Annotated in this window: 208 protein-coding genes, 3 tRNA genes, 3 pseudogenes and 1 riboswitch (2 of these 215 running past the window's edge); of the genes and pseudogenes, 132 read left to right on the top strand and 82 right to left on the bottom strand. The window is 71.4% G+C overall.

The features are described from left to right. Together ITJ54_RS04880 and ITJ54_RS04875 are read right to left on the bottom strand one after the other, a co-directional pair. Positions 1-1008: the 5' portion of a DEAD/DEAH box helicase gene (locus tag ITJ54_RS04880; RefSeq protein ID WP_194626130.1), read on the bottom strand. 1563 nt of this gene lie to the left of the window's left edge; 1008 of the gene's 2571 nt are visible here — the first part of the coding sequence; it begins with the start codon at positions 1006-1008; the stop codon falls past the left edge of the window. 3 nt (positions 1009-1011) lie between these two features. After that, positions 1012-3030, bottom strand: coding sequence for a site-specific DNA-methyltransferase (locus ITJ54_RS04875; RefSeq protein ID WP_194626129.1), 2019 nt, complete (start codon positions 3028-3030; stop codon positions 1012-1014). 413 nt (positions 3031-3443) lie between these two features. Between ITJ54_RS04875 and ITJ54_RS04870 the strand changes: the two genes are divergently transcribed. Beyond that, on the top strand, positions 3444-3950 hold the full coding sequence (locus tag ITJ54_RS04870) for a GNAT family N-acetyltransferase (RefSeq protein WP_194626128.1): 507 nt from the start codon (positions 3444-3446) through the stop codon (positions 3948-3950). 22 nt (positions 3951-3972) lie between these two features. After that, positions 3973-4191, top strand: coding sequence for a DUF1653 domain-containing protein (locus ITJ54_RS18225; protein ID WP_323741595.1), 219 nt, complete (start codon positions 3973-3975; stop codon positions 4189-4191). 163 nt (positions 4192-4354) lie between these two features. On the opposite strand, the gene ITJ54_RS04860 is transcribed toward ITJ54_RS18225, so the two are convergent. Together ITJ54_RS04860 and ITJ54_RS04855 are read right to left on the bottom strand one after the other, a co-directional pair. Further along, positions 4355-4921 (bottom strand): hypothetical protein, encoded by a 567-nt coding sequence (locus tag ITJ54_RS04860; RefSeq protein WP_194626126.1) that lies wholly within the window; start codon positions 4919-4921, stop codon positions 4355-4357. Between the two features lie 167 nt (positions 4922-5088). Then, on the bottom strand, positions 5089-5727 hold the full coding sequence (locus ITJ54_RS04855) for an NUDIX hydrolase (protein WP_194626125.1): 639 nt from the start codon (positions 5725-5727) through the stop codon (positions 5089-5091). 92 nt (positions 5728-5819) lie between these two features. On the opposite strand from ITJ54_RS04855, the gene ITJ54_RS04850 reads away from it, so the two are divergent. After that, complete coding sequence (locus ITJ54_RS04850; protein ID WP_194626124.1) at positions 5820-6761, top strand: ADP-ribosylglycohydrolase family protein; 942 nt, start codon at positions 5820-5822, stop codon at positions 6759-6761. Between the two features lie 78 nt (positions 6762-6839). Here ITJ54_RS04850 and ITJ54_RS04845 read toward each other — a convergent pair whose 3' ends face one another. The 6 genes from ITJ54_RS04845 to ITJ54_RS04820 form a co-directional block, all read right to left on the bottom strand. Then, a complete protein-coding gene (locus ITJ54_RS04845; protein ID WP_194626123.1) occupies positions 6840-7325 on the bottom strand; it encodes a hypothetical protein in 486 nt (161 codons plus the stop codon). A gap of 615 nt (positions 7326-7940) precedes the next feature. Beyond that, positions 7941-8351, bottom strand: a complete 411-nt coding sequence (locus ITJ54_RS04840) for a DUF4853 domain-containing protein (RefSeq protein ID WP_194626122.1) — start codon at positions 8349-8351, stop codon at positions 7941-7943. A 101-nt stretch (positions 8352-8452) separates the two neighbouring features. Next, positions 8453-8980, bottom strand: coding sequence for a hypothetical protein (locus ITJ54_RS04835; RefSeq protein ID WP_194626121.1), 528 nt, complete (start codon positions 8978-8980; stop codon positions 8453-8455). Positions 8981-9050: 70 nt separating this feature from the next. Then, positions 9051-9566, bottom strand: coding sequence for a hypothetical protein (locus tag ITJ54_RS04830; protein WP_194626120.1), 516 nt, complete (start codon positions 9564-9566; stop codon positions 9051-9053). 16 nt (positions 9567-9582) lie between these two features. Continuing rightward, complete coding sequence (locus tag ITJ54_RS04825; protein ID WP_228508225.1) at positions 9583-10077, bottom strand: hypothetical protein; 495 nt, start codon at positions 10075-10077, stop codon at positions 9583-9585. After that, on the bottom strand, positions 10074-11399 hold the full coding sequence (locus ITJ54_RS04820; protein ID WP_194626118.1) for an alpha/beta hydrolase: 1326 nt from the start codon (positions 11397-11399) through the stop codon (positions 10074-10076). The genes ITJ54_RS04825 and ITJ54_RS04820 overlap by 4 nt, the downstream gene beginning before the upstream one ends. Before the next feature lie 154 nt (positions 11400-11553). On the opposite strand from ITJ54_RS04820, the gene ITJ54_RS04815 reads away from it, so the two are divergent. After that, the gene (locus ITJ54_RS04815; RefSeq protein ID WP_194626117.1) at positions 11554-11724 is read left to right on the top strand and encodes a hypothetical protein; all 171 of its coding nucleotides are present in this window, start codon (positions 11554-11556) and stop codon (positions 11722-11724) included. Between the two features lie 46 nt (positions 11725-11770). Here the strand turns inward: ITJ54_RS04815 and ITJ54_RS04810 are convergent, their stop codons facing one another. After that, a complete protein-coding gene (locus tag ITJ54_RS04810) occupies positions 11771-12052 on the bottom strand; it encodes a hypothetical protein (protein WP_194626116.1) in 282 nt (93 codons plus the stop codon). A 123-nt stretch (positions 12053-12175) separates the two neighbouring features. After that, a complete protein-coding gene (locus ITJ54_RS04805) occupies positions 12176-12694 on the bottom strand; it encodes a hypothetical protein (protein WP_194626115.1) in 519 nt (172 codons plus the stop codon). A gap of 103 nt (positions 12695-12797) precedes the next feature. Here ITJ54_RS04805 and ITJ54_RS04800 point away from each other — a divergent pair, with 103 nt between their 5' ends. Further along, positions 12798-16310, top strand: coding sequence for a TM0106 family RecB-like putative nuclease (locus tag ITJ54_RS04800; protein WP_194626114.1), 3513 nt, complete (start codon positions 12798-12800; stop codon positions 16308-16310). A 6-nt stretch (positions 16311-16316) separates the two neighbouring features. On the opposite strand, the gene ITJ54_RS04795 is transcribed toward ITJ54_RS04800, so the two are convergent. The 5 genes from ITJ54_RS04795 to ITJ54_RS04775 form a co-directional block, all read right to left on the bottom strand. Next, positions 16317-17012 carry a hypothetical protein gene (locus ITJ54_RS04795; protein ID WP_194626113.1) on the bottom strand — a complete coding sequence of 232 codons (696 nt, stop codon included), beginning with the start codon at positions 17010-17012 and terminating at the stop codon, positions 16317-16319. A gap of 456 nt (positions 17013-17468) precedes the next feature. Continuing rightward, positions 17469-18137: a GOLPH3/VPS74 family protein gene (locus ITJ54_RS04790; RefSeq protein ID WP_194626112.1), complete on the bottom strand. Its 669-nt coding sequence runs from the start codon at positions 18135-18137 to the stop codon at positions 17469-17471. A gap of 19 nt (positions 18138-18156) precedes the next feature. Next, positions 18157-18588: an SseB family protein gene (locus tag ITJ54_RS04785; protein WP_194626111.1), complete on the bottom strand. Its 432-nt coding sequence runs from the start codon at positions 18586-18588 to the stop codon at positions 18157-18159. A 133-nt stretch (positions 18589-18721) separates the two neighbouring features. After that, positions 18722-19525, bottom strand: coding sequence for an SDR family oxidoreductase (locus ITJ54_RS04780; protein ID WP_194626110.1), 804 nt, complete (start codon positions 19523-19525; stop codon positions 18722-18724). 100 nt (positions 19526-19625) lie between these two features. After that, positions 19626-20432 carry an HNH endonuclease family protein gene (locus ITJ54_RS04775; RefSeq protein ID WP_194626109.1) on the bottom strand — a complete coding sequence of 269 codons (807 nt, stop codon included), beginning with the start codon at positions 20430-20432 and terminating at the stop codon, positions 19626-19628. A gap of 83 nt (positions 20433-20515) precedes the next feature. Here ITJ54_RS04775 and ITJ54_RS04770 point away from each other — a divergent pair, with 83 nt between their 5' ends. Next, positions 20516-21295, top strand: a complete 780-nt coding sequence (locus ITJ54_RS04770) for an aldo/keto reductase (protein WP_194626108.1) — start codon at positions 20516-20518, stop codon at positions 21293-21295. 1 nt (position 21296) lies between these two features. Beyond that, positions 21297-21848, top strand: a complete 552-nt coding sequence (locus ITJ54_RS04765; RefSeq protein ID WP_194626107.1) for a cysteine hydrolase family protein — start codon at positions 21297-21299, stop codon at positions 21846-21848. Here ITJ54_RS04765 and ITJ54_RS04760 read toward each other — a convergent pair. After that, positions 21837-22271 (bottom strand): type II toxin-antitoxin system VapC family toxin, encoded by a 435-nt coding sequence (locus tag ITJ54_RS04760; RefSeq protein ID WP_194626106.1) that lies wholly within the window; start codon positions 22269-22271, stop codon positions 21837-21839. The two genes, ITJ54_RS04765 and ITJ54_RS04760, sit on opposite strands and share 12 nt — an antisense overlap. Before the next feature lie 262 nt (positions 22272-22533). Continuing rightward, positions 22534-25935, bottom strand: coding sequence for an SNF2-related protein (locus ITJ54_RS04755; RefSeq protein ID WP_194626105.1), 3402 nt, complete (start codon positions 25933-25935; stop codon positions 22534-22536). A gap of 90 nt (positions 25936-26025) precedes the next feature. Between ITJ54_RS04755 and ITJ54_RS04750 the strand changes: the two genes are divergently transcribed. After that, the gene (locus ITJ54_RS04750; RefSeq protein WP_228508221.1) at positions 26026-26466 is read left to right on the top strand and encodes a BLUF domain-containing protein; all 441 of its coding nucleotides are present in this window, start codon (positions 26026-26028) and stop codon (positions 26464-26466) included. A gap of 46 nt (positions 26467-26512) precedes the next feature. Here the strand turns inward: ITJ54_RS04750 and ITJ54_RS04745 are convergent, their stop codons facing one another. Together ITJ54_RS04745 and ITJ54_RS04740 are read right to left on the bottom strand one after the other, a co-directional pair. Next, positions 26513-27922 (bottom strand): amino acid permease, encoded by a 1410-nt coding sequence (locus ITJ54_RS04745; RefSeq protein ID WP_323741594.1) that lies wholly within the window; start codon positions 27920-27922, stop codon positions 26513-26515. 86 nt (positions 27923-28008) lie between these two features. Next, entirely contained in the window at positions 28009-28341 is a 333-nt protein-coding gene (locus ITJ54_RS04740; RefSeq protein ID WP_194626104.1) for a hypothetical protein, read from the bottom strand. A gap of 276 nt (positions 28342-28617) precedes the next feature. Here ITJ54_RS04740 and ITJ54_RS04735 point away from each other — a divergent pair, with 276 nt between their 5' ends. Together ITJ54_RS04735 and ITJ54_RS04730 are read left to right on the top strand one after the other, a co-directional pair. Next, positions 28618-28938 carry a hypothetical protein gene (locus ITJ54_RS04735; RefSeq protein ID WP_194626103.1) on the top strand — a complete coding sequence of 107 codons (321 nt, stop codon included), beginning with the start codon at positions 28618-28620 and terminating at the stop codon, positions 28936-28938. Positions 28939-29044: 106 nt separating this feature from the next. Continuing rightward, a complete protein-coding gene (locus ITJ54_RS04730; protein WP_194626102.1) occupies positions 29045-29482 on the top strand; it encodes a hypothetical protein in 438 nt (145 codons plus the stop codon). 21 nt (positions 29483-29503) lie between these two features. Here the strand turns inward: ITJ54_RS04730 and ITJ54_RS04725 are convergent, their stop codons facing one another. Then, positions 29504-30124, bottom strand: a complete 621-nt coding sequence (locus ITJ54_RS04725; RefSeq protein WP_194626101.1) for a hypothetical protein — start codon at positions 30122-30124, stop codon at positions 29504-29506. A 116-nt stretch (positions 30125-30240) separates the two neighbouring features. Beyond that, positions 30241-31689, bottom strand: coding sequence for an APC family permease (locus ITJ54_RS04720; protein WP_194626100.1), 1449 nt, complete (start codon positions 31687-31689; stop codon positions 30241-30243). Between the two features lie 124 nt (positions 31690-31813). Here ITJ54_RS04720 and ITJ54_RS04715 point away from each other — a divergent pair, with 124 nt between their 5' ends. Next, positions 31814-32242, top strand: coding sequence for a DUF6892 domain-containing protein (locus ITJ54_RS04715; protein WP_194626099.1), 429 nt, complete (start codon positions 31814-31816; stop codon positions 32240-32242). Positions 32243-32296: 54 nt separating this feature from the next. Here ITJ54_RS04715 and ITJ54_RS04710 read toward each other — a convergent pair whose 3' ends face one another. Genes ITJ54_RS04710 through ITJ54_RS04700 form a run of 3 tightly spaced genes read right to left on the bottom strand, consistent with a single transcriptional unit; the run spans position 32297 to position 34938 of the window. Next, the gene (locus tag ITJ54_RS04710; RefSeq protein ID WP_194626098.1) at positions 32297-32890 is read right to left on the bottom strand and encodes a uracil-DNA glycosylase; all 594 of its coding nucleotides are present in this window, start codon (positions 32888-32890) and stop codon (positions 32297-32299) included. Then, positions 32887-34092, bottom strand: a complete 1206-nt coding sequence (locus tag ITJ54_RS04705; protein ID WP_194626097.1) for a glycosyltransferase — start codon at positions 34090-34092, stop codon at positions 32887-32889. The genes ITJ54_RS04710 and ITJ54_RS04705 overlap by 4 nt, the downstream gene beginning before the upstream one ends. A gap of 9 nt (positions 34093-34101) precedes the next feature. Beyond that, entirely contained in the window at positions 34102-34938 is an 837-nt protein-coding gene (locus tag ITJ54_RS04700; RefSeq protein ID WP_194626096.1) for a DUF429 domain-containing protein, read from the bottom strand. Positions 34939-35002: 64 nt separating this feature from the next. Between ITJ54_RS04700 and ligD the strand changes: the two genes are divergently transcribed. Further along, entirely contained in the window at positions 35003-36022 is a 1020-nt protein-coding gene (gene ligD / locus ITJ54_RS04695; protein WP_194626095.1) for a non-homologous end-joining DNA ligase, read from the top strand. Between the two features lie 19 nt (positions 36023-36041). Here the strand turns inward: ligD and ITJ54_RS04690 are convergent, their stop codons facing one another. The 3 genes from ITJ54_RS04690 to ITJ54_RS04680 form a co-directional block, all read right to left on the bottom strand. Further along, a complete protein-coding gene (locus ITJ54_RS04690; RefSeq protein ID WP_194626094.1) occupies positions 36042-36182 on the bottom strand; it encodes a hypothetical protein in 141 nt (46 codons plus the stop codon). Further along, positions 36179-36340, bottom strand: coding sequence for a hypothetical protein (locus ITJ54_RS04685; protein ID WP_175481348.1), 162 nt, complete (start codon positions 36338-36340; stop codon positions 36179-36181). The genes ITJ54_RS04690 and ITJ54_RS04685 overlap by 4 nt, the downstream gene beginning before the upstream one ends. 129 nt (positions 36341-36469) lie before the next feature. Continuing rightward, the gene (locus ITJ54_RS04680) at positions 36470-37513 is read right to left on the bottom strand and encodes an ATP-dependent DNA ligase (protein ID WP_194626093.1); all 1044 of its coding nucleotides are present in this window, start codon (positions 37511-37513) and stop codon (positions 36470-36472) included. A gap of 422 nt (positions 37514-37935) precedes the next feature. On the opposite strand from ITJ54_RS04680, the gene ITJ54_RS04675 reads away from it, so the two are divergent. Beyond that, positions 37936-38985: an MBL fold metallo-hydrolase gene (locus ITJ54_RS04675; RefSeq protein WP_194626092.1), complete on the top strand. Its 1050-nt coding sequence runs from the start codon at positions 37936-37938 to the stop codon at positions 38983-38985. On the opposite strand, the gene ITJ54_RS04670 is transcribed toward ITJ54_RS04675, so the two are convergent. The 5 genes from ITJ54_RS04670 to ITJ54_RS04650 all read right to left on the bottom strand — a co-directional run bounded on the left by ITJ54_RS04670 (position 38986) and on the right by ITJ54_RS04650 (position 46087). Further along, positions 38986-39630, bottom strand: a complete 645-nt coding sequence (locus tag ITJ54_RS04670) for an FMN-dependent NADH-azoreductase (RefSeq protein ID WP_194626091.1) — start codon at positions 39628-39630, stop codon at positions 38986-38988. It abuts the gene before it with no gap. Between the two features lie 183 nt (positions 39631-39813). After that, positions 39814-41415 (bottom strand): putative Ig domain-containing protein, encoded by a 1602-nt coding sequence (locus tag ITJ54_RS04665; protein WP_194626090.1) that lies wholly within the window; start codon positions 41413-41415, stop codon positions 39814-39816. Between the two features lie 244 nt (positions 41416-41659). Further along, positions 41660-43180 (bottom strand): hypothetical protein, encoded by a 1521-nt coding sequence (locus ITJ54_RS04660; RefSeq protein WP_194626089.1) that lies wholly within the window; start codon positions 43178-43180, stop codon positions 41660-41662. Positions 43181-43449: 269 nt separating this feature from the next. Next, positions 43450-45024, bottom strand: a complete 1575-nt coding sequence (locus ITJ54_RS04655; RefSeq protein ID WP_194626088.1) for a hypothetical protein — start codon at positions 45022-45024, stop codon at positions 43450-43452. A 160-nt stretch (positions 45025-45184) separates the two neighbouring features. Then, positions 45185-46087 carry a LysR substrate-binding domain-containing protein gene (locus ITJ54_RS04650; RefSeq protein ID WP_194626087.1) on the bottom strand — a complete coding sequence of 301 codons (903 nt, stop codon included), beginning with the start codon at positions 46085-46087 and terminating at the stop codon, positions 45185-45187. 82 nt (positions 46088-46169) lie between these two features. On the opposite strand from ITJ54_RS04650, the gene ITJ54_RS04645 reads away from it, so the two are divergent. Together ITJ54_RS04645 and ITJ54_RS04640 are read left to right on the top strand one after the other, a co-directional pair. Continuing rightward, complete coding sequence (locus ITJ54_RS04645) at positions 46170-49646, top strand: proline dehydrogenase family protein (RefSeq protein WP_194626086.1); 3477 nt, start codon at positions 46170-46172, stop codon at positions 49644-49646. Between the two features lie 204 nt (positions 49647-49850). Then, positions 49851-50291: a VOC family protein gene (locus ITJ54_RS04640; RefSeq protein WP_194626085.1), complete on the top strand. Its 441-nt coding sequence runs from the start codon at positions 49851-49853 to the stop codon at positions 50289-50291. An 83-nt stretch (positions 50292-50374) separates the two neighbouring features. Here ITJ54_RS04640 and ITJ54_RS04635 read toward each other — a convergent pair whose 3' ends face one another. Continuing rightward, on the bottom strand, positions 50375-50842 hold the full coding sequence (locus ITJ54_RS04635) for an acyl-CoA thioesterase (protein ID WP_194626084.1): 468 nt from the start codon (positions 50840-50842) through the stop codon (positions 50375-50377). Further along, positions 50839-51420, bottom strand: coding sequence for a QsdR family transcriptional regulator (locus tag ITJ54_RS04630; RefSeq protein WP_194626083.1), 582 nt, complete (start codon positions 51418-51420; stop codon positions 50839-50841). The genes ITJ54_RS04635 and ITJ54_RS04630 overlap by 4 nt, the downstream gene beginning before the upstream one ends. Before the next feature lie 45 nt (positions 51421-51465). Between ITJ54_RS04630 and ITJ54_RS04625 the strand changes: the two genes are divergently transcribed. Continuing rightward, positions 51466-52659, top strand: coding sequence for an acyl-CoA dehydrogenase family protein (locus ITJ54_RS04625; protein ID WP_228508215.1), 1194 nt, complete (start codon positions 51466-51468; stop codon positions 52657-52659). A 96-nt stretch (positions 52660-52755) separates the two neighbouring features. On the opposite strand, the gene ITJ54_RS04620 is transcribed toward ITJ54_RS04625, so the two are convergent. Both ITJ54_RS04620 and ITJ54_RS04615 read right to left on the bottom strand, forming a co-directional pair. Next, positions 52756-54864, bottom strand: a complete 2109-nt coding sequence (locus tag ITJ54_RS04620; RefSeq protein ID WP_194626082.1) for a prolyl oligopeptidase family serine peptidase — start codon at positions 54862-54864, stop codon at positions 52756-52758. An 83-nt stretch (positions 54865-54947) separates the two neighbouring features. Continuing rightward, on the bottom strand, positions 54948-55820 hold the full coding sequence (locus ITJ54_RS04615; RefSeq protein WP_194626081.1) for a patatin-like phospholipase family protein: 873 nt from the start codon (positions 55818-55820) through the stop codon (positions 54948-54950). A gap of 107 nt (positions 55821-55927) precedes the next feature. Between ITJ54_RS04615 and ITJ54_RS04610 the strand changes: the two genes are divergently transcribed. Together ITJ54_RS04610 and ITJ54_RS04605 are read left to right on the top strand one after the other, a co-directional pair. Then, positions 55928-56731 carry a GAF domain-containing protein gene (locus ITJ54_RS04610; protein ID WP_194626080.1) on the top strand — a complete coding sequence of 268 codons (804 nt, stop codon included), beginning with the start codon at positions 55928-55930 and terminating at the stop codon, positions 56729-56731. Positions 56732-56807: 76 nt separating this feature from the next. Then, the gene (locus ITJ54_RS04605; protein ID WP_194626079.1) at positions 56808-56984 is read left to right on the top strand and encodes a hypothetical protein; all 177 of its coding nucleotides are present in this window, start codon (positions 56808-56810) and stop codon (positions 56982-56984) included. Positions 56985-57183: 199 nt separating this feature from the next. Here ITJ54_RS04605 and ITJ54_RS04600 read toward each other — a convergent pair whose 3' ends face one another. From ITJ54_RS04600 to ITJ54_RS04570, 8 genes and pseudogenes are all read right to left on the bottom strand, one after another. Then, entirely contained in the window at positions 57184-58212 is a 1029-nt protein-coding gene (locus tag ITJ54_RS04600; protein ID WP_194626078.1) for an NADPH:quinone reductase, read from the bottom strand. 69 nt (positions 58213-58281) lie between these two features. Next, entirely contained in the window at positions 58282-58716 is a 435-nt protein-coding gene (locus ITJ54_RS04595; protein WP_194626077.1) for a pyridoxamine 5'-phosphate oxidase family protein, read from the bottom strand. A gap of 205 nt (positions 58717-58921) precedes the next feature. Next, positions 58922-59752, bottom strand: coding sequence for a universal stress protein (locus tag ITJ54_RS04590; protein WP_194626076.1), 831 nt, complete (start codon positions 59750-59752; stop codon positions 58922-58924). Between the two features lie 55 nt (positions 59753-59807). Next, positions 59808-60428 carry a response regulator gene (locus tag ITJ54_RS04585; RefSeq protein ID WP_194626075.1) on the bottom strand — a complete coding sequence of 207 codons (621 nt, stop codon included), beginning with the start codon at positions 60426-60428 and terminating at the stop codon, positions 59808-59810. Next, positions 60428-62242: a GAF domain-containing sensor histidine kinase gene (locus ITJ54_RS04580; RefSeq protein ID WP_194626074.1), complete on the bottom strand. Its 1815-nt coding sequence runs from the start codon at positions 62240-62242 to the stop codon at positions 60428-60430. The genes ITJ54_RS04585 and ITJ54_RS04580 overlap by 1 nt, the downstream gene beginning before the upstream one ends. Positions 62243-62245: 3 nt before the next feature. Next, complete coding sequence (locus tag ITJ54_RS18440) at positions 62246-62596, bottom strand: universal stress protein (protein WP_416354892.1); 351 nt, start codon at positions 62594-62596, stop codon at positions 62246-62248. Between the two features lie 386 nt (positions 62597-62982). Continuing rightward, positions 62983-63105, bottom strand: a pseudogene (locus tag ITJ54_RS18435) (universal stress protein); the annotation flags it as partial. A 130-nt stretch (positions 63106-63235) separates the two neighbouring features. Further along, positions 63236-63601 (bottom strand): winged helix-turn-helix transcriptional regulator, encoded by a 366-nt coding sequence (locus ITJ54_RS04570; protein ID WP_194626072.1) that lies wholly within the window; start codon positions 63599-63601, stop codon positions 63236-63238. Positions 63602-63702: 101 nt separating this feature from the next. Here ITJ54_RS04570 and ITJ54_RS04565 point away from each other — a divergent pair, with 101 nt between their 5' ends. After that, positions 63703-64350, top strand: a complete 648-nt coding sequence (locus ITJ54_RS04565; protein WP_194626071.1) for an NAD(P)-dependent oxidoreductase — start codon at positions 63703-63705, stop codon at positions 64348-64350. Between the two features lie 134 nt (positions 64351-64484). On the opposite strand, the gene ITJ54_RS04560 is transcribed toward ITJ54_RS04565, so the two are convergent. Next, positions 64485-65810, bottom strand: coding sequence for an MFS transporter (locus ITJ54_RS04560; RefSeq protein ID WP_194626070.1), 1326 nt, complete (start codon positions 65808-65810; stop codon positions 64485-64487). A gap of 132 nt (positions 65811-65942) precedes the next feature. Here ITJ54_RS04560 and ITJ54_RS04555 point away from each other — a divergent pair, with 132 nt between their 5' ends. Next, positions 65943-66800, top strand: coding sequence for a LysR substrate-binding domain-containing protein (locus ITJ54_RS04555; RefSeq protein ID WP_071276179.1), 858 nt, complete (start codon positions 65943-65945; stop codon positions 66798-66800). Positions 66801-66814: 14 nt separating this feature from the next. On the opposite strand, the gene ITJ54_RS04550 is transcribed toward ITJ54_RS04555, so the two are convergent. Further along, on the bottom strand, positions 66815-67852 hold the full coding sequence (locus ITJ54_RS04550) for a hypothetical protein (protein WP_194626069.1): 1038 nt from the start codon (positions 67850-67852) through the stop codon (positions 66815-66817). A 157-nt stretch (positions 67853-68009) separates the two neighbouring features. Here ITJ54_RS04550 and ITJ54_RS04545 point away from each other — a divergent pair, with 157 nt between their 5' ends. Continuing rightward, a complete protein-coding gene (locus tag ITJ54_RS04545) occupies positions 68010-68978 on the top strand; it encodes an aldo/keto reductase (RefSeq protein ID WP_194626068.1) in 969 nt (322 codons plus the stop codon). Positions 68979-69057: 79 nt separating this feature from the next. Here the strand turns inward: ITJ54_RS04545 and ITJ54_RS04540 are convergent, their stop codons facing one another. Beyond that, positions 69058-69705: an NADPH-dependent F420 reductase gene (locus tag ITJ54_RS04540; protein ID WP_194626067.1), complete on the bottom strand. Its 648-nt coding sequence runs from the start codon at positions 69703-69705 to the stop codon at positions 69058-69060. Between the two features lie 51 nt (positions 69706-69756). On the opposite strand from ITJ54_RS04540, the gene ITJ54_RS04535 reads away from it, so the two are divergent. From ITJ54_RS04535 to ITJ54_RS17805, 4 genes are all read left to right on the top strand, one after another. After that, positions 69757-70053, top strand: coding sequence for a GNAT family N-acetyltransferase (locus ITJ54_RS04535; protein ID WP_194626066.1), 297 nt, complete (start codon positions 69757-69759; stop codon positions 70051-70053). A 22-nt stretch (positions 70054-70075) separates the two neighbouring features. Beyond that, positions 70076-70534: a VOC family protein gene (locus ITJ54_RS04530; RefSeq protein ID WP_194626065.1), complete on the top strand. Its 459-nt coding sequence runs from the start codon at positions 70076-70078 to the stop codon at positions 70532-70534. 88 nt (positions 70535-70622) lie between these two features. Beyond that, positions 70623-71096, top strand: a complete 474-nt coding sequence (locus tag ITJ54_RS04525) for a MarR family winged helix-turn-helix transcriptional regulator (RefSeq protein ID WP_194626064.1) — start codon at positions 70623-70625, stop codon at positions 71094-71096. After that, the gene (locus ITJ54_RS17805) at positions 71093-71686 is read left to right on the top strand and encodes a metallophosphoesterase family protein (RefSeq protein ID WP_323741593.1); all 594 of its coding nucleotides are present in this window, start codon (positions 71093-71095) and stop codon (positions 71684-71686) included. Before ITJ54_RS04525 ends, ITJ54_RS17805 begins: the two co-directional genes overlap by 4 nt. Before the next feature lie 131 nt (positions 71687-71817). On the opposite strand, the pseudogene thiD reads toward ITJ54_RS17805, so the two are convergent. The 3 genes and pseudogenes from thiD to thiM form a co-directional block, all read right to left on the bottom strand. Continuing rightward, a pseudogene (gene thiD, locus ITJ54_RS04520) lies at positions 71818-73245 on the bottom strand (bifunctional hydroxymethylpyrimidine kinase/phosphomethylpyrimidine kinase); the annotation flags it as partial. Beyond that, positions 73209-73928: a thiamine phosphate synthase gene (thiE, locus tag ITJ54_RS04515; RefSeq protein ID WP_194626062.1), complete on the bottom strand. Its 720-nt coding sequence runs from the start codon at positions 73926-73928 to the stop codon at positions 73209-73211. The pseudogene thiD and the gene thiE, both read right to left, overlap by 37 nt. Next, positions 73925-74770 (bottom strand): hydroxyethylthiazole kinase, encoded by an 846-nt coding sequence (gene thiM / locus ITJ54_RS04510; protein WP_194626061.1) that lies wholly within the window; start codon positions 74768-74770, stop codon positions 73925-73927. Before thiM ends, thiE begins: the two co-directional genes overlap by 4 nt. Beyond that, positions 74759-74854: riboswitch (TPP riboswitch) on the bottom strand. Its footprint overlaps the gene before it by 12 nt. Positions 74855-74900: 46 nt before the next feature. Between thiM and ITJ54_RS04505 the strand changes: the two genes are divergently transcribed. The 3 genes from ITJ54_RS04505 (at position 74901) to ITJ54_RS04495 (ending at position 77809) form a co-directional block, all read left to right on the top strand. Then, positions 74901-75824 carry an NUDIX domain-containing protein gene (locus ITJ54_RS04505; RefSeq protein WP_194626060.1) on the top strand — a complete coding sequence of 308 codons (924 nt, stop codon included), beginning with the start codon at positions 74901-74903 and terminating at the stop codon, positions 75822-75824. 171 nt (positions 75825-75995) lie between these two features. After that, positions 75996-76742 (top strand): aminoglycoside phosphotransferase family protein, encoded by a 747-nt coding sequence (locus ITJ54_RS04500; protein WP_194626059.1) that lies wholly within the window; start codon positions 75996-75998, stop codon positions 76740-76742. Positions 76743-76858: 116 nt separating this feature from the next. Continuing rightward, the gene (locus tag ITJ54_RS04495; RefSeq protein ID WP_194626058.1) at positions 76859-77809 is read left to right on the top strand and encodes a J domain-containing protein; all 951 of its coding nucleotides are present in this window, start codon (positions 76859-76861) and stop codon (positions 77807-77809) included. 54 nt (positions 77810-77863) lie between these two features. Here the strand turns inward: ITJ54_RS04495 and ITJ54_RS04490 are convergent, their stop codons facing one another. Continuing rightward, positions 77864-78226, bottom strand: a complete 363-nt coding sequence (locus ITJ54_RS04490) for an RNA-binding S4 domain-containing protein (RefSeq protein WP_071276153.1) — start codon at positions 78224-78226, stop codon at positions 77864-77866. A 105-nt stretch (positions 78227-78331) separates the two neighbouring features. Between ITJ54_RS04490 and ITJ54_RS04485 the strand changes: the two genes are divergently transcribed. Continuing rightward, positions 78332-78583 (top strand): hypothetical protein, encoded by a 252-nt coding sequence (locus ITJ54_RS04485; RefSeq protein ID WP_323741592.1) that lies wholly within the window; start codon positions 78332-78334, stop codon positions 78581-78583. 57 nt (positions 78584-78640) lie between these two features. Further along, on the top strand, positions 78641-79837 hold the full coding sequence (locus ITJ54_RS04480) for a hypothetical protein (RefSeq protein WP_194626057.1): 1197 nt from the start codon (positions 78641-78643) through the stop codon (positions 79835-79837). Positions 79838-79882: 45 nt separating this feature from the next. On the opposite strand, the gene ITJ54_RS04475 is transcribed toward ITJ54_RS04480, so the two are convergent. Then, positions 79883-81448, bottom strand: a complete 1566-nt coding sequence (locus ITJ54_RS04475) for a S1C family serine protease (protein ID WP_194626056.1) — start codon at positions 81446-81448, stop codon at positions 79883-79885. A 197-nt stretch (positions 81449-81645) separates the two neighbouring features. Here ITJ54_RS04475 and ITJ54_RS04470 point away from each other — a divergent pair, with 197 nt between their 5' ends. From ITJ54_RS04470 to ITJ54_RS04450, 5 genes are all read left to right on the top strand, one after another. Beyond that, the gene (locus tag ITJ54_RS04470) at positions 81646-82641 is read left to right on the top strand and encodes a FecCD family ABC transporter permease (protein WP_323741591.1); all 996 of its coding nucleotides are present in this window, start codon (positions 81646-81648) and stop codon (positions 82639-82641) included. Between the two features lie 38 nt (positions 82642-82679). Then, complete coding sequence (locus ITJ54_RS04465; RefSeq protein WP_323741590.1) at positions 82680-83651, top strand: FecCD family ABC transporter permease; 972 nt, start codon at positions 82680-82682, stop codon at positions 83649-83651. Between the two features lie 112 nt (positions 83652-83763). Beyond that, positions 83764-84243, top strand: a complete 480-nt coding sequence (locus tag ITJ54_RS04460; RefSeq protein ID WP_194626053.1) for an FHA domain-containing protein — start codon at positions 83764-83766, stop codon at positions 84241-84243. After that, positions 84243-84947 carry a MerR family transcriptional regulator gene (locus tag ITJ54_RS04455; protein WP_194626052.1) on the top strand — a complete coding sequence of 235 codons (705 nt, stop codon included), beginning with the start codon at positions 84243-84245 and terminating at the stop codon, positions 84945-84947. Before ITJ54_RS04460 ends, ITJ54_RS04455 begins: the two co-directional genes overlap by 1 nt. 169 nt (positions 84948-85116) lie before the next feature. Continuing rightward, entirely contained in the window at positions 85117-85677 is a 561-nt protein-coding gene (locus tag ITJ54_RS04450; protein WP_071276143.1) for a MerR family transcriptional regulator, read from the top strand. 844 nt (positions 85678-86521) lie between these two features. On the opposite strand, the gene ITJ54_RS04445 is transcribed toward ITJ54_RS04450, so the two are convergent. Further along, positions 86522-87334, bottom strand: coding sequence for a ParA family protein (locus ITJ54_RS04445; protein WP_194626051.1), 813 nt, complete (start codon positions 87332-87334; stop codon positions 86522-86524). A gap of 60 nt (positions 87335-87394) precedes the next feature. On the opposite strand from ITJ54_RS04445, the gene ITJ54_RS04440 reads away from it, so the two are divergent. The 4 genes from ITJ54_RS04440 (at position 87395) to ITJ54_RS18070 (ending at position 93951) form a co-directional block, all read left to right on the top strand. Further along, positions 87395-90808, top strand: coding sequence for a pyruvate carboxylase (locus ITJ54_RS04440; protein ID WP_194626050.1), 3414 nt, complete (start codon positions 87395-87397; stop codon positions 90806-90808). 1 nt (position 90809) lies between these two features. Then, positions 90810-91304: a peptide deformylase gene (def, locus tag ITJ54_RS04435; RefSeq protein WP_194626049.1), complete on the top strand. Its 495-nt coding sequence runs from the start codon at positions 90810-90812 to the stop codon at positions 91302-91304. A gap of 200 nt (positions 91305-91504) precedes the next feature. Beyond that, complete coding sequence (locus ITJ54_RS04430) at positions 91505-93700, top strand: hypothetical protein (RefSeq protein ID WP_194626048.1); 2196 nt, start codon at positions 91505-91507, stop codon at positions 93698-93700. Between the two features lie 119 nt (positions 93701-93819). Continuing rightward, complete coding sequence (locus ITJ54_RS18070) at positions 93820-93951, top strand: hypothetical protein (RefSeq protein WP_267237973.1); 132 nt, start codon at positions 93820-93822, stop codon at positions 93949-93951. A 173-nt stretch (positions 93952-94124) separates the two neighbouring features. Here the strand turns inward: ITJ54_RS18070 and ITJ54_RS04425 are convergent, their stop codons facing one another. Continuing rightward, a complete protein-coding gene (locus ITJ54_RS04425) occupies positions 94125-95993 on the bottom strand; it encodes an AMP-dependent synthetase/ligase (RefSeq protein ID WP_194626047.1) in 1869 nt (622 codons plus the stop codon). A 121-nt stretch (positions 95994-96114) separates the two neighbouring features. On the opposite strand from ITJ54_RS04425, the gene ITJ54_RS04420 reads away from it, so the two are divergent. The 3 genes from ITJ54_RS04420 to ITJ54_RS04410 all read left to right on the top strand — a co-directional run bounded on the left by ITJ54_RS04420 (position 96115) and on the right by ITJ54_RS04410 (position 99291). Next, positions 96115-97068 carry an ROK family protein gene (locus tag ITJ54_RS04420; protein ID WP_194626046.1) on the top strand — a complete coding sequence of 318 codons (954 nt, stop codon included), beginning with the start codon at positions 96115-96117 and terminating at the stop codon, positions 97066-97068. 35 nt (positions 97069-97103) lie between these two features. Further along, positions 97104-97844 carry a lysophospholipid acyltransferase family protein gene (locus ITJ54_RS04415; protein WP_071276533.1) on the top strand — a complete coding sequence of 247 codons (741 nt, stop codon included), beginning with the start codon at positions 97104-97106 and terminating at the stop codon, positions 97842-97844. Between the two features lie 61 nt (positions 97845-97905). Continuing rightward, the gene (locus ITJ54_RS04410; RefSeq protein ID WP_194626045.1) at positions 97906-99291 is read left to right on the top strand and encodes a class II 3-deoxy-7-phosphoheptulonate synthase; all 1386 of its coding nucleotides are present in this window, start codon (positions 97906-97908) and stop codon (positions 99289-99291) included. A 100-nt stretch (positions 99292-99391) separates the two neighbouring features. On the opposite strand, the gene pknB is transcribed toward ITJ54_RS04410, so the two are convergent. Together pknB and ITJ54_RS04400 are read right to left on the bottom strand one after the other, a co-directional pair. Continuing rightward, positions 99392-101416, bottom strand: a complete 2025-nt coding sequence (pknB, locus tag ITJ54_RS04405; protein WP_194626044.1) for a Stk1 family PASTA domain-containing Ser/Thr kinase — start codon at positions 101414-101416, stop codon at positions 99392-99394. A gap of 127 nt (positions 101417-101543) precedes the next feature. After that, on the bottom strand, positions 101544-102734 hold the full coding sequence (locus tag ITJ54_RS04400) for a LysM peptidoglycan-binding domain-containing protein (RefSeq protein ID WP_194626043.1): 1191 nt from the start codon (positions 102732-102734) through the stop codon (positions 101544-101546). Between the two features lie 253 nt (positions 102735-102987). Between ITJ54_RS04400 and ITJ54_RS04395 the strand changes: the two genes are divergently transcribed. Then, the gene (locus tag ITJ54_RS04395) at positions 102988-103320 is read left to right on the top strand and encodes an Rv2175c family DNA-binding protein (RefSeq protein ID WP_194626042.1); all 333 of its coding nucleotides are present in this window, start codon (positions 102988-102990) and stop codon (positions 103318-103320) included. Between the two features lie 186 nt (positions 103321-103506). On the opposite strand, the gene ITJ54_RS04390 is transcribed toward ITJ54_RS04395, so the two are convergent. Beyond that, positions 103507-104625, bottom strand: a complete 1119-nt coding sequence (locus ITJ54_RS04390) for a polyprenyl synthetase family protein (protein WP_194626041.1) — start codon at positions 104623-104625, stop codon at positions 103507-103509. An 84-nt stretch (positions 104626-104709) separates the two neighbouring features. Here ITJ54_RS04390 and ITJ54_RS04385 point away from each other — a divergent pair, with 84 nt between their 5' ends. From ITJ54_RS04385 to ITJ54_RS04260, 26 genes are all read left to right on the top strand, one after another. Beyond that, positions 104710-105114, top strand: coding sequence for a DUF3040 domain-containing protein (locus ITJ54_RS04385; RefSeq protein ID WP_194626040.1), 405 nt, complete (start codon positions 104710-104712; stop codon positions 105112-105114). 423 nt (positions 105115-105537) lie between these two features. Then, positions 105538-105969 (top strand): division/cell wall cluster transcriptional repressor MraZ, encoded by a 432-nt coding sequence (gene mraZ, locus ITJ54_RS04380; RefSeq protein ID WP_071276119.1) that lies wholly within the window; start codon positions 105538-105540, stop codon positions 105967-105969. Positions 105970-106077: 108 nt separating this feature from the next. Next, positions 106078-107031 carry a 16S rRNA (cytosine(1402)-N(4))-methyltransferase RsmH gene (rsmH, locus tag ITJ54_RS04375; RefSeq protein ID WP_194626039.1) on the top strand — a complete coding sequence of 318 codons (954 nt, stop codon included), beginning with the start codon at positions 106078-106080 and terminating at the stop codon, positions 107029-107031. A 1-nt stretch (position 107032) separates the two neighbouring features. Continuing rightward, complete coding sequence (locus ITJ54_RS04370) at positions 107033-107758, top strand: hypothetical protein (protein ID WP_194626038.1); 726 nt, start codon at positions 107033-107035, stop codon at positions 107756-107758. 34 nt (positions 107759-107792) lie between these two features. Continuing rightward, positions 107793-109565, top strand: a complete 1773-nt coding sequence (locus ITJ54_RS04365) for a peptidoglycan D,D-transpeptidase FtsI family protein (RefSeq protein WP_194626037.1) — start codon at positions 107793-107795, stop codon at positions 109563-109565. Between the two features lie 14 nt (positions 109566-109579). Next, entirely contained in the window at positions 109580-111205 is a 1626-nt protein-coding gene (locus tag ITJ54_RS04360) for a Mur ligase family protein (RefSeq protein ID WP_194626036.1), read from the top strand. Beyond that, positions 111202-112692 carry a UDP-N-acetylmuramoyl-tripeptide--D-alanyl-D-alanine ligase gene (locus ITJ54_RS04355; RefSeq protein ID WP_194626035.1) on the top strand — a complete coding sequence of 497 codons (1491 nt, stop codon included), beginning with the start codon at positions 111202-111204 and terminating at the stop codon, positions 112690-112692. The genes ITJ54_RS04360 and ITJ54_RS04355 overlap by 4 nt, the downstream gene beginning before the upstream one ends. Continuing rightward, complete coding sequence (gene mraY / locus ITJ54_RS04350; protein ID WP_194626034.1) at positions 112689-113792, top strand: phospho-N-acetylmuramoyl-pentapeptide-transferase; 1104 nt, start codon at positions 112689-112691, stop codon at positions 113790-113792. Before ITJ54_RS04355 ends, mraY begins: the two co-directional genes overlap by 4 nt. After that, a complete protein-coding gene (gene murD / locus ITJ54_RS04345) occupies positions 113785-115314 on the top strand; it encodes a UDP-N-acetylmuramoyl-L-alanine--D-glutamate ligase (protein WP_228508212.1) in 1530 nt (509 codons plus the stop codon). The genes mraY and murD overlap by 8 nt, the downstream gene beginning before the upstream one ends. Positions 115315-115375: 61 nt before the next feature. Continuing rightward, the gene (gene ftsW, locus ITJ54_RS04340) at positions 115376-116608 is read left to right on the top strand and encodes a putative lipid II flippase FtsW (protein ID WP_228508209.1); all 1233 of its coding nucleotides are present in this window, start codon (positions 115376-115378) and stop codon (positions 116606-116608) included. After that, positions 116605-117723: an undecaprenyldiphospho-muramoylpentapeptide beta-N-acetylglucosaminyltransferase gene (gene murG, locus ITJ54_RS04335; protein ID WP_194626031.1), complete on the top strand. Its 1119-nt coding sequence runs from the start codon at positions 116605-116607 to the stop codon at positions 117721-117723. The genes ftsW and murG overlap by 4 nt, the downstream gene beginning before the upstream one ends. Next, complete coding sequence (gene murC / locus ITJ54_RS04330; RefSeq protein ID WP_194626030.1) at positions 117720-119159, top strand: UDP-N-acetylmuramate--L-alanine ligase; 1440 nt, start codon at positions 117720-117722, stop codon at positions 119157-119159. Before murG ends, murC begins: the two co-directional genes overlap by 4 nt. Beyond that, complete coding sequence (locus ITJ54_RS18220; RefSeq protein ID WP_194626029.1) at positions 119156-120409, top strand: FtsQ-type POTRA domain-containing protein; 1254 nt, start codon at positions 119156-119158, stop codon at positions 120407-120409. Before murC ends, ITJ54_RS18220 begins: the two co-directional genes overlap by 4 nt. A 168-nt stretch (positions 120410-120577) precedes the next feature. Then, entirely contained in the window at positions 120578-121738 is a 1161-nt protein-coding gene (ftsZ, locus tag ITJ54_RS04320) for a cell division protein FtsZ (RefSeq protein ID WP_194626028.1), read from the top strand. Between the two features lie 12 nt (positions 121739-121750). Continuing rightward, positions 121751-122476, top strand: coding sequence for a YggS family pyridoxal phosphate-dependent enzyme (locus tag ITJ54_RS04315; RefSeq protein ID WP_194626027.1), 726 nt, complete (start codon positions 121751-121753; stop codon positions 122474-122476). Positions 122477-122521: 45 nt separating this feature from the next. Further along, positions 122522-123094 (top strand): cell division protein SepF, encoded by a 573-nt coding sequence (locus ITJ54_RS04310; protein ID WP_194626026.1) that lies wholly within the window; start codon positions 122522-122524, stop codon positions 123092-123094. A gap of 117 nt (positions 123095-123211) precedes the next feature. Continuing rightward, positions 123212-123508: a YggT family protein gene (locus ITJ54_RS04305; protein WP_323741589.1), complete on the top strand. Its 297-nt coding sequence runs from the start codon at positions 123212-123214 to the stop codon at positions 123506-123508. Positions 123509-123704: 196 nt separating this feature from the next. Then, entirely contained in the window at positions 123705-124397 is a 693-nt protein-coding gene (locus ITJ54_RS04300) for a DivIVA domain-containing protein (protein WP_194626025.1), read from the top strand. Between the two features lie 2 nt (positions 124398-124399). After that, entirely contained in the window at positions 124400-125077 is a 678-nt protein-coding gene (lspA, locus tag ITJ54_RS04295) for a signal peptidase II (RefSeq protein ID WP_228508206.1), read from the top strand. Next, on the top strand, positions 125074-126003 hold the full coding sequence (locus ITJ54_RS04290; RefSeq protein WP_194626024.1) for an RluA family pseudouridine synthase: 930 nt from the start codon (positions 125074-125076) through the stop codon (positions 126001-126003). The genes lspA and ITJ54_RS04290 overlap by 4 nt, the downstream gene beginning before the upstream one ends. Positions 126004-126147: 144 nt before the next feature. Continuing rightward, positions 126148-129630, top strand: a complete 3483-nt coding sequence (gene dnaE / locus ITJ54_RS04285; RefSeq protein WP_416354891.1) for a DNA polymerase III subunit alpha — start codon at positions 126148-126150, stop codon at positions 129628-129630. Positions 129631-129653: 23 nt separating this feature from the next. After that, positions 129654-130466, top strand: coding sequence for a hypothetical protein (locus ITJ54_RS04280; RefSeq protein WP_194626022.1), 813 nt, complete (start codon positions 129654-129656; stop codon positions 130464-130466). Continuing rightward, positions 130463-131965, top strand: coding sequence for a hypothetical protein (locus ITJ54_RS04275; protein ID WP_194626021.1), 1503 nt, complete (start codon positions 130463-130465; stop codon positions 131963-131965). Before ITJ54_RS04280 ends, ITJ54_RS04275 begins: the two co-directional genes overlap by 4 nt. A gap of 52 nt (positions 131966-132017) precedes the next feature. Further along, on the top strand, positions 132018-133325 hold the full coding sequence (hisD, locus tag ITJ54_RS04270) for a histidinol dehydrogenase (RefSeq protein WP_194626020.1): 1308 nt from the start codon (positions 132018-132020) through the stop codon (positions 133323-133325). 13 nt (positions 133326-133338) lie between these two features. Beyond that, positions 133339-133824 carry a transcriptional regulator NrdR gene (gene nrdR / locus ITJ54_RS04265; RefSeq protein ID WP_071276085.1) on the top strand — a complete coding sequence of 162 codons (486 nt, stop codon included), beginning with the start codon at positions 133339-133341 and terminating at the stop codon, positions 133822-133824. Positions 133825-133829: 5 nt separating this feature from the next. Then, positions 133830-134897 carry a quinone-dependent dihydroorotate dehydrogenase gene (locus ITJ54_RS04260; RefSeq protein ID WP_416354890.1) on the top strand — a complete coding sequence of 356 codons (1068 nt, stop codon included), beginning with the start codon at positions 133830-133832 and terminating at the stop codon, positions 134895-134897. A gap of 785 nt (positions 134898-135682) precedes the next feature. Here ITJ54_RS04260 and ITJ54_RS04255 read toward each other — a convergent pair. Continuing rightward, positions 135683-136255, bottom strand: coding sequence for a DUF3043 domain-containing protein (locus tag ITJ54_RS04255; protein ID WP_323741588.1), 573 nt, complete (start codon positions 136253-136255; stop codon positions 135683-135685). A gap of 72 nt (positions 136256-136327) precedes the next feature. Here ITJ54_RS04255 and ITJ54_RS04250 point away from each other — a divergent pair, with 72 nt between their 5' ends. The 6 genes from ITJ54_RS04250 (at position 136328) to ITJ54_RS04225 (ending at position 143240) form a co-directional block, all read left to right on the top strand. Beyond that, positions 136328-137788: a dipeptidase gene (locus tag ITJ54_RS04250; RefSeq protein ID WP_194626018.1), complete on the top strand. Its 1461-nt coding sequence runs from the start codon at positions 136328-136330 to the stop codon at positions 137786-137788. A gap of 171 nt (positions 137789-137959) precedes the next feature. After that, the gene (locus tag ITJ54_RS04245) at positions 137960-138331 is read left to right on the top strand and encodes a HesB/IscA family protein (protein WP_194626017.1); all 372 of its coding nucleotides are present in this window, start codon (positions 137960-137962) and stop codon (positions 138329-138331) included. Positions 138332-138627: 296 nt separating this feature from the next. Beyond that, positions 138628-139530: a cytochrome c oxidase subunit II gene (gene coxB / locus ITJ54_RS04240; RefSeq protein ID WP_194626016.1), complete on the top strand. Its 903-nt coding sequence runs from the start codon at positions 138628-138630 to the stop codon at positions 139528-139530. Positions 139531-139541: 11 nt separating this feature from the next. Further along, on the top strand, positions 139542-141278 hold the full coding sequence (gene ctaD, locus ITJ54_RS04235) for a cytochrome c oxidase subunit I (protein ID WP_071276075.1): 1737 nt from the start codon (positions 139542-139544) through the stop codon (positions 141276-141278). Positions 141279-141282: 4 nt separating this feature from the next. Beyond that, positions 141283-141699 carry a cytochrome c oxidase subunit 4 gene (locus ITJ54_RS04230; protein ID WP_194626015.1) on the top strand — a complete coding sequence of 139 codons (417 nt, stop codon included), beginning with the start codon at positions 141283-141285 and terminating at the stop codon, positions 141697-141699. A gap of 167 nt (positions 141700-141866) precedes the next feature. After that, positions 141867-143240, top strand: coding sequence for a glucose-6-phosphate dehydrogenase (locus ITJ54_RS04225; RefSeq protein ID WP_194626014.1), 1374 nt, complete (start codon positions 141867-141869; stop codon positions 143238-143240). A gap of 224 nt (positions 143241-143464) precedes the next feature. Here ITJ54_RS04225 and ITJ54_RS04220 read toward each other — a convergent pair whose 3' ends face one another. Beyond that, positions 143465-145369, bottom strand: coding sequence for a glycoside hydrolase family 15 protein (locus tag ITJ54_RS04220; protein WP_267237972.1), 1905 nt, complete (start codon positions 145367-145369; stop codon positions 143465-143467). A gap of 55 nt (positions 145370-145424) precedes the next feature. Then, positions 145425-146474, bottom strand: coding sequence for an App1 family protein (locus tag ITJ54_RS04215; RefSeq protein WP_194626012.1), 1050 nt, complete (start codon positions 146472-146474; stop codon positions 145425-145427). A 143-nt stretch (positions 146475-146617) separates the two neighbouring features. On the opposite strand from ITJ54_RS04215, the gene ITJ54_RS04210 reads away from it, so the two are divergent. The 13 genes and pseudogenes from ITJ54_RS04210 (at position 146618) to holA (ending at position 163903) form a co-directional block, all read left to right on the top strand. Further along, positions 146618-147265 (top strand): TetR/AcrR family transcriptional regulator, encoded by a 648-nt coding sequence (locus ITJ54_RS04210; protein WP_194626011.1) that lies wholly within the window; start codon positions 146618-146620, stop codon positions 147263-147265. Between the two features lie 238 nt (positions 147266-147503). Beyond that, on the top strand, positions 147504-148430 hold the full coding sequence (locus tag ITJ54_RS04205; protein ID WP_194626010.1) for an ABC transporter ATP-binding protein: 927 nt from the start codon (positions 147504-147506) through the stop codon (positions 148428-148430). Further along, positions 148427-149143 (top strand): ABC transporter permease, encoded by a 717-nt coding sequence (locus tag ITJ54_RS04200; protein ID WP_194626009.1) that lies wholly within the window; start codon positions 148427-148429, stop codon positions 149141-149143. Before ITJ54_RS04205 ends, ITJ54_RS04200 begins: the two co-directional genes overlap by 4 nt. Next, the gene (locus ITJ54_RS04195; RefSeq protein ID WP_194626008.1) at positions 149140-149868 is read left to right on the top strand and encodes an ABC transporter permease; all 729 of its coding nucleotides are present in this window, start codon (positions 149140-149142) and stop codon (positions 149866-149868) included. The genes ITJ54_RS04200 and ITJ54_RS04195 overlap by 4 nt, the downstream gene beginning before the upstream one ends. Further along, positions 149865-150788, top strand: coding sequence for an ABC transporter substrate-binding protein (locus ITJ54_RS04190; protein ID WP_194626007.1), 924 nt, complete (start codon positions 149865-149867; stop codon positions 150786-150788). The genes ITJ54_RS04195 and ITJ54_RS04190 overlap by 4 nt, the downstream gene beginning before the upstream one ends. A 268-nt stretch (positions 150789-151056) precedes the next feature. Continuing rightward, positions 151057-152469 (top strand): cytochrome ubiquinol oxidase subunit I, encoded by a 1413-nt coding sequence (locus tag ITJ54_RS04185; protein WP_194626006.1) that lies wholly within the window; start codon positions 151057-151059, stop codon positions 152467-152469. A 1-nt stretch (position 152470) separates the two neighbouring features. Next, a complete protein-coding gene (cydB, locus tag ITJ54_RS04180; RefSeq protein WP_194626005.1) occupies positions 152471-153475 on the top strand; it encodes a cytochrome d ubiquinol oxidase subunit II in 1005 nt (334 codons plus the stop codon). 11 nt (positions 153476-153486) lie between these two features. Further along, positions 153487-155148, top strand: coding sequence for a thiol reductant ABC exporter subunit CydD (gene cydD / locus ITJ54_RS04175; protein WP_194626004.1), 1662 nt, complete (start codon positions 153487-153489; stop codon positions 155146-155148). Next, complete coding sequence (gene cydC / locus ITJ54_RS04170) at positions 155145-156842, top strand: thiol reductant ABC exporter subunit CydC (RefSeq protein ID WP_228508196.1); 1698 nt, start codon at positions 155145-155147, stop codon at positions 156840-156842. The genes cydD and cydC overlap by 4 nt, the downstream gene beginning before the upstream one ends. Before the next feature lie 100 nt (positions 156843-156942). Beyond that, positions 156943-159498, top strand: coding sequence for a leucine--tRNA ligase (gene leuS / locus ITJ54_RS04165; protein ID WP_194626003.1), 2556 nt, complete (start codon positions 156943-156945; stop codon positions 159496-159498). Positions 159499-159592: 94 nt separating this feature from the next. Next, a complete protein-coding gene (locus tag ITJ54_RS17795; protein WP_228508194.1) occupies positions 159593-160390 on the top strand; it encodes a ComEA family DNA-binding protein in 798 nt (265 codons plus the stop codon). A 698-nt stretch (positions 160391-161088) separates the two neighbouring features. Then, positions 161089-162303: pseudogene (locus tag ITJ54_RS18430) on the top strand (ComEC/Rec2 family competence protein); the annotation flags it as partial. A 580-nt stretch (positions 162304-162883) separates the two neighbouring features. Next, positions 162884-163903 (top strand): DNA polymerase III subunit delta, encoded by a 1020-nt coding sequence (gene holA, locus ITJ54_RS04145; RefSeq protein ID WP_194626002.1) that lies wholly within the window; start codon positions 162884-162886, stop codon positions 163901-163903. A 289-nt stretch (positions 163904-164192) separates the two neighbouring features. Here the strand turns inward: holA and rpsT are convergent, their stop codons facing one another. Further along, positions 164193-164453 carry a 30S ribosomal protein S20 gene (rpsT, locus tag ITJ54_RS04140; RefSeq protein ID WP_071276041.1) on the bottom strand — a complete coding sequence of 87 codons (261 nt, stop codon included), beginning with the start codon at positions 164451-164453 and terminating at the stop codon, positions 164193-164195. Positions 164454-164727: 274 nt separating this feature from the next. Between rpsT and ITJ54_RS04135 the strand changes: the two genes are divergently transcribed. Both ITJ54_RS04135 and lepA read left to right on the top strand, forming a co-directional pair. Next, positions 164728-165894, top strand: coding sequence for a pyridoxal phosphate-dependent aminotransferase (locus ITJ54_RS04135; protein WP_194626001.1), 1167 nt, complete (start codon positions 164728-164730; stop codon positions 165892-165894). Between the two features lie 239 nt (positions 165895-166133). After that, complete coding sequence (gene lepA / locus ITJ54_RS04130) at positions 166134-167981, top strand: translation elongation factor 4 (protein ID WP_194626000.1); 1848 nt, start codon at positions 166134-166136, stop codon at positions 167979-167981. Positions 167982-167990: 9 nt separating this feature from the next. On the opposite strand, the gene ITJ54_RS04125 is transcribed toward lepA, so the two are convergent. Then, positions 167991-168476: a hypothetical protein gene (locus tag ITJ54_RS04125; protein WP_194625999.1), complete on the bottom strand. Its 486-nt coding sequence runs from the start codon at positions 168474-168476 to the stop codon at positions 167991-167993. Positions 168477-168605: 129 nt separating this feature from the next. On the opposite strand from ITJ54_RS04125, the gene ITJ54_RS04120 reads away from it, so the two are divergent. Further along, entirely contained in the window at positions 168606-169253 is a 648-nt protein-coding gene (locus tag ITJ54_RS04120; protein ID WP_071276033.1) for a DUF1990 family protein, read from the top strand. Positions 169254-169275: 22 nt separating this feature from the next. On the opposite strand, the gene ITJ54_RS04115 is transcribed toward ITJ54_RS04120, so the two are convergent. Further along, positions 169276-169974 (bottom strand): HAD family hydrolase, encoded by a 699-nt coding sequence (locus ITJ54_RS04115; protein ID WP_194625998.1) that lies wholly within the window; start codon positions 169972-169974, stop codon positions 169276-169278. A 28-nt stretch (positions 169975-170002) separates the two neighbouring features. On the opposite strand from ITJ54_RS04115, the gene hemW reads away from it, so the two are divergent. Beyond that, the gene (hemW, locus tag ITJ54_RS04110; protein WP_194625997.1) at positions 170003-171235 is read left to right on the top strand and encodes a radical SAM family heme chaperone HemW; all 1233 of its coding nucleotides are present in this window, start codon (positions 170003-170005) and stop codon (positions 171233-171235) included. Here hemW and ITJ54_RS04105 read toward each other — a convergent pair. Then, positions 171232-171690: a DUF4870 domain-containing protein gene (locus ITJ54_RS04105; RefSeq protein WP_228508188.1), complete on the bottom strand. Its 459-nt coding sequence runs from the start codon at positions 171688-171690 to the stop codon at positions 171232-171234. The genes hemW and ITJ54_RS04105 overlap by 4 nt on opposite strands. Positions 171691-171798: 108 nt before the next feature. On the opposite strand from ITJ54_RS04105, the gene hrcA reads away from it, so the two are divergent. The 15 genes from hrcA to ITJ54_RS04030 all read left to right on the top strand — a co-directional run bounded on the left by hrcA (position 171799) and on the right by ITJ54_RS04030 (position 187123). Then, positions 171799-172821 (top strand): heat-inducible transcriptional repressor HrcA, encoded by a 1023-nt coding sequence (gene hrcA / locus ITJ54_RS04100; protein WP_194625996.1) that lies wholly within the window; start codon positions 171799-171801, stop codon positions 172819-172821. 45 nt (positions 172822-172866) lie between these two features. After that, positions 172867-173982 carry a molecular chaperone DnaJ gene (gene dnaJ / locus ITJ54_RS04095; RefSeq protein ID WP_194625995.1) on the top strand — a complete coding sequence of 372 codons (1116 nt, stop codon included), beginning with the start codon at positions 172867-172869 and terminating at the stop codon, positions 173980-173982. Next, the gene (locus ITJ54_RS04090) at positions 173982-174719 is read left to right on the top strand and encodes a 16S rRNA (uracil(1498)-N(3))-methyltransferase (RefSeq protein WP_194625994.1); all 738 of its coding nucleotides are present in this window, start codon (positions 173982-173984) and stop codon (positions 174717-174719) included. Before dnaJ ends, ITJ54_RS04090 begins: the two co-directional genes overlap by 1 nt. A gap of 65 nt (positions 174720-174784) precedes the next feature. Continuing rightward, positions 174785-175126 (top strand): histidine triad nucleotide-binding protein, encoded by a 342-nt coding sequence (locus tag ITJ54_RS04085; protein ID WP_194625993.1) that lies wholly within the window; start codon positions 174785-174787, stop codon positions 175124-175126. A 58-nt stretch (positions 175127-175184) separates the two neighbouring features. Beyond that, entirely contained in the window at positions 175185-176162 is a 978-nt protein-coding gene (locus tag ITJ54_RS04080) for a PhoH family protein (protein WP_228508607.1), read from the top strand. Further along, positions 176159-176620 carry an rRNA maturation RNase YbeY gene (gene ybeY / locus ITJ54_RS04075; protein ID WP_194625991.1) on the top strand — a complete coding sequence of 154 codons (462 nt, stop codon included), beginning with the start codon at positions 176159-176161 and terminating at the stop codon, positions 176618-176620. Before ITJ54_RS04080 ends, ybeY begins: the two co-directional genes overlap by 4 nt. Continuing rightward, entirely contained in the window at positions 176617-177948 is a 1332-nt protein-coding gene (locus ITJ54_RS04070; protein ID WP_323741586.1) for a hemolysin family protein, read from the top strand. Before ybeY ends, ITJ54_RS04070 begins: the two co-directional genes overlap by 4 nt. Next, complete coding sequence (gene era / locus ITJ54_RS04065) at positions 177945-178883, top strand: GTPase Era (RefSeq protein WP_194625990.1); 939 nt, start codon at positions 177945-177947, stop codon at positions 178881-178883. The genes ITJ54_RS04070 and era overlap by 4 nt, the downstream gene beginning before the upstream one ends. Positions 178884-178939: 56 nt before the next feature. Further along, positions 178940-180178, top strand: coding sequence for a sensor histidine kinase (locus ITJ54_RS04060; RefSeq protein WP_194625989.1), 1239 nt, complete (start codon positions 178940-178942; stop codon positions 180176-180178). After that, positions 180175-180846, top strand: coding sequence for a response regulator (locus ITJ54_RS04055; protein WP_194625988.1), 672 nt, complete (start codon positions 180175-180177; stop codon positions 180844-180846). The genes ITJ54_RS04060 and ITJ54_RS04055 overlap by 4 nt, the downstream gene beginning before the upstream one ends. Positions 180847-180976: 130 nt before the next feature. After that, positions 180977-181729, top strand: coding sequence for an ABC transporter ATP-binding protein (locus ITJ54_RS04050; RefSeq protein WP_194625987.1), 753 nt, complete (start codon positions 180977-180979; stop codon positions 181727-181729). After that, positions 181726-183123: an ABC transporter permease gene (locus ITJ54_RS04045; protein ID WP_194625986.1), complete on the top strand. Its 1398-nt coding sequence runs from the start codon at positions 181726-181728 to the stop codon at positions 183121-183123. The genes ITJ54_RS04050 and ITJ54_RS04045 overlap by 4 nt, the downstream gene beginning before the upstream one ends. A 226-nt stretch (positions 183124-183349) precedes the next feature. After that, entirely contained in the window at positions 183350-185125 is a 1776-nt protein-coding gene (gene leuA, locus ITJ54_RS04040) for a 2-isopropylmalate synthase (protein WP_194625985.1), read from the top strand. 364 nt (positions 185126-185489) lie between these two features. Then, the gene (gene recO / locus ITJ54_RS04035) at positions 185490-186329 is read left to right on the top strand and encodes a DNA repair protein RecO (RefSeq protein ID WP_194625984.1); all 840 of its coding nucleotides are present in this window, start codon (positions 185490-185492) and stop codon (positions 186327-186329) included. Next, positions 186326-187123 carry an isoprenyl transferase gene (locus ITJ54_RS04030; protein ID WP_194625983.1) on the top strand — a complete coding sequence of 266 codons (798 nt, stop codon included), beginning with the start codon at positions 186326-186328 and terminating at the stop codon, positions 187121-187123. Before recO ends, ITJ54_RS04030 begins: the two co-directional genes overlap by 4 nt. Before the next feature lie 127 nt (positions 187124-187250). On the opposite strand, the gene ITJ54_RS04025 is transcribed toward ITJ54_RS04030, so the two are convergent. Continuing rightward, positions 187251-188258: a LysR family transcriptional regulator gene (locus tag ITJ54_RS04025; RefSeq protein WP_194625982.1), complete on the bottom strand. Its 1008-nt coding sequence runs from the start codon at positions 188256-188258 to the stop codon at positions 187251-187253. 71 nt (positions 188259-188329) lie between these two features. On the opposite strand from ITJ54_RS04025, the gene ITJ54_RS04020 reads away from it, so the two are divergent. The 3 genes from ITJ54_RS04020 (at position 188330) to ITJ54_RS04010 (ending at position 191659) form a co-directional block, all read left to right on the top strand. After that, the gene (locus ITJ54_RS04020; protein WP_194625981.1) at positions 188330-189355 is read left to right on the top strand and encodes an aminotransferase class V-fold PLP-dependent enzyme; all 1026 of its coding nucleotides are present in this window, start codon (positions 188330-188332) and stop codon (positions 189353-189355) included. A gap of 60 nt (positions 189356-189415) precedes the next feature. After that, a complete protein-coding gene (locus ITJ54_RS04015; protein ID WP_228508185.1) occupies positions 189416-190801 on the top strand; it encodes a glycine--tRNA ligase in 1386 nt (461 codons plus the stop codon). A 123-nt stretch (positions 190802-190924) separates the two neighbouring features. After that, on the top strand, positions 190925-191659 hold the full coding sequence (locus ITJ54_RS04010; RefSeq protein WP_194625979.1) for a DsbA family oxidoreductase: 735 nt from the start codon (positions 190925-190927) through the stop codon (positions 191657-191659). A 218-nt stretch (positions 191660-191877) separates the two neighbouring features. Here the strand turns inward: ITJ54_RS04010 and ITJ54_RS04005 are convergent, their stop codons facing one another. Next, positions 191878-192363 carry an aminoacyl-tRNA deacylase gene (locus ITJ54_RS04005; RefSeq protein ID WP_194625978.1) on the bottom strand — a complete coding sequence of 162 codons (486 nt, stop codon included), beginning with the start codon at positions 192361-192363 and terminating at the stop codon, positions 191878-191880. 74 nt (positions 192364-192437) lie between these two features. On the opposite strand from ITJ54_RS04005, the gene dusB reads away from it, so the two are divergent. From dusB to ITJ54_RS03950, 11 genes are all read left to right on the top strand, one after another. Continuing rightward, the gene (dusB, locus tag ITJ54_RS04000; RefSeq protein WP_228508182.1) at positions 192438-193628 is read left to right on the top strand and encodes a tRNA dihydrouridine synthase DusB; all 1191 of its coding nucleotides are present in this window, start codon (positions 192438-192440) and stop codon (positions 193626-193628) included. Continuing rightward, positions 193625-194914 (top strand): deoxyguanosinetriphosphate triphosphohydrolase, encoded by a 1290-nt coding sequence (locus ITJ54_RS03995; protein ID WP_194625977.1) that lies wholly within the window; start codon positions 193625-193627, stop codon positions 194912-194914. Before dusB ends, ITJ54_RS03995 begins: the two co-directional genes overlap by 4 nt. 39 nt (positions 194915-194953) lie before the next feature. Then, positions 194954-196864, top strand: a complete 1911-nt coding sequence (gene dnaG, locus ITJ54_RS03990; protein ID WP_194625976.1) for a DNA primase — start codon at positions 194954-194956, stop codon at positions 196862-196864. A gap of 834 nt (positions 196865-197698) precedes the next feature. Further along, entirely contained in the window at positions 197699-199318 is a 1620-nt protein-coding gene (locus ITJ54_RS03985; RefSeq protein WP_194625975.1) for an ABC transporter substrate-binding protein, read from the top strand. A 72-nt stretch (positions 199319-199390) separates the two neighbouring features. Further along, complete coding sequence (locus ITJ54_RS03980; protein ID WP_194625974.1) at positions 199391-200482, top strand: ABC transporter permease; 1092 nt, start codon at positions 199391-199393, stop codon at positions 200480-200482. A gap of 2 nt (positions 200483-200484) precedes the next feature. Beyond that, positions 200485-201483 carry an ABC transporter permease gene (locus tag ITJ54_RS03975; RefSeq protein ID WP_194625973.1) on the top strand — a complete coding sequence of 333 codons (999 nt, stop codon included), beginning with the start codon at positions 200485-200487 and terminating at the stop codon, positions 201481-201483. Beyond that, positions 201480-203165 (top strand): ABC transporter ATP-binding protein, encoded by a 1686-nt coding sequence (locus ITJ54_RS03970; protein WP_194625972.1) that lies wholly within the window; start codon positions 201480-201482, stop codon positions 203163-203165. The genes ITJ54_RS03975 and ITJ54_RS03970 overlap by 4 nt, the downstream gene beginning before the upstream one ends. Before the next feature lie 146 nt (positions 203166-203311). Beyond that, entirely contained in the window at positions 203312-204253 is a 942-nt protein-coding gene (locus ITJ54_RS03965) for an ATP-binding cassette domain-containing protein (RefSeq protein WP_194625971.1), read from the top strand. Continuing rightward, positions 204250-205260, top strand: a complete 1011-nt coding sequence (locus ITJ54_RS03960) for a D-isomer specific 2-hydroxyacid dehydrogenase family protein (RefSeq protein WP_323741585.1) — start codon at positions 204250-204252, stop codon at positions 205258-205260. The genes ITJ54_RS03965 and ITJ54_RS03960 overlap by 4 nt, the downstream gene beginning before the upstream one ends. Positions 205261-205363: 103 nt before the next feature. Next, positions 205364-205436: transfer RNA gene (locus ITJ54_RS03955), tRNA-Asn, on the top strand. Positions 205437-205531: 95 nt separating this feature from the next. After that, a complete protein-coding gene (locus tag ITJ54_RS03950) occupies positions 205532-206026 on the top strand; it encodes a hypothetical protein (RefSeq protein ID WP_194625970.1) in 495 nt (164 codons plus the stop codon). A gap of 88 nt (positions 206027-206114) precedes the next feature. On the opposite strand, the gene def (ITJ54_RS03945) is transcribed toward ITJ54_RS03950, so the two are convergent. Beyond that, positions 206115-206690, bottom strand: a complete 576-nt coding sequence (def, locus tag ITJ54_RS03945) for a peptide deformylase (RefSeq protein ID WP_194625969.1) — start codon at positions 206688-206690, stop codon at positions 206115-206117. Between the two features lie 39 nt (positions 206691-206729). Here def (ITJ54_RS03945) and ITJ54_RS03940 point away from each other — a divergent pair, with 39 nt between their 5' ends. The 6 genes from ITJ54_RS03940 to ITJ54_RS03915 all read left to right on the top strand — a co-directional run bounded on the left by ITJ54_RS03940 (position 206730) and on the right by ITJ54_RS03915 (position 211839). Continuing rightward, complete coding sequence (locus ITJ54_RS03940) at positions 206730-207644, top strand: multidrug DMT transporter permease (protein ID WP_194625968.1); 915 nt, start codon at positions 206730-206732, stop codon at positions 207642-207644. A 176-nt stretch (positions 207645-207820) separates the two neighbouring features. Continuing rightward, positions 207821-209023, top strand: a complete 1203-nt coding sequence (locus ITJ54_RS03935; RefSeq protein ID WP_323741584.1) for a glycosyltransferase — start codon at positions 207821-207823, stop codon at positions 209021-209023. Between the two features lie 12 nt (positions 209024-209035). Beyond that, positions 209036-209110: transfer RNA gene (locus tag ITJ54_RS03930), tRNA-Ile, on the top strand. 138 nt (positions 209111-209248) lie between these two features. Then, complete coding sequence (locus tag ITJ54_RS03925; RefSeq protein ID WP_194625967.1) at positions 209249-210385, top strand: AI-2E family transporter; 1137 nt, start codon at positions 209249-209251, stop codon at positions 210383-210385. After that, a complete protein-coding gene (locus ITJ54_RS03920) occupies positions 210382-211182 on the top strand; it encodes a DUF1684 domain-containing protein (RefSeq protein WP_194625966.1) in 801 nt (266 codons plus the stop codon). The genes ITJ54_RS03925 and ITJ54_RS03920 overlap by 4 nt, the downstream gene beginning before the upstream one ends. 156 nt (positions 211183-211338) lie before the next feature. Then, positions 211339-211839 carry a DUF3145 domain-containing protein gene (locus ITJ54_RS03915; protein ID WP_194625965.1) on the top strand — a complete coding sequence of 167 codons (501 nt, stop codon included), beginning with the start codon at positions 211339-211341 and terminating at the stop codon, positions 211837-211839. A gap of 197 nt (positions 211840-212036) precedes the next feature. On the opposite strand, the gene ITJ54_RS03910 is transcribed toward ITJ54_RS03915, so the two are convergent. The 6 genes from ITJ54_RS03910 to aceE form a co-directional block, all read right to left on the bottom strand. Next, a complete protein-coding gene (locus ITJ54_RS03910; protein ID WP_194625964.1) occupies positions 212037-213281 on the bottom strand; it encodes a beta-ketoacyl-[acyl-carrier-protein] synthase family protein in 1245 nt (414 codons plus the stop codon). 93 nt (positions 213282-213374) lie between these two features. After that, positions 213375-213623: an acyl carrier protein gene (locus tag ITJ54_RS03905; RefSeq protein ID WP_071275967.1), complete on the bottom strand. Its 249-nt coding sequence runs from the start codon at positions 213621-213623 to the stop codon at positions 213375-213377. Positions 213624-213726: 103 nt separating this feature from the next. Beyond that, positions 213727-214677 carry a beta-ketoacyl-ACP synthase III gene (locus tag ITJ54_RS03900; RefSeq protein ID WP_194626222.1) on the bottom strand — a complete coding sequence of 317 codons (951 nt, stop codon included), beginning with the start codon at positions 214675-214677 and terminating at the stop codon, positions 213727-213729. Positions 214678-214817: 140 nt separating this feature from the next. Beyond that, entirely contained in the window at positions 214818-215747 is a 930-nt protein-coding gene (locus tag ITJ54_RS03895) for an ACP S-malonyltransferase (protein WP_194625963.1), read from the bottom strand. Positions 215748-215825: 78 nt separating this feature from the next. Then, entirely contained in the window at positions 215826-217049 is a 1224-nt protein-coding gene (locus ITJ54_RS03890) for a PucR family transcriptional regulator (RefSeq protein ID WP_194625962.1), read from the bottom strand. A 7-nt stretch (positions 217050-217056) separates the two neighbouring features. Further along, positions 217057-219804, bottom strand: a complete 2748-nt coding sequence (gene aceE, locus ITJ54_RS03885; RefSeq protein ID WP_194625961.1) for a pyruvate dehydrogenase (acetyl-transferring), homodimeric type — start codon at positions 219802-219804, stop codon at positions 217057-217059. Between the two features lie 236 nt (positions 219805-220040). Between aceE and ITJ54_RS03880 the strand changes: the two genes are divergently transcribed. Both ITJ54_RS03880 and ITJ54_RS03875 read left to right on the top strand, forming a co-directional pair. After that, on the top strand, positions 220041-220529 hold the full coding sequence (locus ITJ54_RS03880) for a peroxiredoxin (protein ID WP_194625960.1): 489 nt from the start codon (positions 220041-220043) through the stop codon (positions 220527-220529). Positions 220530-220594: 65 nt separating this feature from the next. Beyond that, entirely contained in the window at positions 220595-221596 is a 1002-nt protein-coding gene (locus ITJ54_RS03875; RefSeq protein WP_194625959.1) for an alpha/beta fold hydrolase, read from the top strand. On the opposite strand, the gene ITJ54_RS03870 is transcribed toward ITJ54_RS03875, so the two are convergent. The 6 genes from ITJ54_RS03870 to ITJ54_RS03845 form a co-directional block, all read right to left on the bottom strand. Continuing rightward, on the bottom strand, positions 221532-222071 hold the full coding sequence (locus tag ITJ54_RS03870) for a hypothetical protein (RefSeq protein WP_194625958.1): 540 nt from the start codon (positions 222069-222071) through the stop codon (positions 221532-221534). The two genes, ITJ54_RS03875 and ITJ54_RS03870, sit on opposite strands and share 65 nt — an antisense overlap. A 23-nt stretch (positions 222072-222094) precedes the next feature. Beyond that, positions 222095-223681 (bottom strand): alpha/beta hydrolase, encoded by a 1587-nt coding sequence (locus tag ITJ54_RS18215; RefSeq protein WP_194625957.1) that lies wholly within the window; start codon positions 223679-223681, stop codon positions 222095-222097. Beyond that, positions 223678-224622: an amino acid--[acyl-carrier-protein] ligase gene (locus ITJ54_RS03860; RefSeq protein ID WP_194625956.1), complete on the bottom strand. Its 945-nt coding sequence runs from the start codon at positions 224620-224622 to the stop codon at positions 223678-223680. The genes ITJ54_RS18215 and ITJ54_RS03860 overlap by 4 nt, the downstream gene beginning before the upstream one ends. Continuing rightward, positions 224619-225812: an acyl-CoA dehydrogenase family protein gene (locus ITJ54_RS18210; protein WP_194625955.1), complete on the bottom strand. Its 1194-nt coding sequence runs from the start codon at positions 225810-225812 to the stop codon at positions 224619-224621. Before ITJ54_RS18210 ends, ITJ54_RS03860 begins: the two co-directional genes overlap by 4 nt. Further along, positions 225809-226102 (bottom strand): acyl carrier protein, encoded by a 294-nt coding sequence (locus ITJ54_RS03850; RefSeq protein ID WP_194625954.1) that lies wholly within the window; start codon positions 226100-226102, stop codon positions 225809-225811. Before ITJ54_RS03850 ends, ITJ54_RS18210 begins: the two co-directional genes overlap by 4 nt. 114 nt (positions 226103-226216) lie before the next feature. Next, positions 226217-226594, bottom strand: coding sequence for a holo-ACP synthase (locus ITJ54_RS03845; RefSeq protein ID WP_194625953.1), 378 nt, complete (start codon positions 226592-226594; stop codon positions 226217-226219). A 114-nt stretch (positions 226595-226708) separates the two neighbouring features. Between ITJ54_RS03845 and ITJ54_RS03840 the strand changes: the two genes are divergently transcribed. From ITJ54_RS03840 to ITJ54_RS03830, 3 genes are all read left to right on the top strand, one after another. After that, a complete protein-coding gene (locus tag ITJ54_RS03840) occupies positions 226709-227746 on the top strand; it encodes a hypothetical protein (protein ID WP_194625952.1) in 1038 nt (345 codons plus the stop codon). Then, on the top strand, positions 227743-229326 hold the full coding sequence (locus ITJ54_RS03835) for a CoF synthetase (RefSeq protein ID WP_323741583.1): 1584 nt from the start codon (positions 227743-227745) through the stop codon (positions 229324-229326). Before ITJ54_RS03840 ends, ITJ54_RS03835 begins: the two co-directional genes overlap by 4 nt. Before the next feature lie 30 nt (positions 229327-229356). Further along, positions 229357-229432 (top strand) — tRNA-Val (locus tag ITJ54_RS03830). Positions 229433-229587: 155 nt separating this feature from the next. On the opposite strand, the gene ITJ54_RS03825 is transcribed toward ITJ54_RS03830, so the two are convergent. Then, a protein-coding gene (locus tag ITJ54_RS03825; protein WP_228508176.1) for a glycosyltransferase crosses the window boundary here: on the bottom strand, positions 229588-230686 show its 3' portion. The gene runs 92 nt beyond the window's last position; the window shows 1099 of its 1191 coding nt (coding positions 93-1191); the start codon falls outside the window, past its right edge; the stop codon is at positions 229588-229590.

Below are 230686 nucleotides of genomic sequence, written 5' to 3'. Positions count from 1 at the left end.
CTTTGAGCCGAGATCTATCGGAGTGTGCTCGGCGAACGTGTGCACGATATTCGCCGTGATGAGGCGCGGCCACTCCTCGACGATCGCATCGACGACGGTGCGGATCAGTGTCTTGAAGTCCTGATCGTCGGTCTTTCGGTCGGGCAGCTGCACCACGAGCGCCGGGCGTACCGGGTTCTCGCGCTGCTTCTGTGCGTAGTCGGCCCAACGCCGCTCGTACTCGAGGGTCTTCTGCACGGCCAGTCGTACGAATGTTGTATCGGCAATGACGTCTCCGGTATGCGCGGCTGGCGCGAGCGCTATCCGGTCCTTCACCAAACCGGAGTCGCGAACGGCTCCAATTGGTACCTTCACGGCGCGTGGGAAGCGGCTCTGTTGAGCGAGGAGAGCCTTGTTCAGACGCTCAGCAGTAGCGGAGATACCTATAAAGACGGGGATCGGCGTGTCGCCATTCACGATCTTATTGATGACGGTTGGTGATCCGCCTGCCCTTGATCCGACGCCGTAGTGGGCTTCGTCGACGATCACGACGAACCGGCTGCCGATCCGATCCACGGTGTTCGCGATCGTTTCCCAAATCGTGAACGCCTGCGTGTCCGACTTCTTCGCGATCCGGGCGCTCACCGAAGCCGCCTGCGTATTCAGGAAGTAGATGACGCCGGGCTCGAATGACTCCTCGTCGAACGCCGCGCCCTGCCCGATGACGCGGATGTCATTGATGCGCTCGGATGCCTCCTGCATCTTGCGCGCGGTTTGGGCATTCAGGCTTGGGTCGTTCGTCACCCAGAGGATCACGGTGTTCTCGATCGGTTCGGTAAAGTCCGAGCCGAAGATGAGCTGCTCTATAACAGCCGTCGCGATCACGGTCTTCCCGGCACCGGTCGCTGCCTCGAGCACGATCGCGGTGCGAAGGTCGGGATCGTTGTCGTACCGAGACTGAGCCTTCTTGATCTCGGTGATGAGCGTCTCGGCAGCGACTCGCTGGAAGTCAAGGAGCTGGAACTTCATGTGTCAGTTCCGCCCGTTGATCTCGAAGGAGTGGAGATAGTCGGCGTAGAGCCTGGTCGTCGTGATCCGCTGCTCCAAGGGGAGATATCCGACGGCGCTCTGGAAGGCGCTCTCGTAGTCCGTCACAATGAATATGTGGCTAACCTGGCGTGTTCGACGGGCAACGGCGTCGGCAAATAGCTTCGCCTGAGCAGTGTCGAACAAGATTCCGTACGAAGCGTCATCGGGAAGGGACCAGGCGTCGTCGGCTTTCCGCCGAACGACAGACCCTTGGCCGCCAGCTTTTAACCAAAGGAGTGGAGCGATCGCCTCGAACTTTCGTCCCAACGCAACGAGGTTCTCGTCCTCGTATGTCAGGCGATAGAACGCCACATTTTCGTCCAAGCCCTCGGAGTAAATGGACCCGTCTGGGCGAACGCCAGTGGCAACGGTCGAAATTCGTGGCAGCGTTACACGGGTGAAAACGCCCTCGGCTTCCCACTCGGCGTCTCCCGGCAGGTGGCCGGCCGATTGCAGCGCGGAAGCCGTGGTGGCCGAAAGTTCGTTGTTGGTCACGAGGATCGACTGCCGGGTTCCACCGTCTCGAGCGTTCAACCGCATGACCGCTTCTGTCGTTGCCCCTGACCCGCCGAAGAAGTCCAGGATCACTCCGTCCTCGGGAGCGACGAGCCCAATCCACCGCATCAGCACTTCGTGATCCTTCGGGTACGGGAAGCGCCGTTCGCCGAGGACCTCGACAAGGCGCTTGCCGCTGGGATTGCGATCCCGCTCAAACACCGACTCAGCGACCTGCTGATCGAGCTCGTCTAAATAAACAATTCCAGCTGCGCCGGTGGTCTCGTCGGCGCCGAAATGAATGAGGCCCTGAGCCATCATCTGAGTCATCGTCTCGCGCGAGTAGCGCCACCCGTTGGGATGCATCCTGACGGGTCGCTGGGTCACGGGATGAAGAAGATCGTACTGCAAATTGGGTCGGGGATTCGGGCTGCGCAGATTTCCGTCGGTTCGGATTGGTCGACCGGAGTGGTCGAGTGAGGTGAATCGCGTGACGGCATCGGAGGCGTCCCCGGACTGCTTGAAGGCACGAAGCCAACGACGCCATTCGGTGGTGGCGGCCGCGTGATCGCCGTCTGACTTTTCCCAGATCCGTCGAGCACTCGCCATTGCCGCGTCCAGGCCCGGCTTCGGCTCACGCCAACGCACGCCGAGTTCGGCGAGTGCGCTTTCGTCATTGGCGTAGATGAGCATGTAGTCCGCTCCGTTTGAGATGTAGCGGGAGTCGTTTTTGCGGCCGCCCTTCCAAACGACATCCGAAATGAAGTTCGTGGCCCCGAAGACCTGGTCGAGCAGCATCCGTAGTCGGTGGTGCTCATCGTCGCCGATCGCGACGATGATGACGCCTGTTCGCTTGAGCAGTCGCTTTGCGTGGATGAGGCGGCGCTCGATGAACGAGAGCCATTTCGAGTGTCGGTACGAATCCGCGGAGGACACGTACCGGTCGTTGTAGATCCATTCGTCAGCGCCGGTGTTATACGGGGGGTCCAGGTAGATCGCGTCGATGGTGCGATCATGGGTATAGAGGAGTGTTTCGAGGGCGTGGTAGTTCTCGCCCTCCATGACGATGTGGAACGGCTTCGATCCCCCGCGCGTGACTTCTTGGATCAGCTTGAGCCCGGGGTAGATAGGAGTGTCGAAGTCTTTGACGACCACAAGGTCCTCAAACAGGTGCGAGTTCGGTTCGGCATCCTCGGCAGCCTGCTTCGCGGCATCGACGGCAACGATCGATGCGACCCCTGCCCGTGTGGAGAGGACGACGTGGTTCTGCTTCGAGGGATCGGTTCGGACGCGCACGTCGTCACCCCGACGTGGTCGCACTCCCGGAACCTCGAGATCTTCCGGGAGGTGCCGCTGGAAAACCAGACCAAAATCGGTCCGCTCGAGGATCTTCGACACCTCATCAGCGATCTGACCTCGAAGCTTGACGTCGGGGATGCGAGAGATCAGATCGTCGATATAGGCCACATATTGAGGTTACTGGCTCTCGAAGAAGGCCGGCCGTATATGAGGGTGGGTCATGTAACAGCGGCTGGAGCGGCTGGAGCGGCTGGAGCGGCTGGAGCGGCAGGACCGAGGCGCCGATCGCGAGCACCCCGACAGAGTGCCCGAGCTGGTCGATCAGTCCGATGACACCACCACCGAACGCCCCACCCTGCCAGTAGCCCGAGATCACCCCGAACGTCACCACGAAGGCGCCAGGGCGGACCAGTGCTCGGCGAGCAGGCCGCCGGTGCTCTCGCCGTTGTGCAGCTCTGCCGCCAGGTCGACCAGCGGCAGCACCAGCAGGGTGATAGCGATCACGCCGCCAGCGCGACGTGCGCCAGGTAAGCGAGTCGCGCCTCAAGGCCGACTGCGGCACTCAGGCGGACACTGGACGGGTGGCAATCGTGGTTCGTGACCTCGAGCAGGCCGACGTCGATGCGCTGCAGGCGCTCATCGAGTCGTTCCCTGCCTACGCCGAGCGGGTCGCCGGGCATGCGCCGGGGCCGTCAGACGCACTCTCGGCACTGATCTCCGTGCCGCCGGACTTCGACCCGTCGGGCAAGCGGGGCATCGGGCTCTGGGAGGACGGCATGCTCATCGCCTTCGCGGACGTGCTGTTCGGCTGGCCGGACCCGCCGACGGCGTACATCGGGCTGCTCATCGTGCACGGCGCCCGTCAGGGGCAGGGCGTGGGGCGGCGGTTGCACGATGCCGTACTCGAGCGGGTTCGCCAGGACACCGGCGCGATGACGATGCGGCTCGGCATCGTGGAGCGCAACGCCGCCCATGCCGAACCCTTCTGGCGGGCGCTCGGGTACGCGCCGACCGGGGAGGTCAAGCCGTACCGCTACGACAAGCTCGAGAGCACCGTCAGCATGTGGGAGCGACCAGCGACGGGCTGATCGTCCTCGTACCATCGGGACGGTGAGCAGCGACGTGACCTCTGGGCGGTACCGGCACTTCAAGGGCGGCGAGTACCAGGTGGTGCTCGTCGCGCGGGATGTCGAGACCGAGGAGCCAGTGGTCGTCTACCAGGCGTTGTACGGCGAGTTCGGGCACTGGGTGCGGTCGCTCACGGACTTCACGGCGCAGGTGTCCCGCGACGGGTACGAGGGACCGCGGTTCGTGCGACTCGACGGCTAGGACGGGGGCCTGGGCCCTGTCGCGACTCCTCGGATGGCGGCAGGTATCGGCATGGAGGCTCCGCTCAACTCGTCGACGCAACTCGCGTTGCGGAGGTGAGTCGGGCCTCTAGACCGGCTCCTGCAACTTCAAAGCCACCGTTGACGCGCCGGAGGACGGCGCGCTACTGTCCGCTCGTCGCGGCCAGGTACCGGCGAGCGCCCCGGATCTGACGGCCGAGCACGACGCTGAAGACGATCGCCACCACCACGAGGGCAGCGATGAAGACGCGGGGGAACTCCGGGTTCCAGGCATCATCGCGGATCACGTTCGGCACCTGTGGCCCGGCGATGCCCGCGTACAGCAGCAGGAACTGTCCCAGGGAGACGGGCAACGCCACCGCGGCCCCGTGCGCCCAGTCGAACGCCCTGCGCGCCAGCTCGGAGTCCCGGGGCTCGATCGGCTGACCGGAGATCACCGCGCGCCGAACACCCCGCCGGTCCGCTCGGCCGAGCCCTCGGAGGGGCCACTGCAGCGACGGAGTAAGCCGGAAACTCGCCGTGAGGAGCGAGAACGTCCCGCTGAGGCCGCCGACGCTGAGACCGAACCCGACGACCGACAGGAACCGCCCCAGCGCTGAGTCACTGCCCGGCAGGAACACCCCGATGACTGCTCCGACGACGAAGCCACCGATCGCGATCGGGATGGTGCGGCGCCACGCACGCCGTGCGATCTCGTCGAGTTCCCCCATGCCTCCACCCTAGGAGGCGCGGCTGATCTCCGGCGCGCAGTCGGCGGTCCAGGGAGACCGGCAGGGAGGCCCGGATCACCTCGTCAACGTGACGCGCGTTGCGGAGGTGAGCCGCGCCTCCAGGCCGGATCTGCGCCGTCAGGCGACGCCGCGACGCGGCCTAACCCCTACCGCACGTACAACACCGCCGGCTTCCCCGGCCCCGCCGCCCGCTTCTCCTCGGTGGCCGTCAACATCGGCAGCATCGCCCGCCGGAACGAGTCCGGCAGCAGCCGCTCCCCGAGCACGGCCTCGTGCAGCCCCCGCAACGCCGACATCGTGAACGGCGACGGCAGCAGCCCGTGCGGATCGGGAGCGCCCCGATGGTCGGCGCGGAGCTGCGCCACCGCGAACTCGAGGATGTCGTCGTGCCCATGCACCATCCCGGTCGCCTCGTTGACGGGCGTGATCCGAGCCTCCATCGCGGTCTGCAGAGCAGCAGACGGCACCACGTCGAGGTGCGCCACCGACAGCACCCACCCTCGGTCGTCCCGCGAGGGATCGTCGAACACGTGCAGCTGCCGCGGCGCGAGCCCGGTCACGCCGGCCTTGTCCCGCAGCGACCGCAGCACAGCGTCAGCGAGCCGTTCACCCTCGTGGACGAACGTCCCCGGCAGGCGCCAGTCCCCGTCGACCTGGTCGCGCACCTGCACGACGGAGAGCGGGCCACCGATCGGCACGGTCAGGACGGCGGTGTCCACCGCGACGGAGGGCCGCGGGTAGTCCGCCAGCCGCTTGCCGCTGCTGTCCCGGAAGGAGTCGGTCATGCGTCGAGTTTACGCGCCCTTGCGTAAACGTGATGCGCCGTGCATGATGGGTTTACGCGATCTTGCGTGAACCCGAACCGATCGGAGCGGCCATGACCCTCAACCCGGACATCCTCGACCGTGCGGTGGGCGCCGTCCTCGGATCCGCCGCGGGCGATGCCCTCGGCGCCGGCTACGAGTTCCAACCGCCCGTCCCGGAGCCCACCCTGATCCGCATGAAGGGCGGCGGGATGTTCAACTGGGCACCGGGGGAGTGGACCGACGACACGAGCATGGCGGTCCCGATCCTGCGGGCGCTCGCCCGCGGCGGGTCCTTCGCCGACGAGGCCGTCCTCGACAGCCTCGTCGCGGCCTGGGCCGACTGGGCACGGACCGCCCCGGACGTCGGCATCCAGACACGGAGCGTTCTCACCGGCCTGGAGGCTCGGAGTGCGTCCGCCGCGCGGGCTGCGGCCCGCCTCGAACACGACCAGAGCGGTCGTTCCGCCGGCAACGGGTCGCTGATGCGGACGACGCCGCTGGTCCTCGGCTACCTGGACGACGAGGCTGCGCTCGTCACGGCGGCGCGCGCGGTCAGCGATCTGACCCACTTCGAGGCGGATGCCGGCGACGGCTGCGTGCTCTGGTGTATCGCGATCCGCCACGCGATCGTGCACGGAGTGCTCGACGTCCGGCGGGGGCTGGACTTCCTGCCCGAGGACCGCCGCGTGCTGTGGGCCGATCGGCTCGCCGCGGCCGAGGCCGGCGTGCCCGTCGACTTCACCGCGACGAACGGCTGGGTCGTCTCGGCACTGCAGGCCGCGTACGCCGCGGTGCTCCGGACGGACTCGCTCGAGGACGCCCTCGTCGCGGCAGTCCGGTCGGGCAACGACACCGACACGGTCGCGGCGATCGCCGGAGGACTGGCGGGGGCCGTCCACGGCGCGTCGGCGCTGCCCACGCAGTGGCGCGAGCTGCTGCACGGGTGGCCGGGGCTCCGCGCGGACGACCTCGTGGCGCTGGGCTCGCAGGCACTGCGGGGTGCCGCGGTCTGAGGCGGCGCGGCGTCGGAGGCTTCGATGGGGGGAGTCTCCGGCGCCGGCTGGGTGGTCGGGATGCGGGCGAGCCGCGGCTCATTCGAAGTCGGTTGCCGCTTCGTCCGCGCAAGCGGATGAGACCTGCAGCACCGTGTTCATCGTACTTGCGCTCAGAGCGACCTGTGCGCCGCTCGACGATTCGCCGCCGACGAAGTAGAGGGGCCGCTTGTCGGTGAGTTCGCTGGTCGACCGGTTCGTCGAGAAACCAGCGCCCTTGAGGACAGTGGCTGCGCGTGCGGCATACTCACGTGGGTCTTCGGTGGCAGCGCCCTGCACAGCCCAGTGGAACTCGACGCCTTCGTCCGAATGCGGTCCGCACTCCACCGAACTGGGCGACGGGGACAGCGGCACTGCTTCGTCGTCGAGCTTCCGCAGCTCGGCGATGACGTCGCTGCCTTCCTGGCGCGCTTCGGTGGGTCTCACCGTCTGTTCCTCGGACTGCGTTGGTGTGGATGACCGGACCGGGCCTGAGCCCGCGCACGCGCTGACTGAGAGCGGGACGAGCGCGACGAGCGCCGCCATGATGATCGTGCGTCTCGAGTGCATTCGAGGTCGTCGCTTCCGCAGGGCTCGGCGGTGACTTGATGTTGCGGCTGAAGCTCGGGCGGCCCGTTCTCGGGCGCACAGCCCTCCGTGATCGGTCATGTTCGCCCTCGGCCAGATCCTCGAGACGCCGGGATGCAGGTCGATTCGACTGTGACTGTCGTCGTCCGCGGATTGGCCGTCACTACGATGGTCGGGCGTCCGTCGTCGTCGGCCGTCGCCTGGTACAGCGTCCCGTAGGTCCCAGCTTCTGCTGAGGTGATCGTGACCGTCCGGGCGTCATGTCGCAGCGTCGTCGCGACCGAGTCGATGTAGGCCTTCGGATCCTCCGCTGCAGAACCCGCCGCGTTCCAGTGCCACTGCTGGCCGCCGTGCGGATCGCCGTCGTGCGTGCACTCCGCGTCGGCAGGCTCGGAGTTCGTGTTGCCGGACGACCACGTCGAGCCGGGGACCGAGAAGACCAGTCGGAGCGAATCTTCTGCGGCAGACCGAGTGCTCGTGCTGTTCGTCGACGAACTTCCTCCGGGATCGGACGCGCAACCGGCGACCCCCGCTGCAAGCAACGCCACGAGGACTGCCGAGACTGCACCAGACCTACCCATCGCTCGCACCACCGATGTAGTCCGAGACTTCCCCCGTCCCGCACAAGGACTCCACCTGGATCGAGGTCCGGTGCTCGCTCGCGTTGACCGAGATGGACCGCACGGGCTCGCCCTCGCCCACCACCGTGTAGAGGGTCAGTCCGTCGCCGCGCTGGCCCTGCCGTTCCGAGTTCGTGAGGCCCTGTGCTTCCCAGTACTTCTCAATCTGGTGGACCAGCGATTCCGGGTCCGCTACGCCTGCGGCCTGCTGGTTCCAAGAGAACGAAACGCCAGAACTTCCATCCTTCAGAACACAGGCGTCGGGCGACGGCGCGCCGCCCACGCTGGTCCACTCACCGCCGGCTTCCGTCATGGTGTCCCGCACGAACTGCTGCATCGAAGAGCGAACCTTGTCAGCGTTCATCAGGTCTGCACCCCCTTCGTCATGCGACTGCGAGCAGCCGGCAAGACACAGCGTCGTACTGAGAGCGATCGCTCCCGAGAGGAGCAGGGAAGTTTGTCGCTTCACCGACGACCCTCCGATTCGATCTCGAGAGCACCGTTCCGGTCACCCGTTGGACCGAGCTTCTCCGCATCGCCGGCGACGCAGATAGAGTCCAACATGATCGAGGACCCTTTGGCATTCGCTGATGCAGCGACCGTCGGCAAGCGCTCGCCCCGAGCCACTGCCTCGTGGAGTGTCCCGTACTTGCCGTAGTCCGTCTCGCGGAACTCCACCGTGAAGCTTCCTTCGCGCAACGCCTTGCCGACGGCCGCGATGTACGCCTCGGGGTCCGTCGGAGCGCTCCCGTTGACGAACCAGTGGTACTGCACGCCAGCGTGGGCATCACCGTTGAACGGGCAGACAGTCGGCGCAGGTCTGGCCTCGCGTTGTTCGGTGGTCCAGTCGCTGCCAGGGACGTCGAACACATGAAGCAGCGCCGCCTCGCCGTCCTGCTTGCTCTTCTGGATGTCCTTGTCGGAACTTCCCGTGCTCGCGCAGCTGGTCAGCACTGTCGTGACAATGAGGAGAACGGCGATCCGCCATGGCAACAGCCGCCGTCGCGGGACTCGGCTTCTGGGGAACCGCTCGGACGATGGCATGCTCGCGTGCGCTGAGCCGTCAGCGCTGCGTGAAGTCGTCGACGTTGCCCGTGCCGCACAGCGACTGCACTGCGATCGTCATACGGCTCGTCGTGGCGCTGAACTGGATCGCGTCGACGACTTTGTCTTGGGAGCCCACTCGGTGGAGGATCTTTCCGTCCGCGCGCTTGACGCTCTGCGTGTTCGTCGCGAGACCCTTGTCCCGCCAGGCTCCGTCGACGCGCTCCATGGCAGCCTTCGGATCTTCAACCCCGTCAGCAATCTGGTCCCAGGAGAAGGTGACCCCTTCTTCACCCGACGGAGTACTGCACGAGTCAGGAGAAGGCCCGTCGCTGGTGCTCGTCCACCTTCCACCCGCGACTTTCATCGTGTCCTTGACCAGCGACTGCATCTGATCAGACGCGTGGCTCGCTGTCGCAATCTGCCCGGTCGGAGCCCGGGTGCACGAAGTAACAGTGAACATCATTGTCAGGGTGAGCGCCGCCGTCGCAAAACGATGCGCACCAGGGCGTTCTTGACTACTCGTGATCGACACAGCCGAACCTGCATCGTCAGTGCTGAGTGAAGTCGTCGACATCACCAGAGCCGCAGAGCGACTCCACATTGATCGACATGCGGCCCGTCGTGGCGTTGAACTGAATTGAGTCGACTTCGCGACCTGCAGAACCGACTCGATGCAGGGTCAGACCGTCCGCACGCTTGACGCTCTGAGTCCTGGTCGCGAGCCCTTTGTTTCGCCAGGCTCGATCGACGCGCTGCATCGCGGCTTCCGGATCGCTCGGACCGGCGGCGTCTTGATCCCAGGAGAACCAGACGCCCTTGCCGCCGTCAGGCGTGGTGCATGGGTCCGCAGCTGGACCGTTGCTCGCGCTTGTCCACTTTCCGCCAGCGACCTCCATGGTGTCGCGGACGAGGGATTGCATCTGCTCCGAAGCGTGCTTGGCGTCCAAGGTCGATGTCTCCTTCGTCGTAGTGCATGCGCTGGCGGCGAGTGCGACCGTCAGGATGAGCGCGGCCGTCGTGGCGCGGCGGATGTGTGATGTCATCGGGTCGGGAAGTTCCCTGTCGTCGCACGGGCCATGTTGTTGAGAGATTCAGTGTCCATGTCGAAGTAACCGTACGAGTTCGGACGCGATGCGCTGTTCGCGAGCGGGTCATGTGTCGTGACGCCGTGCATGTCGTCGAGTGATGGCACCCCGGCGGTCGGCAGGTACGTCCCGCCGAAGGACGGGCTTGCCGGATCGTGCCGGGTCATGCTGCCCATCTGCCCCAGCCACGACCAGCCGTCGCCTTTCTTTCCGAGGAGACCGTCGTCCCCGATCGAGCGTGGTGCCTGTGCGACGAACACGTGATCGGCGTGGATGTCTGCAGCGGTCGGGATGTCCCGTTCAATACCCGCAGAACCGGCTGACACCCAGTTGTCGACGCCGTAGTCCCGCTCGGCGAGTGTGATCGACGATGTCGTTGTGCCGTAGGAATGCGCGACGACGTTGAGGTGCCCTTTGCCGTCTCCGCGCGTCGCGTTGAACCCAGCGAGGTCATCGCCGAGGCGTTCCGCTCCTGCTCGAGCCATGTCTCCGTGCAGGACTGCTGGCGGCCCACCAGGGGTCTTGTAGTTGAGCCAGGCGACGACTGCGGTGGATTCCTCTGTCCATGCGCGTTGCTGACGGCGGAGGTCGTAGGCCGCACGCTCGACGACCGTCGTGTTCGGAGTGTCCGAGTTCATGCCCGGTACGACGTAGGTGACGTTCTGGGCGGTGTCGAGGTTCCCGATGGCGACCGCGGCGAGTGGCGGGTGATCGGGTTGCAGCGTGATCAGGGATACGCCCTTGAACTTTCGGAGCGAGGTCTTGATGTTCTCGTACGCGACAGCGTCCTGCCCCGTCGCCGTCTTCAGCTGCGACTCGAGCGTTGTGCGGTTCGCCTTGTCGCGAGCCCAGTAGGCGACGCCGTTGAGATTCCCGATCAGCAGCGGGGCACCGTCCACCAAGGCCTGCTGTGCGTCACTGTGCGTCGACGCGCTGCCATTGCCGTCCTGGCCACCGAGGGATTCCCACCAGTCAGCGATGACCTTCGGGTCCCGGATCTGCCCCAGTCGATCGGTCACGGCCTTGTCGAGCCCGATCCGCGGGAGCGCGTCCGCCGGCTGACTCGCGAGCCAGGTGAGGAACGCTGCATCGCTCATGCCGTCGACCGCAGCCGCGGACGGCGGCGGCGTACCGAGTGCCTCGTCGCCCTGGAGCTTCGCGACGACGGCAGCATCGGCGGACTGACGGCGGGCGACGAGGTCATTCCACGACCGGTCGAGGGCCAGCTTCGTCGTCTGGTAGGCGACACCGAGCGCCGACGCCGTGACGACCTCGGTCATCGACTGGTCATCGTCGGCGTTGCTCAGGCGGTCGAGCGCACGAGTGTTCGATGCGATGTCCTGGTCGTTGCGCAGCTGCGCGGCCTTGATCGTTCGCGCGTCGGACTGGATCTGCTCGAGCTTGGCTGCGTAGTCGGACAGCGCGAAGGCGACGGTGTCGATCCGACTCGACACGCGTCTGATCTGGGTCCGCAGCTCCTGCGCCTTGGCGGTGAACGCCGTCCGGGATGCGGCTTCCCAGACGCTGCTCGTGGCAGACGACGCGGCGGTGCTGATCGACTCACCGGCGTTGTCGACGGAGATCGCCCGTTGGTCGAGTACCTGAGCGAGTCGCCGGATCGAGTCCACGTCGCCGGACATCGGGTCGACGCTCATCCGTGTGCCTTCTTGGCGAGTTCGTCGTCTGCCTGGGTGAAGCTCGTCACGGTCGCTCGGACGCCGGATGCGAGACCGGCGGCGGAGGCCGCGACCGACTGCAGCATCGCCGACTGGATCCGGACCGCGTTCTCGAGCGCTGCGGTCACCGCCGGGCTGCCGGTGTCGGCCCCTCCGGCTCGAGCGCTCAGCGTCAAGGCCGACAGGTCGTCCCCACTGCCGCTGACCTTGTCCGCGATCTGCCCGACTGCCCCCTTGTCGAACACGAGTTGCGCCATGTCATCACCCTCCCCCGAGATGGTACGAACGGCAGCATATCAGTAAGGCGTGCGGGCGAGGAGCAGCTCGATGTCGAACACCGGCCGACCCCTTGTCCTCCTGGGGTGCGTCGGACCAAGGGGCTACTTGGGCAGCCCCAGGTGCTCGCACTCCGCCCACGCCTCCGGGCGGCGCTCGGCGATCCACGCGGTGAACTCCCCGTACCCACGGTGGTTCGTGAAGACCATGAACTGCTTCTTCCGCTGCGCGTTCCATGCGGTCAGGCTGATGAAGGTCGGACCACCGTTCGACTGCACTCCGTAGCGGAGCGTGTGGATGTCGTCGACCTCGCGACGGTGGAACCTGCCGAAGCCGGACTTCACGTCGTAGTGCCGGTCGTAGACGTTGATGCGACCGGCCGCGAGCGCCAGTCCGAGCAGCAGCGACCCGGCTCCGAGCCCGAGGAAGATCCCGTAGGCGGGACTGTCGTCACTCGGTGTCGAGACCAGCTGCACGATGATCCCCGGTACTCCGATCAGCAGGCAGAAGGTGCCGAGGACCGTGAAGACGACCCCGGGGAACCGAGGCCGTCGGAGGACGATCATCGGCGCCACCTCCGCCTTGGTCGCGCTTCCGCCCCATGTGTTGATGCTCTCGCTCATCATTCCCCCTCCGACGGCGACTGTACCGTCGGCAGGCGTCGCCGGGACCGGCCGCGTCAGTGCCCTTCGCTACCGTTGAGGGTGACGAGAGGGGCTGACCGCCATGCAGATCACCACCGAGGGCCGGCCGCTCCTCAGCCCGAGCGACCTCACCACGTGGGCGACCTGCGAGTGGGCAGTCCTCCGCCGCCTCGACGCCAAGCTCGGCCGTGCAGAACCCCTGCCGGACGAGCACGACGACATGCTCGACCGCACGGCGAAGCTCGGGGACCAGCACGAGCTCGACTACCTCCAGATCCTGAAGCAGACCCACGACGTCGTCGAGTTCGACCGCCCGGCACCGCCGCAGTACGCCGAGGCCGCCGAACGCGCGCGCGAAGCCATGCACGACGGCGCCGACGTCCTCTTCCAGCCGACCTTCCACGCACCCCCGACCGCCCACACAGCCGGCTTCATCGGCTTCGCGGACTTCATCATCCGCAACGCCGCGGGGGAGTACGAGGTCTACGACACGAAGCTCGCCCGCCACGCCAAGATCAGCGCGCTCCTGCAGCTCGCCGCCTACGCCGAGCAGATGCAGGCACACGGCATCCCGACCGGGCAGCAGGTGCACCTGGTCCTCGGCGACCGGACGACGACCACGCACGACCTGGCCGACATCGCGCCGGTGTACCGCACGCAGCGCGCCGAACTCCAGCGCGTGATCGACGAACGAATCGGCGCCGACGACGCACTGCAGTGGGGCGACCCGAGGTACAGCAGCTGCGGCCGCTGCGGGGCGTGCCGACAGCAGGTCGCGCAGCACCGCGACCTGGTCCTCGTCGCCGGCATGCGCCTCGACCAGCGGACCAAGCTGATCCGGCAGGGGGTGCGGACGATCGACGACCTGGCGGTCCGCACCGCCCCGGTGCCCGGCATGTCGAGCACGACGCGAGATCGCCTGGTCCGTCAGGCGAGCCTCCAGATCGAGACGGAACGAACCGAGACGGAACGAACCGAGACGGCGCAACGCGCCGCGGACGACGGGACGCAAGCAGGCAGGAGGACACCGGCCTTCGAACTCCTGGACCCGACCGCCCTCGACGCCATCCCGGCGCCGGATGCCGGCGACGTCTTCTTCGACTTCGAGGGCGACCCGCTGCACACCGAGGACGGCGTCCACTGGGGTCTCGACTACCTCTTCGGCCTGGTCGACGACCGCGCGGAGTTCACGGCGTTCTGGGCGCACACGATCCGCGACGAACGTCAGGCGCTCGTGGACTTCCTGGCGTACGTGCAGCAGCGCCGCGAGCAGTTCCCCGGCATGCACGTGTACCACTACGCGTCCTACGAGCGGACGCACCTGCTGTCTCTCGCAGCGCGCCACGGCGTCGGCGAAGAAGCGGTGGACGACCTGCTCCGCGCCGGGGTCCTCGTCGACCTGTACCCGATCGTGCGCAAGGCCCTGGTCGTCGGCAGCCGCAGCTACTCGATCAAGAAGCTCGAGCCGCTCTACATGGGCGACGACCTGCGCGAGAGCGACGTCACGAACGCGGTGGACAGCATCACCGCCTACGTCGACGCCGTCGAGGAGCTCCGCACCGGCGACGCGGCCGAGGGGCAGCGGATGCTCGACCAGGTCGCGGACTACAACGCCTACGACTGCCGCTCGACGCTGCGGCTGCGCGACTGGCTGCTGTCCCTGAATCCCGTCACGACGGACGCCCCGCTCGAGCTGGACCTGCCGCCGGTGCCCGTCGAGCGCGAGCCGAACCCCGTGTACGTCGCGCTGGCCGCGCACCTGGAGCACGTGGACGCCCTCGACCGCACCCCGGACGAGACCGCCCTGGCGCTCGCCGCAGCCGCGATCGACTACCACCGGCGCGAGGCCAAGACCTTCTGGCAGGACCACTTCGACCGCCTCCGCAACCCGGTCGACGAGTGGGCCGACACCCGTGACGTCCTGGTCGTCGAGCGTGCGTCCGTCGAGCGCGACTGGGCGACGATGCCGCGGGCCCGGTCGCAGTCACGAGAACTGCGGTTGTCGGGGACACTCGCGCCCGGCAGTCGGCTCCGGCCGGGAGGCTCGCCCCACCTCGTCTACGACACCCCGACTCCGCCATCGGTCGGCTCGCCCGGCCCCGGGTCGAAGGGCGCGTCGGACCGAGCGGTGATCCTCGACGTGCGGGACGACGGCGAGCACACCGAGGTCCTGCTGCTCGAACGGCTGCCGGTCGGCGGGGAGCCCCACCACGAGTACCCGGTCGCCCTCGCGCCGTCGGCCCCGCCGCGCGCCAAGCCCCAGCCCGAGGCCATCGCGGAGTGGGGTGCGCTCGTGCTCGACGAGCTCCCGGAGATGCTGCCGGACCCCGCGCTCGACCTGCTGCGCCGGGTGCCGCCGCGGGGATCGTTGACGCCCGTGGCCGGGGACGACACCATCGGCGCGGTCGTCAGCACCCTGCTCGGGCTCGACCACTCGTACCTGGCGATCCAGGGGCCGCCCGGCACCGGCAAGACGTACGTCGGGTCGAACGTCGTCGCACGACTCGTCCGCGAGCACGGCTGGCGCGTCGGCGTGGTCGGACAGTCCCACGCGACGAGCGAGAACTTCCTCGACGCCGTCATCGCCGCGGGGGTCGTCCCGGAGCGGGTCGTCAAGGTGCCGAAGGCCGGCGCGTCCGAGGACGAGCTGGAGGCCGCGCGGTGGACCCCGGTGAAGAACAACGCGGCGGTGGCTGCGTTCCTGTCGTCGTGCGAGGAGTCGGGCACCGGGGGAGTCGTCGGCGGCACGGCGTGGACGTTCGCGAACGAGACGACGATCGCCCGGCGGTCCCTGGACCTGCTCGTGGTCGACGAGGCCGGCCAGTTCTCGCTGGCACCGACGATCGCGTCCTCGATCGCGGCGACCCGCCTGCTGCTGCTCGGGGACCCGCAGCAGCTGCCCCAGGTGTCGCAGGGCTCGCATCCCGAGCCGGTCGACCAGTCGGCGCTCGGGTGGCTGGCGGACGGCGAACACGTGTTGCCGCCGGAGTTCGGGTACTTCCTCGCGCGGACCCGGCGGATGGAGCCGGCGCTGACGTCGGCGGTTTCGGGGCTGTCCTACGACGGACAGCTCACGTCGATGGTCACAGGCCGGCACCTCGAGGGCATCGAGGCCGGCGTGCACCCGGAGCCGGTCGCGCACGCGGGCAACACGACGTCCTCGGTCGAGGAAGCGGCCCGCGTGGTCGCCCTCGCGCAGGACGTCGTCGGACGCGCGTGGACCGACGGTGACACCGTGCGGACGCTCACGGACGATGACGTCATCGTCGTCGCGCCCTACAACGCGCAGGGGGCGGTCATCCGGCAGGAGCTCGACCGTGCCGGGCTCCGAGGGACGCAGGTCGGGACGGTCGACATGTTCCAGGGCCGCGAGGCCGTCGTGTCGATCGTCTCGCTCGCGGCGTCGTCCGCGGCGGACATCCCTCGCGGGCTCGACTTCCTCCTGATGCCGAACCGGCTGAACGTGGCGCTGTCGCGAGCGAAGTGGGCGGCGTTCCTCGTGTACTCACCCGCGCTGACGACGGCTCTGCCGCCCTCGATCCCGGGCCTGTCCCTGCTCTCCCGTTTCATCGAGCTCGTCGAACCGCGCGGCTGAGGTGCGTCAACCCGACTGGACCGTGCCGACGGCCGAGGAGTAGGTGGCCACGGCACCGAAGCGGGCACCGATGACGGTGACGGACCAGGCGGTGGCGTCGTCGGACACCGAGTAGAGCACGCGGGCGTCGTCCGGGACCGGTGCGAGCCCGGTGCCGTCGACGAGCATGATCCGCTGCGGCACACGCATGCCGACCGCGAGCTCCGGCGGGAACGGTCCCGCTCCGAATCGCTGGCGCATCACGAACGCGAGCGTGCCGGTGCTCTGCGTCACCGCGGCCTGTTCAGCGTCCCGCGTCGGCGGCACGGTGGCGCTCGCAGCGACTGAGGGGTCCTCGGCGGTGCTGGGAGCGGCGGCGGTTCCGGCCGGGCTCGTCGTGGGCGCAGCAACTGGTGCCCGCGGCGCCGGTTGATCGGCTGCCGGAAGGACGGTCGAGGTGTCGCCATCGCGGATCGGCAGTGAGAGCGCTGGCAGCTGTACGCCGAAGTTCGTCAGTACCATGCTCAGCACGGCGTAGACCATGAGTGCCGTACCGACCGATCCGAGGATCGCGCCGCCGCGGCCGAACGCCCGAGCTGTCGCAGAGCCCCACCGCCCTGCACGCATGGCTCGGACGCCCACCACGATCGCGGTGATGCCGATGGTCGAGACGATGAAGCCGGTCGGGATGCCACCTCGTTGCGGTTCGACGAGAGCGATCACGACGCTCCCGCCACCGAGGAGCATCGCCAGTGTGGCAGGTGCCCACGGGCGGGTCCTCCAGCGAGGCGTCACTCCGAGCCATGGCCTCGGGTCGTGCAGGGCGGCGCCCCCGCGGCGAGGTCGGGCCGCGGACACGAACGACTCCGGCGGGGACCAGTCACGCGGTCCCGGTCCACCCAACGGCGTCGTCGTCCCCCGATCGTTCATCTGCGACGGACGGCATCCTCTCGTGCATCGCTGGACGTGAGCGATCCCCAGAACGGGGCGGGAGCACGAGCGGGCCGCACGCGCTGTTGACGCTGGCCCCGCGCTGCCGGGAGTCGGCCGTCCGTGCAGCAGAGTTCCGGACGGGCCGTGACGGATCCGGTTCGGGTACGTCGGAGTTCGTCGACCGGATCCGTCAGCGCCGAGAACGGAATCGGTCGTGCCGTCGCTCGTGCCACAGCTCCTGGACGGTCAGCTCGTGATGGACGTCGTGGCGGTGGTCGCCGCGGTGACCGCGACCACCGAGACGATCACCGCCATCTGGAGTTCGTCGAGCACGGCCTTCACCGCGGGCGACGCCCATGCGCCCGAGGTGACGTCAGCCACGAGGCCGCGGTCGACCTTCCCGACCTGCTTGCGCAGCGACCCGGTGGCGTCGAGCAGCCCGATGACGGCCGCCGTGAAGGGGGTCGGCGCAGACCGGGCGGAGAGCACGTCCGCGATCGCGGCTCGGAGCAGCGACTCCGGCTCGCCGTCCCGCTCAGGGTAGGTGGTCGAGGGGAAGATGCCGAGCGTCTTCCGCTGTCCCTCGGTGAGCAGGCCGTTCGCGACGAGGCCGCCGAGGACGTCGTCGCGCAGTGGACGCCGCCCGAGCTTCGACACCCACCACGTCGCCTTGCGCGGTGCACCAGCGGCTCCGATCAGGTCCACGACACCGTCGAGCACCGGGTCACCGGTGGGCGTGCCGTCGACCACCTGGACGTCCTTGCCGTGGAGCGACACGGCGCCGCGCAGCGCGAGGTCCGCGAGCACCGCGCCCGCCAGGCCGGAGTCGAAGGTCTGGGCGCCGACGACGCGTCTGCCGTCGGGCTCGATGAGGAGCACCGCGAAGGCCTGGGGGACGGTGAGGTGCTGAACCATGGGGAGCCGTCGACCGACGTCAGTGCTCGTCGGCGTCGAGCGGGACGCCGCCGGTCATCCCCGCTCGCAGGCCGGCGACCACGTCGGCCTGCAGGAAGTTCGCCGCCTGCGCGCTGGTCGGGTCGACGACGATGCCGAACCCCTCGGGGAGGGCGGTGACGAGTTCGGCCATCGGCATGGCGCGTGCTTCGGTGTCCGGGAGGCTCGTGGCCAGCTCCGCAGGATCGGTGAAGACCGGCACGAACTCGCGGTCGCGGATCATGACGTGCGCGACGCTGCCGTCCGCGGGCTCACCGGTCGTGTCGGCAGCCTTCCACGGCACCCAGGCGGCGCTGCCGAGGAAGCCCTCGACCGATTCGCCCATGCGGCGGCGCAGGGCACCGGCGGCGTCGGGCTCCGCCTGCTCGGCTCCACGGCCGAAGCCAGACCCGGTCGATCCGTTCGTGCTCACTGCGTTCTCCTCCGTCGACGTGTGAAGCGTCGTGTGACCACCCATGCTCCCATGGCGCGATGTGGTGTCGGAGGCGAGCCGAGCCTCCAGGCCGGTGCCGAGCACCCCGCTCGGCGACCCGGCCCGACCGGTGTCAGTACTTGGCCGACTGTCCGCCGTCGATCGGCACGATCGCCGCGTTGACGTAGGAGGCGTCGTCGGAGAGCAGGAACGCGACGACCGCGGCGATCTCGGGGGCCTCGCCGTAGCGCTTCGTCGGGTTGACCTGGATGAACTCCTCGGCGGCCTTCCGCGGGTTCTCCGGGTCGAGCTGCTTCATGGAGTTCTCGACCATCGGCGTCCAGATGGCGCCGGGGGCGATGGCGTTGATCGAGATGCCGTACTGGCCGTACTCGACGGCGGAGTTGCGGGTGAGGCCGACGACGCCGTGCTTGGCGGCCGCGTAGCCGGACTGGTTGCCGACGCCCCGGATGCCGCCGACGCTCGCGGTGTTGACGACCTCGCCGGAGCCCTGCTCGCGCATCACGGCGAGGACCTTCTCGAGGCCGAGGAACACGCCGCGCAGGTTGATCGAGACGACCTTGTCGAACTCGGCGGCCGTGAACGACTCGGTGAGGTTCTGCTTGCCCTCGATGCCGGCGTTGTTGAAGAAGCCGTCGATGCGCCCGAACCGCTCGACGGTGGCGGCGACGAAGGCGTCGACCTGGGCCTCGTCCGAGACGTCGGCGATGGTGGTGAGCACCTCGGCGTCCGGGGCGACCTCGTGCACGGCGGCGACGGAGGCAGCGAGACCCTGCTCGGAGACGTCGACGAGCGCGAGCGAGGCGCCCTCGGTGGCCAGGCGGACGGCGGTGGCGCGGCCGAGGCCGGAACCGCCGCCGGTGATGAGGACGACGCGGTCGGTGAAGCGGGTGGTGACGGTGCTGGACACGGTCATGGGGGAGGCCTCCTGAGGTCTTCGACGATGAAGGTCGGTGCGTTTGCATCAGCCGGTTATCAGGCTACACCTGTCGTCTAAGTCGCTCCGTCGAGCCCGTTCAGCAGCGCGCGAGGACCCGTTCGATGGCGTCACGCTCGGCGGGCACGACCCACAGTCGGTACGTCGTCTTGATCGCGACCTGGTGCTCGACGTACGTGCAGCGGAACGCCGTGTTCGCGGGCAGCCACGTGGCCGCGTCCCCGGAGCGCTTCTGCGCGTTCGAGTGCTGGTCGACCGCGAAGAGGTTCTCCGGGTCGTTGGCCAGGGCCTGGCGTTCGTCCTGGCTGAGCTGCTGCCCGCCGGTGCGCCAGACGTTCTCGAGTGCGACGACGTGGTCGATCTGCACCGCGGTCGACGTCGTGTCCCCGCGCACGAAGTCGATCGTGGTGCCGCTGTACGGCGACACGAGCTCGCCGGTGAGCACCCGGCACGGACCGCTGCGGACGACGTCGGTGAGGTCGCGGGCGAGGACGTCGTTGCGGGTGTCGCAGCCGTTGTGGTCGACGTCGAGCCAGGCGGAGCCGAAGTCCCCGGTGCGGTCGTAGCCGGTGGCCGGCGCCGGGCCCTTCACCGGGAGCGCGGTGAGCAGGTCGCGAGCGTGGGCCGCGGCAGCCGCCTGCGGGGCTGTGGGCGCTGGGGCTGGGGGTGCCGGGACAGCGGGCGCCGTCGGTGCGGCACTCGCGGAGAGCGCGGGGCTGGTGGTGATCGCGGGGCTGGCCGCGGTCGGGCTGGAGGCTCGGCTCGGCCCCGGCATGGTCGGTTCGGCCGTCAGGGTGGCGTACCCGGCGACGACGATCGCGAGGAGGACGAGCACGGAGGTGATCCCCGTGCGGAGGCGGATGGGGCGGCGTCGGCGGGAGGGCATCGCTGGTGGGACTCCTGGTGGTGCTCGGCGGTTCCCGTCGATCCTGGCGGACGCCTCCGACATCACCGCGTAGACACGGTGACATGACCGACTACGCAGAACCGTCCGTGCCGGTGTCCGGTGGAGCGATGCCGCTCCTCGGCTTCGGCACCTGGCAGATCGACGACTCCGACGCGCCCGCCGCCGTGAGCTCCGCCCTCGAGGCCGGGTACCGCCACATCGACACCGCCACCGGCTACAGCAACCAGCGCGGCGTGGGGAAGGCCATCGCCGACTCCGGGCTCGCCCGCGACGACGTCTTCGTCACGACGAAGCTCCCGCCGGACAACGCCGACCGTGTCCGCGCGACGCTCGCGGAGAGCCTCGAGCAGCTCGGGCTCGACCACCTCGACCTGTGGCTGGTGCACTGGCCGCCGAACGGGGAGGCCCGCCCCGACGTCTGGCAGCAGCTCGTGCAGGCGCAGCAGGACGGCCTGACGAAGGCCATCGGCGTCAGCAACTACTCGCTCGCGCAGATCGATGAGCTCATCGAGGTGACCGGGGTCACGCCGGCCGTGAACCAGATCAAGTGGAGCCCCGTCGAGTTCGACGCTGCCGTCGCGGACGGACTGCGCGAGCGCGGTGTCGTGCTCGAGGGCTACAGCCCCTTCAAGGCGAGCAACCTCGAGGACCCGACGCTGGTGTCCATCGCCGAGGCGCACGACGCCGACGCCGCCCAGGTCATCGTCGCGTGGCACGTCGCCCACGAGTTCGTCGTGATCCCGAAGTCGTCCAACCCGGAGCGCATCCGGTCGAACGCGGCCGGTGCCACGATCAGCCTGTCCGACGACGAGGTCCGCCAGATCGACGCGCTTGGGCACTGACATGTCCGGCAGCGCCCTGCTGGTGATGGACTACCAGAACAGCATCGTCGACCGTCTCGGCAGCGAGGAGTCCCTCGCTGCCGCGACGGCCGCGGTGTCGGCCGCGCGCGAGCGCCGGATCCCGGTGGTGTTCGTGCGGGTGGCGTTCCGCCCGGGTGCTCCCGAGGTCGCGGCGTCCAACCGGATGTTCGGCGGCATGCGGGAGCGCATGGGCTCGATGGCGCCCGGCGCCTCGGACGTCCACGCTGCGTTCGGCGTGGGCGACGACGACCTCGTCGTGACGAAGCTCCGCGTGAGCGCCTTCGTCGGGTCTGACCTCGAGGTGCTGCTCCGCGGGCTCGAGGTCCGCGACCTCGTGCTCGCCGGCATCGCCACGAGCGGTGTCGTGCTCTCGACGCTGCGGCAGGCGGCGGACCTCGACTTCGGGCTGACGGTGCTGTCGGACGCGTGCGCGGACGGCGACCCCGAGGTGCACCGCGTGCTGCTGGAGAAGGTGTTCCCGCGGCAGGCCGACGTCGTCACCACCGCGGAGTGGAGTGCCTCACTCGGCTGAGCACCACGGTGGTGACCAGTCCGGCGACTCTTCCGGCGCATCCGTGATCACTGTGACGTCGAGGCGTTTCGCTGCCGACGCCAAGCGTTTGTCGAAGGTGGCCAGAGCGTCGGCGCTCGAGACCGCTGTGTGCAACACCGTGGCATCGGGCGCGCGGAGGCCCAGTTCCGCGCGGAGCGCTGCGACGCCGGCGGCGTCATCCGAGGTGATGGGCAGCACACGCACGCCGAGGGCGGCCAGCAGCGCCGTCACTCCCTCCGTCCGACCACGTCGGTGCGGTCGGACGAGAAGCTCGGAGAGTGCAACGGCGTTCGTTGCGAACTCGTCCCACTCGTGCTCGTCGATCAGGTCGACGGCGCGCTGATGGCTCGCGTCTCCGGTGTCCGACCACGCGATCAGGACGCTCGCGTCGAGGGTGATCACTAGTCGGCGGAGCGCAGGTCTTCGAGGTAGTTCGGCGGGTACATGCCCGAGAAGATCCCGGTGCCGCCGAGCAGCGGCACGTCCGTGCCGTTGGGCAGCCTCAGGACTGATGACATTCCGGTCGCGGATCGCACCACGTGGGCGCGGTCAGGTTCGAGGACAGAGCGAGTGGTCGGCGGCGCATCGAGAAGGAGCATGCACCGACGCTAGGCCGAGCCGGCCCGCCGCCGCCAACCCTCGGGATGTTGCATCTCGCCGCTCGTCAGTCGAACAGGGAGCGCACGTCCTCGGCGGTCAGGTCGTCCGCGAACAGGGCGTCGTCGTCGATCATCGTGGCGAACAGCTTCGCCTTGCGGGCCGCGAGCGCCAGGACCTTCTCCTCGATGGTGTCCTCGGCGATGAGCCGGTTGACGTTCACGGAACGGGTCTGCCCGATGCGGTGGGTCCGGTCGACGGCCTGCGACTCCGCAGCGGGGTTCCACCACGGGTCGAGCACGAACACGGTGTCGGCCTCGGTCAGGGTGAGCCCGAACCCGCCGGCCTTGAGCGAGATGAGGAACGCCGGCGCGGTACCCGTCCGGAAGCGGTCGATGACCTTGGTGCGCTGCCTGGTCGACCCGTCGAGGTAGTCGTACCCGATGCCACGCGCGTCGAGGGCCGTGGCGACGAGGCGCAGGAACGACGTGAACTGACTGAACACGAGCGCACGACGACCCTCGGCCGCGAGCTGTTCGAGCTCGTCGAGCAGCAGGTCGAGCTTCGCCGAGGGGATCGACGTGTCGCCGTCCGCGACGAGCGCGGGGGAGAGCGCGAGCATCCGCAGCAGCGTCAGCGAGCGGAACACGATCATCCGGTTGCGGTCGAGGTCGTCGATGAGGTCGAGCACCTTGAGGCGCTCCCGGTTCAGCGTCCGCTCGTAGACCTCGCGGTGCGCGGGGTCGAGCGTCACCCGCACGACCTGCTCCTGCTTGGGCGGCAGGTCGGACGCCACGCTCTCCTTCGTCCGCCGCAGCATGAGCGGCCGGATCCGTCGACGGAGTCGGGCGGTGAGCTCGGAGCGGGCGTCTCCGCGGAGGTCGGGCGACGCCAGCGGCTTCACGTAGTCGTCGCCGAACTTCGTCGACGACGACAGCAGCCCGGGCGCGACGATGGAGAACAGCGCCCAGAGGTCGGTGAGGCCGTTCTCGAGCGGCGTCCCGGTGATCGCGATCTTCACGGGTGCCTGCAGCTCGGCGGCCACCCGGTGCGTCTGCGACTGCGGGTTCTTCACGAACTGGGCCTCGTCGAGGAGCAACGCCGACCAGCGCTGCTCCGTGTACGCCGCGGCGTCGAGCCGGAGCAGCGCGTAGGAGGTCACGACGACGTCGGCGTCCGCTGCGGCGTCTGCGACGAGCGAGGGGTGCTTCAGCGAGGTCGTCTCGATCGTCGTGACCCGGAGCGACGGGACGAACCGGGCAGCTTCGAGCGCCCAGTTGCCCACGACCGAGGTCGGTGCGACGACGAGGAAGGGCGGGTCGTCCGGGTGCGACGCACGCCGGTCGGCGATCATCGCGAGCGCCTGCAGGGTCTTGCCGAGCCCCATGTCGTCGGCCAGCACCCCACCGACCCCGTGCGCCACCAGGAACGACAGCCAGGCGTACCCGGACCGCTGGTACGGCCGCAGGTCCGCGTGCACGGTCGACGGCACCGCGAGGTCGGTCTCCGGGGCGGCGTCGAGCAACCGCGAGGCGATGTCCTGCCAGCGTGCGTCGTGGTCGGTCTCGTCGGCGAGCTGGTCGAACTCCGACCACAGCCCGGCCTGCAGCGGCGTGACCGTCATCGTCTGCGACGGCTCCCACTCGTCCTGATCGCGGGCTTCCTCGATGAGCTCCTTGAGCCGGTCGAAGGCGGGGTCCGCGAGCGACAGGTACGAGTTGTCGATCAGCTTCATCCGCCGGTCCCGCTTGGCGAGCGCCCGGAGCAGCGGGGTGAACGGGATCTGCTTGCCGTTGACGCTGACGAAGATGCCGAGGTCGAACCAGTCGTGCTTGTCCGACGGCATCGTCGTGACGCGGATGTGCGGTCGCCCGGTCAGGCGTTCGTAGTCGAGTCGCTCGCCCTGCACCACGACGCGGACGCCGTGGTCAGCCAGGGACGGCAGCAGTTCGTTCGCCAGCACCGCGACGTCGGCGCCCTCGACGGTGCCGTCCTGGAACCAGTCGAGTCCACCACCGGGTCCGGTCGCGACGTGGTCGCCGTCCGCACCGACGGGAGGCTCGACCTGCGCTGCGTCGTCGGCCGCCGGTCCGACCGTGGCCGGCTCCACGGCGCCCGCACCCGGAGCGTCGGCGTCGGTCGGCGCGGCGTCGTCCGCCGCGAGCACCGCGCGCAGGTCGGGCAGCGGCCCGTGCATCGCGACCGGGTCCTTCCGCCCGTCGACGTGCCAGCGCCACTGCAGGTGTGCGACGTCGTCGGTCCGCGGTGCCCGGGCCGGCTCGAACGTCACGGTGAGCACGAGCTCTGGCGGTGTCCGCTCGGGGAGCTCGATCGACCCGTCGGAGCTCACGAGCCCCAGCGCTCCACGGAGCCGGGGCGACCAGTCGGCCAGGAACTCGTCGACCTCGTCCGTGGGGACGGTGATGCGCGAGCCCTCGACGAGCATGCGGCGCTGGTCCTCGGGCACGGGGTCGGGCGTCGGCGCCAGGTCGACGTGGAACTCGGGCGACTCGCGGAACACGTACACGCCGTGGTCCCCGATGAGCCGTGCGGCACCCTCGGCTGCCGGACGGCCGTCGAGCACGGCGCTCGAGCCGATGACGAGCCCGGCGTCGGACCGTGCGACGTCGAGGAGCACCCGGGCGTCGGCCCCGAGGGCCACCCCGCCCTCGCGCTTCCCGGTGACGAACGCGACCCCGAGGCCGGGGGCCTGGCGCAGCAGTGGCCAGAGCAGCGGGCTCTGGAAGTCGTCGAGGTGGATCCAGTCGCTCTCCCCGGGCAGCCCCGCGAGCTGGCCGGCGCGGTGCAGCGCGGCGAACTGCAGGAACCACCCGTGCTGCTCGGGGGAGAGCCCGAGCCGGTTCATCGAGTAGGGGAGCGTGCCCCAGGTGAGCTGCCCGCGCACCCAGTTGCCGGCGCCGCTCCGGGTGACGGGCCGGACGCCGAGCCGGACTGAGCGCGAGGGGGCCGCGAGCGCCCGCCCGGCGGCTCGTGCCCGCGCGGCCATGCGTGCGGGTACGGCGTCGCGCAGCTCGAACTGCAGGCCGAGCGGGGTGGCGGTGCCGGAGGTGACCAGCTCGTCGGCGTCACCGGCGAGGCGGGCGACCTCGTGCCTCCAGTCCGTGGTGGACGCGACCGGTGCTTCGGACCGGGGGCCGGCGTGGGCGGCGACCGCTCGTGCGTTGATGGTGAGCAGGGCTGCGGCGACGTGCTTGCACTCGCCGCCGATCGGGCACGTGCAGCGGGACCGGACGGGGCGGACGAACTCACCGCGGGCGAGGGTGGTGTCGACGTGGACGTCGTAGGGCTCGTCGGCGGAGCCGGCGACCGTGGCGGTGATCGAGCCGTCCTCGTGCGCCGTGGCGTCCTCGACGAGCCCGCGCCGGACGAGGTCCCGCGCGCGGCCGAAGGTCTGGGGCCCGACGAAGCGGATGACGTCGACGGCGTCGATCATCGGGGCAGCAGGCACACGCACATCGTGCCACGAGCCCCGGACAGGGGCTGTCGCTGGTGCGGCAGACGAGGCAGGCTCAACGGAGGTCCGTCAGGGAGGAGCACCATGCTGCAGTCACTGGTCTACATGAGCTCGGCCGTCGAGCAGTTCGACGACGACGAGCTCGAGGCCGTGCTCGCGTACTCGCGTGAGCGGAACACCGCCGACGGCCTGTCCGGCATGCTCGTGCACCGCGCCGGCCGCTTCATGCAGCTGCTCGAGGGGCCCTACGACGCCGTGATGGCGACGTACTCCCGCATCCTCGCGGACGAGCGCCACGGTGACGTCTCGCTGCTCGTCGAGGAGTCCATCCACACCCGGCGCTTCCCCGAGTGGTCCATGGCCTTCGACCGCTCCGAGGAGAACGGCACCCCGGACGGCTTCAGCGGCTTCCTGGCGCAGGGCGACCAGAGCGCCGACCACAGCCGTCCCCGCGAGCTGCTGCGCTGGTTCCGCAACCACCCGCTCGCCGACCCGACGGCGTCGGAGGGCAAGCACCGGCGCTGAGTGTCGGGCCGTGTCGGCCAGCGTGCTGTGCCTGCGGCGCTGAGCGTCAGGCCTTCTCGGCCAGCTTGCTGTGCTTCCGCGAGTACCCGAAGTACACGCCCAGCCCGATCGCGAACCACACCGCGAACCGCACCCACGTCTCCCACTGCAGGAACGTGACGAGCCACAGCGACGCGATCACGCCGATGACCGGCACGATCGGCATCAGGGGGAGCTTGAACTGCCGCGGCAGGTCCGGCTGGGTGTAGCGGAGCACGACGACGGCCGTGCAGACCACGACGAAGGCCAGCAGGATGCCGATGTTCGTCAGCTCGGCGACGACCCCGATCGGCAGCACGCCTGCCAGGACCGCTGCCGCGATGCCGAGGATCCACGTGACACGGGTCGGCACGTGTCGCTTCGGGTCGGTCTTCGCGAACCACGCGGGCATCAGGCCGTCGCGGCTCATCGAGAACCACACCCGCGAGGCGCCGAGCATGAACGTCACGAGCACCGTGACGATGCCGACGATCGCCCCGATCGCGATGACGTTCGCCACCCCGCCGAGCCCGACCGACGCGAACGCCGATGAGAACCCCGACGCCGGGTCGATCTCGGTGTACTTCTGCATGCCGGTCAGCACGATGGTGGCGAGGACGTACAGCACCATCGAGATGCCGAGGGACAGCAGGATCGCCTTCGGCATGTGCTTCCGGGCGTCGACGGACTCCTCGGCGGCGGTGGACATCGCGTCGTAGCCGAACACGGCGAAGAACACCGTCGCGGCACCGGTCATCACGCCGCCGAAGCCGAACGGGAAGTACGGGTCGTAGTTGGCGCTGTCGATGTGGAACACCCCGAGCACGACGATGAGGACGACGAGCGCGACCTTGATGCCGACGGCGACGAACTCGAACCGTGCGGCGCTCCGGATGCCCCGGGTGAGCACGAACGCGGTCAGCAGGCAGAGCAGGATCGCGAAGACGTCGACCACGTGCCCGTCGCCGGTGCCTGGCGCGCCGAGCATCCACGCGGGCAGGTCGACGCCGAACTGGCCGACCAGGAACCCGACGTAGCCCGAGATGCCGATCGCGACCACCGCCACGATCGCGGTGTACTCGAGCAGCAGGTCCCAGCCGATGAACCAGCCGACGATCTCGCCGAGCACCGCGTACCCGTACGTGTAGGCGCTGCCGGCCTTCGGGATCATCCCCGCGAACTCCGCGTACGACAGCGCTGCGGCAGCGCTCGCGACCCCGGCGACCAGGAACGAGATGAGCACGGCCGGACCCGCGACGCCGTGGGCGACCGTGCCGGCGAGGGTGAAGATGCCCGCGCCGATGATCCCGCCGATGCCGATCGCGGTGAGCTGCCACAGCCCGAGGTGCCGCTGCAGGCCGCCCTCGCCCCCGGTGTCGTCGTCGATCTCCTCGATCGGCTTGCGACGGAACAGGGTGGGGTGCGGCGTCGTTGTCACCCGGCCAGGATGCACCTTCGGCGGGGTCCGTGCTCGGTCCTGCTCGTCTTCGGTGTGCCCGCGCTCCTGCGCGCCGTCCTGCGCGCTCAGTGCGTCGCGTACGGAGACCAGAACGGCCGCGGCAGCGCTCCGCCGGAGACGATCTCGAGCACCTGGTACAGCAGCATCGCGAGCCCCACGCCGGCGATGACGACGGCCACCCACGACCATGCCCGCGGCGCTCGCCGACGTCCCGAGATGCTGATCGCCCGCCAGGCGCTGGCCAGGGCGGCGAGGCCGAACACCGCCCCGAGGACACAGTGCCGGACGATCGACTCGGCGGGCACCAGACACCCGAGCACGAGCGCGATCACCGCGAGGACGACGGCGGCGAATGCCGGGGCTGCGGGGGGTTCGTGGTCTCGGGTCCGAGCGGCCATGTCCTGACCATACCGACGTGGCCAGCTGTCCGGGAGACGCCGGTTGCGGGGGCACGGGCTGACCGGCTCCGGACCCGGCGGGCATGCTGGGGGCATGCGTTCGTCCGTCCGTGTCCTGCCGCTCCGCGACGTGCCGTCCCGGCACCGCTCCGGCGCGCAGCGACCGTCCGGCGGGAGCCGCTGATGGCCACGCGGCTGTCCGCTCCGGACGCGGCCGGGTCGACGACCGGACGGGAGGCTCACCAGCCCCTGGTCGGCAGGCGTCGCGTCGCCGACATGGTCGCCACGATCACCGTGCTCACCGTCGCGACGGCGGCTGGGCTGGTCGTCGCGTGGGGGATCGTGTTCCTGTCGCTCGGGTTCCACTCGTGCTCCGCTCCGGGGAACCGGTGCGACGAGACCCTCGGCGGGGTCGTCGTCTACGCGGGCCCGGTGGTCGTCGCCCTCGTCGTCGTGCTGGCCGTCGTCGTCAGCGTCCTGCGACTCGTGCGGCGCCGCGTGGCGTGGCCGGTCGCCGTGATCGGGCTCGTGGCCGTCGTGGCCGTGTTCTTCGCGGCGCTGTTGCTCGTGGACAGCGCGGTGACGCTGGGGATCTAGGACTCCACTGCGGAGCCGTTCCCCCACAGGGCCGGTCGTTCCGTGGGTTGTCCACAGTTCCCGTCGTCGGCGTGCTCGGGCCGCCGGGGTCCGCGAGCGTGGAGGCATGCCAGACACCGACGTGCTCGACCGACTCGAGCGAACCGCAGTCCGTACCGACGACGACGTGGTGGACCTCGTCGTCGCACTCCTCGAACGCCCCGTCCGCCGACAGTGCTGGGTGCTGTTCCTCGGCGCCGACGCCGTGCCCATCCGCCTCGTGATCCCGATCGCCGACCTGCCGTACCAACCCGACGAGCACGTCGAGGACTTCGGCGCCCTGGTGGCCGACCTCGTCGAGCAGGTGGATGCGAAGGAGGTGGTGCTGGCGTGGGAGCGCCCGACCACCACGGAGCTCTCCGCGGTCGACTGGGAGTGGGTCGACGCCATGGTGTGCGTCTTCGCCGAGCACCGCGTGCACCTGCGCGGGCAGGTCGTGGTGCACGACGGGGGAGCGTCGATGGTCGAGCTCGACGACGACGAGGTGACCGGGGCCGCGGCGTGAGCGGGGCCTGGTCCGTGGGCGTCAGCCCTGCGGGGCGGTGTCCGGCACGGTCTCGCCGGTCAGGGTCTCGACGATCGCCTTCGCCGCCGGCCAGGACCGGGCGTAGTGGTCGGGGTCGGCGTTCACCTGCACCGCGTGCGCCATCTGGGTCGGCGTCATCGTCTTCCACCCGGGGACCTTGACGAGCTTCGCGTAGAACATCGACGCGGCCGTGTACGGGTCCATCCGGTCGGCGTACGTGCCCCACGCGCCGTTGTCCCGCTGCTGGAAGAGGCCGCGGCTGTCCGGCCCGACCGTGTCCCCGTGGTCGAGGTTCTGCAGCCCCGACTCACCGATCGCGGTCATCACCCCGACGGCCTGGGTGTGCGAGCCGATGCCGAGTGCCCGTGCCGCCTGGATCACCGACGCGGCGTTGACCAGACGGTCCTGGCAGTACCCGGCGACCGGGCCCGCGGGCACGACGATCCCGCCGACGGTCTTCGACGCGACCGCCGGACACGTCACGGCCCGTGGCGTGGACGCTGAGCTGCCGATGCCGGAGAGCGAGTTGACCGCGATCACGACGAGCACGACGACACCGATGCCGACCGCGACGATCCCCGCGCCGAACACCGATGCCAGGGTGATGCCGACACGGCGCATGCTCGGGTCCTTCCGTCCGGGTGCCAGGACGAGGGTACGAGGGCGGCCTGGGAACGGCCGCCCTCGACATGCCCCGGTCCGGGGGGGCAGCGCTGCGGACGAGCTACGTCGACGGGTCAGTCGCGGTGCCCGTCTCGGTGCACGACCTTCGTCGGTTCCGTGACCACGCCCGTCGGCGGCTTGCCCGCCTGCTTCCGACCGTGGGTGAACCACGTCACGGCCCACAGCAGGATGCCGAGCCCCAGCAGCCCACCGGCGATCTGGTACTGCTCGATGTCACGTCCGGACGAGAACGGCAGCACGAGCCACAGGCAGGTGACGATCCCGATCGCCGGGATGACGACGCCGGCCTTGAAGTGCCGGTGGTCGACCTTGTCACGGCGCAGCACCAGGACCGAGACGTTGACGACGGCGAAGACCGACAGCAGCAGCAGGGACGTGGTGCCGCCGAGCACGACCACGATCGGGGAGTCCGGGCTGAGGGACACCCACCCGATGAGTGCGAGGGAGATCAGCGTGGTGAAGACGATCGCGGTGGACGGCGTGCGGCGGGCCGGGGACACCTTGGCGAGGAACCCGGGCAGGACGCCCTGCTTGCTCATGCCGTACAGCAGTCGCGACGCCATCATCATGTTGATCAGAGCGGTGTTGGCGACGGCGAACATCGAGATGAACGGCAGCAGGTTGCCGATCGGGAAGTCCGGCGCGGCGGTCTGCACGACGGTGACCAGCGGGGTCTCGTTGCCGGCGAGCTCACCGATCGGCACGACGGCGACGGCGCAGATGGACACGAGCACGTAGATCACGGCGGTGATGCCGAGGCCGGTGAGCATCACCTTCGGGAAGATGCGCGAGGGGTCCTTGGTCTCCTCGGCCATGTTCACCGAGTCCTCGAAGCCGACCATCGCGAAGAACGCCAGCGACGTCGCGGTGGAGATCGACAGCAGCAGGCTCTTGTCCTCGGGCGTCTCGAACATCACCACGCGGGAGAAGTCTGCGTTGCCGCCCGCGATCGCCCAGAACCCGATGAGGATGACCATCACGAGACCGCTCAGCTCGACGAGGGTCAGCACGACGTTCGTCTTGACGCTCTCGCTCACCCCGCGGAAGTTCACGAGCATCACCGCGAGCATGAAGCCCATCGCGATGAGCATCACGACCGTGTTCGGCAGCTCGAGACCGAAGCCGACGCCGAGGTTCGCGGCGAACGCGCGCGACGCCGTCGACGCCGAGGTGATCCCGGAGCACATCACGATGAAGGTGACGATGAACGTGACGAAGTGCACGCCGAACGCCTTGTGCACGTAGAGCGCGGCACCGGCGGTCTGCGGGTACTTCGTCACGAGCTCGAGGTACGAGAACGCCGTGAGCAGGGCGACGGAGAACGCGATGAGGAAGGGGAGCCACGCTGCTCCACCCACCTCCGCGGCGACCTGACCGGTGAGGGCGTAGACGCCCGTGCCGAGGATGTCCCCGATGATGAACAGCAGCAGGAGCTTGGGGCCGATGACCCGTCGGAGCGCTGGCTGCTCCGTGGACGGGCGTTCGGTGTTCGTGGTGGCCATGCACACACTGTTCCCGACGATCGCTTCCCTGTCGAGTCTCACAGAGTTCTCGCCCTCGATCGCAACACGGCCGTGTCCTGCCCGAAACCGGACGACGTGCCGACAGCCCGCTACGATCCGCTGCATGGACGACGAGTCGAACACCACCGAGGAACCCGTCGAGTTCGCGGACTTCAACGCCAAGCTGCTGGTGCTCGACGTGCTCTGCTACGACCTGGGCGTGCTGGAGCCCTACGACGCCGACACCGCTGACGAGACCGACGAGGACGTCGACGTCGAGGGCCAGGACGACCGCGCCCGCGAGTACTACGACGACCTCGACCTGCTGCCGTCGCACCTGTCCCTGGTGACGGAACTGACGGTCGACTCCGCGCTCGAGGTGCTGCAGGACGTGCACCCCGGGTGGGAGGGCACCGACGACCGCTTCGACCCGCAGAACTGGGACGACGTGCTCGACCTTCCCGCACTCCGCACCGTGTACGCAGCGACCCGGCTGCCGGCGCACGTGGCGGACGCCCTCGCCGCGAAGGACGTCGAGGTCCGCTCCGCCTGACCCGGCGCCGACGCCCCCGCCTCGGGAGCAGCGCCAGGGCGAGCCCGGGCACGCCTACGTCCGCGACAGCGCCAGCGCCTGCTCGGTGAACTGCCGCGCCCCGCCCTGCGCCGGGTGCCGTACGGCCACGGCGTCGATGCCCGCGGACGCGAGCGCCCCCTGCGCCTTGCGCCCGACGGCGACCACCCGCCGGACCCCGAGCTCCGCGATGAGGGTGAGCGCGACCGGCGCTCCGGCGCGGACCTCGGCCGGACGCGGCGTCCGGTTCGTCAGACGGTCGCCGGGGACGAACGGGTGGTGCGGGAAGATCGCCCACGCCACGGGGAGCGGTCCCTGCCACGCGGTGAGTGCCGCGTGCACGACTCGGGACGAGGCCTCCCACGGGGCTGTCGGCGCCGGCGGCACGAGGTACTGCGGTCCGAGCTCCCGCATGCTCGTGAACGGCACGCCCGTGTTCGTCATCCCGCGCCACCCGGGTGCCTCCGCGACGAGCAGCGTGTCCGCACCGGGGCCGACGGCGTCGAGGTAGCGCGACAGGTTCTCCCGTCGGAGCAGCCCGTCCGCGGTGCCGACGTCGTACAGCGCCTCGGCGTCAGACGACACGGGCACCGCGTCGAGCGCGTCCCAGAACCCGTCGAGCCGGCTCACTCGGGACGCCCGAGTACCCGCCGGTAGACGTCTTCGAGCCCGCCGGCGGACCGCTCCCAGCTGAGGCGTTCAGCGTGCTCGCGCCCCGCTGCCGACAGCCCGCGGGCGTACTCCGGCTCGGTCAGGATGCGCTCGATCTCGGCGGCCCAGACGCTCGGGTCGCGGGACTCGAGCACGACGCCGGTCTCCCCGTCGAGGACGGCCTCGCGGAGTCCGCCGGCAGCAGCAGCGACGACGGGGACCCCGGACGCCGAGCCCTCGAGCGCGACGAGCCCGTACGTCTCCGAGTGCGACGGCACCAGCACGGCCGATGCCCCACGGAACACCAGGGCGAGGTCGGCGCGCGACTGCGGCCCGATGAAGGTGACCCGGTCGGCGATGCCGTGCGCTGCGGCGAGCTCCTGCAGTTCGGCCATGTGGTCGCCCGCCTCGCTCGAGGAGTCGCCCGCGATGACCAGGGTCGGTCGGGCCTCCTCGGAGATGCCCGCGATCGCCTCGATCGCCAGGTCGAGCCCCTTGAGTGGCTGGACACGCGCGGCCGCCACGACGTAGGGAGCCGTCGGACGGCGCGCACCGACGGCGGCGGGGCGGAAGACGGACCCGTCGACCCCCGGCGGCACGATCCACACGCGGGAGGCCTCGCCGCCCAGCCGGGAGCGGACGGTGTGGGCCTCGGCCTCGCTCACCACGACGACGGCGTCGGAGTCCCGCGCGAGCATCGCCTCGCCGGTCATCCGCCCGGCGGACTCGGCGCGCTCGCCCTCGGACAGCGGAGTCGTGGAGTCGGCAGCGATGGAGTGGAACGACTGCACGTGCGGGATGCGCCGCTCGCGGGCGACGGGCAGGGCGGCGACACCGGAGAACCAGTGGTGCGAGTGCAGGACGTCGAACGGCCCGAGCGCGGCGAGCTCGTGACGGAACGGCTCGATGAAGGCGTCGTGTTCGCCCTTCGGCACGGGTTCAGCCGGTCCCGCGGACAGGAAGCGCAGGCACACGCCGGGCACGAGCGACACGGAGTCCGGCTGCGTCGGCGACGAGCGTCGCGTGATGATCTCGACGTGGTGCCCGCGGTCGGCCAGGGCTTCGGCCTGGTGGCGGACCACGACGTTCATCCCGCCGACCTCGCCGGAGCCCGGTTCGTCGCCGGGGGAGGTGTGCAGCGAGACCAGCCCGATGCGCAGGGGTTCGGTGGTGGCGCTCACCGCTCAAGACTAGCCGCGGGGCCGCCGCTGCGACGCGCGCGCGGGCGTCACGATCGTCGGCATCCGTCCCGCCTCGTCCACCGGGTCGGACGGGAGGCTCGGATCACCTCCCAGCACCTGCACCCGCAGATCGCCGTGCCGCTCCCAGAACGCCGCGGTCCAGGCGCACAGGATGCCGTCGAGCAGGTCCTCCCGGTGCTTGTGCGTCGGACCGTGGATCCCGGACGGCTCGGCGAGCCCGGCGGTCAGGGGGTGCGAGTCGAGGTGCAGGGGCGGTTCGAGCGGCGTCTCGCGGAGGCGTCGCACGAGCTCGTCGAACGCGACGGCGCGACGGGCCCTGGCCGTGGGCGCCGGCAGCGCGGTGTCGAGGCGCTTGTAGCGCGGGCGTTCCTCGTCGTACCCGAGCTTCTCGACCCCGACCAGCGTCGTGTACGGGTAGCACTCGAACACCGCGGGTCCCGTGCGCTCCCGCATGCCGGTCGTGTCCGAGGCGTAGGTGACTCCCAGCGCGGTCAACCGGTCGAGGAGCTGCGCGCCGGCACTCGCCGCCGAGGCCAGGTTCGTCGGGTTCGCCGCGACCTTCCACCGGCCGTAGCGCTGCCCGACCTGCCGTTCGGCCTCGCGGATGCCGGTGGGGTTCGTCACGACGAGCGATGCGTCGACCGCGATGAGCGTGCGGGGACCGAGGTGTGCCGCGACCCAGGCGGTCACGTCGTCCACACCGCGGGCCCACCCGGCGTCGAGGACCCGGCCGGTGTCGTCGAGCGCGGCCAGCCCGGTCTCGTTCGGGCGGCGCGTCGCCGTGCCGAGCCCCCAGGCCAGGTCGACCCCGATGTACGCGCTCACCCGCCCATCCTGCCGTGCCCGCTCGCGTGTGGACGCACACAGGGCGCCGAGTAGGTTCCCCAGCATGGCGAGCGAAGCGACGACGCTGACCGTACCCGGGCCCGACGGCGACCGGGAGGTCCGGATCAGCAGTCCGTCCCGGGTGCTCTGGCCGGACGCCGGCATCACGAAGCTCGACCTGGCGCAGTACCTCGTGACCGTCGGTGACGCCTTCGTCCGCGCGAACGGTGACCGGCCCCTGTCGCTGCAGCGGTTCCCCGGCGGCGTGGACGGCGAGCAGTTCTTCTCGAAGAACCCGCCGAAGGGTGCGCCCGACTACGTCCGCTCCGTGACGGTGACGTACCCGAGTGGTCGGAAGCACCCGCAATTGGTGCTCGACGAGCCGGCGGTGGCGGTGTGGGCAGCGCAGATGAACACCGTCGTGTTCCACCCGTGGGCCTCGACGGCGTCGGACAGCGACCACCCGGACCAGCTCCGCATCGACCTCGACCCGCAGCCGGGCACGGACTTCCACGACGCGGTGCCGGCGGCCGAGGAGCTCCGGAACGTCCTGGCCGAGGTCGGGCTCACCGCGTGGATCAAGACGAGCGGCAACCGCGGGCTGCACGTCTTCGCCCCGATCGAGCCCGAGCACGAGTTCCTCGACGTGCGGCACGCGGTGATCGCCGCCGCGCGGGAGCTCGAGCGCCGGATGCCCGACCAGGTCACGACCGCGTGGTGGAAGGAGGAGCGCGGGGAGCGCGTCTTCGTCGACTTCAACCAGGCGAACCGCGACCGGACGATGGCCGGTGCCTACAGCCCGCGTGCCCTGCCGCACGCGTCGGTGTCCGCGCCGCTGCGCTGGGAGGAACTCCGCGACGCCGACCCGACCACGTTCACGATCCTGACTATGCCGGAACGGCTCCGGACCGTCGGCGACCCGTGGGAGGCGATGGGTGGCGAGCCCGCGTCGATCGCACCGCTCCTGGCGTGGTGGGAGCGCGACCTGGAGGACGGGCTCGGTGAGCTGCCGTTCCCGCCGGACTTCCCGAAGATGCCGGGGGAGCCACCGCGCGTGCAGCCGTCCCGCGCCAAGAAGGACTGAGGCGACGAGGCCGCGGGGCTCAGACCCCGGGGACCTCGGGCCGCGCGTCGGCGGAGTCGATGAGCGTCGTGTGCATCGGCAGCACGACGGTGGCGGTGTGCAGGCGGGTGAGCTTGGACCAGGTGCCGCGGTGGGCGTCGGTGATGCCGTCGACGATCATGCGCCGAGGCCGATCGTGACGAGGGCGAGCGCGGTGGCGGTGACGCCGGCGATGCCGCTGATCACCGCGCTGATCTGCAGCGCCCGCTGGTGGCGAGCCTCACGCAGCTCGCTGAACGGGTGGCGCTGCGAGTGGCGGACAAGTGTTGCGCTGCTCATGTCGATCCGCTCCGATCTGCAGGCACTCCCGACGAGTGCCGCTGGAGATGATCATTCCACCCGGTCACTAGTTCGCCTAACTACTTTCGACTATCGGACACCCACGTGCCGCGGATCGGACAACCGCGCTCAGGACAGGACGTCGCGCAGGTCGTAGGCCGCCGGCACCTCGAGCTGGTCGAACCCGCACGAGGCGGCATCGCGGTCCGGCCGCCAGCGCTCGAACTGCACCGTGTGGCGGAACCGGTCGCCCTCCATCTGGTCGTACCGGACCTCGAGCACCAGCTCCGGCTCCAGCCGGACGAACGACGTGTCGCGACCGGACGAGAACCGCGACTTCTCCCCAGCGCCGGTGACGGGCCTTCCGTCGGCGTCCTTGACGACCACCGGGTCGAGCTCGTCGATCAGCGCGAGCCGGCGCTTGTCGGAGAAGGCGGAGACGCCGCCGACCTGCCGCACCTCGCCGTCCTCGCCGTACAGCCCGACGAGCAGCGAACCGACTCCGCTGCCGCTCTTGTGGACGCGGTACCCGATCGCCACGACGTCGGCGGTGCGGTGGTGCTTCACCTTGAGCATCGAGCGCTTGCCCGGCTCGTACACCCGCGCGCGGGGCTTCGCGACGACGCCGTCGAGCCCTGCTCCCTCGAACGTCGTCAGCCACCCGCGCGCGACCTCCACGTCGAGCGTGGTGCGCGTCACGAACAGCGGGTCGGCGAAGCCGTCGGACAGGGCTTCCAGCCGGGCGCGCCGCTCGTCGAACGGCAGGTCGACGAGCTCCTCGCCGTCGGATGCGAGCAGATCGAACGCGACGAACTGTGCCGGCGTCTCCGCGCTGAGCTTCGCGATCCGCGAGGCCGCCGGGTGGATGCGCTGCGACAAGGCCTCCCAGTCGAGCTTCTCGTGTCCCGGCGCACCAGCTCGCAGGATCACCTCGCCGTCCAGCACGACCGGGTGACCACGGCCGCCGAACTGTGCCCGGAAGGCCTCGACGAGCTCGGGGAAGTACCGGGTGAGCGGTTTCGCACCGCGGCTGCCGATCTCGACGTCGTCGCCGTCGATCGTCACGATGCCGCGGAAGCCGTCCCACTTCGGCTCGTACCGCAGCCCGCCCTTCACGCTGTCGGGGTCCGGGACGTCGGGCACGGCCTTGGCGAGCATCGGTGCGATCTCCATGTGACCTGTCTACCCGCGGTCACGGACACCAGACTCGGTTCGGCTCGGCCCTCCGCGGCCTGGCCGGATCCCTGCCCCGCCGGGAGTTCGGATTCGGCCGTGACGGATCCGGTTCGCGATTCTCGAGGATCGCTGACCAGATCCGTCACGAACGAGACGCGATTGTCCCTGTCCGTGTCCCTGCCCCTGCCACCGCCCCCCCCGTTCTGATTTGGCCGTGACGGATCCGGTTCGCGATTCTCGAGGATCGCCGACCAGATCCGTCACGGACGGGAAGCGGAACGGTCGTGGAGCGGGGGACCGGTGGGGAGAACGCGGCGGGTGGGGAGGGCAGGTGTCCACGCCCGTCCGGGTCGCGATCGCCGGCGGCCGGGAGGCTCGGGTCGGCTCGCCCGCGGCCGTCCAGTCGTTATGGTGGCCGGGTGTCGACCCGTCCGTCCCCGCCGCCGGCTGCCCCGGCCCCCGTCCCGATCAGCGCCGTGCAGGCCGCAGCGCTCGCCGCGGGTGAGCTGCCGCCCGTCGAGCAGGTCCGGCCGGGCATCTGGACGCTCGCCGTCCCGTTCCGCGGGGGCGTGCCCGACGCGACGCTCGTGTACGTCGTCGAGGGCTCGGACGGCTCGCTCACGGTCATCGACCCGGGGTGGAGCGAGGACGGTGCGCTCGACGTCCTGACCGCCGGACTCGGCAGCATCGGCCGTGCGGTCTCCGACGTGGGGCTCGTCGTCGTGACGCACCTCCACGCGGACCACCTCGGAGCAGCAGCTGCCCTGCGCCGTGCCTCGGGCGCCAGGGTGGCGATGCACGCGCTCGAGGTCCACGCGTTGGAACACGAGCGCGAGGACGCTGCACGGCACGAAGCCGACATCGCCACGTGGGGCGTGCCGCAGGACTTCCGCGCCGGGCTGAGCGCCGCGTGGGGGACCGGGCGACGCATCGGGCTCGGTGCCGCCGAACCGCCCTGGGCCGACCTGCTGCTCGACGACGGCGACGTGCTGCCGATCCCGGGCAGGACGATCCGGGCGTTGTGGACCCCCGGGCACACCACCGGGCACCTGTGCTTCGTCGACGAGGCTGACGGGCTGCTGTTCACCGGCGACCACGTGCTGCCGCGGATCAACTCCGGTCTCGGGCTCGGCGGCTGGACGGCGACGAACCCCCTCGGTGACTACCTCGCGTCACTGGCGCGGCTGGACCGGTACGCGGACCTCGAGGTCTGCCCGGGGCACGAGTACCGGTTCCGCGACGTGGTGTCCCGCGCCAGGACCCTCGCACGCCACCGGGAGGAGCGGAGCGCCCACGTCGCCGCCGCCCTCGACGCGCTGGACTCCCCGACGCTGTTCGAGGTCGCGTCCCGCGTGCCGTTCAGCGGGGGCATCGCCTCGATGCGGGGCTTCCTGCTCGCGAGCGCGCTGACGCAGACGGCCTTCCACGCTGACCTGCTCGGCCGTCGCGGCGAGGTCCGTCCCGCCTGATCAGCCGAGCGTCGTCGCCAGGCGTTCGAGCGTCGTCCGCGCGTCGTGGAACTCGGCAGCGGCGTGGTCGGCCATCGGCGCCAGCGCGGGCAGTCGGTCGGAGAGGGTGGCGCTCACGGTGACCGGGTACTGGCGCATGCCGAGCGCGCGCCCGAGGACGATCTCGAGCACGGGGGAGCCATGGTCCCAGTGCTCGGTCGGGGTGCCGACGTCGTACGTGCCACCGCGGCTGACGACGGTCACGACGGGCCGGCCGGCGAGGGGCTGCGCGTCACCCTCGGCCGCGGGGGCGAGCACGCCCGGGATGTGCACGCGGTCGATCCAGGCCTTGAGGGTCGACGGCACCGTGTAGTTGTACAGCGGGGCACCGATCACGACGACGTCGGCGCCGAGGAGCTCGTCGATCACCGCCTGGCGCAGGGCCTCGGCCTGCGGGTCGACGGACTCCTCGTCGGTGCGGTCCGCGGCGGCCCAGTGCAGCGCCGAGGTCTCCAGGTGCGGCAGCGGGTCGGTGTGCAGGTCGCGGCGGACCACCGTGTACTCCGGACCCCGAGCACGCCAGGCATCGGCGAACGCGGCGGTCAGGGCGCGCGAGCGGGAGTGGGCGAGGTCGGCCGAGGAGTCGATGTGCAGCAGTGTGGGCATGGCGCCAACGGTACCGACCGGGCGGCGCGACGGACGGGGACGCGCAGAACGGCCCCGTCAGACCGGTGACCGGTCGGACGGGGCCGCGGGAGGAGCCTCCCGGCCGCGTCAGGTGTCCACCCGACGCGACCATGAGCCTCCCGGCCGCGTCAGGTGTGCACCCGACGCGACCAGGAGGAGCCGTCAGCGCTGGGCGCGGCGGCGGAGGGTGCGGACGCCGACCAGGCCGGCACCGGCGAGGAGCATCGCGAGCGCCCAGGGCAGGGCGTTCGTCGAGTCCGTACCGGTGTAGGCGAGGCGGTGCACCTTCGCCGTGGTGGCGACGTGTGCGGGGACGGTGCCGATCGGCTGCGCGACCGGGGCGCTGACCGGCGGGACCGCTGCCGGCGTGGTGACCGCGGTCGGCACGACCGACACGTCGAACGCCGTCGAGAAGTCACCGGCGGTGACCGTCAGACGGTGCGTGGACGCGTGCGGGAACGTGACGTTGTAGAACCCGTCGATGAAGTCGCCCAGGTCGGGGTCCGGGGCCACGACGTCAGAGGCGACGTCCGACGTGAGCGCGATCGGCGAGCTGTTGCCGTCGGCGTCGGTGATCTGGTTGCCGAACCGGTCCACGAGGCCGCCGTTGACGATCAGCGTGCCGCCCTGCTTGACGGTCACCGTGCCACCGGGGGTCACGACGTCGTCGTAGGTGCCGCCGTCGTCCGTCGAAGTGATCGTCGTGACGTCCGTCAGGACCGAACCGTCGGTGTCGATGATCCAGCTGGTGAAGGTGCCGTCCGCGTCGCCCTGGGCGTACTTGGCGAAGTCGGCCTTGTCCATCGAGAACACCTGCACACCCAACGGGGCCGCGGCCTCGACGGTGAGCTCGACGTACTGGGTCGTGGAGACGCCCTGGCTCGTCGCGGTGATCGCGAAGTCGAAGTAGTCCGCGGTCTCGCTCGTGCCGGAGAGGACGCCGGTCTTCGGGTCGAGGGTGACCCCGTCGGGGAGCTGCAGGTCGGGGGTGTAGGTCGGGTCCTCGGGGTCGGCCTGCTCGGGGTCGGACCAGGCCACCGCGTAGGTGACGTCACCGGGCGTCGTGCCGGCGACCGCGAAGGTGTGCGAGAAGGCGTCACCGGCCGTGGCGGACAGCGCGAGCGGTGCGTCAGCGGTGGTCGCGTCTGCGAACGTCGGGTTCGGCAGCACCGGGGCGGTCGAGGCCGAGTTCGTCTCGCCCGTGATGACGTCCGTGATCGTCAGGACGACGGTCTTGCCGATGAGCGCGACGTCGGTCGGGGTGTAGACGTTGCGCGTCTCGACGACGGTGCCGTCGACGCTCCAGGCGTACTTGACGCCGCCGTCCGTCTCGGCCGTGAGCTTCGAGCCGATCTTCGCCTGGCCGGCGATGGTGATCGCGGGCGCGGCCGCGATCGTCACCGGTGCCGTGGGCTCCTGGGCGGTGGGGGCGGAGGTGGCGGGAGCAGTCGGGGCATCCGCGGTCGGGGTGGCCGTCGGCGCCGGCGTGGCGGCGTCGGTGCCGCCCGGAGCCGGCGTGCCGGCGTCGGTCGGGAGGCTCGGGGTGGCGTCGGTCGCGTCGGTGCCGGTGGCGTCGGTGCCGGTCGCGCCGGTTGCATCTGCGCCCGGGACGGCCGGTGCGGCGACGGCGGTGTCAGCAGCGGTCCCCTCGGCTGCGGACGCGGTGGTGGCGGTCATCACGCCGAAGCCGGTCATGAGACCGACGAGCGCGGTGGCGGTGCCGACGGCGCAAGCGCGTCGGACGAAGGCGGTGCTGCGGTGCACGGGTTCCCCCAGTGTTCGTGTCCGGTCGGGTGCCGGAACATAAGAGTTCGCCGAGAATGTGCGGCGTGCTCGGATCGTATTGGTACGCGCGCGTGGACCGGAAGCTGCCGGACCGCGTTGTACCTCGCGTTGGGGGTGTCATGCGGTTTCCCGCACGACGCCGGGTGGTCCGCCGGGTGCTCCACCAGGACACGACGAGGGGCGTGCCCGATGTGGACACGCCCCTCGTCGTCGGGTTCGCCGGTCAGGCGCGTCGACGCCGCAGACGCACCAGGAGCAGGGCTGCGCCGGACGCGAGCAGTCCGAGCGCCCAGGCGAGGGGGCCGGTCGTGTCGGCGCCGGTGAAGGCGAGCTGGCCGACGGGCGTGGCGGTCCCGGTCCCCGTTGCCGCCGGCGTGGTGGTCACGGCACCGACCGGGTCGACCTGGATGGTGAAGGGCCGCGAGACCCCGCCGACCGTGGCGGTGATGACGTGGGGGCTGGCGTGGGCGAAGCGGAGGATGACGCTGCTCGGTTCCGCCGAGGTGAAGGTGTCGCCAGCGACGGACGAGGTCCAGGTCGTCTGCGCGCCGAACACGCCGTTGCCGTAGGCGTCGCTGACGTAGGTGTGCAGCGAGAGCTCGTCGTCCTGGTGGACGCGGAACGGGGTCGTCGGGTCCCCGTCCTGGACCTCCGGCGAGTCGGAGTAGGTCACGGTGCCGTCCGGCGCGATCGCCCACACCGGCTGGCCCTGGGGCTGGTCCGTCTCGAGGTAGGCGACCACGCCGACCTCCGCGGGTGCCCCAGCGGCCACATCCACGTTCACGACCATGCCGACGCCCTCCGGGTGCCGGGTCGTGACGGCGTTGATGACGAACTCCGACCGGAGTGCGAGCGTCGGCGTACCGACGAGGTACCCGCCGGAGGTGAGCTCGAGGCCGTCCGGGATGCCGGCGACGGAACCGACCGGCGGGGTGATGAGCGAGGAGCGGTAGGTCAGTCCGCCCTGGTCACCGGCGAACGCACGGAGGTCGATCGACACGTCGTCGCCGGCGGTGAACGCGAAGTCCCGGCCGCCGCCCTCGCGGAAGCGGCTGTCATCGGCTGCGACGACGCCGGTCGGCGCGCTGGTGGCGGTCTCGGGTGCTGCGCCCGGAGCGGTGGCGTTGACCGCGACGGCGAGGGTGCTGCCGGCGTCCTCGGGGTCGATCACGTACGTCGATGCGGTGGCGCCGCGGACCTCGGTCGTGGTGCCGGCCTTCGTCGCGGTCCACTGGTAGGTGAATGTCGTGCCGGTCGGCCAGCCGGTGGTCTCGGCGGCGAGGGTGCGCCAGGCGGTGGCGGTGCCGGTGACCGCGACCGTGCCGGTGGCCGCCGCGGTGACGGGGCTCGGGCTCGGGGTCAGGTCGGCAGTCGGTGCGGCCGGGGTCGCGTCGGTCGGTGCGGTCGGCGTCGCGCCGGTCGGGGTCGCGTCGGTCGGTGCCGCTGGGGTCGCGTCGGTCGGTGCGGTCGGGCTCGCAGCGGTCGGGGTCGCGTCGGTCGGTGCCGCCGGGGTCGCGTCGGACGACGGGGCGGCGGCGGTGTCGCTGTCGGCGGGAGCGTCCGTCGCGGTGGTGGCCGACGTGGTCACCGCGTCCGTCGGGGACGTGGTCGGGGTGGTCGTCGGCGTCTCGGCGGCGACGGCAGCAGTGGCGCCGATGCCGAACGCCGAGGACATCGAGACGATGGCGATCGCGGTGCCGACGGCCGCGTACCTGCGGAACGACGAGGTGGTGGTGAGGTGCAACGGTTCCCCCCGGGGACGTGTGGTGGTCCGGCTGGCCGATCGGCTCCGGTGGTGCCGATCGTACGGTCTGACGGACCCCGGCGATGGACCCGTACGGTCACGATCTCGTCACGGAAGAAGTTGCGGGATCTCTGTCATGATCAGGGATTTCTCGACAGGGGGACGGCACTGTTCGAAGCCGGCTCGTCGGTCGACACCGTCGGACGCCCGGCGGAACGACGAGAGGGGCGTGCCCGATGTGGACACGCCCCTCGTGATCAGGTCGCCGGTCAGGCGCGTCGACGCCGCAGACGCACCAGGAGCAGGGCTGCGCCGGATGCGAGCAGTCCGAGCGCCCAGGCGAGGGGGCCCGTCGTGTCCGCGCCGGTGAAGGCGAGCTGGCCGACGGGCTTGGCCGTCCCGGTCCCGGTCCCGACCCCGGTTGCTGTCGGCGTGGTGGTCGCGGCACCGACCGGGTCGACGCGCACCGTGAAGCTGATGCTCCGACCATCCACGGTCGTGCCCGTGAGGACGTGGGTGCCGGCCTCCGTGAAGGTCACAGCGGTGCCCTCGTCGTAGTGGTCGAGCCGGTCGCTCGCGACGGAGGACGTCCAGTCGAGGTCGGTCACGGCGTACGGCTCCCGGTTGCCGTACCGGTCCACCCGTCCGGCGTTCACGGTGATGCTCTTGCCCACGGTCGAGGCCAGCGGGCGGGAGGGGTTGTTCGACGGCGCCTCCGGGCTGCTCTCGAACCGCGTGGTGCCGTCGGCGGCAACCGACCAGAAGCGGTACTCGGCCGGGTCGTAGTCGCCCACGGCGGCGAACAGCTGCGTGTCCGAGGCGAGACCGACCCGGAGCTGCACGTGGTGACCGGCGGCGCCCTCGGGCTGCTGCGACGTCCGCACGAGCACCCAGAAGTCGACGGTCTGGGCCTCGGTGGTCGACCCGGAGAGCACGCCGTCGCTCGACAGCGTCAGTCCTGCGGGCAGGACACTGGCGTCGATCGGTCCGAAGGCGCTGCTGCCCACCCCGTACCGCAGCCCGCCCTGGTCGCCGGTCAGCGCCTGGATCGGCACGGACAGCGCCTCGCCAGCGGATGCGTCGAGCTCGAGGTCGCCCGCGCCGGTGAACGTCGTCTCGTCGTTGAAGCCCACGGACACGGGAGCGCTCGTGACCGTCGTGGGCTCCTGGCCGGGAGCGGTCCCCGTGACGGCGACGGTCAGGTCGCTCGACGCGTCCGGGTGACCGAGGACGTAGGTGTCGCTCGTGGCGCCGTCGATGACGCGGGTGCCGACGACGGGCCCGGAGAGCGTCCACTGGTACGTGAAGGTCGTGCCGGCAGGCCACCCGGCGGTCACCGCGCGGAGCGTGTGCCAGGTGGTGGCCGTCCCGGTGACGGTCACGGTGCCGGCCGGCGTGGCCGCGGCAGCGGCGGCGGCCTGCGGGGCGGCGTCACTCGGCGCGGGCGCGACGGGAGTGGTCGGTGCGGTCGTCGGCGTGGTCGCGGTCGGCGCGGTGTCCGCCGGGACGGGGACGTCAGTGGTCGGGTCCGTCGGGGTGGCGCTGTCCGTCGGCGTCGTGCCGTCCGTCGGTGCCGCGCTCGGGTCGGGGACTGACTCGTCCGTGGGCGTCGCCTCCGCAGCCGAGCCGGCCGAGCCAGCGGCGGTCTCGGGCGTCGACTCGGACGCCGAGGTCACCGAGGTCGCCGGTGCGGTCGACGGGCTCGTGGCCGGTGTGGTGGTGGTGTCGTCGGCGACGGCTGCGGTCGCTCCGATCCCGAACGCGGACGACATCGCGATCATCGCGACGGCGGTCCCGACAGCCGCTGTGGCGCGGACGGTCGGCTTGCAGGTCTTGTGCATCATTCCCCCATGGAACGGTCGTGCTGGTGGGAGCCGATCGGCTCCCTCGGAGCCGATCGTAAGGCGGCAGAGACCGCTGAGAACGGTCGGATCGGTCACGGTTCCGTCACGGAAAAAGATGCGTGAACACCGTCATGATCAGGGGAAACCCGACATGGGGTTCTCAGGATCGGGACGTCGCCGACGCTCGTTCGAGGGCGTCCCGGAGCGCTGCCACCGCGGGGGAGAGCGACGAGGCCGTCCGCTGCGCCGTGAAGATCGTCCGCTCGGCGTCCCCGGGCAGGTCGAGCAGGCGGCAGGTGGTCGACCGACCGGCCCAGACCAGGTCGGGCATCAGCGCGACGGCGTTGCCGGACTCGATCAACCGGATCTGCGCCTGCAGGTCGGCCGTCTCGTACCGCACGTCGGGTTCGAACCCCGAGCGTCGGCAGAGCTGCTCCGCGAAGTGCCGCGACGCCGTCCCGCGCGGCTCCATCACCCACGGCAGGTCGGCCGCTCCGGTGAGCGAGTCGACCGGCCACAGCGACGTGTCCACGGGCGGCAGCGCGAGCCGGACGGCGTCGGTCGTCAGGTCACGACGGTCGAGGCCCGGGAACCGCGGGGCCGCGTGCGCCGGGTACTGCTCGGCGATCACCATGTCGAAGTCCCGCGCCCAGGTCTCGTTGAGCGCCGTCTCCGGTTCTCGCTGGACCATCTCGACGCGGACGTCCGGGTGCTCGGTCACCATGATGCGGAGCGCGTTCGGCATCAGGGCGAGCGCCGCCGACTGGAACACCGCCACCCGCACGCGCCCCTGCACGCTCGTCAACGTGGCCTCGACCGTGGACTGCGCCCGCTCGAGCGTGTCGAGCACGTCACCCGCCGCAGCCACGAGCACCTCGGCCTGCGGGGTGAGCTGCAGCCGCCGTCCGGCCTTGCGGAGGAGCTGCACGCCGGCCTCGCGCTCGAGCACCGCGAGCTGCTGCGACACCGCCGACGGGGTGAAGTTCATCGCTTCGGCGACAGCTGCGACCGTTCCACGGATTGACAACTCGCGAAGGAGCACCAGGCGACGGACGTCGAGCATGACGAAAGGGTAGTTCACCTGAACGGAACCCATCAGGAAGATTTGCTTCCGCTACCGGAAGCGCGAGCGACACACTGATCCCATGACCGACGTCCAGCCGCGCAACGACGCAGCGACCACGACCGACCGCGCATCCGCCTCCGACCACGCCGGGCTGGCCGACGAGTCCGTCGCGCTGGTCAGACAGTGGCTGGCCGAGGCCGAGACGTACCCGGTCGACGGCTCCGCGAAGCAGCTCGCCGGCGTCCTCGCCGACCCGAAGGGCCTGGCGTTCGCCGTCGGGTTCGTCGACGGGGTCGTCCGACCGGAGGACCTGGGCGTCGCAGCGCGGAAGCTGCGCGCCATCGCGCCGGACGCACCCGGCTTCCTGCCCAGCGCGCTCCGCGGCCTGGTGCGCCTCGGTGGCGGACTGGCACCGGGCCTCCCGGGTGTCGTCGTCCCCGTCGCCCGACGCGTGCTGCGGAACATGGTCGGCCACCTGATCGTCGACGCGACCGACGCCAAGCTCGGCCCCGCGATCGCGAAGATCAAGCAGGACGGCGTCCGCCTCAACGTGAACCTGCTCGGCGAGGCCGTCCTCGGCGAGGGCGAGGCGGCCCGACGGCTCGAGGGCACGCACAGGCTGCTCGCGCGCCCCGACGTCGACTACGTCTCGATCAAGGTCTCCTCGACCGTGCACCCGCACTCGCCGTGGGCCTTCGACCACGCCGTCGACGACATCGTCGAGAAGTTGCGCCCGCTGTTCGCCCGCGCCGCATCCTCCGATCCGGCGAAGTTCATCAACCTCGACATGGAGGAGTTCAAGGACCTCGACCTGACGATCGCGGTCTTCACGAAGCTCCTCGACGAGCCGGCGTTCCTCGGGCTCGAGGCCGGGATCGTGCTGCAGGCCTACCTGCCGGACGCGCTCGCCGCGATGCAGCACCTGCAGGAGTGGTCCGCCGCCCGTCGCGCCCGTGGTGGGGCCGGCATCAAGGTCCGCCTGGTCAAGGGCGCCAACCTGCCGATGGAGCAGGTCGAGGCCTCGGTCCACGGCTGGCCGCTCGCGACCTGGCACACCAAGCAGGACTCGGACACGAACTACAAGCGGGTGCTCGACTGGGCGCTGACGCCTGACCGCGTGGCGAACGTCCGCGTCGGTGTCGCCGGGCACAACCTGTTCGACGTCGCGCACGCCTGGCTGCTCGCCGGCGAACGCGGGGTCCGCGAGGGCATCGAGTTCGAGATGCTGCTCGGCATGGCGCAGGGCCAGGCGGCCGCGGTCCGCAAGACGGTCGGATCGCTGCTGCTCTACACGCCCGTCGTCCACCCGGGGGAGTTCGACGTCGCGATCGCCTACCTCATCCGCCGACTGGAGGAGGGCGCCTCGCAGGACAACTTCATGTCCGCGGTGTTCTCGCTGCACTCGTCGCCGTCGCTCTTCGCCCGGGAGGAGTCGCGGTTCCGTGCGTCCCTGGAGCCGCTGTCGAGCCCGGACGGGCTCGCCGTCCCGGAGTCGCACCGCGTCGCCGACCGCTACGCGGCCGTCGGTCGCCCGACTCCCGGCCACTTCGAGAACACCCCGGACAGCGACCCGTCGGTCGCTGCCACTCGCGCCTGGGGTGCGGCCATCACCGAGCGGATCGCGTCGTCGACGCTCGGCGTCCGCGGCGTCCAGGAGGCCCGGCTGACGTCCGACGCGCAGCTCACGTCGGTCCTGCAGCGCGTCCGCAGCGCGGGTGCGGTCTGGGGGACCTGGTCCGGTGCGGCGCGTGGTGCGGTGCTCCACGCCGTCGGCGACGCGCTCGAGGCCAACCGTGCGGCCCTCATCGAGGTGATGGCGTCCGAGACCGGCAAGACCATCGACCAGGCCGACCCCGAGGTCTCCGAGGCGATCGACTTCGCCCACTTCTACGGCGACATGGCCGCGGCGCTCGACGAGGTCGACGGTGCCACCTTCTCCCCGGCTGCGCTGACCCTGGTCGCGCCGCCTTGGAACTTCCCCGTGGCGATCCCCGCCGGGTCGACGCTCGCGGCCCTGGCCGCAGGGTCAGCCGTCGTGCTGAAGCCCGCACCGCCGGCTGCCCGGAGCGGTGCTGTGCTCGCGTCGGTCATCGACACCGCGCTCGACGCGATGGGCGCCCCTGCGGACGTGCTGGCGTTCGTCGACGTCTCCGAGTCGGAACTCGGTTCGTCGCTGATCGCGTCCCCGCTCGTCGACCGGGTGATCCTCACCGGCGCCTACGAGACCGCGTCGCTGTTCCGGTCGTTCCGCAAGGACCTGCCGCTCCTCGCCGAGACGTCGGGCAAGAACGCGATCATCGTCACGCCGTCGGCCGACCTCGACCTGGCCGTCAAGGACGTCGTCGCGTCGGCGTTCGGGTACGCCGGCCAGAAGTGCTCGGCCGCGTCGCTCGTCGTGCTCGTCGGGTCCGTCGCCCGCTCGCGCCGCTTCCACTCGCAGCTCGTCGACGCCGTGTCCTCGATGACCGTCGGGTACCCGACCGACCCGACGTCCCAGATGGGGCCGATCGTCGAACCGGCCGCGGGCAAGCTGCTCGACGGGCTCACGAAGCTCGGCGCGGGGGAGTCCTGGGCCGTGCGCCCGCGGAAGCTCGACGACTCGGGCAAGCTCTGGAGCCCCGGTGTCCGTGGCGGTGTCGCCCGCGGCTCGGCGTTCCACCGGACGGAGTACTTCGGCCCGGTGCTCGGCGTCATGCGTGCCGCGACCCTCGACGAGGCGATCGACATCGTCAACGAGGTCGACTACGGCCTGACCTCGGGGCTGCACTCGCTCGACCCGTCGGAGATCGGCACGTGGCTGTCCCGCATCGAGGCCGGCAACCTGTACGTGAACCGCAGCATCACCGGGGCGATCGTGCGCCGGCAGCCGTTCGGCGGGTGGAAGAAGTCCGCCGTCGGTGCGGGCACCAAGGCCGGCGGGGTGAACTACCTGGTCGGGCTCGGGTCGTGGAGCAGCGCTACGGCGACCGTCGGTGCGCCGGTCTCCGCCCCGGTCGCGTCGTTCGTGCGCGCGTCCGGCGTCGCGTCGCCGTCGCTCTCCCGTGCGGTCGCCTCGGACGAGTCGGTGTGGTCGTCGGTCTTCGGCGCCGCGGTGGACGTGTCCGGGCTGTCGGCCGAGCGGAACATCGCGCGGTACCTGCCGTTCCCGGGGGTGCACGTGCGACTGGCATCCTCTGAGCCGGACGACGTCGAGTCCCTGGTCCGGGTCGTCGCCGCCGCGCTCCGTGCCGGGACGACGATCGACGTCTCGTCGACGGGGACCGTCCCGGCTGCGATCGCCGCGCTGCCGATCGTCCGGTCGGCCGCGTCGTCGGAGTCCGACTCGGCGTTCGGCGCCCGTGTCGCCCGAGGCCCGTCGACCCGCGTGCGGCTCATCGGCGGGTCGGCGTCGGCACTGTACGAAGCGGTCGACGGTCGCCCCGACGTGGCGGTGTACGCGGAGCCGGTGACCGAGGCCGGGCGGATCGAGATGCTGCCCTTCCTCCGCGAGCAGGCGGTGTCCATCACGGCGCACCGCTTCGGCACGCCGAACCAGCTCACCGACGACCTGGTCTAGCCGGGCGCCGACGCACCGAACTCCGGAACGGACACAGCACCATGGATCTCCGTGGTGCTGTGTCCGTTTCGTGGTGCAGCGCCGCGTGGTTCGCCGGAGCGGTGTCCGGTCTCCGCGCAGCGTCGGGCCGGTCCTCAGGTGGGTGGCGTTGCGTCGTGGACGGCGTCGAGCGCGGCGTCGACGGACCTCCCGAGGAGCATCACCATGACCGAACCCTTCGCACGCCCGACCGCCCTGGCCCACGTCCGCGTGACCGTGACGGACATCCACCGGAGCAAGGCGTTCTACCAGCAGCTCCTCGGGACCGACCCGGCGATCGACTTCAGTGACCAGGTCGACGAGCCGGGCGTCCGCGAGGACCGCGCGCGCTTCTACGGTGGCAGCGTGTTCCGGCTCGGCGACCAGGTGTTCGGGCTGCGACCGGTTGCTCCGGCAGGGCAGCGCTTCGACGCGGACACCGTCGGGCTCGACCACGTGAGCTTCGTCGTCGGGAGCGTCGACGAGCTGCACCAGGCGGCCGCACGGCTCGACGCTGCGGGGGTCGAGCACGGCGAGGTGACCGACCTCGGCGACGCGGGCATGACGATCCTGTCCGTGCAGGACCCCGACGACATCAACCTCGAGCTGGCCGCGCTCAACGGCTGACGCGGCGCGCTCCGGCACCGCACAACCGAAGACGGCTCGCGCCGCTGACATCAGCGGTGCGAGCCGTCTCCAGTTGGGCGGCGTCAGTCGGAACCGGCGAGGGCGGACGCGGGCGGCTCGACGTCAGCACGGGCGACCATCGTCGATGTGACGAGGTCGCGGAGCTCCGCCGGCAGCGGCATCGGCCGTCGCGAGCCCTCGCGGTCGATGATGACGTGCACGAACTCGCCCGTCGCGAGCAGCGCCCCGTCCGCCTGCCGGAACAGGCCGAACTCCCACGACAGGCTCGTGGTGCCGAGGTGCTTCGAGCGCATCCCGACCTCGATGACGTCCGGCCACACGGCCGACTCGACGAAGCGGCAGCTCGAGGTGACCAGCACGGCGATCCACGTCGACGAGAAGGGGTCGAGGCCGGCCTGCTCGCGGAACCAGTACGTGGACGCGTTGTCCATCGCGCTGTAGTAGATCGTGTTGTTGACGTGCCCGAACATGTCGTTGTCGTTCCAGCGCGTGGGGTAGGTGCGGCGGAACGGGTACTCGTCGATGGTCATCGGTCTCCGATCGAGCGGGTGCTGGGGCGGAGGACGTACTCGAACGTCGTCCGTGCCCGCACGGGGTCTGGCGTCTGGCCGGAGATCAGGTCGGCGTACGTGAACGACTCCGAGATCCGCACGAGCAGGCGAGCGAGTTCCTCGGCAGACAACGGTACGGGGTCGAACGCGCCCGAGCGTTCCTCGACGGCGACGAGCTCGGTGACGGCCTGCACGAACCGGCCCTGCACGTCGCTCTCGGTCGTGGTGAGCAGCCGCAGCGCCCTCGCCGGCTCGCGGGTCAGGAAGCGCCGGAAGTAGGGCGCCTCGATGAGGTCCGCCGTGAACTGGTCGAGGACGTCGACGATCCGGGCTGCCCCGGACGGTGCGGCATCGCGGCGGGCGGCGTCGAGCGTCGGGACCGCCAGTGACCACAGCACCTCGGACAGCAACCGGTCACGGTTGCCCACCCACCGGAACAGCGACGTCCGGTCGACGCCGAGGGTGGTGGCCAGCGCGCCCATGTCGATCCGGGACCCGGCGATGAAGGTGTGGCGGGCCTCCCGGAAGGCGCGCAGCGCGGTTTCCGACGTGTACACGAATCTCCCTTGCAACGTTTCCGAGAATGATGCATCGTTGGTTCCATGTCAACGTCGGTGTCCCTGCCCACCCTGCTCGAGTCCGACTTCTACGGGTTCGCACTGCAGCTGACGGAGCGGGAGCGCGAGTCGCTCGGGCGCCTGCGCGAGTACCTGGAGCGCGAGGTCGCCCCGATCGCCGACGCGTACTGGGCCCGCGCCGAGTTCCCGATGCAGGTGATCAAGCCGCTGGCCGAGCTCGGCATGTACGGCCCCGGGATCCCGCTCGTGCGCGAGTTCGAGAACTCCGCCGTGTACCGCGGCTGGACGGCGTTGGAGCTCGGACGCATCGACGCCAGCGTCGCGACGTTCATCGGGGTGCAGTCCGGTCTGGCGATGAACTCGATCGCGGTGGCCGGCAGCGACGAGCAGCAGCAGGAGTGGTTGCCGCGCATGGCGACCGGCGAGCTCATCGGGGCGTTCGGCCTGACCGAGCCGTACTCCGGCAGTGACTCCGCCCGCGGACTCCGCACCACCGCGCGACGCGACGGTGACGGCTGGGTCCTCGACGGCGAGAAGCGGTGGATCGGCAACGCCACCTTCGCGGACGTCGTCGTCATCTGGGCCAAGGACGTCGCGGACGACCAGGTCAAGGGCTTCCTCGTCACGACGGACACCCCCGGCTTCACCGCGACGAAGATCGAGGACAAGATCGCGCTGCGCGGGGTGCAGAACGCCGACATCGTGATGACCGGCGTGCGCGTGCCCGAGTCTCGCCGACTGCAGCGGGCGACGTCGTTCCGCACGACGGCCGAGGTGCTCCGCCTGACCCGGACCGAGGTCGCCTGGCAGGCCATCGGCATCGCGATCGGTGCCTACGACGCCGCCTTGGCCTACGCCCGCGAGCGTATCCAGTTCGGCAAGCCGATCGCGGCGCACCAGCTCGTGCAGGACCTCCTCGTGAAGTCCCTGGCGAACATCACCGCGTCCATCGCCCTGTGCACGCAGGCCTCGGCGATGCAGGACGCCGGCGTCGGCGCGGACGAGCACTCCGCCATGGCCAAGGCGTTCGCCACGTCCAAGATGCGTGAGACCGTCGCCTGGTGCCGCGAGGTGCAGGGCGGCAACGGGATCGTGCTCGACAAGGGCGTCGCCCGGTTCTTCGCCGATGCCGAGGCCATCTACTCGTACGAGGGCACCCGTGAGGTCAACACCCTGATCGTCGGTCGCGCCATCACCGGTCAGGCTGCGTTCGTCTGAGCGCAGCCCGACCGGCCCGGGCGCACGGCTGCCCGGTCACCGGCGTCGACCGGGCAGCCCGGTCGCCCGAGCTGCCCGGTCACCGGCGCACCCTGGTCACCCGAGCAGCTCGGGGCGCTCCCACGGCTCGTCGAGCACGTGCTGCGCCAGGAACGCGAACACCGTCTGGTACCAGATGGACGCGTGCTGCGGCTTGAGGATCCAGTGGTTCTCGTCCGGGAAGTACAGGAACCGGTGCGCCATGGTGCCGTCCGGCCCGGCGTGGTGCTCCGCGAGCTCGGACCACAGCCGGAGCCCTTCGCCGATCGGCACCCGGTAGTCCTGGTCCCCGTGGACGACGAGCATCGGGGTGACGATGTCCTCGACGAAGCGGTGCGGGTCGTTGTCGTGCATGCCGTCGGCGTCGAAGATCGACTGCCAGTAGTCGGAGGAGTCGGTGGTGCCGTTGAACTGCTCGAGCGCCCAGAGGCTGGCGTGCGTGACGACCGCCCGGAAGCGGTCCGTGTGCCCGGCGACCCAGTTCGCCATGTACCCGCCGAAGGACCCACCCAACGCCGCCGTCCGGATCTCGTCGATGTCCGGCCGGGCGACGACGGTGTCGGTGATCGTCATCAGGTCGGTGTAGGGAGCCTGCCCCCACGCGTTCCAGCCGCGGTTGACGAAGTCGAGGCCGTACCCGGTCGACAGCGCGGGGTCGGGGAGCAGCACCGCGTACCCGCGCGCGGCAGCGAGCATCGGGTTCCACCGCCACGACCACTGGTTCCAGGAGTTCAGCGGGCCGCCGTGGATCCACAGGAGCAACGGGTGCGGCCCGTCGCCCTCCGGCAGGACGAGCCACCCGCGCACGCGGGCACCGTCGGCGGCGGTCGTGTCGACCTCCTCGAGACGCGCGGGGACGGCCGGCAGGGCGGCGGGGGTCGCGAGCGGGGTCACCGTGCCGTCCGCGTCGATCCGGACCGGGTGCAGCGGCGCCGCCCAGGAGGCTCGGAGCGCGACGACCACGCCGGTCGCCTCTGCCACGCGGAGACCCGAGTACGCCCAGTCGTCGTGCGTGAGCTGCTCGACGGGCGCGCCGTCGAGGGGGAGCCGGAAGACCGGAGCGCGGCCGTCCTGGTCAGCGGTCGCGAGGAGTGCGCCGTCGCCGTGCTCGAAGACGAGCTCGCTCGGCCAGCGGTCCCACTCGGTCGCGATGCGGCGGGCACCGGAGCCGTCGACGGAGGCCACCCAGACCTCTTGCTGGTTCGCCCCGGCCGGCGTCGAACGGACCGTGCGCACCCAGGCGATCGTGGTGCCGTCGTGCGAGAGCGTGGGGAGTTCGTGGTCGACGTCGGGGTCGTCGAACAGCACGGTGCGCTCGGCGGTGTCGACGTCGATCGCGACGAGCACCGAGCGGTGTCCCCGGGCCTCCGGCGCACCGACCGCGGCGATCAGCGTGGTGCCGTCCGGGGTGAGGGCCCCTGACACGTGGTCGAGCGCGCGACCGGGCTCGGGCGTGACGTCGATCGGCGTCGGCAGGTGGGCGGGGTACGGCGCAGGGGTGTGGTCGTCGGACCCGCGGGACTCGCTCGCCGCGGTCGAGACACCCGTGGCCGGTTCGAGGGTGATCGGATCGGTCAGGTCGGCGAGGTCGAGGCCGAGCACGTGGGTCTGGTCCGGGCCGAGGTCGTGGTCCCAGTACCGCACGGGGTAGGACTCGTGCAGGATCGCGTGCACCTTCTTGTCGTCGCGGCGCTTCCGCAGCGCGGCGTCCCGCGTGACGACACCGACGCGCTCACCGGCGGCGGCCGTCGGCAGCAGGTCTGCGGTGACGGCGACCACGTCGGCGGCGCTGGCCGTCGCGAGGACGCCACCGGTGCCTCCAGGAAGGCGGGTCACCGGGCGTGCCTCGCCCCCCGCGGCCGGCAACAACCAGAGCTGCGCGGTGTCGTCGGCGCCGCCGTCGGCGTCCGGGCGACCCGAGACGAACAGCAGGTCGCCGTTCCGGGTGAAGGCGGTGCCGGACTCGCCCTTCGCACTGCGCGTGAGACGGACCGGCCCACCGTCGCCGGAGGTCGGCACCGACCAGACCGCACGGCGATAGCCGGTGCCGTCGGAGTCGAGCGTGCTCACCGTGAGCGCGACACGGGTGCCGTCCGGGCTGAGGGCGATGCCGTCCACCCGTGGGAGTGCGAGGTACTGGTCGAGGTCAGAGAACGCCGTCGTCATGCCACCACGCTAGCCGCGCACCCCGACGCTCCGTCCGGCTGGCGACGAGACTGTGGACAACTCGGTCAGGCCCAGAACTCCGGTCAGGCCCAGAACTCCGCGATGCGCTCGGCGATGGCCGATGCCTGGGCCCGACCGGCCTCGGCAGCCGGCCGCTGCGTCGACAGGGACAGCGAGTTCGTGTCGAACGCCTGCTGCGACGCGCTGTCCGCGACGACGACCTCCACGCTCGACCCGGCGGCACGGAGGGTCTCGACGGCCTCGTCGAGCCACGGGCCGAGCGGGGACGGCGCCTCCGGGCCACAGGCGATGACCAGCACGCGTTCGTGCCCGGCCGCGACGTCGGCATTCGTGCCGGACCGGACGCCACCGTCGACGTAGGGGCGGCCGTCGATCATGACCGGCGACCAGACCAGGGGGACGGAGCAGCTCGACGCGACCGCGCGGGGGAGCGGGATGCCGTCCGCGGCCGTGAGCACGCGGAAGGTGCCGTCGGTGGCGTCGACCGTCGTGACCGCGAGGGCGCGCTCGGGCCACTCGGACGACGGCAGGGTCTCGCCGAAGGTCGCGACGCGCTGGTCGTCCGTCTGCCCGGTCGTCACGCGGAGCGCCGCCTGCCCGAGCCGCGCACGGCCGTCCTGCTCGGAGGTCATCCCCGCGAGGGCCTGCTCGAACGCACGCTGCATGGCCTCGGCGTCGATCACGCCGGGCTCCTCGTACGTGGTGGGGAGCGGGGAGATCTGCTGCGCGAACGCCGCCTGCACACCACCGTGCCTGACGAAGGTGCCGACGACGCTGCCGGCGCTCGTACCCACCACCAGGTCCGCGGCACCGAGGTCGACGCCCGCGTCCTCGAGCGTCGCGAGGACACCGAGCTCCCACGCGATGCCGGCGACCCCACCACCGCCGAGGACGATCGCTCGGGATCCAGCGGTGGGCGGTGCGAGTTGGCTCATGCATCATGCTTACCAACTCCGCGGTGTGCGCGGTGCGCGGACAGCGGTGCCGCCGGACACCGGAGCGGACCGGCAGCGGAGTCGGTGGTCGGCCGTACCGTCGTGGCGTGGGTCAGGGGAACGAGCGAACGAAGAGCCGTCGGTACGGGGACGTCGTGCTGCCCGTCGTCGCCGCCGCGCTGCCGACCGCCGTGTTCCAGGTGCCGAACCTCGTCGGGGTCCCGGTGAGCAAGGCCGTGCTCGTCATCGTCGCGCTCGCCGTCTTCGTCGGGGTCGTCGTGTGGCAGGCCCTCCGGGCTCGACGCACCGCAGACGCCCGGCGCCGTGCGGAGGACGCCGGTGCCACTGCGCTCGCCGCGTACGAGGTCGCCGTGCAGTACGGCTTCGGCCAGATCGCCACGCGGCTCACCCGCTTCGCCGCGCACGACCACGCCACACGACGGTCCGAGCTCGGGGCCTTCGCCGACCGGGCGGCGGCGGCCCTGGCGTTCTACCTGCTCCCGCACGTGCCGGACGTCCGCGCCAACGTGTACCTGCTCGCGCCGGCACTCGACGCCCTCGAGCCCATCGGGCACGGTGGCGCTGGTGACACCGCGGGGGTGTTCCGCGCCGGCACGCCGTACGGGGACCGCAACCTCGACTGGGTGCTGCAGGGCGGGCCGCCGCGAGTGGTGGGGGACCGTGAGTCCGACGTCGACGCGGTGGACGACGAACCCGACTTCGACCCCCGGTACCGCTCGTACGTGGCCGTCGTCATCCGGGGCGAGGGCTACTCGTTCGGCATGCTGACGGTGGACTGCCCGACGCCGGACGCCTTCACGGACCTCGACGTCCGGAACGTGGGCGTCGTGGCGCAGTACGTCGGCGTCGCGTGCACGCTGGCCTTCCCCGTGCGACACCAGCAGCGCTGAGGAGGCCCGGGGCACGTCCGGCGCGCCGCCGCCGGTCGCCGTGACGACTGTCGGTCGGCGGTCGTACCCTGGCGTCATGACGAGCGTGCACCCGACTCCGCTGTCGTTCGGCCGTGCCCCGGTCCGTGCGCAGGACCGGCGCGTCGACGCCACCGACGCCGACTACGACGACCCGCGGGTGGTCGCGGCGAACCTCGAACGGGCGCTCCGTGCGGCCCGTGCCCGGCTGACGGGTCGCCCGCGCCGGGGCTGAGGCGCTCGGGTTCGTCCGGGCACGTGGGCGGCGTCCCAACGAATGCGAGACCTCGTCCCTGCACGACCAGAGTCGCGCCCCGCGAACGACATCGCGCCCCGGCACACCGGGGCGCGACGCCCGCACCGGGGCGCGAACGGAGCACACCGGGGCGCGACGAGCGCAAGCCCCGCCGACGACCGCCGGCGCGACCGGTCCGCTACTCCGCCTGCACGTCGATGAGCACCTTGCCCACGGTGTCCTGCTCGACGGCGTCGTGCGCCGCCGCGGTGTCCTCGAGCGCGAACCGCGTCAGCGGCAGGCCGGCGTCGTCACCCACGGGGAGCACGCCGTCCTGCAGCGCCGCGGTGATGTCCTCGGCGGCAGCAGCGAGTGCCTCGTCGCCGATCGTGTACAGCAGCAGGAACTGGTACCGCGCGTTGATGCTCATGTTCGGGCGGATCGGCAGCGGTGCCTCGTCCCCGCCGTTGTTCGCGTAGATCGACACGACGCCGTGGTTCGCCAGGACGTCGGCGACCAGCGTGGCGTTCTGCGGGATGGACACCTCGACGACGATGTCGACGCCGTCGGGGGCGATCGCGCGGATCTGCCCGGCGGCGTCGTCCGAGCGGTAGTTCACGGTGTGGTGTGCACCGGCGGCCGAGGCGAGCGTGGCCTTCTCGTCGGAGCTGATCGTGGAGATGACCGTCGCGCCCGCCCACCGTGCGAGCTGGATCGCGGCGTGGCCGACGGCGCCGGCACCACCGGCGACGAGCACGGTCTTCCCGTCGAGCGCGCCGGGGCTCAGGCGGGCCGGACCGGCCTCGTGCGTGGTCAGAGCGCGGTGGGCCGTCATCGCGGGGACACCGAGTGACGCGCCGACGTCGAACGACACCCCGTCGGGCAGGCGCACGGCGCGGGCGGCCGGCACGACGGTGGACTCCTGCGCGGTCCCCGTCGGACGCGAGGCCGCGGCCATGAACAGCCACACGTGGTCACCGACGGCGAGCTCCTCGACCCCGGCGCCGACCGCGTCGACGACTCCGGCGCCGTCCTGGTTCGGCGTGATCTCCGGGAACGGCAGTCCGTCGCCGTAGGTGCCGCCCGCGCGGGCCTTCCAGTCCGTCGGGTTCACCCCGGAGACGACGACGCGGACGCGGACCTCGCCGGGGCCGGGCTCCTGCACGTCTCGGTCGACGAGGGAGAGGACGGACGAGTCACCGGGCTGGGAGTAGACGATCGATCGCATGTCTCCACGCAACCACGTCCGCCCGTGCGTGATTCCGGGAACGCCGACGCGCCGACGAGACCCGACCCGTCAGGGCGCCTGGTCGAAGAGCCTGCCCGTCACCTCGTCGGGGTGGATGCGCACCCGCGTGCCGTTGGTCACCGCGAGCATCGACCGCAGGTGCGCTCCGTCCATCAGCTCGTCCTCGTCCATCACGGACGCGGTCCCACGGACGACGACGCTCCACACGCTCCACCCGTCGTGCTCGTCGACCTCGAAGACCACCGGGCGACGGTCAGCGGCGGCGGCGAGGACGACCTCGCTCGACGTCTGGACGACGATCGAGTGCCCGTCGGCGACGTAGTTGAGCGGCCGGACCTCGATCCGCCCGGCGTGCATCGTGACGATCCGTCCGGTGCGGGACGTCCTGAGCCTGGTCCAGCACTGGTACGGCGCCAGGTCGACGGCCGGGGACCTCGGGTCGGGCATCTCGGCAGTGCTGCGTGCGGTGCGGGGCTCGTTCATGGCTGGTTCCTCTCGGCGTCGGGGCACGGGGGCCGTGCCCCGCCAGTCTGCGAGCGCACACCACCGGCGGACAGGGCCGAAGGGCCCGACACGACCGGTGGCGGCGCACCCGGTGCGTGCCGGCGGACCGCCGGACGGGAGGCTCGTCGCGGGCCCGCACCGTGCCTCCCGTCCGACACGGCGCGGCCAGCGACGACCGTTCCCGTCAGCTCGACGGGACGACGCAGACGGGCGTGCGCGACCCGTGGATCAGGTGCATCCCGACCGACCCGAAGAGCGCGCCGGTGACGGCGGTGCGGTGCTCCCGACCGATGAGGACGATGACTGCGTCGGTCGCGGCCTCCGCGAGCACGTCGATCGGGTCGCCGTCGACGGCGTGGGCACGGACCTCGACCTCGGGGTACCGCGCGTGTACCCGGGCGATGACGGCCTGCAGGACGTCGGCGTCCTCCTGCCGCAGCTGCGCGAGCGGGACGGCGGCGGTGCGTCCGCCGGCGACGACGGCACCGACGGGGACCGGGCGGGCCGACACGAGCAGGAGCGAACGCCCGAACAGGCCGGCGAAGCGCGCTCCGAGGACGGCGGCTCCGGTCTCGCCGACCGTGTCGACCCCGACCACGACGTCCCCGCGCCCGTCGTCGTCGGGGCGTTCCCAGTCGTCCGGCACCACGACGGTGGGGACCGGGGACGCGACCGCGATCCGCTCCGGCAGCCAGCCCGTGACCACGGACTGCAGGATGCGGTCCCGGTGTGACCCGATCACGAGCAGGTGGCCGCCCTGCGCCTCGGCGATGAGCTGTCCGACCGTCGGGCCGTCCGCGGAGATCTCCACGACGTGCAGGCCGGGGTGCCCGCGGCGCATCGCGTCGGCGGCCTCGACCAGACGTCGGTCGGCCGGTGACGACGCTTCGCCGAAGAACTCGGTGACGGTCACGATCTTGACGAAGTCGCCGGTGCCGAGGGGCAGGGACCGCACCCAGTCCAGGGCAGCTCGCCCGCTGTCGGTGTCGTCGAGTCCGATGGTGTAGCTGGTCATGGGAGCATCCTGGCCGCTCGGACGGTGCGACCCACAGTGCCGAACGGCCCGTCGGTCAGGGGAGTCCGGCGCGGTAGACGGCTGCCTGTGTCCGGCGTTCCAGCCCGAGCTTCGTGAGCAGCGCGGACACGTAGTTCTTGACGGTCTTCTCCGCGAGTCCGAGCAGTTCGCCGATCTGCCGGTTCGTGAGCCCCTCGGCGATGTGGTCGAGCACCTGGCGTTCGCGGAGCGTGAGCTCCGGCTGGTCGTCGGGGACGGACGCGGTGAGCCGTTCGACGACGCGCACGCGGGTGTCGGTCGGCAGCAGACGTTCGCCGGCGGCCGCGCGTCGGATGTCCGCGACCAGGGTCTGTCCGCGGATGTCCTTGAGCACGTACCCGGCGGCGCCGGCGAGCAGGGCAGCAGCGCTGGCGACCTCCTCGTCGTACGCGGTGAACATCAGGCAGGCGATCTCGGGGAAGGCGGCCCGGATCGCCCGGCACGCGTCGATGCCGCTGCCGTCGGGCAGACGGACGTCGAGCACGACGACGTCCGGGCGGGTCGCGGCGACGCGAGGGAGCGTGTCGCGGACCGTGGCCGACTCACCGACGACCCGCAGGTCCGGCTCGGCGTCGATGATGCCGGCGACGCCCCGGCGCACCACCTCGTGGTCGTCGACGAGGAACACGGTCGTCATCAGTGCTCCCCCGTCGGTGTCGCGTCCTCGATCGGGCTGACCCAGACGACGCGGGTGCCACCGTGCGGCCCCGCGTCCACGTCGAACGTGCCGTGGCGCAGCTGCGCCCGGACGGCGAGGTTCGCGGTCCCGCTGCGACGACCGGAGTCACCGGGGCCCGGCCCGTCGTCGTCCACCACGACCCGGACGGTGCGGAGCGACGGGCCGGTCGCTCCGGCGCCCTGGCCTGCCGTCCGGGTCCCGGGGTCGACGGAGACACTGATGCGGCTGGCGGCGTCCGGTGCGTGGCGCGCCACGTTCGTCAGCGACTCCCGGACGACCGCGACGACGTCGTCGCTGAGCGCTCCGTGGACGTCGAGGTCGACGCGCCCGTCGAAGGTGATCTGTGGCGGCACGGTGAGCGCTGGCCGGATCTCGCTGACGACCGCGAGCAGACGGTCCCTGGTGGTCGGAGCGTGCGTCCTGGCGACGGCTCCCAGCGCGAACACCGCGGTGCGGACCTCCCGGATCGCGGCGTCGACGGAGTCCACCTGGTCCTCGATCCGGGCACGGAGGTCGACCGGTGCGGTCGCCGCCATGCCCTGCAGCGCCAGCCCGGAGGCGAACAGCCGCTGGATCACGTGGTCGTGGAGGTCCCGGGCGATGCGGCTCCGCTCCTCGGCGAGCTCGAGGCGGTGCCGGTCGCGGCGGCCCCGGGACACTGCGAGGGCGACACTGGTCTGCCGGCCGAACTCGTCTGCCATGTCGATCTCGCTCGTGGAGAACCGCGCGGTCCCGGGGCGTCTGGACACGAGCAGCGCCCCGAGGTCCCTGCCGGGGGCCCGGAGGGGGATCGCGATCGAGGGCCCGAGCGGCGGCTGCCCGTCGAGGAGCGTCGTCTCGAGCGGGTCGTCGCTCGCCGCAGACCGGCCGTCGCGCATGGCTCGGCCGGCCAGGGTGCCGGCGACGGCGATCTCCCGGCCGCGGACACCGTCGGCCGCGGCCCCGGTGGCGACGGCGATCCGGACGCGGCTGGGTGTGGCCGTCGGCACCGCGACGCACACCAGGTCGGCGTCGACGAACGCGGCGATCCGGTCGATGATCATGGTCAGCACGTCGTCGAGCTCGGCATCGGCGAGGAGTGCCGCGGAGATGTCCCGCATCGCCGTCGTCCACTGCTGTCGGCGCCGGGCCTCGTCGAACAGGCGCGCGTTCTCGAGCGCGACGCCGGCGGTCGCGGTCAGGGCGGCCACGAGCTGTTCGTCCTCGAGCGTGAACCGGCTGCCGTCCTGGGCGACGAGGGAGAGCTCGCCGAGCACGGCTCCGCGGACGCGGATCGGGACGTCGAGGTGACCCGCAGCGGTCTGCGGTGGTCGGGGTGGGGGTGCCCCCGTGCCCAGGCCGACGCTGGCCCCGACGGTCACGACCACGCCCGAGCTGGCCACGCTCGCCACGAGGCCGTCGGCTTCGACGTGCTCGGTCGTGGCACCGTCACCGGTCAGCGAGAGCGACCCGTGCCGAGCGCCCACCAGTTCGACCCCGGCCTCGACCACCGCTCGGAGGGTGGTCGGCAGGTCGAGTCGTTCCACGATGTGCCGGTTCGTGTCGAGCAGGTCCCGGAGGCGTCCCTGCGTGCGGAGGACCGACTGCGCGTGGGTGACGAGCTCGTCGATCGTCCGCTCGAGTTCGGACCGGGCGCCGTCGGGGAAGGTGAGGTCGCTGTCCATCTGGTGCACGCCGTGCCCGTCCGCGGTGCCGCTCATCGCTCGATGGCTCACGATGGTCCGCGGGTCGTCGCTCGCCGTCGTGCGCGGGACGGGCGTCAGGACGGGCATCGCTCAGACCCTGGGGCGGTCGACGACCACGGCGACGGGCGCGTTCGGGACGACGCACACGGGCGTGCGGGTGTGGTGCAGCAGCCCGCGGGCGGTCGAGCCGAACAGTGCGCCCCCGAGCGTCGTCCGGTGGTCGCGGCCGATGACGACGAGCGAGGCGGTCCGAGCCCGCTCCGCCAGCACCTCGGCGGCACCGCCCTCGACCACGGCGCTGTGCAGGTCGATGTCGGGCAGGGCGGTCCGGGCCCGGACGGCAGCGCCGGCGAGCTGGAGCGCCGCGCCCTCCTGGACAGCCCGGGGTCCTCGAGGATCGTGACCGGCCGCGCGGCACCGAGCGGCAGCGGGAGCCGCCACGCGCCGAGCAGGTCGACGGACACGGTGCCCCGACGGGCTTCCTGCACCGCGAAGTCGACGGCGGCCCCGTCCTGCCCGTCCACGCCGACACCGACCACGACCGGGCCGTCGTGCAGTTCCCAGTCCTCCGCCACCAGCACGGTCGGGATCGTCGACCGGGTCGCGATGCGTTCCGGCAGCCACCCGTGCAGTGCCGACCGGAGGATCCGGTCGCGGTGTGCGCCGATGACCAGCAGGTCGTCCGCCGCGGCGATCTCGACGAGGGCCTCCGCGACGTCGCCAGCGCTGAGGATGGTCTCGACCTCGGTCGCGGGGGCCAGGCGTGCCAGCACGGACCGGGCGTCGCTGAGGACGCGCTCGGCAGCGGCCTCGTCGGGCCCACGGCGACGGACGACGTGCACCAGGCGGATCCACGACGTCCGACGAGTCGCCCGGTCAGCGGTCCATCGCAGTGCGGCTCGGCTGCCGTCGCTGTCGTCGACACCCACGGTGATGCGTTCGAGGTCCATGGGCGCACGCTATGGACGGCGCCCGCTGCCCACCAGGGTCGAAGGTCCTGGCGGCGCTGCGCCGGGGGAGCCGCGCCCTGGGAGCCCTGTCCCACTCACCGCCCGGCCGCCCGGCCGCACCCCGTCCCGCTCACCGCGCCGCGTCGTACTCCTCGCGCGCCACGGCGACCGCCGCCATGTGCGACGTCGCCCAGTCCTCGAGCGGCTGCAGCACCGTGCGGAGCGACCGTCCGGCGTCGGTGAGCTCGTACTCGACGCGCGGCGGGACCTCGGGGAAGACGGTCCGCGTCACCAGGCCGTCACGTTCGAGCGCCCGGAGCGTCTGCGTGAGCATCTTCTGCGACACGCCCTGCACCTGCGCGGCGATCGCCGAGTACCGCACGGGACCGTCCGCGAGCGTGCCGATCACCAGGACGCTCCAGCGGTCGCCGATCCGGTCGAGCAGCTGCCGCGAGGGGCAGTCCGCCGCGTAGGGGCTGTATTCGAGAACACGCACGTCGACCTCCGTCACGCACCACGAGGTGCCTACTTACTCAAAGAGAGTAACGCGCATACAGTGGCTCCTGCACGTCCGCACTGACTGAACAAGGAGCACGCATGTCCACCATCGTCGTCTTCGGAGGCACCGGCTACGCCGGCTCCGCCATCACCCACGAGGCCCTCTCCCGCGGCCACCAGGTCGTCGCCGTCGCGCGCGACACCTCCAAGCTCGAGGCTGCCGAGCACCTGACCCTCGCGCAGGGCGACGCCTTCGACCCCGCCTTCGTCACCGAGGTCACGGCGGGCGCCGACGTGGTCGTCGTGGCCCTGCACGCCGTGCAGTCCGACGGCACCGAGCTCAAGGACCGCTTCCAGCACTTCGTCGACGCGGCCGCTGCGGCCGGTGCACGACTCGGCATCGTCGGCGGCGCGGGCTCGCTGCTCGTGGCCGAGGGCGGCCCGGCGCTGTACGACACCGCCGAGTTCCCCGACGCGTTCAAGGGCGAGGCGAAGAGCCACGGCCAGATCCTCGAGGCCCTCCGCGCGTCGGACACCGACGTCGACTGGTTCTACGTCAGCCCCGCCGCTGCGTACGGCAGCTTCAACCCGGGCGAGCGCCGCGGCACCTACCGCACGAGCGACGACCTGCTGCTCTCGGACGCCGACGGCAAGTCGGAGATCTCCGGCGAGGACTTCGGCATCGCGTTCGTCGACGAGATCGAGACGCCGGCGCACCACCAGGCCCGGTTCGGCGTCGCCTACTGACCCACGTCGCACAACCAGAAGCGGCTCGCGCCACGGACGTCCGTGGCGCGAGCCGCTCTCCGTTGTGCGGAGCCGCACCGCACCACCCACCGGACGGGAGGCTCGGGGCGGCCCCGCCACGGGCCTCCAGTCCGTCAGCGGTGCCCGACGATCGCCGGCAGCGGCATGTGGTGCCGCATCCGGACCGCCAGGTGGAAGCCGCCCCGCCGGGCGAGCACCACGCCGATCACGGCGGCCGCCGCGGCGGGCACGCCGCCGGCGACCATCATCCCGACGTGCGCGCCGAAGTGGTCGACGACCTGGCCCATGAGCGGCCCGCCGATCGCCTGGCCACCGAGCAGCACGAGGATGTAGAGCGACATCACGCGCCCGCGGATCGCCGTGTTCGAGGACAGCTGCACCATGGAGTTCGACGCGGTCTGGAACAGCAGCTGTGACATCCCGACGGCGACGAGCATCACCGTGAACGGCGCGATCACCGGGATCGAGCCGGAGACCACGAGCAGGAGGCCGGTGCAGAACACCCCGCCGACGATCGTGCGCAGCCGGACCACCGCGCGCCGGGTCGACAGCAGGGCCCCGACGAGCGCGCCGACCGCGACCGCGGAGTTGAACAGGCCGTAGCCGCCGGCGCCGACGTCGTAGACCTGAGACGCGAAGGCCGACAGCAGCACGGGCATCGTCAGCGCGAAGACCGAGAAGAACGCCACCAGGATCACCGGCACGATGATCGTGGGCTTGCTGACGGCGTAGCGGAGCCCCTCGCGGAGCTGTCCCTTGCCGCGGGGCGCCGCCGGGGTGCGGTGCAGCTCGGAGACGCGGAGGAACCCGAGCGTCACGACGACGGCCACGCAGGCGATCGCGTTCACGCCGAACGACCACCCCGCTCCGACGGCGACCAGGAGCGCGCCGGACAGGGCGGGCCCGATCATGCCGCCGAGCTGGAACACCGACGAGTTCACGCTGATGGCGTTCCGCAGGTGTTTGTGCCCCACGATCTCGGTGACGAACACCTGGCGCGCGGGGTTGTCGATCACGGTCACCATGCCGACGACGAAGGCGATCACCCAGATGTGCCACGCCTGCACCACCCCGGCCAGGGTCAGGGCGGCGAGCAGCGCGGAGAGCAGGGCGAAGGCCCCCTGCGTGATCATCATCAGCGCCCGCTTGGAGAACCGGTCGACGAGCACGCCGCCGAAGAGCCCGAACAGCAGCATCGGCGCGAACTGGCACGCGACGGTGATGCCGACCTGTGCCACGGAGCCGGTGAGCTGCAGGACGAGCCAGTCCTGCGCGATGCGCTGCATCCACCCGGCGGTCATCGCGACCAGGTTCGTCGCGGTGAACAGGCGGAAGTTCGGCACCGACAGGGCGATCAGGGTGTGGCGCCACGGCGGACGTGTGGCCTGGATCGGGAGCGGTTCGGTGGGCGGGTGGAGGGTCGTCGATGACGCGCTCACAGTGGGGCTCTCCGGCGGTCGGGGGCGGGAAGGTACCCGCTCAAAACTAGTTGCTCCGTGGCCATTCGACACCCGTATGGTGGCTATCAGTCCATTGCGTTCTCGAATGACCGCGCGACCGGAGGGCCCACCGTGATCGATCCCGTGCTCCTGCAGACGTTCCTGGCGGTCGCCGAGACCCGCAGCTTCACGCAGGCGGGGGCGCGTCTGGGCATCAGCCAGCCGACGGTGTCGCAGCACGTCCGGCGGCTCGAGACCGCGGTGTCGAGGACCCTCGTGGCGCGGGACACCCGCGGCGTGACCCTGACCGACAACGGCGACGCGATGGCCGGGTTCGCGCGGACGATCCTGGCGGCGCACGCCACCGCGGACGCGTACTTCTCCGGGTCGGCGACCCGCGGACGGCTCCGGTTCGGTGCGGCGGACGACCTCGCGATCACGCAGCTGCCGCGCATCCTGCGGGACTTCCGGCGCCTGCACCCGCAGGTCAACCTCGAACTGACGGTGAACCAGTCGTCACCGCTGCTCCGCCGGGTGCACGCCGGTCAGCTCGACCTCGTGTTCATCAAGCAGACGGCGGGGGAGTCGGCCGAGGGCACCCGCGTCGCGACGGACCAGATGGTGTGGATGGCGCAGGACGGCATCGCGGTGGAACGCGACGAGCCCGTGCCGCTCATCGTCTACCAGGCCCCGAGCATCAGCCGCCAGATGGCGATCGACGCCCTCGAGGCCGCCGGCCGCACCTGGCGCATCACCTGCAACACCCGCGACGTGAACGGCGTGCTGGCGGCCGTCCGCGCGGGCATCGGCGTGGCGGTGTTCCCGCACTCGCTCATCCCCGCCGACCTGGTGAAGGTGTCGCAGCGACTCGGGCTGCCCGACCTGCCGGCCGTCGACTACGTCCTCATCGCCAACCCGACCGTGCAGCGCGAGCCGATCGACGCCCTGACGAACGCGATCCTGTCGCGCGGGGTCGTCCGCGCGGTCTGAGGACGCGGGCCGCGTCAGGGCGCGAGCGTGGGGACGACGCCCGTGCCCGTGATGTCGGGCAGCGTCACGCCGGCCATCGGCAGCATCGCGCTCGCGACCGCCCACAGCAGCACGAGGGTCCCGACGCCGCCGAGCGCGGCCCCGAGCAGGGCGACCGGCCGCTGCCACGTGGCAGCCCGGTTCCGCAGGGTCGCGACCGAGCAGAGGAGCGCGACCAGGCCGAGTGCCAGCCCGACGACGTGCACGGTCGCGGGAGCGGTGAACCACCAGGCCGCCAGACCGATCGTCACCAGGGCAGCGACCGTGCCGAGCACGGCACCAGGGGTCGCCCCGATCGCCGCGCGTCGCGTCGTCGACTCGGTGGGCGCACCGGACGGGAGGCTCGGCTCGGCCTCCTCGGACCCGGTCGCCGTGGTCCCGGTGTCGGTCCCGAACGGCGCGGTCGTGGGCGGGGCGGTGACGGTGGGTGCGGCGAGCACCGTGTCGAAGGGGGTCGTCGGCGCGGGGGCCGCAGCGGCGAGGGCGCCGGCACCCTGCTGGTGGGCGAAGCGGCGAGGCGTGCGGTAGCCGACGGGGCCGGAGGGCTCGGTGTCGGTGCCCTCGACGACGACGTGTTCCAGGCCGGGGACGGAGAACCGTGGCTGGCCGGTGCGCGGGGCGATCGGTCCGGCGTGCGACCCCGACGGTGTGGGGGCGCTCATGCCGGCGCCGACGAGGGCCTCGGTGCGCGCAGCGGCGGGCGTGGTGGCTCCGGCGTCGACGGGGGAGACCGGCGCGGGGACGGCGAGCTCGGTCGCGCGGTCGAACGGACGCGTGTGGACCGTCGGCGAGGTGGGTGCCGGCGGCAGGTGCTCCTCGGACGGCATGTAGTCCGGGACGACGATCCCGGTGAGCTCGGCCTCGGGCACGCTCAGCGGGACCGGCACCGAGCCGGGGGCGACGTGCGACGGGGTGGACCCGGCGGACTGTGCCGCCGGAGCGGTCGTCGCGGACGCAGGGGGAGCCTCCAGGACGGTGCTGCCCTGGGCGCCCTCGACGTAGGGTGCCGTCACCCAGGCCGGGACGGGCCGGCGGGGTCGATCGGAATCGGGCATGCGGTGCGACGCCACGTGTGCTGCTCCCTCCGTCGGCTGATCCACCATCAGTTCTAGCCGGGAAGCGTGGTCCTGGCGCAGCCCCAGTTCGGGGCCGCGCCGGTACGGTCGGACCATGACCGGCATCGAACACCGTCCTCTCGGCCCCTCCGGGCTCGTCGTCTCCACCGTCGGACTCGGCTGCAACAACTTCGGCAGACCGGGGACGGTGACCGAGACGCAGGACGGCACCGACGCAGTCGTGCACGCGGCGCTCGACGCCGGCGTCACCCTGCTGGACACGGCGGACATCTACGGCGGGACGCCGGGGCAGTCGGAGACGATGCTCGGTGCGGCGATCGCCGGGCGGCGGGACGAGGTCGTGCTCGCGACGAAGTTCGGCATGGACATGGCCGGGGCGAACGGTCCCGACTGGGGCGTGCGCGGGTCCCGGCGCTACGTGCGGCTCGCGGTGGAGTCGTCCCTGCGGCGCCTCGGCACGGACTGGATCGACCTGTACCAGATGCACCGCCCGGACTCGGTGACGCCGATCGAGGAGACCCTGTCGGTCCTCGACGACCTGGTGCGCGAGGGCAAGATCCGCTACGTCGGGCACTCGAACTTCGCCGGGTGGCAGATCGCCGAGGCCGAGCTGACCGCGTCCATCGCCGGCACCACCGCGTTCGTCTCCGCGCAGAACGAGTACAGCCCGCTGTCCCGCGACGTCGAGGCCGAGGTGCTGCCGGCGGTCCGGGCGTACGCGCTCGGGTTCCTGCCGTTCTTCCCGCTGTACAACGGCCTGCTCAGCGGCAAGTACACGCGCGGCGACCGCCCCCAGGACGGCCGCCTGACCCGACTGAAGCCCGAGCTGCTCGACTCCGCCCCGTGGGACGTGCTCGAGGAGTACCAGCGCTTCTGCGACGAGCGCGGCGTCACGATGCTGCAGGCCACGTTCGCCTGGCTCCTCGCGCAGCCCGGGCTCACCAGCGTCATCGCCGGGGCCACACGGCCGGAGCAGATCACGCAGAACGTCGACGCCGGGACCGCCTGGGTGCCGAGCGAGGACGACCTCGCCGAGATGACGGTCGTGTTCGACGCGGCCTGACCCCGGCCCTCTGACCCACCACGACGAGGGGCCGGACACGCGTGCAGCGTGTCCGGCCCCTCGTCGTGGTGCGGGTGGGTCACATGTCGCGGTAGCGCTTCGCGTCCGCGACGGCCTGCTCGAGCTGGAGCGCGTCGAACTGCTGCGTGTAGCCGGGGGTGTCACGCTGGATGCGCCATCCCTCGGACAGGGCGCCGATGTCGACCGGCTCGAAGCCGAACTCGTCGATGAGGTCCGCCACGGTCTGCTTCGCCTCGGCGTCGTCCCCGGCGACGATCAGCGCGCGACGGTGCTGCGTCCCACGGGGTGAGCCCTGCGCGGGCAGGTCGGGTGCGTAGATGTGGTTGAAGGCCTTCACGACGCGGGCGCCGGTCAGGTGGTCCTGCAGCAGCTCCGCCGTGGTGGTGGTCTCGTCGTCGAGCGCCTGGATGTGGCCGTCGCGCTCCGGGTAGTAGTTGTTCGTGTCGATCACGACCTTGCCGGCGAGCGGCTCGACCGGGATGCTCTCGATCGCGGCGAGCGGCACCGTCACCACGACGAGGTCGCCCGCTGCTGCCGCTTCGTCGCGCGTGACCGCACGTGCCCGGTCGCCCAGCTCGGACACGAGGTCCGTGAGCGTCTCCGGTCCGCGCGAGTTCGCGATCGCGACGTCGTACCCGTTCTGCACCGCCAGCCGTGCCAGCGCTGATCCGATGTTGCCTGCTCCGATGATGCCGATGGTCGTCATGCCACGAGTCAACGCCGTGCCACCTGGCGCATTCCGCGGCATGATGGCGACATGGCACACGAGTTCCGCGACGAGGCAGACCAGCGTCGGTACGCCATGTACGTCGACGGGGAACTCGTGAGCGTCCTGGACTACCGCCAGAACGACGACGCCGTCACGTTCCCGCACACGTACACGGTCCCTGCGCACCGTGGTCACGGGTACGCCGGCGAGCTCGTCGCGTACGCGGTGGACGACGTCGAGGCCAGGACCGACAAGCGCATCGTGCCGATGTGCTGGTTCGTCGGCACGTGGTTCGACGAACACCCTGAGAAGACCCCGCTCCTCAGCCGCAACGTCGCGGACTGAGCCCGTTCGACAGGACCATCCCGTGCAGCAGATCGTCCCCTTCCTCTGGTTCGACGGACAGGCCGAGGAGGCCGCCGTCTTCTACGCGTCGGTGATCCCGGACTCGACGGTCGACCACGTCGAACGCCTCCCCGACGGCTCCACGATGGTCGTCGAGTTCCGCCTGCACGGCCAGCCCTTCCGGGCGATGAACGCCGGCCCCGGGCACCCGCACTCGGACGCGATCTCGTTCCAGGTCGACGTCGACGACCAGGCGGAGCTCGACCGGGTCTGGGACGCGTTCCTCGACGCCGGCGGCACCCCGTCGAGGTGCGGGTGGCTCACGGACGCCTGGGGTGTCGCGTGGCAGGTGACCCCGGCGAACTGGGGCGAGCTCATGACCGCCGGTGGTGACCCCGCCGGGGCGGCCCGCGCGTTCGAGGCGATGCGGCAGATGGTGAAGCTCGACGTCGACGCGCTGCAGGCGGCGATCCGCGGCTGACGCTCCCCAGGGGGCATGACTGCTGCCGGTACTGTGACCGGCAGGGGAAGAGCGCCGGCCCACCGGCGTGCAACAAGCTGGAGGCACGATGGACCACCCGAGGTCCGACGTCCGCAACGCCGACATCGGACGCGCCTACACGGAGCTCTCGCGCATCACGCGCCGCGCGAGCATCCGTGCCCGTGGCAACGACGCCGTGCTGAGCGTCGTCGACCAGTCGCTCGTCGACTTCGTCGTGCAGCATCCCGGCTGCATGGCCATCGACATCGCCCGCTACCTGCGCCTGAACCGCTCGACGATCTCGCGGCAGCTGGCGGGTCTGCTCGCCGCCGGCCTGATCCGCACGACGGACGGCGGCACCGGCAACGCCAAGCCCCTCGAGGCGACGCCGGCGGGGGGCGCGGCACTGGAACGGTCCGTGCAGCTGCACCGCGACGCCCTCGACGAGCGGATCGCCAGCTGGTCGGACGACGACATCGCCCTGCTGGCCGGGCTGCTCGAACGACTCGGCGCCGCGGACGAGGCCGGGCTCCCCGTCCCCAACCGCGTGACCGACGCGTGAGCACCTCGCTCCTGCTGCTGTCGGACACCCACCTGCCGAAGCGCGCGAAGGACCTGCCCGGAGCGCTCTGGGCCGACGTCGACGCCGCCGACCTGGTCGTGCACGCGGGGGACTGGGTGGACCTGACGACGGTCGACGTGCTCCAGGCCCGCAGCCGGTCGTTCGTCGGCGTGCGCGGCAACAACGACGACGCACCCGGCTTCGAGGAACGCCTGCCGCTCGTCGCCCGGTTCGACGTCGAGGACCTCCGCGTCGCACTCGTGCACGAGACCGGGGCGTCGACCGGGCGAGAACGCCGAGCGGCTGCGGCGTACCCGGACACGGACGTGCTCGTCTTCGGCCACTCGCACATCCCGTGGGACACCCGCGTCACCGGCACCGGTGTCGGCGGGACGACCGGGGCGCTCCGTCTGCTCAATCCCGGTTCACCCACCGACCGCCGTCGTCAGCCCGACTTCACCTGGATGCGCTGCTCGGTCGACGGCTCGGCGCTCGCCGTGGAGCTGGTGCGGCTCGCTCCGGGGGGGACGGAGCCCACGGCCGCGCCGAGTACCCCGGCCGCCGACGTCGTCGTGCCCGCCGCGCGGTAGCCCGGCCCGTCCGGGGTCGCCTGCGCGGCACCCGTCGCGACGTCCGTCACCACCACCGCGTCACCCGTCGGCATCCGGAAGAACGCCAGCTCCCAGGCGACCGAGGCCCGGAACGCCCGCGCCATCGCGCCGCGCACGGCCGGGGAGGCGGTCCGAGCCAGGTCCTCGACGTGCTCCGTCGCCGCCGCGCTCGACGCCGCGAACGCGGGGTCCCCGTACGCCGTGATCCAGTCCGCGTACGGATGGAGCGTGGGCACGTCCGGGAGGACCGTGGCCGCGTCGAACTGCGCCCCGACCCAGGCGTAGACCCGGAAGCACGGCAGCACCGCCGCCGCGAGTACCGCGACGTCGTCCGCGTCCGCGCACGCCGCCAGGTGCGCCAGGTACCCGGCGCAGGTCGGGTCGACCGTGTCGTCGGCGTGGGTGCCGGCGAGCCGTCGGTGGTGCAGGGAGGCGGCTTCCTCGGCACACCCGGCAGCCGCAGCCGCCCAGAACGCCGACGCGGCAGCCCCCGCCGAACGCGTCCCGACGGCCCCGAGGTGCCGCTCGTACGCCCGCAGGTAGTGCACGTCCTGCGCCAGGTACCCGGCGAAGACGTCGGGGTCGAGCGTGCCGTCCGCCATCCCGCGCAGGAACGGGGTGTCGATCGTCGCCGCGAGCAGCTCCTCGGCGTCGGTCCACCACAGGTCGGTCGACCGGACCGCCGGGAGCGCCCGCCGCACCAGCGCCCCGTGGTCGACCGGCCCGTTGCCGCTCCCGACCTCGAGCGCGTCGGCGCCCTCCAGTGCCGCCGTCAGCCAGTCCTTCGCCCCGCGGACCGCGAGATCCCAGTCGCCGTGCCGTGCCGCCAGGGTCGCGATCGCGCTCGACAGCGAGCACCCGGTGCCGTGGGTGTTCGTCGTCGGCACCCGGGGACCCCGGAAGACCCGGACGGACTCGGCGGGCGCGACGAGCACGTCGTCCGAGGTGCTCCCGCCCGCGTGCCCGCCCTTCGCCAACACGAGCACGTCCCACCGCCGGGCGACGGCCAGCGCAGCGCCGACCGGGTCCGCGTCGAGGTCCACGTCGACGGCCCCGGCGAGGCCCGCCAGGACCGCCAGCTCGCTCCGGTTCGGCGTCACCAGGTCCGCGAGCGCGAACAGCTCCGTCATCGCGCCCTCGGCGTCCGCGTCGAGGAGCCGGTCGCCGCTTGTGGCCACCATCACCGGGTCGACGACCACGACGGGTGGCCGGTGTGCCCGCAGCCAGTCGGTGACCTCGCGGACGACCGCCGTCGTGCCGAGCATCCCGATCTTGACCGCGTCCACGACGACGTCGTCCGACACCGCGTCGAGCTGGTCACGCAGCACCGTCACGTCCGGCACGTGTACCGACCGCACCCCGTGTGTGTTCTGCGCGACCACCGCGGTCACCACCGCCATGCCGTAGCCGTCGTGCGCCGCGATCGCCTTGAGGTCCGCCTGCAGCCCGGCCCCACCGGTCGGGTCGGTCCCGGCGATGCTCAGCACGCGCACCGGCCCACTCACCGTGCACCGCCTCCAGGGAGGCTCGACACCCATCCGCCACCCGGCTGTCCGCCGAGCAGGTGGTCGGCGCCACGCCGCCACGACGCCACGTACGCCGCGGCCGCCGCGCCGGGGTCGGGAGCGGCACAGATCCCCGAGACGACGGCGACGCCCGCTGCACCGGCGGCGGCCAGCGGTGCCACGTCGTCGAGGTCGACCCCGCCGATCGCGACGCACGGCAGGTCCGTGGCCGCCGCGATCCGGGCGAAGCCGTCGTGGCCGAGTGCCGGCGGGTGGTCCGGCTTCGTCGCCGTGGGGTGCACGACCCCCACCCCGAGCAGGTCGACGGTCCCGCGGGGGAGCCGCACCAGGGTGTCGAGGTGCGCCGGGGTGTCCGCGGTCAGCCCGACGTGCGCGTCCGGCCCGAGCAGCGCCCGCGCCGCCGACACCGGCACGTCGGACTGCCCGAGGTGCACGCCCGCCACCCGGTGTCCGGCGTGCCGACCAGCCAGGGCGACGTCGAGCCGGTCGTCGACGACCACCGTGGCCCGGTCGCCCACCGCGTCGGCGACGGCCACCGTCAGCGCGAGGAGGTCCCGGGCGCTCGCGTCCTTGTCCCGCACCTGCACGATCCGGACGCCCGCGTGCACGGCCGCGCGGACGACGCCGAGCACCCCGATCCCGTGTCGGTCGCACAGCAGGCCGTCGGTCACCAGGTACACGCCGACGTCACTCACGCGGCACGCTCCTCGGAGACACGCGCGACGCGCAGCACGTCCTCGGGGGTCAGCGACGCCAACCGGTCGAGGAACAGCGGCTGGAACGTCCCCGGCCCGCCGGCGTCCGCCGCCGCGAGCTCCGCGGCGACCGTGTGCACGAGCGTCCCGGCCACGGCAGCGGCGCCCGGGTCCTCCGGCGACACCGCTGAGAACGCCGCGATCACGGCACCGAGCGCGCACCCACCGCCGGTGATCCGCGTGAGCAGCTCCGACCCGTTCGCGACCCGCACCACCGTGCCGGACCACCCCGGGGCACCGGAACCGGCCACCAGGTCGACGGGACCGGACACGGCCACCGCGCCCACGAGCCTCCCGGCCGCGTCCACCGCAGCCGCACGCGCGTCGTCCGTGCGGGCCGTGCTGTCGACCCCGCGCCCACCGGCGGAGGCGCCGAGCAGCGCGAGCACCTCGGACGCGTTCCCGCGCAGCACCGTCGGGCCGATCGCGAGCAGGTCCCGCGCCAGGGCCGTCCGCACCGGGAGCGACCCGACGGCCACCGGGTCGAGCACCCACGGCGTGCCGTGCTCGACGGCGGCCGTCGCGGCCTCCACCGACGCCACACGAGGCTCCGCGTGCGGGGTGCCGGTGTTCACCAGCAGGGCGTCGGCGACCCGGGCGAACGGCCCGGCCTCGGTCGGCACGTCGACCATCGCGGCCGAGGCGCCGAGCGCGAGCAGCACGTTCGCCGTCACGTTCTGCACCACGGTGTTCGTGATGCACTGCACCAGGGGACTGCGGGCACGGACGGCCTCGAGCAGTTCAGCGGTGCGCTCTGGCCACACGGGCGCAGCGTTCTCCATGGACGATCCCTTCGCGAGTACGAGCTCGAGCAGGTTCGACGGGTGTGATCTCAGCCGCTGGTCGCGGCACCCCGTGTCTCGAGCAGCACGGTACACGACGCGTGTCAGGCGCGTGTGCCAGGGTGGACAGGTGCCAGACGTCCTGCCCCCCGGTCCGCCGCCCGGCCCCCGCGACCCCGGCGACGCGTGGGCGTACGGACCCGACGGCACCAAGGCGTGGGGGCTCTTCGGCGCCTCCGGACTCCTCGTCGACGACGGCCAGGGCCGCGTGCTCCTGCAACACCGCGTCGAGTGGAGCCACCACGGCGGCACCTGGGGCATCCCCGGGGGCGCTCGACACCAGCACGAGGACGCGGTCACCGGCGCCCTCCGCGAGTCCGCCGAGGAGGCCGGCGTGCCGCTCGACGGCATCGACCTGCGCCACACCGCCGTGCTCGACCTCGGCTTCTGGACCTACACGACCGTCGTCGGCCGTGCCGCACGGCCCTTCGAACCCGTCATCGCCGACCGCGAGAGCCTGGCGCTCGACTGGGTCCCCGTCGAGTCCGTCGAGGACCTGCCCCTGCACCCGGGCTTCGGCGCCTCCTGGCCGGCACTCCGAGCCACGATCGACACCAGCCCGCACGTCGTCGTCGACGCCGCCAACGTCGTCGGCAGCGTGCCTGACGGCTGGTGGAAGGACCGCTCCGGCGCAGCGACCCGGCTCATCGACGGGATCACGGCGCTCGCCGCGGTCGGGCTGCCCGCCGATGCCCTCGGGCTCGACTTCAGCACCTGGTGGCCGCGGTGGACCGTGGTACTCGAGGGCGACGCACGCGGTGCCGACGTCGCCACGGGTCCCGGCGGTGGCGACGGCGTCGGCGGTGCGCCCGGCGTGGCCGTCGTGCGTGCGTCCGGCTCCGGTGACGACGCCATCGTCACCGCCGCGGCCGACGCCGTGGCGGCCGGGGACGGCCCCGTCGTCGTGGTGACGGCGGACCGCGGACTCCGCGACCGCGTGACGGCACTCGGTGCCAGCGTGCAGGGGCCGTCCTGGCTCCGCGACCGGCTCTAGGAACAGCCCGCCCGGAGCGTCGGCGTCTCCGGGCCGACAAGCGCACGTGTGCGGATGGATCGCGCCAACCGCGCCGGTGACCGCTACGCTGACCTGCACGCCACTGCGGTCAGCCAGACGACCGCGACGACGAAGGCACGTCAACGGAGACGACCGCGACAGGAGACGCCCATGGAGCGCATCACGAAGGCCGACGACCGGGTCCACCGGCCGGCCGGCCCCTGGACGCCCACCGTCCACCGGCTCCTCGCCCACCTGCACGAGCAGGGGTTCGTCGCGGCACCGGAGCCCATCGCCCTCGGGGACGCCCTCGAGACTGTCACGTTCGTGCCCGGCGTCGCCGGCGAGTACCCGTGGACCGAGGACGTCGCCAGCGAGGCGGCCCTCGTCACCAGCGCCCGGATGCTCCGGCACTACCACGACGCCGCGGCGAGCTTCCCGCTCGACGACACCGTCGACGTCTGGTCGCAGGCGCACCGGGCACCCGTCGAGACCGTCGTGCACGGTGACTTCGCCCCGTACAACTGCGTGTACGACGGCATCGCGGCCGTCGGCCTGATCGACTTCGACACCGCGCACCCCGGCCCCCGGGTCTGGGACGTCGCCAGCGCGGTCTACCGGTTCGCGCCGTTCACCACCGGGCTCGACGAGGGCAGGACGGCCCCGACGCTCGAGGTCCGCCTGGCCCGCGCCGCCGAGTTCTGCCGCGCGTACGGCCTCGACGACGTGTCCAGGAGCCGGCTCACCGAGACCATGGTGTCCTCGCTCGTCTCCCTCGTGACCCTCATGGAGACCGAGGCCGCCGCCGGCAACCCGAAGTTCATCAGCGACCTGCAGCACGGGCACGCCGACCTGTACCGCGCCGACGTCGCCTACCTCGAGGACCACCGCGACGCGATCGCCGCCGCGGTGGCGTGAACCGCACCACCTGACGGACCGCTCGCGGCGCGCACGACGCCCCGCGAGCCTCCCGGCCGCCGTTCAGCGCGCACACGGCTGGTGCTCGCGCTCGCTCCGGTAACGTACCGCGAGCCATGACGGACAGCCCGGCCGACGCCACCCCCTACGAAGTCCTCGGCGTCGCCGCGACGGCCGACGACGAGGAACTGCGCCGCGCCTACCGGCGCGCAGCCCGCGAGACCCACCCCGACCTCGGCGGCGACGCCGTGCGGTTCCGGCAGGTCCAGGTCGCGTGGGAGCGCGTCGGCACACCGGCGGCGCGTCGCGCCTACGACGCCGGTGGGTCCCGGCCCTCGTCCGCGCCGTCCGGCTCGTCCGCGTGGTCGGCGTCAGCCGGGAGGCCCGGGTCGGGTCGCGACGCCTACGCACCGCCCGCAGCACGCCGCGACTCCCGCCCACGGGCCCGGTCCCACGGACACCCCGGCGGTCGGTCGCGCGAGGTCTTCCTGGCCGCCGAGCGCGAGTGGGTCGGACTCGGCGACCCCATCGAGGACCCCTACGACCCGTCGCTCATCCGGAGCGCGCCCCGGTCCATCCGCCGACTGCTCGGGGAGGCCCTCGCCGAGGAGTCGACCGCGGCGCTCGTGGCTGACATGGGCATCGGCGTGACGGTCTGGCACGACCTCGACGCCGGCAGCGAGGGCAAACTCGACCACGCCGTGCTCATGCCGAGCGGGCTGTGGGCGCTCGAGTCCATCGACTGGGGCGGACCCGTCCGCGTCGAGCACGGCGAGGTCGTCGGCGAGACGCTCGAGCCGGGGGAGCGTCCTGTCAAGGAGCTCGTCCGCGCCGCCCTCGCCGTGCAGAAGCAGACGCGCGTGCGGTTCACCGGGCGGATCATGGTCGTGCCGGACTCGGCGGTCGACACCGACGTGCAGCTCGTCGGTCCGCAGCGGAAGCCCACGGCGTTCCTCGTGCGGCGCAGTGCGCTCGGGCAGGTGCTGAACGGCATCTGGTCGCCCGAGGGCACCGTCGACGTGTTCGACGTCCGCGACCGGTTGCAGCAGACCGTCCGGTTCGTCTGAGCGGGTCCGTGCTCGGCCTGGGCTCGTCCGGGCCTGCTGGCCCGGTCGTCCCGGCTAGTAGCCGCGGAGCTTCTCGAGGTCGCGGCGTTCCCGCTTGCTCGGGCGTCCGGCGCCGCGTTCGCGCATCGGGACGAAGCCCGCTTCCTCCTTCGGCAGCCTGGCAGGGGTCAGGTCGTCGAGGTGCTTCGCCGCCTCGGTCGCGCCGACGCGCTTGAGGATCAGGCTCTTCACGACCACGATGCGGTCGAAGCCGGCCTGCCGCACGCGGACCTCGTCCCCCGGGCCCACCGGCTGCGAGGGCTTCGCCCGCTCGCCGTTCACCTTCACGTGCCCGGCCTTGCACGCGGTCGTCGCGGCGGACCGGGTCTTGGTGATCCGGACCGCCCAGATCCAGCTGTCCACCCGGGCCTTGTCCATGCCACCAGCCTAGGCGCGCCGCCCGCGTGCCCGCCCCCGTGGTCGCCTGCGTGCGCTCCCTCGATGCCGACCGGTGGGCCGTGCGGCAGCCCGTACGCTTCCCGGGTGGGCACGGACGAGCAGGCGGGCATCGCGCGGGCACTGGCGCTCGGGCTGCTGCGTGACGCCGAGCTCGGGGAGCGGGTCGTCGTCCGGGCGCACGAGGCCGGGGGAGCGCGCGACGCCCTCGGGGACCTGGTCGCACGGACGGCGGACTCCGTCACGGTGGACACCCGCCGGGGCCTCGTCGAGGTCGCGCTCGAGGACGTCGTCGCCGCCAAGCGCGTCCCCCCGCCACCACCACCCCGCTCGCGCTGACCCCCGCACGGCGAGCCGCCCGCGTCCGGGCCCCTGCCCCGTCGTAGCCTTGCGACCATGGCCGTCCCCGTCCCGCTCGGCACCGAGGACCGCACCGCACGCGTCGTCCTCCGCCGCCCCGACTCCTGGCAGCGCGCGGACACGGCGCAGGCAGACCTCCGCGTGGTGGGCGACGACGTCGTCGTCACCGTGCGCTCCCGCCCGAGCGACCGCTCCATCGGCGACGAGAACGCCTCGCTGCTCGACCGCCTGCCCGGCTCCGTCGACGGCCTGCTCCTGGTCGGCTGCGACGTCTGGACCTCGGTCGGGGCGCCGGCGCGCCTGGTCGAGTACGTCCGACCCGACGCCAGCGCCGAGGAGGACGACGGCCCCGGCGACATCATCGGCGCGCACCTGCTCTTCGTCACCGGCCGTCACCGCGTCGACGTGACGGTCGAACGACCCCTCGCCCGCCTCGCCGACACCGACGACCTCGTGTTCGCCGTCCTCGACTCCGTCCGCGCCGTCGGCCCGGTCAGCACCGGCGCCACCCGTGACCTCGAGTCCCTGCCGTCACCCCTCGCCCCGACCGAGGTCAGCGGCCCCCGAGTCACCCCGGAGGCCCTCGCCACCCTCCAGGGCCTCGCCGGGAAACGGTGGAACCCGACGCTCCTCCGCACCCCCGGCGGCCGCGAACTCGTCGACGCCGGCCTGGTCGGACGCTTCGGCACGCTCCCGGCGAGCACGCAGGCACTCCTCGAGCCGTGGGCAGCGGAGACCCAGCCGACCGTGCTGGAACAGCACCGACCTGACGGGCGCGTGGCGAGCCTCCAGGCCTGGTCCCGCACCGTCGTCGACGCACCGGACGACACGGGCGCGGTCCTCACGCGGCTCACGCCGCAGCGCGTGGTGGCGCTGGCGGCCGGGAGGCTCGGCGTGCGTCCGACATGGACCTTCCCGTTCCGCACGAGGTCGCTCCGTGCGGACCTGCTCGACCGACGGCTCGCCGGTGGGGACGACGCGCCCGAGCTGCCGGGTGCCGTCGCGGAGGCGGACCCGCGGCTGGCGCGCTTCTGGGCGGCGCCGTGGACGGTGTCGTACCTCCGGCGACCTGGGAAGCCGACCCCGGTGACCCTCGTGCACGCGGAGGGCATCGGCTTCGCACGCGTCGGACGCACGGAGGCCGGCGCCTCCGCGTTCGGTGCGGAGTCGCCGGCCAACGTGTACCGATCGGTCGTCCGGGCGTTCCTCAGGAACGCGGAGTCGCCGGGCTGAGACACAAGCCGTGTACCGGAGCGTCGTGCGGGCGTTCCTGCCTTCCTAGGCTGCGGGGCCGGCGGTCAGCGTCACGGTGACGGTGCTCGCCGCGCCGGTGGTGTCGGTGTAGGCGACCGACACCTTGTCACCCACCGACTTCGACTGGATGACCTTCGTCAGCTCGGCGGAGCTCGTCACGGCGGTGCCGTCGACCGAGGTGATCGTGTCCCCGGCGGCCAGCCCGGCCGCGGCGGCACCGGAGCCGTCGACGGTGCCTGCGACGGCGACGCCACCCGTGGTGGCCGTCCCGCTCACCTGCACCCCGAGGAACGCCGGCAGGCCGATCGTGATCGTGCCCGAGGCGTCGCCCGACAGGATCTTCTGGGCGATCGACTTCGCCGTGGCGATCGGGATCGCGAACCCGGTGACGTCCGAGCTGCCGGACGATGCGGCGGTCGCCATGCCGACGACTTCGCCCTCGCTGTCGAGGACCGGACCGCCCGAGTCGCCCGAGACGATGTCCGCGGCGACCTGGATGAGCCCGGTCAGGGACTCGGTGCCGGTGCCGGACTCGCTCTGCACCTGGATGTCCTGGTCCGTCGCGGTGACGGTGCCCGCGGCGGCGACCAGGTTGCCGGTGCCCTCCGCGTTGCCGACGTCGGTGACGGCGTCGCCGGTCTTCGCGCCCCCGTCGTCGTCGAGCGTCACCGTGGACAGTCCGGAGGCGTCCTTGAGCTTGAGGACCGCGACGTCGTTCGTGGCGTCGGCGCCCACGACCTCGGCGTCGTACTCCTTGCCGGTGGTCTCGTCGGTGACGCTGATGCTCGTCGCGCCCTGGATGACGTGGTTGTTCGTCAGGATCGTGCCGTCGGACGTCAGGACCATGCCGGTGCCGGCGGCCTGCGAGGCGGCGTCGTAGTTCAGGATCGTGTTGATCGTGACGACGCCCCGCTTCTGGGCGGCCGTCGCGGCCGTGGCGGGGGACTGGGTGCCGGTGCTCGATCCGCTGCCGTCACTGCTGCCCGTGCCGCCGTCGGTGCCGGTGCCGGTGCCGTTGCCCGTGCCGCTGCCCGTTCCGTCGCCCGGCACGGTGAAGCCGTTCGTGCCGCTGCCGCCCGTGCCGCCCGTGCCGGTGCCGCCACCCGGCAGGGTCGTGGAGCCCTGCGACTGGCTCGACGTGGTCCGTGTGCCATGCGAGGAGAGCCCGAGCGCGGTGCCGCCCGCTGCCCCGACGATCGCGAGGGCCGCGACACCGGAGCCGATCACCAGTCCGAGGCGACGACGCTTCGCGGTGCCGGGACGGGCCCCGAAGGCACCGCTCCAGCCGGTCGCGTCGGCGGGGTGTGCGGCGCCGTACGGTGTGCCGTGCTGCGCCGCGTGCGACCAGGAGGCCGTGCCGGCGAGGGCCGGGCTGCCGATGAGGTAGGGGCCGTGGCCGTCCTGCGTGTAGGCGTAGGGGCCGGAGCCGTCCGGGGCGTAGAGGTACGGGCCCGAGCCGTCGAAGGCGTAGGCGGGGCGGAGCGTCGACCGGTCGGCGTGCGGTGCGTCCCACGAGGCGCGGGGTGCGCCGGCCTGCGCGTCGATCGGCGTGGTGCCCGGTTCGGCGTCGGGGTTCTGGTTCTCGTTCATCGGTGCTCTCCGGTCGCTCTCGACTCCCCGGTCGGGTGTCGATGAACCGAGTACAGGCCCGTTCCCCATGGAGAACCTATGAACGGGCACTGCGTGCGCTCATGACTCGCTCGGCGATCGCCGAGGGAGCTCATCGGGTTAGGGTTGCCTCACCTCCCATGCGCCCTCCGTCCCCTGCCCCACCCGCGCCCAGTTCCGTGCCACGACTCGTCGGCGCGACCGTGCTGGCGGTCGTCGTGCTCCTCGTGGCGGTGGCGCTGAGCATCGCGTTCGGGTCGCGGCCGATCCCGCTCGCGGCGGTGGTCGACGCCGTCACACACCCCGGGCGCGACGACGAGATCGGCCTGATCGTGCTCGGCAACCGGGTGCCGCGCACGGTCGTGGGCCTGCTCGCCGGGGCGGCGCTCGGTGTCGCCGGCGCCGTCATGCAGGGCGTCACGCGCAACCCGCTCGCCGACCCCAGCGTGCTCGGCATCAACTCCGGGGCGGCGCTGGCGGTCGTCGCCGGGATCGCGCTCTTCGGCATCAGCGGCACCGCGGCCTACCTGCCCTTCGCGTTCGTCGGGGCGGCTCTGGCAGCGCTCCTCGTCTACGGCATCGCCTCGGTCGCACGGCGCGGTCTCACCCCGGTCGGCCTGGCGCTCTCCGGAGCGGTCGTCGCGGCAGCCCTCGCGTCGGTCACGACAGCGGTGCTCGTGACGAGCCAGAGCCTCCTCGACCAGCTGCGGTTCTGGCAGGTCGGAGCGCTCGCGGGCAAGGACCTCGGAGCGGCTGGCGCGATAACGGTCCCGGTGCTCGTCGGGCTCGGCATCGCGTTCGCCCTCGGGCGGTCCCTGAACACCCTCGCCCTCGGGGACGAGCTGGCGGCGTCGCTGGGGCAGCGCGTGGTGCTCGTCCGCTCGGTCGGCGGCCTCGTCACCGTGCTGCTTGCCGGGTCGGCGGTCGCCGCGGCCGGTCCGGTCGCGTTCATCGGACTCGCCGTGCCGCACGCCGTGCGGCGGCTGAGCGGACCCGACCACCGGTGGACGATCCTCCTGTCCGCGATCGTCGCACCCGCCCTGCTGCTGGTCGCCGACGTCATCGGCCGGGTCGTCGCGTACCCGGGGGAGCTGCAGGTCGGGATCGTGACCGCGCTCATCGGGGCACCCGTGTTCATCGCGCTCGTCCGCTCGAAGGCGGTGCGGGGACTGTGACGACGACGGCACGTCCCACACGCCGTCGGGTGACCGGTGTGCGCCGCGAACTCGTCGTGCTCGGCATCGTCGTGGCCGTGCTCGTCGGACTCGTCCTCGTGGGGCTCGGCGTCGGCGACATCCCGCTCGCCCCCGGACAGGTCGTCGCGGCGCTCGTCGGCCACGGCGACACCGTGTCGGACTTCGTCATCGGACAGCTGCGCGGGCCCCGGGTGGCGGCGGCGCTCCTCGTGGGGGCGAGCCTCGGCGTCGCGGGTGGCATCGTGCAGAGCGTCGTCCGGAACCCCATCGCGAGTCCCGACGTGATCGGCATCACCTCGGGCGCGAGTGCCGCCGGCCTGACCGCCATCGTGCTGTTCGGCGTCTCGGGCCTGGGGCTCTTCTGGACCGTGCTCGTCGGGGCGGTCGTCGTCTCGGTGCTCATCGCCGGGCTCGCCTGGCGTCGGGGCATCACCGGTAACCGGGTGGTCCTCGTCGGGATCGGCGTCTCGGCGATGTCCGTCAGCGTCTCCGGGTGGATGCTCACGAGCGGCACCGTCCAGCAGGCGGGCACGGCGCTGCTCTGGCTCTCCGGCAGCCTGAACGCCGTGGACCCGGGCATCGTCGGCGTGCTGGCGGTCGCGTTCGTGGTGCTCGTGGTCGCTGCGCTCGTGCAGTCGCCGCGGCTGGGCGTCCTGACGCTCGGGGACGAGGTCGCGGCGTCGCTCGGGCTCCGGCCGGACCGGGCGAAGGTGCTCCTGCTCCTGACGGCGGTCTGCCTGACCGCCGCGGCCGTGGCCACCGCCGGGCCCGTGTCGTTCGTCGCGCTGATGGCTGCGCCGATCGCCCGACGGCTCGTCGGGGGTGGACGTGTGGCGCTCGGACCAGCTGCAGCGGTGGGCGCCGTGATCGTCCTCGCGAGCGACCTCGTCGCCCAGTTCGCCCTGCCCGGCACCACGCTGCCGGTCGGCGTCGTGACGGGTGTCGTCGGCGCGCCCTACCTGCTCTGGCTGCTCGCCCGGTCCCGCTGAGGTGCACCGAGCTGTCCGCTCGCCGCGGACAGGTCGTGTCACTCGTCCACGGGGCTCTCGACGGGCCGCTCGTTTCCGATACGCTTGACTGCCAAGAGGAGGAGGTCCACCGATGCCAGATCCAGTGGTCCCGCAGCCAGAGGGACAGCAAGCCCCGGAGCAGCGGCTGGTCGACACGACGCTGACCTTCAGCATGGAGTTCGGCGCGTCCCTGACGCCCGAGTCCGGTGTCTCACCCGAAGAACGTGACGCCATCACCGCGTTGCCGTCCGGTTCGGCGTTGCTCGTCGTCCGCCGCGGCCCGAACGTCGGAGCGCGCTTCCTGCTCGACTCCGACGTCACCACCACCGGCCGACACCCCGACGCCGACATCTTCCTGGACGACGTCACCGTCTCCCGGAAGCACGCCCAGTTCCTCCGGAACGGCACGTCGTTCACCGTCAAGGACAACGGCTCGTTGAACGGCACCTACTTCGACGGCGAACGCATCGACGAGGCACCGCTCACCGACGGCGCCGAGGTGCAGGTCGGCAAGTTCCGTCTGACGTTCTACGCGTCCCGGGTCGACCTGGCGCGCCTGGCGAACGCGTAGTGGCCGCGCGCTCGGCCGCAGTGCGGTCGGGTTCGCCGGCCGCGGACCTGCTGACGATCGGACAGGTCCTCGCCCGGCTCAAGCCGGAGTTCCCCGACCTGTCGAGCTCCAAGCTCCGCTTCCTCGAGGAACGCGAGCTCGTCACGCCCGTCCGCACCGCCAGTGGCTACCGGAAGTTCTCGCCGGCCGATGTCGACCGGCTCCGCGTGGTGCTCGGTCTGCAGCGTGACCACTACCTGCCGCTGAAGGTCATCAAGGAGTACCTGGCCGACCTCGACGCCGGCCGCCAGCCCGCGCTCCCCGGCGGTGGCGACGGTCCCAGGCCCTCCATCCTCGGCCGCGAGAAGCGCTACACGCGGGACGACCTCGTCCGTGCCGCCCAGGCGTCCCCGATGCTCGTCGCCGATGCCGTGTCCGCATCGCTCCTGCCCGCGACGGACACCTTCGGCGAGGACTCGGTCGTCGTGCTCAAGGCCCTCGTCGAACTCCAGCGCGCCGGCATCGAGCCACGACACCTCCGGACCTTCCGCAGCACCGCGGAGCGTGAGGTCGGGCTCATCGAGTCCGCGCTGATGCCCGTCTCGCGTCGCGGTGACGCCACGTCCAGGGCCAAGGCCGCCGAGCTCGCACGAGAGATCGCCGGGCACCTGGAGGTCATCCGCTCGAACCTCATCCGCGCCGCGATCGGGCGGATGGACGCGTGAGCGGTGCTGGTGGACCGTCGGTGCACGGGCGTATCCTCGACACGCCGGACGCGCCGAGTCGGATGTCCCGCGTCGGACCGGTCGGAGTCGCTACCGTGGACCTCGGAACAACTCTCAACCCGTCGTTGAACCTTCGGGTGAGGGCTCGATCGTCGTGGAAGGCAGTCCAATGAGTGGGAACGACACCCCCGGTACCCCGTCTGACACGACGCGGTACGACCTCGGGCTGCTGTTCACCGACGGACTCCCCGAGCACGACGAACAGAACGGCTACCGGGGCACCGTCGCCGCGAAGGCCGCCGGCATCAGCTACCGCCAGCTCGACTACTGGGCGCGAACCGAACTCGTGCAGCCCACCATCCGCGGTGCCGCCGGGTCGGGTTCGCAGCGCCTCTACGGCTTCCGCGACATCCTCGTGCTCAAGCTCGTGAAGCGCCTGCTCGACACCGGCATCTCGCTCCAGCAGATCCGCACGGCCGTCAACCAGCTCCGCGAGTCCGGCGTCTCCGACCTCGCCCAGACGACGCTGATGTCCGACGGCGCCTCGGTGTACCTGTGCACCTCGGACGACGAGGTCATCGACCTGGTGTCCCGCGGGCAGGGCGTCTTCGGCATCGCGGTCGGCAAGGTGCTGCGCGAGGTGGAGTCCTCCCTCGTCGAGCTCGACGCGACGCCGGCAGCCGACCCCTCCGACGAGCTCGCCGCACGGCGCGCCTCCCGCGCCTCCTGACCCGCGCCTCCCGCTCCGCTCGCCCGGCCCCGGCCCCTGGCGCTGAGATCGCACTTCGTGTCGCCTCGTCCGGCGCGGACCCGACGCGAAGTGCGATCTCACCGGTGCCGAACGCGCCCCGACGCGGGGCCGAACGGTCGCGACACCCCGCGTGCACGTCGCCGAGCGGCCGAGAACCGTCGCCGCGGCGGCGTCGAGCCGACGCTTCGTGACCGTTCGCCAGACGTGAGCGGGGAGTCGTGACCGGTCGACCCCGGGCGGCCCGACCACCGGCCGGGCTGGGCGCGCTGCGCCGGGCGTGGGCCGAGCCTCCCGGCTGCGAGGTCGCGACGAGACGGCCGTGAGGTCGCACTCCGTGTCGCCTCGTGCGGCGCCGACCCGACACGAAGTGCGATCTCAACGCAACGCGACGGCGCGGACCCGACACGAAGTGCGATCTCACCGGTTCCGAACGCGGCCCGACGCGGTGCCGAACGCGCCCCGACGCGGTGCCGAACGGTCGCGACACCCCGCGCGCACATAGCCGAGTGGTCGGGAACCGTCGCTGCGGCGGCGTCGAGCCGACGCTTGGTGACCGCCCGCCGGACGTGAGCGGGGAGTCGTGACCGGTCGACGCCGGGCGCCCCGACCACCGGACGGGCTGGACGCGATCCGCCGGGCGTGACCCGAGCCTCCCGGCGGTTGCGGTGGTGAGGTCGCACTCCATGTCGCCTCGTGCGGCGCCGACCCGACACGAAGTGCGATCTCACCGGAACAGGACGCACCGCACCCCAGGACGACGCGCGCCCCAGACACGGACGCACCCCGGGTCGGTGACCCGGGGTGCGTCGTCAGGGCGTCAGCGTCAGACGGGGCTGCCGTCGGCGTACGGACCGATCTTGCCCGTGCGCATGATCCGCTCGAGCAGCTGGTCGAAGTTGCGGGCCATCTCCTGCGCGGACTCGCCGGGCCACACGTGCAGGGGCTTCGCGGCACCCTGGGCCTGCTGCAGCGAGGTGCGCTCGGGCAGCTGCGGGGAGAGCACGAGCGGCCCGAACATGTCGCGGAGCTCCTTGATGCGGAACTGGTGCTCGAGCGACTGGACCCGGGCGCGGTTCACGATGATGCCGAGGGGCTGCAGGCGCGGGGAGAGTCCGCGGCGGATCTCCTCGATCGCGCGGAGGGCCCGGTCGGCAGCGGCCACGGAGAACAGGCCGGGCTCGGTGACCACGGTGACGCGGTCGGACGCTGCCCACGCGGTGCGGGTCAGGGCGTTGAGCGAGGGCGCGCAGTCGATGAGGACGAGCTCGTAGTCCTGCTCGACGTTGGCGAGCGCTTCCTCGAGCTTCCAGATGTCGCGGATCGACGGGTGTGGCCCGTCGAAGTTGATGGCCGAGGGGGACCCGACCATGACGTCGATCTTGCCCTGGGAGCCCTTCGTCCAGCCGGACGGCGCGATGGCCTGGCGGACGATCTTCTCCTTCGGGTTCTCGAGGACGTCGGCCACGTTGAGGTGGCCGGCGATGTTGATGTCGAGGCCGGTGGAGACGTCCGACTGCGGGTCCAGGTCCACCACCAGCGTTCGCAGACCCTTGGCGAACGCGGCGGAGGTCAGACCGAGTGTGACCGTCGTCTTGCCGACACCGCCCTTGAGAGAGCTCACGCTGAGTACATGCACGTTGAGCAACGTTACCGCCAGTAGGGTTGTCCCACCTGACCCAGCGCTGAAAGGGCCCGCGTGTTCCGCAAGATCCTGGTCGCCAACCGTGGCGAGATCGCGATCCGTGCCTTCCGCGCGGCGTACGAACTCGGTGCCCGCACAGTCGCTGTCTACCCGTACGAGGACCGCAACTCGCTGCACCGCCTCAAGGCCGACGAGGCCTACCTGATCGGGGAGCGGGGCCACCCGGTCCGGGCGTACCTCGACGTGGCCGAGATCGTGCGGGTCGCCCGCGAGTCCGGCGCCGACGCGATCTACCCCGGGTACGGCTTCCTCTCCGAGAACCCCGACCTGGCCGCGGCCGCCGCAGCTGCCGGCATCACGTTCATCGGTCCTGGGCAGCACGTGCTCGAGATGGCGGGCAACAAGGTCACCGCGAAGGAGCACGCGATCGCCGCGGGCGTCCCGGTGCTCGCGAGCACGCCGGCCAGCCGCGACGTCGACGAGCTCGTCGCGGGGGCAGCGGCCGTAGGCTTCCCGGTCTTCGCGAAGGCCGTCGCCGGCGGTGGCGGTCGTGGCATGCGGCGCGTCGAGACGCCGGACGAGCTGCGACCCGCGCTCGAAGAGGCGATGCGCGAGGCCGACAGCGCCTTCGGCGACCCGACGATGTTCCTCGAGCAGGCCGTGCTCCGGCCGCGGCACATCGAGGTCCAGATCCTGGCCGACGCCACCGGCACGGACGCCGGCACCATCCACCTCTTCGAGCGGGACTGCTCCGTGCAGCGCCGCAACCAGAAGGTCGTCGAGATCGCCCCGGCGCCGAACCTCGATCCTGCGATCGCAGCGGCCCTGCACCGCGACGCCGTGGCCTTCGCGCGGTCGATCGGCTACGTGAACGCCGGCACGGTCGAGTTCCTCCTCGACACCGTGGGCGAGCGTGCCGGACAGCACGTCTTCATCGAGATGAACCCGCGCATCCAGGTCGAGCACACCGTCACCGAAGAGGTCACCGACGTCGACCTCGTGCAGTCGCAGATGCGGATCGCGGCGGGGGAGACGCTCGCCGACCTCGGCCTGTCCCAGGACACCGTCGTGGTTCACGGCGCCGCGCTGCAGACCCGCATCACGACCGAGGACCCGACCCAGGGCTTCCGTCCGGACACGGGGCGCATCACCACGTACCGCAGCCCCGGCGGTGCCGGTGTCCGACTCGACGGCGGCACGGTCGCCACCGGCGCGCAGATCAGCCCGCACTTCGACTCGATGCTCGCGAAGATGACGTGCCGCGGCCGGGACTTCCCGAGCGCCGTCGCCCGCGCGCGTCGCGCACTCGCCGAGTTCCGCATCCGCGGCGTCAGCACGAACATCCCGTTCCTGCAGGCCGTGCTCGAGGACCCCGACTTCGCCCGCGGCGACGTCTCCACGGCCTTCATCGGCGAGCGTCCGCAGCTGCTCGGCGGTCACGTGTCGAAGGACCGCGGCACGAAGGTCCTGAACTGGCTGGCCGACGTCACGGTGAACAAGCCGAACGGCACGCCCGCGGCGCACGTCGTGGACCCAGCTGCCAAGCTCCCGACGGGCATCGACCTGTCCGCGCCGGTGCCGGAGGGCCAGCGGGACCGCCTGCTGCTGCTCGGTCCGGCCGAGTGGGCGAAGGCGCTCCGTGCGCAGACCGCGCTGGCGGTCACCGAGACCACGATGCGCGACGCGCACCAGTCCCTCCTCGCCACACGCGTCCGCAGCAAGGACCTGGTCGCGGTCGCGCCGTACGTCGCGCGGCTCACGCCGCAGCTGCTGAGCGCCGAGGCCTGGGGCGGGGCGACCTACGACGTCGCGCTCCGGTTCCTCGGCGAGGACCCCTGGGAGCGCCTGGCCTCGCTGCGCGAGGCGATGCCGAACATCCCGATCCAGATGCTGCTGCGCGGCCGGAACACGGTCGGCTACACCCCGTACCCGACCGAGGTCACCGACGCGTTCGTCGCCGAGGCGGCCGCCACCGGGGTCGACGTGTTCCGGGTCTTCGACGCGCTGAACGACGTCCGCGCCCTCCGACCCGCCCTGGAGGCCGTGCTCGCCACCGACACGGCCGTCGCCGAGGCCGCGCTCTGCTACTCCGGCGACCTGCTGGACCCGGCGGAGGACCTCTACACGCTCGACTACTACCTCCGGCTCGCCGAGCAGATGGTCGAGGCCGGTGCGCACGTCATCGGCATCAAGGACATGGCCGGGCTCCTCCGTGCGAGCGCCGCCGAGAAGCTCGTCGGCGCACTGCGGGAGCGCTTCGACCAGCCGGTCCACGTGCACACCCACGACACCGCCGGTGGACAGCTCGCGACGCTCCTCGCCGCGGCCCGCGCCGGTGCGGACGCCGTCGACGTCGCCGCGGCGCCGATGGCCGGCACGACCAGCCAGCCGAGCATGTCGGCACTCGTCGCGGCCCTGGCGCACACCGACCGCGACACCGGGATCTCGCTCGACGCCGTCGGCGACCTCGAGCCGTATTGGGAGGCCGTCCGGCGGGCGTACGCACCGTTCGAGTCCGGGCTCGCGGGGCCGACCGGGCGCGTCTACAAGCACGAGATCCCCGGCGGCCAGCTCTCGAACCTCCGCCAGCAGGCCATCTCCCTGGGCCTCGGCGACCGGTTCGAGCAGGTCGAGGACTGGTACGCCGAGGCGAACCGGATCCTCGGGCGTCCGACCAAGGTGACGCCGTCCTCCAAGGTCGTCGGCGACCTCGCGCTGCAGCTCGCGGCGGTCGACGCCGACCCCGTCGACTTCGAGCAGAACCCGCACAAGTACGACATCCCGGACTCGGTTATCGGGTTCATGGCCGGTGAGCTCGGGGAGCTGCCGGGCGGCTGGCCCGAGCCGTTCCGCACGAAGGTGCTGGCGGGCCGGACGGTCTCGCTCGAGATCACGCCGGTGCCCGAGCACGAGCGCGCGCACCTGGACACCCCGGGGCCCGAGCGCCGCAGTGCCCTCAACCGCCTGCTGTTCGAGCAGCCCACGCGGCAGTTCCAGCAGGTGCGCGACGAGTACGGCGACCTGTCCGTCGTCGCCACGGTCGACTACCTCTACGGGCTCCGCCCCGGCGAGGAGCACGTCGTGTCCCTCGGCAAGGGCGTCGACCTGCACGTCGGGCTCGAGGCCATCGGCGAGGCCGACGAGCGCGGGATCCGCACGGTCATGGCCACGCTGAACGGCCAGCTCCGTCCGGTGTACGTCCGCGACCGCTCGATCCAGGTCGAGACGAAGGCCGCCGAGCAGGCGGACCGGACCGACCCGAAGCAGGTCGCGGCGCCGTTCTCCGGCGTCGTGACGCTCAAGGTCGCCGTCGGTGACGTCGTGACGGTCGGTCAGGCCGTCGCGAGCATCGAGGCGATGAAGATGGAAGCGGCCATCACGGCGCCCGTGGCGGGCACCGTCGGCCGTCTCGCGATCCCGGTGACCCAGCAGGTGGACGCCGGCGACCTCCTGGTGGTGCTGCAGTAACGTGACCGTCCGTCCCATCCGCCTGTTCGGCGACCCCGTCCTCCGTTCGCCCTCGGACCCGGTGCGCATCGGCGCCGACGGCGTCCGCGAACTCGTGCAGGACCTCATCGACACCGTCAAGGAGCCCGGCCGCGCCGGTGTGGCCGCGCCGCAGATCGGTGTCGGCCTGCGGGCGTTCTCCTACAACGTCGACGGCGAGGTCGGCTACGTCCTGAACCCGGAGCTCGTCGAGGTCTCGGGAGAGCCCGAGTTCATGGACGAGGGCTGCCTCTCCGTCCCCGGGCTCGCCTACCCGACCAAGCGGTACCCGTACGCCAAGGTGCGCGGGGTCGACGTCGACGGCAACCCGGTCGAGGTCGAGGGCACCGGGCTGATGGCCGAGGCGCTCCAACACGAGACCGACCACCTCGACGGCACCGTCTACGTGATGACCCTCGAGCCGGAGACCCGCCGCCAGGCACTCCGCGACGTCCGCGCGCAGGACTGGTTCCACTGACCCTGGACCGCCGCGGAGCGCACTGCCCGTTCCCCTGCGCCGACGCCGGTCGTATGCTCCGGAACAACCACCGGAACGCGTTCCCGACGTCCTGACCCCCGTCATGGGGGTGTGGACGGCGTTCTCCGACCACGTACGTTCGACGCGGCGCTGCGAGACGATCAGGCTCGCCGTGACTGCGAGATGATCAGGGGAACTCCATGGAACGACAGCGCAGGGGACTCCGTGTCGCCGCCACCGTGACGATGGCCGCCGTGGCCGCGACGGTCGGACTGGTGGCACTGACGCCACCGGCTCCGGCGAACGCGGCCACGACCGAGTCCGAGGCTGCCGACTACGCGTCCGACGTGTACGGCGACGCCTGGGACTACAGCAACTCGTCGGACTTCAACACCGACTTCTCGAACACCTCGGCCACGGTCGGTGGCGGCGCGCTCAAGGTGTCGCTCGCGAAGGACAACCGCCTGTTCCTGGTGCACTCCATCTCCGGCAGCCTGCCGTTCGGTCGTGACGGTGCCCGGCAGCCGGTCGACACCGCGAAGTACACGCGGCTGACCTTCTCGATGGACCAGCCGCTGTCGAAGCACATCGGCGCGGTCTACTGGTTCAACTGCCGCGAGCAGACGGCGGCCTGCGGCGGTGGCTTCACCTTCCCGATCGTGCAGGGGCCGCACGTGTACGACTTCGACCTGACGGCGCAGTCGAACCTGCTCGCCAAGGTCCCGTGGCGGAGCGCGAACAAGGTCGTCTTCCGCATCGACCCGGTCGTCCTGGCGTCGAACGAGGGCAACGGCAAGACCGCCGCGATCGACTGGGTCCGGCTGCACGCCGCGCCGGACGCCCAGCACCCGCACGCGGGCATGCCCGCCGGCACGTACAACGGGTACACGGTGACCCCGCGTCCGCAGGTGGTCGTGGACTCGCCGAACCAGTCGCAGGGCCAGGACCTGGCGGCCGCTCAGTCCGGGCAGCCGTGGAACTTCGCCTCGGCGGGGGCGACGGCCAAGGTCCGGTACGCGAACGCCCAGCTGCTCACCCGGGACGCGCGGGGCATCACCGCCCGGAACGCCGGACCCGAGCAGAACGACCCGAAGGTGCTGCTGCCGGTGTCCAGCTTCGCCGGCAACACCTACCACTACCTGCAGTTCGACATGCAGTACGACGGGCCCTTCAACCTGTCCGGGTCTGCGGGCGGCGGCAAGCTGGCACGCGTGATCTGGAACGTCTCGGGCACCGGCACGCCGCAGATCGGCAACGACGTCCCGACCTACTCCACCGGCAACCAGTCCGAGGTCTCGCTCGACCTGACGGCGTCGAACCCGCTCGACGAGGACGCGCTCGCGCCCAAGGCCGGGTGGGCCGGCCGCACGATCACCGGGCTGCGCTTCGACCCGAACGAGGACCCGGGCCAGCCGACCTGGCACCTGCGCTCCGTGCACCTGCGGGCCGACCCGACCGCCACGGGCGCGACGAACGTGACCTTCCACGACAACGCCTGGGTGCAGGGCACCACGGCGGACGTCTCGGTCGGCACCGGAGCTCCCGGCAGCGCCGGGTACAGCAGGATCGCCGCGGGTGTCGCCGTCGCCAAGGGCGTGAACACCGTGCCGTTCCGTCTCAACAGCCTGCCGGCCGGCAAGTACAACGTGCAGGTCACCCTCCGCCACCCGGACGGCAGCACCGCCACGTCGTACGCGAACGCTCCGGTCGTGATGCGGACGGACACGTCGCACGACCCGGTCGGCCGCCTCGACAGCGCCGCCGGCACCGCGGGCGCGGTGAAGATCACCGGGTGGGCCTACGACCCCGACGCCACCGCGGGGACGCAGGTGCGCGTCTACGACCAGACCTCGGGCTCGCGCTCGATCGGCACGGTCACCACGTCCATCGCTCGCCCTGACGTGCAGCGCCAGCGCCCGGGCGCCCCGGCGAACAGCGGGTGGTCCCTGACCGTGCCGCTGAGCAAGGGCACCCACAAGATCTGTGCGTACGGCCTCAACCAGGGCCCGGGGACGACGAACCCGCTCCTCGGCGCGTGCCGGTCCGTCGCGGTCGCCGCGGACACCTCGCACGACCCGTCCGGTCGGCTCGACTCCGCGACCGCCGTGGCCGGTGGCGCGACGCTGAAGGGCTGGGCGTTCGACCGCGACACGACTGCCCCGCTCGCGGTGGCCTTCTACGACCAGACGTCCGGGTCGAAGAGCCTGGGGCGTGTCGCGACGAGCCTGCGTCGCTCCGACGTCCGCGCCGCGTACCCGAGCGCCCCGCTGAACTCCGGGTACAGCCGGACGGTGAGCCTGACCCGCGGTGCGCACAAGGTCTGCGCGTACGGCATCAACGTCGGCGCCGGCACGACGAACCCGCTGCTCGGGTGCCGGACCGTCACGGTCCGGTGAGTCGTCGGACCCCGTCCTGGTGACACCCGGACGCGGGATTGTCGTCATGTCCTGACGAGGGGGTACGGTTTCCCCGTCGGTCCTCCCGCCGACATGGTCTCCCACCTCCAGGACGCACGATGACTCTCCGAACCGACGAGCTCAGCTCGCACCGCACCCGCACCAACCGACGACCGGAGCCGGCCCCGGCGACGACCGCAGCCACGGCCGTCCTCGAACCGGAACAGGCCCAGGAACCGGCCACGGTCTGACCGGCCCGGTCTGACCGGCCCCGTGGCCACCGGCGGCGACGACGCCCCCGGCACGGTCACCCGGCCGACAGCACCACAGCGCACGACGGCACCAGACAGGAGGCCCGGTGCCGGTCCCACGGACCGGCACCGGGCCTCCAGTGCGTCACCGACGGGTCGTCAGTGACACCGCGTCACCGTCGCTTGCGTCCCTCGACCACCGGCACCGCCGTGGTCTGGACCTTCGACCCCGAGTAGATGTGCTCGACGTCCGCGGCGAAGTCCCGCAGCACCACCGACCGCTTGATCGTCAGCTTCGGCGTGAGGTGCCCGGAGGCCTCGGTGAGGTCGGTGTCGATCACCGTGAACGACCGCACCGACTCGGCCCGCGACACCCGCCGGTTGGCGGTGTCGACGGCCTCCTGCACCGCGTGGAGCACGCGCTCGTCGTGGGCGGCCTCGCGCGCGGAGAGCACCGGCGCGATGCCCCGGGACTCGCACCAGCCGGGCAGCATGTCGCGGTCGAGCGTGACGAGGGCCGCGATGAAGGGCTTGCCCTCGCCGACCACCACGACCTGCCCCACCAGGGGGTGTTCGCGGATGCCGTCCTCGAGCGGGGCGGGGGCGACGTTCTTGCCGCTCGCCGTCACGATGAGCTCCTTCGCGCGGCCCGTCACCGTGAGCACGCCGTCGCCGTCCAGGTGGCCGAGGTCGCCCGTGCGGAACCACCCGTCGACGAAGGCATGTTCCGTCGCCTCGGCGTTCTGCCAGTACCGGTCGAAGACGTCCACGCCGCGGATCAGGATCTCCTGGTCGTCGGCGATGCGGATCTCGACGCCGGGGAGTGCGCGGCCCACGGAGCCGATGCGGAGCTCGTCGGCGCGGTTCACGGTCGCGGGGGCCGTGGTCTCGGTGAGGCCGTAGCCCTCGAGGATCAGGACGCCGATGGAGCGGAAGAAGTGCGACAGCCGGGGGGAGAGCGGCGCCGACCCGCTGATCGCGTACCTGACCCGACCGCCGATGGCGTTGCGGAGCTTGGCGTACACGAGCCGGTCGAACAGCCGGAAGCGCAGTGCCAGTCCGAGCGGGACCCGACCAGCAGCCACGGCCTCCGAGTGTGCGACCGCGGTGGCGGCTGCTGCCCGGAACACGCGACCCCGCCCGGCGAGGTCGGCCTTCTGCTCGGCCGAGTTGTAGATCTTCTCGAAGACCCGCGGCACGGCGAGCAGGAACGTCGGCTGGAAGGTCGACACCGCCCGCATGAGGTCCTTCGTGTCGGGCTCGTGCCCGACGAGCGTGCCGGCGGAGATGCTCATCACGGCGATGAACCGCGCGAACACGTGGGCCAGCGGGATGAAGAGCAGCGTCGAGGCGTCACCCGCGACGATCTCGGACATGGCCTGGGTCGAGCCCTCCACCGTCGCTGTGAAGTTGTCGTGCCGGAGCACGCAGCCCTTCGGCCGACCGGTCGTGCCCGACGTGTAGATGATCGTGGCGTCGTCGTGGCCGTGGACGGTCGCGGTCCTGGCGTCGAGGTCGTCGTCGGTGACGTCCTCGCCGAGCCGGGTCAGGTCGTCGAGCCCGCCGCCGTCGATGGTCCAGTGCTGGCCGAGGTGCGGCAGGTCGGGCGCGATGCCGGCGACGCGCCTGGCGTGTTCCTCCTGCTCGACGACGATCGCGACCGACTCCGAGTCACCGAGGATGTGCCGGACCTGGTCGGGCGAGCTCGTCTCGTAGACCGGTACGGACACCAGCCCGGCGGTCCAGATCGCGAAGTCGACGAGCGTCCACTCCATCCGGGTCCTGCAGAGGATCGCCACGTGCGCGCCGGGCTCGAGGCCGGCGGCGACGAACCCCTTGGCGATCCCGCGGACCCGGCGCAGGACGTCGTCCGCGCGGATGGTCGTCCACGTGTCCCCGTGGCGTTCGGCCAGGATCGGCCGGTCGGGCGTGCGATGCGCCCGGTCGGCGAGCAGTCGCGCCGCGGAACCGTGGTCCGGCGCGGCGGGACCGGACGCGTGGTCCTGTGTCGGAGACCCCTCTACGGGTCGCTGATCGTTCACGGCAACTCCTTTGTCGACCGGTTCGATGGCGAGTGCGTCTCACGTTGACGACTCCCTTCCAGCATAGGGGCCGACCTCGCGCGTTCGATGAGTACGCACCGAACGGGTAGGCTCGTCACTCGTGCAGGCCATCGGAATCGACATCGGGGGCACCAAGATCGCGGGAGCGGTCGTCACGGAGCTGGGCGAGATCATCGCCGAGGACCGTGTGGCCACGAACGCTGCGGACCCGGACGCAATGCTGGACGACGTCGTCACGATGGTCCAGCGCCTGAGCGCGCAGCACCAGGTGGGAGCCGTCGGCGTCGCCGCCCCGGGCTTCATCGACGCCTCGCAGTCGATCGTCTACTACACGCCGAACATCAGATGGCGGAACGAACCCCTGCGCCAGAAGCTGCAGCAGCGGCTCGGCGACCTGCACATCACCGTCGACAACGACGCCAACGCCGCCGGGTGGGCCGAGTTCCGCTTCGGTGCGGGTCGGCTCGTGTCCGACATGACCATGCTGACGATCGGCACCGGCGTCGGCGGCGCCATCGTGACCGAGGACCGGCTCTTCCGCGGGGGCTTCGGCACCGGCGGCGAGATCGGCCACCTGCGCATCGTCCCGAACGGTCTGCCGTGCGGGTGCGGTGCCCGCGGATGCATCGAGCAGTACGGCTCCGGCCGCGCCCTGCAGCGCATGGCGAACGACGTGGCAGACGCCGGCGGCATCGGCGTCGCGCTGGCACAGGCTCGTGACGACAACGGCGGCCACCTCGACGGTGCCGTCGTGGGCGAGCTCATCCTGGCCGACGACCCAGGGGCCCTGGCGGCACTGCGGCGTCTCGGTCGCCACCTCGGCGAAGCGTGCGCGTCGCTCTCCGCCGTGCTCGACCCGCAGCTGTTCGTCTTCGGCGGCGGCGTCGCGAGCGCGGGGGAGCGCCTCCTCGAGCCGATCCGCCAGGCCTACCTGAACAACCTGCCCGCCCGCGGCTACCACCCCGAGCCCGAGTTCGTGATCGCCGAGCTCGTCAACGACGCCGGCGTGGTCGGTGCCGCGGACCTCGCGCGCATCCACGCCCGCACCGCCTAGCACCGCCGTCCGCCGTCCCCGACCCGGAGTCGATGATGCTCTACTGGTTGCTCAAGAACTTCCTGCTCGGTCCGCTGATCCTGACCCTGTTCCGGCCGTGGGTCGTCGGGCGCGAGCACGTGCCGAGCTCGGGGCCGGTCATCTTCGCGTCGAACCACGTCTCGTTCATCGACTCGGTGATCCTGCCCGCGGTGCTCGACCGGCGCATGTCCTTCCTGGCGAAGAGCGACTACTTCACCGGTCGCGGGCTCAAGGGCTGGGCGACGAAGACGTTCTTCAACGCCATCGGCCAGCTCCCCATCGACCGGTCCGGCGGCAAGGCCTCCGAGGCCTCGCTCCGCACGGGCCTGCAGGTCCTGGCGCGGGGTGAACAGCTCGGCATCTACCCCGAGGGCACCCGCAGCCCTGACGGCAAGCTGTACCGCGGCCGGACCGGCATCGCGCGGATGATCCTCGAGGGCCGCGTGCTCGTCATCCCCGTCGCGATGGTCGGCACCAGGGAAGTGCAGCAGATCGGCCAGCGGTTCCCCAAGTTCAAGCGCGTCGGCGTCGTGTTCGGCAAGCCGCTCGACTTCTCCCGCTTCCAGGGCTTCGAGACCGACCGCTTCATCCTGCGCAGCGTCACCGACGAGGTCATGCACGAGCTCGCCGGTCTGAGCCGCCAGGAGTACGAGGACGTGTACGCGACGAGCGTCAAGGAGCGCGCGAGCTCCGCCCGCGCACAGGTCGTGCGGGCAACCGCCAAGCGCGAGCGACGGGGCACGGCCGGACGGTAGGCTCAGACGGTCCCGGCAGCACCGTCGGGAGCGCCACCCACGAGAACCCAGAGGTACCGCCTTGTCCGAGTCGACCGACTTCGTCGCCCTGCAGGATCCGGACGTCATCGAGGGCCTCGACCACTGGCGGACCCTCCCCATCAAGCAGCAGCCGACGTGGCCCGACCAGGCCGCCGCCGAGGCCGCCTCGGCGGAGATCGCGACGCTGCCGCCCCTCGTCTTCGCGGGAGAGGTCGACCAGCTCCGCGACCGCCTCGCCGCCGCCGCGCAGGGCAGGGCCTTCCTGCTGCAGGGCGGTGACTGCGCTGAGACCTTCGCCGGCGCCACGGCCGACTCGATCCGCGACCGCGTCAAGACGATCCTGCAGATGGCCGTCGTGCTGACGTACGGCGCCTCGATGCCGGTCATCAAGATGGGCCGCATGGCCGGGCAGTTCGCCAAGCCCCGGTCGAGCGACCTCGAGACCCGCGGCGACGTCACGCTGCCGGCCTACCGCGGCGACATCGTCAACGGCTACGACTTCACCCCCGAGAGCCGGCAGGCCGACCCGCGCCGCCTGGTGCAGGGCTACCACACGGCGGCCTCGACGCTGAACCTGGTCCGCGCGTTCACGCAGGGCGGGTTCGCCGACCTGCGCCAGGTGCACTCGTGGAACAAGGGCTTCGCGTCGAACCCCGCGAACGCCCGGTACGAGCACCTCGCGCAGGAGATCGACCGCGCGATCCGCTTCATGGACGCCTGCGGTGCCGACTTCGAGCAGCTCAAGCACGTCGAGTTCTTCGCCTCGCACGAGGGCCTGCTCATGGACTACGAGCGCCCGATGACCCGGATCGACTCCCGCTCGGGGCTCGCCTACGACACCTCGGGGCACTTCATCTGGATCGGGGAGCGCACCCGCGACCTCGATGGCGCCCACGTGGACTTCCTGTCGCGCGTCCGCAACCCGATCGGCGTCAAGCTCGGCCCGACGACGAGCGTGTCCGACATGGAAGCCCTCATCGACAAGCTCGACCCGAACCGCGAGCCGGGGCGCCTGACGTTCATCACGCGCATGGGCGCCGGCAAGATCCGGAACGAGCTGCCCAAGCTCCTGCAGGCCATCAAGGGCATGGAGGCCAACCCGCTCTGGGTCACGGACCCCATGCACGGCAACGGCCTGACCACGCCGACGGGCTACAAGACCCGTCGCTTCGACGACGTCGTGGACGAGGTCCTCGGCTTCTTCGAGGTCCACCGCGAGGCCGGCACCTACCCGGGCGGCATGCACGTCGAGCTCACGGGCGACGACGTCACCGAGTGCCTCGGTGGCTCCGAGCAGATCGACGAGGCCACCCTCGCCACCCGCTACGAGTCGCTCTGCGACCCGCGCCTCAACCACATGCAGTCGCTGGAACTGGCGTTCCTGGTGGCCGAGGAGCTCGGCGCGCACCCGTACCCGCCGCGCTAGTCGCGACCAGGTCGCAGACGGGAGGCCCGGTGCCAGCTGGCACCGGGCCTCCCGTCCTGTCGGTGGTCGCGCCCACCGCGCGCCGCTGCCGACGCAGCGGCTACTGCGGGTAGGACAGGGCGATCGTGTCGCCCTTGTAGACCGTGGTGCCCGGGGCCGGATCGGTCGACTTGACCGGCAGGTTGGCCTTCCAGTCGTAGAAGCTGCAGAGCACGTTCGTGCAGTCGGGGTAGGAGACCTTCAGGCCGAGGGCTTCGAGCGTCGACGTGGCCTCGTTGATGGTCGAGCCCTCGACCTTCGGCAGCGTGATCGGCGTCGGGCCCTTCGACACGACGACGTCGACGGCCGTGCCCTTGACGGCGGGGTCGTCGTGCGCCGTGGCGGACAGGACCTGTCCGGTGGGGACGTCGTCGCTGTACCGGGAGTCCTGCGTGCCCAGGGTGAGGCCGACGGCCTCGAGTGCGGCCTGCGCCTGGCCCACGGTCTTGCCCGTGACGTCGGGGACGGCTCCGAGTGACACGGTGAGCGTGACGGGGCCGCGTTCGCCGTACTCGGGCACGGAGGACAGGTCGATGGTGGTGCCGCCGGTGCCACGGCCGGTCGCGGCGATGACGGTGTCCTTCGGCACGTCGGCCGAGAACTGGTACTGCGGGTCCTGCAGGTCGAAGTCGTCGTCGAGGGCTGCCTGGGCCGTCGAGACCGACTGGCCGACGATGGCGGGGAGGGCGATCATCTTCGGCCCGTTCGACACCAGGATCTGGATCGCGGTGCCCTTCTGCACCACGCGCGCTGCGGCCGGGGCGGTGGCGGACACGCGGCCCTTCGCGACGACGGTGTCGAAGCGGGCACCGGTGCGGTCGGCTGCACGGAGTCCCTCGGCCTCGAGCATCTGCCGGGCCTGGGACACGGACTTGCCGGCGACCTGGGGGATCCGGACGTTCCCGCCCGGGCCGGGGCCGAACCACCAGCCGACGCCGGCGGCAGCGAGGGCCAGGACGAGGACGACCACGAGCGCGATCCAGCCGCGCTTCCGGCGCTTGGTGGCCTTGTCGGCGAGGCGCTGGCTGGCGGGGGAGAGCGCCCCGGACGTCTGACCGGTGCGACGAGGCCCCGGCTGGTTGCGCCCGCGGTCGCCGGACGTCGTTGCTCCGCCGGTGCGTCGGGGCTCGAGCACGGTGGTGGCGTCGGTCGCGTCGCGGGCTCGGTCGGGGTCAGGAGCGCCGGCCGGCAGGATCGCGGTGGCGTTCTCCGGGCGCAGGACGGCCGTGCGGTACTGCCCGGTGGCGCGCTGCTGGTTGCCGTTGATGTGCTCGAGCATCTCGCGGGCGTCGCGCGGGCGGTCGTCGGGGTCGCGGGACGTCGCCCAGGTGACCAGGTCGTCGAGCTCCGAGGGGACGCCCGGCGTGACGATGCTCGGGGCGGGGACGGTGTCGTTCGCGTGCTGGTAGGCGATCTGCATCGGCTGTTCGCCCTTGTAGGGCTGCTCGCCGGTGAGCATCTCGTAGAGCATGATGCCGACCGCGTAGACGTCGCTGCGGGAGTCGGCGGCGCCGCGGGTGACGAGCTCGGGGGACAGGTACGCGATGGTGCCGAGGAGCGCTGCGCCGGTGGCGGTGTTCTGCGAGGCGGCGCGGGCCAGGCCGAAGTCGCCGAGCTTGATGCGGCCGTCGTCGGCGAGGAGCACGTTCTCGGGCTTGAGGTCGCGGTGCACGATGCCGGCCCGGTGCGCCGAGGCCAGTCCGGCCAGCACGGCACGGAGGATGTCGGTGGCCTGCTCGGGCGTCAGGGCGTGGTGCTCCTGCAGGAGGTCCCGCAGCGTGATGCCGGGGATGTACTCCATGACGATGTAGGCGGTGTCGTCCTCGGCGCCCTGGTCGTAGACGCCGACCAGGTTCGGGTGGGACAGCCGCGCTGCGGAGCGTGCCTCCTGGATGAAGCGCTCCCGGAAGGCCTGGTCGTCGGCCAGGTGGCCGTGCATGATCTTGATCGCCACGCGGCGTTCGAGCCGGACGTCGGTCGCCAGGTACACGGTCGCCATGCCCCCGCGAGCGATGCGCGAGCGCACGCGGTACCGCTGGTCGATCATGCGACCGATCATGGGGTCCGTGGCGGCGTTCGTGCTCATCGGCGGCATTCTACGAAGGCGGGTGCGATCCGTCGGCGGGGACGCACCGGCCGTGATGCAATCTCGACCTGGAGGATGAGTCGCGTCCGCGGTCGGGAGTCCGGCGCCGCCCCGACCGCGACGGTGCTCAGAGCGACGCCAGCCAGGCGGTCGCGGACTTCTCCCACTGCGCGTACGCCTTCGGGTAGGCGGAGATCTGCACGGCCTGGGCGGCGTCGGCCACGCTCTTGGACGCCCAGCCGCGGACGTCGAGCAGGCCGGTGGTCGTGCCCTTGTTCGGGTTCGACCGTCCGCCGAAGAACAGGCGGGTGGCGTACGTCGGGTCCTGCAGCTGTGCCGCGGTGCCCCAGCCCTGGCTCGGGCGCTGCTGGAACAGGCCGACCGAGTCGCGGTCACCGTGCGGCAGGTTGCGGAGGCTGGACTCCTGCATCGCTGCGGCGAGGGCGATCACGATGCCGCGGTCGGGGACGCCCAGGGAGCGGCCGACGTTCGCGATCGTCTGTGCGTTCGCGCGCTGTTCGGCGGAGAGCGACGGCCCGGACGACGGCAGCACCAGCGTCTTGCCGGCGTAGATCGTGCTCGTGTAGGTCAGGCCGTTCGCCGACAGGAGTGCCGACACCGGGACTCCGTGCGCGGCTGCGATCGACGCGATGGTCTGACCGGCGCCGATCTTGACCGACCCGGCCCTGGTGGAGGACGGCGAGGTCGAGGCCGAGGCCGATGCCGGTGCCGCTGCGGGAGCGGCGGACACGGGGGCTGCGGCCGGGGCCGACCCGGCGCGGGGGACCCGGAGCGCCTGGCCCGGCTGGATGATGCTGCCGAGCGACAGGCCGTTCGCACGGAGCATGGCCGAGGTCGACACGCCCACGCGGGCGGCGATGCCCGAGACGGTGTCGCCCTGCTTGACGTGGTAGACCGCACCGCTCGGAGCCGCGGCCCGGACGGGTGCCGCCACGGCCGGGGTCGACGCGAGGTGCAGCGTCTGCCCGGGGTGGATGATCGTGTTCCAGCCGAGGCCGTTGCGGACCAGGACCTCCTGCGCCGACAGGCCGTAGCGGGCCGCGATGCCGGAGACCGTGTCACCCTGCTGCACGGAGTACGTGGTCGGGGCCTTCCGCACGGCGGACACCGTCGTGATGGTCGGCTTCGCTGCGCGGGCCACGGCGGGGCTGTAGACCGAGCGGTGTCCGACGTTGTGGTCCTCGTCGACGTGGCGCTTGTTCGCGGCGCCGTCGTCCTCGTGCCGCGTCTCGGCGTGGGCGACCGGCCCGGTCAGCCCGGCGGTGACGGCGATCGTCCCGGCCAGGACGATGGGCATGGTGGCGAATCTGGCGGAACGTGCGCGTCGTGCGCGGTCGTCGGCGTCGGTGTCCACGGGGTGCTCCTGTCAGGCGGGTGAGCTGTGGGGACGCGGCAGCGCGCTCACAGGCGGCTCCACGCTGGCATGTCGTGAATCGCAAGTCAACCAGAGAGTCGGATGTGCCGTGTGTGACCCATGTGACGGACGAGTGGTTCGCGTACCGGCTGCTCTCTGGCACGATGGGCGTGTGAGTGCGACACCCACGGATGACATGTCCCTTTCCGAACGCTGGCTGACGGTCCCCGACCTCGTCGAGCTGCTGGGCGTCAGCCCCGGCCGCGTCCACCGGCTCTTCGAGCAGCGGACCCTGCTCGCGGCGCGCGTCGGCGGTGTCCTGCGCGTGCCCGTCGAGTTCCTCGACGACGCCGAACCGCTGCCCGAGCTGCGCGGCACGCTCGTCGTCCTCGGCGACAACGGCTTCACCGACGACGAGGCCGTCCGCTGGATGCTCGCCGTCGACGACGCGATCGGTGACTCGCCGATCAACGCGCTGCGCGCCGGCCGCAAGGCCGAGGTGCGCCGCATCGCGCAGTCCCTGCTCTGACCGCAGTCCCCGGCGCCCCCCGAGCGTGGCCGAGTCTCGCCGTGGTGGACACCGCACGCGTTCCTGACGGCGCGGGACGTCCGCGGGGCCGAGTCTCGGCGCGGCGTCGCGTGCTCGACGCAGCCGCAGACGGACGGGAGGCCCGGTGCCAGCTGGCACCGAGCCTCCCGTTCGCATCTGGTGCGGCTAGGCGGACCGGCGGCTGACCGTGTCGGCCAGCGACGCGAGCTGCTCCCGCGCCGACGGCGTCAGCGGTGCGGCGTCGAGCGCTGCCTTGGCGCGCTGCACGTGCCGGTCGATCGAGCGCTCGACCGCGGTCACCGCGCCGGACTCGGTCAGGGTCGCGCGGAGCATCTGCACCTGGGCCTCGTCGAGGTCCGGGTCGCCGAGGAGCTCGTCGAGGAGCGCGCGGGACCCACCGGGCAGTGCCTTGCGGGCCGAGGCGATGAGGACGGTCCGCTTGCCCTCGCGGAGGTCGTCACCCGCGGGCTTGCCCGTGACCTCGGGGTCACCGAAGACACCGAGCATGTCGTCACGGAGCTGGTAGGCCACGCCGAGGGGGAGCCCGAACGCGCGGAGCCCATCGAGCTGCGACGCGGACGCGCCGGCGACCAGGGCGCCGATGACGAGCGGAGCCTCGACGGAGTACTTCGCCGACTTGAACACGACAACCCGCTGGGCGCGGAGCAGGTGCTCGGACTCGTCCACGGTCGGCCAGGCCGTCTCCTCGTGGATGTCGAGGTACTGCCCGGCGGTGACGTCGAGCCGCATGGTGTGGAACTCCTGGCGCACGATGCGGGCACGCGCGGGGTCGAGCAGCGCCAGGCCCTCGTCGAACACGGCGTCGCTCAGGGAGAGCAGCATGTCACCGAGGAGCAGCGCGGAGTTCGTGCCGTACAGGCCGCGGTCGCCGACCCAGCCGGAGTCCTGGTGTCGGGACTCGAACCGGCGATGGGCAGCGGGACGCCCACGACGGGTGTCCGAGCGGTCCATGATGTCGTCGTGCACGAGGGCTGCCGCGTGGAAGACCTCGAGTGCCGCGGCGACCGTGACGACCGCCTCCGCCGTGGTCTGTCGGGAGCCCTCCGCCAACGGGTCGAACGACCCGGAACGCCCTGCCACGGACTGCCACCCCCAGTAGCAGAACAGGGCCCGGAAGCGCTTGCCACCGGACAGGAGGTCTCGGGCGAACTCGTCGAACGGAGCCAGGTCCGGACTGATCGCAGCGAGTCGATCGCGCTGGTCGTCCAGTGCTCGATCGATCCGTGCCGAGACGAGGTCCACTAATCGCGTACTCTCAGCCACGGTGCCTAGCCTAGTGGGTGGCCCGGTCGTAGGATCGGTCCACCCAATCCAAGCGTCGATCCCAGGGACAAAGAGGGAATCCGGATGCCACTTTCGGAGCAAGAGCAGCGACTTCTCGAAGAGATGGAACGCAGCCTCTACCAGAACGACTCCGACTTCGTGGCGCGCGTCACCCGACGACAGGGGCGACCGACGTACACGTCGATCACCATCGGTGTCCTCGGAGCGCTCGCGGGAGTCGCCATCGTCATCCTCGGGCTGGTCATGCGCCAGCCCCTCATCGGCATCGTCGGCTTCGTCGTCATGCTCGCCGGGGTGCTGTTCGCGCTCCGACCAGGCATGGGGGCACCGAAGCCCTCGGCCAGGGCACCGCGGACGTCGTCGTCCGGTGGCAGCCGCGGCCCGGCGTCCGGAGGCTCGTCGAACGGCGGGTCGTTCATGGACCGCATGAACGAGCGCTGGGACAAGCGCAACGACCCGAACCAGTAGTCCCCCTCCACACTCCTCCACGGGGTCGGCCCTTCACGGGCCGGCCCCGTTTTTTCGTGCCCGCGCTGTCCTCCGGTGCGAGGCTGCCCACTCGATGCGGGGTCGTGGCGGCGCACCGGGGGCGCAACCTCGCACGGGCTGAGCGACCGCGCACGGTGCGACCCTCGCGCGCCGTGCCGCACGCCGCCCACCGCGCGCCCTGGGCCTGCGAAAGTCCTCCACTTCGCTCCCCGGTCGACCCCGCGGCGCCGATCCGCGCCGTTCCGGGGGTGACGGACGTGGCGGGACCGAGCCGAGCCTCCTGACCGGCCCCCAGAACGGGGGTCTGGAGCCGTTTCGGGGAGGGCTTTCACCCCGAAGTGGAGGGAAGTGGAGTACCGTGGAGCCTGTCGCTGACCGGTGGAGCTGAGGGGAGGCCCCGACGTGTTGCTCGGTACCCATGCCCCCAAGCTCGACGAGAAGGGTCGCGTGATCCTCCCCGCCAAGTTCCGCGACGAACTGTCCGGGGGGCTCGTGATGACCCGCGGTCAGGAACGGTGCGTCGTCGTCTTCAGCGCCAGGACGTTCGAGGAGATCCACGAACGCGTCCGCCAGGCACCGATGACGTCGAAGCGCACCAGGGACTACATGCGCCTGTTCCTCTCGGGGGCCAGCGCAGAGCAGCCCGACAAGCAGAACCGCGTGACGATCCCGCAGAACCTCCGTGAGTACGCGGGACTCGAGCGGGACCTCACGGTCATCGGCAGCGGTGACCGTGCCGAGATCTGGTCGACCACCGCGTGGGAGGCCTACTACGCAGAAGCCGAAGAGGCATTCGCCGAGAACGACGAGGAGGTGATCCCGGGCATCTTCTGATCCGCGGATCGGGACTCCCAGCCGTACGCCCTGATGCACCTTCCCCGGTGTCAGGTCGGTATGGATGGGGATCCGGACCCGTGGCCCAGAGGACGCGAGGGGCTGCACATGAGCACACCCGAACGGTTCCCGCACACCCCCGTCATGCTCGAGCGGATCGTGGACCTCTTCACGCCGACGCTCGACGGGCCGGGCAAGGTCGTCGTCGACGCCACGCTCGGCATGGGCGGGCACGCCGAGGGCCTCCTCGGGCGCTTCCCCGAGCTGACGCTCATCGGTCTCGACCGCGACACCGACGCGCTCGGCATCGCGGGAGAGCGCCTCGCCCGGTTCGGCGACCGTGTCCGCCTCGTGCACACCGTGTACGACGAGATCCAGACGGCCGTCGCCGACCAGGGCTTCACCACCGTCGACGGCGTGCTGTTCGACCTCGGTGTGTCCTCGTTGCAGCTCGACCGGGCGGAGCGTGGGTTCGCCTACAGCCAGGACGCCCCGCTCGACATGCGCATGGACCGGACCGAGGGCATCACCGCCGCTGAGGTCCTCGCGGACTACGACGAGGGCGAACTGCGCCGCATCTTCCAGCGCTACGGCGAGGAGAAGCTGGCCGGCCGCTACGCCAAGGCCATCGTCGAACGCCGGACCGAGACGCCCTTCACGATGTCGGGTGACCTCGTCCAGGTCCTCCACGACGCCACCCCGGTCGCGATCCAGCGGCAGGGCCACCCGGCGAAGCGCGTGTTCCAGGCGCTCCGCATCGAGGTCAACACCGAGCTGAGCGTGCTCGAGCGGGCGATCCCCGCGGCACTCGACGCCATCGCCGTCGGTGGCCGGATCGTCGTGGAGTCCTACCAGTCGCTCGAGGACCGCATCGTCAAGCGCGCGCTGGTCAAGCGGACCACGTCCAGCGCCCCGGCGGACCTGCCCGTCGAGCTCCCCGAGCACGCCCCCACCTTCTCCCTGGTCGTCAAGGGCGCGGAACTGGCCGACGAGGCCGAACGCGCCGCCAACCCCAGGGCAACGCCCGTGCGACTCCGCGCGGCCGAGCGAATCCGGAAGTGACATGAGCACGAACCTCGCACTCGTCGACCCCACCGTCGCCCCGTCGCGCGCGCCCAGGCCCTCCCGCCCCCGGCCGGAGCTCGTCGAGGTCACGCCCACGAAGGCCCAGCGCCGCGCCCGCCCGCGCATCGCGTACGCCGTCGTCGGTGTCGCGGCCCTCGGCACGCTGCTGCTCGCGCAGCTCGGCATCAGCATGGTCCTGAGCCAGGGGGCCTACGAGCTGAACTCGCTGTCCGCCGAGCAGACCACGCTGAGCCGGTCGCAGCAGTCCCTCTCCGAGGAGCTGCGCGTGCTCGACTCGCCGCAGAACCTGGCCCGCAACGCCCAGGCACTCGGGATGATCGCGAACTCGACGCCCGTCTACCTCGACCCGACGACCGGCCGGGTGTTCGGCACGCCGACGCCGGCCACGCCCGAGGAAGCGACCGGCAACACCGCGAACCAGGTGCCGAACTCGCTGCTCGACGGCGTCCCCCTCGCGGCGACGCGGGGCGACACGACGACGAGCAAGGAGAACGGTGCAGCGGCACCTGCTGCTGCGCCCGACGCCGACACGGCCGCGCCCGCCGCCGAGAAGGCCGCGCCGGCCGCCGCCGACACCGACGCCGCTGCCACCGCGACGGGTGACGCTGGGAAGACCAGCGGCGCCAGCGCGTCGGACGGGGCTTCCTCGAAGTCGTCCGTAGAGTCCGACCCGAACCAGCTCCAGGCACCCTCCACCCGGTGACCTGCGGGTCAGGACCCCGGAAGGACCGCACCGCGTGACGAAGACGATCCGCAACCGCCGACTCCGCTACAGCGTCGTCATCATCGCCGTGATCGCGCTCGTGGCGGTGTTCGTCGTGCGCCTGGTCGACATCCAGGTCGTGCAGGCCGCCGAGCTCAACGAGCAGTCGAAGGCCAAGCGCAGCATCCCCGTGACCCTCTACGGCGCGCGGGGGTCGATCGTCGACCGCGACGGCACCGCGCTGGCCGACAGTGTCACCCGGTACAACATCACCACCGCGCCGCGCCTGGTCAAGGCGTTCAAGGGCAAGCTCGGCGGCACCCGCGTCAAGGACGTCAGCGTCGACGTCGCCCTGGCCGCGATCGCGAAGGCCTCCGGCGGTGACGTGGCGGCGATGGAGAAGGCGATCGCCGCCGACCCGACGTCCGACTTCGCCTACCTGGTCAATGGACTCGACGTGAAGCGGTACGAGGCCGTCCGCGCGCTCGACGTCCCGTGGCTGTACCCGCAGCAGCAGTCGGCGCGGACGTACCCGACCGGCGCCACGACCGGCAACCTGACCGGCTTCATGGGCACCGACGGCGCGCAGGCCGGCCTCGAGCTCGCGTACAACAGCTGCCTCGCCGGCACGAACGGCTCGGAGACGTACGAGCGCGGCGAGGACGGCGTGCAGCTGCCCGGCAGCACCGTCACGACGAAGCAGGCCAAGGACGGCGGCACCCTCGAGACCACCATCGACAGCGACCTGCAGTACATGGCGTCGCAGGACATCGCCGACGCCGCGCAGCAGATCGGCGCCGTGTCCGCCACGGCGACCGTCACGAAGGTGAAGACGGGGGAGATCCTCGCGGTCGCCGACTACCCGACGGTCGACCCGAACGACGTGGACGCCACGACGGACAAGGGCGCCTACGGGTCCCGTGCGCTGACGGACTCGTACGAGCCGGGCTCGACGATCAAGTCGGCCATCGCGGCGGCGCTCATCGACCAGGGCAAGGCCACGCCGACGACGGGCATCTCGGTGCCGTACTCCCGCACGTTCCCGTGGGGTGGCAGCATCCACGACTCCGAGTTCCACGCCACCGAGAACCTGACGCTGACGGGCATCCTCCGTGACTCGTCCAACGTCGGCATCACCGAGCTCGGCTCCCGGCTCACGACGCAGCAGCGCTACGACGTCATGAAGAAGTTCGGCCTGTTCCAGCCCGAGCCCGGGATCGAGTACCCGGGTCAGCCCGGCATGCAGTACGGCGCGAGCCCGAACTGGGACCAGCAGACCGACATCAACTCGATGTTCGGCCAGGGCATCTCGACGACGGCCATCCAGGTCGCGGGCATCTACCAGACCCTCGCGAACGGCGGCGTCCGCATCCCGCCGCACTTCATCAAGGGCTGCACCACGGCCGACGGCAAGACCATCGACGCGCCCGACGTGCAGCCCGAGCGCGTCGTGTCGGCCGGCGCCGCCCAGCAGGTGACCGACATGCTGCAGAGCGTCGTCACCGGCGGCACGCTCGTGGGCATGAAGCCGATCTCCGGCTACAACATCGCCGCGAAGACGGGTACGGCAGAGGTCGCCGACGGCGCGAAGGGCTACGGTTCCGACCGGATCATCTCGGTGGCCGGAATGGCACCCGCCGAGGACCCCCAGTATGTTGTCACGGTGACGTTCACGAAGCCGGGGCCGGGACACAAGTTCTCCAGCTCCGCCGCTCCGGCGTTCCGTACCCTGATGTCCCAGGTGCTCGAGAAGTACCGTGTCGCCCCCTCCACGACCGAGGCGAAGACCTACCCGTCCACGTGGTGAGGAAGAAGGAGCACTTGTCCGCACGGATCCCCCCGGTCCTCCGGCCCGAACACCCGACCCCGAGGGCCGTGGCCGAGCTCGCGAACGCCTTCGGGCTCCGCGTGGTCGGTTCGCTCGACGGCGTCGAGACCACCGGCGTCACGCTGAGCGCCGCCGAGGTCCAGCCCGGTGACCTCTTCGTCGGCGTGCACGGCGCGAACCGGCACGGCGCCCAGTTCGCCGCCGACGCCGCCGAGCGCGGGGCCGTCGCGGTGCTGACCGACACCGACGGTGTCGCCCTGGCCGAGCCGGCCGGACTGCCCGTGCTCGTGGTCGACGACCCCCGCGCCGCCCTCGGCGACGTGTCCGCCTGGGTCTACCGCACGCACCCGGACGAGGCCGACGACCTCCCGCAGCTCTTCGCGGTGACCGGGACGAACGGCAAGACGAGCACCTCCTACATCCTCGAGGGCATCCTCAAGCAGCTCGGTCTGGTCACCGGCCTGAGCTCGACCGCGGAGCGCCACATCGGCTCGCTCAGCGTGACGAGCCGCCTGACCACGCCAGAGGCGAGCGAGATGCACGCCCTCCTCGCCCGGATGCGCGAGAGCGAGGTGCGCGCGGTCGCCGTCGAGGTGAGCGCGCAGGCCCTCAGCCGCCACCGGGTCGACGGCATCGTCTTCGACGTCGTGGCGTTCACGAACCTCAGCCACGACCACCTCGACGACTACGCCGACATGGAGGAGTACTACCGCGCGAAGCTCCCGCTGTTCGAGCCCGAGCACGGCCGCCGCGGCGTCGTCTCGCTCGACACCGACTGGGGCCACCGCGTCGTGCAGGACTCCCGGATCCCGGTGACGACCATCACGGTGCACCCCGACGTCGAGGCCGAGTGGAACGTCCACATCACCGACGCCCAGGCTGCCTACACCGAGTTCCGCCTCACCGGCCCCGAGGGCCGCGAGCTCACCACCCGCGTGCCGCTCATCGGCTGGCACATGGCCGCGAACGCCGCGCTGGCGATCGTCATGCTCGTCGAGGGCGGGTTCGAGCTCGGTGCCATCGCGCAGGCGCTCGAGTCCGGTCACCGTCGCTACCACGACGAGACCGACGGCCGGTCGGTCAGCGCCATCGAGTGCTACCTGCCCGGCCGCACCGAGCGGGTCTCGGGCGACCGCGGCCCGAGCGTCTACGTCGACTTCGGCCACAGCCCCGACGCCTTCCTCAACACCCTGGCCGCCGTCCGGCAGTTCACGCCGGGCAAGGTCGTCATGCTCTTCGGCGCCGACGGCGACCGCGACACGACCAAGCGCGCCGACATGGCCCGCGTGGCCGCCGGGGGCTCTGACGTCCTCGTCGTGACCGACCACCACCCGCGCTTCGAGGACGCCGCCTCGATCAGGACCACCCTGGTCGACGCCGCCCGCGCCGCGTTCCCGGACCACGAGATCCACGAGGTCAGCCCGCCTGAGGCCGCCATCCGTACCGCCGTGGCACTGGTCGGCGAGGGCGACTCGATCCTCTGGGCCGGCCCCGGCCACCAGGACTACCGCGACATCCAGGGCGTCAGGACGCCGTACTCCGCCCGCGACGAGGCCCGTGCGGCCCTGCGCGAGGCCGGCTGGGAGCCGAACGCCGGCCCGGTGGAGGAACCGCGATGATCGCCATGTCCCTCGCCGAGATCGCAGCCGCGGTCGACGGCGAGCTGGTCCGCGGTGCCGCCGACACGATCGTCGACGGCTCCGTCGAGACCGATTCGCGCCTCGTCGGCCCCGGCAGCGTCTTCTTCGCGCTCCTCGGTGAGGAGACGGACGGCCACCGCTTCGTGCCGTCCGCGGCCGACGCCGGCGCTGCCCTGGTCGTCACCGAGCGCGCCACCGACCTGCCCGACGACAGCGCCACCGCGCAGGTCGTCGTGGCCGACGGCTACGCCGCCCTCGCCGCGCTCGCGCACGAGGTCGTCGCCCGTGTCCGCGCGTCGAGCGCCGACCGGACCGACGAGCAGGGCCGTCCGGCCGCGCTGCGCGTGGTCGGCATCACCGGCTCGAACGGCAAGACCAGCACCAAGAACATGCTGCGGACGATCCTCGCCGGGCACGGTGAGACCGTCGCTCCGGAGGGCTCCTTCAACAACCACGTCGGCGCGCCGATCTCGATGCTCCGCGTCACCCACGACACCCGGTTCCTCGTCGTGGAGATGGGTGCGAGTGGCATCGGCCACATCGCCAAGCTCGTCGCGATCGCCGAGCCCGACACGGGCGTCGTCCTCAAGGTGGGCCTCGCGCACGCCGGCGAGTTCGGCGGCATCGAGGCCACGCAGCGCGCGAAGTCCGAGATGGTCACCGACCTGCCCGCCTCCGCGACCGCCCTGCTGAACGTCGACGACGACCGGGTGGCGGCGATGCGCGGCCTCACGGCCGCCCAGGTGGTCGGCTTCGGCACGTCCGACGACGCGGACTACCGCCTGACCGGTGTGTCCACGGACCGCGACGGCACCCGCTTCACGCTCACCGCGCCTCCCGGCCGACCGGAACAGGACCAGCCGGGAGGCTCGGAGCAGGTCTCCGAGACCGTCGACGTCCGCCTCGCCATCCTGGGCGAGCACCACGCGATGAACGCGACGGCCGCGCTGGCCGTCGCCCACCGCTGGGGCGTGCCGCTGGCCGACGGCGCCGCCGCGCTCGCGTCGATGACGCGGGCCGAGCGCTGGCGCATGGAGCTGCTCCAGGGCGGTCCGGAGGGCGTCACCGTCATCAACGACGCCTACAACGCCTCACCCGACTCGACCGCCGCTGCCCTCCGCACGCTCGCGCAGGTCGTCCGACCGGGGGAGCGCACCATCGCGGTCCTCGGCGAGATGGCCGAGCTCGGCGAGTTCTCGGTGGAGGAGCACGACACCATCGGGCGCCTCGTCGTCCGGCTCGGGATCGGCCAGCTCGTGGTCGTCGGCCGCGGCGCCATGGCCATCCACCAGGCCGCCACCCTCGAGGGATCGTGGGACGGCGAGTCCGTGTTCATCGAGGACGTCGACGACGCCGTCCAGACCCTGCAGGAGATGGTCCGCCCCGGCGACGTCGTCCTCGTCAAGTCCTCGAAGTCGGCCGGGCTGCGGTTCCTCGGCGACCGCCTCGGAGGTGTCCCCGCATGATCGCCCTCCTGATCGCCGGCGCCGTGTCGCTGGTGTTCACACTCCTGCTCACGCCCCTGTTCATCCGGCTGTTCCACCGTCTCGGGTGGGGCCAGTTCATCCGTGACGACGGTCCGCAGTCGCACCACACCAAGCGCGGCACCGCGACCATGGGCGGCATCGTCCTGATCCTCGGCACGGTGATCGGCTACTTCGTCGGGCACCTGGTCGGGCGGGACTCCGTCACGCTCTCGGGCATGCTCGTGCTGTTCCTCATGGTCGGGCTCGGCCTGGTCGGGTTCGTCGACGACTTCCTCAAGGTGCGCCGCCAGCGGAGCCTCGGGCTCGGCGGGTGGGCGAAGATCCTCGGCCAGGTGATCGTCGGCGTCATCTTCGCCACGATCGCGCTCGTGGTGCCGAGCTCGACGGGCAAGCCGCCCGCGTCCACGATGATCTCGGCGATCCGGGACATCCCTTGGCTCGACTTCATGGCCCTCGGCACGTTCATCGGCACGATCCTGTTCCTCGCGTGGATCGTCCTGCTCACGGTGTCGACGTCGAACGGCGTCAACGTGGCGGACGGCCTCGACGGCCTCGCGACCGGGTCGAGCATCCTGGCGATCGGGTCCTACGTGATCATCGGCTTCTGGCAGTCGAACCAGATCTGCGGCGGCGCCCGGCTCGACACGAACACGGAGCACGCCTGCTACACCGTGACGAACCCGCTCGACCTCGCCGTCGTCGCGGCCGCGGTCTGCGGTGGCCTGATCGGCTTCCTCTGGTACAACACGTCGCCGGCACAGATCTTCCTCGGCGACACCGGGTCGCTCGGCCTCGGTGGCGCGCTCGCGGGTCTCGCGATCCTCAGCCGCACCGAGCTGCTGCTCGTCCTCATCGGCGGCCTGTTCTTCATCGTCACCGGTTCGGTCATCCTGCAGCGGGCGTACTTCAAGATCACCCACGGCAAGCGCATCTTCCGGATGAGCCCGTTGCACCACCACTTCGAACTCAAGGGGTGGGCCGAGGTGACCGTGGTCGTGCGGTTCTGGATCATCGCCGGACTCTGCGTCGCAGCCGGTGTCGGACTCTTCTACCTGGAATGGATCGCACGCGTTGGTTGATCGTCTCGAGGGGCTCGACAGCTGGTGGTCCGAGGGCTGGAAGGGCCTCGACGTGGCCGTGCTCGGTCTGGGGGCCACGGGGTTCTCGGTCGCCGACACCCTCGTGGAGCTCGGCAGCACCGTCACCGTCTACTCGACCGACGCGCCCGCGGACAGCGTCGAGCTGCTCGCGGTGATCGGCGCCCGGTTCGTGCAGACGCCGCTCGACGCCGTGCCCGCCGACCTGGAGCGCCAGACGCCCGACCTGGTCGTCGTGTCGCCCGGGCTGCCGCCGCACAACCCGACCGTCCGCTGGGCCACCGAGCACAGCACGGTCTGGGGGGACGTCGAGCTCGCCTGGCGGGTCCGCGACAAGGTCGTGCGCGGCCCGGTCGCCGCCCCGTGGGTGACGATCACCGGGACGAACGGCAAGACCACGACGACGCAGCTGACCACCGCCATGTACCAGGAGGAGGGCCTGCGGGCCGTGGCCTGCGGCAACATCGGTGTGCCCGTCCTCGACGTCGTCCGCGACCCCGAGGGCTTCGACGTCCTGGTCGTGGAGCTCTCCAGCCACCAGCTGCACTACATGGCGTCCTCGGGTGACGGCGCGGTCCTGCCCCTGGCCTCCGTGTGCCTCAACATCGCCGACGACCACCTCGAGTGGCACGGCTCCGCCGAGGCCTACCGGGCCGCCAAGGCGAAGGTGTACGAGCGCACCGTGCTGGCCTGCGTCTACAACGTCACCGACGAGGCGACCCGCCACATGGTCGAGGAAGCCGACGTGGTCGAGGGCTGCCGTGCCGTCGGGTTCACGCCGGGCGTCCCGGCCGCCGGCGACGTCGGGATCGTCGACGACGTCCTGTGCGACCGCGCCTTCGTCGAGGACCGCCGGAACGCGGCACTCGAGCTCGCCACGCACGAGGACCTCGAGGCCGCCGGGCTCGCGAGCCCGCACATGACGATGAACGTGCTCGCCGCCGCGGCCCTCGCGCGCGCCGGCACGGTCCGTCCCGCGGCGATCCAGCGTGCGGTCCGGGCGTTCCGGGCGGACCACCACCGCACCGAGCACGTCGCCACCGCTGCCGGCATCGCCTGGGTCGACGACTCGAAGGCGACGAATCCGCACGCCGCCACGGCGTCGCTGTCGGCGTTCCCGTCGGTCGTCTGGATCGTCGGGGGGCTGTTCAAGGGCGTCGACGTCGACGCCCTCGTTCAGGAGTTCGGCCCGTCCGCCCGCGGCGTCGTGGTCATCGGCGCCGATCGGAGCCCGGTCGTGGAGGCATTCGCGCGACACGCGCCCACGGTGCCGGTCCTGCAGGTCGAAGCAACGGACACTGATCAGGTCATGCCCGAGGCGGTCCGACATGCCGCGTCGATCGCGAGATCGGGCGACACGGTCCTCCTCGCCCCGGCTGCCGCGTCGTTCGACCAGTTCGGCTCGTACGCCGACCGGGGCGAGCGCTTCGCGGCTGCGGTCCACGAGCACCTGGGAGGCGACGCCGATGGCGACACCGACGGATCTTCCGGCGAACGGCCGTAGCGGCCGTCCCGGCCGAACGACGACCAGCACGACGACGACCAGGCCGTCGGCGTCCAGCAGCATGGCGTCGGGTCGCTCCGCCGCCGGACGCCGGGCGAACGGCGCCGTCGTCGCGGTCCGGAACGTCTTCGTCGCCGAGTCGAGCAGCTTCTACGCGATCCTCGGCGTGACGCTGTTCCTCGTCGTCTTCGGCGTCGTGATGGTGCTGTCGTCGTCGAGCGTCGAGGAGTACCGCTACAAGCACGGGTTCTTCGGCGCCTTCGCCAAGCAGGGCCTCTACGCGCTCATCGGCGTGCCGCTCATGCTCGTGGTCAGCCGGTTCCCCGCCGAGTTCTGGCGCCGTTGGGCGATGCGCATCGTCGGCGCCGGCCTGGTGCTCCAGCTCCTCGTGTTCACCCCGATCGGCATCGACGTGCAGGGCAACCGGAACTGGATCGGCTTCGGCGGGGTCACCGCGCAGCCCTCCGAGTTCCTCAAGCTCGCACTCGTGCTGGGCATCGGCGCGGTGCTGTTCCGCAAGCGCGAGAAGCTGCACGACTGGCGCGAGGTCTTCATCCCGGTCGGGCTGGCCACCGCGGTGTCGATCGGCCTCGTCCTGCTCGGTGGCGACCAGGGCACGGCGATGATCATGGTCATCCTGGTCTTCGGCAGCCTGTTCGTCGGCGGCGTCCGGCTGCGGCACCTGGCGGTGGGCATCGCGGCGATCGCGGTGATGCTGCCCGTCGTCACGATGGCGTCGAGCTCGCGGCAGGTCCGCATCAGCGCCTGGCTGTCCGGGTGCTCCGACTCGAACCAGGCGCAGGACATCTGCTGGCAGCCCGTGCACGGCATGTGGGCGCTGGCCTCCGGTGGCGTGTTCGGTGTCGGGCTCGGCAACTCGAAGGCGAAGTGGTCCTGGCTGCCCGAGGCCGACAACGACTACATCTTCGCGATCGTCGGCGAGGAGCTCGGGCTGATCGGCTGCGTCGTCGTGCTGGCGCTCTTCGTGGTGCTCGCCATCAGCATGATCAAGGTCATCCGCTTGTCCGACGACCCCTTCGTCCGCACCGTCACCGGCGGCGTCCTCGCCTGGGTGATCGGGCAGGCGCTCGTCAACATCGCCGTGGTCCTCGGCCTGCTGCCCGTGCTCGGCGTGCCACTCCCACTCATCTCCGCGGGCGGGTCAGCGCTGATCATGACGCTCGTCGCGATCGGCGTCGTGCTGTCCTTCGCCCGGGAGATCCCCGGCAAGACCGCCCTGTCCCACGCCCACGACGTCCACGACGTCCGCACCAGGAACGGGAGCGTGCGGTGAGCACCTACCTCTTCGCCGGCGGCGGCACCGCCGGCCACGTGAACCCCCTGCTCGCCGTGGCCGACCGGCTGACCGAGCGTTCCCCGGAGGCCCGCGTCCTCGTGCTGGGCACGGCGGAGGGCCTCGAGTCCCGCCTGGTGCCGATGCGCGGCTACGAGCTCCTGACGATCCCGCGGCTGCCGTTCCCGCGGAAGCCGAACGCCGCGGCGCTGCGCTTCCCGGGTGCCTTCTGGCGCGCGGTGCGTCGGACGGAACAGCTGATCCGCGAGCACGACGTCGAGGTCGTCCTCGGGGTCGGTGGCTACGCGGCCGCCCCGGCGTACGTCGCGGCGAAGCGCACCGGCACGCCGATCGTCGTGCACGAGCAGAACGCCAAGCCGGGCCTGGCGAACCGGCTCGCGGCGTTCCTGACGCACCACGTGGGCGTCACCTTCTCGAACACCCGCCTGCGGCACGCCCGCCTGGTCGGCATGCCGCTGCGCCGCGAGGTCGAGGACCTCGACCGCCGTGCACGTCGTGCGGAGGGCCTCGCCGAGTTCGGGCTCGACCCGGCACGCCCGGTGCTGCTCGTGACGGGCGGGTCGTCCGGCGCCAGGAGCATCAACCGCACCGTGAACCGCGCGGCCGCGTCCGTCGTCGGGGCCGGCTGGCAGGTGCTCCACGTCGTCGGCGGCAAGTCGGACATCGGCCCGAGCGACCTCGACGGGTACACCGTCCTGCCGTACTGCGACCGGATGGACCTGGCGTACGCCGCGTCCGACTTCGTGGTGTCGCGTGCCGGCGCCGGCATGGTGTGCGAGCTCGCGGCCGTCGGGCTGCCGAGCGTCCTGGTGCCGTACCCTGTCGGCAACGGCGAGCAGCGGCACAACGCCCGCGACGTCGTCGAGGCCGGCGGTGCGGTGCTCGTGACGGACGAGGAGTTCGACCAGGACTGGGTCACGTTCCAGCTCCTGACGATCCTGCAGGACCGCGCCAGGATCGCCGACATGGCGATGCGCGCCGGCAGCGTCGGCCACCGTGACGGTGCCGACCGGATGACGGACCTCGTGCTCGACGCGGTCCGCAGCAGCGCCGACCGCGGGCACGCGCCCGGCAGCACCACGGAGGAAGCATGACCATCAAGCCGGACCTGACCCAGCCGATCCCGGACGACCTCGGCACGGTGCACTTCGTCGGCATCGGCGGCTCCGGCATGAGCGGGATCGCACGGATGTTCCTCGCCGCCGGGCACCGCGTCACGGGCAGCGACTCCCGCGAGACCGCGACGACCGGCCGGATGCGCGAGCTCGGCGCCGAGGTGCAAATCGGGCACGCCGCGTCGAACGTGGGCGCAGCGGACACCATCGTCGTCACGAGCGCCCTCTGGCCGGACAACCCCGAGCTCCTCGAGGCGCAGGCACGCGGCCTGCCGGTCCTGCACCGCTCGCAGGCCCTCGCCGCCCTCATCGCCGAGCACCGCCTGGTCGCCGTCGCCGGCGCCCACGGCAAGACCACGTCGACGGGCATGATCGTCACCGCCATGGTCGAGCTCGGCCTCGACCCGAGCTTCGTCAACGGCGGCGTCATCCAGTCCCTCGGCACCAGCTCGGCCCCCGGCACGAGCGACCTCTTCGTGGTCGAGGCCGACGAGTCCGACGGCTCCTTCCTGCTCTACGACGTCGCGGTCGCGCTCATCACGAACGTCGACGCCGACCACCTCGACCACTACGGCAGCGAGGACGCGTTCATCGACGCCTTCGTCGAGTTCGCCGCGAAGGCCCGTGAGCGCATCGTCGTCTCCAGCGACGACGCCGGGGCGAAGCGCGTCACCGCCGGCGTCCGCGCCCTGGAGCACGCTCCGGAGATCGTGACCTTCGGCGAGGCCGCCGACGCGGACGTCCGCATCGAGCGCATCGTCGAGTCGGCCGGCGTCGAGGTCGACTTCCGCGCGGCGGGGGAGTCCCACCACCTGACGCTCCGCGTGCCCGGACGACACAACGCGGTCAACGCCGTCGGTGCCTTCGCCGTGCTCACCGGGCTCGGCGTGTCCCCGGCCGACGCCGTGCGCGGCATCGAGGCCTTCGGCGGCACCGAGCGTCGCTTCGAGCTGCACGGCGTCGAGCGCGGCGTGTCGGTCTACGACGACTACGCTCACCACCCGACCGAGGTCGCCGCAGCCCTCCGCGCCGCGCGGAACGTCGTCGGTGACGGGCGGATCATCGCGATCCACCAGCCGCACCTGTACTCGCGCACCCGGATGATGGCCGGGGACTTCGCCGCGGTCTACGAGCAGCTCGCCGACCACACGGTCGTCCTCGACGTCTACGGCGCCCGCGAGGACCCGGAGCCCGGCGTCACGGGCGCCCTGGTGCAGGAGCGTTTCCACGACCAGAGCCACGTCGACTACCTGCCCGACTGGGCCGAGGCCTCGGCCCGCGCGGCCGCGGTCGCCCGCGACGGCGACATCATCATGACGCTGAGCTGCGGCGACGTGTACCGGATCATCCCGCAGGTGCTCACGGCCCTCGGCGACGCGCCGGCTGACCAGAGCGACGAGGTCAGCGCCCGGTGAAGCGTCCCGAGGGCTTCGACGAGCGTCCGGCGCAGCGCGCCGCCGCCGACGAGGGTGAGGACCGCGCGCCACGTGAGCGCCGGGTGCCGCGACTCGGGCGGCTCACCGGCCGTCGCGGGGCCCCGGACGCCCAGGAGGCTCCGCTCGCCCCCGCCCCGTCGGCGGAGGACCGCGGCACGGTCGCGTCCACCCCCGCACGCCCGGCGGGCGCCCTGCCGGACCTGCCCGACGTCACGGCCACGGGCACCGTCATCGACGCGGACGACGACCGCGACGCGCGTCGCGACCACGACCAGGACCGCGACGGGCGTCACGACGCCGACCGCGACCACGCCGACCGCGACCACGCGGACCGCGACCACCTCGACGGTGACCGTGCGCCGGGCGCGACGGACGTCGTCGACCTGCGCACGGCCTCCAGGCCCGACCACACGGACAGCACGCCCATCGGCGCAGGTGTCCGCGCCGCCGAGACGGCACGCGAGGCGCGAGCAGCCCGCAAGCGCCGCCGCCTGCACGAGCGGGCCGAGGTCCGCCGCTTCACCCGCCGCTCCCGGCACCGGCGCGTCGCGTGGCTCACGACGGGCGGCATCGTCGTCGTGCTCGGCGTCTCGATCCTCGTCGCCGTGTTCTCCCCGCTGATGGCGCTCCAGCGGATCGAGGTCAAGGGCACGAGCCGCGTCGACGACGCCGCGCTGCGCCGGGCGCTGTCCGACCAGATCGGCACACCGCTGGCCCGGCTCGACTCGGCCGCGATCAAGCGGGACATCGCCGCCTTCCCGCTCATCGAGAGCTACGTGACCGAGGAGTCGCCGCCGCACACGCTGGTCGTGACGGTGACCGAGCGGACCCCGGTGGTGACGGTCCAGAACGGGAAGTCCTTCGACCTCGTCGACCCCGCCGGGATCGTCGTGCAGTCCACGACGAAGCGCCCGGACACGATGCCGCTCGCGGACGTCGGGTCCGCCAAGCTCGGGTCCTCGGTGTTCCGCACGATGACCGAGGTCGTCCTGGCGCTGCCGTCGGCCGTGCGCTCGCAGGTGTCCGGCGTCGCGGCGTCGACCTCCGACGACGTGACCCTCACCATGAAGGACGGCTCGCGCGTCGTGTGGGGGAGCCCCGACGAGTCCACGGCCAAGGCCGCCCTGCTCGACGCCCTCGTGAAGGACCACGCCGCCCGCGCGCCGGACACGGCGGTCGAGTACGACGTGTCCGCGCCCGACAACGGGATCATCCGCACCCAGGACTGAGCGCACCGGCGCCGCGCCGAGAAAGTGCGGGACCCCATTGCTCGACACGCGGCGTGGCGGCGCGACACCGTGCGGAGCGCACCCGTAGCGTCGACGCAGCACCACCCATAGCAGCACAACCCCGCAACTTCAAGTAGAGGTTGAGGGTTCTACCGGAGGCCGACTGACGTGACCACGAACCACAACTACCTCGCCGTGATCAAGGTCGTCGGTGTCGGCGGCGGCGGCGTCAACGCCGTCAACCGCATGATCGAGCTGGGCCTCCGTGGGGTCGAGTTCATCGCGATCAACACCGACGCCCAGGCGCTCCTGCTCAGCGACGCCGACGTCAAGCTCGACGTGGGCCGCGAGATCACCCGCGGTCTCGGCGCCGGCGCGGACCCCGAGGTCGGCCGTCGTGCCGCCGAGGACCACGCCGAGGAGATCGAGGAAGCGCTCGCGGGCGCCGACATGGTCTTCGTCACCGCCGGTGAGGGCGGTGGGACCGGCACGGGTGGTGCGCCCGTCGTCGCCCGCATCGCCAAGTCGATCGGTGCCCTGACCATCGGTGTCGTCACGAAGCCGTTCAGCTTCGAGGGCAAGCGCCGTCAGTCCCAGGCCGAGAACGGCGTCGCCGGCCTGAAGGACGAGGTCGACACGCTCATCGTCGTGCCGAACGACCGCCTGCTCGAGATCTCCGACCGTGGCATCTCCATGGTCGAGGCCTTCGCGACCGCCGACCAGGTGCTCCTCGCCGGCGTGCAGGGCATCACCGACCTGATCACGACCCCCGGTCTGATCAACCTCGACTTCGCCGACGTGAAGAGCGTCATGCAGGGTGCCGGTTCGGCGCTCATGGGCATCGGGTCCTCGCGCGGAGCCGACCGGGCGATCAAGGCCGCGGAGCTCGCCGTCGCGTCGCCGCTGCTCGAGGCCTCGATCGACGGTGCGCACGGCGTGCTGCTGTCGATCCAGGGTGGCTCGAACCTCGGCATCTTCGAGATCAACGACGCCGCCCGCCTGGTGCAGGAAGCCGTCCACCCCGAGGCGAACATCATCTTCGGTGCCGTGATCGACGACACCCTCGGCGACGAGGTCCGTGTCACGGTCATCGCGGCCGGCTTCGACGGCGGGGAGCCCTCCTCGCAGGTCAAGGAACGCCGCGCCAGCTGGGTCGACCCGGACGCCGGTGCCACCGTGCCCGTCGGCTCGAGCTCGACCGGCCCGCAGGACGCCGCCCCGGCGCGCTCCTGGGCGTCGCAGGAGCACGAGCCGCCGGCGCAGCGCGCCGCGGACCCCGCCTTCGACGGGGACGACGACGAGCTCGACGTCCCCGACTTCCTGAAGTAGGCACGCGCTCACGTGAGCGACACCGACCAGCGCGAGCCGAGCCTCCCGTCCACACCCGGACTGGAGGCTCGGCTCGCGTCCGTCAGGAGCGCCGTCGCCGACGCGGCGCAGGCCGCAGGTCGGTCCGCCGACGACCTGACGCTCATCGTGGTCACGAAGTACCACCCGGCGTCGCTCGTGGCCGAGCTCGCCGCGCTCGGCGTGACCGACGTGGGGGAGAACCGCCACCAGGAGGCCCAGGCCAAGGCCGCGGAGCTGGCCGACCTCGGACTCACCTGGCACTTCGTCGGGCAGCTGCAGTCGAAGAAGGCCCGCCAGGTGCGCCGGTACGCCCACGTCGTGCAGTCGCTCGACCGGGACTCCGTCGTCGACGCCTTCGCGCCGACGTCCGAGGAACCCGAGCCACCCGTCATCGACGGCTTCGTGCAGGTGAACCTCACCGACGACCCCGGTCGTGGCGGCGTGCAGCCCGGCGACGTGGACGCGATGGTGGAGCGCATCGTCGGCACCGGCACGATCGCCCTGCGCGGCGTGATGGCCGTCGCGCCGCTCGACGAGGAGCCCCGTGCCGCCTTCGCCAGGCTCCGGTCGATCTCCGAGCGCGTCCGCCTCGCGGTGCCCACGGCGACCGACATCTCCGCCGGAATGAGCGGCGACTTCGCCGAGGCGATCGCCGAGGGCGCGACACACCTGCGGATCGGGACGGCAATCACCGGAAACCGGCCTGCCGCACCCTAGCCTCGTCACAGGGCAACCCCGAGCACGCACACTCCTGGAGGAACCATGGCCGGTCCGTTGAAGAAGACGATGGTCTACCTCGGCCTCGCCGACGAGGAACTCGAGTACGAGGACGAGCAGCCCGCGCAGACCCAGTCGCGCGCGCCGCAGCAGTCCACCGCACCCGCTGCCCAGCAGCACGAGACCCCCGCTCCGGCTGCTGCGGCTCCGGCGGCGGCACCCGCCGCGGCTGCCCTCGAGGCCAAGGCCCCGCACACCCACCAGCGCGGCGCCCAGGTCACTCCGCTGCGCCGCTCGCACACGACCGCACAGAAGGCGACCCCGGTCCAGGAAATGAACGAGATCCTCACCGTCCACCCGCGCGAGTACAAGGACGCCCAGTCCATCGCCGAGAGCTTCCGCGACGGGATCCCCGTCATCATCAACCTCTCGCAGATGACCGAGTCGGACGCGCGTCGCATGATCGACTTCGCGAGCGGACTGTCGCTCGGCCTCTACGGCAAGATCGAACGCGTCACGAACAAGGTCTTCCTGCTCTCGCCGGCCCACGTCGCAGTGAGCGGTGAGGCGCCCGAGGTAGAGTCCGACATCGAGGCGTCCTTCTTCGCCCAGTCCTGAGTCGTCGCGTCCCTCAGGTCCCGACCACCGTCGTGACCAGGGGGCGCCGCCCAGGCCCACCCGCCCCGTGGTCGGCGTCCCCGTGACACCGGCCACCCGAGCCGAGCGAGCCGCACCGTGTCCTCGATCTTCACGATCCTGTACTTCCTCCTCCTGCTGTACTTCTTCGTCATGTGGGGGCGGTTCGCGTTCGACATGGTGCAGGCGTTCAACCGCTCCTGGCGTCCGCGCGGCGGCATGCTCGTCGTCGCGAACGCGGTCTACTCGCTCACCGACCCGCCGATCCGCACGGTCCGTCGTGCGCTCCCGCCGCTCCGGATGGGAGCCGTGGCGCTCGACTTCGGCTGGTCGATCGTGATGCTCGTCGTGATCATCCTGATGAGCGTCGTCCGGGTCATCTCCGCCGCGGTCTGACCCGCCCCTCCCGGCCCGTGTCTCGTCCGAGACGCGCCGCGCCGTGGCCACGATCACGGATCAGGGCCGCGCTCGGTGTACGGTGGTCGGGATCGATGCCCGCCTCCGCGGGCATCCGCACCGAGGGCCCTGCTGGTACATTCACAGCGGGACGTCCCGGTTCCACACGTTCAGCAGTTCTATTGAGGTGACGGCAATGGCTTTGACGCCGGAAGACGTAGTCAACAAGCGGTTCCAGCCGACCAAGTTCCGCGAGGGCTACGACCAGGACGAGGTCGACGACTTCCTCGACGAGGTCGTGGTCGAGCTGCGTCGCCTGACCCAGGAGAACGAGGAGCTCCGACAGCGCCTGCAGGCCGCCGAGTCGGCGCCGAAGCCGGCCGCTGGCGCCGAGCCCGCTCCCGCTCCGACCCCCGAGCCCGAGCCGGAGCCGGCCCCCGTCGCCGCCGCTCCCGAGCCGGCACCGGTCGCCGCCGCGGCTCCGACCACCACGGTCAACCCGGACGAGGACACCGAGGGCACCACGAACCTCCTGACCCTCGCCCGTCGTCTGCACGAGGAGCACGTCCGCGAGGGCGTCGAGAAGCGCGACGCGCTCATCGCCGAGGGCCAGGCACAGGCAGCACGTCTGGTCTCCGAGGCCGAGTCGAAGCAGCGTCAGATCATCGCCGACACCGAGAACACCAACCGCCAGCGCGTGCAGGTGCTCGAGGGCGAGCAGCGCCAGCTCGAGGGCAAGATCGACGAGCTCCGCACGTTCGAGCGCGACTACCGCGCCCAGCTGAAGAGCTACATCCAGGGCCAGCTCAACGAGCTCGACACCCCGTCGGGCACCGAGCAGTCCGGCTTCACGCCCGCGCCCGCATCGGCGCAGGGCTTCGGCAACTGACGTTGTCCCAGCAAGACCAACGAGCGAAGGTCAGTGTCCGCGCTATCGCGGCACTGGCCTTCGCCGCTGTCGTGGTGGTGGTGACCGACCAGGTCGTGAAGGCGATCGTCGTCGCGAACCTGCCGTACGGGCAGGTCGTGCCGGTCCTCGGTCGGGCCCTGCAGTTCCTCTACGTGCGCAACCCCGGAGCCGCGTTCTCGTTCGCGGTCAACATGACGTGGGTGTTCTCGGTCGTCTCCGCGGCGGTCGTCGTCGCGATCATCGTCTTCGCCCGGCGGATCCGCTCCATGTGGTGGGCGATCGTCCTCGGCATGCTGCTCGGCGGCGCGCTCGGCAACCTGCTCGACCGGCTCTTCCGAGAGCCCGGCTTCGGGCGCGGCCACGTGGTGGACTTCATCTCGACGCCGTGGATGATGCCTGCGATCTACAACATCGCCGACTCCTTCATCTGCGTGAGCATGGTCGTGTTCGTGCTGCTCGTCGTCCTCGGGGTGAACCTCGACGGCACCAGGACGGTGTCGGAGAAGCAGCGCAAGGCCAGCCAGCAGGCTCATGACGCGTCCGCCACGGAGGCTGCGGTCGCTGACGGGGTCCCCGACTCCGGGACCGCCGCCGACGGGGCGGGCGCCACCCGCGCCTCCCGGCCTGCCGACGACTCGCTCGGGCACGACGCGACGTGACCGAGTCACGCAGCCTGCCCGTCCCCGACGGGCTCGCCGGTGAGCGTGTCGACGCCGCCCTGGCGAAGCTGCTCGGGTTCAGCCGGTCCTTCGCGGCCGACGTCGTCGCTGCCGGCGGTGTCCGGGTGGACGGCGTCACCGCCGAGAAGTCCGACCGCCTGCACGGCGACGCCTGGCTCGAGGTCGAGTGGACGCCGAAGGAAGCCCCGCGCATCGTCCCGGCGCACGTCCCGGGGATGACGATCGTGCACGACGACGAGGACATCGTCGTCGTCGACAAGCCCGTCGGCGTCGCCGCACACCCGTCGCCCGGGTGGGACGGCCCGACCGTCCCCGGTGGGCTGGCCGCGGCGGGGTTCACGATCGCGACGTCCGGGGCCGCGGAACGTGCGGGCATCGTGCACCGGCTCGACGTCGGGACGAGCGGCCTGATGGTCGTCGCGAAGACCGAGCTGGCGTACACGCACCTGAAGCGGGCGTTCAAGGAGCGCACGGTCGAGAAGGTCTACCACGCCCTGGCGCAGGGGCACCCGGACCCGACCTCCGGCACCGTGGACGCGCCGATCGGCCGACACCCCTCGAGCGACTGGAAGTTCGCGGTCACCTCGGACGGCAAGCCGAGCGTCACGCACTACGAGACCCTCGAGGCCTTCCGGTCGGCGACGCTCCTCGAGGTGCACCTGGAGACCGGGCGCACCCACCAGATCCGCGTGCACATGGCCGCGACGCGCCACCCGCTCGTCGGCGACACGATGTACGGCGCCGACCCGGTGCTCGCCGCCGAGCTCGGGCTGACGCGGCAGTGGCTCGACGCCGTCCGGCTGGGCTTCGCGCACCCGCGCACGGGCGACTGGGTCGAGTTCCAGGCGGAGTACCCGGACGACCTGCGGGTCGCGCTCGACCGGATCCGGGCCGCCTCGCTCTGACACGCGGACGGTTCCGTCGACACGCCCGTGGGTGTCGCCGGCCGCGGTTAGGCTGTCTGCGTCCCACACGCAGTTCGTTCGACCGGAGGCCCCGTGGCGAGTTCCGACTCCTTCGTCCACCTGCACGTGCACAGCGAGTACTCGATGCTCGACGGCGCCGCGCGACTGAACGACCTGGTCGCCGAGACGGCAGCGCAGGGCATGCCGGCCGTGGCGGTGACCGACCACGGCAACATGTTCGGCGCGTTCGAGTTCTGGAAGGCCGCCAAGGCCGGCGGTGTGAAGCCCATCATCGGGACAGAGGCCTACATCACGCCCGGCACCCACCGGTCCGACAAGACCCGTGTGCGGTGGGGCGACGGTGGCGGGGACGACGTCTCCGGTGCCGGGTCGTACACGCACATGACGATGTTCGCCGAGAACACCACGGGCATGCACAACCTGTTCCGGTTGTCGTCGAAGGCCTCGCTCGAGGGCTACTACTTCAAGCCCCGCATGGACCGCGAACTCCTCAGCGAGCACCACGAGGGCATCATCGCGACCACCGGGTGCCCGTCCGGGGAAGTCCAGACGCGCCTGCGCCTCGGCCAGTACGACGAGGCCATCAAGGCCGCGGCCGACTTCCGCGACATCTTCGGCAAGGAGAACTACTTCGCCGAGATCATGGACCACGGCCTCGAGATCGAGCGCCGCATCATGGGCGACCTGATCCGCCTGGCGAAGGACCTCGGCCTGCCGCTCGTCGGCACGAACGACCTGCACTACACGCACTCGCACGACGCCAAGTCGCACGCGGCGCTGCTCTGCGTGCAGTCCGGCTCGACGCTGAACGACCCGAACCGGTTCAAGTTCGACGCCGACGAGTTCTACCTCAAGACCCCGCAGCAGATGCGGCACCTGTTCCGCGACAACATCGAGGCCTGCGACAACACGCTGCTCATCGCCGAGCGGTGCGACGTCGAGTTCGACACCTCGGCGAACTACATGCCGAAGTTCCCGGTGCCGGACGGCGAGACCGAGCACACCTGGTTCGAGAAAGAGGTCGCGAAGGGGCTGCAGTACCGCTACCCCGGCGGCATCTCGAAGGAAGTGCAGGACCGCGCCGACTACGAGGTCGGGATCATCAACCAGATGAACTTCCCGGGGTACTTCCTCGTCGTCGCCGACTTCATCAACTGGTCCAAGGACAACGGCATCCGCGTCGGCCCCGGCCGTGGTTCCGGCGCCGGATCGATGGTCGCCTACGCGATGCGCATCACCGACCTCGACCCGATCCGGCACGGCCTGATCTTCGAGCGCTTCCTCAACCCGGACCGCGTCTCGATGCCCGACTTCGACGTCGACTTCGACGACCGGCGCCGCGGCGAGGCCATCAAGTACGTCACCGACAAGTACGGCAGCGAACGCGTCGCGCAGATCGTCACGTACGGCACGATCAAGGCGAAGCAGGCGCTCAAGGACTCCTCGCGCGTCCTCGGTTTCCCGTTCGGCATGGGCGAGAAGCTCACGAAGGCGATGCCGCCGCCCGTGATGGGCAAGGACATCCCGCTCACCGGGATCTTCGACAAGGAGCACCCGCGCTTCAAGGAGGCCGTCGACGTCCGCACCGTCGTCGAGACCGACCCGGAGGCGAAGACGGTCTTCGACACGGCCCTCGGGCTCGAGGGCCTGAAGCGCCAGTGGGGCGTGCACGCCGCCGGCGTCATCATGTCCAGCGACCCGCTGATCGACATCATCCCGATCATGAAGCGGGAGCAGGACGGCCAGATCGTCACGCAGTTCGACTACCCGGCATCGGAGTCGCTCGGCCTGATCAAGATGGACTTCCTGGGCCTGCGGAACCTGACGATCATCAGCGACGCCCTGGACAACATCAAGTCCAACCGCGGCACCGACCTCGACCTCGAGCACATGGGGCTCGAGGACGCCGAGGCGTACGCGCTCCTGCAGCGCGGCGACACGCTCGGGGTCTTCCAGCTCGACGGCGGCCCGATGCGTGGGCTGCTGCGGCTGATGAAGCCGGACAACTTCGAGGACATCTCCGCGCTCATCGCCCTGTACCGTCCGGGCCCCATGGGTGCGAACTCGCACACGAACTACGCGCTCCGCAAGAACGGTGAGCAGCCCATCACGCCGATCCACCCGGAGCTCGAGGAGCCCCTGGCGGAGATCCTCGGCGGGACCTACGGCCTGATCATCTACCAGGAGCAGGTCATGGCCATCGCGCAGAAGGTGGCCGGGTTCTCGCTCGGTCAGGCGGACATCCTCCGTCGCGCGATGGGCAAGAAGAAGAAGTCCGAGCTGGACAAGCAGTACGCCGGCTTCGAGCGCGGCATGCTCGACAACGGGTACTCGGCCGCTGCGATCAAGACGCTGTGGGACATCCTGCTGCCGTTCTCCGACTACGCGTTCAACAAGGCGCACTCCGCCGCGTACGGCGTCGTCTCGTTCTGGACGGCGTACCTCAAGGCGCACTACCCGGCCGAGTACATGGCAGCGCTGCTGACGTCCGTCGGTGACGCCCGCGACAAGCTCGCGCTCTACCTCAACGAGTGCCGCCGCATGGGCATCCGGGTGATGCCGCCGGACGTCAACGAGTCGATCGGCTTCTTCGCCGCCGTCGGGAACGACATCCGCTTCGGCATGGGCGCGATCCGCAACGTCGGGTTCAACGTCGTCGACGACATCGTCAAGGCGCGGAAGGAGAAGGGCGCCTTCGACTCCTTCCACGACTTCCTCCGGAAGATCCCGATCTCGTCCGCCAACAAGCGGACCGTCGAGTCGCTCATCAAGGCCGGGGCGTTCGACGAGTTCGGCGACACCCGCCGTGCACTCGTCGAGATCCACGAGGGCGCGGTCGAGGCCGCGGTGAAGATCAAGCGCGACGAGGTCCACGGCAACGTGGGCTTCGACTTCGACTCCCTCTTCGCCGAGGTCGCCGAGGAGCAGCCGACGGTCGCCGCGGTGTCCCAGGTGCCGGAACGCCCCGAGTGGTCCAAGCGCGACAAGCTCGCGTTCGAGCGGGACATGCTCGGGCTGTACGTGTCCGACCACCCGCTGGCGGGGCTCGAGATCGAGCTCGCGAAGCACCAGTCGATCACCATCGCCGACCTCATCGGTGCCGACGACTCCGTGGAGGGCGAGACCGTCACGGTCGCGGGACTCCTGACGAGCGTGCAGCACCGCGTGGCGAAGACGAGCGGCAACCCGTACGGCATCGTCCAGATCGAGGACTTCGGCGGCGAGATCGGCGTCATGTTCCTCGGCAAGACGTACCAGGAGTTCGGGCCGTCCCTGGTGGCGGACTCGATCGTCGTCCTGCGCGGTCGGGTCAACGTCCGTGACGACGGCAAGGCGCTGCACGCCGTGAGCATGTTCCAGCCCGCCCTCGGCGACGTGATGGGCTCCGGCCCGCTGACGCTGTCGGTGCCGGAGCGGCAGGCCACCACCGAGACGGTGACCGAGCTCGCAGCGGTCCTCGGCCGACACACCGGCGACACCGAGGTGCGGCTCCGGCTGCTCAAGGACGACGTCGCTCGGACCTTCGAGCTGCCGTTCCCGGTGAACCTGACCCCGGACCTGTTCGGCGAGCTGAAGAGCCTGCTCGGCCCGCGCTGCCTGGTGTAGCGCGGTCCTCCGGGAGTACGAGCGTGGAACGCCCAGGACGCCCCGACCCCGAGACCCTGACGGCCTTCGGGGTCGCCGGGGTGCTGCCGGAACCGCTGTCCGGCGGGCGTGGGCTCACCTGGCGCGTCGGCGACCTCGTGCTGCGGCCGCACGGCGACCCGACCGAGGCCGCGTGGAAGGCCGACGTGCTGGCCGGGCTCCCGCACACCGCGGAGTTCCGGACGCCAGGACCTGTCCCGACGCGGGACGGGTCGTGGCTCCACGGCGGGTGGGAGGCCTCCACCTGGGTCGAGGGCGCGACGGACGAGTCCCGTGTGCGAGACGTCATGCGTGCCGGCGCCGCGTTCCACCGTGCCCTCGCCGACCTGCCTCGCCCGGCGTTCCTCGACACGACGGACGACCCCTGGAGCCGTGCGGACCGGATGGTGTGGGGCGAGACCGCACTGCCGCAGGACCCGACGCTCGAGCGGCTGGCGGCGGCGTTCCGACCGGTCGGTGCCCCGGCGCAGCTGATCCACGGCGACCTGCTCGGCAACGTGCTCTTCGCGCCCGGCGTGCCACCGGCCGTGTTCGACTGGGCGCCGTACTGGCGGCCCGCCGGGCTCGGGGCGGCGATCGCGGCGGTCGACGCCGTGTGCTGGCACGGCGTGCCGCTCGACGCCCTCGGGCCGCTCGGTGCCGGTGTCCCCGCGTGGTCGCGGCTGCTCGTCCGGGCGCTGGCGTTCCGGATCGCCACGCTCGTGCTCCTCGGGGCGTGGGACCGGGTCGCCGCGGACCACCACCGCCCCGTCGTCGCCGCGGTCACGGCAGCGGGCTGGGGTACCGTGCTGGCATGACTCGGGGGAGCACCAGGACGACCGCACGCGCCACGACCAGGACGCTGGCGGCCATCACGGCTGCGGTCCTCGCACTCGCGGTGGCGGGGTGCAGCAACCACCTCGACGCAGGGTCGGGTGCCGGCGACGACTTCGCGGAGCACTTCCGGTCGGTCGAGGGCATCGCGAGCGTGGACGGAGGCGGCACCAACAACCTGCCGTTCTCCGGGAAGGCCTCGGTGGACGCCGAACTCGAGCCGGGCCTGTCCGATGCGCGGGTCACCGCGCTCGTCGACGACATGGGCCGGTACATGGCGGAGCACGCGAACGGCTCGCTGTCCTGGAGCGGCCGGGTCGTCGTCGACGGCTACCGGATCCCGCTCGCGGCGAAGAAGACGCCGAACCACCGGGTGCTCCGGGCGCTCGAGTCGGTGCGACACGACGAGCGCTTCGAGGGCGGGACGATCGCCCGGTCGGACGTCGCCCTGGGCGCTGCCGACCCGGACGACCTCGCCGCCGCGTGGGACCGTGCGCGTCGGGTCGCGGCCGCCGTGCCCCACCTCTCGCCGGGCACGACGATCGCCTACGCCGGTCGACCCGACGATGACGACGACTTCTCCCCGTGGTCGTCCGCGGCATGGGTGGTGTCGTCGTCGGACCGCGAGGCCAGGGACTTCCCCGACGTCGCACGGCCGCCGTCGGACTCCTCAACCCCGAGCCCGAGCCCGATCCCCGGGACCGCACCGCCGCTCGACGAGACGGACCTCGGGTCGCTCGTGCGCGACGTGGCGGCGGTCCCGGGGACCGACGGTGCCGTCGTCACGCCCTCGACCGTGTCGGTCCACACGGAGACCGCCGCGCAGGCGACCGGCGTCCGGACGGCCGTCGCGGCGCTGCTGCCGACCGGCGTGCAGCTGCTGGTGTCGGGCGGGGACGTGCACCGGTCGGGAGCGGGGGAGTACGCGGCACCCGACCGGATCGTCGCCGCCGTCGCTGCCACCGGTGTGCACACCACGCGGGTCGAGGAGACACCGACCAGCGTCGGGTTCGTCGTGTCGGACACGGCGGCGGCGCGAGCGGTCGCGAGCGCGGTCGGTGCCGTCGCCGACCCCGGTGCCGTCGAACGGATCGACGTCGCGTCCAGCGAGGACGCGCTCGGGGCCGACCGGCAGCCGGAGACGGGGTTCGCGGTGTCCGCCGGCCCGTCCACGATCGTCCGGGCCGCGGCGGTCGTGACGGCGGTCGCCCCGTGGTCACCCGCGGCCGTGCTGCTGCCGTCCGCCGGTGGCCGGGCGACCGAGCTCTGGCTCAGCGTCCCGTCGACGTCGGCGTTCCCGGCGCTCACCAGGGCGGTGCGTCCGCTCGGGCTCGACGGCGCGTCCGTCCAGGTCCGGCTGGCGAGCGGCAGCGTCCTGAACGTCACCGTGCACGACGAGCTCGACGTCTCGGACGCCGGCACCGACGCCGCGGCCCGTCGCGCCGCGGACGAGCTCCGGACGGCCTGGCGGGACGCGGGCTGACGCACGCCGGAGGCACGGGGAGGTCAGGGGTGCTCGCTACGCTGGAGCCCTCATGATGCAGCGAATCGACCTCCGCGGCGGCCTCCCCGCCCGTGCCGAACTCCTCCGACTCATGCCCCGAGCCGTCGGCGACGTCGGGCATGCGGTGGACGCCGCCCGGGTGCTCGTCGACGACGTGCGCGACCGCGGTGCCGACGCACTGCGCGAGCAGGCCGAGCGGTTCGACGGGGGAGCCCCTGCGCACGTCCGGGTGCCAGCCGCCGAGATCGCCGCCGCGGTCGCCGGGCTCACGCCGCAGCTCCGCACCGCCCTCGACGAAGCCATCACCCGCGTCCGCGCCGCGAGCGCTGCGCAGGTCCCGCAGCCGTCCGTGACCACCCTCGGCGACGGTGCCGAGGTGCACCAGCGCTGGCAGCCGATGCGTCGCGTCGGGCTCTACGTGCCGGGCGGCAAGGCCGTCTACCCGTCCAGCGTCGTGATGAACGTCGTGCCGGCGCAGGTCGCCGGTGTCGGCTCGATCGCGCTCGTGTCGCCGCCGCAGCGTGACCACTGCGGCGCCGTGCACCCGACGATCCTCGCCGCGGCGGGGCTCCTCGGTGTCGACGAGGTCTACGCGATGGGCGGGGCCGGCGCGATCGGTGCGCTGGCGTACGGCGTCGCCGAGATCGGCCTCGACCCGGTCGACCTGGTCACCGGCCCGGGCAACAACTACGTCGCAGCGGCGAAGCGCCTGGTGCGTGGCGTCGTCGGCATCGACTCCGAAGCCGGCGCCACCGAGATCCTCGTCATCGCGGACGACTCCGCCGACCCCGGGTTCGTGGCGGCCGACCTCATCAGCCAGGCCGAACACGACGAGCAGGCCGGCAGCGTGCTGGTGACGACGTCCGCGACCTTCGCCGACGCGGTGGAAGCCGCCATCCCGGAACGCACGGCCGCCCTCGGGACGGCCACGCGCCTCCAGGCCGCACTCGACGGCCCGCAGTCCGCGGTCGTGCTGGTGGACTCGCTCACCGACGCTGCCACGGTGAGCAACGCCTACGGGCCGGAGCACCTCGAGATCCAGACCGTCGACGACGACGCCGTGCTCGCGGACATCGACGCGGCCGGCGCGGTCTTCGTGGGGCCGAGCACGCCGGTCAGCCTCGGCGACTACCTCGCCGGGTCGAACCACGTGCTGCCGACGGGTGGTCAGGCGCGCTTCGGGTCCGGGCTGTCCGCGTCGACGTTCCTCCGGCCGCAGCAGGTCATCCGGTACACGGCCGCGGCCCTGGCCGAGGTGGCCCCGCACATCGTCGCGCTCTCCACCGAGGAGCAGCTGCCGGGGCACGGTGCCGCCGTGACGGAGCGCGTGAACCGATAGCCTTGGCGGTGCCATGTTCTGCCCCTTCTGCCGCCACCCGGACTCCCGCGTCGTCGACTCCCGCACGAGCGACGACGGCACCTCCATCCGCCGACGCCGCCAGTGCCCGAACTGCGGCCGCCGTTTCTCGACCACCGAGACGGCGTCGCTGAACGTGGTCAAGCGCAACGGGGTGCTCGAGCCGTTCTCGCGGGAGAAGATCATCTCCGGCGTGCGCAAGGCGTGCCAGGGACGACCCGTCACCGACTCCGACCTGGCGGTGCTCGCGCAGCGCGTGGAGGAGATCGTGCGGTCCTCCGGGGCCAGCCAGATCGACGCCAACGACATCGGCCTGGCGATCCTCGACCCGTTGCGTGAGCTCGACGAGGTCGCCTACCTCCGCTACGCCAGCGTCTACCAGGCGTTCGACTCGCTCGAGGACTTCGAGTCAGCGATCGGTCAGCTCCGCATCGACCACCACGACGGCCCGCGCACGGCGACCACCGGGGCGGACGCGTGACGAACATCGCCGAACGGTGCGTCCGCGTCGGCTACGGCGTGGTCTTCCGCGCGGTGTTCGCCAACATGGACCCTGAGCGGGCGCACCACGTCGCGTTCGCGGTCATCCGGTGGCTGCCGCGGGTGCCGTTCCTCGCCGGGGTCGTCGAGCGGTACTCCCGTCCCTCGGCCGCTGACGGCGTCACGACGATGGGCATCCACTTCCCGTCCCGCTTCGGCCTGGCCGCCGGGTTCGACAAGAACGCCAAGGGGATCGCCGGGCTCGGCCTGCTCGGCTTCGGGCACGTCGAGGTCGGCACGATCACCGCGAAGCCCCAGCCCGGCAACGACAAGCCCCGGCTCTTCCGGCTCATCGCCGACCGCGCGCTGATCAACCGGATGGGCTTCAACAACCACGGCGCCGCAGCCGCCGCTCGACGACTCGAGCGGGCGCGACGCAACCCGGGTCGCCCGGTCATCGGCGTCAACATCGGCAAGAGCCGCGTCGTGGACGTCGCCGACGCCGTCGACGACTACCTCGAGTCGACGCGGCTCCTGGCCCCGTTCGCGGACTACCTCGCCGTCAACGTCAGCTCGCCCAACACGCCCGGACTGCGCGGACTGCAGGAGCTCGACCAGCTCCGCCCCCTGCTCGCCGCGGTGCACGAGTCCGCCGGCCGCGTGCCCGTCCTCGTCAAGATCGCGCCGGACCTGACCGACGATCAGATCGACGCGATCGCCGGTCTCGCCGTCGACCTCGGGCTCGCCGGCGTCATCGCGAACAACACCACGATCGAGCGCTCCGGACTGACCACGCCCGAGGCCGACGTGGCCGCCATGGGCGCCGGGGGACTGTCCGGGGCGCCACTCGCGTCGCGTTCGCTCGACGTGCTCCGGCGCGTGCGGGCCGTCGTGCCGGCGGACTTCTGCGTGATCGCCGTCGGTGGCGTCACCACGGAGGCCGACGTCCAGGCCCGGATCGAGGCCGGTGCCACGCTCGTGCAGGGCTACACGGCGTTCCTCTACGAGGGGCCGACCTGGGCCACACGGATCAACCGGCTGCGCCGGAAGCGGTTGCGTCGCGCGCAGCGCTGACGCACGTCCCGGCCCCGGCCTCGGTGAGATCGCAGTTCGTGTCGCCTCAGCAGGTGGCGACCCGACACGAAGTGCGATCTCACCGCCGCGAGTGGCCGCCGGCCGCGCCAACCGGTCGCGACACACTGCTCAGGTTCGCCGGGTGGTCGAGCCGCGTCGCGCGCGTGCCGCGCGACCGACGGTCGGTGGCCGGTCGGCGGTGCGCACCCGGGGTGTCGTGACCCCTCGCCGGACGGGAGGCTCCCCACCGGCCCGGCGCCGAGCCTCCGGTCCGGCGCGTCTCGGCCCCGAGATCGCGGTGAGATCGCATTCCGTGTCGCCTCCGCAGGTGGCGACCCGACACGAAGTGCGATCTCACCGCCGCGGGCGGCAGTCGGCGGCGCTGACCGGCCGCGAGTCCCCGCTCAGGTTCGCCGGGTGGTCGAGCCGCGTCGCGCGCGTGCCGCGCGACCAACGGTCGGTGGCCGGTGTGCACCCGGGGTCTCGCGACCACTCGCCGGACGGGAGGCTCCCCACCGGCCCGGCACCGAGCCTCCGTTCCGGCGCGTCCCGGCCCCGGCCCCGAGACCTCGGTGAGATCGCATTCCGTGTCGCCTCGGCGACCCCTGACCCGACACGAAGTGCGATCTCACCGCCTTGGACGCCGGCCGCCGGCCGCCCGCCACCGGCCACCGGCCACCGGCCGCCGGCCGCCCGCCACCGGCCACCGCCTTGGCCGCCGGCCCCCGCCGCCGGGAACGACGAAGCGCCACCGGCGATGCCGGTGGCGCTTCTCAGACTCGGGGTCAGGCGGGGTACTGCCCGCGCTTGACCTGGGGCTTCGGCAGCCGCAGGAACCGCAGCTGCCACGCCCGGGTCAGGATGTAGAAGAAGGTCCGCGACTGGAACTCGCCGAACTTCGCGGTGATCTTCTTGCGCAGCATCAGCCAGAGCACCACGCAGTCGATGAGGAACAGCGCGACGAACGCCCAGATCACCAGCAGGGAGTAGGACGCGATCGGGGTCTGCGGTGCGGCGAAGCCCACGATCAGGAACAGCACGAGGACGGGCATCATCACCTCGCCCACGTTCCAGCGGGCGTCGATGGTGTCGCGGACGAACCGGCGCTGCTCGCCTCGGTCCTTCGCCGGGAGGTAGCGCTCCTCGCCGTTGGCCATGCCGACGCGGGCCTTCTCGCGCTCGCTGTTGAGGCGTGCACGCGCTGCCTTCTTGTCCACGGGGGAGTTGCCCACGAGCGGACGGCGGTTGGCTGCCTCTCGCTCACGACGGGACGGGGTGGGACGACCCTTGCCCTGCTCGAGCAGTTCCTCTTCCGAGGGGTTGACTGTCGTGTTGGTCTTGGGTGCTGCCTTCGCCACGGTGATTCCTGCTGGTCGGTGAGCGGTGCGCCGGGGAACAGCCCGACGATGGTGTCCTCTAGATTACCGGGCATGACCGACACCGCACAGTCCGCGCCCGCGACCGACCCCGAGCTGCTCGACGCCCTCCGCGAACAGGTCCACGGCGACCTGCCCCGGACGATCGCCGACCTCTCCGCGCTGGTGCGGATCCCGTCGGTGTCATGGTCCGCGTTCGACGCGTCGGCCGTGCGGCGCAGTGCCGAGGCGGTCGCCGACCTCGCGCGGGACACCGGCGTGTTCGAGTCGGTCCGGATCGTGCGGTCCGCGGTGTCCGGTGACACGCCCGACGGCGCCAGCGATGCCGAGGGCACCGAGCACGCCGGCGTCGAGCTCGGGCAGCCCGCCGTGCTGGCCGTCCGGCCTGCCAGGAACGGCAAGCCGACCGTGATGCTCTACGCCCACCACGACGTGCAGCCGCAGGGCGACGACGCGCTCTGGGAGACCCCGCCGTTTGAGCCGACGCTGCGTGGGGACCGGCTCTACGGCCGCGGCGCCTCGGACGACAAGGCCGGCGTGATGACGCACATCGCCTCGCTCCGCGCGCTGCACGCCCGCTTCGGGGACGACCTCGACCTCGGCATCGTGCTGTTCGTCGAGGGCGAGGAGGAGTTCGGCTCCCGCTCGTTCCGCACCTTCCTGCGGGAGCAGAAGGAGCACCTCGCCGCGGACGTCATCGTCGTGGCCGACAGCGACAACTGGTCCACCGAGGTCCCCGCGATCACCGTGTCCCTCCGCGGCAACGTGACCTTCAAGCTGACCGTCACGACGCTCGAGCACGCCAGCCACAGCGGCATGTTCGGGGGAGCGGCCCCCGACGCCATGCTCCCGATGGTCCGGCTCCTCAGCTCCCTGCACGACGACGCCGGTTCGGTCGCGGTCGAGGGCCTGACCGCGTACGACGCCCCCGTCCCCGCGCGTTCCGAGGACGAGCTCGCCGCCGACGCCGCCCTCGTGTCCGGCGTGCGCCCGGTCGGCACCGGCGACGTGCTCTCGCGCATGTGGTTCCAGCCGTCGATCACGGTCACCGGCATGGACGTCCCGAGCGTGGCGAACGCGTCCAACACGCTGCTGCCCACCGTCAGCGCGCGCGTGTCGGTGCGGGTCGCCCCGGGCCAGAGCGCGACCGACGCCGCGGCGGCCGTCGAGCGGCACATCCGTTCCCACACCCCGTTCGGCGCCCGCGTCGAGCTCAGCGAGCCCGACGCCGGCGACGGCTTCCTGGTGGACACCAGTGGCTGGGCCGTCAAGGAGGCCAGGACCGCCATGGCCGAGGGCTGGGGCGCCGAGCCGGTCGAGCAGGGCATCGGCGGCTCGATCCCCTTCGTCTCCGACCTCGCCGCCGAGTTCCCCGAGGCCCAGATCCTGGTGACGGGCGTCGAGGACCCCGACACGCGCGCGCACAGCCCGAACGAGTCGCAGCACCTGGGTGTGCTGCATCGCGCGGTCGCCTCCGAGACGATCCTGCTGGCCCGGCTCGCGACGCGCGCCTGAGCGCGGACACCGGACGGGAGGCCCGGGTCGACCGGTCCCGTCCGCTCGCCCCCGGCAGGTGGAACCGTGCATGTCCTCCACAGCATGCGACGGGCATGTGCGTTCCGTCGGTGGGGGTGCTTACAATCGACGACGAGGCGCGGTGACCGCACCGCCCAGAAGGAGGCGCTCATGAGCGACACCATCACGACCGAAGCCGTCACCACGGCCGTCCCGTCGCACGGGGTCCTGCTCAGTGACGCCGCCGCTGGCAAGGTGGCGAGCCTCCTCGAGCAGGAAGGCCGCGACGACCTCCGCCTGCGCCTGGCCGTACAGCCCGGTGGCTGCTCGGGCCTGATCTACCAGCTCTACTTCGACGAGCGCCTGCTCGACGGTGACACCACCGCCGAGTTCGACGGTGTCGAGGTCGTCGTCGACAAGATGAGCGTCCCGTACCTCGACGGTGCGACGATCGACTTCGAGGACACCATCCAGAAGCAGGGCTTCACGATCGACAACCCCAACGCGCAGGGCAGCTGCGCGTGCGGCGACAGCTTCCACTGAGCCCACCACGAGCAACGCCCGAACGGGGAGCGACCACCACGGTCGCTCCTCGTTCGTCGTCCGGCGTGGCGACGTCGCCGATCTCGGACATCTCGCGGATGACCTGGGGAAAACCCTGCTTCGAGGGTGCGCGAGAGTCCACCACGCGTGTCGGGCGTGCACTCGCTGTCACCGGCTGCGAGTAAGCTAGGAGTGTTCCAACCAAGCTGGGAACCAGTCATGCGTCGCCTCACAGCGGCTCGCTGTCGGCAACGACAGGCTGCGCTCTCGCTTCCACGTCTTTCCGAGAGGTAACAGTGCGTTCGAATCGCCGTATACGTTGGGCGGCCGTCCCGGTGGCCGTCGGTCTGGTCATCGCACTGGCTGGCTGCTCGCAGCAGCAGCTCAACGGATGGCTCCCCGGGACGGAAGGGACGAAGGACGTCACCAACCACACGAGCCGCGTCGTCGGCCTGTGGACCACGAGCTGGATCGTCCTGCTCGCGGTGGGGCTCATCGTCTGGGGTCTGATCATCTGGGCCGCCATCGTCTACCGCCGTCGGAAGGGCCAGACCGGCCTCCCGGTGCAGATGCGGTACAACATGCCGCTCGAGATCTTCTACACGATCGTGCCGCTCATCCTCGTGTTGGGTTTCTTCGCCTTCACCGCCAAGGACCAGGCCGCGATCGAGAAGCCCTTCGCACAGCCGGACACCACGGTGCACGTCTACGGCAAGCGCTGGGGCTGGGACTTCAACTACATCAACCAGAACGACCCCTCGAAGAGTGTCTACTATCAGGGCATCCAGGCCCAGGAAGAAGAGAACGCCAACGGGGCGATCGACGAGTCGCAGCTGCCGACGCTGTACCTGCCCGTCGACAAGAAGGTCAAGATCGAGCTCGACTCGCGTGACGTCGACCACTCCTTCTGGGTCATCGACTTCTTGTACAAGAAGGACATGCTCCCCGGCAAGACGAACTACGAGTACTTCATCCCGCAGAAGATCGGGACCTACCAGGGCAAGTGCGCCGAGCTCTGCGGCGAGTACCACTCCCTCATGCTCTTCCAGGTCAAGGTCGTGTCGTCGTCTGACTACCAGGCGTACCTCGACACCCTGACCGACCAGGGCAAGGTGGGCCTGCTCGGCGACGAGTACAACACCAACACGAACCAGCCTGACAACAAGGCGCCCGTCACGGCGTCGAGCGACGACAAGTAGGGGCTCGCCAGATGACAACGTCATTCGTCGGCCAACCGACCAGCACCGCGACGCCGGACTTCCAGGCGTCCAAGGTCGGTCGGAAGGGCAACATCATCGTCCGGTGGATCACCTCCACCGACCACAAGACGATCGGGTACATGTACCTGATCACGTCGTTCCTGTACTTCCTGCTCGCCGGCGTGATGGCACTCGTCATCCGTGCGCAGCTCTTCGAGCCCGGGCTGCAGCTCGTCGCGACGAAGGAGCAGTACAACCAGCTCTTCACGATGCACGGCACGATCATGCTGCTGCTGTTCGCGACGCCGCTGTTCTCGGGCTTCGCGAACGCGATCATGCCGCTGCAGATCGGTGCCCCCGACGTCGCCTTCCCGCGACTCAACGGCTTCGCGTTCTGGCTCTACTTCTTCGGTGGCCTCATCGCCGTCGGTGGCTTCCTCACCCCGCAGGGCGCCGCGTCGTTCGGCTGGTTCGCCTACGCCCCATTGAGTGACACGACGTTCACACCAGGGCTCGGCGGGACACTCTGGGTCTTCGGGCTCGGCCTCACCGGCTTCTCGACGATCCTCGGTGCCGTGAACTTCATCACGACGATCATCACCATGCGCGCCCCCGGCATGACGATGTTCCGCATGTCGATCTTCACGTGGAACACCCTCGTGACGTCGCTCCTCGTGCTGATGGCCTTCCCGGTCCTCGCCGCCGCACTCTTCGGCCTCGGTCTCGACCGGGTGTTCGACGCCCAGGTGTTCAACCCGGCCAACGGTGGAGCGCTGCTCTGGCAGCACCTCTTCTGGTTCTTCGGGCACCCCGAGGTCTACATCATCGCGCTGCCGTTCTTCGGCATCGTCTCCGAGGTCTTCCCGGTCTTCAGCCGCAAGCCGATCTTCGGCTACAAGACCCTCGTCTACGCGACCATCTCCATCGCGGCCCTCTCGGTCACGGTGTGGGCGCACCACATGTACGTCACCGGTTCGGTGCTGCTGCCGTGGTTCTCGCTCATGACGATGCTCATCGCGGTCCCGACCGGCGTGAAGATCTTCAACTGGGTCGGCACGATGTGGCGCGGCTCGGTCACCTTCGAGACCCCGATCCTGTGGGCCATCGGCTTCCTGATCACGTTCACGTTCGGTGGGCTCACGGGCGTCATCCTGGCTTCGCCGCCGCTCGACTTCCACGTGTCCGACTCGTACTTCGTCGTGGCGCACTTCCACTACGTGGTATTCGGCACCGTCGTGTTCGCCATGTTCTCCGGCTTCTACTTCTGGTGGCCGAAGTGGACCGGGCGCATGCTGAACGAGCGTCTCGGCAAGATCCACTTCTGGCTGCTGTTCGTCGGGTTCCACACCACGTTCCTGATCCAGCACTGGCTGGGCGTCATCGGCATGCCGCGTCGCTACGCGACCTACCTGCCGAACGACGGCTTCACCTGGATGAACCAGCTGTCGACCATCGGCGCGATGATCCTCGGCATCTCGTTCCTGCCGTTCATCTTCAACGTCTACGTCACTGCGCGGAACGCTCCGAAGGTGGCCGTCAACGACCCGTGGGGCTACGGCCGTTCGCTCGAGTGGGCGACCTCCTGCCCGCCGCCGCGACACAACTTCACGTCGATCCCGCGTATCCGCTCGGAGTCCCCGGCGTTCGACCTGAACCACCCCGAAGCGGGTGTGCCGATCGGTGTGGGTCCTGCGAAGGACGCTCCCGATGCTCCGACCTACGACGCCGCGAAGGGCGAGGTGAAGTAAGGCCATGCGCGCCAACGTCAACCTGTTCTGGATCCTCTTCGGGTTCTTCATCCTCGCGGACGCCGCGTACACGATCTGGTTCCGCCTCAACCACGGTGGGTGGGAGCCGGTCGGCACGATGGGCATCGGCCTCGTCGGGATCATGTCGGCGTTCATCGCCTTCTACCTGCAGCGCGTGCTGTCGGCCCAGGGCGGGGACCTGCCCGAGGACCGTCAAGACGCCAACATCGAGGACGGCGACGCCGAGCTCGGGCACTTCAGCCCGTGGTCGTGGTGGCCCATCCTCCTGGCAGCCTCGGTCTCGATCATCTTCCTCGGGGTCGCAGCCGGCCTCTGGATCGTCCCGATCGGCGTCGCGCTGGTGACGGTCACGCTCGTCGGCTGGGTCTTCGAGTACTACCGCGGCAACTTCGGGCACTGACCCGCACCTGACGCACTTCGGGCGGCACCACCTGGTGCCGCCCGAACTGCGTCCGGACGACCTTCCCGGCTGTGGATCGTGACAGCGTTCCGGCCTGGGGAATCAACCGGTCCGACCGCGGCTTGAGCCACGCGGACCCATCCACCTCGCGAAAGGAGTCACCCCCGGTGACCGACAAGCGCACTCTCATCATCTTCGGCGCGACGGGCGACCTCGCCTCCCGCCTGCTCCTGCCGGGTCTCGGCACGTTCCTGCAGAGCGGCCGCGCCGTCCCCGTGCAGCTGATCGGCACGGGCCGCAGCGAGCGCAGCCCCGAGAAGTGGAAGGACATCGTCACGACGTCCTTCGCCTCGCAGGACGTCAAGGGCCCGGAGGTCGACGCCACCCTCGAGTCGACGACGTTCATCCAGGGCGACCCGACCGACCCGAAGCACCTCGAGGCCCTCCTCGCTGCCGCGGACAACGAGCCGATCCTCTACTTCGCGCTCCCGCCGCAGATCGCTTCGGACATCTGCGAGGCGCTCGAGCACGTCGAGCTCCCGCAGGGCACCACCCTCGCGTTCGAGAAGCCCTTCGGCACCGACGTCGCCAGCGCCAAGGCCCTCAACGAGACGGTGCTGAAGCTCGTCCCCGAGGACCGCGTCCACCGCACCGACCACTTCCTCGGTCGCACCACGGTCCTGAACATCATCGGTCTGCGCTTCGCGAACCGCCTGTTCGAGCCCATCTGGAACGCGGAGAACATCGAGAAGGTCGACATCTTCTACGACGAGACCCTCGGGCTCGAGAACCGCGCGCAGTACTACGACGAGGCCGGCGCGATGGTCGACATGATCCAGTCGCACCTGCTGCAGATCCTCGGCATCGTGACGATGGACGCCCCGGCCGAGATCGACTCGGTCGAGTTCCGCTCGTCCCTCGCCCGTGCGCTGCGCTCGACGCAGCTCAAGGGCGACGACGCCAAGATCGCCTCGCGTCGCGCCGTCTACACGGCTGGGACGATCGACGGCAAGGACCTCCCCTCGTACCAGGAGGAGGACGGCGTCGACCCCTCGCGTCAGACCGAGACCCTCGCCGAGATCTCCGTCGAGGTGGACACCGCCCGCTGGAAGGGCGTCCCGTTCACCCTGCGCTCCGGCAAGGCCCTCGGCAACAGCCGCAAGGAAGTCCTCATCACCTTCAAGCCGGTCCCGCGCCTGCCTTCCGGCCTGAGCGGTCGTCCGAAGACGGACACGCTCCGCATCGTGCTGAACCCGGACGAGATCGAGCTGACCGTCTCGGCCAACGGTGGCGGCAACCCGTTCGAGATGGGCCAGGTCACGCTGTCCTCCTCGTTCAGCGACGGCGAGCTCACCCCGTACGGCGAGGTCCTCAACGGCATCTTCCACGACGACCCGCTGCTCTCCATCCGCGGCGACGTGGCCGAGCGCTGCTGGGAGATCGTCGAGCCGGTCGTCGCCGCGTGGAAGGCGAACGACGTCCCCCTCGAGGAGTACCGCGCCGGTTCGCGCGGTCCCGCGGACTGGGAGTCGTCCTCCTGAGTCACCCCGTGCCCTGAACGGGCACACCGTACAGACGGGAGGCCCGGTGCCAGCTGGCACCGGGCCTCCCGTCTGTCTGTGCGGGCGTCGGCGGGGCGACGTTCCTTCCCATCGCACGCGCAGTGGAAAGTGGGATCGCGCGTGGCAGGTGGGACCGAACGGCCCCCTACGCGCGATTCGACCCGCTACGCGCGATCGGACCCGCTACGCCCCGCGCCCCCCGCTCAGGCGGGCGTGCCGGCGAAGCCACCCACGCCCGCGGCGGCGCGCGTGCCACCGTCGTGCTGGGGGATCCGCGTGCGGTGCCCGGAGCCCGCACCGCGTGCCCGCTGGATCGCGTCAGCGGCCGACACGAGCGTCAGGTGGCTCAGCGCCTGCGGGGTGTTGCCGATGTGGTGGCCCGTCGCGACGTCGATCTCCTCCGACAGCATGCCGACGTCGTTGGCGTACCCGACCAGCACGTCCATGAGTCGTTCGGCGTCCTCGATCCGGCCTGACGCGGCGTACTGCTCCACGAGCCAGAACGAGCAGGCGAGGAACGGGTGCTCGCTGCCGGACAGCCCGTCGAACCCCGCGGACGTGCGGTAGCGCAGCACGAGGCCGTCGGAGCCGACGCGCAGGTCCTGCTCGATGGCGGCGACCGTGCCGAGCATGCGCGGGTCGGTCGCCTTGCAGTACCCGATCTGCGGCAGGACGAGCAGGCTCGCATCGACCTCGTCGGTGTCGTAGTGCTGCCGGAAGGCGCCACGCTCGGCGTTCCAGCCGTGCTCGTCGATCTCGGCGCGGACGGCACTGCGGAGTTCCCGCCACCGTTCGACGGGACCCTCGAGCCCGAACTCCTCCACGGCAGCGACCCCGCGGTCGAACGCCGCCCAGATCATCGCGCGGGAGTGCGTGAACGAACGTCGGGGCCCGCGCATCTCCCAGATGCCGTTGTCGGGCTCCTGCCAGTGCTGCTCGACGAACCCGAGCAGTGCGCGCTGCAGTGCCCAGGAGTCGGCGTTCTCCTCGACACCGAGCTCGCGGGCGTCGTGCAGTGCCGCGAGGACCTCGCCGAAGACGTCACCCTGGTACTGCGTCGAGGCGCCGTTGCCGATCCGGACGGGCGTGGAGTGCGCGTACCCGGCGAGGTGGTCGAGCTCCCGCTCGGCGAGTTCGCGTTCACCGGCGATGCCGTACATGATCTGCACGTCGGCGGGGTCGCCAGCGATGGCCCGGAGCAGCCAGCCGCGCCAGTGGGTGGCCTCGTCGCGGTACCCGTGGGCGATGAGGGACGCCAGGGTGAGCGAGGCATCGCGGAGCCACACGTAGCGGTAGTCCCAGTTGCGTTCGCCACCCGGGTCCTCCGGCAGGCTCGTCGTGACCGCGGCCACGACCCCACCGGTCTCGGCGTGGGTCATCGCGCGGAGGAGCAGCAGGGACCGGCGGGTGGCGTCCGCGTACGGTCCCTCGACGCGGGTCTTGCCGGCCCACGCGCGCCACCAGGCGGTCGTCGCTGCCAGCGCGGGTGTCACGTCGAGCGGCTCCGGCGGCTCCCGGTGCGACGGGTACCAGGTGAGCTCGGTGTCGAGCACGTCACCGTCGTGGATCGTCGTGGTCGCGACGTGCCGGTGGTCGTCGGCGCGGAACCGGACACCCCGCACGATGACCGATCCCGGCCCGGCGGTGGCGACGAGGGCGGGGTCGTCGTCGTCCCCGATCTGCCGCACCCAGGGGAGCGCCGAGGCGTAGTCGAAGCGGATGCGCAGCGTCTGCCGCATCTCGACGGACCCCTGCAGACCTCGGACCCGCCGGACGACCGCGGCTCGGTGCGCACCGATCGGCATGAAGTCCGTGACCTCGACGACGCCGGACGCGGTGGTCCAGATCGTCGTGAGGACGAGGGTGTCCTCCTCGTAGCGCCGCTCGGCGGTGGCCTCGGGGTCGGTCGGGTGGAGGGTCCAGTGCCCGTCGTGCTCGTCGCCGAGCAGGGCCGCGAACGTGGACGAGCTGTCGAAGCGCGGCAGACACATCCAGTCGATGGTCCCGGCTCGGTCGACCAGGGCGGCGGAGTAGCAGTCGCCGATCATCGCGTGGTCCTCGATGCGCTGTGTCATGCGCCAATCGAACCACCCGGCATCGGGCGTCAACCCGTCTGGGCGACCGAGCGCTGAAGATGGGCTCAGCGACCCGGGCCGGACCGGCTCAGTCGAGCTCGACGAGCCCGACCCGCCCGAGCTCGGCCCACAGTCCTGCGCCGTCCGGGGCGTACACCCACGGGGCCGCCGAGTCCCGCGAGCGTTCCTGCGCGCGGGAACGACCACCGGCGAGGACGGCCTCGCTCGTGGAGAGCTGGCGGATCGCGACACCGGCCACGTTGTCGGGGTGTTCACGGGCGAACTCGCCGTAGAGGGCCTCGTCGTGCTGGCCGTCGTCGCCGACGAGCAGCCAGCGGACGTCGGGGAAGTCCCGCGCCAGGCGCCGCAGGTTGTCGTGCTTGTGCAGCTGCCCGCTCCGGAAGAAGCGGTCGTGCGTCGGGCCCCAGTCGGTGAGCAGCAGTGTGCCGGACGGGTACATGTTCCTGGTCAGGAAGCGCTGCAGCGTCGGCGCGACGTTCCACGCCCCCGTGGACAGGTACACCGAGGGCGAACCGGCGTGCTGCGCGAGGACGCGTTCGTACAGCACGCTCATGCCGGGGACCGGGCGTCGTGCGTGCTCGGTGACGACGAAGGAGTTCCAGGCCGCGAGCATCGGGCGGGGGAGCGCGGTGACCATCACGGTGTCGTCGATGTCGGAGAGCAGGCCGAAGCGCGTGTCCGGGTGCACGACGAAGACGTCCGCCTCGGCCTCGCGCTGCCCACCCGCCGACAGCCGGATCGTGTGCCAGCCCGGCTCCAGGTCGATCGGCACGATCGTGTCGACGACGCCGCCGCGGTCGGACTGCACCGTGTGCGTCGAACCGCCGGCAGTGACGGTGACCTCGGCGTGGTCCACCGCGACGCTCGTGAAGGTCTTCCAGCCGCGCACCCCCGTGAAGGATGCGTCCGAGGCCAGTCCGCGGCGGGTCAACAGCACCCGGCAGAGGACCCGGATCCACCCGGGAGCGCCGTACCCGGTGTACGGGATGACGGTCGGCACGAGACCGTGGCGTCTGGCACGCTGTTCACGGAACTCCTGGACGGCGTCCTCGATCCGGGCGGCCCGGTGGAGGATCGGCTCGGCCAGCGACAGCTCATGGGACCTCGGGTCGGGCATCGGGCCATCATCCCATGCGCCACTGTCCGGTTGTCGACGAGCGGAGTTCGACACCCCGGGAATCGCAGGGATGTTCCAGCCGGTCTCTGCGAGAGTTGCCCCGTCAGACAATCAGCCCGCGCTCACTGCGAGAAGGAGAACACGTGCTCGTCACCGAGGTCACGAACGCACTGCCGGGGGGATCATCACTGCTCAGGAACGAGCCGGTCCAAGCCCGCAGTTCGGCACGCCTCTCCGGACTCCTCGACGCCGCAGCAGCGGTCATCGACGAGATCGGGTTCGAACGGCTCACGACCGCAATGGTCGCCGAACGGGCAGGGGCGTCGATCGGCACCGTCTACCGCTACTTCCCGGACCGCATCGCGGTCGTCGAGGCCCTCGCGATCCGCTGCACGCAGCGTCTCGCGGAGAAGTTCCTCGAAGCCCTCGAGACCTCCGGCGCCACCACCTGGCAGGCCGCCTGCGACGCCTTCATCGAGATGACGTCGGAGATGTACCGCACCGAGCCCGGCTTCCGGGCGATCCGCTTCGGTGACGCCGCAGAGTCCGGTGTCGGCGACGACGAGGACCGCATGGCCGCCCTCGGCGGCGCGGTCGGCGGGATCATGCGCGAGCGCTTCGGCGTGCCGGAGAACGAGACGGTCGCCCGTGCCTGGGTCGTCCTGGCCGAGTCCGGCCACGCCGTCCTGGCACGCGCCCACCGCGACCGGGACCACCCGGACCGGCCCCTGATCGAGGCCTACCGCACGATGACGCGCAGCTACATGGAATCGGTGATCGCGGCCTCCTGACCGTCGACCCGCCCGTCCGACACGCCGTGCGCCAACCGGACCACCCGCCACCCGCGACTCCTGCCAGGAGGCGCGGGTGGCGTCGTTCCCGGGGCCTCCGCCGCCCCGGGGTCACCGCCGGCAGGGCGGTCGACGCCCCGATTTGGTCACGGTTCGTCACCGGACGCAACCGGTGTCGGTGGTGACGGGTACTCTCACTCGGAGTCGGGCTACCTCCCACCAGAAGGGCACCCACCCCATGATCGAATTCCGCTCGGTGCGCAAGACGTACCCGGACGGCACCAACGCCGTCGAGCGGTTCGACCTCGTCATCCCCTCCCGCACCACGACGGTCTTCGTCGGGTCCAGCGGCTGTGGCAAGACGACGTTGCTCCGCATGATCAACCGCATGGTCGACCCCTCGTCGGGCTCCGTGTCGATCGACGGCGACGACGTCGCCGGCGTCGATCCGGTCAAGCTCCGCCGCAGCATCGGCTACGTGATGCAGAACGCCGGACTGCTGCCGCACCGCAAGGTCGCCGACAACATCGCCACGGTGCCGCTCCTGACGGGCGTGTCCAAGCAGGACGCCCGCCAGCGCGCACTCGAGCTGATGGACACCGTCGGGCTGGACCGTGCCTTCGCCGACCGGTACCCCTCGCAGCTCTCGGGCGGACAGCAGCAGCGTGTCGGCGTCGCGCGCGGCCTGGCCGTCGACCCGAACATCCTGCTGATGGACGAGCCGTTCGGCGCCGTCGACCCGCTGGTCCGCAGCGACCTGCAGGACGAGCTCATCCGCCTGCAGCGCGAGCTCGGCAAGACCGTGGTCTTCGTCACGCACGACATCGACGAGGCCTTCAAGCTCGGCGACCAGGTCGTCATCCTCAAGAAGGGCGGGGAGATCGCCCAGATGGGCACCCCCGCCGAGATCCTCTCCGAGCCGGCCGACGACTTCGTCGCCAACTTCATCGGGGCCGGCCGTGGCCGACGCGCACTGCGCATCGAGCAGACGCCGACCGGCCCGATCGTCGTCGACGGCGACGGCCGTGCCGCCGGAGTCCTGACCGGTCCCGTGGCGGTGGTCGACGCCGCCGCTGCCGTGCCGTCCACCCTGCCCGCGACCGACGAGGCCGGAGCGTCTGACGACGCCCCGGGTGCTCCGGCGCAGGGTGGGGGCCTGAGGTGAACTGGGTGCTGTCGAACCTCGACACGATCGGGGACGACACCGTGGCGCACCTGGCGATCGCCCTGCCGCCCATCGTCATCAGCTTCGTGCTGTCGATCCCGATCGGCTGGCTCGTCGTCCGCCTCCGACGTCCCGGCAGCAAGCGCGTCACCCGTGGCGTCGGCGGCGGCATCGTGACCTTCGCCGGGCTGCTCTACGCGATCCCGTCGCTGCCGCTCTTCATCGCCCTGCCCAGCCTCATCGGCACCGGCCTGCAGGACCCCGCGAACGTCGTGATCGGCCTGACGCTGTACGGCCTGGCGCTCATGGTCCGGTCGACGGTCGACGGGCTCGAGTCCGTCGACAGCGCGACGACCGGGGCTGCCACCGCGATGGGGTACTCGGGCGTCCAGCGGTTCTTCCGCGTCGACCTGCCCCTGGCCGGACCGGTGCTCCTCGCCGGTCTGCGGGTCGTGGCCGTCTCGACGATCTCGCTCACCACCGTCGGCGCGGTCCTCGGGATCACCAGCCTCGGCTCGCTCTTCACCGACGGCATCGGGCGTGGCATCACCGAGGAGATCGTCGCCGGCATCGTGATGGTGCTCGTCCTCGCGTTCGCGGTCGACGGCCTGCTCGTGGTGCTCGGACGCCTGGTCATGCCCTGGACCCGGAAGACGTCCGTGTCCAGACGCCAGGCCCGTCGGGTGCTGCAGGCAGCGGAGGTCGCCTCGTGATCATCGGACAGGCCTTCGGCTGGGTCTTCGACCCCGCCAACTACACCGGCTTCAACCCCATCCCCGCGCGGCTGTGGGAGCACGTGTGGATCTCATTGCTCGCGGTGCTCATCGCCTCGGTCATCGCGGTGCCGCTCGGCTACCTGATCGGCCACACCGGTCGCGCCCGTGGTCTCGCGATCGCCCTGTCCGGCGGCATCCGTGCCCTGCCGACCCTCGGCGTGCTGACCCTGTTCGGGCTGCTGCTCGGCGTGAACCTGCAGGCACCGCTCCTGGCGCTCGTCGTCCTGGCGATCCCTTCGGTGCTCGCCGGTGCCTACGCCGGCATCGAGTCCGTCGACCCCGTCACGGTCGACGCCGCCCGCGCGCAGGGCATGACCGGCTGGCAGATCCTGTCGAAGGTCGAGATCCCGCTCGGGCTCCCGCTGCTCATCGGTGGCATCCGTGCGGCCGTGCTCCAGGTCGTGGCCACCGCGACGCTCGCCGCCTACGTCGGTTCCGGCGGACTCGGCGGGTACGTGTTCCTCGGGCTCAAGACCCAGGACTACGCCATGATGCTCGGCGCCTCCATCCTCGTGATCGCACTCGCGATCGCGTTCGAGATCGTCTTCTCCCTGCTGCAACGGGTGGTGGTGCCCGCGGGCGTCTCCGGCCGGGAAGCCGGGCGACGCAAGGGATCGCGCGAGCGAGCCCGCAATCCCATCCCGGAAGGAAACCCCTCGTGATCACAGCACCCAAGATCCGCGTCGGCGTCGCAGCCGCGCTGGCGGTCGGCGTCGTCGCCGCCCTCGCCGGCTGCGCGTCCAGCAACCCGCTCGACAGCGGTTCGAGCGCCTCGTCCGACTCGAAGACCATCGTCATCGGCTCGCAGCAGTACTACTCGAACGAGATCATCGCCGAGCTCTACGCCCAGGTCCTCGAGAAGGACGGCTTCGACGTCAAGCGCAACTACAACATCGGTCAGCGCGAGGTGTACCTCCCGCAGCTGCAGAAGGGCGCCATCGACGTCATGCCGGAGTACAGCGGCAACCTGCTGCAGTACTACGACAAGAAGTCGACCGCGAAGACCGCGTCGGAGATCGCGTCCGGGCTCAAGGAGTCGCTGCCGAAGGGGCTCCGTGCCCTCGACTCCGCCGAGGCCACCGACCAGGACAGCTACACCGTCACCAAGGCCTTCTCGGAGAAGTACGACGTCACGAGCCTGTCCGACCTGTCGAAGGTCAAGGACTCGCTCACCGTCGGTGCCAACTCCGAGTTCCAGACCCGGCCGTACGGGCCGAACGGCCTGAAGTCCGAGTACGGGGTCGACGTCGACTTCAAGGCGATCGAGGACTCCGGCGGAGCCCTGACCGTGAAGGCCCTCAAGGACGGCACCGTCCAGCTCGCCGACATCTACAGCGCGGACCCGAGCATCAAGGCGAACGACTTCGTCTCGCTGACGGACCCGAAGAACCTGATCCTGCCGCAGAACGTCACGCCCGTCGTGTCGAGCAAGGTGAGCGACAAGGCCGCTGCTGACATCGACAAGGTGAGCAAGGTCCTGACGACCGACGAGCTCATCTCGCTGAACGCCAAGAGCACGGCCGACAAGGAGAAGGCGTCGACCATCGCCAAGGAGTTCCTGACGGACAAGGGCCTGCTGTAGGCAGCGGGTCCTCGTCCTCCAGACGACAGGCGTCGGGCATCAGCCCGGCGCCTGTCGTCGTTCCCGGAGCACATCCGTTCGGCACGGTTGTGCCGATCAGGGCCGCTGCACGTTCGTGCAGACGAGGCTTCTACAACTTGTCGAACGGGCGTCAGCAGCGCTACCGTGGAGGTGTCCCGAGGGCGTGACACCCACCAGAAGTACCCCCTCCACAGGAAGCAACTGACGTGCCTCAACAGCGCGCGGCGTTCCCGACCGGTACCGCCGCATGAACGACATCCTCGATCCCCTGATCCTGTCGCGGTGGCAGTTCGGCCTCACGACCATCTACCACTTCCTGTTCGTCCCGCTGACGATCGGCATGGCCGTCGTCGTCGCGACGTTCCAGACCGCGTGGTACCGGACGGGCCGGGCGCACTACCTGCAGCTCACCCGGTTCTTCGGCCGCGTCTTCCTCATCAACTTCGCGATGGGGGTCGTCACCGGCATCGTGCAGGAGTTCCAGTTCGGCATGAACTGGTCGAACTACTCCCGCTTCGTCGGGGACGTGTTCGGCGCTCCGCTCGCGCTCGAGGGCATCCTGGCGTTCTTCTTCGAGGCGGCCTTCATCGGCGTCTGGATCTTCGGCTGGGACCGGCTGCCCAAGGGCCTGCACCTCGCGAGCATGTGGTGCGTCAGCGCCGGCACGATCATGTCGGCGTACTTCATCATCGCCGCGAACGCGTTCATGCAGCACCCGGTCGGCTACGTCATCAACGAAGCCAAGGGCCGCGCGGAGCTCACCGACATCTGGGCCGTGCTGACGAACAAGGTCGCCCTCGCCGCCTTCCCGCACACCCTGTTCGCGTGCTTCATGGTCGCCGCCGGGGTGGTCATCGCGGTGGCGAGCTGGCACCTGGCCCGCAACCAGAACCTCGAGACGATGATGCCCGCGCTGAAGTTCGGCCTGTGGACGATGGTCGCGGCCGGCGCGCTGACGGTGCTCACCGGCGACCAGCTCGGCCTGACCATGGTCGACACCCAGCCGATGAAGATGGCCGCGGCCGAGGCGCTGTACAACACCGCCACCGGCAAGGACGCCTCGTTCTCGGTCTTCACCCTCGGCACGCCGGACGGGGTCCACGAGCTGTTCTCGATCCGGGTGCCCTACCTGCTCTCGTTCCTCTCCACGCACACGTTCAACGGCACGGTCGAGGGCATCAACGACCTGCAGGCCCAGTACACGCAGGTCTACGGCCCGGGCAACTACAAGCCGGTCATCTGGGTCACGTACTGGTCGTTCCGCTGGATGATCGCTCTCGGCGTGGGCGCCGTCATGGTCTCCCTGGCCGGGCTCTGGCTGACCCGCAAGGGCCGCTTCCCCCAGCAGCGCTGGGTCTGGCGGGTCGCCACCTGGGCGGTGCCGCTGCCGATGGCCGCGATGATCATGGGCTGGGTCTTCACCGAGATGGGCCGGCAGCCGTGGCTCGTGTTCGGGCTGCTCCGGACCAGCGACGGTGTCTCACCGAACGTGACCGGGCTCGAGGTCCTCATCTCGCTGGTCGTGTTCACGCTCATCTACGGGTCCCTGGCGGTCGTCGAGTTCCGACTCATCAAGAAGGTCGCACAAGAGGGACCCGCCGCCCCGGCCGAGGTCGACGAGACGACCGGCGAGGTCAAGCACGAAGTGACGGTGTACTGAGATGGACCTGCCCGTGCTCTGGTTCGCGATCGTCGGACTCTTCTTCGTCGGCTACTTCGTGCTCGACGGCTTCGACTTCGGCGTCGGCATGGCCCTGCCGTTCCTCGGGAAGGACGACACCGACCGACGCGTCATGATCAACACGATCGGCCCGGTCTGGGACCTCAACGAGACCTGGGTCATCGTCGCCGGTGCCTGCCTGTTCGCGGCGTTCCCGGAGTGGTACGCCACGATGTTCTCCGGCTTCTACCTGGCGCTGCTGCTCATCCTGGCGGCGCTCATCCTCCGCGGGGTGTCGTTCGAGTACCGCCACCAGGACAAGCAGCGCTCGTGGAAGCGCCGCTTCGACCTGATGATCATCGTCGGCAGCGCCGTCCCGTCGTTCCTCTGGGGCGTCGCGTTCGGCAACGTCGTCCGCGGCATCCCGATGGACAGCGGGCACAACTACACCGGCACGCTGTTCGACCTCCTCAACCCCTTCGCACTGCTGACCGGCGCGGCGACGCTCCTCGTGTTCTTCACGCACGGCGTCGTGTTCATCGCGCTGAAGACCGAGGGCGACATCCGCGAGCGGGCCAAGCGCCTGGCGACCCGTGCGGGCATCCTGACGATCGTCGTCGCGGCGCTGTTCCTGGTCGCGATGGCCTTCGTCCGGGCGACCCCGGCGTCGCTCGTGTGCTCAGTCGTCGCCGCACTGGCGCTCGTGCTCGCGGTCCTCTGCAACGCCTGGGGCCGCGAGGGCCGGGCCTTCACGCTGATGGCCGTGACGATCGCCGCGGTGGTGCTCGCCATGTTCACCGCGATCTTCCCGAACGTGATGCCCGACTCGGTCGACCCGGCGAACAGCCTGACGGTGACCAACGCCTCGTCCGGCACCTACACCCTGACGGTGATGAGCTGGGTGGCGTTGATCTTCGTGCCGCTCGTGTTCGCCTACCAGGCCTGGACCTACTGGGTCTTCCGCAAGCGCGTCTCCCGGGCGCACGTCACCGCCGCGGCGCACTAGGCAGGCCCGCGATGAAGCCGCTCGACCCGCGTCTGCTCCGCCTGTCGCGCTCAGCGCGCGGCTTCATCGCGGCCGCCGCCGCCACGGGGCTGCTCCGCACCGTGGCCACCATCGCGATCGCATGGGGGATCGCGGCCGCGGTCACCCAGGTGGTCGACGCCGTGCACCACGGCGGCGTCGTCCCCGGGGCCTTCGTCCCGACGCTCTGGTTGCTCGGGGGAGCCGTCGCACTCCGCGCCGTCGCCGCCTGGGCGACCGACGACCTGGCGGGGCGAGCAGCCGCGACGGTGAAGCGCGAACTGCGTCGGACCGTCCTGGAACGCGCCGCCGAGCGCGGCCCCGGGTGGCTCGCGGAGCGTTCGAGTGCCGGGTTCGCGACGACGCTCGGACCCGGGCTCGACGCCCTCGACGCCTACTTCGGGCGGTACCTGCCACAGCTCGCCCTGACGGCCGTCGCCACCCCGGTGCTGCTCGTGGCGATCGGCCTCGGCGACCTGACGAGCGGGCTGATCGTGCTCTGCGCCCTGCCCGTCATCCCGGTGTTCATGATCCTCATCGGCCTGGCCACGCAGAGCCTGCAGCGTCGACAGTCCGACGCGCTCGCGCGCCTCGGTGGCGCGTTCACCGAGGCCGTCGAGGGCCTGTCGACCTTGAAGGTCTTCGGTCGGGCCCGGCGGCAGGTCGGCCGCATCGCCACGGTCACCGACCAGTACCGCCGTGGCACCCTCGGCGTCCTGCGGCTCTCGTTCGTCAGCGGGTTTGCGCTCGAGCTCGCGGCGAGCCTGTCCGTCGCCCTGGTCGCCGTGACGATCGGCATCCGGCTGGTCGACGGATCGCTCGGGCTCGGTGCGGCGATGTTCGTGCTCGTCCTGGCTCCGGAGGCCTTCGCGCCGATCCGGCAGGTGGGCGCCGACTTCCATGCGGCGCAGGACGGTGTCGAGGCCTCGACCGCCGTGCTCGACGTCCTCGACGACGACGACCACGCCCTGCACGACGGCCACAGCGCACCGGCCGGCACCGCCTCCGCCCTGCCCGCCGCCGACGCCCTGGTGCTCGACGGACTCGTCGTCCGGCGTCCCGACGTCGTCATCGGCCCCGTCGACCTGCGCGCGGCCCGGGGCACCATCGTCGTCCTCGCCGGGCCGAGCGGCTCCGGCAAGTCGAGCCTCATCGCCGCGATCCGCGGGGTCCTGCCCCACGAGGGCCAGGTCGTCGTGCCGGGCGAGTCCGGCACCACGCGGGACGACCGCATCAGCTGGTCCGACCAGCGACCCCGGCTCGTCCGCGGCACGATCGCCGAGAACGTCGCGCTCAGCGCGACCCCCGTGCCCGACGCCGTGACACGCGCGCTCGGTGCGGCGGGGCTGGGAGTCGACCCGGGCCTCCAGGTCGGGTCCGGCGGAGCCGGTCTCTCCGGCGGCCAGGCCCAGCGGGTCACCCTCGCCCGGGCGCTGTACCGGCACGATCGCGCCGGCACCCGACTCGTGCTGCTGGACGAACCGACCTCCGCGCTGGACGCCGACGCCGAGGCCCACGTCGTCCGGACCATCCGGCGGCTCGCCGACGACGGTGCCGTCGTCGTGGTCGCCAGCCACCGGCCCGCCGTCATCGCGGCGGCCGACGTCCGCCTCGACGTCGGCCGCCCCACATCGGTGCAGGGGGCGCGCGCATGAGCCGCGTCACCAGCCGGGAGGCCCTGGCCGGCTCCGTCCTCCAGCTCGCCATGCCCCGTGGTCCGGGCTGGGGCCGGGCCGTCGCCGCCGGTGCCCTGAGCGCGCTCTGCGCGGTCGCGTTGCTGGCCGCGAGCGGCTACCTCATCACCCGCGCCGCCGAGCACCCGCCGATCCTGTACCTGACGCTGGTGATGGTCGGGGTACGGGCCTTCGCGCTCGGCCGTGCGGCGCTGCGGTACGTGGACCGGCTCGCCGGGCACGACGCCTCGTTCCGGCAGCTGGCCGTCGTCCGCACCGAGACCTACCGGCGGCTGGCGTCGGTCGCCCCCGCCGGGCTCGGGTCCACCGGTCGCGGAGACCTGCTCACGCGGCTCGTGACCGACACCGACCGGTTGCAGGACCTGCCGATCCGGGTCGTCGGGCCGCTCGTGTCCGCGGGCGTCACGGCGGTGCTGTCGGTCGTGGCGGTCGGGCTGGTGTCGGTGCCGGCAGCGCTCGTCCTGCTCGTCGCGCTCGTCGTCGCCGCGGCGCTCGGGTCCGTCGTGACGGCGTCGATCGCCCGGCGCAGCGACGCTGAGACCGCGGCGGACCGGGGCCGGGTCGCCGACCTGGTGCTCGACACCGTCCGGACGCTCGACGTCTTCGCCGCGTACGGCACGCTCGACGACCGGCTCGCGCACATCGACGCGCTCGACGCCCGGGTGACCCGCGCCGTCCGGCGTCGTGCCAGCGTCGAGGCCCTCGTCGGAGCGCTCGTCGGGCTCATCGGCGGCGGTGCCGTCGTGGGGATCCTGGCCGTCGGCGCGCCGGCCGTCGTGTCCGGGGCGCTCAGCGGTCCGCTCTGGGCACTCGCGGTCTTCGTGCCCCTCGCCCTGTTCGAGGTCGTCGGCACCGTCCCCCTCGCCGTGCTCACGCTGCGTCGGGTGCGGGCGGCGGCCGACCGGGTGGAGCGCGTCGTCCCGGCGACCACGCCCGCCGGCATCGTGCCGGAGCCCGACGCCGAGGCGGCACCGGCGGACCTGGTGCTCGACGGCCCGGTCACGCTGGCGGTCCGGGACCTGACCGTGCGCTGGCCCGGGTCCGAGGTCGCCGCGGTCGACGGGGCCACGTTCACCCTCGCGCCGGGCGAGGTCGTCGTGCTCGAAGGCCCGAGCGGCGCGGGGAAGTCGACCCTCGTGGACGCCCTGGTCCGGTTCGTCGACCACGAGGGGTCGTACACGCTCGACGGCGTGGAGGCCCGCTCGATGCACCCCGACGCCGTCCGCGCCCGCGTCGGCCTGATCGAGCAGGACCCGTTCGTGTTCGACCAGTCGGTCCGGCAGAACCTGCTCTTCGCGAAGGAGTCCGCCACCGACCAGGAACTCCTCGACGTCCTGGCGCGGGTCGGACTCGGCGACTGGGTCGAGCGGCGGGGCGGCCTCGACGCCGGTGTGGGGGAGCGCGGCGGGTTGCTGTCCGGCGGGCAGGCGCACCGGCTGGCACTGGCCCGTGCCCTGCTGCACGCGTTCCCCGTGCTCGTCCTCGACGAACCGACGGCCGACATCGACCCCGACCTCGGCGACGCGCTGCTCCGCGACCTCGTCGCCACGGCCCAGGCCGCGGGGCGCACCGTTCTGGTCGTGTCCCACGTGCCGGTGCCGGCCGAGCTCGTGACCAGGACGATGCGGATGCGGCACGGCCGCATCGTGGCCTGAGCGCTCCCGTGTCCCGCACCGCCGCACCGGCCTTGTAATCTTGGGGACCGGCGCACGTCCGCGCGACCTGCACCGCGCCTCCAGACCGATTGAGAGCCCCGTGACCAACGAGCAGCACGTCGAGGACCCGAACGCCTACGACTTCCGTCGCATCCAGGACAAGTGGCAGGGGCGCTGGGAAGCGCTCGGCCTCTTCACCGCCGACCCTGACGACCGTCGTCCGCGGAAGTACATCCTCGAGATGTTCCCGTACCCGTCGGGGGACCTGCACATGGGCCACGCGGAGAACTGGGCGCTCGGCGACTTCGTGGCGCGCTACTGGCGGCAGCAGGGCTTCAACGTCCTGCACCCGATCGGCTGGGACTCGTTCGGCCTGCCCGCGGAGAACGCGGCGATCAAGCGCGGCGTCGACCCGAAGGACTGGACCTACGCGAACATCGCGCAGCAGAAGGCGTCGTTCAAGCGCTACGCGCCGTCGTTCGACTGGTCCACGGAGATCCACACCTCGGACCCCGAGTACTACAAGTGGAACCAGTGGCTGTTCCTGAAGATGTACGAGAAAGGCCTGGCCTACCGCAAGGACAGCTGGGTGAACTGGGACCCGGTGGACCAGACCGTGCTGGCGAACGAGCAGGTCCTGCCCGACGGCACCTCGGACCGGTCCGGCGCCGTCGTCGTCAAGAAGAAGCTGACGCAGTGGTACTTCGGGATCACCGAGTACGCGGACCGGCTGCTCGACGACCTGAACCAGCTCGAGGGCCGCTGGCCCGCCAAGGTCATCGCGATGCAGCGCAACTGGATCGGCCGCTCGGTCGGGGCCGACGTCGACTTCGTGATCGAGGGCCGCGACGAGCCCGTGACCGTCTTCACCACCCGGCCGGACACCATCCACGGCGTGACGTTCCTGGTCGTGGCGCCGGACTCGGACCTGGCGGCTGAGCTGGTCGCTCCGGCTTCCCCGTCTGTCCGGCAGGCCTTCGACGACTACCTGGTGGCGACGCAGAAGACGTCGGAGATCGACCGGCAGAACGCCGACCGCCCGAAGACCGGCGTGCCGCTCGACCGCTTCGCGATCCACCCGCTGACGGGGGAGCGCCTGCCGATCTGGGCCGCCGACTACGTGCTCGCCGACTACGGCCACGGCGCGGTCATGGCCGTCCCGGCGCACGACCAGCGTGACCTCGACTTCGCGCGGACGTTCGACCTGCCCGTGAAGGTCGTCGTCGACACGAACGCGGCCGTCACCGGCGCGATCCCGGTGATCCCCGAGGGCGCGACGCTCGACGACTTCGACATCCCCTCGCTCGACCCGCTCACGACGGGGCAGGCGCTGACCGGCACCGGTCGCATGATCAACTCCGGACCGCTCGACGGCATGAGCAAGCAGCACGCGATCACCGCGGCGATCAAGCTCCTCGACGAGCGCGGGACGGGTCGCGCGGCGAAGACGTACCGCCTGCGCGACTGGCTGATCTCCCGCCAGCGCTTCTGGGGCACCCCGATCCCGATCATCCACGGCGAGGACGGCACCGAGTACCCGGTACCTGAGGACCAGCTGCCCGTCGTGCTGCCCCCCACCGAGGGCCTCGACCTGAAGCCGAAGGGCACGTCGCCGCTAGGCGGGGCGACCGACTGGGTGAACGTGCCGAACCCGGTCGACGGCACCCCCGCCAAGCGCGACGCCGACACGATGGACACGTTCGTCGACTCGTCGTGGTACTTCCTGCGGTTCCTGTCCGCGAACGACGACACCCAGGCCTTCGACCCGGCGCTCGTGAACAAGTGGGCCCCGGTCGACCAGTACATCGGCGGCGTCGAGCACGCGATCCTGCACCTGCTGTACGCGCGCTTCGTCACGAAGGTCCTGTTCGACCTCGGCTACCTCGACTTCACCGAGCCGTTCTCGGCGCTGCTGAACCAGGGCATGGTGCTCTCGGGCGGCTCGAAGATGTCGAAGTCGAAGGGCGGCGTCTCCCTCGGCGACGAGCTCGACGCCCACGGTGTCGACGCCATCCGCCTGGTGATGGGCTTCGCCGGTCCGCCGGAGGACGACATCAACTGGGAGGACGTCTCCCCGGCCGCCTCGGCCCGGTTCCTGGCGCGGGCCTACCGTCTGGCGACGGACGTCACCTCGGCGCCCGACGCCGTGTGGGCCGACGGCGACCGTGCCGTCCGCCAGGTCACCCACCGGTTCCTCTCCGACGCCCCAGGGCTGATGGAGTCGTTCAAGTTCAACGTCGTGATCGCGCGGCTGATGGACCTGGTGAACGTCACGCGCAAGGCGATCGACAGCGGGCCCGGTGCCGGCGACCCCGCCGTGCGTGAAGCCGTGGAGACCGTGGCCCTCGGGCTCAGCGTCTTCGCGCCGTACACCGGCGAGGAGATGTGGCAGACGCTGGGCTACGACGCCTCGGTCGCCACGTACGGGTGGCGCAAGGCCGACCCGACGCTGCTCGTGCAGGAGACCCTGACCGCGGTGGTCCAGGTCAACGGCAAGGTGCGGGACTCGTTCGAGGTGTCGAAGTCGATCGAGGCCGACGAGCTCGAGCGGCTGGCGCGTGCGTCGAAGTCGGTGCAGCGCTACATCGGCGACCGGGAGGTCGTGAAGGTCATCGTGCGGGCGCCGAAGCTCGTGAACATCGCCATCAAGGGGTAGTCGACTCCTCCACACCTGAGTGGACGGCGGGGGTCGTCCACGGTGTCGTCTCTCGGAGCCCGGCCTGGTGGCCGGGCTCCGTAGCGTTCCGGCCATGTCCCGGTTCACGCTCTCGCCCCGTGCGGCGCTCGTCGTCGCTGCTGTCGTGGTGGTCGTTGCGCTGGTCGTCATCGTGCTCGGTGCGCGGGGGAGCGGTGCGGGTGGGGTGACGTCGGTGACGGGGGCAGCGTCGGTGGCTGCGTCCGTACCGGCAGGGGGTGCTGCTGGTGCCGGTGCCGGTGCCGGTGCCAGTGCCGGTGCTGGTGGTGCCGGTACCGGTGCGGCGTCGGGCTCGCCTGGGCGTGCCGGGCCGTCTGCGTCTGCGTCGGCGTCGGCGTCGGCGGCGCCGTCGGTCGTCGTGCACGTGCTCGGGGCCGTGGCGCACGCCGGGGTGGTGACGGTGCCAGGGGGCGGCCGGGTCACGGATGCACTCGATGCGGCGGGCGGTGCATCAGGGGACGCGGACCTGGCCCGGCTCAACCTGGCGCGACCGCTCGTCGACGGCGAGCGGCTCTACGTGCCGCGGGTGGGCGAGGTCGATGTGCCGCAGGCGTTGGGGGCCGACAGCGGCGCTGCTGCCGGTGCTGCCAGTTCGGCTGCGCCTAGGGCTGGGGCTGGGGCTGGGGCTGGGGCTGGGGCTGGGGCTGGTGCAGGTCCGTCGGACGTCGTCGACCTGAACACCGCCGACCAGGCGACCCTCGAGACCCTGCCCGGCATCGGTCCTGGGCTGGCACAGCGGATCCTCGCGTGGCGGGACGAGCACGGCCGGTTCTCCGCGGTCGAGGACCTGCTCGACGTCAGCGGGATCGGTGACGGCCGTTTCGCCGAGCTGCAGGACCGGGTGCGCGTGTGAGCGTCGGGCCCGGCCGAGCTGACCTGCGCATCGCGGTGCCTGCCGCCGTCTCTTGGGTCGTCGCGGCCGTGCTCGTCGGGTCCGCGTCGGCGGCGTGGGTGGTGGCAGCGGTGGCAGGCGTGGTGCTGCTCGTGGCGACGACCCTGCTGTGGGTCCGTCCGCCCGGTGACCGTGTCCAGGTGGCGCTCGCGCTCGTGCTGACCTCGGCGGCGTTCGTCTGCCTGGTGGCGGTCGCCGTCGCCGTCGGGGACGCTCGCCGGACTCCCTCGGCGGTGCAGGCCCTGGCCGGGCGGTCGGCGTCCGTCACGGTGGTGCTCGACCGGGACCTCACCCCGGCGGACCGCTCCGTCCTGGCGACCCTGCGCGGGGTCGGCGGGTCGTCGGGGCTCGACGTGCCCGTGCGGGTGGTCCCCGCGGTGGACGACGACGCTTCCCGGCAGGACACGCTCGGCGCCGGCACGACGGTGCGGGCGCGCGCCACGGTCGAGCCGGACGAGGCCGGGTCCACCACGGCGTTCGTGGTGTTCCTCCGCGGGCCGGCAGTCGCGGAGCCGCCGACCGGGCTCCTCGCCCTGACGGACCACGCACGTCAGGCCTTCGCCAGCGTCACCGCGGACCTGCCCCAGCCGGGTGGAGCGCTGCTCCGAGGACTCGCGATCGGCGACCGCAGCGGCCTGGACCCGGCGACCGAGGCCGCGATGGAGGCCAGTGCGCTGACACACCTGACCGCGGTGTCGGGCTCGAACTGTGCGGTGGTCGTCGCCCTCGTGGTGCTGCTCGGCCGCGCCGCCGGGCTCGGCCGGAGCGCCCGGGCTGCGCTGGCGGTGGTGCTCCTCGTCGGGTTCGTCGTGCTGGTCCGCCCGGACCCGTCGATCCTCCGTGCGAGCGTGATGGCTGTCGTCGTCCTCGTGGTGCACCTGTCGGGCCGCCCGGTCAGGGGCGCACCGCTCATCGCCCTCGCGGCGGTCGTGATGCTCGTCGTCGACCCGTGGTTCGCGCGGTCCTTCGCCTTCGGCCTGTCGGTGCTGGCGACCTCGGGGATCGTCGTGCTCGGGCCACCGCTGACCGCGTTGCTCGCACGACACTGCTGGACGCCCGTGGCTGCCGCCGTGGCCGTGCCGGTCGCCGCGCAGGTGGCGTGCTGGCCGCTGACGATCCCGCTCGCACCCGCCCTGCCGACGTACGCGGTCCCGGCGAACCTGCTGGCCGAGCCGTTGGTCCCCGTGGTCACGGTGATCGGGCTGCTGGCGTGTGTGCTGGCACCGGTGTGGCCGGGCGCTGCAGGCGTCGTCGCGTCGGTCGCCTGGGCCCCGGCCGCCGTGATCGGTGTGGTCGCGCAGACGGCCGCTAGACTGCCGGTGGCCTCGCTCCCGTGGCCGGCCGGAGTCGGCGGCGTGCTGGCGGCTGTGGTCGTCAGCGGGACGATCGTCGCGGCGGTGCTCGCACCCGCCGGTGTCCGGGCGCTGCTCGTGCTCCTGGCAGCGGTCGTGACGGTCGTCGGACTCGCGGCCACGGTGGTGCCGACGGTCCTGACCCGCGCGGGTGTGCCGCGGGACTGGTCCGTGGCGATGTGCGACGTCGGGCAGGGAGACGCGACGCTCCTGCGGGACGGCGCGAGCACGGCGCTCATCGACGTCGGCGACGACCCCGTCCGGCTGCGGAGGTGCCTCGACCTGCTCGGCGTCGACCGGCTCGACCTCCTCGTGCTGACGCACTACGACCGCGACCACGTCGGCGCCGTGGACGAGGTCACGGGCGACGTGGACCTGGCGCTCGTCGGACCGCCAGCGCGGCCGGCCGACGCCGGGGTCCTCCGACGGCTCGTTGCTGCGGGCGTCGACGTCCGGCGTGCGGACGACGGCGTGCACGGGGTGCTCGGGCGCGTGCCGTGGTATGTGCTCTGGCCGCGGGCATCGGACCCGACGAGCGGCAACGAGGCGAGCATCGTGGTGCGGACGGACCGACCCCCGGGGTGCACGACCTGCCTGACGGGGGTGTTCCTGGGCGACCTCGACGCGGCCGCGCAGCGGCGACTCCGGGGACCGACCATGGGAGCGTCGGCGTCGGCGTCGGCGTCGGCGTCCGCGTCTGCGGCGCTCGGGCCGGTCGACGTCGTGAAGGTCGCGCACCACGGTTCGGCGGACCAGGACCCCACGCTCTACCGCGAGCTTGCGGCGCCGGTCGGCCTCATCGGTGTCGGCGCGGACAACACGTACGGGCACCCGACGGAGCGGGCGCTCGAGATGCTCGCGGCAGCCGGCACGACACCGTTCCGCACCGACCTGCAGGGGACGATCGTCGTCCGGGGTGCACCCGCCGGCCCGGAGGTATGGACGGAGCGGCAGGCAGCAGCCCCGACGACGACGCTGACACCGACATCGCCGACACCGACGTCGTGGGGACCTGCCAGGACGTCCGGCACAGTCGCCCCGCGGCGGCCGTCCGCGTCGGGGGCGGCCCGTAGACTCGACCCCGCACCGTCGGAAGGACCGCATGCCCGCCAAGAAGCCCGCGCGCGCCGCCGCGAAGATCGACCAGGTCCCGTGGTCCGGCATCCGCCCGTCGCCCGTCGTCCTCGTGACCGGCCCCGAGACCTTCCTCGCCGAGCGCGCCACCGGCATGCTCCGCGACCTGCTCGTCGGCGAGGACCCCGCGCTCGAGGTCCACGACCTCGAAGCCGACCAGTACGCGCCTGGGTTGCTGGCGACGCTCGCCAGCCCGTCCCTGTTCGGCGAACCGCGGCTCGTGCGGGTCACCAACGTCGAGAAGTGCACCGACGCCTTCATCACGGAGACGATCTCCTACCTGGGCAACCCGGCCGACGACGTCACCCTGGTGCTGCGGCACGGCGGCGGTGTGCGCGGCAAGAAGCTCCTCGACACGATCCGCAGCGGGGTCGGCGGGGGGATCGAGGTCCAGTGCGACGAGCTCAAGCGGGAGACCGACCGCATCGACTTCGTGAACGCCGAGTTCCGCGCCGCTCGACGCAAGATCGCGCCGTCGGCCGTGCGCACGCTGGTCGCCGCGTTCGCCGACGACCTGGCCGAACTGGCCGCAGCGTGCCGGCAGCTCCTGGCAGACGAAGCGCACGAGATCACCGACCGGGTCGTCGACAAGTACTACGGCGGACGTGTCGAGACCAACGCGTTCAAGGTCGCGGACATCGCGCTGGCCGGTCGGTCCGCGCCGGCGATCGTCGAGCTGCGGCATGCCCTGGCCACGGGTGAGGCCCCCGTGCCGATCGTCGCCGCGTTCGCGAGCAAGATCCGGACGATGGCGAAGGTCAGTGCCTTCCGGGGCTCGAGCGGACAGGCCGCGTCGGCCCTCGGCATGGCGCCGTGGCAGGTGCAGCGAGCACAACGTGACGTCGCCGGGTGGAGCGAGTCCGGGCTGGCGAACGCGATCATCAGCATCGCCGAGGCCGACACCGCGGTGAAGGGCGGCTCGCGCGACGCCCACTACGCGCTCGAGGTCATGGTCCGCACCATCGCCCGGCGCGGCGAGCCCCGGTGAGCTGAGCCGAGCCTCCCGGCCGACGTCGCACAACCGATGTCGGCTCGAACCACGGATCTCGGCGGCGCCAGCGGGTTCCGGTTGTGCGACGTCATCCGCCCGCGTGCCGACCCCGACGCAGCACTGCACCGCGCAACGGTCACCGCACCGTGCATCGCCGCGGTGCGGTGACCGTTGCGCGGTTCCATGAGCGCCAGCGCCGCCGCGCCCGCGCCGCCGCGCTGGCGCCCCCGGGAACGAGGAAGGCCCCACACCGGAACGGTGCGGGGCCTTCGAGAGAGTCAGACGCTCAGAGCGCGCTGACCTTCTTCGCGATGGCCGACTTGCGGTTCGCGGCCTGGTTCTTGTGGATGACGCCCTTGCTCACGGCCTTGTCGAGCTTCTTCGACGCAACGGCGAGAGCGGCGGTGGCCTTCTCCTTGTCGCCGGCGACGATGGCCTCGTTGGTGTGACGGATGAACGTCTTCAGCTCGGACTTGTAGGCCTTGTTGCGCTCGGTGGCCTTGAGGTTGGTCTTGATGCGCTTCATCTGCGACTTGATGTTCGCCATGTGTTGCTCCTGCTTCGTCTCGGACGGGTGGTCGCGACCGCTGGGTAGAGGGGCCCTTGGTCGCATCGCGTTCCACCCGTGGGCGACGGAACGCGTAAGCCAGCAAGCCACATTACCAGGGTCAGGGGTGCGGATCAACGCGCGCGACACGCCCTGATCCCGCGACACCACGCGGAACCAGGCCCGCGACACCACGCGGAACCAGGCCCGCGACACCGCGCGGAACCAGGCCGGCGTCACCGCGTGGAAACACGTGGGAGTTACCGTGTCTGGCATGCCGTCCCTCGCACCTCGGATCGACACCGTCCCACCCTCCGGCATCCGCCGTGTCTTCGAGCAGGCTGCGCTGCTGCAGGCCGACGGCGAGGACGTCACCATGCTCGTCATCGGCGAACCCGACGTGCCGGTGGCCACGCACATCGGTGACGCGGCCCGACGCGCCTGGAGCGAGGACCGCACCGGGTACACGCCGAACGGGGGCATCACGCCGCTGCGCCTGGCCGTGCAGGAGAAGCTCCGGCGCGAGAACCGCATCGAGGCCGACCTCGAGCAGATCTGGATGACGATCGGCGCGACGCAGGCACTCTTCCAGGCGATGACCCTGGTGCTCAGCCCCGGCGACGAGGTCCTCGTGCCGGACCCCGGCTACACGACGTTCACGATGAACGCCCACATCATCGGCGCGACACCGGTGCCGTACCGGCTCGGGCCGGAGCACGGGTTCGAGCCGGACCTCGACGCACTCGCGGCGAGCGTGACAGAGCGGACCCGGGCCATCGTGGTGAACTCGCCGTCGAACCCGCTCGGCACGGTGTTCGGCGAGGCGACGCTCCGGCGGGTCCTGGCGTTCGCGAAGGAACACGACCTCTGGGTGGTCAGCGACGAGGTCTACGAGTACTTCACCTACGGCACCCGGCACGTCAGCCTGGCCGCCCTCGACGAGGACGACCGCGTGTTCACCGCCTTCTCGCTGAGCAAGACGTACGCGATGACCGGAGTGCGCGTCGGCTACCTCGTGACCCCGAAGGGCCTCGGCCCGACGATGCGCACCGTGCAGGAGTCGATGATCAGCTGCGTCGCCGAGCCCGACCAGTACGCGGCCCTCGCGGCGATCGTGGGAGACCACTCCGCCGTGCGCGATGCCCGGGAGCACTACCGCGCCAACCTCGAGGTCGCGACCGAGGTCCTCGACGCCGCCGGCATCCGGTACAACGCCCCGGACGGCTCCTTCTACCTGTGGATCGACGTCGCGCACGCCGCCCAGGGGGACGTCGCCGCGTGGGCGCTGGCCTTCCTGCAGCGCGAGCGGGTCGCCGTGGCGCCGGGCAGCGCGTTCGGCCGGTCCGGAGAGGGCTGGATCCGCGTCTGCCTGGCGGCGACCCCGGAGGACCTCCGGCGCGGCCTGGGCGCGCTGCCGGCCCCGGCGCACGCGGTCGTCTGAGCCGCACTCACCGTCAGACCCGGCCGGGAGGCTCGGCGCGGCCCCGCCACCCCCCGCACCGTGCGCGCTCCTCCGCCTGGTGCGAGGTTGGTCGCTCCGTGCGGGCATCCAGCGCTGCACGGGGTGGTCAACCTCGCACCAGGCGCCAGCGGCGCGGCCGCGCCAGCCGCGCGGCCCCGCGCGCTGCCCGCACGCAACCGTGGGACAATCACCTGACCGTCCGACCCACCTGAGGAACCGTGAGCCCACAAGCATCCGCTCCGCTCGAGCCCGCCGCGACTCCGGCCGGCGCGATCCGCAACTTCTGCATCATCGCGCACATCGACCACGGCAAGTCCACGCTGGCCGACCGCATGCTGTCGATCACCGGCATCGTCGAGGACCGTGCCATGCGCGCGCAGTACCTCGACCGCATGGACATCGAACGCGAGCGCGGCATCACGATCAAGTCGCAGGCCGTCCGCATGCCGTGGGAGCTCGACGGTGAGACCTACGCGCTCAACATGATCGACACGCCCGGGCACGTCGACTTCTCGTACGAGGTCTCCCGGTCGCTCGCCGCGTGCGAGGGTGCCATCCTGCTCGTCGACGCCGCCCAGGGCATCGAGGCCCAGACGCTCGCGAACCTCTACCTGGCGCTCGAGAACGACCTGCAGATCATCCCGGTCCTCAACAAGATCGACCTGCCCGCCGCCGACCCCGACAAGTACGCGGCCGAGCTCGCGCAGCTCATCGGCGGCAAGCCCGAGGACGTCCTCCGCGTCTCGGGCAAGACCGGCGTCGGCGTGCCCGAGCTCCTCGACCTCGTCGTCCGGACGGTCCCCGCTCCCGTAGGCAAGGTCGACGCCGCGCCCCGCGCGATGATCTTCGACTCGGTCTACGACAGCTACCGCGGCGTCGTGACCTACATCCGCATGATCGACGGCTCGATCGCCCCGCGCGAGAAGGTCCAGATGATGTCGACCAAGTCGACGCACGAGATCCTCGAGATCGGGGTCTCGAGCCCGGAGCCCATCCCCACGAAGGGCCTGTCGGTCGGCGAGGTCGGGTACCTCATCACCGGCGTGAAGGACGTCCGCCTGTCCAAGGTCGGCGACACCGTCACGAGTGCCCAGCGCCCGGCGACCGAGGCCCTGCCCGGCTACACGGACCCGAAGCCGATGGTGTTCTCGGGCCTGTACCCGATCGACGGCTCGGACTACCCGGACCTCCGCGAAGCGCTCGACAAGCTCAAGCTCTCCGACGCCGCGCTCGTCTACGAACCGGAGACCTCCGTCGCGCTCGGCTTCGGGTTCCGCTGCGGCTTCCTCGGCCTGCTGCACCTCGAGATCATCACCGAGCGCCTGTCCCGCGAGTTCAACCTCGACCTCATCACCACCGCCCCGAGCGTGATCTACGAGGTCACGAACGAGGACAACACCGTCACCGAGGTCACGAACCCCTCCGAGTTCCCGACCGGGCGCATCGTCGAGGTCCGCGAGCCGATGGTCCGCGCCGCGATCCTGGCGCCGAAGGACTACGTCGGCGCGATCATGGAGCTGTGCCAGCAGCGCCGCGGCTCCCTGCTCGGCATGGAGTACCTCGGCGAGGACCGCGTCGAGATCCGCTACCAGATGCCCCTCGGTGAGATCGTCTTCGACTTCTTCGACCAGCTGAAGAGCAAGACGCAGGGCTACGCCAGCCTCGACTACGAACCCGTCGGTGACCAGGCCGCCGACCTCGTGAAGGTCGACATCCTGTTGCAGGGCGACCAGGTCGACGCGTTCAGCGCCATCGTGCACCGCGACAAGGCGTACGCCTACGGCACGCTGATGACCGAGCGGCTCCGCAAGCTCATCCCGCGGCAGCAGTTCGAGGTCCCGATCCAGGCCGCCATCGGCGCCCGGATCATCGCCCGCGAGAGCATCCGCGCGATGCGCAAGGACGTCCTCGCGAAGTGCTACGGCGGTGACATCACCCGCAAGCGCAAGCTCCTCGAGAAGCAGAAGGAGGGCAAGAAGCGCATGAAGACGATCGGCCGGGTCGAGGTCCCGCAAGAGGCCTTCATCGCCGCGCTCTCCGGGGACGTCGAAGAGAAGAAGAAGTAGGGCAGGTCGTCAGGCGCGGCCGCGCGCGCGGACCGCGCCCAGGACGACCGCCGGGAGGCTCGCGACCGCCAGTCCTGCCAGTGCGGTCCGCAGCAGCTCGAGTTCCGTCACGACGGTGAAGTCGGTCCGACCGCTCGCGACCACCCCCGCGAGCACGGCACCGACCACCATCGCGAGGGTGACGGCCCCGATGACGAGCGGCAGGCGGCGGCCGCGGTGGTGGAGCACGGCGGACACGAGCGTCGCCCCGAACAGCAGCACGGCAGCGCCGGCCAGGCTGGCACCGACCACCGCGACGACGTTCACCGTGTCGAAGGCCGTCCACCCGCTCGGGGGCACCGTGGCGTAGCGGGCGGGCGCGTCGAAGCCCGCCGTGGACGTGTCGACGAGGACCCGGGCGGCAGCGGCCACGGCGAAGGACACGAGCGTCGCGACGGCGACGAACCGGGTGCGTCGGTCGACGGACCGACGGGGGAGGGCACTGGAGCGGGGCACCTGCCCAACGGTATATGCGTACGCAACGACTTGCAGCCTCCAGTTCGGGGCATGGGGATGACGCACGCCAGCCTGCCGGGGCGGCCACGCGCGGTCCGGTCCGTCGGTCAGGCCCAGTACGATGGCGGGATGAGCAGCCGCGGAGGGTACCTGACCGCCCTGACCTACGGAGCGGTCGGTGCGACACAGGCGCCGGACCTCATGACCTACCCGCCGGAGGGCTTCACCCCGGCGGAGTCGCGTGCTCGCATCGGGCACGGCGACCAGCGGTTCGACACCGCGGTGACCCAGGCGCTGACTTGGCAGATCCAGGAGCGCAGCGGGATGGGCGTCCGGGTGGACGACGCGCCCGACGACGACGATGTCCGCTACAACCCCGTGACGTTCGACGAGCAGGGGGTGCCGATCGCGCCGGCCTCCATCGGGACGCCGCGGGTCGAGCACTTCGCGCCGGACGGCACCCCGCTCGTGACCGCCGGCACGACGGCGGTGCTGACGATGCACGCGTTCGGTCGCTCGGTGCAGGCCCCCGTGCGGGTCGTCTCGATCATCGACGAGCCCGACCGCAAGGGCTTCGCCTACGGCACGCTCGAAGGCCACCCGCTCTCGGGCGAGGAGTCCTTCGTCGTCGAGCGCACCGCCGACGGCTCGGTGTGGCTGCAGGTCCGACAGTTCTCGCAGCCGGCCAGTGCGAAGTGGCGCTTCGTGGCGCCGTTGCTCCGTCGGCAGCAGCGGGTCATGGCCGAGAAGTACCTGGCGGCGCTGCGCGGGGACTGAGCCCCCTGCGGTCGCCTCGTCGCTACTCGTGTCGCAGCGGGGGCAGGGCGGCGATGGCGTCCTCGATGAGGGCTGCGTCGACGACGCAGTCCCGGGCGATCGCCACCGCGTTCGTGTGTCGGAGTGCCTCGACGTCGTAGACGCCGGTCGCGACGGCCAGGAACGGGATGCCCACGGCGTCGGCCGCCTCGCCGTCCCGCGGGGTGTCGCCGACGATGACCGCGCGCGTGCCGGCCAGGTCGTCAGCTGCGAGCGCGGTGACGCCGGCGCGCTCCACCTCTTCGTCCCCGAAGTACGAGTGGTCCCAGTCGAACGCGTCCACGTCGAAGCCGGCCCCGGCGAGCTTGACGCGGGCGCGGTACGCGGAGTTGCCGGTGAGCAGGCCGTTCCGCCAGCCGAGCGTCGCGAAGCGGGTGACGAGCGCCAGGGCCCCCGGAGCGGCCGTCCGGTGTTCGCCAGCCCGGTGCCGTTCCTCGGACAGGTCGCGGAGGTGGGCGGTCACGGTCGGGATGACGTCGGTCGCGAGGTCGTGTGCGCGCACGTGCTCGGCGATGATGCCCGCGTCCGTGCGCCCGTGCTGGTGGCCGACGAGCAGGGGGAGGTCACGGCCCGTCGCGCGCTCGAGCGCCAGGTGGTACAGGTTGCCGGGCGAGGTGGCGTTCCGGACGAGGGTGCCGTCGATGTCCCACAGCACTGTGGTCGGGACCGAGTGGTGCTCCATGGCTCCATCATGACGGAGAATGGAGCCCATGCCGAGTGCTCTCCCGATCGCTGACCCGGCTCCCGCCGACGGGCTGCTCACGCCGGCGGCCGGGGCGGGAGACGTCCCCTTCGGGGTCTACGTGCACGTGCCGTTCTGTCGGGTGCGCTGCGGCTACTGCGACTTCAACACCTACACGGCGTCCGAGCTGCGGGGCGTCCGTCGGGACGACTACGCCGGCCATGCGGTGCGCGAGATCGCGTGGGCGGCGTCGGTCCTCGACCGCTCGGGCGTGCCCCGTCGTCCGGTGTCGACGGTGTTCTTCGGCGGTGGCACCCCGACGATGCTGCCGGCGAGCGACCTCGCCATGATCCTCCGCGCGATCGACGACACCTGGGGCATCCTGCCGGGGGCCGAGGTCACGACCGAGGCCAACCCGGACTCCGTCGACGCGTCCTCGCTCGAGACGCTCCGTGCCGGCGGGTTCAACCGGATGAGCTTCGGCATGCAGTCGGCGGTGCCGCACGTCCTCGCCACCCTCGACCGCACCCACGACCCGGAGCGCGTGCCGATCGTGGTCGACCTCGCGAAGCAGCTCGGCCTCGACGTCTCGCTCGACCTCATCTACTCGACGCCGGGGGAGTCCCTCGACGACTGGCGCACCTCGCTCGACGCCGCGCTGGCGTGCGAGCCGGACCACGTGTCCGCCTACTCGCTCATCGTCGAGGACGGCACCGCGATGGGCCGCGCGGTCTCCCGCGGTGAGCTGCCCGCCCCGGACGACGACCTCGCGGCGGACATGTACGAGCTCGCGGACCAGTTGCTCGGCGACGCCGGCTACTCCTGGTACGAGGTCTCGAACTGGGCCCGCGGCGACGACCACGTCAGCCGGCACAACCTGTCCTACTGGAAGGGCCACGACTGGTGGGGCGTCGGCCCCGGCGCGCACTCGAGCGTCGCCGGCACCCGCTGGTGGAACGTCAAGCACCCGGCTGCGTACGCGGGCCGAGTCCTGCAGGACGTGTCCCCGGCCGCCGGGCGCGAGACGCTCGACGACGAGACCCGCTACGTCGAGCGCGTGCTGCTCGCCGCGCGCGTCCGTGGGGAGCTCACCACCCAGGAACTCCGCCAGGAGGCCCGTGGCCGGGTCGCCGGGCTCATCGCGCGCGGTCTCGTGGATGGCCGCAGTGCCCTCGGCCGGCCCGGCGCGCCGGGCCGGCTCGACCTGACGCTGCAGGGGCGGCTGCTCGCGGACGCGGTGGTCCGCGAGCTGCTCGACTAGGCCTTCACGAACTCGATCGTCAGCGGGTAGCGGTAGAAGCGTCCCTGGTTGGCGGCCACCGCGGCGATGATCGCGAAGACGACCACGAGCACGCTGATGATCGGCAGCAGCACGAAGCCGATGAGCACGAGCGTCAGCAGTCCGGCGACGAAGCTGGCGATCGCGGCGGTGATGTGGAAGTTCAGCGCCTGGCGCGTGTGCTCACGGACGAAGCCGCCGCGGTCGCGCAGCACCAGGTAGGCGACGAGGGGGCCGACGAAGCTCAGGAAGATGCCACCGACGTGGGTGAGCGTCGCCCAGAGGCGCTGGTCCTCGGGCGTCAGCGGCTGCGGTGGCTGGTACTGCGGGCCGCCGGGCTGCTGGCCGAAGCCCTGCGGGTGGGGCTGGTGGGCGTAGTCGCCGGGGCGGGGCTGTCCGGGGCCTGCGGAGCCGTCCTGCTCGTGTCCGTAGCTCATGGCGGCAGCGTAGCGACCGGCCCCCGGAGAAGTCCGAGCGTGTCGGTGTGCAGGCGTAGGATCAGCACTCGACACGTCCGAGTGCCAGCACGCGTGGAAGGGGTCCCGGTGGTCAGTGAACGTTCCCTCGAGGTCCTCAAGGCCATCGTGCGCGATTACGTGTCCTCCCGCGAACCCGTCGGGTCGAAGTCGATCGTCGACCGCCACGCCTTCGGGGTCAGCGCCGCGACGATCCGCAACGACATGGCCCTGCTCGAGGACGAGCAGCTCATCATCGCCCCGCACACCTCGTCCGGCCGGGTGCCGACGGACAAGGGCTACCGCGTCTTCGTCGACCACCTCGCCGCCGCACGGCCGCTGTCGAGCGCGCAGCGGCACGCCATCGAGACCTTCCTCGGGGCGTCGAACGACCTCGACGACGTCCTCAGCCGCACCGTCCGGCTGCTCAGCCAGCTGACGAACCAGGTCGCCCTGGTGCAGTACCCGTCGATGGTGCGCGCCCGGGTGCAGCACGTCGAACTCGTCCGCCTCGGCGACACCCGCCTGATGGTCGTGCTCATCACCGACACCGCACGGGTCGAGCAGCGCGTGGTGGAGACCGACGTCCGGCTCGACGAGTCCGCGCTGGTCGAACTCCGCTCGGTGCTCAACGGTGCGACCGTCGGGCTCGCGCTGCAGGACGTCCCCACCGCGCTCCGGGCGATCCCCGCGCAGATCCGCCCCGACTCGCAGACCCTGGCGGGGGTGGTCGTCGCGACGCTCATCGAGCAGGTCGCCGCCAACCGGCAGGACCGCCTGCTGATGGCGGGTGCGGCCAACCTCGCCAAGAGCGAGCAGGACTTCTCCGGCGGGCTCTTCCCCGTGCTCGAGGCCATCGAGGAACAGGTGACCCTGCTCCGGTTGTTCGGGGAGATGCAGCTGGACGACGTCTCCGTGACGGCGCGAATCGGCGTCGAGAACGCGGAGTACGGCCTCGACGCCACGAGCATCGTGGCCGGCGGGTACGTCGCCGCCGGCGGTGAGGTCGCCCGGCTGGGCGTCCTCGGCCCGACGCGCATGGACTACGGCTCGAACATGGCAGCGGTCCGGGCGGTCGCCCGGTACCTCTCCAGGCTCCTGGGCGAGAATTGACGACCCCCATCATCCGACCGACCGACGAACACAACTGAGGGATACGTGGCAGACCACTACGACGTCCTCGGTGTCCCGCGCGACGCGGCCGACACCGACATCAAGAAGGCGTACCGCCGACTCGCGCGGGAACTCCACCCGGACGTGAACCCGAGCCCGGACGCCGCCGAACGCTTCAAGGACGTCACGCACGCGTACGACGTGCTGAGCGACCCCGAGCAGCGGCGCCGCTACGACGCCGGCCCCTCGGCTGACAGCCCCTTCGGGGGCGGCGGAGCAGCCGGCTTCAGCGACATCTTCGACGCCTTCTTCGGCGGCGGTGGCGGCGGTGGCCGTGGCAGCGGTCCCCGCAGCCGGGCCGAGCGCGGGCAGGACGCCCTGCTGCGCATCGACGTCGACCTCGACGAGGTCGTCTTCGGCACGCACAAGGACGTCGAGGTCGACACCGCGGTGCTCTGCGAGACGTGCGGCGGCTCGTGCTGCGCCCCGGGCACCAGCCCGCGCACGTGCGACATCTGCGGTGGGTCCGGCTCGATCCAGCGCCAGGTCCGCTCGCTGCTCGGCAACGTCGTGACGAGCGCGCCGTGCGGCACCTGCCGCGGCCACGGCACCGTCATCCCGAACCCCTGCCCGACGTGCCAGGGCCAGGGTCGCGTCCGCGCCCGTCGCACCATCCCGGTCGACATCCCCGCCGGTGTCGACTCCGGTCTGCGCCTCCAGATGCCCGGCCAGGGTGAGGTCGGCCCGGCTGGCGGCCCGTCCGGTGACCTGTTCCTCGAGGTCCGGGTGCACCACCACGACGTCTACAGCCGCGACGGTGACGACCTGCTCGCCACGCTCGAGGTCCCGATGACCGACGCGATCCTCGGCACCACCACGACGATCGACGGCCTCGACGGCCCGGTCGAGCTCGAGGTCCGGCCGGGCGTGCAGAGCGCTGACGTCCTGGTGATCAAGGACCGCGGCGTCACGAAGCTGCGCGGCAGCGGGCGTGGCGACCTCCGGATCGGCGTGCAGGTCGTGACCCCGACGAAGCTCTCGCACAAGGAACGTCAGCTCGTCGAGCAGCTCGCGAAGTCGCACAAGTCCGCGGCACCGCAGCTCGCCCGGTTCCAGCAGGGCATGTTCGGCAAGCTGCGCGACCGCTTCTTCAACTTCTGATGGCGTCGCTCTACCTGGTGGAGTCCCTCGACGGCGTGACCGTCGGGGACTCCGTCGCGCTCGACGGCGCCGAGGGCCGGCACGCGGTCACGGTGTCGCGGGTGCGGGTCGGGGAGACGCTCCGTCTCAGTGACGGCCGGGGCACGGTCGTGCTCGGACCGGTCGAGTCGCTCGATCGGGACGCGCTCGTGCTGAGCGTCGCGTCCGTGGTGGTCGAGGAACCCCCGTCCCCGTCGTTGACCCTCGTGCAGGCCCTGGCGAAGGGCGGCCGCGACGAGATGGCGGTGCAGGCCGCGACCGAGATCGGCGTCGACCGCGTCGTCCCGTGGTCGGCCGCACGCAGTGTCTCCCGGTGGGACGGCGCCAAGGTCGAGAAGGGCCGTGCGCGGTGGGCGGCCGTCGCGCACGAGGCCGCCAAGCAGGCGATCCGGTCGCGCGTGCCCACGGTGGACCCGCCGATGACGACCGCGCAGCTCGCGGCGGCGTCCTCGGACGGCGTCGTGCTCGTCCTGCTCGACCCCACCGCGACCGAGCGGCTCGCCACGTGGGAGCCCCCGGCCGACGCGACCGAGATCGCCCTGGTCGTCGGGCCCGAGGGCGGCATCGACGGCTCCGAGCTCGACCGCCTCGAAGCCGCCGGTGCGGTGCGGGTGCGACTGGGCGACACCGTCCTGCGCACCTCCACCGCGGGGCCTGCGGCACTGGCGGTCCTGCAGGCCCGGCTCGGCCGCTGGTGACCGCCGCGCGCAGCACCGTCGCACCGGGACGGCCCGGCGTCGGTCGGGCGTCCTACGATGGGGCCATGAGCAGCATCTTCGCGAAGATCGTCGCGCGCGACGTCCCGGCGACCATCGTGGCCGAGGACGACCGCGTCATCGCGTTCGAGGACATCGCCCCGAAGGCCCCGGTCCACGTCCTCGTGGTCCCGAAGACCGAGCAGTACCAGAACGTCACCGAGCTCGCGGTCGGTGACCCGGACCTCCTGGCGCACGTCGTCGCGACCGCCCAGCGCATCGCCGACGAGCGCTCCGGCGGGCAGTACCGGCTCGTCTTCAACACCGGCGAGACCGTCGGACAGACCGTGTTCCACGTGCACGCACACGTACTCGCAGGCGACCTGCAGGAAGGCACCCTTGCCAGCTGACGACACCGCACCCACCGAGACCGAAGCCGTCTCGGAACTCGCCGTCGACGGGATCGCGATGGTCCAGCTCCTCGGCCCCCAGGACCGACTGCTCAAGACCGTCGAACGCCAGTACCCCGGCGTCCGCGTGCTCGTCCGCGGCAACCAGGTCACCCTGACCGGCCCGGAGCGCGACGTCGCCCGTGCCCGCGCGCTCGTCGACGAGCTCGTGGACATGGTCAAGCGCGGCCAGGACATCGGCCAGTCGGACATCCCCACGTCCGCGCGCATCATCGACGAGGCCCGCAGCCCCGCTGACGTCTACGGCACGCCGATCGTGGCGAGCCGCGGCAAGTCCGTGCGCCCGAAGACGGACGGGCAGCGCCGGTACGTCGACGCCATCGACGAGAACACGATCACCTTCGGCATCGGCCCCGCCGGCACCGGCAAGACGTACCTGGCCATGGCCAAGGCCGTCCAGGCCCTGCAGCGGCGCGAGGTCACCCGCATCATCCTGACCCGTCCCGCGGTGGAGGCCGGCGAGCGGCTCGGGTTCCTGCCCGGCACGCTGACGGACAAGATCGACCCGTACCTCCGGCCGCTGTACGACGCGCTCAACGAGATGATGGACCCCGAGCTGGTCCCGAAGCTCCTGGCCGCCGGTACGGTCGAGGTCGCGCCGCTCGCGTACATGCGCGGGCGCACGCTCAACGACTCCTTCGTCGTGCTCGACGAAGCGCAGAACACCACGCCCGAGCAGATGAAGATGTTCCTCACCCGGCTCGGCTTCGGGTCGCGCATGGTCATCACGGGTGACATCACCCAGGTCGACCTGCCGGGCAACGTCTCCGGCCTGCGGCTGGTCACGCAGATCCTGTCCGAGGTCGAGGACATCCACTTCGCCCGGCTCGGCAGCGAGGACGTGGTCCGCCACACCCTGGTCGGTCGGATCGTCGACGCCTACACCGTCTACGACGAGCAGCGGCTGGTCGAGCAGGCCGAGCGCCGACAGACCGGCTCCCGACCGCACGACGACGCCAGAGGAGGCGCACGGTGAGCATCGAACTCAACAACGAGTCCGGCGTCGCGGTGGACGACGACGCCATCCAGCGTCTCGCCGCGTTCGCGCTCGACGCCATGCACGTGCACGCCGACGCGGAGCTCGCCGTCGTGCTCGTCGACGAGGGCGCGATGGAGCAGCTGCACCTGCGGTGGATGGACGAGCCGGGTCCCACCGACGTCCTGAGCTTCCCGATGGACGAGCTCCGCCCTGGTACCGAGGACGAGCCGACCCCGGCCGGGCTGCTGGGTGACATCGTGCTCTGCCCGCAGGTGGCCGAGGCCCAGGCGAAGACCGCCGGGCACTCCACCACCGACGAGCTCCTGCTGCTGACCTGCCACGGCATCCTGCACCTGTTGGGCTTCGACCACGCCGAGCCCGACGAGAAGGCCGAGATGTTCGGGCTGCAGGGGGAGATCCTCGCCGGGTTCGCCGCACAGCGCCGAGGGCGGTGACGGCAGTGCTCCTCGTCGCCGCCCTGCTCGCGGTGGCGTTCGTGCTCGTGGTCCTCGGCGGTCTGCTCGCGTCCGCCGACGCCGCGCTGGCCGTGTCCTCCCGCGCCGACCTCGACGAGATCGCCAAGGGCCACAAGCGCCGTCGGGCGATCGAGGCCATCGCCGACGACGTCGGTGCGCACGTCAACGCCCTGAACTTCTTCCGGGTGCTCGCCGAGACCGCCGCGGCCGTCCTGGTCACGATCGCGCTGTTCAGCGTGCTCGACACCTGGTGGCTGGCGCTCATCGTCTCCGCCGCGATCATGACGGCAGTGTCGTTCGTCCTGGTCGGTTCGAGCCCGCGCAGCGTCGGACGCGCCCACCCGGAGCAGCTCGTCGGGCTCACCGGTGGCCTCATCCACACCGTGCGCATCGTGCTGGGGCCGCTCGCCGGACTCCTCGTCGTCATCGGCGACCGGGTCACGCCGGGGCGGAACGGCAGCACGTCGAGCGTCTCCAGCGAGGAGCAGCTGCTCTCCCTCGTCGACGAGGCGACCGAGAGCAACGTCCTCGAAGCCGACGACCGCGAGCTGATCCACTCCGTCTTCGAGTTCAGCGACACCCTGGTGCGCGAGGTCATGGTGCCACGCACGGACATGGTCACCGCGGACGCCGCCGACACGCTGTCGGCCGTGATGGAGCAGTTCCTCGCCGCCGGGGTGTCCCGGATGCCGGTCACCGGGCGCGACAGCGACGACGTCCTCGGGGTCGTCTACCTCCGTGACCTCGCTCGTGCGCTGTACGAGAGCAAGAACGCCGGCGGCCGACCCGTCACGTCGCTGCTGCGCGTGGCCGAGTTCGTGCCGGAGTCGAAGCACGCCGACGACACCCTGCGCCACATGCAGGCCGCGAAGAACCACCTGGTGCTCGTCGTCGACGAGTACGGCGGGGTCGCCGGGCTCGTGACGATGGAGGACCTCATCGAGGAGCTCGTCGGCGACATCTCCGACGAGTACGACCGCACGGTGGTCGACCGCGTCGACCTCGGCGACGGGGTCTGGCGGGTCTCCGCCCGGATGCCGATCGACGACCTCGGCGACCTGTTCGGCATCGACCTCGACGACGACGACGTCGACACCGCCGGGGGGCTGCTCACCAAGGAGCTCGGACACCTGGCCACCGCGGGGGAGTCCGTGACCGTCTCCGGGGTCGTCCTGACCGCCGACCGGGTCGAGGGCAAGCGCCGCCACCTCATCTCCGTGCTCGCCGAACGCACCGACGCCCTCGAGCGCGTCGAGCAGGCGTTCGACGGCTTCGCAACCACCACGACGGGAACCCCCTCAGCATGAGCGACACCGACGACGGCGTCACCGAGCGCCCCACCACCTACCGAGCCGGCTTCGTGTCGTTCGTCGGCCGCCCAAACGTCGGCAAGTCCACGCTGACGAACGCGCTCGTCGGCGAGAAGGTCGCGATCACCTCGTCGAAGCCGCAGACGACACGACGGGCCATCCGCGGGATCGTGCACCGCCCCGACGGGCAGGTGATCATCGTCGACACCCCCGGCGTGCACCGCCCCCGCACGCTCCTCGGCGAACGGCTCAACGACCTCGTGCAGTCCACCCTCGGCGACGTCGACGTCATCGGGTTCTGCGTGCCGGCGAACGAACCGATCGGCCCGGGCGACCGCTTCATCAACGAGACCCTCGACCACTTCCCCCGCGCCAAGAAGGTCGCGATCGTGACGAAGGTCGACCGTGCCGGCAAGGAGAAGATTGCGCAGCAGCTCCTGGCCGTGTCGGAACTCCGCGAGTGGGACGCCATCGTGCCGACCTCCGGCACGGAGGGCACCCAGCTCGACGCCTTGCTCATGGAGATCACCAAACTGATGCCCGAGTCGCCGGCACTGTACGGCGCGGACGCCATCACCGAGGAGACGAACGAGGAGCGCATCTCCGAGCTCATCCGCGAAGCCGCCCTCGAGGGCGTCCGTGACGAGCTCCCGCACTCCCTGGCCGTGCTCATCGAGGACATGGTCGAACCCGACCCCGACGACGATCCCAGCGGGCCGCTGCGGATCTTCGCGAACCTGTTCGTGGAGCGGGACAGCCAGAAGTCGATCGTCATCGGACACAAGGGCGAGCGGCTGAAGGACGTCGGCATCCGCGCACGCGCCGAGATCGAGTCGCTGCTCGGCGGACGCCACGTGTACCTCAACATCCGGGTGAAGGTCGCCAAGGAGTGGCAGCGCGACCCGAAGCAGCTCGGGCGCCTGGGCTTCTGACGCCGGTCATCCGACGGACGGACGCGCACGTGCCCCGCCAGTCGTACCGTGGACGGGTGTTCCGTCCCGTGCTGCGCAGCCAGATCGTCACCGACGTCCTCATCGCCGTGGGCCTCGGGGGGCTCGTGGTGCTCGTGGCGTCGGGCGGGCTCTTCGCGCGCGACCAGGCGGTCATCGTCGTCGGGATGACCGCGGCGTTGGCCCTCCGGCGTCTGTCGCCGGGTCTGGCGCTCTCGGTCGCCTGGATCACTGCGATCTACCAGATGGTGACCGGTCAGCAGCCGGACCCGTCGAACATCTTCATCGCCGGCGTCATGTACACGACCAGCGCGTACGGCAGCCAGCGAGTCCGGGTCGCCGGCGCGGTCTCGGCGATCGCCGGTGCCCTGACGGCGGCCCTGTACGTCGGGATCCCGGACTACATCACGCGCCTGCACGAACCGACCCAGGACGGGCCCGTGATCGAGTCCGGGAGGGTCTTCGGCGCCGTCCTGATCGTCGTGCTCGCGCTGCTGCTGTTGCCGTGGCTCGGTGGCGTGGTCGCCCGGACGCGCCAGACCGCGCGGATGAGTCGTGAGGCCCAGCTGCTGGCGGAACGAGACGCCGCTCGTGCCGACCGCGCGGTCGCTGTGGAGCAGGAGCGCGTCAGCATCGCCCGCGACATGCACGACATCGTCGCGCACTCCCTCGCCGTGGTGATCGCGCAGGCCGACGGTGCGCGGTACGCGCTCAAGGCCGACCCCGCGGTGGCGGACCAGGCGCTCGGGACGATCTCGAGCACGGCCAGGCGGGCGCTCGGTGACGTCCGCGAACTCCTCGGGGCGCTGCGGCACGAGCAGGGCACCACGCCGACCCCGGACATCGACGACATCGAACGGCTCGTCGGGGAGATGCGCGAGGTCGGCCTCGAGGTCGACGTCGAACGCATCGGTGACCCGAGCAGCCTGCCGACGAGCACGCAGCTCGCGGTGTACCGGATCGTGCAGGAGAGCCTGACGAACGCCTACAAGCACGGCGAACGCGGCACCCCGGTCCACGCGTCCCTGACCTACCGCCCCGACACCGTCGAGATCGACGTGGTGAACCGTCGCTCCGACGACGGCCGCGCCGGACCCGGCACCGGCCACGGACTGGTGGGGATGCGGGAGCGTGCGACCCTGTCCGGAGGCACGATGACCGCGGGTCCGCGCGGGCAGGACTTCGCCGTCGCCGTCCGCATGCCAGCACACCCCGCCACCGGGCAGATGCCCCGCGGACTCTTCACCTCGACCGACCAGGAGCGCACCGCGCCATGACCGACACCCCCATCCGCGTCGCCCTCGTCGACGACCAGGCGCTCTTCCGCACCGGCATCCGGATGCTCATCGACTCCCAGCCGGACCTACGCTTCGTCGGAGAGGCCGGCAACGGCGCCGAGGGCGTCGAGCTCGTCCATCAGAGTCGACCCGACGTGGTGCTCATGGACGTCCGCATGCCCGTGATGGACGGCATCACCGCCACCGCGCGCATCGTCGAGGACTCCGGCACGGACGGCGCCAAGGTCCTGGTGCTGACGACGTTCGACTTCGACGAGGCCGCTGCCAAGGCCATCCGCGCGGGTGCCAGCGGCTTCGTGCTCAAGGACGCCGACCCCGAGTTCCTGCTCGCAGCGATCCGCACCGTGCACGCGGGCACGGCGGTCTTCGCGGCGTCGGCGACCCGCGAACTCCTCCGACGGTACGACGACACCGCCGAGCGGGCCGCGAACGTCCCCGCCGCGGTCAACGACCTCACGCCGCGGGAACGCGAGATCTTCGACCTCGCCGCCCGTGGGTTCAGCAACAGCGAGATCGCCCAGCACGAGTTCGTGAGCGAGGCGACGGTCAAGACCCACATCTCCCGGGTCCTCAGCAAGCTCGGCCTGCGCGACCGGGTCCGCCTGGTGGTCTTCGCCCACGAGCACGGCCTCGTCACGAAGGACTGACCCCGCACCATGCGGTGTCGCGACGTCATCCGACAGGATGAGTCCTGCACCGGGAAGTGCACCGAGCGGTCCATCCACAGGAGCCGACCGGCGGACGCGGGACGGGCCTCCTGGGCGTCATCGTTGGACCATGACCACCAGCCACGCTCCCATCATCCGACTCGACCACGTCTCCAAGCACTTCGGTGACGCGGCCCGCCGCGTCACCGCACTCGACGACGTCAGCGTCGACATCGGCGCGGGCGAGTTCACCGCGGTGATGGGCCCGTCCGGCTCCGGCAAGTCCACGCTCATGCACGTCGCAGCCGGGCTCGACACCGTGTCGACCGGCCGCATCCACATCGACGGCGTCGACATCACCGACCTCGGCGACAAGGACCTCACCGAGCTCCGGCGGCGCCGGCTCGGCTTCGTCTTCCAGTCGTTCAACCTGGTCCCGACGCTCGACGTCAGCGAGAACATCCGGCTGCCGTTCCTGCTCGGCGGGCACCGGACGTCTGCTGAGGAGAACGCCTGGATCGACCGGCTCGTGGACCAGCTCGGGCTGGGAAACCGGCTCTCGCACCGTCCGCACCAGCTGTCCGGCGGGCAGCAGCAGCGCGTCGCGATCGCCCGCGCGTTGGCGTCCCGTCCTGCCGTCGTCGTCGCCGACGAACCGACCGGCGCCCTCGACTCCCGCACGGGGCGGGACGTCCTCGGGATCCTCCGCGGTGCCGTCGCCGAGTGGGGCCAGAGCGTCGTGATGGTGACCCACGACCCGGTCGCCGCCGCCAACGCGGACCGCATCCTGTTCCTCGCCGACGGCCGCATCGTGGGCGACCGCCCCGCGATGAGCGCCGCCGAGATCTCCACCACGATGCTCGGGATGGAGGCCGCAGCATGAACGCCGTCCGCGACTTCTCGCCCACCATCCTCGTCGCCGCGCTCGGCACCACGTTCGGTTCCGCGCTGGTCATCGCGCCGGGCATCGTGACCGAGGCACTCCGGACGGCCGGCCTGGGCGACGTCGCCTCGGTGAAGTCCGTGCTCGACGTCGTCGGGTGGCTCTTCCTCGGCATCGCGCTGTACGTCGGGGCGATCGTCACCGCCAACACCTGCGCCACGCTGATCGCCGGACAGACGCGGGTCATCGCGCTCCAGCGGCTCGTGGGCGCCACCGGTGCCACCCTGCGTTCCAGGATCACCCGCGCCGGGCTGGTGGTCGGGGTGATCGGTGGCCTCATCGGCGTCGTCGTCGGCACCGGGCTGTCCGCGCTGTTCGTCGCGGTGCTCCGCGGCAACGGCTTCCTGCCCGACACGTCGTACACACTCGTGCCGTGGCAGCTCGTGCTCCCGGTCATCGCCGTCGTGCTCGCCACCTGGGGGGCCTTCGCGGTCGGGTCGCGTCGCGTGCTGACCGTCACCCCGTTGCAGGCCCTGTCGTCCGTCGTCGAACCGAGCCACGACGACGTCAAGTCGGGCCTGCCGCGGAAGGTCTGGGCGATCCTGCTCATGGCCGGCGGCGCTGCGCTGATGCTGCTCGGCCTCCTGCTCAGCTCCAGCACCCCGATCGCCGTGCTCCCCGCGGCCCTCGGCGGGTTCATCTCGTTCGCCGGCGTCGCCGTCGGTGCCACGCTCGTGATGCCGCCGGTCCTGTCCCTGATCGGACGGATCGGCGCGAAGGACCCGGTGGTGCTCCTCGCTGGCCGGAACGCGCTGCGGGCACCCGGGCGTGCCTCGCGGGCGACCATCGGGCTCGTCATCGGCGTGACGCTGCTGGTCACGTTCGCCGTCGCCCTCGGGATGATGCAGCACCTGCTCGAGGAGCAGCTCCGCGCACAGTTCGGCGGCGGCGGCAAGGCGCAGGTCGAGCAGCTCCGGGACGTCTTCGTGCAGGTCAACGGGGTCGTCAGCGTGATCGTCGGCTTCTCCGCCGTGATCGCCGCCGTCGGGGTCGTCAATGCCCTCGCGCTCGGTGTGCTGCAGCGGCGCCGCGAGCTCGGGCTCCTGCGGGTGCTGGGGCTCACCGGGGCGCAGGTCCGTCGGATGATCATCACCGAGGCCGTCCAGATGGTGGTCGCGGCCGTCGTCACCGGGTTGGTGCTCGGCACGGTGTACGGCTGGGTCGGCGGGCAGACGCTGCTCGGGTCGCTGGGGTCGCCCGGAGCACCGGTACTGCCGCCGCTGACGATCTTCATCGTGGTCGTCGGGGCACTCGTCCTCGCGGTCGCCGCCACGGTCGCCCCGGTCCGCCGGGCGATGCGCGTCTCGCCGACGGAGGCCCTCGCGGTCGACTGACGCGCTGCCGCGCCCGTCGCGGCGGGCGCGGCACCGGCGACCCCGCGCACGCCGCGCTGTCACACGGGTGACGTGCGGTGCTACGGTGAACGGGATGTACTCGGCGCTCCTCCTCCTTCGCTGCCGCGACGAGGCCTGACTCAACGGCCCACCTCGTCGCGGAGTCCGTCGTGGCCGCACACACGCGAGTGCTGACGACCAGCGCAACGACGAAAGCGACGAAACGATGCAGAACACCCAGCGCCCCTCCGGGATGCCGATCCACAAGTACGTCCCGTTCCACGAGCAGATCACGGTCGAGCTGCCGGACCGCACCTGGCCGACGAAGCGCATCGAGAAGGCCCCTCGCTGGTGTGCCGTCGACCTGCGTGACGGCAACCAGGCACTCATCGACCCGATGGACGCCGAGCGCAAGCGCGCGATGTTCGACCTGCTGGTCGGCATGGGCTACAAGGAGATCGAGGTCGGGTTCCCGAGCGCCTCGCAGACGGACTTCGACTTCGTCCGCAGCCTGATCGACGAGGGCGCGATCCCCGACGACGTCACGATCCAGGTGCTGACCCAGGCGCGCGAGCACCTCATCCAGCGCACCTACGAGGCGATCGACGGTGCCAAGCAGGCCATCGTCCACCTCTACAACTCGACCTCGATCGTGCAGCGCGAGGTCGTGTTCCGCACCGACGTCCAGGGTGTCGTGGACATCGCCGTCGCCGGTGCGAAGCTGTGCAAGGCCGCCGAGGCCACGCTGCAGCACGACACCACCGTCTACTACGAGTACTCGCCGGAGTCCTACACGGGCACCGAGCTCGAGGTCGCGCTGCAGATCTGCAACGCCGTGCTCGAGGTCTTCGAGCCCACCCCGGACCGCAAGGTGATCATCAACCTGCCCGCGACGGTCGAGATGGCGACGCCGAACGTCTACGCCGACTCGATCGAGTGGATGTCCCGGCGCCTGGCGCACCGCGAGGACGTGCTGCTCTCCCTGCACCCGCACAACGACCGTGGCACCGCCGTGGCCGCCGCCGAGCTCGGCTACCTGGCCGGCGCGGACCGCATCGAGGGCTGCCTGTTCGGCAACGGGGAGCGCACCGGCAACGTCGACCTGGTCGCCCTCGGCATGAACCTGTTCACGCAGGGCATCGACCCGGAGATCTCCTTCTCGGACATCGACCAGGTCAAGCGCACCGTCGAGTACTGCAACCAGCTGCCCGTGCCGGAGCGCCAGCCGTGGGCGGGCGACCTCGTCTACACGGCCTTCAGCGGTTCCCACCAGGACGCCATCAACAAGGGCTTCGACGCGATGAAGGCGAAGGCCGCGGCGGCGGGCAAGTCCATCGACGAGGTCGAGTGGGCCGTTCCCTACCTGCCCGTCGACCCGAAGGACATCGGCCGGTCGTACGAGGCCGTCATCCGCGTCAACTCCCAGTCGGGCAAGGGCGGAGTGGCGTACCTGCTCAAGACCGACCACGCCATCGACCTGCCCCGCAAGCTGCAGATCGAGTTCTCCGGCGTCGTGCAGCAGCGCACCGACACCGAGGGCGGCGAGTTCAGCTCGGACAAGATCTGGGACCTGTTCCGCGACGAGTACCTGCCGGCACCCGTCGACGAGGACAAGTGGGGCCGCTACGAGATCACGAAGACGGCGACCTCGAGCGACTTCGACGGCACGACGAACCTGTCGGTCGCGATGCGCGTCGACGACGGCAGCGTCACCGCCGAGGCCGTCGGCACCGGTCCGATCGACGCCTTCCTCACCGTGATGCGGGAGCAGGGCGTCGCGGTCACGCTGTACGACTACTCGGAGCACACCATGAGCGCCTCGGGTGACGCCAAGGCCGCTTCGTACGTCGAGCTCGACGTCGACGGCACACGGCTGTGGGGCGTCGGCATCGACGCCGACATCGCGACCGCGTCGCTCAAGGCGATCGTCTCCGCGGTGAACCGCGCGGTCCGCGCGGGCGCCGCCTCCGGCGCGACGTCGCCGGAGCTCGTCACCGCGTAGCACCGCGCCGCTCTGCGGCTCGGAGCACGCCCGCCCGCGCTGAGATCGCACTTCGTGCCGGCTCGCGAAGCGAGGACCCGACACGAAGTGCGATCTCAGCGGTCTTGGTTGCGCGGGCTAGTGCGAGTGCGGGGCTGGACGGCGTGACCGGGGCCGGGAGGCGCGGTGCGGGTCCGACCCGCACCGCGCCTCCCGGCCGTGGTGCGTTCGCACCCATGTCGGGTGTGATGGCAAGCGGATTCGCGCGTTGCAGGTCGGAAGATGTGACCCGCTACGCGCGGGAGGACCCGCGACGCGCGAGAGGACCCGCTGCGCGCGGCCGCGCCTGGAGCGGGGTGTCGGCGCGGCGGGGGATACTGGGGGCATGCCGCTGTACCGGGACGAGTGCGTCGTGCTCCGCACCCACAAGCTCGGTGAGGCGGACCGCATCGTCACCATGCTCAGCCGCCAGCACGGCAAGATCCGTGCGGTCGCGAAGGGCGTGCGGCGGACGGCGTCGAAGTTCGGCAGCCGCCTCGAGCCGTTCATGGTCGTCGACGCCCAGTTCTACGAGGGCCGCTCGCTCGACATCGTCACGCAGGCCGAGTCCCTCGGGGCGTACGGCGCGCAGATCGTGGCCGACTACAGCGCGTACACCGCGGCCAGCGCCATGGTCGAGACCGCCGACCGTCTGAGTGAGGCGGACGCCGGCCTGCAGCAGTACCTGCTCCTCGTCGGGGCACTGCGGTCGCTGTCCCGCGGCGAGCACGTGCCGTCCGCGACGCTCGACTCCTACCTGCTGCGGGCGATGAGCATCGCGGGGTGGGCGCCCTCGTTCTCGGACTGCGCGGTCACGGGCGAGCCTGGCCCGCACTCGGCGTTCGTCGTCCAGCTCGGCGGGGTCGTGGCGGACGGGGCTGCGCCGCCCGGGTCGCCGCGACTCGACGTCACGACGCTCGACATCCTGGGGTCGCTGCTCGCGGGGGACTGGGCCTCGGTGGACGCGGCGGACGAACGGACCAGGTCGCGGGCCTCCGGCGTGGTCGCCGCGTACGCCCAGTGGCACCTGGAACGATCGCTCAAGTCGCTGCCGCACGTCGACCGCACGGAGCACCCCGCCCCGGTTCCGCTCACGCACGACGGGCCGGCTGCGACGGCACGGGCGGTCGCCGCGACGCCGACCCCGGCCCTCCCCGACGTCCACGAAGGAACCAGCACCGCATGAGCCCCCGCCGCACCGACGCTCCCGAGCCCTTCCGTCCGGTCGACTGGACGGGGCAGACGCCCCCGGCGATCCCGCAGCGGTTCGTCCCCGAGCACGTGGCGATCGTGATGGACGGCAACGGTCGGTGGGCGAACGGCCGTGGGCTCACGCGGATCGAGGGCCACAAGGCGGGCGAGGCCTCGCTCCTCGACGTCGTCGCCGGCGGGATCCAGATCGGCGTCAAGCACATCTCGGCCTATGCGTTCTCGACGGAGAACTGGAAGCGTTCCCCCGAGGAGGTGCGCTTCCTGATGGGCTTCAACCGCGACGTGATCCGGCGTCGGCGCGACCAGCTCAACGAGTGGGGCGTGCGGGTGCGGTGGGCCGGTCGGCGTCCTCGGCTGTGGCGGAGCGTCATCGACGAGCTCGAGACCGCCGAACGGATGACGGCGGGCAACGACGTCCTGACGCTGACCATGTGCGTCAACTACGGCGGCCGGAACGAGATCGTCGACGCCGTCCGGGGGATGGCCGAGGACGTCGCCGCGGGGAAGCTCAAGCCGAGCCAGGTGACCGAGAAGGCCCTGGCCCGCCGCCTCTACGTGCCGGACATGCCCGACGTCGACCTGTTCCTGCGGAGCTCGGGCGAACAGCGGACCAGCAACTTCCTGCTGTGGCAGTCGGCGTACGCGGAGATGGTGTTCCTCGACCGGCTCTGGCCGGACTTCCGGCGCACCGACCTGTGGGGCGCGGTGGAGGAGTACGCCCGCCGCGACCGGCGCTTCGGCGGCGCGGTGGACGTCCCGACCGCCTGACCCCGGGCGGCGGCGCGGGCACGAGTCTCGCCCCCGCGGACACCGTGCGCGTTCCGGCACCCGCAGGATGTCCGCGCAGCCGAGTCTCGGCACCGCGAACCCGCGCCGCGGACCGAACCCACGCGGCTCAGGCGAGCAGGGCCGCGGCCGACCGCACGGCCTCGAGCGTGGCGCGGACACTCGGCACCCGCTCGGCCCCGCGGGCGACGACGACCTCGACGTGGCGGGCCAGGTCCTCGTCCACGGGGTCGACCGACACCCCGGCGGGGATGACCGTCGTCGCGAGGGCCAACCGGGGGAGCAGCGCCACCCCGAGCCCCGCTGCGACGAGCCCCACGACCGCTGCGGCGTTGTCGGTCTCGAGCACGATGTCCGGCGTGAACCCGGCCGTCGCGCACGAGGCGAGCAGGTGCCCCCGGCAGCGCGGGCAGCCCCCGATCCACCGGGCGTCCCGCTGCGACGCGAGGTCCACGACGACCGACCGGTCGCCAGCAGCAGCGCCTGACCCAGCCACGGCGCCACCCGTACCGACGGGACCACCGCGATCCGAGCCTCCAGACCGGACCGCCGACTCCGCAACCGCACCTGCCCCCACCGGCGTGACCAGCGCCAACGGGTCCCGCCCGATCGACCGCGTCAGCAGCCCCGGGTCCGGCACCGCCCCGACCTCGTCGCCCACGTAGGTGAAGGTCAGCGCGACGTCCGCCTCCCCGCGCCGCAGCATCGCGAGCGCCTCGGGCGGTTCGACCTCGACGTAGGTGGTCGTGACGCCGGGGACGCGGTCGGCCAGCCAGGCGAGCACGGCCGGGACGAGCGTGGAGGACGCACTCGGGAACCCGGCGATCCGGACCCGCCCGCGGGTGAGGCCGCCGACGGCGTCGAGGTCCTCGCGGGCGGCGGTCAACGCTGCCTGCACGTGCAGGGCGTGGTCGGCGAGGACCTGCCCGGCCTCGGTCAGGCTCACGCCGCGGGCACCGCGGAGCACGAGGGCGTGGCCGAGTCGCTGTTCTGCGCGCTGGAGCAGCTGGCTGACGGCAGGCTGGCTGTACCCGAGGGACGCCGCGGCACCGGTGATGGAGCCGGCGTCGGCGACGGCACGGAGGGTCCGGAGCAGCTGCGGGTCGAGGTCGTCCACAACGAGATGTTATGGCAGGGCGAAGCAAGCTGTCCTGGTGTGATGCCCGGGCCGGCACGACGATGGCGTCCATGGACTCCTTCGTCGACGGCCACGGCTACCTCGCCGCCTGCACCGCCGGGCTCCCGACGCACGGGACGCTCGCCGCGATGCGGTCCGACCTCGACCTCTGGGGAGGCGGCCACGTGGACCCGGTCCGCTACGGCGGCCTCGTCGAGGCGGGCCGCGAGCTCTTCGGCCAGGTGGTCGGCGTGCCCGCGGAGCGGATCGCGACCGGCTCGCAGACCTCGGCGATGACGGCGGTCGTCGCGGCGGCGCTGCCCGACGGCGCCGAGGTGGTCGTGCCCGACGGTGACTTCAGCTCGATCGTGTTCCCGTTCCTCGCCCAGGCGCACCGCGGCGTCCGCGTCCGGAGCGTGCCGCTCCAGGCGCTGGCGACCAGTCTGCGGTCCGACACCGCGCTCGTCGCGTGGTCCGCCGTGCAGTCAGCCACCGGCGTCGTCGTGGACTCGGCAGCCATCGTCGCGGCTGCGCGCATGGTCGGCGCCCGGACGCTCTGCGACCTCACCCAGGCGGCCGGGGTGCTGCCGGTGTCGGCCGAGCCGTACGACGTGACGGTCACCCACGCCTACAAGTGGCTCTGCGCGCCGCGCGGCGTCGCCTTCATGACCCTCTCGGACGACGCGCTCGGCTGGCTGCGCCCGACCCAGGCCGGCTGGTACGCGGGCGCGGACGTCTGGGCCTCCTGCTACGGGCCGGCCATGCGGCTCGCCGACGACGCCCGCCGCTTCGACGTGTCCCCGGCCTGGCAGGCCTGGCCCGGGGCGGTCGCCGCCCTGCGGCACGTCGCGTCCCTCGACACGGCATCGGCCTGGAGGCACGCCACCGGCCTCGCAGACCGGCTGACGGACGCCATCGGGTCGGCCCGGCAGACGCAGGCGATCGTGACGATCCCGGACGCGTCCGGCTCCGCGCTGGCGGCGCTGCGGGCGGCGGGGATCACCGCGTCGGGCCGTGCGGGGCGGCTCCGGCTCGCCTTCCACCACTGGAACGACGAGTCGGACGTGGACGCCGTCGCCGCGGTGCTCGCCCGTTAGGCTTGCCCGGTCCCTTCCCCGCACCGAGCATCCAGCTCGGCGACACTGATGGAGTTCTCCTTGGCTCAGCCCTCCCGTCTCGACTCGGTCATCGCCCTCGCGAAAGGCCGCGGCTTCGTCTTCCAGTCGGGTGAGATCTACGGCGGTTCGCGCTCGGCGTGGGACTACGGGCCCCTCGGCGTCGAGCTGAAGGAGAACATCAAGCGCCAGTGGTGGCAGCGGTTCGTCCGCGGACGCGGGGACATGGTCGGGCTCGACTCCGCCGTCATCCTGCCCCGCAAGGTGTGGGAGGCCTCCGGGCACGTCGCGACGTTCACCGACCCGCTCGTCGAGTGCCTGCACTGCCACCACCGCTTCCGCGAGGACCACCTCATCGAGGCCTTCGAGGCCAAGAAGGGCCGCGCGCCCGAGGGCGGCATGGCGGAGATCGCCTGCTCGAACTGCGGCACCCGCGGTGAGTGGACCGAGCCCCGCGAGTTCTCCGGCATGCTCAAGACCTACCTCGGCCCGGTCGAGTCGGAGGAGGGCCTGAACTTCCTCCGCCCGGAGACCGCGCAAGGCATCTTCGTCGACTTCGCCCAGGTCGTCACGACCAGCCGGATGAAGCCCCCGTTCGGCATCGGCCAGGTCGGCAAGGCGTTCCGCAACGAGATCACGCCCGGCAACTTCATCTTCCGCACGCGCGAGTTCGAGCAGATGGAGATCGAGTACTTCGTCCCGCCGGCCTCGGCGGGGGAGCACTACGAGCAGTGGATCGCCGACTCGGTCGCGTGGTTCACCGACCTCGGCATCGACCCGGAGAACCTGCGCCGCTTCGACGTGCCGGACGGCGAGCGTGCGCACTACTCCGACGCCACCGCCGACATCGAGTACCGCTTCGGTTTCCAGGGCACCGAGTGGGGCGAGCTCATGGGCGTCGCGAACCGCACGGACTTCGACCTCAACAACCACATCGAGTCCTCGGGCAAGGACCTTCGCTTCTTCGACCAGGCGGCGAACGAGAAGTACGTGCCGTACGTCATCGAGCCGTCGTTCGGCCTGACGCGTGCGCTCATGGCGTTCCTGCTCGACGCGTACCACGAGGACGAGGCCCCGAACGCGAAGGGCGGCGTGGACAAGCGCACCGTGCTGCGCCTCGACCCGCGCCTGGCGCCCGTCAAGGCCGCCGTGCTGCCGCTGTCCCGCAACGAGCAGCTCTCGCCCGTCGCCCGCGGCCTCGCTGACGACCTGCGCAAGGTCTGGAACGTGGACTTCGACGACGCCGGCGCGATCGGTCGTCGCTACCGTCGCCACGACGAGATCGGCACGCCGTTCTGCATCACCGTCGACTTCGACACGCTCGAGGACCAGGCCGTCACCGTGCGCGAGCGCGACACGATGAGCCAGGAGCGCGTCGGCCTCGACCGCCTGCAGGGGTACCTCGCGGAGCGCCTGCTCGGCGCGTAGCCGGCACCACCACGGCGCCACGGCACCACGGAACGGACACAGCACCGCGCATCGTCGTGGTGCTGTGTCCGTTGCGCGGTGTGGTGCAGGAATAGGAGCACCACGGCCGCGTTGTCGTTGAGCATGAGCGACTCTGTGAAGGTGGACGTCTGGTCTGACATCGCCTGCCCCTGGTGCTACATCGGCAAGCGCAAGTTCGAGGCCGGCGTCGCCGCGTTCGGTGCCACGGGTGATGGGCACAGTGTCGAGATCGAGTACCACTCGTTCGAGCTGAGCCCCGACACCCCGGTGGACTTCGAGGGGACCGAAGCCGAGTTCCTCTCCCAGCACAAGGGCCTGCCGGTGCAGCAGGCGCAGCAGATGATCGACCAGGTCGCCGGCATCGCCGCGCAGGTCGACCTGCACTACGACTACGACGCCCTCCGGCACACCAACACGGTGAAGGCGCACCAGGTCATCCACCTCGCCAAGCAGCACGGCAAGCAGCTCGAGATGGTCGAGCGGCTCTTCGCCGCCTACTTCGAGCGCGGTGAGCACGTCGGACAGGACGACTCGCTTGCCGACCTCGGCGCCGAGGTCGGGCTCGACCGCGACGAGGTGCTGCGCACCCTCCGCGACGACGCCCAGCTCGCCGCCGTGCGCGCCGACCAGGCCCAGGCGCAGGCCTTCGGCATCAACGGGGTGCCGTTCTTCGTCATCGACGGCAAGTACGGCGTCTCGGGCGCCCAGGACCCGGCGGCGTTCGAGCAGGTGCTGCAGCAGGTCGTCGCGCTCCGCGGCACGACGCCGGAGGAGGTCGCCTCGGCGACCGAGCGCGCGACGGACGACGCGAGCGCCGACGTGGCGGCGACCCGATGACGGGCCTCGGCATGCCTGCGGGCGGTGGGGCGGGCCTCCCGGCCGGTGTGGACGGAAAGGTCGGTCTGGAGGCTCGACCTGCGCTCCTGACGCTGGTCACCCCCGGTGGGGCACCGGTCTGCGAGGGCGACGCGTGCTTCGTGCCCGGCGCCGAGGGGGACTGGAGCGAGGTCCCGGACTGAGGGCGTCCCTGGCCAGCGCCAGCGTTCCTCGTCGCTTCAGCGCTGCGGTTCCTCGTCCGTGATGTCGGCGACCGTCGCGCCGTACGCGGCGATGAGGTCGTCGGCGTCCACGAAGGCGCTCGCGCCGTGTCGGCCGGCGCCGAGTGCCACCCGGCGGCCGACGATCCGCTCGTCGGCGTAGACGGGCAGGTCCCCGGTCGCGCCGATCGGGGTGATGGTGCCGCGTTCGTAGCCGGAGGCCTCGAGGGCCGTGGCGGCGTCGGGCATCGAGAGCTTGTTGACGCCGACGACGGCGCGGAGCTTCTTCCAGGCGATGCTGCGGCCGCCGGGGACGAGCGCCAGCACGAAGTCGCCGTCGTGGCGCTTCACGACGAGGGTCTTCACGACGTCGCCAGCCGTGATGCCGAGCAGTTCGGCGGCCTGGGCCAGGGAGTCCGCGGCGGGACGTTCGACGACCTCGACGTGCAGCCCGCGGGCGGTGGCGTCGGCGTCGAAGCGGGCGATGGGGTCGGTCGTCGTCATGGGGACAACGCTAGTTCTCCACAGCTGTCCGCGCTTCCGCAGGGATGGCGAGGGGCATGGGACAATGAAGGGGTATGACCATCACACACGCACCCGTCGACGCCCACGCCGGTGCCCCGCTCGGGGTCCCGGCGAAGCCGCTGCGCATCGGCCCGATCCAGGTCGACGTGCCCGTCGTGCTCGCGCCGATGGCCGGGATCACGAACACGGCCTACCGCCGGCTCTGCCGCGAGTACGGCGCCGGGCTGTACGTCTGCGAGATGATCACGTCCCGCGCCCTGGTCGAACGCACGCCCGAGTCGATGCGGCTCATCCAGCACCACGAGTCCGAGACCCCGCGGTCGATCCAGCTGTACGGCGTCGAGCCGAACACCGTGGCCGAAGCCGTCACCATGCTCGTGTCCGAGGACCGCGCCGACCACATCGACCTGAACTTCGGGTGCCCGGTGCCGAAGGTCACGCGCAAGGGCGGCGGTGCGGCGCTGCCGTGGAAGACGGACCTGTTCCGCGACCTCGTCACGAAGGCCGTCCGCGCCGCCGGGGACGTCCCCGTCACGGTGAAGATGCGCAAGGGCATCGACGCCGACCACCTCACCTACCTCGACGCCGCCCGCATCGCGCGGGACGCCGGCGTCGCCGCGGTCTCGCTGCACGCGCGCACCGCGAACGAGCACTACTCCGGCCAGGCGGACTGGTCGGCGATCGCGACGCTGAAGGAAGCGGTCACCGACATCCCCGTCCTCGGCAACGGCGACATCTGGTCCGCCGCCGACGCCCTGCGCATGGTCGACGAGACCGGCTGCGACGGTGTCGTCGTCGGGCGCGGCTGCCTGGGGCGGCCGTGGTTGTTCGGCGACCTCGCGGCGGCGTTCCGCGGCGAGGGGCTGCGCTACATGCCGACCCTCGGGGAGGTCGCCGAGGGGTTCCGTCGACACGTGGAGCTGCTCGTGGAGTTCTTCGAGTCCGAGGACCACGGGTGCCGCGACATGCGCAAGCACGTCGCCTGGTACTTCAAGGGGTACCCCATCGGCAGCGACGTCCGGTCCGGGCTCGCACTGGCATCGAGCCTGCAGGAGATCGACGACCTGCTCGGCCAGCTCGACGCCGCGGCCCCCTACCCGGGTGCCGGTGCCGAGGGCCCCCGCGGTCGCGCCGGGCACCCGAAGCGGACGGCACTGCCCGACCGCTGGCTCGAGTCCCACGACGTCGACGCGGAGTTCCGCAAGGTCCTCGCCGCCGCCGAGATGCACCACAGCGGCGGATGAGCGCCACCGCCTCGTACGGGCCCGCCGACGCCGAGCGCTGGCTGCCCGAGGAGCACGGCAGCCGCCGCTCCGACTTCGCCCGTGACCGCGCCCGCCTGCTGCACTCCAGCGCGCTCAGGCGTCTGGCCGCCAAGACCCAGGTGCTCAGCCCGACGACGGGGCTCGACTTCGCGCGGAACCGCCTGACGCACTCGCTCGAGGTCGCTCAGGTCGGCCGGGAGCTCGCCGACTCGCTCGGGCTCGACCCCGACGTCGTCGACACCGCCTGCCTGGCACACGACATCGGCCACCCGCCGTTCGGCCACAACGGCGAGACCGCGGTCAACGCCTGGGCGGTGGGCATCGGCGGGTTCGAGGGCAACGCGCAGACCCTGCGGCTGCTCACGCGGCTCGAGCCGAAGGTCTACGGCTCCGGGCCGGACCAGGACCGCGCCTACGGTCTCAACCTGACCCGGGCATCGCTCGACGCCTCGTGCAAGTACCCGTGGCCGGCGTCGCAGGGTGTCGGCGAAGCGTCCTCCGGGCGCACGAAGTTCGGGTTCTACGACGACGACCACGACGCCTTCGAGTGGCTCCGCGCCGGCGCTCCCCGACGCCAGCGCTGCATCGAGGCCCAGGTGATGGACCTGTCCGACGACATCGCGTACTCCGTCCACGACTTCGAGGACGCCGTCGTCGCCGGGTTCATCGACGTCGCCGCGCTGGGGGACCGGGTCGGCGAGAACGACATCGTGTCCGCCATGCACGCCTGGGTCGGGGACGACCTCAGCCGCGACGAACTGCTCGAGGCCTTCGACCGACTCCGGGCGCTGCCGCTGTGGATGACCTCGTACGACGGCTCCCGACGCGACTCCGCCCGGCTGAAGAACCTGACGTCGCAGCTCATCGGTCGGTTCGCCCGCACGGCGACGACGGCCACGCGGGACGCCTACGCCTCGGGGTCGCTGGTCCGGTTCGCCGCGTCGGTCGTCACCCCGCCGGAGATCATCGGCGAGATCGCGGTGCTCAAGGGCATCGTCGCGGCGTTCGTGATGACGCAGGGCGACCGGCAGCCGGTGTACGAGGACCAGCGCCGTGTGCTGACCGAGCTCCTCGACGTGCTGGCCGATCGCGGTGACGACGCCCTCGAGCCCGGGTTCGCCGCCGACTGGCGCCAGGCCGACGACGACACCGGGCGCCTGCGGGCCGTCGTGGACCAGGTCGCGAACCTCACCGACCAGGGCGCGATCGCATGGCACCGTCGTCTCGTCGTGGGCGAACGCGAGACCGTCCACATCCCCGTCTGAGCGGTCGGCGTGCCCAGTCCCGCGAACTAGGATCGAGGGGTGGCTGGACTCATCGCGCGGAACGACATCGACGAGGTTCGCGCACGCGTGAACATCGCCGACGTCGTCGGTGACTACGTCACGCTGAAGTCCGCCGGGGTGGGCTCGTTGAAGGGACTCTGCCCCTTCCACGACGAGCGCTCCCCGTCGTTCCACGTCCGCCCGCAGGTCGGGCGGTACCACTGCTTCGGGTGCGGCGAGGACGGCGACGTCTTCAGCTTCATCATGAAGCAGGACCACACCACGTTCTCCGAGGCCGTCGAGCGGATGGCCGCGAAGATCGGCTTCACCCTCCACTACGACGAGGGCGACGGGCCCCGCACCGACTACAACACCCGGGCGCGGCTCATCGCGGCGAACGAGGCCGCGGCCAAGTACTACGTCGCGCAGCTCACGACGCCGCAGGCCGAGCCCGCCCGGCGCTTCCTGGGGGAGCGCGGCTTCGACCCGGCCGCCGCGGCGCACTTCGGCGTGGGGTTCGCCCCGAAGTCGTTCGACGCGCTGAAGGACCACCTCAAGGGGCAGGGCTTCACGCTCGAGGAACTGACCTCGGCCGGGCTCGTCAGCCAGGGTGACCGGTCTCCGTACGACCGCTTCCGTGGGCGCCTGATGTGGCCGATCCGCGACGTCACCGGCGCCACGATCGGCTTCGGTGCCCGGCGGCTGCTCGAGGACGACAAGGGCCCGAAGTACCTCAACACCCCCGAGACCCCGATCTACCACAAGAGCCACGTGCTCTACGGGCTCGACCTCGCCCGCCGCGACATCTCGAAGCAGAAGCAGGTCGTCATCGTCGAGGGCTACACCGACGTCATGGCCTGCCACCTCGCCGGCATCACCACCGCGGTCGCCACGTGCGGCACGTCGTTCGGTGTCGACCACATCAAGGTGCTGCGGCCGATGCTCGGCGACGTCAGCGGGGGCGACCCGAACGCCAACGGCGAGGTCGTCTTCACGTTCGACCCGGACGAGGCCGGCCAGCGGGCCGCGTCCAGGGCGTTCGCCGAGGAGCAGCGCTTCGCCGCACAGACCTACGTCGCCGTGGCGCCCGGCGGCCTCGACCCGTGCGACCTCCGGTTGGCGCGGGGCGACGACGCGATCCGCCGACTGGTGACCAACAAGCGTCCGATGTTCGAGTTCATGATCCGTCGCACGCTCGACGGCCACGACCTCGAGACGGTGGAGGGCCGCGTCGCCGCGCTCCGGTCGGCCGCGCCCGTGCTCGCCGGCATCCGTGACCGTTCGCTGACCCAGGGCTACGTCCGGGAGCTCGCGGGGTGGCTCGGCCTCGAGATGGGCGAGGTCCGGAGTGCCGTCGAGGGCGCTCGTTCCCGCGCCGCCTCGGACGCCCGCTCGCACAGCTCGGTGCCGGTCGGCCAAGCCGGCCCGGGCGGGCAGCTCGTCGCACCGCTCGACGAGCCGGTCGCCGGACTCCGGTCGCTGCCGAACGACCTCATCACCCGGATGGAGCGCGACGCCGTGATGGCGATGGTGCAGCAGCCGACGTCGGTCGGTGCGCCACTGCTCGGCCTCGCCGCCGCAGCGACCTTCTCCGCGCCGATGCTCGCCGTGGTGCGGGACGCCGTCGTGGCCAACGTCGATGCCCTCGGTGCGTCGGACTGGCTCGACCGCCTCACCTCGGACGTGCCGGCGCCCGTCCGCGGCCTGGTGTCCGAGCTCGCGCTGGCGCCGATCCCCGCCCGCACCGACGAGGACCTCGCCATCTACTGCCGCGGGATCGTCGTGGCGCTCGTCGAGCGGGACCTGCTCGCGCGCAAGGCCTCGCTCCTCGGGCAGCTGCAGCGCGCCGACCCGAACGAGCAGTCCGACCGCCGTGGTGAGATCCAGCGGCAGCTCGTCGACCTCGACGCGCAGCGGATGCGGCTGCGCGCCGACGCCGAGTCCGCCTAGCCCCGGGAGCGGCCCGCGCCCCGCGCACCGTGCGCGGTCCTCCGCGCGGTGCGAGCTTGCGCTCCCGGTGCGCCGCGACGGGGCCGCACGGGGTGCTCGACCTCGCACCACCGGGCGGGGGCGGCGTGGCGGGCGCGGGCCGAGCCTCCCGACATGTTCGCTGAGATCGCACTTCGTGTCGGCATGCGGGCGGGGGAGCCGACACGGAGTGCGATCTCAGCGGGGGCTGACCCCGCTGCGCACCGAGCGCGGTCGTCCGCGTGGCGCGAGCTTGCGCTCCCGGTGCGCCGCGACGGGGCCGCACGGGGTGCTCGACCTCGCACCACCAGGCGGGGGCGGCGGGGCGGGCGTGGGCCGAGCCTCCCGACCGGTCGGGACACACCGACAGCGGCACGCCGACTGGTCGCCGGACGTCGCTCGGGCCGCACGCGTGCGACGGAACACGGCCGCTCGGCGGAACCGAGCGGGGTGTCACGACCACTCGTGGCCGTGAACGCGACGACCGTCGCGCTGAGATCGCACTTGGTGTCGGCACGCGGGCGGCGGAGCCGACACGGAGTGCGATCTCAGCGCCGCAGGAGGCCAGCGGACGGGGCGCGGGGGCGTGCACGACTCCGTTGCAGTGCGCAACGAACGTGCGCGCCGCGCCGCGCTCGACTAGCGGAATCGTGCGCCGAGCGGCAGTGTCCCGCGTTACAGCGGTGTAAACAAACGGCCCCCACCGGACGGAGTTCCGTGGCAGGGTGTCTCCCAATGAGTGTTCCTGGTCGGGCACACGGTCGTTCCACCTCCCGTCCAGGATCTCCTGCAACCACCACCAGAGAGGCATCGGCCATGGCATCCATGACCACATGGGGCAAGCGCACCCTCGCGCTCGGCGCCGGAGCAGCAGCGACAGCGCTGGTGCTGACCGGCTGCGCGGGCGGCGGCAGCGGCGGCTCCGACGACCTGAACGGCCTGATCATCGGCACGACCGACAAGATCACGTCGCTCGACCCGGCGGGCTCCTACGACAACGGCTCCTTCGCCGTCCAGAACCAGGTCTTCCCGTTCCTGATGAACACCCCGACGGGCAGCCCGGACGTCAAGCCGGACATCGCCACGAAGGGCGAGTTCACCGACCCGACGACGTACGAGGTCACCCTGAAGAAGGGCCTCGAGTTCGCGAACGGCAACAAGCTCACCTCGAGCGACGTCAAGTTCTCGTTCGACCGCGACCTGAAGATCAAGAACGACAACGGCCCCTGGTCGCTGCTCGCGAACCTCAAGAGCATCGACACGCCGAACGCCACCACGGTCGTGTTCCACCTCGACCACGCCGACCAGACCTGGCCGCAGGTGCTCTCGAGCCCCGCCGGCCCGATCGTCGACGAGGACGTCTTCTCGGCGACCAAGCTCACGAGCGCGGCGGACATCGTCAAGGGCAACGCCTTCGCGGGGCAGTACGTCATCAAGTCCTACAAGGAGAACGACCTGATCTCCTACGAGGCCAACCCCAAGTACGACGGGGTCCTCGAGAAGGCGAAGACCAAGGACGTCACCGCCCAGTACTTCACCAAGGAGACCGACCTCAAGCTCGCGGTCCAGAAGGGCGACGTCGACGTGGCGTACCGCTCCCTGACCCCGACCGACATCTCGTCGCTCCGCAAGGACGACAAGCTGCAGGTCATCGACGGCCCCGGCGGCGAGATCCGCTACGTGGTCTTCAACTTCAAGACGCAGCCCTTCGGCACCGGCCAGTCCGACGCCGACGCGACGAAGGCCCTGGCCGTGCGCCAGGCCGTCGCCGACGTCGTCGACCGTGACGAGCTCGCCAAGGAGGTCTACAACGACACCTACACGCCCGTGTACTCGATGGTGCCGGACGGCCTCACCGGTGCCGCGACTCCGTTCAAGTCGCTCTACGGTGACGGCAACGGCGCCCCGGACGTCGACAAGGCGAAGAAGACCCTGTCGGACGCCGGTGTGTCGGGCAAGATCGAGCTCGACATCCAGTACTCGCCGGACCACTACGGTTCGGCGTCGGACGACGAGTACGCGACGCTGAAGACCCAGCTCGAGGACTCGGGTCTGTTCACCGTCAACATCCAGTCGACGGTCTACACGACCTACGCCGTCGAGCGGACGAAGGACGCCTACCCGCTGTACCAACTCGGCTGGTTCCCGGACTTCTCGGACGCGGACAACTACCTGTCGCCGTTCTTCACGAAGGACAACTTCGTGCAGAACCACTACGACGACCCGACCATCCAGGGTCTGATCGCCGACGAGCAGGAAGAGTCCGACAAGGACAAGCGCGCGGACATCATCGAGCAGGCCCAGCAGCGCGAGGCCGAGCAGATCTCGACCCTGCCGCTCCTGCAGGGCAAGTCGGTGGCGGTCGCGGGCAAGGACGTCAAGGGCGTCACGCTCGACGCGTCCTTCAAGTTCCGCTACGGGACGATCAGCAAGTAACCCGACGCAGGGCAAGGGGCGCTCCCACGAGGAGCGCCCCTTGTCCGCGTCCTGCGAAAGGCACCCATCCCCGTGACCCTCACGAACCCCGAGGCGATCGACACGGAGCCCACCAAGCCGCAGGCACAGCGACGTGCCAGCGGCGGTGGCCTCGGTCGGTACGTCTTCGTCCGCTTCCTCCTCATCTTCCCGACCGTGTTCATCCTGGTGACACTGGTCTTCTTCCTGATGCGCGTCGTCGGGAACCCGATCACGGCCTCGGTCGGCGGGCGACTCACGCCGACGCAGCTGCAGGAACGCCTGCACGCCGCCGGGTACGACCGCCCCGTGATCGTCCAGTACCTCGAGTACCTCGGGCAGATCGTCCGCGGTGACTTCGGTTCGTCGGTCACCGACAACCGCCCGGTCACCGAGATCATCCTGCAGTACGGCGGCGCGACCGCCGAGCTCGTGTTCTACGCGCTCATCGTCGCCCTGGTGCTCGGCATCCCGCTCGGCATGCTCGCCGCCTACCTGCGCGACAAGTGGCCGGACGTGCTGCTCCGCGCGCTCGCGATCCTGACGTACGCGACGCCGGTCTTCTTCGGCGGCCTGCTGCTCAAGCTCGTGTTCTCGGTCTGGCTCGGGTGGCTGCCGCTCGGCGACCGGGCGTCGACCCGCGCGCAGCTGATCCTCGACCGCATCGAGAACCCCACCGGGGTGTTCCTCATCGACGCGATCCGCACGGGCAACGGCCAGATCATCAGCGACGTGCTCCAGCACGCGGTCCTGCCGGCGTTGACGCTCGGCCTGCTGACGGCCGGCATCTTCCTGCGCCTGGTGCGCGCGAACATGATCGGTTCGCTCGGCTCGGAGTACGTCGACGCAGCTCGGTCCCGCGGTGTGCGGGAGTCGCGGCTCGTCCGGACGCACGCGTTCCGCCCGGCGCTCGTGCCGATCATCACGGTGATGGGCCTGCAGATCGCCATGCTGCTCGGCGGCTCGGTGCTCACCGAGACGACCTTCGGCTGGCGCGGGCTCGGCTTCGAGCTCAACCAGTACCTGTCCGCCCGTGACTTCGTCGCCGTGCAGGGCATCGTCGCGATGCTGGCGGTGATCGTCGCCGTCACGAACTTCGTCGTCGACGTCGTCGCGGCGCTCATCGACCCGAGAGTGAGGTTCTGACGATGTCCGACATCACCCTCGTCGACCGCCACGAGCCGCTCTGGAAGCGGCTGCCCGTCGTCGTCCAGCTCCGTCGGAGCACCGGATGGCAGCGCGCCATGCTCATCGTGGGCGTGGTCATCTGCGCCCTGTACCTGCTCGTCGCGGTCTTCGCCCCGCTCATCGCGCCGTACGGCTTCGGTGACCAGCAGAGTCCCGACGGCACGAACTTCCCGCGCACCGGTGCCCCGAGCGCCGAGCACATCTGGGGCACCACGGTCGGCGGCCTCGACGTCTTCAGCCGCGTCGTCTACGGCGCACGCACCGCGGTGCTCGTCGTCATCGTCGCCGTGGTCGTCTCCATCGCGATCGGCGTCGTGCTCGGCATGGTCTCCGGGTACATCGGTGGCTGGCTCGACCGCGTCCTGGTGGTCGTCGCCGACGCCATCTACGCCTTCCCGTCCCTGCTGCTCGCGATCGTCGTCTCGATCGTGGTGTCCGGGGGCAACTCGGACTACTGGGGCGGCATCACGGCCGCGGCGATCTCGATCACCGTGGTCTACATCCCGCAGTACTTCCGCGTGGTCCGGGCCGAGGCAGTCCGGCTGAAGAACGACGCCTTCGTGGAGTCGGCCCGCGTGATCGGCACGAACCCGTGGCGCATCATGACCCGCCACGTCCTGCGGAACTCGACCAGGTCCCTGCCGCTCATCCTCACGCTGAACGCCAGCGACGCGGTGCTCACGCTGGCCGGCCTCGGCTTCCTCGGGTTCGGCATCGGCCCGACCCAGGGCGCCGAGTGGGGCTACGACCTCAGCCGCGCGCTGTCCGACGTCGCGAGCGGCGTCTGGTGGACGGGCGTCTACCCGGGCATCGCGATCGTGCTGCTCGTCCTCGGTGTCACGTTCATCGGCGAGAGCCTCAACGACATCTCCGATCCCCGTCTGCGTGCGCGCCGGCGGCTGAAGCAGCTGGTCTCCACGCGGGACAAGGCGACCAACGCGGAAGGGGCAGCAGCATGAGTGACGCAACCACGAGCCTCCAGGCCGAGCCGGTGGTCGTCGTCGACGACCTCACCGTCACCTTCGCGACCGACGGCGGCGCCGTCGACGCGGTCAAGGGCGTCAGCATCGACGTCCGTCCCGGCGAGGTCCTCGCCCTGGTCGGCGAGTCCGGCTCGGGCAAGTCCGTGACGGCGCGGAGCATGCTCCGGCTGATGCCGGAGACGGCGACGCTCGGCGGTGCCGTGTTCCTCGACGGCACCGACGTCGTGTCCGTCGGGGCGCAGAAGCTGCGGGAGCTCCGCGGCACGGCCGGTGCGATGGTGTTCCAGGAGCCGTCGACGGCACTCAACCCGGTCTTCACCGTCGGGTGGCAGATCGCCGAGGGCCTGCGGGCACACGGCGGCGTCTCCCGGAAAGAGGCACGTGTCAAGGCGATCGACTACCTGCGCCGCGTCGGCATCCCCGACCCGGAGCAGCGCGTCGACCACTACCCGCACCAGTTCTCCGGCGGGCAGAAGCAGCGCGTCGTGATCGCGAGCGCCCTGGCTCTCGAGCCGAGCGTCATCATCGCCGACGAGCCGACCACCGCCCTCGACGTGACGGTGCAGGCCGAGATCCTCGACCTGCTGCGTCGCTGCCGTGACGAGTTCGGTGCGGCGATCGTCATCATCACGCACAACATGGGCGTCGTCGCCGACCTGGCCGACCGCGTCGCCGTGATGTACCAGGGCGAGATCGTCGAGGAGGCCCCGGTCGCCCAGCTCTTCGGTGACCCGCAGGCCGACTACACGAAGCGCCTGCTGGCGGCCGTGCCCCGGCTCGAGGCGAGCACCGGGGTCGCCCGGCGTGCCCTCATCACCGAGGACGTCGAACCGGTCGTGTCCGCCAAGGGCCTGGAGATCGAGTACCCCGGCCGCTTCGGCGCCGCGGGCTTCCGAGCTGTGAAGGGCGTCGACCTGGCGATCCGTCCCGGAGAGGTCCTCGGCCTGGTGGGGGAGTCCGGCTCCGGCAAGACCACCATCGGCCGGGCCATCGCGGGCCTGACGAAGATCACCGGCGGCTCGCTCAACGTCCTCGGCACCGAGATGCTCGGGTACAAGGAGCGGGACTTCAAGCGGCTGCGCAAGGACATCGGGTTCGTCTTCCAGGACCCGGCGACCTCGTTCAACCCGCTGCTGACGATCGCCGAGTGCGTCGCCGAACCGCTCGTCGTGCACGGGGTCGCGTCCTCGCCCCGGTCCGCCCGCAAGCAGGTCGACGAGCTGATGGAGGCCGTGCAGCTGCCCGCCGCGTACGGCGACCGGTACCCGCACGAGCTCTCCGGTGGGCAGCGCCAGCGCGCCTCGCTCGCCCGGTCGCTCGCGCTCCGGCCGAAGCTGCTCATCGCCGACGAGCCGACGAGCGCGCTCGACGTCTCGGTGCAGGCCCGCGTGCTGGAGCTCTTCCTCGAGCTGCAGCAGGACTTCGGCTTCGCGTCGCTGTTCATCAGCCACGACCTGGCGGTCGTCGGCGCGCTCTCCGACCGGATCGCCGTGCTCTACCGCGGTGACCTGGTCGAGACGGGCACGACCGCCGAGGTCCTCGGGTCACCGCAGCACCCGTACACGCAGCGGCTCCTGGCGTCGCTGCCGGTGCCGGACCCGGCAGAGCAGGCGGAGCGACGGCGTACGCTGGAACGACTGGACCGCGCCGGGTCCTGACACCCGGCCCACCCGCTCTGGAGGCTCGACCAGCGTCGACGACGCAGGTCGAGCCTCCAGGGTGGTCCCGTCCAGAGCACCACGTACGTCGCGCGGACACCCGCTGTCCGCGCTGCGTCGCCAGGGGGCGGCGCGGAGAGGGTTCCATGAGCGGGGTCAACGGCCCGGCGGTCGTCGCCGACGACGTCTCCATCGAGTACCGGGTCCCCGGCGGACGGCCGATCCGCGCGGTCGACGGCGTGACCCTGACCGTCGGGACCGGCGAGATCCTCGCGGTCCTCGGCGAGTCCGGCTCCGGCAAGTCGAGCTTCGCCGCGGCGGTGGCCGGGCAGCTCGGCGCCCGTGGCGAGGGTGAGGGCGCGCACCGCCGGCACATCGTCGGGGGCGAGCTGACCGTGCTCGGGCAGCGGATCCGCGGACTGCGGCCGTCGTCCCGCCGGCTGGGACGTCTGACGGGGCGGATCGGGTACCTCTCCCAGGACGCCGCCGACCGGCTGAGCCCCGACCTGACCGTCGGCGAGGCCATCGCGGAACCGATCTACGCCCGTGACCGCCGCTTCGACCGCAAGGAGGCCGGGCTCATCGTGGCGCGGCTCGTCGACGCGGTGCACCTGCCGCTCGGCGTCATGCGTCTGAACACGTGGGAGCTCTCGAGCGGGCAGCGGCAGCGCGTGGCGTTGGCGCAGGCGCTCGTCCTCGAACCCCAGCTCCTCGTCGCCGACGAGCCCGCGCGCGGTGTGGACGTGCTCGTCCGCCAGGCCGTGCTCGAGGCCCTCGCGAGCCTGCAGCGCAACCGGCAGTTCTCCGCGGTCGTCGTGTCCAGCGACCTCCGCGAGGCCCGGGCCCTCGCCGACCGGGTCGCGGTGATGGCCGAGGGACGACTCGTCGGCCTCGGGACATTCGACGAGGTCCTCGACAGCCCGGTCGACCCCTACGTCCGGACGCTCGCCGCCACCGCGGCGCGCCCGGTGAAGCGCCCGACGGCCGACGGTGCCGCGACCGGTGCCGCTCCCCGTCGATCCGCCGCACCCCGCCGCCCGGCGACCGCCGGTGCCGGCACCAGCACCCCCCGACAGGAGCAGCAGTGAGCGACACCGACGTCCAGCCCCGCGGTCACCGAGCCGTCGTCACCGACGCCGGAGCGCCGCTCCCCGTGGGCCCGCCGGCCGCCGGCCCCGTGGCGATCCTCCCGTCGCCGACCGACCTGCACGTCTCGGCCGTGTCGGATGCCGACGGGACCGTCGCCGAGCTCGGCGACGACACCCGCGGGATCGTCTGGCTCGACGCGCGGGACCCCTCCGGTCTCGCGCAGGCGCTGGAGTCCGCGCCGTCGGTGTCCTGGGTGCAGCTGCCCTTCGCCGGGGTCGACGCCTTCGTGCACCTGATCCGCGAGCACGGTGACCGGGTCCTGTTCACGTCGGCCAAGGGTGCGTACGCCGAGCCCGTCGCCGAGCACGCGCTCGCCCTGACCCTCGCCACCCTGCGGGTCCTGCCGAAGCGGGCCCGGGTGCGGTCGTGGGGGACCGAGCCCGAGGGCGTCTCGCTCTACGGGCGCTCCGTCGTGGTCATCGGCGCCGGGGGCATCGCGCTGGAGTACCTCCGGCTGCTCGCCCCGTTCGAGGTCGACGTGACCGTGGTCCGGCGCTCCTCCGCCCCCGTGCCGGGCGCCACCCGCACCGTGACGACGGATCAGCTCGACGCCGTGCTGCCGGACGCCGACGTCGTGATGATCGCCGCCGCGATGACCGACGACACGTCCAAGCTGTTCGGCGCACCGCAGTTCTCCCTGATGAAGCCCACCGCCCGGCTCGTGAACATCGCGCGCGGTGGCCTCGTCGACACTGATGCCCTGGTGGAGGCCCTGCACGCCGGGGACATCGCCGGTGCCGGTCTCGACGTGACCGACCCGGAGCCCCTGCCCGACGGCCACCCGCTGTGGGACGCCCCCGGGGTCGTCATCACCCCGCACCAGGCGGACACCCCGGAGATGGTCGAGCCGCTGCTCGCCGAGCGGGTCCGCCACAACGTGACGGCGTTCCTGACGGAGTCCGGCGAGGGCTTCGTCGGGGTCGTGGACCCGACCGCCGGGTACTGAGCCACGCGGCGCGCCCGGGCCGCGTGTCCGATGCGCGGGTCCGGTTCGATGTCCTGCTATGCTGTATCCCGTTGTCGCGACCGCGTGCTGGTCGAGCAGCTGATCCTCGATAGCTCAATTGGCAGAGCAGCCGGCTGTTAACCGGCAGGTTGTTGGTTCGAGTCCAACTCGGGGAGCGTCAGGCCCTCACCGTCAGGTGAGGGCCTTTTCGTGTCCGCGGTTCGGAGCGGCTGCCCATGTGGCGGCGGCTCCTACCTGTTAGCGTTCACAGGTGCTCGCTGTCCGCCGTACCACCCTCGCCGCGCTCTCCGCCGCGGTGCTCGTGGCGTTCGGGCTGGCCGGGTGTACTGCCCAGGCGGACTCCGAACCAGACGCCGCGGTCGACAGCACGCCGTCGTCGCAGGTCCAGGCGTCCGGCACCTCGCCGATCGTCTTCGCGTTCGTGTGCCGCGTCGACGACTCCGACCGGACGGAGACCTACACGACGTACTCCGCCGTGTGGAAGGACGCCCGCTCCGCATGCCGTGCCGAGCGCATCACGGGTACGGAGGAGTCCGCGCAGCAGCGGGCGGCGGTCCGTGCCGCGGACGGCGCCGCTTCGCTCGAGGACCTGGCGACGGCCTGCGCGCTGACCGGTTCGGGGCCGTGGACGTCGTCCGTCACCTCGGCGCGGGACGACCGCGTCGCCGCCGGCCTGGCGGAGTACTGCCCGGGTCACCCGGAGATGGACCACCTGCGACACGCGATGGCGGCGTACCGGGGCTGAGTGGAGCCTCCTGGCCGGTCCTGCCCGGACGCTCCGGGTTAGTACTGCCCTGACGCTCCGGGCGGTGCGGTGTCCCTGGCTGCGGTCGTCAGCCCTCGGGGTGGTCGCGGCCGGGCAACCAGGACTGTCCGGGGACGCCCCAGCTGTGCTTCTTGACCGCCTTCTGGACCTGCTTGGCGTGCGGGTGCACCAGGCGGTCCGTGTACAGCAGGCCGTCGAGGTGGTCGTACTCGTGCTGGAAGACCCGCGCGAGCCACCCGTGGGCCTCGATCTCGAACGGCTCCCCGTGCTCGTCGACCGCGCGGAGCAGCGCACCCTCGGAGCGGCGGAGCGGGAAGCGCAGGCCGGGCACGGAGAGGCAGCCCTCGGACTCCTCGTCCTCGTCCAGTTCCTCCACGGACTCGGGTTCCGGGGGAGTGATCCACAGCACCGGGTTCACCGCGGCACCGCGCCACTGCACGCCGTCATCATCGACGTATGAGTACACGAACAGCCGCTTGCCGACCCCGACCTGCGGGCCGGCCAGTCCGACGCCCGGCGCCAGGTCCATCGTCTCGAACATGTCCTGCACCAGGGCGAGCAGGTCGTCGTCGAAGACGGTGACCTGCTCGGCGGGGTCGTGCAGGACGGGTTCACCGGTGATCCGGATCGGGAGGACGGCCATTCACCCAGGTTATCGGCAGCAGGACGGTACCCTCGACCCGTGACGCCGGACCTCCAGCTGCCCGCCGCAGTGAGCAACCTGACGCCCTTCCAGGCGCTGATGATCCCCGTTGCGCTCGTCGGTGCGGTGTTCCTGTCGCTCGGAGCGCAGTTCCAGAGTCGCGGGGTCAAGCGGGTCGAGGCCCGGCTCGGCAAACAGTCGCAGGGCCTCAGCATCCGTCACGTCATGGCGCTCGTCGGCAGCGGGTACTGGGTGCTCGGCACGCTCATGCTGGGGATCGCGGTCGTCCTCCAGCTCGTCAGCATCACGTTCGCGCCGTTGATCGTCGTGCAGCCGCTCGGCGCCGTCGCGCTCGTCATCACGACGTGGTTCTCGTCGCGGTCGTCCGGTGTCCCGCTCGGCCAGGCCGCCCGCCGGGCCGTGTGGACCTGCATCGTCGGCGTGGGCATCTTCGTCTGCATCGCGGCGTTCGTCGGCCGTGAGACGGCGATCACGCGCGGTGAACTCGTCACGGTCCTGGTGGTCCTGGCGGTCGTGCTGGTGCTCGTGCTGGTGTCGTTCCGGGTCGTCGCGAAGCACAAGAGCGCGCTGTACTACATCATCGGCGCCGGCGTGCTCTACGGCTTCGTCGCGACGCTCGCCAAGGTCACCCTGAACCGCTTCGTCAACCACACGTTCGACTGGGTCACGGTCCTCGCCATCGTCGGGGTCATCGTGGCAGCGTCCCTCGGCGGGTACTTCGTGCAGAACGCGTACTCGGCGGGCTCGGCCGACCTGGTCATCGCCGGGCTCACCGTCGTCGACCCGATCGTGGCCGTCGGCATCGGGGTCATCGTGCTGAACGAGGCCGACGGCGCCCCGGTCGTCGCCGTGCTCGGGTTCGTGGTCGCCGCTGCCATCGCCGTCACCGGGGTGTTCCTGCTCGCGAAGCACCACCCGGAAGCGCGCCGCTAGCTCGCACGCACGTCAGCCGCGCAGCACCCGTGGTCGCGCCGCTGGCTCACCAGCACGTCAGCCGCGCGGCTGACGTGCCCGGACAGAGCGGTACGGTAGCGTTCCAAGCCCAGACCAGCCCGGTACCCGACCAGCACCGGGGCCGGACGAAGGCCCAGGAGAGGACGACGCCCGCCGTGTCAGCAGACGCCACCCCCGTACCGCAGGACCACCCGGCGGAGCACCACCCGCTGCGGGTCCTCATGGCCGCCGACACGTTCGCACCGGACGTGAACGGTGCCGCGACGTTCACCGAGCAGCTCGCCGTCGGCCTGGCCGAGCGCGGACACGAAGTCCACATCATCGCCCCCGCCGCGAACCGCCACCACGGTACGTACGAGGAAGAGCACCACGGGGTCACCCTCACGGTGCACCGGCTGCCGTCGTACAAGTGGCCGCTCCACGCGTGGCTGCGCTTCGCCTGGCCCTGGACCGTCCGCCGGCACGTCGCCCCGCTCATCGACGCCATCAAGCCCGACGTCGTGCACATCCAGTCGCACATCATCATCGGCCGCGGTGTCGCCCGCGAAGCCCACGACCGCGGCATCCGCATCATCGCGACGAACCACTTCATGCCGGAGAACCTGCTCGAGTACACGCCGTTCGGTCGGTTCACGCTGCCGATCGCGCTGAAGATCGCCTGGAACGACGCCGCCAAGACCTACCGTCTCGCCGACGTCATCTCCACGCCGACGAACCTGGCTGCGGACTACCTCCGCAAGGCGATCGCCGGGCAGCGCGTCCTCGCGATCTCCTGCGGCATCGACGCCTCCCGGTACGCGGCCCGCGAAGGACGCCCCGTCGGCAACGACATCGTGTTCGTCGGACGGGTCGCCCCGGAGAAGAACCTCGACGTCCTCTTCCGCGCGCTCCCCCTGCTGCCGGCGGAGCTGCACGCCACGATCACGATCGTCGGCGACGGTGAGATGATCCCGAAGCTCACCGCCCAGGCGAAGGAGCTCGGCATCGAGGACCGCGTCACGTTCCTGGGGTTCGTCTCCGACGAGGTCAAGTACCGCGCGCTGACGAACGCCACCGTGTTCGCGATGCCCTCCACCGCGGAGCTGCAGAGCATCGCCTCGCTCGAGGGCATGGCGTCGGGCCTGCCTGTCGTCGCGGCGAACTCGATGGCGCTGCCGCACCTCATCGACGGCAACGGGTACCTGTTCGAACCGGGCGACGAGCAGGACCTCGCCGCCAAGCTCGCGCTCGTCCTCACCGCGACGGACGAGGACTACGTGGCCCTGCGTCAGCGCAGCCTGGCCATGATCGAAGCGCACGACATCAACCGCACGCTCGCCACGTTCGAGGCGTTGTATCGTGGGGAGCCGGTGGCCTAGGCCTGCCGACGAGGGGCGGTAGCCAAGCTGGTCAAGGCAGTCTGCTCATAACGGAACGATTCGCGGGTTCGAGTCCCGCCCGCCCCACGTAGTCTGAAGCCAGCGCGGGCTCGAGCCGTGCCGACGCAGGCCCGCCCCACGTAGTGAACCCGGCGCGGGTTCGAGAAGTCTCGAAGCCGGCCTGCCCCACGTAGCCGCGAGGAACCGAAAGGCCGCCCGCTCCCCATGCACCTGCGAAAGCGACGGAACGCCCCCCACGGCGTCGACAGCCCCGGCCCCACCCCCAACGTCGTGTTCGAGGCCTCGAGCGCCGGCACCGGTGTCCGCGTCAACGCCTTCCGCATCGGCTTCATGGGTGGCATCGGTGTGCTCGTGGCGCTCCTGGTCGGGTCGCTGATCGGTCAGCTCTCGACGGTCCTGGTCTACATCGGCGTCGCCCTGTTCATCGCGCTCGGCCTCGACCCGCTCGTCACGTTCATGGAGCGGTACGTCCCGCGCTGGCTCGCCATCACCGCGGTGGTCGTCACCGTGCTGGCTGCGTTCGCCGGCGTGGTCTTCGCGGTGGTGCCGATCCTCATCAACCAGGCGACGAACCTGGTGCAGAACTTCCCGGACATCGTGCAGGACCTCTCCGGCCAACAGTGGGTGCAGGACCTGTCGAGGCAGCTCAACGGCTCGTTCGACGTCAACCACGCGCTGCAGTCCGTGCAGACGTTCGTGGAGGACCCGGGCAACCTGCTCAGCCTCGGCGGTGGCATCCTCGCCGTGGGCAGCGGGATCCTCTCGGGCATCACCGGCGCGCTGATCGTGCTCATCCTGATGCTCTACTTCCTCGCGTCGATGCGGGGCATGAAGCGGATGATGTACCGCTTCGTCCCGGCGTCGCGGCGCGACAACTACATCGCCGTCAGTGAAGAGGTCACCTCCTCCGTCGGCCGGTACGTCGTCGGGCAGATCACCCAGGCCGGTATCAACGGCGTGCTGAGCCTGGTCTGGTTGCTCGTCATCGGCGCGCCCCTGCCGGTGCTGCTGGCCACCTTCGCGTTCCTCGGGTCGCTGATCCCGCTCGTCGGCACCATCAGCGCGGCGGTCGTCATCTCGCTGCTGTGCTTCTTCGCCTCGCCCGCGACCGCCCTGGCCGCCGCGCTCTACTACCTCGTCTACATGCAGGTCGAGTCGTACATCATCTCCCCGCGCATCATGTCGCGGGCGGTCCAGGTCCCCGGCGCCCTCGTCGTCATCGCCGCCGTCGCCGGAGCCACCATCGGCGGCGTGCTCGGCGCCCTGGTGGCCGTGCCGGTCGCCGCCTCGGTCATCATCATCGTGCAGAAGGTCATCTACCCGCGGCAGGAGCAGGCATGACCGACGCCGACGCCCGCGACCGCTGGGTCCGCAGCGCCCGTGGCCCGCTCGCACTCGTGAACGCCCAGCACGTCGACCAGCCCCAGCAGGTCTGGCCGGTCCCCGGGACCTGGGCACCCGCGGTCGGCGGGCTGCAGGTCACCGCGACCGCAGCCGACGGCGTCACCGTGGACGGCCTCCCGGTCGACGGCACGGTCCTGGTGGCTGGTGACGACGCCGTGGTCGCGTCCACGGTCGCCTTCCCGGGCGGCATGGCCGGCACGGTCGCCGCCGTCAGCGGTGGTCACACCCTGCGCGTCTGGGACCCGTCCGCCGACGCGATCGGCCGCTTCGCGCGCATCGACCGGTTCCCGCCGTCGGACCTGGTCACGCCCGGCACGTACACACCGGTCGACGGCCAGGAGGCTCGGGGGAGCGTCCTCGACGCCGCCGGCGAACCGCTCGTGGTCGCCGGCACGATCGAGACCACGATCCGCGGTGTGGTCGCCAGGCTCCTCGCGGTCCGGTCGGCACCGTTCGGCGGGTCGGCACGCCTGCAGCTGATCGTCCAGGACGCCACCAGCGCGCTGTCCGAAGACGACCCCGGCAGCTCGTACTCCATGGGTCGCTTCCTGTTCATCGCCGATCCGGGCGGTACCGCCGAGGTCGAGCTCGACTGGAACGCCCTGGTCCTGCCGCCGTGCGCGTTCTCGTACCAGTACGCCTGCCCGATCCCGCCGCCCGAGAACCGTCTGACGGTCGCGCTCGACGCCGGGGAACGGCATCCGCTCGACACCGACGGGGCCGTCTTCCACTGATCCGCCCCACGTCCTTGCCGTACTCAGGCACGGGGCTGCATAATGGGCGTGTCCGCGAGGACATCACAATCGCATATCGATGGTTCCGCAGTGCTCAGCATCCGGTTCCTCCAGCACAGGTCGATGGGGAAGTCGCACCTGATGATCGGAGGAACCATGACCGGGACTGCGTCGGGAGTGCTCTACGTGCACTCCTCCCCACGCGCGCTCTGCCCCCATGTCGAATGGGCAGCAGGTCGCGCGATGAGTCGCGCCGTGAACTTCTCCTGGTTGGACCAGCCGGCGCAGGACGGCTCGCGTCGCACCGAGTACACCTGGACGGGTGCCGTCGGGACGGGTGCTGCGATCGCCTCAGCGTTGCGCGGGTGGGAGCACCTCCGGTACGAGGTCACCGAGGAGCCCACCGCGGCCTCTGACGGCGGCCGGTGGATGCACACGCCTGACCTCGGCGTCTTCTACGCGCAGACCGACGTCACCGGCAACATGGTCATCCCCGAGGATCGCGTCCGCTACGCCATGGAGGTCGCCGGCAGCAACGCCCTCGAGCTCCACCGCGAACTGCGACTCGCGCTCGGGCAGGCCTGGGACGACGAGCTCGAACCGTTCCGCCACGCTGCCGAGGGCAACCCGGTCGTCTGGCTCCACCGCGTGGGCTGACACCCCCCCCGTCACGCCGACACGCCTTGGTCTGTCTGAGACGCCCCCGATCCCGCGAGACGCCGCCGAACACGGCGGCGTCTCGTGTGTCCGGGGGCGTTCCGCGCGGACGGGGGTGTCCCGCGCAGACAGGGGTGTCTCGCGCGGACAGCAGAACGGCCGCAGCCCGTGGGGGCTGCGGCCGTTCGTGTCGTGGGTCAGACGGAGCGGAACGCGACGACCGCGTTGTGCCCGCCGAAGCCGAACGAGTTGCTCACCGCGAGCAGGTCGCCGGCGGGGAGCTCGCGCGGCGACGTCGCGACGTCCATGACGATCTCCGGGTCCTGCTCGGTGAGGTTGATCGTCGGCGGTGCGACGCGGTTGTGGAGCGCGAGGGCGGTGAAGACGGCCTCGATCGCCCCGGCGCCACCCAAGAGGTGTCCCGTGGACGCCTTGGTCGCCGAGACGACGACCGAGTCCAGGTGGTCGCCGAAGACCCGGCGCATGGCGTGGTACTCGGCGATGTCCCCGACGGGCGTGGACGTGGCGTGGGCGTTGACGTGGACGACGTCCTCGCGTGCAGCGCCGGCGTGGTCGAGCGCCATCAGGACGGCACGGGCGGCAGCGCTGCCCTCGGGGTCCGGAGCGGTGATGTGGAAGGCGTCGGAGGTGATGCCGGCACCGGCGACCTCGGCGTAGATCTTCGCGCCGCGGGCCTCGGCGTGCTCCTTGGTCTCGAGGATGAGCGCCGCAGCGCCGTCCGCGAGCACGAAGCCGTCGCGCGTGACGTCGTACGGACGCGACGCGGTCTCGGGGGAGTCGTTGCGCCGGGACAGCGCCTGCATTGCGGCGAACGACGCGAGCGGCATCGGGTGCAGCGCGGCCTCGGCGCCACCGGCGATGACGATGTCGGCCTCACCGGTCGCGACGTGGCGGTAGGCCTCAGCGAGGGACTCGGTGGACGACGCGCACGCCGACAGGTAGGTGCGGGCGCCACCGCGGGCGCCGAACTCCATCTCGATGGCGGCGGCGGGGCCGTTGGCCATGAGCATCGGCACCGTCATCGGGAGGACGCGGCGCGGGCCCTTCTCGCGGAGGGTGTCCCAGGCGTCGAGCAGCGTGTTGACGCCGCCGATGCCGGTGGCCCAGTCGACGATGAGGCGTTCGGGGACGACGGACTCGGCTTCGATGCCGGCGTCGGCCCAGGCTTCACGGGCGGCGATGAGCGAGAGCTGCGACGACGGGTCGAAGCGCTTGGTCTCGGGGCGCGTGAGCTGGTCGGTGATCCAGTGGCGCGCCTGGCCGGCGAACTCGACGGGGAGCTCGAGCGCGGCGAAGCGCGGGTCTTCGATCCTGGTGATGCCGGACTTGCCCGCGAGCAGGGCGTCCCAGGTCTCCGTGGCAGTCGCAGCGAGAGGGGTGATCGCACCGATCCCGGTGACGACGACGGTCTTGTTGGTCATGGAACGACTTGTCTCTTCAGTGGTGGACGTGGAGAACGCCGTGGCCGGGGACCGGGAGGTCGAGCCGGACCACGGCGTTCAGGGAAGTTCGTGTCAGGCCTGGGCCTTGACGATGAAGTCGACGGCGTCACCGACGGTCTTGAGGTTCTTGACCTCTTCGTCGGGGATCTTGACGTCGAACTTCTCTTCGGCGTTCACGACGATCGTCATCATCGAGATGGAGTCGATGTCGAGGTCGTCGGTGAAGGACTTGTCCGACTGCACCGTGTCGGTGGCGATGCCGGTCTCGTCGTTGATCAGCTCGGCCAGGCCGGCGAGGACTTCTTCGTTGGACAGGGCCATGATGGTGTCTCCTTGAGGGGGGTGTCGTTTGACCGTTGATCAGCCTAGGGCACGGGGTGGTCCCGTGCCCGCAGCCGTGCGGGACTGTGGGAAAGCGGATGTCCTACGGGAGGACGACGACCTGCGCCCCGAAGACGAGGCCGGCGCCGAACCCGATCTGCAGGGCGAGGCCGCCCGACAGGTCCGGGTGCTCCTCGAGCAGGCGGTGGGTGGCGAGCGGGATGCTCGCCGCTGAGGTGTTGCCGGTGGTCGTGATGTCGCGACCGATCATCACCGAGTCGGGGATCCCGAGCTGCTTGGCGAACTCGTCGATGATGCGGATGTTGGCCTGGTGCGGGACGAAGGCGGCGAGCTGGTCCGGACGGACGCCGGCGGTCTCGAGCGCTTCACGAGCGACCTTGACCATCTCCCAGACGGCCCAGCGGAAGACGGTCTGACCGGCCTGCCGTATCGTCGGCCGCGCGGCCCCGGCCTGCCACTCGTTGAAGGTGGCGGTCATGCCGATCGCGTCCCACTTCGAGCCGTCGGAACCCCAGATGGTGGGGGCGATGCCGGGGAAGTCGCTCGGACCGACGACCGCTGCGCCGGCCCCGTCCCCGAGCAGGAACGAGATCGAGCGGTCGGTGGGGTCGACGATGTCGCTGAGCTTCTCCGCGCCGACGACCAGCACGTGGTCGGCGATCCCGGACTTCACGAACGAGTCGGCCTGCGCGATGCCGTAGGCGTACCCGGCGCACGCGGCGCTGATGTCGTACGCGGCGGCCGGCGTGGCACCGATGCGCTCGGCGAGCAGCGCGGCCATCGACGGGGTGGCGACGGTGTTGGTGACGGTGCTGACGAGCACGACGCCGATCTGGTCCGGGGTGAGACCGGCCTTGGCGATGGCCTCCAGCGCGGCGGCCTCGGCGAGGTCGACGGCCTCGACGTCGGCTCCGGCGCGCATCCGCGTGACGATGCCGGTGCGCTGGCGGATCCACTCGTCGGACGAGTCGATCGGGCCGATCAGGTCCTCGTTCGGCACGGTGAGCTCGCCGCGGGCGGCGCCGAACGCCATGATGCGGCTGAACTCGTGACCACGGCGCTGCGCGAGCACGGGGCGCGCGGCGGCGTCGGGACGCGCGGCGGCGTCAGGGTGCCCGGCGGCGTCGGGGTGCCCGGCGGCGTCGGGGAGGTCGGAGGAGTCGGGGGTGAGGGTCATGCGGGTACCTCTTCGGTCGTGAGGAGCTCGATCGCCGCGGGGAGGTCCTCGGGGGAATTGACCGCGACGGTCGGGGTGCCCCGGAGGCCGCGCTTGGCGAGCCCCACGAGGGCACCGGCGGGTGCGAGTTCGATGATCCCGGTGACGCCGGCCTGCTGGAAGGACGTCATGACGGCGTCCCAGTGCACAGGACTGGCGATCTGCTGGACCATGAGGTCGACGAACCGACGGCCATCGTCGACGCGGGAGCCGTCGGCGTTGGTCCAGATCGGCAGGGTGGGGTCGGCGACCGCAGCAGCGGCGGCGACGGGGGCCACGCGTTCCACCGCGGCCGCCATGTACCGGGTGTGGAACGCACCGGCGACGGCGAGCGGGATCACGCGGGCCTTGGCGGGGGGAGCGGCGACGAGCGCGGCGACGGCGTCTGCCGCCCCGGCCACGACGGTCTGGCCGCCGCCGTTGTGGTTCGCCGGCACGAGGCCGTGCAGCTCGAGGGCCTGGGCGACCTCGTCCGGGTCGCCGCCGAGGACGGCCGCCATCGAGGTGGGTTCGAGGGCCGCGGCGTCCGCCATGGCCCGGCCGCGCTCGGCGACGAGGGCGACGGCGTCGGTGGGCTGCAGGATGCCGGCGACCGCGGCGGCGGTGAACTCGCCGACCGAGTGACCGGCCATGCCGCCGACGCGCGCACGGCGTCCGTCGGCCAGCAGGGCGTCTGCGGTGACGAGCCCGGCGGCGACGATCAGTGGCTGCGCGAGCGCGGTGTCCTTGATGGTCTCGGCGTCCGACTCGGTGCCGTGCTTCGCGAGGTCGACGCCGATGGCCTCGGACCACTCCCCGATGCGGTCACGGACGGCGGCGTCCTCGAGCCAGGGCGCGAGGAATCCGGGGGTCTGGGAGCCCTGTCCGGGCGCGACGACGACGATCACCGGACAATCCTTGCCCTCGGACAGAGCCGCGCCCGTGTGGACTCCCGACACGAATCGGGTCGAGACATTGTGGGACCTCTACCGTCGGCCGACGCGGCGACGACCGGCGGTCGACTCCGACATCGCCCCGAGGATGAGCGCCGACTGCACGATGAGGGCGTCGCGGGCGTGGGTGGCGTCCCAGCCGATGATGTCCGCCACGCGGCGCAGGCGGTAGCGCACGGTGTTCGGGTGCACGAAGAGCTCCCGCGCGGTGGCCTCGAGTGAACGCCCGGTGTCGAGGTAGCACCACAGCGTCTGCAGCAGTTCGGTGGACTGGTCCTTCAGCGGCACGTAGATGCGTTGGACGAGGGCCGACCGGGCGAGCGGGTCACCGGCGAGTGCGCGTTCGGGGAGCAGGTCGTCAGCCAGGGCCGGGCGCGGTGCACCCCGCCAGGCACGGGCCACGGCGAACCCGGCGAGGGCGGCCTTGGCGGACGTGGAGGCGTCGACGACCCCGGAGACCTCGTTGCCGAGGACCAGGTGGCCCTCGCCGAACAGCGGTTCGAGCGACTGCGCGATGGCGGTGAACGACACGGGTTCCTCGCCCTCGGGGACGTCGTCCCGCGGCGTGGACCGGCCGATGACGACCACGAGCCGGGAGCCCTGCACACCGATGAGCACGTCGGCGTCCATGTGCCGAGCGGTCCGACGGACCTGGTCGACCTCGAGCTGCTTGGGGGCAGTGCCGACGAGCACCGCGACCTCCCCGTGGCCGTGCCACCCGAGGGCGGCGATGCGCGACGGGAGTTCGTCGTCGTACTCGCCGGAGAGGATCGAGTCGACCACGAGGGCTTCGAGCCGGGCGTCCCACAGCCCGCGGGCCTCGGCCGCACGGGCGTAGACGTCGGCCGCCGCGAAGGCGATGTCCCGCGAGTACTTCAAGATGGCCTCTTGGAGCATCTCGTCGTCCTTGGCGCGCTCCTCGACCACGGTCACGACGACACGGATGAGCTGCAGGGTCTGCTGCAGGCTCACCGAGCGCAGGAGCTCCCGGGGTGCGGAGCCGAAGACGTCCGCCGCCGCGATCCACGGCGTGGAGGCAGAGCCCTCGAGCCAGGAGATGAACGAGGTGATGCCCGCCTGGGCCACCATCCCGACCGCGGACCGGCGCCCCGGCGGCATCTCGCTGTACCAGGGGAGCGTGTCCTCGAGCCGCTTGATCGTGGCGGTGGAGAGCTCGCCCGACACCTGCCGGAGCCAGGAGAGCGCGCGTTCGCGGTCGTTCTCCCGGCTCGCGGCATCGGTGCGGACAGTCGTCACCGGGTGATCAGCTCTCGCCGCCGGCGCTGCCCGTGGTGCCAGCGGTCACGTCGTGCAGGCGGTACTTGTCGATGGCCTGCTGGACGAGTGCCGCGTCGACCTTGCCCTGGCGGGCGAGCTGCTGCAGCGTCCGCACGACGACCGAGGGGCCGTCGATGTGGAAGAAGCGGCGTGCGGCCGGACGGGTGTCGGAGAACCCGAACCCGTCGGCGCCGAGCGTGGCGTAGTCCGTCGGCACGAACGGGCGGATCTGCTCCTGCACGAGGTGCATGAAGTCGCTGACGGCGACGACGGGCCCCTCGGTGCCGAGCAGGCGCTCGGTGACGTACGGCGTGCGGGGCTGCTCGTTCGGGTTGAGGAACGCGTGCTGCTCGGCCGCGACACCGTCGCGGTACAGCTCACCCCAGCTCGTGACGCTCCAGACGTCGGCCGAGACGCCCCAGTCGTCGGCGAGGAGCTGCTGGGCCTCGAGGATCCACGGCACGGCGACACCGGACGCCAGGAGCTGCGCCTTGGGCCCGTCGTGCTCGCTGCCCTTGAGCAGGTACATGCCCTTGGTGATGCCCTCGACGTCGACGCCCTCGGGCTCGGCCGGCTGCTGGATCGGCTCGTTGTAGACCGTCAGGTAGTACATGACGTTGGGGTCGTCGTGCTTCGGCGAGCCGTCCTCGTTCGTGCCGTACATCCGGTCGAGACCGGCCTGCACGATGTGCCCGATCTCGTAGCCGTACGCGGGGTCGTAGGACACGACCGCGGGGTTCGACGCGGCGAGGAGCGGCGAGTGGCCGTCGGCGTGCTGCAGGCCCTCACCGGTCAGCGTGGTGCGACCGGCGGTGGCGCCGATCATGAACCCGCGGGTCATCTGGTCCCCGGCGGCCCAGATGGCGTCGCCGGTGCGCTGGAACCCGAACATCGAGTAGAAGACGTAGACCGGGATGAGCGGTTCGCCCTGCGTCGAGTACGAGGTGCCGACGGCGGTGAAGGCGGCGAGGGCGCCGGCCTCGTTGATGCCGACGTGGATGATCTGGCCCTGCGGGCTCTCCTTGTACGCCAGGAGCAGTTCGCGGTCGACCGACGTGTAGTGCTGGCCGTTCGGGTTGTAGATCTTCGCCGTCGGGAAGTAGGCGTCCATGCCGAAGGTGCGGGCTTCGTCCGGGATGATCGGCACCACGCGGTTGCCGAAGTCCGGGGAGCGGAGCAGGTCCTTGAGCAGTCGGGCGAAGGCCATCGTGGTGGCGATCTCCTGCTTGCCGGAGCCCTTCTTGACGACCTGGTACTTGGCGTCGTCCGGCAGCGTGATGGACGTGTACTTCGTCCGGCGCTCCGGGACGTACCCACCGAGCGCAGCGCGGCGCTCGTGCATGTACTGGATCGCCTCGTCGTCGTTGCCCGGGTGGTAGTACGGCGGCGTGTAGGGGTTCTCCTCGAGCTGCGCGTCGGAGATCGGGATGCGCATCTCGTCGCGGAACTGCTTGAGGTTGTCGAGCGTCAGCTTCTTCATCTGGTGGGTCGCGTTGCGGCCCTCGAAGCTCGGGCCGAGGCCGTAGCCCTTGACCGTCTTCGCCAGGATGACCGTCGGCTGGCCCTTGTGCTCCGCCGCCGCCTTGAACGCCGCGTACACCTTGCGGTAGTCGTGGCCACCGCGCTTGAGGTTCCAGATCTGGTCGTCGGTGTAGTCCTTGACCAGCTCGAGCGCCTTCGGGTCGCGCCCGAAGAAGTTCTCGCGGACGTAGGCGCCGTTCTCGGCCTTGTACGTCTGGTAGTCGCCGTCCGGCGTCTGGTTCATCAGGTTGAGCAGGGCGCCCTCGGTGTCGCGGGCGAGCAGGTCGTCCCACTCGCGGCCCCAGACGACCTTGATGACGTTCCAGCCGGCACCGCGGAAGAAGGCCTCGAGCTCCTGGATGATCTTGCCGTTGCCGCGGACCGGTCCGTCGAGGCGCTGCAGGTTGCAGTTGATGACGAAGTTGAGGTTGTCGAGGCCGTCGTTGGCCGCGACCTGCAACTGGCCGCGGGACTCGACCTCGTCCATCTCGCCGTCACCGAGGAACGCCCAGACCTGCTGGTCGGAGGCGTCCTTGATGCCGCGGTTGGTCAGGTACTTGGCCTGCTGCGCCTGGTAGATCGCGTTGATCGGGCCGATGCCCATCGACACGGTCGGGAACTGCCAGAAGTGCGGCATGAGGCGCGGGTGCGGGTACGACGACAGCCCGCCGGCGGCGTGGGACTTCTCCTGCCGGAAGCCGTCGAGCTGGTCCTCGCCGAGCCGGCCCTCGAGGTACGCGCGGGCGTACATGCCGGGGGAGGCGTGGCCCTGGAAGAAGACCTGGTCGCCACCGGAGGCGTGGTCCTGGGCACGGAAGAAGTGGTTGTAGCCGACCTCGTACATGGCCGCGCTCGACGCGTAGGTCGAGATGTGTCCGCCAACGCCGACGCCCGGGCGCTGGGCGCGGTGCACCGTGACGGCCGCGTTCCAGCGGATCCACCGGCGGTACCGGCGCTCGAGCTCCTCGTCACCGGGGAACTCGGGCTCGTCCTCGGGAGCGATGGTGTTCACGTAGTCGGTCGTCGGGACCATCGGCACGCCGAGGTGCAGCTCGTTCGAGCGCTTCAGCAGGCTCTGCATGATCTCGCGAGCCCGCTGGTGCCCGTGGGTCGCGACGAGCCCGTCGAGGGACTCGCGCCACTCGGCGGTCTCCTCCGGGTCCTGGTCGGTTCCTGCAGTGGTGCTGCGCGGGTCCTGGTCGTTCACCGTCACCGTTGACCTCGTTCGTTCTCGTGGTGGGGACATGGTCGGCCCACCGATCGATCGGGTCGCGACCGGCGGCGGGAGCCTCGTCCACCTTAGGCCCCACGGCAGACAGACAGCCTGGGTGGACAGGACCTTGCGTTCACGTGTCGTCGGCGTACGATTGCCGATCGTGCCTGCCGCAGACCCTGCGCAGGCGTGGATCGACGGGCACACCCGCAGCCCGAGGAAGAAGCACACGCCTGATGGCACTGGATGTCGGCTCGCTCGCGCCGGACTTCGAGCTCCCGAACCAGTTCGGTGAGCACGTCCGACTCAGCGACCACCGCGGTTCCCGCCCGGTCGCACTCGTCTTCTTCCCGCTCGCGTTCTCCTCGACGTGCACCAGCGAGCTCTGCGAACTCCGCGACAACATCGCGATGTTCCAGGACAACCGCATCGAGCTCATCGGCATCTCGGTCGACTCGAAGGCCACGCTGCGCTCGTTCGCCGACCAGAACGGCTACGACTTCGACCTGCTCGCCGACTTCTGGCCGCACGGCGCGGTGTCGAAGGAGTACGGCGTCTTCCTCGAGCACAAGGGCTTCGCGAACCGGGCCACGTTCGTGATCGACGTGCAGGGCCGGATCCGCGCCTCGATCATCTCGGAGCCCGGCATCGCCCGCGACGTGACCGAGTACCGCGCGGCGCTCGACCGTCTGGCGGCCTGCACCACCCCGGTCGCCGTCGGCTAGGCAACCGCCGGCGGGTCGGCTCCGAATCCTCCACGTGGGCGCAGACGCGCCGGACTGGAGGCACGGTGGACATCATCGACACGGGTGACGCACCCGAGATGGTCGCGTCCGACCCCTACGCCCCGTTCCCGGTGACGTCCGACCCGGTCCCGTGGTCGCTGACCCGGATGGTCGTGCCGACCGCCGTCGGCGACGTCGTCGTGCACGCGCGGCTCGGCGAGCGACCCCTGCTGCTGCTCCACGGCGTCGCGGGCTCCTGGACGACGTGGACCCCGCTGCTCCGCGCCGCGGACGGCTTCGAGGACCGCGGGCTCGTGCTCGTCGACCTGCCCGGCTGGGGCTCCTCACCGGCGCCGGCGGTCCCGCTGTCCACGGACGACGCGGTGCGTGTGCTCGGCGAGGTGCTCGACGCCCTCGGGCTGGACGCCGTCGACGTGGTCGGCCACTCGATGGGGGCCTTCGTCGCGATGCACTGCGCCGTCGCCATGCCGGAGCGGATCCGCTCGGTCGCGCTCGTGTCCGGCACCACCTTCGCCACGGCGCACGCTGCCAGGCACCCGCTCTTCGGCCTCGTGGCGCTGCCGGCGTTCACCCTGCTCCGTGCCGGTCTCGCCGTGACCCGGGGCGCTGCGGTCCCGCTGCTCCGTGCGCTGGCGGCGGTCGGGCTGCTCCGGCTGCTCGCTGCCCCCGTGTTCACGCACGTCGGCTGGCTCGACCGCAGCGTCCTCGACGCCTTCGTCGAGGAGCTCCGACCCGAGGGCTTCCTGGCGGCCGCCCGTGCCGGTGCCGCCTACGACACCGACCGGTGGCGCGGGATCACGGTGCCCGTCACGGCGATCGCCGGTCGGGACGACGTGTTCGCCCGGGTGTCGGACCTGGCGCGGCTGGTCGGCGTCCTGCCGCGGGTCCGTACGGTGCTGCTCGAGGACTGCGGTCATTTCGCCCACGTGGAGCACCCGGAGGCGGTCGTGGCGGCACTGCGCGCCGCGGACGCCTGCGCGCTCAGTGGTACTGGGGCGGCCAGTCGAACGCAGCCGGTCGTCGGGGCACCTCGCCGATCGTCGTGACGACCAGGTCGACCTGCTCCAGGTCGCGCAGCGGGATCGAACGCGGGTTGCCGTAGGACCGGTGGCCGTCGACCCAGACGGTCAGGTCCCCGTGGAGCCCGCCGACGTGCGCCGGACCGAGGGAGACGCCCCACTCGTCGAAGAACTGCCCGAGGGTGAACGTCCGGCGTTCGGGCGACTCGACGTGCACGATGCCGGACGTGTCGTGCGTGTGGACCTCGGCGGCGAAGTGCTCGGCGGCCGAGTGCCCGATGTCCCCCGGGATCACCACGGGCTCGTCCCCGTCGGTGATCGTGACGTGCGTGTGGACGTGCTCCGCGAGCCGCTGTCCCCAGACGTCGCGCAGGCCGGCGTCCTGCGCCCGCGCTGCCAGGTCGGTCGGCCGCGGCCAGGGGGGAGCGCCCTGTGGTGCCGCGCACCCGGCGACCAGCACCACGACGGCCACGCCCACCACTGCTGCTGCCGCTCGTCGCACGGGTCCTGCCTACACCCGGTCGCTCAGGCGTGGACCGTGGAGACCTGGCGGACGCGGGAACGGACCTCGTCGATCACGGTCGCGCGCATCCTCGGGGAGAACAGCGAGTGGTCGCCGTCGGCCACGTGCACGAGCTCGACGGCGCCGCCGCGCCCGCCGACGGGGTACCGCCGCAGGGCGCGCTGTCCGCCGAGCCGGTCGAAGAGCTCCGCGTCGCCGTCCGCCGCGATGACCACGACGTCGGTGCCCCGCGTCACGAGCGGCTTCACGTGGCCGAGCACGCCACCGGACCGGTCCCGCCGGGCGATCCGGTCGCGGAGCCACGCCGGCACCACGAGGTTGTACCGATCACGGACCCACTGCCGGCGCCGGGACGGGGCGTCGATCGCACGGACGGCGTCGCTGTAGGCGCCGGGGAGCGCGGGTCGGCGACGGTAGTCGTTCGGGCTGATCTCCACGACCAGGCGCGGCGTCTCCTCGTGGGCGCGTCCGGCGACCCAGGCGCCGGCGCACATCCCGACGACGACGAGCTGCTCCGTGGGGGCAGCGAGCGCCGTGACGATGGCCGACTGGTCGTCGACCCACTCCTGCGCGAACAGGTAGTCGCGCTCGTCGGCGCGCACGACCGAGCTCTCGCCGGTGCCGCGGCGGTCCACGCGCACGACCCGGGCCCCGTCGCGTGCGAGCCGCCGGGCCAGCGTCACCTGGTAGTCCGAGGCGCCGACCCGGTGCTCGGCAGCGCCGTTGTGCAGCACGACCACGGGTGCGTCGGGGGACTGCCGCGACGTCACGCTCTCGATGGCGAACAGCCGCTCCGGGCCGAGCAGCACGACCCGCTCCGAGACCCGGTGGTCCACGTCGACCAGGGGCTCCAGGGCCGGGGCGGCCACGGTGACGGTCGTCGTCGGTGCCCAGGCGTCGACCCACGCGACGACCGTGTCGAGCGCGTCGCCGGGGATGCGGGCGTGGATGCTCGTGCCGTCGAGCAGCTCGGCGCTGCCGGTGGCCTCGGCGGTGGCCACACCGCCGAGGGCCTTGGGTGCGCGGCCGCCCGGGCGCACGAGCGCGAGCGTCGCTCCGGTGCGCGGCGTGAACCGCAGCGCGGACAGGGCCAGGGCCTCGTCCTCCGTGACGTCGATGCCGACCAGGCTCTCGAGGCCGTCGACGACCCGGTCGCCGCCGACCGTGATCGTCGCGAGCGCGCGCTGCCGGCGGAGCCAGGCGCGGCCCGACTCCGGGGCGTCCCAGAGCACCAGCGCGTCGTCCTCGGTCGCGGCGGCGGCCGCGACGAGGGCCGCGGACGCCAGCCCGACGAAGGCGATCCGCTCGACGCCCGTCGCGCGGAGCAGGGCAGCGGCGCGGACGGCTGACCGGACCTGTGCGTCGGGGTCGGTGTCGGCGGTGGAGTCGCCACGTCCTGACGGGTCGTAGCGCACCGAGGCCACGCCACGAGCCTCCAGGCGGTCGGCCAGCAGGCGGAGCGTGCGGTACGCGATCACGCCCTCCTGCCCGAGCGGCGGGCAGATGACGACGCCCGCGCGCGCCGACGGCGGCGACTGCACGGACGCGCGGACGGCGGGGGACCCCGACCAGCCGTGGTGGGTCGTCACAGGGCCAGTGCGCGTCGGACGTCGGCCGGCCAGGACGCCGGGTCGGTGCCGTGCGCGGCGAAGAGGGCGATGGTGATGCGCTCGAGCCCGAAGGCCAGGCAGGCGCTGTGGGCGGTCTCGCCGTCGGCGGTGCTGATCGCGAACGAGGATCCGAAGTGGTCCTCGTGCAGGTTCGCGGAGCTGATCGCGGTGGGCTCGCCGGCGTCGCCGTAGACGGGAGTGACGAACTCGTACTTCAGCGAGGCCTCGACCTGGTTGCGGGCGAGGATCTTGCCGACCCGGCCGAAGAACGGGTCGTTCGCCGGCACGACGTCGATCTCGAGCCCGAAGCCCTCGAGCAGCGACCGCATCGCCGGGATCCGGCCGTCGCGGTGCGCCTTCGCGGAGTCGGGCGTGCCGATGTGCACGAACTCGTGCATGTGGAAGGCCTGCAGGCGCATCGGGTCGAGCGACGGTTCACGGCGGAAGGAGTCCCCGACGATGTCGAACCAGAGTCCCTGCTGCGGGATGGTCCCCGTGACGAGCCCGTAGACGGGGTGGCAGACCGCCGGGGCGAGCATCAGGTCGGCGGGCTCGAGGAAGGACTCCCAGCGCTCCCCACGCTCGCGGGCCGCCAGCAGCGCGCGGTGTGCGCGGTCGTCACCGGTGAAGGCGGAGATCGACGCGGCCAGGTCGGGGAACGACGCGATGTAGTCGGTGCGCTCGAACGCGGCCAGGGGCTCGACGGGCGGGAACCGGAGCACCGAGGACTCCAGGTCGGCCATGGAGCGGACGGCTGCGGTGTCGACGGCGGCGTACACGTGCTCGAAGACGCCCGTGCGGCCGTAGAGCCCGGGGGAGCCGAGGTCGATGAGCACGCGGTCCTCGAGGAGCTTCGCGCGCAGCGTCGCCCGGGCCCGGTCGAGGGCGGTGGGCGCGGCAGTGGTGTCGGTGACGGTCACAGGATGGCTCCGGTCATGAGCGCCAGTCCGGCGTCGTTGGCGAGGAGACGGTCGTTGCTCACCATGACGGCGGCACCGTGGGCGTCTCGGAGGTGTCGGGAGATGCTCATCGGACCCGTTGCGGCGTACCCGGCGATCCCGACGATGCGCAGCGCCGCGGTCACGATGTCGGTGACCCGCTCGGAGGCGCCGATCTTCAGCGCGTTGGCGGCGAGGGCCGACGCGCTCGACTCGAGCGTCTCGGGGTCGTCGGCCACGGCGTCGAACCGCTCGGCCGCGTGCCGGACGGCGTCGGCCAGCAGCTGCAGGTCGACCAGCAGCTCGGCCAGGCGGAGCGCCCCCGGCGGGGTCGTCCCGACGCTGGCGCGCGCCTGCTTCCGGACGGCGGCGCGGGCGCGCTCGGCGGCGGAGGCCGCGATGCCGACCCACACCGACGCCCAGAGCACGTGCGAGACGGGGAGCACGGTCTGCGCGGAGATCGTCGCGTAGTCGTCGCGGAACACGGCGTCGGCGGTGGTCTCCGCGTCGAGGATCCACCCGTTGCTGCAGGTGCCGCGCAGGCCCATCGTGTCCCACGTCGACGTCTGTGACAGCACGATCGCGTCGGTCCGGCAGATCAGCAGGCGCTGGTCCGACGCGGGGGCGTCCACGTCGCGGCGTGCGGTGACGAAGACGGCGTCGGCCTCGGTGGCGTAGGAGATCACCGGCGCGTCCTTGCGCAGGCGGATCCGGCCGTCCTCGGACGGTTCGATCGCACACGTCGACCGGCGGGCGTCGCCGCCCACGCCCTTCTCGGTCGTCGACGACGCCACGAGGGCACCGCCCCGCACGGCCTCGATCATCGCCAGCACGCCGGCACCGTCGCCGCCGTGTCGCCAGAGCGCCATGGCCTGTCCCTGGTGCATCGCGAACACCATGCCGGTGGCGGCGCAGGCACGACCGAGCTCGGTCGCGATGACGGACAGCTCGGTGACGGTGGCGCCTTCGCCACCGTGCTCGAGCGGCACCGCCGCGGCGAGCAGGCCGTACTCGCGCAGCACGGCGATCGCCTCGCGCGGCGGTCGTGCGTCGCGGTCGACCTCGTCGGCGAACTGCGCGGCGACCGCGGCCACGGCGGCGGTGCGCTCGGCGAAGCGGTCCGGCGACGTGCCTAGGACTCGGCCCGGGGCTTCCGGCTGGACCGTCGTCACTGGGACGTCGCCAGTGCTGCCGCGGCGACGATCGACTCCACCGAGGCGAAGGTCGCACGGTTCAGGACACTGTCCGGGAACTCGGCGTCGAGGTCGTTCTCGACCGCGAGCATCACGTTCACCGTGGCGTGTGACGTCAGGCCGAGCGCGTACAGGTCGGCGATCGGGGCGACGTCCATCGCGTCGACGGTCAGTCGGCCGTGGTCGGCGAGCGCGCGTCGGACGGCCTGCTCGACCGACGGGTCAGCGAGCGCGACGGGCGTCGCTGCGGTGTTCGTGTCCTGGTGCATGCCAGCAACGGTAACGAGGGGAGCGGCCCGGAAAGCCGCCGTGCGGGTGCGGGAAACCGCACCGAGCGGCACGATGCTGTACGGATGCACAGCAATGGTCGTCGTGCCCCGGGCTCAGCGCTCCGCGAGGGCCACGGCGGTCGCCAGCGCCAGCCCCCGTTCGTGGGACAGGGACACGTCGACGCTCGTGATCCCGGCTGCTGCGGCGAGCGCCTGGGCGGCCCCGGAGAGCTCCACCCGGGGTGCGCCGTGCTCGTCCGAGACGATCGCGACGTCGTGCAGGGGGACGGACTCCGTGCGGGCCGGGCGGAGGAGCTTCACCACGGCCTCCTTGCCGGCGAACCGCGCGGCGAGCCGTTCCGGGTCGTCGCCGGTGTCGGCGCGCTCGCGGAGGGTGAAGACCCGGGCGAGGTACCGCTCGCCGTGCGCCTGGATGCCGTCGAGGACGTCCTGCACGGCGGCGAGGTCGCAGCCGGTGCGGATGGCGGTCATGGTCGGAGCATACGGGCGCGTGGCCGGTGCCGTCCGACGGATGCATGCCAGCGGCGGCATGGGCGTCGGAGCGGGTCCGTAGGATCTGGACACGAGACCACCGAGGGGGAACCGATGGCATCACCGTGGACCGACATCATCGAGGACGCGCGACACTACCCGTCGCCGCACAACTCGCAACCGATCGTGGTGGGCGTCGAGGACGACCGCACCGCGTCCGTGTTCTACGACCTGCGGCGGGGGCTGCCGGCGGAGTCGTTCGGGATCCCGTTCGGGCACGTCTGCGCCGGGGTGTTCCTGGTCGGCCTGGCGGTGGTCGCCCGCGCGCACGGGTTCACCGTCACCGAGACGCTCGACCACGGCCCGATGGACTTCGACCGGCTGACGCGGGACCCCGGAGACCACCTGCACCGGCTGGGCAGCGTCGCGCTCGTCCCGCACGTGGTCACCGACGACGACCGGGAGGCCCTGGCCGGCTTCCTCGCGCGGCGCACGTCGCGCAGGCCCTACGACCACACCCTGGTCGGCCAGGACGTGGTGGCTGCGGCCGAGGAGATCGCGGCGGCGTCCGGGCACCGCTTCCGGAGCACCGACGACCGGGCGGTCGTCGACGAGGTCGTGCGCGTGAACCAGGAGACGCTGTTCGACGACCTGCGGAACGACGCCGTGCACGACGAGATCCTGCACTGGCTGCGGTTCTCGAAGCGCCAGGCCGCGACGACCGGGGACGGGCTCTCCGCGGAGACGATGCTCATGCCCGGGCCGGTGCTGCGGGTCGCGATGGAGCACCGCGGGCTGTGGGACGTGCCCGTCCTCGGTGCCGTGTTCCGCCGGGTGTACCTGGCGACGATGCGCGGCGTCCGGCAGCTCGGGTGGCTCGAGGGACCGTTCGAGACCGCGGCGGACCACGTCGAGGCCGGTCGGGTGTTCATGCGGATCTGGCTCGACATGAGCCGCCGCGGTGTGGCGCTGCACCCGTTCGGCACGGTGATCACGAACCCCCGCTCGCACGCCGCGTTCGTCGACCGTGCCGGCGTCGACGAGTCCGACGGCCGGATGGCGTGGATGCTGTTCCGGTTCGGCCGCAGCGCACCGCCACCCGTGGCACACCGACGCCCGGCAGCGGCGATGACCATCGGGAGCGCGTCGTGAAGCGCGCGGCGGTGTTCTCCGTGGTGTGGCTCATCGAGGCGTTCGTGGCGCTCTTCATGCCGCGGGTGCAGACGCACCGGCTGCTGCTGGCGCCCGGCATCGAGCCGCTGCGCTGGACGCTCGGCCGGTGGCGTGCGTGGCGGACGGCGGAGCAGGCGGCCAGGCGGGTGCCCGCGTACCGGGCGTACCTGGCGGAGTCGGGCCGAGCCTCCCGGCTGGACACCAGCGGCGGGATCGCCGCGGCCTTCAGCACCCTGCCCGAGATGGACAAGGACTCCTACGTCAAGCGGTGGAGCATCCCGGAGCGCTGCGTCGACGGTCGCCTGCCGCGGCGCGGGGTCGTCGTGGACGAGTCCTCCGGGTCCTCGGGCACGCCGACCAGCTGGGTGCGCGGTCCCGACGAGCGGCAGGCCACGCGGCAGCTGCTGCAGCTCGGGTTCGCGCGGACCTCGAAGGAGCTGCCGAAGCAGCCGTTCGTGCTGAACGCGTTCTCGCTCGGTGCCTGGGCGACGGGGATGAACGTGACGGCGTCGCTGACGGAGTCGACGATGATCAAGTCGATCGGGCCGGACCGCGACAAGGTCGTACAGACGATGCGTGAGTTCGGCACGGACTTCACCTACGTGATCCTCAGCTACCCGCCGTTCCTCAAGGCGCTGTTCGAGGACGACCGACTCGACTGGTCGGAGTACACGATCGTGTGCGCGTTCGGCGGCGAGGGCATCAGCGAGAACATGCGGGCGCACATCGAGCAGTACGCGCACACCGTGCTCGGGTCCTACGGGGCGAGCGACCTGGAGATCAACCTCGGCATCGAGACGGCGTTCTCGGTGGCGCTCCGTCGGGCGATCGCCGCCGACCCCGCACTGTCGCAGGCGCTGACGAAGCAGGGGGAGTACGGCGTGCTCCCGATGGTGTTCCAGTTCAACCCGTTCGGGTACCTCATCGAGACGAACGACCTCGGCGAACTCGTCGTCACGATCGCCCGGTCCGAGAACATCAGCCCCCGCATCCGCTACAACATCCACGACCGCGGGCACGTCGTCCGGATGCGGGACCTGCGCCCCGTGCTCCGCGCGACCGGGCACGCCGACCTGCTCGAGCTCGCCGAGCTCGACCTGCCCCTGCTGTTCCACTACGGCCGGAGCGACCTGTCCGTGGACTACAACGGCGCGGTCGTCGCGCCCGACGTCGTCCGTGACGTGGTCTACGGCGACCCCGCCCTGCTCGAGGCCGTGGAGAACCACCGGCTGATCAGCCACGAGGACGCCGCCGGCGACCGGCAGCTGCACATCGCGTTCCAGCTGGCAGCAGGGGCCGCGTCGGTCGAGGGCTTCGACGCTGCCGCCGCCCGCGGGGCCGTCGTCGCCGAGCTCCGCGCGCTCAACCGGGACTTCTCCAACGCGGTCCGGACGGCGCCGGCGGGGACGCTGCCCACCGTGGCGTTCTACCCGTACCGGACGGGGCCGTTCCGCGACGACGGTCGCAAGCTCAAGAACGAGTACGTGTGGCAGCTCGGGGCCTCTGCGGTGGAGGACTGGGACCTCGACGTGTCGTGGACGGCGCCGCGGGACGTCTGACCTGGGGGTCGCCCGTAGGATGAGGGGGAAGGGCCTTTAGCTCAGCTGGTAGAGCGCCACGTTTACACCGTGGATGTCGTCGGTTCGATCCCGGCAGGGCCCACCACGGTCACGAGCGGACGCCACGACGCTGGCCAGCGCGCAGCAGACACCACGTTCCGATGCGGCCGTGACGGATCTGGTTCGCGAGACGCGGGATCTGCGAACCGGATCCGTCACGGCCCGATCAGCGAACACCTGTCCGGTGGCTGGACACACGGATCAGAGGGACTCGATCACGTCGAGCGCCCGGTGGACCCCGTGCTCCCGTCGCATGGCCCGGCCCACCTCGGCCGCTCGCTCACGACGGGACAGGGCGTCGGTCATGGCGGGGACGAGGGTGCCGGCCGACAACCGGCGGAGCGGGATCGGGGCAGCGGCCACCCCCTGTCGGTGCAGCTGGGCGGCCCAGAACGGCTGGTCGGCGGTGACGGGAACGACGACGGCGGGCACGCCAGCCCAGGCGACGGCGTGAGCGGTGCCGGCGCCTCCGTGGTGCACGGCGAGCGTTGCGAGCGGCAACACCGCATCGAAGGGCACCGATCGCACCGCCAGCACATCGGGGTCATGGCGTCCCGCCGGCAGCGCGAGCCCGCCCGACCCGGTGACGAGCAGCACCCGGAGGCCATGGGCGCGGGCCGCCGTCACGATGGTGTCACTGCGGGCCGACGCATCACCGGTCGCCATGGAGCCGAACGAGGCGACGACGAAGGGGCCGCCGCCGACGAAGGCGCCGACGACGGGGTCGGACGCCGCGGCCGGCGCCTCCCCGTACCAGGCACCTGTCTGGTGCACTCGCTCCGGCCAGTCGTCCGGACGCGGCAGCAACGCGGGGCTCACGGCCATGAGCGTCGCGCGCGACGGCCGCCGCCCGGCGGGACGACGACCGCTCGGCAGCTCGGCGGCGGCGCGTGCCAGGGCGGCGTCGAAGAGGCGTGCGGCGGTGCGCGGAACGGCGTAGGTGAGCCGGTTGTACGCACCGAGATCGCGGGTGGCCGTGGGACCACCGGCGGCAGGGAAGCGATCGCTCGGGGTGGCCACCGGCGCGAACTCCACGAGCACGCGCGGCACACCCAGCGAGTCCGCCACCATCGGCGCAGTGAGGATCAGCGGGTGGTGCACCACCACGTCGGGGGCGAAAGCAACGGTCTCCCGGACCGCGGCGGCGAGCATCCGCCGCATCGCGGGCCGCACCTCAGCGCGGACGTGGTGTGCGAGCGACCAAGGAGTGCGACCGGCAGGGGAGAGCACCCGCCCTGCGTCCAGACCGAGCGCCACGGTGTCCACCCCGTCGGGCGCGTCCGCGTCGTCGGGCAGAGCC

This window comes from Curtobacterium sp. VKM Ac-2865 (assembly GCF_015350905.1).
Lineage (GTDB): Bacteria > Actinomycetota > Actinomycetes > Actinomycetales > Microbacteriaceae > Curtobacterium.
Note: the sequence above shows the minus strand (reverse complement) of the source record. Positions and strands in the feature narration are given on the sequence as shown.

Bases quoted from the DNA above. Each gene is read 5' to 3' on its own strand.
- ITJ54_RS04860 (WP_194626126.1), bottom strand. From the start codon at position 4,921: ATGGGGGAACTCGACGAGATCGCACGGCGTGCGTGGCGCCGCACCATC.
- ITJ54_RS04855 (WP_194626125.1), bottom strand. From the start codon at position 5,727: ATGACCGACTCCTTCCGGGACAGCAGCGGCAAGCGGCTGGCGGACTAC.
- ITJ54_RS04850 (WP_194626124.1), top strand. From the start codon at position 5,820: ATGACCCTCAACCCGGACATCCTCGACCGTGCGGTGGGCGCCGTCCTC.
- ITJ54_RS04845 (WP_194626123.1), bottom strand. From the start codon at position 7,325: ATGGCGGCGCTCGTCGCGCTCGTCCCGCTCTCAGTCAGCGCGTGCGCG.
- ITJ54_RS04840 (WP_194626122.1), bottom strand. From the start codon at position 8,351: ATGAACGCTGACAAGGTTCGCTCTTCGATGCAGCAGTTCGTGCGGGAC.
- ITJ54_RS04825 (WP_228508225.1), bottom strand. From the start codon at position 10,077: ATGACATCACACATCCGCCGCGCCACGACGGCCGCGCTCATCCTGACG.
- ITJ54_RS04820 (WP_194626118.1), bottom strand. From the start codon at position 11,399: ATGACCGAGGTCGTCACGGCGTCGGCGCTCGGTGTCGCCTACCAGACG.
- ITJ54_RS04810 (WP_194626116.1), bottom strand. From the start codon at position 12,052: ATGGCGCAACTCGTGTTCGACAAGGGGGCAGTCGGGCAGATCGCGGAC.
- ITJ54_RS04805 (WP_194626115.1), bottom strand. From the start codon at position 12,694: ATGAGCGAGAGCATCAACACATGGGGCGGAAGCGCGACCAAGGCGGAG.
- ITJ54_RS04800 (WP_194626114.1), top strand. From the start codon at position 12,798: ATGCAGATCACCACCGAGGGCCGGCCGCTCCTCAGCCCGAGCGACCTC.
- ITJ54_RS04790 (WP_194626112.1), bottom strand. From the start codon at position 18,137: ATGGTTCAGCACCTCACCGTCCCCCAGGCCTTCGCGGTGCTCCTCATC.
- ITJ54_RS04780 (WP_194626110.1), bottom strand. From the start codon at position 19,525: ATGACCGTGTCCAGCACCGTCACCACCCGCTTCACCGACCGCGTCGTC.
- ITJ54_RS04775 (WP_194626109.1), bottom strand. From the start codon at position 20,432: ATGCCCTCCCGCCGACGCCGCCCCATCCGCCTCCGCACGGGGATCACC.
- ITJ54_RS04770 (WP_194626108.1), top strand. From the start codon at position 20,516: ATGACCGACTACGCAGAACCGTCCGTGCCGGTGTCCGGTGGAGCGATG.
- ITJ54_RS04765 (WP_194626107.1), top strand. From the start codon at position 21,297: ATGTCCGGCAGCGCCCTGCTGGTGATGGACTACCAGAACAGCATCGTC.
- ITJ54_RS04750 (WP_228508221.1), top strand. From the start codon at position 26,026: ATGCTGCAGTCACTGGTCTACATGAGCTCGGCCGTCGAGCAGTTCGAC.
- ITJ54_RS04740 (WP_194626104.1), bottom strand. From the start codon at position 28,341: ATGGCCGCTCGGACCCGAGACCACGAACCCCCCGCAGCCCCGGCATTC.
- ITJ54_RS04735 (WP_194626103.1), top strand. From the start codon at position 28,618: ATGGTCGCCACGATCACCGTGCTCACCGTCGCGACGGCGGCTGGGCTG.
- ITJ54_RS04730 (WP_194626102.1), top strand. From the start codon at position 29,045: ATGCCAGACACCGACGTGCTCGACCGACTCGAGCGAACCGCAGTCCGT.
- ITJ54_RS04725 (WP_194626101.1), bottom strand. From the start codon at position 30,124: ATGCGCCGTGTCGGCATCACCCTGGCATCGGTGTTCGGCGCGGGGATC.
- ITJ54_RS04720 (WP_194626100.1), bottom strand. From the start codon at position 31,689: ATGGCCACCACGAACACCGAACGCCCGTCCACGGAGCAGCCAGCGCTC.
- ITJ54_RS04715 (WP_194626099.1), top strand. From the start codon at position 31,814: ATGGACGACGAGTCGAACACCACCGAGGAACCCGTCGAGTTCGCGGAC.
- ligD (WP_194626095.1), top strand. From the start codon at position 35,003: ATGGCGAGCGAAGCGACGACGCTGACCGTACCCGGGCCCGACGGCGAC.
- ITJ54_RS04690 (WP_194626094.1), bottom strand. From the start codon at position 36,182: ATGATCGTCGACGGCATCACCGACGCCCACCGCGGCACCTGGTCCAAG.
- ITJ54_RS04685 (WP_175481348.1), bottom strand. From the start codon at position 36,340: ATGAGCAGCGCAACACTTGTCCGCCACTCGCAGCGCCACCCGTTCAGC.
- ITJ54_RS04680 (WP_194626093.1), bottom strand. From the start codon at position 37,513: ATGGAGATCGCACCGATGCTCGCCAAGGCCGTGCCCGACGTCCCGGAC.
- ITJ54_RS04670 (WP_194626091.1), bottom strand. From the start codon at position 39,630: ATGCCCACACTGCTGCACATCGACTCCTCGGCCGACCTCGCCCACTCC.
- ITJ54_RS04655 (WP_194626088.1), bottom strand. From the start codon at position 45,024: ATGATGCACAAGACCTGCAAGCCGACCGTCCGCGCCACAGCGGCTGTC.
- ITJ54_RS04650 (WP_194626087.1), bottom strand. From the start codon at position 46,087: ATGCTCGACGTCCGTCGCCTGGTGCTCCTTCGCGAGTTGTCAATCCGT.
- ITJ54_RS04645 (WP_194626086.1), top strand. From the start codon at position 46,170: ATGACCGACGTCCAGCCGCGCAACGACGCAGCGACCACGACCGACCGC.
- ITJ54_RS04640 (WP_194626085.1), top strand. From the start codon at position 49,851: ATGACCGAACCCTTCGCACGCCCGACCGCCCTGGCCCACGTCCGCGTG.
- ITJ54_RS04635 (WP_194626084.1), bottom strand. From the start codon at position 50,842: ATGACCATCGACGAGTACCCGTTCCGCCGCACCTACCCCACGCGCTGG.
- ITJ54_RS04625 (WP_228508215.1), top strand. From the start codon at position 51,466: ATGTCAACGTCGGTGTCCCTGCCCACCCTGCTCGAGTCCGACTTCTAC.
- ITJ54_RS04620 (WP_194626082.1), bottom strand. From the start codon at position 54,864: ATGACGACGGCGTTCTCTGACCTCGACCAGTACCTCGCACTCCCACGG.
- ITJ54_RS04615 (WP_194626081.1), bottom strand. From the start codon at position 55,820: ATGAGCCAACTCGCACCGCCCACCGCTGGATCCCGAGCGATCGTCCTC.
- ITJ54_RS04605 (WP_194626079.1), top strand. From the start codon at position 56,808: ATGACGAGCGTGCACCCGACTCCGCTGTCGTTCGGCCGTGCCCCGGTC.
- ITJ54_RS04600 (WP_194626078.1), bottom strand. From the start codon at position 58,212: ATGCGATCGATCGTCTACTCCCAGCCCGGTGACTCGTCCGTCCTCTCC.
- ITJ54_RS04595 (WP_194626077.1), bottom strand. From the start codon at position 58,716: ATGAACGAGCCCCGCACCGCACGCAGCACTGCCGAGATGCCCGACCCG.
- ITJ54_RS04590 (WP_194626076.1), bottom strand. From the start codon at position 59,752: ATGACCAGCTACACCATCGGACTCGACGACACCGACAGCGGGCGAGCT.
- ITJ54_RS04585 (WP_194626075.1), bottom strand. From the start codon at position 60,428: ATGACGACCGTGTTCCTCGTCGACGACCACGAGGTGGTGCGCCGGGGC.
- ITJ54_RS04580 (WP_194626074.1), bottom strand. From the start codon at position 62,242: ATGCCCGTCCTGACGCCCGTCCCGCGCACGACGGCGAGCGACGACCCG.
- ITJ54_RS04565 (WP_194626071.1), top strand. From the start codon at position 63,703: ATGTCCACCATCGTCGTCTTCGGAGGCACCGGCTACGCCGGCTCCGCC.
- ITJ54_RS04545 (WP_194626068.1), top strand. From the start codon at position 68,010: ATGACCGGCATCGAACACCGTCCTCTCGGCCCCTCCGGGCTCGTCGTC.
- ITJ54_RS04540 (WP_194626067.1), bottom strand. From the start codon at position 69,705: ATGACGACCATCGGCATCATCGGAGCAGGCAACATCGGATCAGCGCTG.
- ITJ54_RS04535 (WP_194626066.1), top strand. From the start codon at position 69,757: ATGGCACACGAGTTCCGCGACGAGGCAGACCAGCGTCGGTACGCCATG.
- ITJ54_RS04525 (WP_194626064.1), top strand. From the start codon at position 70,623: ATGGACCACCCGAGGTCCGACGTCCGCAACGCCGACATCGGACGCGCC.
- thiM (WP_194626061.1), bottom strand. From the start codon at position 74,770: ATGGAGAACGCTGCGCCCGTGTGGCCAGAGCGCACCGCTGAACTGCTC.
- ITJ54_RS04500 (WP_194626059.1), top strand. From the start codon at position 75,996: ATGGAGCGCATCACGAAGGCCGACGACCGGGTCCACCGGCCGGCCGGC.
- ITJ54_RS04495 (WP_194626058.1), top strand. From the start codon at position 76,859: ATGACGGACAGCCCGGCCGACGCCACCCCCTACGAAGTCCTCGGCGTC.
- ITJ54_RS04490 (WP_071276153.1), bottom strand. From the start codon at position 78,226: ATGGACAAGGCCCGGGTGGACAGCTGGATCTGGGCGGTCCGGATCACC.
- ITJ54_RS04480 (WP_194626057.1), top strand. From the start codon at position 78,641: ATGGCCGTCCCCGTCCCGCTCGGCACCGAGGACCGCACCGCACGCGTC.
- ITJ54_RS04475 (WP_194626056.1), bottom strand. From the start codon at position 81,448: ATGAACGAGAACCAGAACCCCGACGCCGAACCGGGCACCACGCCGATC.
- ITJ54_RS04460 (WP_194626053.1), top strand. From the start codon at position 83,764: ATGCCAGATCCAGTGGTCCCGCAGCCAGAGGGACAGCAAGCCCCGGAG.
- ITJ54_RS04450 (WP_071276143.1), top strand. From the start codon at position 85,117: ATGAGTGGGAACGACACCCCCGGTACCCCGTCTGACACGACGCGGTAC.
- ITJ54_RS04430 (WP_194626048.1), top strand. From the start codon at position 91,505: ATGGAACGACAGCGCAGGGGACTCCGTGTCGCCGCCACCGTGACGATG.
- ITJ54_RS18070 (WP_267237973.1), top strand. From the start codon at position 93,820: ATGACTCTCCGAACCGACGAGCTCAGCTCGCACCGCACCCGCACCAAC.
- ITJ54_RS04415 (WP_071276533.1), top strand. From the start codon at position 97,104: ATGCTCTACTGGTTGCTCAAGAACTTCCTGCTCGGTCCGCTGATCCTG.
- pknB (WP_194626044.1), bottom strand. From the start codon at position 101,416: ATGAGCACGAACGCCGCCACGGACCCCATGATCGGTCGCATGATCGAC.
- ITJ54_RS04400 (WP_194626043.1), bottom strand. From the start codon at position 102,734: ATGCCCATCGTCCTGGCCGGGACGATCGCCGTCACCGCCGGGCTGACC.
- ITJ54_RS04395 (WP_194626042.1), top strand. From the start codon at position 102,988: ATGTCCCTTTCCGAACGCTGGCTGACGGTCCCCGACCTCGTCGAGCTG.
- ITJ54_RS04385 (WP_194626040.1), top strand. From the start codon at position 104,710: ATGCCACTTTCGGAGCAAGAGCAGCGACTTCTCGAAGAGATGGAACGC.
- rsmH (WP_194626039.1), top strand. From the start codon at position 106,078: ATGAGCACACCCGAACGGTTCCCGCACACCCCCGTCATGCTCGAGCGG.
- ITJ54_RS04370 (WP_194626038.1), top strand. From the start codon at position 107,033: ATGAGCACGAACCTCGCACTCGTCGACCCCACCGTCGCCCCGTCGCGC.
- ITJ54_RS04355 (WP_194626035.1), top strand. From the start codon at position 111,202: ATGATCGCCATGTCCCTCGCCGAGATCGCAGCCGCGGTCGACGGCGAG.
- mraY (WP_194626034.1), top strand. From the start codon at position 112,689: ATGATCGCCCTCCTGATCGCCGGCGCCGTGTCGCTGGTGTTCACACTC.
- ftsW (WP_228508209.1), top strand. From the start codon at position 115,376: ATGGCGTCGGGTCGCTCCGCCGCCGGACGCCGGGCGAACGGCGCCGTC.
- murC (WP_194626030.1), top strand. From the start codon at position 117,720: ATGACCATCAAGCCGGACCTGACCCAGCCGATCCCGGACGACCTCGGC.
- ITJ54_RS04310 (WP_194626026.1), top strand. From the start codon at position 122,522: ATGGCCGGTCCGTTGAAGAAGACGATGGTCTACCTCGGCCTCGCCGAC.
- ITJ54_RS04300 (WP_194626025.1), top strand. From the start codon at position 123,705: ATGGCTTTGACGCCGGAAGACGTAGTCAACAAGCGGTTCCAGCCGACC.
- dnaE (WP_416354891.1), top strand. From the start codon at position 126,148: ATGCTCGACGGCGCCGCGCGACTGAACGACCTGGTCGCCGAGACGGCA.
- ITJ54_RS04275 (WP_194626021.1), top strand. From the start codon at position 130,463: ATGACTCGGGGGAGCACCAGGACGACCGCACGCGCCACGACCAGGACG.
- hisD (WP_194626020.1), top strand. From the start codon at position 132,018: ATGATGCAGCGAATCGACCTCCGCGGCGGCCTCCCCGCCCGTGCCGAA.
- nrdR (WP_071276085.1), top strand. From the start codon at position 133,339: ATGTTCTGCCCCTTCTGCCGCCACCCGGACTCCCGCGTCGTCGACTCC.
- ITJ54_RS04250 (WP_194626018.1), top strand. From the start codon at position 136,328: ATGACCGACACCGCACAGTCCGCGCCCGCGACCGACCCCGAGCTGCTC.
- ITJ54_RS04245 (WP_194626017.1), top strand. From the start codon at position 137,960: ATGAGCGACACCATCACGACCGAAGCCGTCACCACGGCCGTCCCGTCG.
- ctaD (WP_071276075.1), top strand. From the start codon at position 139,542: ATGACAACGTCATTCGTCGGCCAACCGACCAGCACCGCGACGCCGGAC.
- ITJ54_RS04230 (WP_194626015.1), top strand. From the start codon at position 141,283: ATGCGCGCCAACGTCAACCTGTTCTGGATCCTCTTCGGGTTCTTCATC.
- ITJ54_RS04215 (WP_194626012.1), bottom strand. From the start codon at position 146,474: ATGCCCGACCCGAGGTCCCATGAGCTGTCGCTGGCCGAGCCGATCCTC.
- ITJ54_RS04205 (WP_194626010.1), top strand. From the start codon at position 147,504: ATGATCGAATTCCGCTCGGTGCGCAAGACGTACCCGGACGGCACCAAC.
- ITJ54_RS04185 (WP_194626006.1), top strand. From the start codon at position 151,057: ATGAACGACATCCTCGATCCCCTGATCCTGTCGCGGTGGCAGTTCGGC.
- cydB (WP_194626005.1), top strand. From the start codon at position 152,471: ATGGACCTGCCCGTGCTCTGGTTCGCGATCGTCGGACTCTTCTTCGTC.
- cydD (WP_194626004.1), top strand. From the start codon at position 153,487: ATGAAGCCGCTCGACCCGCGTCTGCTCCGCCTGTCGCGCTCAGCGCGC.
- cydC (WP_228508196.1), top strand. From the start codon at position 155,145: ATGAGCCGCGTCACCAGCCGGGAGGCCCTGGCCGGCTCCGTCCTCCAG.
- ITJ54_RS17795 (WP_228508194.1), top strand. From the start codon at position 159,593: ATGTCCCGGTTCACGCTCTCGCCCCGTGCGGCGCTCGTCGTCGCTGCT.
- holA (WP_194626002.1), top strand. From the start codon at position 162,884: ATGCCCGCCAAGAAGCCCGCGCGCGCCGCCGCGAAGATCGACCAGGTC.
- rpsT (WP_071276041.1), bottom strand. From the start codon at position 164,453: ATGGCGAACATCAAGTCGCAGATGAAGCGCATCAAGACCAACCTCAAG.
- ITJ54_RS04135 (WP_194626001.1), top strand. From the start codon at position 164,728: ATGCCGTCCCTCGCACCTCGGATCGACACCGTCCCACCCTCCGGCATC.
- ITJ54_RS04120 (WP_071276033.1), top strand. From the start codon at position 168,606: ATGAGCAGCCGCGGAGGGTACCTGACCGCCCTGACCTACGGAGCGGTC.
- ITJ54_RS04115 (WP_194625998.1), bottom strand. From the start codon at position 169,974: ATGGAGCACCACTCGGTCCCGACCACAGTGCTGTGGGACATCGACGGC.
- hemW (WP_194625997.1), top strand. From the start codon at position 170,003: ATGCCGAGTGCTCTCCCGATCGCTGACCCGGCTCCCGCCGACGGGCTG.
- ITJ54_RS04105 (WP_228508188.1), bottom strand. From the start codon at position 171,690: ATGAGCTACGGACACGAGCAGGACGGCTCCGCAGGCCCCGGACAGCCC.
- ITJ54_RS04090 (WP_194625994.1), top strand. From the start codon at position 173,982: ATGGCGTCGCTCTACCTGGTGGAGTCCCTCGACGGCGTGACCGTCGGG.
- ITJ54_RS04085 (WP_194625993.1), top strand. From the start codon at position 174,785: ATGAGCAGCATCTTCGCGAAGATCGTCGCGCGCGACGTCCCGGCGACC.
- ITJ54_RS04080 (WP_228508607.1), top strand. From the start codon at position 175,185: ATGGTCCAGCTCCTCGGCCCCCAGGACCGACTGCTCAAGACCGTCGAA.
- era (WP_194625990.1), top strand. From the start codon at position 177,945: ATGAGCGACACCGACGACGGCGTCACCGAGCGCCCCACCACCTACCGA.
- ITJ54_RS04055 (WP_194625988.1), top strand. From the start codon at position 180,175: ATGACCGACACCCCCATCCGCGTCGCCCTCGTCGACGACCAGGCGCTC.
- ITJ54_RS04050 (WP_194625987.1), top strand. From the start codon at position 180,977: ATGACCACCAGCCACGCTCCCATCATCCGACTCGACCACGTCTCCAAG.
- ITJ54_RS04045 (WP_194625986.1), top strand. From the start codon at position 181,726: ATGAACGCCGTCCGCGACTTCTCGCCCACCATCCTCGTCGCCGCGCTC.
- leuA (WP_194625985.1), top strand. From the start codon at position 183,350: ATGCAGAACACCCAGCGCCCCTCCGGGATGCCGATCCACAAGTACGTC.
- recO (WP_194625984.1), top strand. From the start codon at position 185,490: ATGCCGCTGTACCGGGACGAGTGCGTCGTGCTCCGCACCCACAAGCTC.
- ITJ54_RS04030 (WP_194625983.1), top strand. From the start codon at position 186,326: ATGAGCCCCCGCCGCACCGACGCTCCCGAGCCCTTCCGTCCGGTCGAC.
- ITJ54_RS04020 (WP_194625981.1), top strand. From the start codon at position 188,330: ATGGACTCCTTCGTCGACGGCCACGGCTACCTCGCCGCCTGCACCGCC.
- ITJ54_RS04010 (WP_194625979.1), top strand. From the start codon at position 190,925: ATGAGCGACTCTGTGAAGGTGGACGTCTGGTCTGACATCGCCTGCCCC.
- ITJ54_RS04005 (WP_194625978.1), bottom strand. From the start codon at position 192,363: ATGACGACGACCGACCCCATCGCCCGCTTCGACGCCGACGCCACCGCC.
- dusB (WP_228508182.1), top strand. From the start codon at position 192,438: ATGACCATCACACACGCACCCGTCGACGCCCACGCCGGTGCCCCGCTC.
- ITJ54_RS03995 (WP_194625977.1), top strand. From the start codon at position 193,625: ATGAGCGCCACCGCCTCGTACGGGCCCGCCGACGCCGAGCGCTGGCTG.
- ITJ54_RS03985 (WP_194625975.1), top strand. From the start codon at position 197,699: ATGGCATCCATGACCACATGGGGCAAGCGCACCCTCGCGCTCGGCGCC.
- ITJ54_RS03975 (WP_194625973.1), top strand. From the start codon at position 200,485: ATGTCCGACATCACCCTCGTCGACCGCCACGAGCCGCTCTGGAAGCGG.
- ITJ54_RS03970 (WP_194625972.1), top strand. From the start codon at position 201,480: ATGAGTGACGCAACCACGAGCCTCCAGGCCGAGCCGGTGGTCGTCGTC.
- ITJ54_RS03965 (WP_194625971.1), top strand. From the start codon at position 203,312: ATGAGCGGGGTCAACGGCCCGGCGGTCGTCGCCGACGACGTCTCCATC.
- def (WP_194625969.1), bottom strand. From the start codon at position 206,690: ATGGCCGTCCTCCCGATCCGGATCACCGGTGAACCCGTCCTGCACGAC.
- ITJ54_RS03925 (WP_194625967.1), top strand. From the start codon at position 209,249: ATGCACCTGCGAAAGCGACGGAACGCCCCCCACGGCGTCGACAGCCCC.
- ITJ54_RS03920 (WP_194625966.1), top strand. From the start codon at position 210,382: ATGACCGACGCCGACGCCCGCGACCGCTGGGTCCGCAGCGCCCGTGGC.
- ITJ54_RS03915 (WP_194625965.1), top strand. From the start codon at position 211,339: ATGACCGGGACTGCGTCGGGAGTGCTCTACGTGCACTCCTCCCCACGC.
- ITJ54_RS03910 (WP_194625964.1), bottom strand. From the start codon at position 213,281: ATGACCAACAAGACCGTCGTCGTCACCGGGATCGGTGCGATCACCCCT.
- ITJ54_RS03905 (WP_071275967.1), bottom strand. From the start codon at position 213,623: ATGGCCCTGTCCAACGAAGAAGTCCTCGCCGGCCTGGCCGAGCTGATC.
- ITJ54_RS03900 (WP_194626222.1), bottom strand. From the start codon at position 214,677: ATGGCGTTCGGCGCCGCCCGCGGCGAGCTCACCGTGCCGAACGAGGAC.
- ITJ54_RS03880 (WP_194625960.1), top strand. From the start codon at position 220,041: ATGGCACTGGATGTCGGCTCGCTCGCGCCGGACTTCGAGCTCCCGAAC.
- ITJ54_RS03850 (WP_194625954.1), bottom strand. From the start codon at position 226,102: ATGCACCAGGACACGAACACCGCAGCGACGCCCGTCGCGCTCGCTGAC.
- ITJ54_RS03845 (WP_194625953.1), bottom strand. From the start codon at position 226,594: ATGACCGCCATCCGCACCGGCTGCGACCTCGCCGCCGTGCAGGACGTC.
- ITJ54_RS03840 (WP_194625952.1), top strand. From the start codon at position 226,709: ATGGCATCACCGTGGACCGACATCATCGAGGACGCGCGACACTACCCG.